The following is a 230,686-nucleotide window of genomic DNA, read 5'->3' on the forward strand; positions in this document are numbered from 1 at the left end:
CATCGGCCGCTACGACGGCGTCCCGACGCGCTGGCCGGTCGTGAAGTGGCTCTCGACGCGTAGTTACGTCATCTATCTCGTGCACACCCTGATCCTGTACCGCGTCGTCGAGAACACTGTTTTGTACGTCGGACCGACGCTGGCGTTTGCGCTCTTCCTTCTGGCCACGGCCGCGGTAGCAGAAATCGGCTACCGGTGGGTGGAGCTGCCCGGCGCCCGCGCGATCACGGCGTGGCGAAACAGTCGCTCGCGCGTAGCATCGAAGCATGAGCTGGTACGACGACATTCTGGGACGAGCGTCCGCAAAATCCACGCTGATCGCGCCTGAGGACGCACTCCCGGGCCGAGAGCAGAAAATGCCGGTTCCGACCGCGCACTACGTCAACGGGCATCCGTTGACGCCGCCGTTTCCGGCCGAACTGCAGACCGTCGTCGTAGGGATGGGTTGTTTCTGGGGCGCCGAGAAGGAGTTCTGGCAGCTTCCCGGCGTGTACACGACCGCTGCGGGTTATGCGGGCGGCTTCACGCCCAACCCGACGTACGAAGAGACGTGCTCCGGACGTACGGGTCACACCGAAGTCGTGCTGGTGGTCTTCGATCCCGCAGTGATCTCCTACGAGCAGATCCTGGCGCACTTCTGGGAGAACCACGATCCGACGCAGGGGATGCGTCAGGGTAACGACCAGGGCTCGCAGTACCGTTCGGCGATCTTCACGACGTCCGCGGAGCAGGAAGAAATCGCTCATGCGTCGGCCGTCGCTTTCGGTGAACGGCTTGCCGAAGCCGGATATGGTGCGATCACCACCGAAATCGGTCCGCTGCGCGACTTCTTCTACGCGGAGGATTACCACCAGCAGTATCTGGCGAAGAATCCCGGCGGTTACTGCCCGGTGCATGCCACGGGCGTCAGTTGCCCGGTCGGATTGCTCCGTCAGGATCAGGTTCCGGCGCAGACGGACATCCTTCCGCCGAGCGAATAACTGGACAGGTGTTGGAGGACACATGTGATTCAGCTCGTTAACACTTGCAACTAGATCGAAACAAAGGGAATCTCGATGTAAGAGTGTGTCGTCGAGAGAACTGAGCTCACAATGTCAGGTAGTACGCGAGGAACTGCGTCGCTGCTCCGACGCACCATTCATGTAGGGCACGATCCGATGGTTCGCCGCAGTGATCGGATCGAAGGGTTCATGTCCTTCGGTCTGATCATTTTCGCGATTCTTCTGCTGCCTCTCGCGGTATGGGCAGGGGCTGCGACTGCTTCGAGCCAGAACGCACTGATCGCCAAACAATCCGCCGAATTACACAGCATTTCGGCGACGACGACTGCAGATTCAACGCAGACCACCGCCTCGACAGCCGATTACATTGCGCCGACCACCGAAATGGCCAGCGCGCAGTGGAACTGGAACGGCCAGGTTCACACGGGTGATGTCACTGTCGACTCGGCGACGCCCGCCGGCACCGAGGTCCCCATCTACGTCAATGATCAGGGCGACAAGACCGTAGCTCCGATCACTCAGAGTGCTGCCGACGTCGCAGCCGTGGTGACCGGGGTTTTCACCTGGTTCAGCGTGATGTCGCTGCTGGTCATCGCTTTCATGCTGGTGCGCGTCTTTCTCGACCGTTCCCGCTCGGCCCAGTGGGACCGAGACCTACGCGCGTTCCTCGACGCGAACGCGCTGTAGATCCCGGCCCATTCCTTACTGCAGTTGGGGCATGACCTCGCTTGCGACGAGTTCGAGATGATCCAGATCGGCGAGATCGAGAGTCTGCAGATACACGCGCTGTGAACCGGCGTCGGCGAAAGTGCCGATCTTGTCGACCAGCTCCGAAGGTGTTCCGGCCAGACCGTTCTCACGTAGCTCGTCGACGTCGCGTCCGATAGCCTCGGCGCGCTTCTTGATCTCCGCCTCGTCGCGGCCGCAGCACAGGACGAGAGCGTTGGAGTACACCAATTCGTTCGGATCGCGCTCGATGTCGACGCAAGCCTGACGAACCCGCGCAAAGATGTCCTTCGTTTCCTCGAGGGACTTGAACGGGATGTTGAACTCGTTTGCGAACCGAGCGGCGAGCGCTGGAGTCTTCTTCTTGCCCGTGCCACCGATCAGGATCGGCGGACCGTCGACCTGGTGCGGTTTGGGAAGCGCGGGAGAGTTCTTGATCTGCACGTGCTTACCGTCGTAGTCGAACGTGTCGCCGACCGTCGTACGCCACAGACCGGTCACGACGTCGAGAGTTTCCTCGAGCAATTCGAAGCGATCCTTGAGCGCCGGAAACGGGATGCCGTACGCCTGGTGCTCTTCCTCGTACCAGCCGGCGCCGATGCCGAGGTCTACGCGGCCACCACTCATCTGATCGACCTGTGCGACCGAAATGGCCAGCGGTCCGGCGTGACGGAACGTAGCCGACGTCACCAGAGTGCCGAGGCGGATGGTGGATGTTTCGCGGGCGATTCCGGCGAGCGTGATCCACGCGTCGGTGGGCCCGGGAAGGCCGTCGGAATTCATGGCGAGATAGTGGTCCGAGCGGAAAAATGCGCCGTAGCCAAGTTTTTCGGCGGTCTGGGCAACAGTCAGTAGTTGTTCGTAGGTAGCGCCCTGCTGGGGTTCGGTGAATATACGCAGCTCCATGAGTTCTACTCTGCCACTATTTCACTTGGTCGGGACGACGGCACCGACTTGTCCGGCGCCGAAACACAGGGTCGGTCCCGGCGTTGTCGGCGTGATCTTCACACTGTTTCCGTGGCCGACCAGGCGCACGAACACCGAGTGCAAACCTTGGGTGACGGGTACGGATACTGCGTCGCCGGACTCCAACGCAACATCGATCGTTCCGTCGGCGCTGGCGAGGTAATTGAGCTGAACCGTCCATTCCCAGCCGGCCAGGGGGCCGTCGAGGGGGAGTTCGGTCGGGCCTTCGGCACGGATGCCGCAGTTCGGCGCCGTTCCTTCGGGAATCCTTCTCGTCCAGGTCACTTCGGCATCGACGATCTGACCGCTGTCGTCGATGGTGCGCAGAATCGGAGTGCTGGAAGAGAATTCGGGGCGATCAGGCAGCGGCGCGAGAACGTTGCTTGCCAAATTGTTCGGAAAGGCGACGGGAAGGAGCACTTGGATCGCGACGGGTTGCTCGAGCAGTGGAGCGTCCTGATTCTGTGACAACGACATTCGCGCGTTCGCGAGGTAGTCGCGGGTCGGGTTCTCGCGCCAGATGTCGACGAATGTGACGGTCGAGACGAGCGAACTGATCACGAAGAGCACTGACAGGCCGGCGGCGACTGCGACGGGCAAACGGGCCGGACGTCGCCGAGGCGCAGCGAGAATCAAAGCGGCGGCGAGGGCGAACACCGTCGCCGAATCCGTGAAGTAACGCAAGGTCTGCGCCAACTCGTACGTGGTGTCGGCGTCGGATCGGGTAGCGGTCATCGCCACGACAGAGGCCAGGAAGTACAGCGCCGCGGCGACCCAGATCCAGGCAGCGCCGCGTCGGGCACGCACGGTCATCACGACCGTCGTCAGCAGCGCGGCCCAGGCTGCGGCCACCAAGAGCGTCGGCGGATCGGCCCAGGCGGGGCTGGGGATCCACCGCTCCCAGCGCCAGGGGCCGCCGAGAAGAGTGGGAAGCATCCCCAAAGACGTTCCGTGATGCAGCAGTTCGGTGGACATCGAACGGCCGTATCCGGTGATCGGAGATTCGACAGTTGTCAGATACACCGGAATCCAGATCGCGAGCACGGCGGCACAGGCCGTCCACAGGAGTCGGCACTTCGTGATCGCACTTCGTATCGGGGTTCCTTCACCTTGTGTGCGCAAGTACAGCACCAGAAAAGCGAGTGCGACGAACGGAACGAGCACTGCTTTCTCGAAGAACAGCAAGGAGATGACAAAAACCGCGGTGCCCGAGAACACATAGCGCACCTGCCCGGTGCGGTACAGCTTGATCGCGTCGCCGCATGCCCAGGCCAGTGCGATCTGGAGCGGCAACGCATTGAGCGCGGCTGCCCACCACGAGAACGCCGGAAGTGTCAGCGGGACGAACAGATACAGGATCAGCGGAATCAACAGTGCCGGTCGCCGGCCGAGGACCAACCGAAGAGCGCGCAGAAGCGCCAACGACGCGGCGGCCTGACCGATGACGAGCAGCGTTGCCGACAGCGCCCAGTTGTACGGCGCGATACGGGCGATCAACCCGGTGAAGAAGAAGGCCGCGGGCATGAAGTGACCGTCGTGGTCGTAGAGCAGGAGTTCGCTCGAGAAGAGTGGGAAGCGTCCTCCACGGCCCATCAGGATGAGGTCGTCCCAGTAGAAGTAATTGCTCGCGGCAACCCAGACGCGAATGACGAGCTGACATCCGATCAACACGAACGCGAGCTGCGTGACCCGTCTCGGGGTGAACGTCAGAGTTGGCTCGGGCTGTGGAGAAGTCATCGACGGTCATGCTTCCAGGTGTGTCAAAAACCGACTTCTCATAAAAAGGGGATACCGGTCTTTTCTGTCTTTTCGGGAGCAATTTCTGAATGGATTGTGAACTTTGCCGGGATAAATGACGTCGACGCCCGAAAGTTCACTGACCTGCGGTGTCAAATTCATCCTCGAGCCTGTGCATCGTTCGCTAACACCTGTCAGCAAATTCTCAGGGTCTTGCCCGTGACCTGTGGATAAAGCCCGATTCATTCATCCAGAACTGTGGATGAACCTGTGGAAACTGTGGATAACTCGAGTTTTTAAGTGGCGGAGGTCACATTATTCGAACAATGCAGGTGAACGCGGTGGAGGTTCGATCACAAATCGGGAGTGAATCCATTTGCTGCCGTTACCGATACGGCGTGACAGAATCGAAGTTGTGAGTGTCGTTCAGGTCTGCGCCCGGTGCGCCGCACGCTGGCCTGTCGTCGGCGGCCCGACGCAGTGGTGCCCGCGCTGCAGCGGCGTCCTGCTGATCCCCACCCGCACCGAGATCTACCAACCGCCCAACCGCCGTGGCTTCCGCTGGATCGCGCGCTCCCCGTCCGACCCCCGCGGCGTGGGGGACGCACCAGTGCGTCGTAGCTTCTCCACTCCGCGCTACGACGCTGTCCCGCAGTGGGGACTACAGGACGTCGTCGACACCTCACCGGTGCCGCCCTCGCGAGCGGACCGGATGGCCGACCGAGTCGGGCCGTTGCTGACGCTCGCAACGATCCTCTACGGACTGGCGGTTTTCGCCGAACTGGGCAGATACGCGATCCTGGTCCGCAACCGCACCAGGCTGATCCCGCAGCCGCTGCTCACGGTCTCCGACGCCGCCGTGTACTTCACTCAGTTGGGTGGACTGCTGATCTCGGTCTTCGCGGCAATCGCCGCTGTGTGCTGGCTGCTTCGTCGGCGTCGTGAACACTTCGCAGGTGTCCGGGAATCCGATCCACGCACAGCGTCGGAAGTTGTCGTCGGCTGCGCTGTGCCGATCCTCAACCTGGTGATGCCGGCCGTTTATCTCTTCGAGTTGGTCCGCCGCGATCCGCGCGGAACCCTGCTGGTCAAGATCTGGTGGGGCTTCTGGGGATTCAGCGCTCTGCTGCTGGTGGTCAACGCGTACTGGCGATCACGCCCGGGGATTCAGGCAATGGCCGACGGGGTTCTGCTGAACGCTTTCATCGCACTGATCGCTGCCGTCACCGCGGCGTTGACACTCGTCGTGATCCGCCGGATCGAGCGCAAGAGCTGGCGCGGTGAACCGGAATCGGAAACCCGGTGGGTGCCAGTGCCGCGCTCGGTGCTGGAAGAAAAGACGGTGCTGGAAGAGAAGACGGTGCTGGACGAGAAGGAGACCGCTGCCCTGTGAGCCCAGATCGTCGAGGTCCACTCGTCGTTGCGCACCGAGGTGCGTCGGCTGCGCGGCCGGAGCACACCCTCGCCGCCTACGAACTGGCCCTCGAGGAGGGTGCCGACGGGCTCGAATGCGACGTCCGGCTCACCCGCGACGGACACCTGGTCTGCGTTCACGACCGCAAGGTCGACCGCACCTCCAGCGGCACGGGGATCGTCAGCGAGATGACGCTCGATTCGCTGAACGCTCTGGACTACGGGTCGACGAGCGAACCGGCCGAACTGCTGACTCTCTCCGACCTCATCACCCTCGCTCTGGATTTTGCGCGCCCGGTGAAGCTGTTCATCGAGACCAAGCACCCCGTGAGGTTCGGCGGATTGGTCGAAGCCAAACTCCTGGCGGAACTGCACCGCTTCGGGATCGCGTCACCGCCGTCGGCCGATCATTCGCGCGCTGTCGTCATGTCTTTCTCGGCGAGTGCGGTGTGGCGAGTGCGTCGTTCGGCACCGCTGCTGCCGACGGTCCTGCTCGGTGACGCGTCGCGGTACCTCGGCGGCGGTGCGTCGACGGCTGTGGGCGCTACGGCGATCGGGCCGTCGATCAAGGCTCTGCGCGAACATCCCGATCTGGTCGATCGGGCCGCTGCTGCGGGCCGCGCGACGTACTGCTGGACCGTCGACGACAAGGCGGATGTGGACCTGTGTCGTGAGCTCGGGGTCAGTTGGGTTGCCACCAACCATCCCGGGCGCACGAAGCAATGGCTGGGCAGCGTGTAGATTTTGCCCTCGTGGCCAAGAAGAGCAAAAGAAACAGTGGACCGAAGCAGGGCAGCGCACGCGCAGAGAAGCTGGCGGCACGCCAAGCAGAGCGTGAAGCTGCTGCCGGCGTAGTCAGCCGCCCGTTCGAGGGCCTTGCCGCCGAGTGCGATCTGGTTGCGCTGCGCGAATTCGTTCCGTCCGCCACGGCTCCGTTGCCGGTCATCGGCTCCGACCGTCCCGTCACGTTGGCAACGGTCCTCCCCGGCGCTGTTGCCGCACTCGTCCGCGACGAGGGCGAGACGGCCACAGGATTTGTCGGTGTCCAGGTTCAGGCGCACTCGGCCGACCTCGGCGCAGACCTCGCCGCTTCGGTGAACTGGATCAAGGACGCGGCCCCCGGCGACGCGCTTTCTGCCGCGAACCCCGATTCCGAGACCCCCGCAGTCACCGCTGTCGTCGATCCCTCGGCACTGCTCGACATCACCGTGCACCAGAACTTCAACTGGTGGATCCCCGAGGGCGTCGAAACCGATCCCGAGGTTGCCGCCACCGTGCAGCACGCCAACTCGGCGATCATGCCCTCTGCACGCCTCGAAGGCGACGGCCTCGTTGCCGCGTGGTGGGTCGACGCCGGCGAGAAGGCGCACCTGCGTTGGGTTCGTCCCGAGAGCGAAGACGACCTGATGCTCGCGCTGGCGCGCGTGCACGCGACCGGTGGACTGCATCTGGGTGAGGGCTCGCGCTACGCAGGCTCGTTCCGCACCCACGGCCTGTTGGTTCCCGTCTTCGACCTCGACCGCGAAAAGCATGCAAACGAGTGGGTAGCGGCAACCGTCGAGCTCGGTGAGCGTCTTGCCGAGGCTCTGGCCGTCGATGCTCCGCTGACCTCGGCCGAGCTTCGCTCGCGCGACGGACTTCGTGGTCGTCAGGTCACGCTGCGCTGATTTTTTCGCCCGAACTATAGGCGTTACGCGAAGTTACGGTTAATGTTGGTGACATGACCTTGTCGCATGACATCTCCGGTAGTGGTCCCACGCTTGTGCTCGTCCATGGCATCGTCCATCGACGGCAGGCGTGGGATTCGCTTTTGGACCAGCTGACGCCGTACCGCCGCGTCGTCACCGTCGACCTGCCGGGTCACGGAGAGTCGCTGCTGCCCGAACTCGGTCCGGACGTCATGGGACAGCTGATCGACGATGTCAGTGAGTTCGTCAAGGAAGTGACGCCGGCGGGGGAGCGTGCCCACGTCGCGGGAAACTCCCTCGGCGGCTGGATTGCCCTCTCGCTGGCAGCGCGCGGAGATGTCGCGTCGGCGACAGCTCTTTCGCCGGCCGGGTTCTTTGTCAATCACCTCGATCAGGTGCGAGCGATCAACACGTTCCGTGCACTGCGCGGCACGGCCAAGCTCATGGGTGACGGATTGCCACGCGCATTGCGGTACAAGCTGATTCGCTATCCGGCGCTCGCCGCGTTCTTCGCTCATCCGAGTCATGTCGGTTATGCAGCGGCGTTGGCCGACTGCCGTTCGCTCGTGTCGAACGAACTCGTCGATCTCGGTCTCGAGATGGACTTCGTGCTGCCGCCCATCGTGGATCCCACTGTGCCGGTGACGGTTGCGTGGGGTCGACGCGATCTCATCCTGCCCGTGTATCAGGCGCAGCGCGTGAAAAAGCCGTTCCCGCAGGCAAAGTTGATGGTTCTGCCCGGCCTGGGGCACGTACCGATGACAGATGCCCCCGAGCTGATCAGTTCGATCCTGCTGGCAGGAAGCGAACCGTTCGGCTCGAGGGCAAAATCCGTGAGTGCTGCAGGCTAGATGGTTCCGCCGGCTGCGCTCGGTGCACCGGTGGTGTCACCGACGGTGCTCATCTCGCGGGACACGAAGTCTTCGAGGTCGAACAGGTTGGCGCCTGCGCGGTCCGCGATGGTGAGAAGTGTTGTCATGCTTGCAACTTCCTCGACCTGCTCCTTGAGGAACCACTGCATGAACTGCTCGCCGAGGTAGTCGCCTTCTTCGCGGGCAGTGCTCGCGAGCTGGACGATTTGCTCGGTGACCGTCTTCTCCTGCGTCAGCGCGAGAGCGATGGGCTCGCGGGCATCCTTGAAGTCGGCCTTCGCGGCGTCGACGCCGGTGAGTTCGACATTGATGTCGCGATCGAGGAAATACTGAACGATCATCATGGCGTGGTTACGCTCTTCCACAGCCTGCTTGTAGAAGTGCTTTGCCAGCTGTGGCAGATCCGCATTGTCGAAGTAAACCGCTGTCGCGATGTACTGATGCGAAGCGTTGAACTCGTTGCGAATCTGGTCTCGGAGTAGTGCGTGGAATTTGGTCATGTGAGTCTCCCCAGAAGTCATGAATTCCAAGATAGTGCAGGTCAGAGGCCCTGTCATCCCAGTATGACCTTATTGTGGTAAGCGTTCCCAAACTAAAGAAGACCTAATTTTTCTTCGAATTCGGTGAGGTTATCGAGCCCGGTGAATTCGAATGTTTCATTTAGGAATGTCCATTTCACCAGGCGAGTTCCGCGCATTTACCGTCGCTTCCCTGTAGTTCCACCTGTACGGTGGCGTGCCCCAGTTCGAATACCTCGGCAAGCAAGGTTCGGGTTGCTGCGAGCACCGTTGTGGGATCGGCGTCACTGACCGCGGTGACGTGAACGGAAGCAACTTCCATCCCCGAGGTGAGTGTCCAGACGTGCAGATCGTGCGCGTCGACGACGCCCGGGAGTGCGTTGATCTTCTCGATGATCGAGGTGATGTCGATGCGATCGGGAGCCTGCTGGAGCAAGATGCGGACGGCGTGGCGGCCCAGGTTGAAGGCACGTGGCAAGACGAAGAGGCCGATCGCGACGCCGATGACGGGGTCGGCGTAGCGCCAACCGAACGCAAGCGTGACCAAGCCGCTGACAAGGACGCCGATGGACCCGACCATGTCTGCCATGACTTCGAGGTAGGCGCCGCGGATGTTGATGCTTTCCTTCGCGCCGCTGCGCAGCATGAGGAAGGCGATGACGTTCATCGCCAGACCGACGACGGCGACTGTCGCGACGGGAAGGCCGGGAACCTCGGGCGGATCCGTGAAGCGGCTGGCGGCCTCGTAGAGCACCCACCCGGCGACTGCGAAGAGCAGGATCGCATTGGCCAGTGCCGCAAACACTTCCGTGCGGTACATGCCGAAAGTACGGTCGGGGCGCCGGGCGGCACGCTGTGCGACGAGGATCGCGGCGAGCGCCATGAAGATGCCGAAGATGTCTGTGAACACGTGCGCCGAGTCCGAGAGCAGGGCCAGTGACGAGGTGAAGAGGCCGACCGTCACCTGCAGCACGAAGGTCACCAACCCGAGGCCGGCGGCGATCCACAGTTTGTTGACATGCTTGCCGCTGTTGCTGGTCGCAGCCTCGGCGGGGGAGATTCCGTGCCCGTGTCCGTGTGACATCGAAGGTCCTTTCGTCGACGCCAGCCTAGACACATATGCATATATGCGCAATAGTGCATGTCTTAAAAACTATGCAACATAGTTGTAAGGTGGCGGCGTAGACCTTCATTTGTCATCGACGCGAGGACCGAGAAGTGGGAAGACATCGAAAATCCGAGCCGATCAGACCCGGCGGGCGCATGGCCGCGGTTTCCGTGGCGACGGGTGCAATCCTCGCGTCCGGCACTTCCATCGGGCACGCGTCGCCGCCGCCGATTGCAGTCGAGGATGCATCTGCGGTGTCGGCGCCGGAGATCCTCGACCTTGTCCGGCCGACGGATCTTGCTGGAATAGCCGAACAACTCGGCAAGACGCGACAACTCGAATCCGAGCGAGCGGCGCTGGCGTTCGAGGCCGAAAAGCCACAGGTGATGGCCCCCGTCAGCGGGACGATGACGTCCAACTTCGGTCCACGGTGGGGAACCACCCACTACGGTCTCGACATCGCGAACGCGATCGGAACGCCCATCGTGTCGGCGACCGACGGTGTTGTGCTCGAATCCGGTCCCGCCGCGGGATTCGGGCTCTGGGTCCGCATCCAGCAGGACGACGGGACCGTCGGCGTCTACGGACACATCAACGAGGCGCTCGTGGTTGCGGGTCAGAAGGTGCGGGCGGGTGAGTTGATCGCGACCGTGGGCAATCGTGGACAATCGACAGGACCACACCTGCACTACGAGGTGTGGCAATCTGACGGACAGAAGACCGATCCGCTCGCGTACCTGAATTCCCGGGGCGTGTCGTTCGGGGAGAAGACCACGGGCGACTGAAGTTCTGTCACGACGCGATGGAGGAGCAATGCAGGGGCTTGGCGGACTCGAAGCCGAGGTCATGGATGTGCTCTGGCAGTCCGACGACGCGCTCTCGGTCAAGGATCTGGTCGAGACCCTGGGTGAGCGTCGACAACTTGCGTACACCACCATCCTGACCGTCGTGACGCATCTCTACGACAAGGGCTGGGTGAGTCGTGAGAAGAAGAGTCGCGCCTACTTCTATCGGCCGAGTCGCAGCCGTGAAGAGGCCACATCCAGAGCACTGCGCGAATTGTTGGACAGCAGTTCCGATTCCGCTGCCGTGCTGTTGCACTTCGCCAAGACCATGACAGATGCCGAGAACGAGGCCCTGCGCCGGGGTCTTTCCGGGGAAGGTGTGCAATGACGTTGGCGTTGCCGATGTTTCTCGGTGCGATGCTCGTGGGATTCCTGGTTCCGAGAGTGTTGCGAGCCGTTTCCTCGGCGTTGTCACCGGCGGTGCTGCTCGCGGCGTGGCTCGGCAGCATGGCGTCGGCTCTGTATCTCGCTCTCTCCGCGGTCTTGGTTCTGGTGTGGCCGAGCCACGCGCCGGTCGAGGGGCTGGTCGACGGTATCGCTCGGTGTTTCAGCGCCTTCGCGCACGGCACGAGTTCATGGGTGGGTGAACTGATCACCGGCACAGCCGTTGCTGTGGTGGGTGTGATCGCCGTTCGGATCGCGCTGGCCGGCCGCAAGCAGGCACGTGAGCATGCGAGGGTCCGAGATTTCCATCGTGATGTTCTCTCGATCGTCGCGCGCCGCGACAACTCGGAGTCCGACGTGTTGTGGTTGGATCATCCGCTGCCTATGGCGTACAGCGTCGCCGGAAAGCCTGGATTTGTTGTTGCGACGCAAGGCTTGTCATCCGCTCTCAGTGGAGGCGAGCGTGATGCTGTCCTCGCGCACGAGCGTGCACACCTGAGCGGCGGTCATCACCGAATTGTCGGTGCGTGCGAAGTCTTGGCCGCTGTTCTTCCGCGAGTGCCGTTGTTCGCGGCGGCACCCGCTGCCGTCGGCGCGATCGTCGAACTGTCGGCGGACAGACATGCCGCTCGCGTCACCAGCCCGGCTGCGGTGCGTTCCGCCCTTGCCGTGGTGTCGAAATCGCCGCTTCCTCAGCCGGACTGGAGCTTGAGCGATCGCGGCGGCGCGACCGCGGTGCGATTGAGTTCCCTGGTCGACGGCGACGTGGCGTCGCCTCGGCGACTGACCTGCGCGGTGGCGGCCTGTGCGCCGGCCGCTGTCACGACGGCCGTTGCCGCAGCCGTGACAGTGGCCGTCTCCGCGGGGATCTGCGCTGTTCTGACCTGATCATTCTCCCAAGGCCGAATCGATCTGGGCTTTCAACTGCTCGTAGCTCGGCATCTGGTCCAGCTTCACGTCGTTGAGGAACAGCGTCGGAGTACCTTGGACGCCGAGGCGTCGGCCTTCTTCGAAGTCGCGCTCGACCCGCTCGCGGACGCCGCGGCTGCCGAGGTCGGATTCGAATCGGGCCATGTCAAGTCCGAGATCTTGTGCGTAGGAACGGAACAGCGCCTCCTGTGATTCGGCGGATTCACCCCATTGCGACTGCGTCTCGTACATTCGCTTGTACATCTCGACGAATTTGCCCTGGCGAGATGCGGATTCGACGACCTGCGCCGCGAGAGTGCTGTTGGTGTGACTCGGAATCGGAAAGTATCTGATGCCGAACGTGATTCGATCCTCGTACTCCGCTCTGATCCGCTCCATCGTCGGGTACAGCGCGAGGCAGGCTTCGCATTCGAAGTCGAGGAACTCGACCAGGTTCACCTTGCCGTCGGCGGCCGAGGTCAATCGGTACGCGTCGTCGGTGAGGACGGCGGTGGATTGTGCTGCCCGATCGGCGTTCTCGTTGTCTGCCCGAATCGGATCGACGGTGATGAACGTGATCAGTGCTACCGCGAACACCGCGATCAGGGCGGCGGATATCTTCATGCTTCTGGACACTGCTGTGCACCTGTACCTTCCGTCGAATTCCTAAATACTATCCAACATAGTAGTTAGGTGTAGAGTCGACGGTACCCGCATGGAGACGAAGGAGGACCCGCCGGTGAAGCGTTCGTGAATGACACGCCGCCGCCGTCGATCGGGCAGATGCTGGAGTGGGATACCTCATCCCTCCCGCTTCTTCCTGCCCTGGGAGTTGTTCTTGCACTCTGGTATTGGACTGGCGCTCAGCGAGTTCGCGCGAGTGGGCGACCAGGGCCGTGGCATCGGACAGCGTGTTTCCTCGGTGGGTGCCTGCTGCTGATCGCGGTGACCGGACTGAAGGTCGAGAGCTACGGCTACGAACTCTTCAGCGTCTGGATGTTCCAACACCTGACGCTCTCGATGGCGATCCCGCCGCTCTGGGTACTGGGCTCGCCGGGACTGCTGCTACTACGTTCGACGCCGCACCGAGGAATAGGAAAAGGCATTCTCGCGCTTGCCCTCTCGGCATTGCGCAGCCGTCCGGCGCGGTGGATGCTGCACCCCGGGTTCACGATCCCGGTATTTCTGTTCAGCTACTACGGGATCTACCTGTCGCCGATCTTCGACACCGTCTCGGCGTTACCGGCTGGACACGTCTTTCTCGAGATCTTCTTTCTCGCCAGCGGTCTGCTATTCATCATGCCGGTGCTCGCCACCGGCCCACTGCCGGTGCGACAGAGCTACCTCGGCCGGTGTTTCGACCTGTTCGTGGAGATGCCGCTGCACGTGTTCATCGGCGTCGTACTCATGATGGCGACAAAGCCGCTGCTGACCACGTTCGTGGATCCGCCTCCGGAGTGGGGCGTGGACGTGATGCAGGATCAGCAGCTGGCGGGCGCCCTCGCGTGGTCGTACGGAGAGCCCGTCGCGCTGGTGGTGGTCGTGATCTTCGCGATGCGCTGGAACCGCGACGACAAACGGATGAATGCCGACCTGGACCGCCGCGCCGAGATCGACGGCGACAGTGATCTTGAGGCGTACAACAATTTCCTCAGATCACTGAACGCCGCCGAGCGGCCTGAGACTCGGTAGGCCGGTGGCCCTCAGACGCCGCCGCCGGCGGGCGTCGGCGCCATTGCGTCGGCAGCGGCCGGGGTGTTCATCTCGCGTGCGACAAACGTTTCGAGGTGGAACAGGTTGTCGCCGGCGCGGTCGACGATGGTGAGAAGTGTTGTCATGCTTGCCACTTCCTCGACCTGTTCCTTGAGGAACCACTGCATGAACTGCTCGCCCAGGTAGTCGCCGGTATCGCGCGCGGTGCGTGCCAGCTGCGTGATCTGCTCCGTGACCGTCTTCTCCTGCTCGAGTGCCAACTCGACCGGAGCCCGGACACTGTCGAACTTCGTCACGACGTCGTCGATGCCCGGAACGTCCACGTCGAGGTCGTTGTCGAGCAGGTACTGGATCATCATCATCGCGTGACCGCGTTCCTCGGTGGCCTGGCTGTAGAAGCGCGCGGCCATCTGCGGAAGATCGTGTGCATCGAAGTACACCGCTACCGCGATGTACTGCTGCGATGCAGTGAACTCGTTACGGATCTGCTGACGCAGCAGAGTGGTGAATTCGCTCGAGTTCTTCGCCTGTGTCATCCCAACAGGTTACTGGGTCGTCGCCGCTGAGAGGGAGCTACTTCTTGTCGAGCTGATCGATGACGAAGCCCACAGTTTCCGGTCGGTACCCGTAGACGAACGAGTCCTTTTCGCCGACGTACCAATCGCCGCACTGAAAAGAACTGCCCTTCTCGACCCCCGTCGGCCACCACTGTGCGGACAACGATGCGGGACGAGTTTCGACGGTGGGTCGTGCGATGCAGCTGTTGTGATCTATCTCCGCGATGTTCGCAGTCATTCGCAGGATGCGTTCGTTGCCGGTGGTGCGGATGACCTCGTCGATACCCGTTGCGCCGGCGGGAACCCAACTCGGCAGTGTGTCGATTCCGTTGGATGCTTGTGCAAAAGAGAAGGTTTCGGTTTTCTTGTACGCCTTGGATTCGTCGAACTTCTCGAAGGTTCCGGAGCAGGACGTCACGAGTGCAGCAGCTCCGACGGCGGCGGCAACGACGGCGAGAGTGCGGAATCGGCGGTGTGTTGTGTTCATACCTTCACGGTATTTTTCGGCCGCCGATTCCGCGTCCTGCCGGAAAGCGATTTGTTCGCCGGGCTTGTCCTCCCGCGGTACTACCGGAACTCAGGGCGATTACCCCGTGGTGATCAGATCCTGTGGAATCTGCTGATCGTTGGCCAGGGCGTCGAAGAACTGCGAAGCGCGCGCCTTGTCCCACAACAACACGTTGCCCGAACCGTCCACGTCCTCGAAACCGGCGACCGGAACCGTCGTGGTGGTCATCCCGCCGCGAAGCGCCCAGGCGAGTGAGGCCAGATTCCAGATGTGATCGCCTTCGTCGACCTGTAGAGATTTGGCGGTATCGGAGACGAGTGGCCACAACCGGAACGGATTGAGGAACGTGGTCGGACTCGTCGCCTTCGACAGCAACGCCGACATGAACTGGCGCTGGTTGTTCATGCGGTCGAGGTCGGCGAGCGCCGTCGCGCGAGTTCGCACGAACCCGAGTGCGTCCGAACCCTTCAAGTCCTGGCATCCGGCGGGGAGGTTGATCCCGGCCAGCGGATCGTCGATCGGCTGTGCCAGGCACACGTTGACGCCACCGACGGCGTCGACGATGCCGGCGAACCCGCTGAATCCGATCTCGGCGTAGTGGTCGATGCGAAGCCCCGTTGCCTCTTCGACGGTCTGCACCAGCAATGGAGCGCCACCGAAGGCGAAGGCGGCGTTGATCTTGTCCGACCCGTAGCCGGGAATCGGAACGTACGAATCGCGAGGGATGCTGACCATGGTCGTCTTCCCACTTTTGGGGACGTGGACCAAGATGACCGTGTCAGTGCGCTTGGGGCCGGTGTCACCGCCCGTCGCAAGGGCTTGCTCCTGCTCGGGGGTGAGCCCCTCACGACTGTCGGAGCCGACGATCAGCCAGTTCGTGCCCGGAGTATCGGCGACGCGTCCCGCGTAGTCGGGCAGCGCGTCGATTCGATTGAGCGAACTGTCGACGTAGTAGATCGCGCCGGCCAGCGCGAGCAGCAAGACCAACAACGTGATGCCGATACGTTTACCCCAGCTACGACGCTTGCGGGGGCGTCGCTGCTTCGGAGGTTCTGGAGGGCGCGGCGGGGCGTTCGGCGGGGTTCGGCGCGGCGGTGCGGGCGCGTACTTCGCCTGGCGCTGCGGATCCTGACGCGGCGGCCCCTGCCTGCGCGGGTCGTCCTGAAACGGTTGCGGGCGCTGGGTCGGCGCCCAGTCCTCACGCCTGGGCTGCTGCGGCGCTTGTGGTGGGACCTGTGACCAGGCCTGATTGGCCGGATTCTGCTGCTGCGGGCGTCCGTCGCGGCGAATGACCGTCGGCCCTTCCGGCGGCATCGGTGGACGCCGCTGCGGGGGTGGGCCCTGACGGGGTGGATTCTGGCGTGGAGGGTTCTGCCTCGGAGGCATCGGTCCACGCGGAGGTGGCCCTGGCGGCTGGCGCCGCGGAGGGCGCTGAGGATATTCGGAGTCGCCGGTCACCAGTTCACGGTACCGGTCACGGCAGCCAGGAGACGTGATCGCGCAGGAGGGCGTAACCGATGAACGCCACCATGTCGATGAGAGCGTGGGCGATGACCAGCGGCCAGAGTTTCCCGGTGCGCTGCCAGTACCGGCCGAACACGAGCCCCATGATCACGTTTCCGACGCCGCCACCGAATCCCTGATAGAGGTGGTAACTGCCGCGCAGGAGTGACGACGCGAGCAGTGATTTGTTCTCGCTCCAACCCAGCGTTCGGAGGCGAGTGATCAGGTAGGCGACGACCAGCACCTCTTCGGCACCGGAGTTCGCGATCGCGGACAGTACGAGGATCGGCACCCGCCACCAGTGATCGTCGAGCGCACTGGCCTGGACGGTGAGGTTGATGCTCAGTGCCTGAGCCACGAGATAGAACAGCAGACCGGGGAGACCGATCACAGCGGCGAGGCCGAATCCCGGTGCTATGTCGCGCCCGAATCGAGGCTTGGGGGTCAGTCCCGCAGCACGTGGACCGATCCCCGAACGCCACAGTAGATAGAGTCCCAGCGCTGCCCACGCGAGAAGCTTTGCGACGCCCAACAATTGGCGCGCCAGGTCGATCCAGTCGATGGCGGCCCGCGACGGGTTGAGTGCAACCGTCTGATCCGAGAGCGCAACCGGCGTCGCCAGGGATTCGGCGAGCGAGAGGATCCCGGACAATCCGCTGAGTCCGAACGTGACCAGCAGAACGATGGTGATCTCGATCCAGACTCCGCGTCTGGCGGTCGGATCGAGTTCCGGGCCGGCCGGGACGGGAGTCGGCGGCCGTAACCACGTGCGGACGGTTTCGCGGGCATTCACCCGCGCAACGCTAGCCGTTTGATGCGCCGCCTGATCGGAGGCCGTTGAGGAAAGGGCACCCGACCAGCATGCGGATGGCGCGGCTCAGCGCGGGAGCGTCGTCGACGGGGTTGGCGAACGGCATCCACACGTCGCGGTCACCGGTGTGATCCTCGACCCGCAGGCGAAGTCCGTAGCGGTCGATGCCGAGTGGGCGAACGCGTCCGGTGCGCATGTACGGGGGAAGCTTGCGCACGAGCAGGTCCACGAGGTCGCGGTGGTCTTCGTCGAGATGCTGCAGCCATGCGGTCTCCATTTCCCAGAAGGGATCGGGGCTGGCGTTCAGCAGTTCGTCCACGGCGACGGGTTCTGCCCCCGTTGAATCAGCGACTACAGCCGAAGCCAGGCTCAAGCGAAGGAGGACCGAGGTGTGGCCGATGTCGAGGAGCCCCGGGTGGGGATGTTCGGATGCGACGTCGTCGGCGAGAACGCGTGCCTCGTAGTCGGGCACGGCGTGCAACGAGCCGCGAAGCCACACGAGGGAGCGTACGGGCTCACGCAGCCGCAGTGGTGCGTGATCGGTGATCTCGAGGACGGCAGGCAGGCCGCCGCCGCCGGAGTTCCAGGCCAGGGCCGCAGCTGCGGAGGCATGTGGGACTGCAACGACGACGTCACCGTTCGAACGCAGGTGATGCACCGACGTGACGGTGGGATCGCTGCCTTCGATGGCGAGAACTGCGTCTTGTGCGCGCACGCAGGCGCTGCGGACGCGTTCGGCGGTGGACGGGCCGGTGCTGGTCTTCGTTGCCATGCTGCCCCCTTGGCGGGTGTTCTCTCGAACTCCATCGGATGATGAGGTAACCCTAACCTAAGGCGCTTCGGTGTGAATCGCAAGACTTTTGCGCAACTCGCGTGGAATCCGCCGCCTGCGCCGGGGTTACGGTTTGTCTGTGGCCATTCCTCTCTCACTCGGGCTGCCCGCCCCGAGAAACTCGCGCGGACTCCTCGAAGCACTCTTTCTCCCGGTTGTTCCGGCGTCGGTTCTGATCGGTGGCGAAGCAGCAGGCCGGGTTGTCGTCCGTCTCGATATCGATCCGGAAGAACTGCGTGCGGACACGGAAGCGTCGTACGAGGCCGTCCGATTCGACGTCGACGTCACCACCGACCAGATCGACGACGCGATCGCGCTGCGCCTGCCCGCTCCGCTCGCTGTGTATGTCGACGGCGGCGAAGAGGATCTGACACCCGCCGAAGCGGCGCTGCGTCTGTGCGAAGGTGGCCGGATCCCCGGACTCGCCGCCGGTCTTACGCCCACCGAAGTGGCTGATTTCCTGGCGGTACTCGCGCACGAGTCCGTCGGTTTCGTAGCCCGCGCGGCCGACGGCGACGAGGTGATCGCCCTGCTGTGTGGCACCGTCGCTGCACTGCGCGGCGACGACGTGCGCGCCGCGATGGTCGATCCGAGGCCGGAAAAACTTGCCGCGCTGATCCCCGAAGCCGCGTCGGCCATGCGTGAGGTGCTGCTCACGATCGAGGTCGCGGATCTGCCTGCAGTGGAAACGGCTTTGCGTGCCGCGGGTTTGCAGTGACCGGCGTGGGTCGGTGCGTAATCTTTTAGGCGTGCCAAGAATCGCGTATTTCGGTCCGTCGGGAACCTTCACGGAGATAGCTCTCGCCCAGTTGGAGGCTGAGGGCGCGTTCGGCGAAACCGTCGAGCGAGTACCGGCCGGCAGTCCACCGGCGACTCTCGACATGGTTCGCGACGGTTCCGTGGACGGAGCCGTGGTTCCCTTCGAGAACTCGGTGGAAGGCGGCGTAGCTCCGACGCTCGATTCACTCGCTCTCGGTTCTCCGCTGCAGATCGTCGCCGAAACCGATCTGGACGTGAGTTTCTCCATCCTGGTTCGGGCCGGGACCACCGCCGATCAGGTCCGAACGATCGGCGCGTACCCGCATGCGGGCGCGCAGGTCCGCGGATGGATCGCCGAGAACCTGCCCCAGGCCGAGGTGGTGTTGGCGTCGTCCAACGCCGGTGCGGCCCTGGATGTGCAGGCCGGAACCGTCGACGCCGGTGTGTCCACGGCTTTGGCAGGTCAGATGCTCGGACTCGACAGCCTGGCGGACAACGTCGCCGATGTAGGCGGCGCCCGCACACGTTTCGTGTTGGTCACCAAGCCGGCCCCGGTTCCGGCGCGGACCGGTGCCGATCGCACCGCGCTGGTGCTTCATCTCGACAACGCTCCCGGCTCCCTGGTGCGTGCACTCTCCGAATTCGCCGCTCGCGGTATCGACCTGACTCGGATCGAATCACGGCCGATGCGAACGGAATTGGGCACGTACCGGTTCTTCGTGGACTGCGTCGGACACGTCGAGGACTCGCTGGTGGCCGAGGCGATGCGTGCGCTGCATCGTAAATCCGGAGTCCGCTTCCTGGGGTCGTGGGCGACAGCGAATTCGACCGGGCCACAACCTCCTTCGGACGAAGAAGCGATTCGGTGGATCGACGAACTCAAGCATGGAGGGGGAGAACGATGACCGGAAGGCTCATCCTCGTTCGGCACGGTCAGACGGAGGCGAATGTCGCCAAACGTCTCGACACCGCACTACCCGGAGCAAAGCTCACGCCGGAAGGGTTGGCGCAGGCCGAGACGTTGGGCATCGGCCTGGCTTCGGCGCCTCCGCTGGCACTCGTATCGTCGTTGGCTTTGCGTGCCCGGCAGACCGCAGGTTTCGTGGAGCAGGCCGCCGGTGTCACTCTGGATGTGCGGGACGGATTGCACGAGGTGCAGGCCGGTGACCTCGAAGATCGTACCGACGAGGCCGCGCACCGACTGTTCATGGAGACGTTCCATCACTGGCACACCGGCAACCTCGGCGCTCGCATCCCCGGTGGTGAAACGGGATACGACGTCCTGGAGCGGTACGTCCCCGTCGTCAATTCGTTGCGCGAAGAATTTCTCGAAGGCTCACGAGACGGCGGCGACATCGTCGTGGTCAGTCATGGTGCGGCGATCCGTCTTGTCGCAGCCCAGCTTGCCGGTGTCCCCGGTCTGTTCGCAGCCAACAACCACTTGGCCAACACCGAGACCGTCGAACTGTTGCCTTCGGTCGACGGCGGTTGGGAGTGCCTGCGCTGGGGAACCGTCAACCCGCCGTTCGAGCATCGACTCATCCCCGGTGCCGACGACGTGATGGGCTGACGGTCGGCTTCACCACCAACCGGTCTGGACGCTCAGTTGGCGCCCGAGTTCAGCGGACAGCGTGCTCACGTAGCTGGCTGTCAGGTGGTGGGAATCGTGATACACCAACACATTTCCCTCCACGACGCGGCACAACTCCGGTCCGCAGACGCCGTCGCTGAGGTCGAGTAGACGGACGTTGGTCAGATCGCCGATCGCCGACGGCGCCGGATTGACGTCGCTGAGCATTTCGGACCGTGGCATCGCGCAGTGATCGGGTGACGTGGTTGTCGCCAGACAGTCGATCGCGCGGTAGGCGACGCCGTCGTGGTGCAGCCACGGGGTATCGCGGATGGCGAGTACGTCGATACCGTCGCGCCCCAGTTCCTCCCACACGTGTACGTAAGACTCGGGCGTCACGTCGCCAGGGCCGTCGGAACTCGGCCTGGTTGCCGTCGTGAACACGAAATCGGGTGAGGCGTCGGCCAACTCGGTCAGCACTCCACGCGACCAGTCGACGCAATCCGGATAGTCGTTGTCCGACAACGTCTGCATGGAGTCGATGGTGAGCGGGCAGCCCATCTTCAGATACGTGTCGACGCGGAACCCGTGACTCTTGCCGAGTTCGTCGAGCGCAGTGAGCCAGTGCTCGGAGTGCGAACCACCTGCGAGGGCGATGGTTCTGTCGGCGTCGGCGTCGCCGTAGGTGCAGTGGACGACGTCCCGCTCGAGAAAATCGGCGATACAGCCGTCGAGCGTACTGGCCGGAAGGTCCAGTGGCGCATCGAAGATCGAGGGAACCATCGACGCCTTGGGTACTTCGGCACCGTCGGTGAGCGCGAGTGCGCCGGGATGGGTCAAGAGGTCGAGGGTGTCGACTGCCCGCTGGCCCGTCGTCTGGCTGCTCGCGTACGACTGCCAGGCGACCGAAGCGGCGAGGACCACGGCAGCGGTGACGACGCATGCCAGGACGGTGTACCGGCGCGAGCGGCCTCCACGTTCCACCGGAACCTCGATCAGGCGCCGGAGTGCAAGCGCCCCCGCGACGGAGAGGGCGATGATCAGTGCCCCACCGAGCAGGCCGGCTTCGGGGCGTCCGGTGATCACGAGTGCAAACACCAGAATCGGCCAGTGAATCAGGTACAGCGCGAATGCGAACGAGCCGAGCCACGTCAGTGCCGGATGGGCGAGCGTCTTCGACGTCCAAGGCGTGTCGTCGCCGACTCCGGACAGGATCAGCGCAAGAGTGGCCAGCACCGGCACCAGCGCCCACGGGCCGGGGAACTGCTGGGCGCCGTCGAGCACTATGCCGCACAACAGGATCGACGAAAGCCCCGCCCAGCCGATCGTTGCTCTGACCGAGAACGGCAGGGATGCGATCTGCCGACTGCGTGTGCTGGTCATCAGAACGGCCAGCAGACCACCGAGGGCCAATTCCCACAACCTGGCGCCGGAGTCGTAGTACGCCCAGGCTTGGTGACGCGAAGATTTGGCGAGTGCGTAGAGGAAAGATCCTGCGGTCAGAACCAGAAGGGTGACCGCGAGTGACGGGCGGAAATAGTTGGGATTCACGCGTGAAGCGACATAAGCGATCACGGAGACCAGTGCGATGGCCAGGAGATAGAACTGACCTTGTACGGCCATCGACCACAGGTGCTGCAGGGGAGTGACCGAGCCGTCGGCGGCCAGGTAGTCGCTTGCGGTGCTGGCGAGCTGCCAGTTCTGGAAGAACCCGAGCACCGCGATCAGTTGATCGCCCAGATCGGCCCAGCGTGTGCGTGGCAGCAGCAACGCGGTCCCCAGTGCGGTCAAAATGCTGACCACCGCGATCAGGGGGAACAGCCGCAGAAACACCCGCCGCAGTGCCGGGACCGGGTTGAGTGAACCCCCGGCTTCGGCGCGTCGAACCAGTGAGCCGACGAAGAAGTATCCGGACAGAACCAGGAAGACGTCCACCCCGCCCGATACCCGTCCGAACCACACGTGGAACACGACCACCAAACCGATGGCGAGGCCACGCAGTCCGTTCAGGTCTTGTCGGTGCGGTGTTGTTGCCCGTTCTTCGTTCGGCCGGTCGATCGTGGCGACCGAGCCTTGTTCGCCCGGTGACGACGGTTGACGCGAGAACTGCATGCTGAAGTAAGGCTCCGGGCGTTGAAGGGACGCCCCGAGGTTACCCGGAAGTCTCCGGCGCCGATTCCTCGAGTTCGGTTACCAGCGCGTTCACGGCTTGTCGGAGGCGATGGGATGTTCCGGAACTGATGGACGTCCATTCGGTGCCGTCGGCGGCCCGAGTGGTCGAACCGACCAGCCGACCCGACAAGGTGTCGTACACAGTCACTGCGCCGGTCATGAGCGTCGTCGCTCCCAAACTGTGTGGTATTCCGACCAATTCGGCGAAGGCGGTGCATGTGACGATTGCGCTACCCAGTTGGCGCGCGTCGTCTTCGGGTATCCCGGCGTTGATCAAGGCCGAGGTTACGCTGCCTGCATCCGGGCCGGCGCCGAATGCCAGGCTGAGCATCTCGGTCGGTGCGTTGATCACGGCAATCGGCATTGCTTCGGCGCTGCCGAGCGCGGTGACAACGGGTGCAGTCGCTTCGGCGGTGACGCTGCGCAATGCGAACGAAGAATCAGTTGAAGTCGCTTCGACACAAAGGAATTCGCCCTGCGCGACGCAGAGGCGTGAAATGCTTCCGCCGACATGCCGACGCAGCGCCAACTCCCACTTGGGGTGGGTCAGGACGCGCAGGCGGGCACTGAGTTCGTGATGGATCTCCCCGCCGGGGAGGAGATCGCGCTCGGAGAGTGAATCTGCCGCGGACTGCATCGCCGTACGGTGAGCGCTCGCACTGCCGTGAACCGTCGCGCCACCGAGAACCACGGGAAGCGCATCGAGTCCGAGTCGCTCACGTACATAGTCGATTTCGTCCTGTGACAGGGCGACGACAGGTAAATTCCACCCCTCAGGTGAGGTGCCGAGGTCCACCATCAATGCTCTGCAGTTTCGAGTGCGCCACCGATCACGGACGGGATGACTGTTCGGCCGTCGGCGAAGTGCTCGAAGTGCTTCAGGTAATCGGGTGTGTCGTGCTCGGTCTCGTCTTCAGATTGGGCCGCATGACGGCCGCCGGCGATCGGCGCAGATCCGCCTGCGGTTCGGGCCGGATCCACCTTGACGGTATCCGCGGTGCCCTGAACCGGCGAGGTCACGGGGTTCTGGCGCGTGGCGCTCTGGCCGGTGGAGGGATCAGGAAGAGCGTGCCGACCGGTGCTGCTGCTCGACGACGAGCCCGCGATTGCTCCGGCTCCGGTAGTCGCGGATGCTGCGCTGACCTGTGCCGGTGCCCGGCTTGCCGACGGGGTGCCGAACAGTGATGGTGTGGAAGCGCCGAGTCTTGCGCCGCCGAGTCCCGCGCCGCCCAGTCCGGTGAGTCCTGCTCCTGCCGTCGCGAGAGCTGATGCGGCAGTGGTGGCGCCTGTGACTGCGGTGGTGGTGGCGCTGGCTGCGGTGGCAACTCCACCGGAGATGGCACCGGCCTGTGAGGCAGCGGCGGCAAATACCGGGTTGGAAACTACGGATGCGACAGCAGCGGTGGCGGCGCGCACGGGATCCGCGATTGCGTCAGCGAGCGTGGATGCCGCTTGCACGACGGACTGTCGTGCGGCGCTGCCTGGGCTTTCGGCCGAAGCGGATGCCCCAGCTGTGGGTTCCGCGATGGACGGTGGTGAGTCGAAGTTCTGCTGCACGGCCAGATGGGCCGTTGCGGCGTCGTACGTTTCCATTGTCACCGCCGCTCGAATTTTGAGAGCTTCTTCGGCAGCCTCGGCTGCAGCGGCTCCGCCTACCAGCGCCCCGCCGATGGAATACGCGGCGACCTTGGCCGCTTGAACTGCTGCAATCTCGGCCAGGGACGGCATGGCGAGGGTGGCAACCGTGTACGAACCGGACTGCACCTGGGCCTTACCTGCAGTTTCTCCCGCGAGCAACGCGGCAGCAGCAGCCCATTCCTGAAACGGCGCGAACTTGCTCAATGCGGCATCCGCTGCTTCTCCGGACCACCCGGTGCGAAGGTCCGCCATCACGCGAGAGATTGATGCAGCGGTGTCGGTCAGTCCGGACGACACGGTGGACCAGGCCCCGGCCGCCACGCCGAGAGGGACCGGCCCGGCTCCGGCGACCAGTGCTGCGGAGTTGGGTGCTGCGCCCCGTGGATACCAGATGACGCCGGTGATGCCGACCATTGTTCTTCCCCCCAGGAAGTGTGACTGTGTTGCCGAGTTACCGAGCTCGATTTCTGTCGATCAGATCGGTGCGGCTGCCAGGCTGGACTTGGTGAGCTGGTCTTCGAGCTCGTAGGCAGCTGCATTCTTGCGCAGAGCTGCCGCAGCCGCGGTGAGCTCCTCGATTGCCCGATCGGTGGACGAGGCAAGGCTGCCCGAGATGGTGTTGAAGTAATTTGCCGCGCTACCGGACACTTCTTCGGATCCCGCTGGGAGAACGCGTAGCGTCGGCTGCGCAGTAGAGACGATTCCGCGCAATCGCGTCGCCGCAGACTCGAGTTCCATTGCGGCGGCAACTAGGGCTTGAGGGTCGACGTGCATAGTGCCGAACTCCTTCCTGACCAGGGCGGATAAGTGGTCGGGAGGCCGTGCGCACAGCCGTCGATATCCCCCCGCACATACTTTGATGCCTACCGCCCGCTTTTGGTTCCCCCCGAAATCGGACGACTTTGCCCTCAGCCCCAGCCGAGTTCGTGCAATCTGTCTTCTTCGATGCCGAAGTAGTGCGCGATCTCGTGGATGACGGTCACGGCAACCTCGTGAACAACCTCGTCCTCGGATGCGCAGATGTCGAGTATCGAATCGCGGAAAATAGTGACCGTGTCCGGCAGGTACCCACCGTAATGAGAATCCCGCTCGGTCAGAGCGACGCCCTGATACAAACCGAGCAGCCCCGGCTCTTCCTCGTCACGTGCTTCGACAAGCACCACGACATTGTCGATTGCCTTGGCAAGTTCGGGCGGAATCAGATCGAGCGCCTCGCCGACCAGTTCCTCGAACCGGTCGGGCGTCATAGTTACCGTCATGGCTTACGACGGCGGAGCTGCGCCGGGCAACGGCGTCGGCAACGACCGACCTTCCGGTGCAGCGGGTGGCGGGACCGGAGCGGCGCCGTTGATCAGGATGTCGCCCTTGGCGCTTCCGGTGATCGCGGCAAACCCGCCGGTTTCGACCTCTTTGCCGATCGAACAATTGACTCGGCGGCTGCCGGCCAACCAGCTTTCCAGTGAAATGTTGTCCCAGAACAGTGTCAGCGTCTTGTCGCGAAGCGCGTCTGCGGAACCAAGGTACTCGTTGGACGCCTGAGTGCAGACGCCCTCGAGATAGCGGTCCTGATCTTCGACCGACGGCATTGCGCCCGGGAATTGAGTGCCGAGGTCTATCACCGAAATAACCTCGTATGCATGCGGTTTCGCGCAATCGACCGGATCGGTGGGGAGGTTCTGGTTGATGCCGATGCACGTGCCGACGTCCCACACGTTCGACTGGTCCTGGTCCGCCACGCGGCCAACGAACGGTTGTAGCTCGCCGGTCGTGGTCGAGAACTGCAACCCGCAACGCAGTGCGCGCTCGCCCGAAGCCCAACCCGATTCACTCGGGAACATCAAGCCGACGCTGAACTTGCCCTTGGGATCGAATTTCGAATCGAGGTAGGACATGACGATGGGTGTGCAGTGCTCGTCGCGTAGTTCGGCGAATCGAAGGGCGCCCGGGTACCGGGAACCGGGGCCGAACTCGGCGCCCGGGAACACCGAGAGGTCGAGTGGTCCGGCTACCTCGAAGCGGTGTTCAGTTCCGCACTGAACCTTCGACATGTCCGTGCGGTCTCCGCCCGACTCGGTCGCAGGCGTCCAGTTGAGACAGTCGCCGGCCGCAGCCGCGGTGAAGGCGTCGTCGCGAGTCGATCCCGTCGCTGCGGGACCACCGCCACTGACACTGACCGAGGACGAGTCGTCCTTGTTCAATCCACCGGAAATCGCGATCGTTGCGATCGCGGCGACCACCGCACCTACCGCCACAGCAGCCAGGACCCGACGGGTGCGACTCGCGGAGACAGTTTTCTTCGCCGGCGTCCCCTGGGGATCGGCCGGATCTGGCGACTTCTCGATCTTGTCTTCGGACATCGATTCCATCATGCCTGTTGCCGTGGCGATATCGAACCTTCACTACAAAACTCACAATCGCGTCTGTGAGTATTTTGTAGTCATGAGCGAAAACACCCCACTCGATCCCGAGGCTGTCGAGCTGGCGGGCCGGCTCTTCGACATGGCACGAACCGGTGATGCAGCCGGGCTGGCGTCGTACGTCGATGCCGGAGTTCCCGTCAATCTGACCAACGAGAGTGGCGACACGCTCGTCATGTTGGCGGCGTACCACGGTCACGCTGACGCCGTCGTTGCCCTGATCGAGCGCGGCGCCGACGTCAACCGGCCCAACGACAAGAACCAGACGCCCCTTGCCGGAGCGGTCTTCAAGGGTGAGGATGCGGTGGTGAAAGCGCTGGTGAGCGGGGGAGCCGACCCGAAAGGTGGACACCCGACTGCCGTCGACGCGGCTCGGATGTTCGGACGCGAGGACTACCTGAGTCTGCTCGAATCGTGATCTCTCCCTCTCCGACGTGGACGTGACCGTCGGAGAGCTGCAGTGAGTGGGTAAAGTTCGAAGTCGTGATTGACCTCAAGTTTCTCCGTGAGAACCCCGAAATCGTCCGCGAGTCGCAGCGCACCCGTGGAGAAGATCCAGGACTGGTCGACGCTCTGCTCGAAGCCGACGCGTCCCGACGCGCTGCCGTTCTGACCGGAGACAACCTCCGTGCAGAGCAGAAGGCCTTCGGCAAGAAGGTCGGACAGGCATCTCCGGAGGAGCGTCCCGCACTGCTCGAAGGTTCCAAGGAACTGGCGGCAAAGGTCAAGGAAGCCGAGGCCGCGCAGCACGAGGCGCAGGCCGCGCTCGACGCCGCACACCGCGCGATTTCCAACGTCGTACAAGAAGGTGCGCCGGCCGGCGGCGAGGACGATTACATCGTTCTCGAACACGTCGGTGAGATTCCGAAGTTCGACTTCGAGCCGAAGGATCACCTCGAGCTGGGCGAGTCGCTCGGCCTGATCGACATGGAACGCGGCGCCAAGGTTTCGGGTTCGCGCTTCTACTTCATGACCGGCTACGGGGCCATGCTCCAGCTCGGACTGCTGCAGTTGGCTGCGCAGAAGGCGATCGCCAACGGATTCACGATGATGATTCCGCCGGTGCTCGTACGCCCGGAAATCATGGCCGGTACCGGCTTCCTCGGTGCTCACTCGGACGAGATCTACCACTTGCAGGATGACGACCTGTACCTCGTCGGAACTTCCGAGGTACCCATGGCCGGCTACCACTCGGGCGAGATCCTCGAACTGAACGAAGGCCCTAAGCGCTACGCCGGTTGGTCGTCGTGCTTCCGCCGCGAGGCCGGAAGCTACGGCAAGGACACCCGCGGCATCATCCGTGTTCATCAGTTCGACAAGGTCGAGATGTTCACGTACTGCCGTCCCGAGGACGCCGACGCCGAACACCAGCGTCTCCTAGGGTGGGAGCGAGACATGTTGGCGGCCATCGACGTTCCGTACCGCGTGATCGACGTCGCCGGCGGAGACCTCGGTTCTTCGGCTGCGCGTAAGTTCGACTGCGAGGCATGGGTCCCGACGCAGGGCACCTACCGCGAGCTGACATCGACGTCCAACTGCACGACGTTCCAGGCCCGCCGCCTCGGAGTTCGGTACCGCGACGAGAACGGCAAGCCGCAGACGGCCGCCACTCTCAACGGCACCTTGGCTACGACGCGCTGGATCGTGTCGATTCTCGAGAACCATCAGCAGGCCGACGGCTCGGTGCGAGTGCCCGAGGCATTGGTGCCGTTTGTCGGCACGGATGTGCTTCGCTGACACGCTGAACCAACACAATCAGGGCCGCGACGGACTCCGTCGCGGCCCTTTTCGTACTTTCGTACTGGTAGGTTTGGAACTTTTTCTGAACTGACGAAATATCAACTTTTTCCCGCCGATTGGCGCGGTGACCACCAAAAGCGTTGTCGATGGGCCGCTTTGGCGATAGTTTTGCGTTCAATCGAGTTTCCATACCCTGCTTTTCCATCCCGCGTCTGGTGATACGAGGGTGAGTCCGGGGTGAATTGGACAAGTGTCTTGCCAAAAGTAGTACACGTACTAGTTTTTTCGTTATGTTGTGACGGCGCGCACACGTTTTGTCCGAATCCACTGCTCATGTTTGCCCTTCCGAAGGAAGTGCCCATGCCCCAAATCTCTCAGTTGCGGCGATTCGCCGTGCCCATAACCGGAACCGCCATGGTCGCCGGAATGCTGCTGGTCGGCACGCCCGCGTCAGCTGCTATCTCGACCACCGGTTTCAAAACAGCGTGCGTTGCCGGATCGATTATCGGAGACGTCCACAAGGTCACCGACAACCTCATCACGGTCGACGCCCCGGCTTCTGTCCAGCCCGGCGAGACTTTCACCTACCGAATTCAGCCGAGCGGAACGTCATATCCGGACAAGGACTCCGGAGCGACTACTACGAACTTGTCACGTCTGAAAATCGACTATGCCATCCCGAGCAATGCGACGTACGTTTCCGCTACCGTCGTCGCAGGTACCTCCATCGGACTCGACAATGTCGCACCGAATGTTCTCAGAGTCAACGATTCTGGCAATGTCGACGGCAGCGGCGGGATCCTGCGGTTGTCAGGAAACAACCAGGTGATCGGCAACAGTCCGACGACGAGCACGAACTCGGAGGGTGGAATTCGAGTACCGAAGTCCAAGAAGAACCTCGATGGCTCGACAAACGGCAACGGAGACACGTGGTTCCGACTTCCCGCAGTCGACGTAACAATGGTCGCTGGTGCGACGGGAGTGATCCAGCCGAAGGTGAGGACCGCGGGTGCGGCCGGCAACCTCGGTGCCAGCGAAAACTTCAGCACTCAGCTCGCAAAGGCGAGTTTCCTTGGTACACAGTGGGCTCCGACCCGGTGCTCGCCTCGCGAGAACAAGGACACCACGCCTCTCAACGCTGGTGCAGGTCCACTCGCGACGATCAGCATTGCTTCGGCTCCGGTGGATGTCGAGACCACGACGTCACTCTCGGTTCCGGCTACTGCCATCACAGGTACGGCGGTTGATCTGACGGCCACCGTGGCTCCGAACAACGCTGTCGGCACGGTGCAGTTCAAGTCGAACGGCACGGCGATCGGCACTCCGGTCACGGTGACTGGCGGTGTTGCGACATTGAGCCATGCGTTCGATGCTGCTGGTGCGCAGAGTGTTACGGCTGATTTCACTGCTGGTGCAGGATTTGTGAGTTCGTCGGCGTCGGCTCAGACGGTGACCGTTTCTGATCCGGCTCCGGTGGATGTGGAGACGACGACGTCGCTCTCGGTTCCGGCGACTGCCGTCACGGGTACGGCGGTTAATCTGACGGCGACGGTTGCTCCGAATACTGCTGTCGGTACGGTGCAGTTCAAGTCGAACGGCACTGCAATCGGTTCCCCGGTCACGGTGAGTGGCGGTGTTGCGACTCTGTCGCACGCGTTCGATGCTGCTGGTGCGCAGAGTGTTACGGCTGACTTCACCGCTGGTGCTGGCTTTGTGAGTTCGTCGGCGTCGGCTCAGACGGTGACCGTTTCTGATCCGGCTCCGGTGGATGTGGAGACCACGACGTCACTCTCGGTTCCGGCGACTGCCGTCACGGGTACGGCGGTTGATCTGACGGCGACGGTTGCTCCGAATACTGCTGTCGGTACGGTGCAGTTCAAGTCGAACGGCACGGCAATCGGCTCCCCGGTCACGGTGACTGGCGGTGTTGCGACTCTGTCGCACGCGTTCGATGCTGCTGGTGCGCAGAGTGTTACGGCTGATTTCACCGCTGGTGCTGGCTTTGTGAGTTCGTCGGCGCCTGCTCAGACGGTGACCGTTTCTGATCCGGCTCCGGTGGATGTGGAGACCACGACGTCACTCTCGGTTCCGGCGACGGCGATCACGGGTACGGCTGTTGATCTGACCGCTACCGTGGCTCCGAATACTGCTGTCGGTACGGTGCAGTTCAAGTCGAACGGCACGGCAATCGGCTCCCCGGTCACGGTGACTGGCGGTGTTGCGACGCTTTCGCACGCGTTCGATGCTGCTGGCGCTCAAAGCGTTACGGCTGACTTCACCGCTGGTGCAGGGTTCGTCAGCTCGTCGGCGCCTGCTCAGACGGTGACCGTGTCGGATCCGGCTCCAGTGGATGTCGAGACCACGACGTCACTCTCGGTTCCGGCGACGGCGATCACGGGTACGGCTGTTGATCTGACGGCGACGGTTGCTCCGAACAATGCTGTCGGTACGGTGCAGTTCAAGTCGAACGGCACGGCAATCGGCTCCCCGGTCACGGTGACTGGTGGTGTTGCGACTCTGTCGCACGCGTTCGATGTTGCTGGTGCGCAGAGTGTTACGGCCGACTTCACCGCTGGAGCTGGCTTTGTCAGCTCGTCGGCGTCGGCTCAGACGGTGACGGTGTCGGATCCGGCTCCGGTGGATGTGGAGACGACGACGTCGTTGTCGGTTCCGGCGACGGCGATCACGGGTACGGCTGTTGATCTGACGGCGACGGTTGCTCCGAACAATGCTGTCGGTACGGTGCAGTTCAAGTCGAACGGCACGGCCATTGGTTCACCGGTGACAGTCACGTCGGGTGTTGCGACGCTCTCGCATTCGTTCGATGTTGCTGGTGCACAAAGTGTTACCGCTGACTTCACCGCTGGTGCTGGGTTTGTGAGTTCGTCGGCGCCTGCTCAGACGGTGACGGTGTCGGATCCGGCTCCGGTCGACAAGGCGACAAAGACGGTGCTGAGTGTTCAGGGTGAAGCCAAGGTCGGACTGCCTGTTGATCTCTTCGCGACAGTGTCCGAAGATCCCTCGGACGCCCTGGTGCCGTCCGGCGGAACGGTCCAGTTCAAGATCGGTGGAGTCGATCTGGGCGCCCCGGTCGCGGTTGTTGACGGAGTTGCCAAGCTGCCGCACGTGTTCGGAGCAGAAGGCACCTTTGCAGTCTCGGCTGCATTCAGTGGATCCGGTGTGTTCACGTCGTCCGCTGCGGAGTCTGTCGACGTCAATGTCACGGTTCCGACCCCGTCGGATGTCGAAAGCTCTACGTCGTTGACGGCTCCGTCCTCGGCAAAGGTCGGCACGGCGGTGCAGCTGAAGGCTGTGGTCAGTTCTTCCGGCGCGACGTCGGGAACCGTCCAGTTCTTCGACGGAACGACTCCGATCGGAACTGCCGTTGATGTTGTCGGTGGGCAGGCCGTGCTGAGCCACACCTTCACCACGACCGGCAACCATTCGATCACCGCGGTCTACAGCGGAGCCCAGGGCGTCACGGGTTCCACGTCGACTGCATCGGTTGTGAACGTCGGTAACGGGGGTGGTGGCTCCGGTTCGCTCGGTTCGCTGTCGCTGCCGTTCGGTTCATGATTCTCCGATGATGTGATGCCCCCTTGCGCCCATAGGTGCAAGGGGGCATTGCTCTTCGGGAATCGCGGATTGGTCGTTAGCTGAACTATTGGCAATTCGTGAATATTTGTCTGAAATAACTGATACAAGTACTACTTTTGACGGGTACTGTACGAGCGTCCAGCTCCATTCCGATTTCCGCTCTGTTCGAGTGACCTCCTTCCGTGCGGTTCCCGATCCACGTCTGTTGCTAGCTGAGGAGAGTTCGTGTTGGTGAGAAGAAGTTCCGCGGTCGTGGTGGCGGCGTTGGTCGGTGGCGTGCTGGTGGCAGGTGGCGTTGCTTCGGCAGCTCCGACGTCATCTCCCGCGGTGGAGAACTCGATCGGGTTCAAGCTGGGTTGCGATGGTTATGAACATCTGGCTGTTGATATCGCGGATGTGTTTCATTCGACGGGTGTGACGGTGTCTGCACCGGAGAAGGTGGTGGCGGGGTCGACGTTCACCTATCGGGTTCAGCCGAACGTGATGTCGGTGCCGACGGGTGGGCATGCAGGCCGCAGTGTCGGTAAATGGACGCGGCTCAAGTACGACTTCGATATACCTGCAGGGGTGTCGTTGGTGGATGCTCAGGTCGTGGCAGGTACTTCGTCGAATTTGTCCGGTGTAACTCCGTCGGTGATTCGGATCAACGACGGCGGTTCGCCGGATGGCGCGGGTACGCATCTGCGTATTTCGGGGAACAATCAGACTGCTGACTCGAACAACAAGGGCGGTAACGGCCCGAGCACGAGCAAGAACAGTGACGGTGGAATCGAGGTAGGGGCAGGGAAGACCTTCCGGTTGCCCGCGATCGACGTGACGGTGGTTGCCGGTGCCGCGGGTAGTACGGTGCAGCCGAAGTTGCGTGCCACAGATGGTGATTCGGGTGCGTTCAATTCGCCGAAGAATGCGTTCACGTTCTTGCAGTACGAGACCCTTTGGCCGGGGTACTGGGAGCGCTACAACTGCTCTCCGCGCGATTCGAGTGGTGGTGGGTTGAATGCGGGTGGTCAGGCATTGGCCACCGTCAACGTCGTCTCGCAGGCGGCGACCTCGACCACAGTGACATCCGGCGCGGCTGCAACGGTCGGTCAGTCGACCGATTTGGTTGCGCAGGTCTCCCCGGCACCGACAGGCGGCACCGTTCAGTTCAAGGATGGCGGAACTGACATCGGCGCCCCGGTGGCCGTCGTCAATGGCGTTGCCACACTGCCACATACATTCACCGCGGCAGGCGATCACTCCATCACCGCTGTATACGACGGTGTTCTCGAGTTTCTGACATCCACGTCACCAGCACGCACAGTGAGCGTGGCCGCTGCCGATGTACAGACGACTGCGTCGTTGACAGTCCCGAGTAGTGCCGTCGAGCAGACCTCGGTCGCGCTGACCGCAAACATCTCACCGGCAGCTAACGGCGGAACGGTCCAGTTCAAGGACGGTGGCATCGACATCGGCGGACCCATCGCGGTGACTGGCGGAGCGGCGACCCTGGATCACACGTTCACCACGACGGGATCACACTCGATCACTGCGGTCTATTCAGGTACTGCAGGTTTTGGTGGTTCGACCGCGCAAGCTCAGACCATCGAGATCTCGAGCTCATCGCTGAGTACGACTACAACGCTTCAAGTTCCGGCTACGGCGGTTACGGGTACTGCTGTTGATCTGACGGCGACGGTTGCTCCGAACAATGCTGTCGGCACGGTGCAGTTCAAGTCGAACGGCACGGCGATCGGTTCACCGGTGACGGTGACTGGTGGTGTTGCGACGCTCTCGCATTCGTTCGATGTTGCTGGTGCTCAGAGTGTTACCGCTGACTTCACTGCTGGTGCTGGGTTTGTGAGTTCGTCGGCGTCGGCTCAGGCGGTGACGGTGTCTGATCCGGCTCCGGTGGATGTGGTGACGACGACGTCGCTGTCGATTCCGGCGACTGCCATCACGGGTACGGCGGTTGATCTGACCGCGACGGTGGCTCCGAACAACGCTGTCGGTACGGTGCAGTTCAAGTCGAACGGCACTGCGATCGGCTCGCCGGTGACAGTCTCCGCGGGTGTTGCGACACTGAGCCATTCCTTCGATGCTGCTGGCGCTCAAAGTGTTACGGCTGACTTCACCGCCGGTGCAGGCTTCGTCAGCTCCTCGGCGCCTGCTCAGACGGTGACGGTCTCTGATCCGGCTCCGGTGGATGTGGTGACCACGACGTCGCTCTCGGTTCCCGCGACGGCGGTTACGGGTACTGCGGTTGATCTGACCGCTACCGTGGCTCCGAACAATGCGGTGGGTTCGGTGCAGTTCAAGTCGAACGGCACGGCAATCGGTGCACCGGTGACGGTGTCCGGTGGCACCGCGACGCTCTCGCATTCCTTCGATACTGCTGGTGCTCAGAGTGTTACGGCTGACTTCACTGCTGGTGCAGGGTTTGTGAGTTCGTCGGCGTCAGCTCACACGGTGACGGTCTCGGATCCGGCTCCGGTGGATGTCGAGACGACGACGTCGCTCTCGGTTCCGGCTACGGCGGTTACGGGTACGGCTGTTGATCTGACGGCGACGGTTGCTCCGAACAATGCTGTGGGTTCGGTGCAGTTCAAGTCAAATGGCACTGCGATCGGTTCCCCGGTCACAGTGTCCGGTGGTACCGCGACCCTCTCACATTCCTTCGATGCCGCTGGCGCGCAGAGCATTACCGCGGATTTCACCGCTGGTTCCGGATTCAAGAACTCGGTTGCGAGTGCGAAGTCAGTTCAGGTCAGTGTTGCCGACCAGGAATCCGTCGTCGAACTGAATATCCCGACCGACGCCAAAACTGGTGTGGCGACCGACTTGTGGGCAACCGTCCGAACGTCGTCGGATGATGCTGTCGGCGTCGGAACCGTGCAGTTCTACGACGGTGGCGTCGCGATCGGCGGTCCTGAAGCGGTTACGGCCGGCGCTGCCGGCCTGACGCATTCGTTTACCTCTGCGGGTGCGCACAGCATCACTGCGGTCTATTCGGGAGGAGCCGGTGTAGTCGGATCCTCGGCCCAGGCGCGGACGGTGAATGTAACGGACCCTGCGCCTTCGGATGTCACCACGGAGACTGTGGTGACGGTGCCTGGTGATGCCGTGGTGAACAAGTCGGTGACCCTGTCGGCGACTGTCAGTTCGGTGCAGAACGGTGGAACGGTGCAGTTCATGGATGGGGATACTCCGATCGGTGACGCTGTTGCAGTGGTCAACGGGATCGCGGCGCTGAACCATACCTTCACCACAACCGGCACGCATTCGATTTCGGCAATCTACAGCGGGGCAACCGGATTCACAGGATCCACCTCGACGGCCCACGCAATTCAGATCAAGGCTGCAACCGGCGGTGGCACGGGCAGCCTCGGTTCAGGAAGCGCTGGCTCGAGCGATTTCCTTCCGTTCGGTTCCTGACCGAAGCAGTTCAGGTCGCGGCCCCGAGGCAATATCCCTCGGGGCCGATCGACAGGGTGAACTGCATCGAGCGCGAGTTACCGGTTCCGTCGCTGACGGGCAGGGTGACACGGACGTAGTCGCCGCGAACCGGAGTGACTGTTGCAGCGTCGGCGTCGAAAGACTTGATACCGGCCAGCTGATTCGGATCGAGCTTGAGAGGCGGCTGGCCGGTTGCGCCGGTGCCGTCCGGATCCCACGGGCTGTTGCCGGGGCAGATCAGTGGATAGAACGTCTCGACGTCGCGGGTATTGACCGGCCGTCCCGTGGCGCGTGAGAGAAACCTGACGACGGCGTGGGAAGCGTCGGCCGCGGTGTAGAAGTTTGATTGCCCCGCAGGGAAGACGAACGGGCACGCATAGCCGGAAGCGATCTCCGAGCGCTTGGCGGCGACGGAGAGTCCGCCGCCGCTCCAGGTGACCGCGTACTGGCCGTCGACGCCTGGTGCGGCGATGGCCGTCAAGATGGCGGGAACATCCGAGTATCGGTCGGCGATCGTTGTGGGCGGCATCGTCCAGCATGCGTTCGTGAGCGCGTCCACGTCCAAGGACACCAGGTCCGTTGCCCAAGCTGCCAAGGCCGGCGCAGCAGCCGGATTGCCGGGCACGTCACCAACCGGAGGTGGCGCGACCGGCGCAGCGGGCGCAATTGTGGTCGTGGGTGCGAGAGTGGTTGTCGTCGTGGTTTCAGTCGTCGGCGGAGACGGTTCGTCCGTCAGGATTCCCGTCCGTCCGTCGTCCTCACATGCGGTTATCGCCAACGTCATGGCGAGTGCGACTGCCCCCACTGCCGCTCGTCCTGCCGACTTCATTCGTTCGTACGCCCCTTTTGCGACATTCTGACCAACATCCACCCCAGAACTGCTGCGGGTCAGATCACGGATTCCCGTCTACGCTAGCGAACTGTGGATCCCGTTTACAGAACAGTCATCGGCATCGCCCGTACCGTCTTCGCTTTCGAGGGCCTGAAGTTCTCCGTCAAGGGAGAGCAGAACATCCCGGCGTCCGGTGGCGCCGTGATCGCGATCAACCACACCGGGTACATGGACTTCACGTATGCGGGACTGCCGGCACGGACCCCGAAGCGCTACATCCGGTTCATGGCCAAGAAAGAGGTCTTCGACAACAAGATCTCCGGACCGATCATGCGGGCCCTCAAGCACATCCCGGTCGACCGCGGCGCGGGCGCCGACTCCTACAAGGCGGCCGTAGATTTCCTGAAGCGCGGCGAATTGGTGGGCGTGTACCCCGAAGCCACGATCAGTCGGAGCTTCGAGATCAAGGAATTCAAGTCCGGCGCCGCCCGCATGGCGATCGAGGCGGGCGTCCCGATCGTTCCCGTCGTCATCTGGGGCGCTCAGCGCGTGTGGACGAAGGGTTATCCGAAGCGTTTGGGCCGCACCAACACTCCCATCTCCATTGCCGTCGGCGAGCCGATTGCACCTTTCGAGCCGGCGAGTGAGCTGACGGCGAAGCTGCGGTCGACGATGCAGGAGTTGCTGCTCGATCTGCAGAAGAGCTACGACCATCCCGCCGGCGAGTACTGGGTGCCGGCCCGCCTCGGTGGCAGCGCGCCGACGCTCGAGCAGGCCGACAAGATGGATGCCGACGAGGCTGAGGCGAAAGCCAAGGCTCGCGAGGCGCGGAAGTCCGAAGGCTGACCGATGTCCTTCGAACCCGTTTACACCGCTGTCGAGGTAGTCGCGCGTGGTCTGAGCGGTTTCCAGGGCGTGAAAGTCACCCGCACCGGGACGGAGCACGTCCCGGTGTCCGGCGGTGCCGTCATCGCGATCAACCACACGAGTTACCTCGATTTCATACCGGCGGCCCTGGCGGTCGGCACCGCGAAACGCAAGCTCAGAGTGATGGCCAAGGCTGAGCTGGCGGACAACAAGGTCCTCGGCTTCCTCATGCGTGGATGCGGCGTCATCGAAGTGGACCGCTCCGCCGGAGCGCAGGCGTATCGAGCCGGAGTCGACGCCCTGAAACGGGGCGAACTGGTGGGCGTCTACCCGGAGGCGACGATCAGCCGGAGCTTCGAGATCAAGGAAATGAAATCCGGAGCAGCTCGGATGGCCATCGACGCCGGCGTTCCGATAATTCCGCTGATCGTCTGGGGCGCCCAGCGGATCGTCACCAAGGGCGGACCGAAAAATCTGGGCCGCAATCATTTCCCGATCTCGGTGGAGGTGGGTGCACCGATCGATCCGGTCGAGCCCGCCGAAGCGTTGAGCGAGATTCTGCGCATCGAGATGGATGCAATCCTGCGCCACGTGCAGGACGGGTTCGTGCACGAGCCCGGGGCGTACTGGGTGCCGCGCCGACTCGGCGGTGGCGCACCGACGCCGGAGGAAGCTGCGGCCATGGACGCACAGGAACGCGCGAAGCGGGCGCGCTGAGCGAGACCGTCGTACCGGGCAGGCACAATGGCGGTGTGAGCCCAGACCGTCGTATCAGCCCTGACCGCCCAACCTTGGTTGCGACCGATGTCGACGGCACCCTCATCGATCACGACGAGTTGGTCAGTGCCCGCACCCGCGCCGCCGTGCATGCCGTCGTCGAATCCGGCACGCCGTTCCTGCTGGCAACCGGGCGTCCTCCGCGATGGATTTCGCCCGTCGTCGAGGGCTTGGGATACGCGCCACTCGCCGTCTGCGCAAACGGTGCCGTTGTCTACGACAGCTACGCCGACCGCGTCCTCAGCGCCGCGACCTTGTCGGTCGACGCACTCACCGAACTCTCCGAGCTGGCACTGGTTGCACTCCCGGGCGCAGGTTTGGCCGCGGAACGAGTGGGGGAGAGCGCACATGACGCCGCCACCCCACAGTTCGTCAGCTCACCAGATTACGAACACGCCTGGCTCAACCCGGACAACACCGAGATGTCCGAGGACGAAGTGCTTGCGGCGCCGGCCGTCAAACTCCTGATTCGCCGTCCAGGCATGACCAGCACGGCGATGTACGACACGCTCGCTCCGCACGTCGGTGCGCTCGCCGACATGACGTACTCCACCGAGAACGGACTGATCGAACTCTCGGCGCCGGGAATCACGAAGGCGTCGGGCCTGGTTGCTGCCGCGGAGAGGTTCGGCTTCGACCTGTCGGGTCTGGTTGCCTTCGGGGACATGCCCAACGACATCCCGATGCTGGGGATGGCACGCCTCGGCGTTGCCATGGGCAACGCTCACCCCGAAGCCAAAGCCGCAGCCGACGAGGTCACCGACACCAATTCGGCGCACGGGGTCGCAAAAGTCCTCGAGCGCTGGTGGTCGTAGAACCCACCAGCGCCCGAGGACGTGTACTGCTCGAGTGTCAGCCGACAGGCGCGCTGTTGGCCATTTCCTGGGCAAAGGTCTCGTTGTAGGTCTTGAGGACCTTCGTGACCATGCCGGTGATCTGGTTGAAGATCAGCGAACCGTTCTCGAAGTCACTGCGCAGGCCGTCCGGGATCGAGTACTCGTCCGAGATCGGCAATCCCAGTTCACCCGCGTCGGAACCGAAACTCTGCCACGACTTGAAGATCTCGCCGAGCACGGTGAACACTCCGCCGTTCGGCGAGGTGTAGACAGCGCCGTTCTGGAACAGCGCACCCTGGTTGCCGAGCTTCGCCTGCAGAATTCCGGACAGTGCCTGGCCGAGGCGTCCGATCTCGCCACCTTCGGCGATCCACTTCTGCGCGAGCGGTGAATTGTCGGTGATCTGCAGAATCTGGGTGACCAGATCCGGGATCGACGAACCGGTGCCACCGGTGACCGTGTCGACCGGAGTGGTCGGCTTGGGCGCAGGCGTCGACGGATTGGAAGGGTTCGAGGGGTTCAACGTTCCCCCGATGTTCGCGGCCGCGATGTTCCGGATGTCGTTCATGTGCGCGTATGCGGCATCACCCGGGCACGCGGTGTTTCCGACGTCGCGGTGGGCGAAGATGATCGGCAGATCGACTGCTGCGCCCTGCGGGTACGGCGTGAACTCGGTGCCCTCGGAGTACATCGTCGTTCGGCCCTTGGGATCGAGTCCGGCCATGCCGAGCTTCCAACCGAGGAACTTGCCGACGGCGTTGAGCGTCGCCTGCGAAGGCTCGACGGTGGAGTAGTCGCCCATCATCGCGATACCGGTGGTGTTCTCGTTGAATCCACCCGCGTGTGCACCCTGAACTGCCTTGTCGAGTCCGCCTGCGCGGCCTTCGAAGGTCTGACCGTACTTGTCGACGAGGACGTTGTATCCGACGTCGCACCAGCCGAGCGTCTGTGCGTGGTAGGCGTAGATCGAGCGGACGATGCCGGCCGATTCGGCCTTCGTGTAGTTGTTGCTACCTGCGGTGTGGTGAACGGTCGCGCCACCGATGAAGTCGTCGTAGGTGGGGGAGTCGCAGCGAAGTGACTCGTCTGCTCCCCACTGAGCACGGGTGATGACGGACGGTCCGCTGCCGCCGAGCGGCGCTGCGACGGCCTGCAGATTGCTGTCTGCCTCGCTGGCGCCCGGGTCGATCAACACGGCGGTGACGGCATCTGCTGCCGTCGTCACCTGGCGAAGCGGCTTGGACACCGAAGCGGGTGTGTACCCGAGTTCGCCGGTGGCTGCGGGTGCTTCAGCGGGGGCAGCTTCCGGAGCGGGCGCGGGGGCAGCTTCCGGAGTCGGGGCCGGCGCAACCTCGGCTGCGGGAGCAGGGGCACCCTGCGGCGTGAGGATCTGGATGGACTTGGTGGCGCCGACGAAGACCGGTTCGGTGGCGGTACCGGAGTTGGTGGCCTGATCCGAGCTGGCGGAGTCGATGGCGTCAGGGGTGAACCACGGGCCCCAGGTGCCGTCTTCGGCCAGGGCGCGGACCTTGGACTGCGCCGAGGCGATGGTGTCCGAGGTCAACGCGACCATGCTGAACGGAGTGTCGCGGGTGACTTCCTTGACCACGGCACCTGGCTCTTCCTCGGAAGGAACCGGAGCGGTTTCGGTCGGGGCGCCGGGAGCAGCGGGTGCCGGGAACAGCTCGGTCGGCAGCGTGATCCCTGGAGGTAGCGGGATTTCGGTCGGGAGCTTGAGGTTTCTCAGATCACCGAGGTTGATGTCGGGGAGATCGAGACCGGTCAGCTCCTTGACCGGAATGATGATGTCGGGCACCGACGCGAGGAGCACCTCTGCGATCTGGGTCGGCACTGCTACTGACGTCGTCTCGTTCGCGGAACGTACATCGGACGTAGTGCTCGTGAAGCCGTAGACCGCAAAAGGACTTGCGACAGCCACTGCGGCTACAGCCCCGAGTACGAGCGAGGGCTTCGGTCGACGGTGTGGCAAGGGATTACTCCTCGGTTGTAGTTACTTGCGAGCGAACTTCAGGGCCGATGACGGCCGTGAACGGAATCCTTCAAAACCGGATCCGAGCAGGTCGGATGCCATGTTCTGGGGTTGAACTCCAGTTTTCGGACGCGTACGTCTGCAACTCGTGATGCTGATGTGACTCGTGTGACTGGTGTTGCTAACTCCAAACACTCTTGCCACACTAGTCACAAAAGTCCATAACGCTCAACCTTAGGGTGAGACTTTAGTTAAATCGTTGTGGACTGGCCTGCGCGCGAAGTACCGACTTCGCGGACTCGTGAGGCCGGTAGCGATGAGGAGAGCATTGATGGCGAGAAGCGGAAGAAGCGGAACTGCAGGTAAGAAGCCTGTGTCCGGTCGCGCAGGTCGCTTTCTGGTGGGCGGACCCGGGAGGCGAACCTCGCTGATGCGGATCTCGGTCCTCGGTCTCGTTCCGGCTCTTGCGCTCGGCGTCGCGATCGGAGGTTTCACGCAAATCCGCGCTGACGAGCCGTCGATCCTGCACGCCGTCGCTGCCGACACGCAATTCACGCTCTCCGGGCACGGCAACGGACATGGCCGTGGAATGGGCCAGTGGGGCGCTTACGGCTACGCCAAGAACGACGGCTGGTCCGGCGAGCGAATCCTCAGTCACTACTACGGGGGAACCGTCCTGGACTCGATGCCGCCTGCCCAGATGAGTGTGCGGCTCACGGCCCAGGACAACTCGACGCTCGACGTCTACTCCGACGCCGGCCTCGTGGTCAACGGTCAGCGCACCGCGCCCGGCGAGGCTGCCCATCTCACTGCACTGCCCGGTGGCGGTGCGCAGGTAGTGGTCACCAGCGGGTGTGGTGGCGGGGTTGTCTGGGAAGCGGTCACCGACCATCCGTGGGTGGACCCGGTGGACCTCGGTCCTGATCGACCCGCCGACCAGTTCCTGAAGCTGTGCAACAACGACGCGCCCTATCGAGGCGCCCTCGGCGTAGTGCTCGACAACGGCTCGGCTCGGACAGTCAATCTCCTCGACATGGAGGACTACCTGCTCGGCGTGGTGCCGGTCGAAGCGAAGGCCGAATGGGCCGATTCCGGTGGGGCCGAAGCGCTACGGGCGCAAGCCGTGGCAGCACGCTCGTACGCTGCGACCGAGCATCGCAGCTCGTACGCCGACACCTGCGACACTCAGGACTGCCAGGTCTACGGCGGAGCGGGCAAGGAAGATCCCCGCACCACCGAAGCCGTCCGGTCCACCGCCGGCGCCGTTCTGTCGCGTGACGGCAAGATCGTTGCCACCGAATTCTCCTCGTCCACAGGAGGTTACAGCTCCGGCGGTGAATTCCCGGCCGTCGAGGATCTCGGTGACGCCCTTTCTCCGAATCATGACTGGACAGTGAATCTGACCGCAGGGCAGATTGCGGACGCCTTCGATGTGGGTGAGCTGCAATCGCTCAAGATTCTCTCGCGCAACGGATTCGGTACCGACGGCGGGCGAGTGACGGCAGTCGAGGTAGTCGGAACAAATGCAACTGTTGGTGCCACCGGAATTCAGTTCCGCCAGAAACTCGGCCTGAAATCCGACTGGTTCACCATCGGTGACGGTGCGGGTGTGGTAGTGGCACCGGATTCGGAATCGACAGTGCCGGAATCCAATTCGCCATCCGACGATCCATCGGGTACGGTTACGGAGACGCAGATCGAGAAGAAGTATCGGGAGCTCGGCGGTGAAAGCGGCTCTCTCGGTGCTCCTGCCGGCCCGGAGATGCAGTTGCCCTCCGAAGCAGGCACTTTCCGTGTCTACGAAAACGGAACCATCATCTGGACAAAGGTTTTGGGCGCGCAGGTAGTTGATGCCAACGTGCTCCGCGAGTGGATACCGACGGGCGGAAGCTAGGGGAAGGTCGGTCGGTACCGACTCGCACGTATCGACTCTGAAGGGTCTCTGCCGTAACCCGGCGGAGGCCCTTCAGGTCGTTCAGGGTTCGTTGGTTGTCGGTCAGATGGTCGGGGCGTCGCCGAGCAGGCGGTACTCGAGCCACAACTCCGCACGTTCCGTGGGGGAGCCGAGGTCGAGCTGGAGAAGGCTCTCGATCCGAGCGAGTCTGCTGCGCAACGTATGCCGATGAATATTCAGCGCTGTGGCTGCGGCGTCGCCCACCCCGTTGTGTGCCAACCACATGGCCAAGGTCCGGTAGAGATCGCTACCGCCCTTCGCTTCCAGAAGCGGGCGCAAGTGTGCCGCCGCGAATGCCGTCGAGCGATCCTGGTCGAGAAATGCGGACAATCCGCTCTCCGAGAGTTCGGCGAACCGCATCGAAGGCAGGTTGCGGGCACCCGCCTCGGCTGCTGCTTGCGCGGCTTGGCGTCTGGCGCGCGAGAGATCGTCCCACCACAGCATGTCCGACACGCCGACGGTGACGTCGATTTCGTTGACACGGGCGAGGATTCGCCCGCTGTCGGTAGCCGAGACGACGGCAATCAGTGCACCGTCGGTGATGCCGAACGCCAGATCGCGGCTGAGACCATCGAGCAGTGAGACGGACACGCTCTCGAGCAGGCCACTCGGGCCCGCTACGTGGAAGACCTGGAAAGGCTCGACCGGAAATCCTCCCCACAGTTCCCCGGAGATGTTGCGGGCGAGCGCATTCTGTCCCTCGAACAGCTGATGCATCGCAACGGTACGAAGGTGGTTCATCGTCAGCTGTGCGTCTCGGGTTCGAGCCGTCATCAACGTGAGCAGAGACGCGGCTGCGATGACGATGCCCTGATTCAGTGAACCGACGGCGCCGGGGCAGCCGGCGACGAGGTACCCCATCAGCTTTCCCCTCGACGTCAGCAGCGGATGGGAGATGACGTCCTCGTTCTCACTCGTGAGGAAACTGACTTCCATCGGGCGGGCGTCGCGCTCGGGGGCAGTTCGCTCGATTCCGGCGGCCGCGGCGGTGTGTGAGATCTCGACGGTATGTCCGGCCGAGTCCAGCAGAGCCGCCCATCCGCCGATCAATTCCGCCACCCGTCGTACGACTGCCCGGGTGCCGTTGACCGTCACCGCAGCTTGAAGCAGTCGCCGCAGGCTCTGGTAATTGCTGCGCAGCGCTTTCATGTCGTCGTCGGATTGCGCCTTCGACACCGCTTTGGTCAGGGCGATGAAAGGTGTTCGCAATGGGACGTCGAGAAGGGGCACACTGAAACGGGTGGCCGCATCCACCAGAGTCTGTGGCGCCTGCTCGTATCCGAGGCCGGTTCCGAAACCGATTCCGGCAATTCCGGCCGCCACCAGGGTCCGTACGAATCGGGTCGTTTCCGCGGCCGTCGTCGGTAGTGACACCCCGGTGATGAGTAGTAGTTCACCGCCGTCGAGGAAGGGCGTCGGGTCGGGAAGTTCGGAGACATGTGCCCAGGTCAGGGTGCGATCGAGCTGGTCGTGCCCAGCCAGGACGCGAAGGCCGAACTGTTCGGTCGCACAAAGCTGGCGGAGCGTGATGGGCATGAGTCCAGTCTGACACCTCGAACTCGCCACTTTGTAGTGCCTGCGGTCACGTTTGTACAAAGTGGAGCCTGACGCGAGCTTGCCGAAGGTCCGACACTGGCGCTATCGAAAATGCGCTCCGGATAGAGCGCCACCGAGATCCACGTCCCGAACAGCCCACAAGGAGTACTGATGTCCAGTACAGACCAGCCGGCACTTCAGCACACGCTGAAGAAGCGGCATCTGTCGATGATTGCGATCGCAGGCGTCATCGGCGCCGGACTGTTCGTCGGCTCCGGTGTGGCGATCCAGGAGACGGGACCCGGTGTCCTGATTTCCTACGCGCTTGCCGGCGTAGTCGTCATCCTCGTGATGCGCATGCTCGGTGAGATGTCGGCAGCGTCGCCGGAAACCGGCTCGTTCTCCTCGTACGCCGACAAGGCCATCGGGCGCTGGGCGGGCTTCTCGATCGGCTGGCTGTACGCGTGGTTCTGGATCATCGTGCTCGGTATCGAGGCCACCGCCGGTGCCCTCATCATGAATCGCTGGGTCCCCGGCGTTCCCCAGTGGACCTGGGCATTGATTCTGATGATCGTGCTGACGCTGACCAACATCATCTCGGTCAAGTCGTTCGGCGAGTTCGAGTTCTGGTTCGCCTCCATCAAGGTCGTCGCCATCATCGCGTTCCTCGGCATGGGCATCGTGGCGATCTGCGGATGGATGCCCGGCGTCGAAGCACCCGGAATGACAAACCTGACCGGTCACGGCGGCTTCCTGCCGAACGGAACAGGAGCGATGCTCGCCGCAGTCCTTGTGGTCGTGTTCTCGTTCTTCGGGGCCGAAATCGCCACCATCGCCGCCGGTGAATCGGCCAACCCGCTCGAAGCTGTTCGCGCAGCCGTCAAATCCGTCGTCTGGCGAATTCTCATCTTCTACATCGGCTCGATCGCGGTGGTCGTCACCCTGCTTCCCTGGGACAGCGCGTCGGTTGCACTCAGCCCGTACGTCGCCGTCATGGACTCCTACGGCATTCCGGCCGCGGGCAACATCATGGACGTCGTCGTCCTCACGTCGGTTCTGTCCTGCCTCAACTCCGGTCTCTACACCGCGAGCCGCATGATCTTCTCCCTCGCCGGCCGCGGCGACGCCCCCAAGTCGCTCTCACGTATCGAGAAGACCGGCGTCCCGATGCGCGCTGTCCTGGTCTCGACGATCGTCGGCTTCCTGACCGTCGGCATGAACTACCTCTCCCCGGACAAGGTCTTCCTGTTCCTGGTCAACTCCTCCGGTGCGATCGCGCTGTTCGTCTGGCTGGTCATCTCGGTGTCCCAGCTGCGCACCCGCCGCAAGCTCGAAGCTTCGGGCCAGGAGCTGGAACTCAAGATGTGGTTCTTCCCGTACCTGACCTACGCCACGATCGCCGCCATCATCGCGCTCTGCATCGGAATGCTCACCCTGGACTCGACGCGCAGCCAGATGATCGTGTCCCTGGGACTTGCAGCGATCCTCGTGGGTATCGGGCTCTACCGCTACCGGAACCACAAAGACACCGACGCCGACGCCGAGGTCGTGCCCGTCGCCGAGAGCGCTCCCACACCCTGACACCAACGTCCCCATCTGCGAGATACTTCGATGTCCTAGTATCGGCCACGGACAGAGAAATCGACGTGAGCACAGCAGATGGGGACAATCATGACCACACCCGAACCGATCGTCATCGTCGACGGGGCCAGGACCCCCGTCGGTAGCTTCGGCGGCGTCTTCAAGGACGTACCCGCACACGAGCTGGGCGCCGCAGCAGCCAAGGCCGCGCTGAGCCGCGCCGGCGTTGCGCCCGAAGACATCGACGAGGTCGTCATGGGCTGCATCGGCCAGGTCGGCCCGGACGCCTACAACGCACGCCGCGTCGGCATCGCCGCCGGACTGCCCGAGAACGTCCCCGCCTACACCGTCAACCGCCTCTGTGGCAGCGGTCTGCAGGCTGTGTGGTCTGCGGCGATGCAGATGCGATGGGGCGCAGCTGCCATCACGCTCGCCGGCGGTGACGAGAGCATGTCTCGCATGCCCTTCTACGACTTCGCCGCCCGCTCGGGCTACAAGCTCGGCGATCGCAGCCTCGTCGACGGCACCGTCGCGATGCTCACCGACCCGTTCAGCAAGGCTCACATGGGCCGCACTGCCGAAGCCGTCGCCCGTAAGTACGGCGTCAGTCGCGAGCAGCAGGACGAGTTCGCCGTCGAATCTCAGCGCCGTGCCGCTACCGACGCAGCGAAGGCGGCATTCGCCGAGGAAATCACTCCCGTCGAGACCGGTGGTCGGCGCTCCGTCACCGTCACCGAGGACGAGCATCCCAAGCCCGGAACCACCGTCGAAACCCTCGCCAAGCTGCGCCCCGCATTCGAAGAGGGCGGATCCGTCACCGCCGGTAACGCGTCGGGCATCAACGACGGCGCCGGCGCACTCGTCCTCGCGACGGGCACCGAGGCAGCCAAGCGCGGTCTCACCGGACTGGTCACGCTCGAAACCGTCACGACGGCAGCCATGGAGCCCGGCCTGATGGGCTACGCTCCCGTGCTCGCTCTCGAAAAGCTCTTTGCACAAACAGGATTGAAGCCGTCCGACATCGGCACCGCCGAGGTCAACGAGGCGTTCGCTTCGCAGGCCATCGCCGTCATCCGTGACAGTGGCCTGGATCCGGAGAAGACCAACCCGTACGGCGGAGCGATCGCCCTCGGACACCCGGTCGGCGCCACCGGAGCCATCCTGACCCTGCGTGCCGCGCGCGACATGGTTCGCCGCGACCTCGAATTCGGCATCGTCACCATGTGCATCGGCGGCGGTCAGGCACTCGCTGCCCTGCTGAAGCGGGTCTGATCATGGCGGCCAAGCGCAAGCCGTCGTGGCACGACGACGAGATCACCGCAGTAGCCGAACTGGCCCGTGGTTTCTTCGATCGTGAACTGATCGCCAAGCGTGAGCAGTGGGACGCTCAGCATCGCGTCGACCGGTCCGTGTGGCTCGAAGCCGGCAAGCTCGGCCTGCTGTGCTGCTCGATTCCCGAGGAATACGGCGGGGGCGGTGGAACTTTCGCGCACGATCTCGCTGTCTTCGAGGCGCAGGGCTACTGCGGTGACTATGCGCTCGGTAACTCCGTGCACAGTGGCATCGTCGCCCACTACGTGCTCGAGTACGGAAGCGAAGAGCAGAAGAAGGCCTGGCTGCCAGGTATGGCAACGGGCGAAATCCTCGGCGCCATCGGAATGACCGAGCCAGGAACAGGTTCCGACCTCAAGGCAATCACCACGTCCGCGATCCGTGACGGTGACCACTACGTCGTGAACGGGTCGAAGACCTTCATCACCAATGGTGGCAGCGCAGACATGATCGTGCTTGCCGTCAAGACCGACCCCAAGGCGGGCGCCAAGGGTGTCTCGCTCCTGATCGTGGATCTTCGTGACTGCGAAGGCTTTGCGGTCGGCCGCGTGCTCGACAAGGTCGGTCAGCACGGCGCAGATACGTCGGAGCTGTCCTTCACCGACGTTCGCGTTCCCGTCTCGAACCTCCTCGGTGAGTCCGAGGGGCTCGGCTTCGGTCAGTTGATGGCGCAACTGGTGCAGGAACGCCTCATCATCGGCGCGCAGGCCATCGGCACCATCGAGCGTGCAGTCGAGGAGACCGTCGCATACACCAAGGCGCGTCAAGCGTTCGGGCACAGCCTCTTCGAGTTCCAGAACACCGCCTTCGAGCTGGCCGAGTGCCAGACGATCGCACGCACCTGCCGTGTCTTCCTCGACAACTGCATCGAGGATCACCTCAACGGCGAGCTGGACGGCGCAGACGCCGCGATGGTCAAGTACTGGCTCACCGAGCAGCAATGCGCCGTCGTCGACCGGTGCGTGCAGCTCTACGGCGGATACGGCTACATGCGTGAATACCCGATCGCGCGCATGTACGAGGACTCCCGCGTCCAGAAGATCTACGCCGGCGCCAACGAAGTGATGAAGGGCATCATCGCGAAGAGTCTTTGATCACCGGCGTCGAAAACCATTGACACCGACCAGGCACCCACCGAGCATTTCGGTGGGTGCCTTTGTGTGTGCCCACAAGCGGTATCGAGCTGTTCGGAAGGCAAACACTGATGAGCTTCACCATCGACGTCGGGTCGGCGCGCGTCACCCAACTGACAGAGCTGGCGCACTGGCCGTTTCCGCCGCGAGAGCTCTTTCCCCAGGCGAGTGAGGCCGAGATCAGTGAAGCGTCGGCGCGGCTGACACCGGAGTTCTTCGACGAGGGTAGTGGTGACCTCGTGCTTGCCATCCACACCTACCTGGTGGAGATCGGCGGCAAGGCCGTCGTCGTCGACACCGGCAACGGCAACAGCAAGCACCGGCCGAACCTCTTGCCGCATCACATGTTCGGCACCGACTACCTCTCACGCTTCGCAGCCACCGGTGTGTCCGCCGACGACGTCGATCTGGTGGTCAGCACACATCTGCACCCTGACCACTGTGGCTGGAACACCGCCCTCGACGCCGAAACCTGGCGGCCTACCTTCCCCCGCGCGACCTACATTTTCGATCGCACCGAACTGGCCGCGCTCGAACAACTCGCCGCCGACGGTCCACACGAAGGAGTGGTCTCGGATCTGGCGCAGACCTTCGAGGACAGCGTCCGTCCCGTTCTGGACGGGGCGAAGTGGGAGGCGGTCGACGACGGCCACGTCCTGGTCGAGTCCGAAGGCACACGCGTCGTCGTTCGCAGCGCGCCCGGCCACACGCCGGGCCACATCGTGATCGAGATTCGCACTGCCGACGGCGGCGCCGTCATCTCCGGCGATGTGGTCCACCATCCGATCCAGTTTCTGTACCCGGACCTCAGTCAGGGCGGCGACGCGGATCCGGAGATCGCGAGGGTCACCCGCCGCGAACTTCTCGAACGCTGCGCGTCGAAGGGACTGCTTCTACTTCCCGCACACTTTCCGGTCGACGAACCGATCACGGTTCGGTTGAACGAGGACGATCGCCCGATGGCACCTTCGATATATGTTGCGAGGCCTGCATAGAATGGGCCAATGCCTGCGACCGAATCGACGCCATCGCTCTCCGGCAGGCCGCTTTCGAGTCGGATCGGATACGGCTTGGTCAAAGCCGCACTCCGCGTGAGGCAGTCGTACGCGGAGGCTTTGTCTCGCGTCGGACTGCTGCCCAATCATCACGCCATTCTCAGCACACTCGATGAACTCGGCCCATGCCATCAAAAGGAGCTTGCTTCCCGAGTGGTGGTCGACCCCGGTGACATCGTTGCCTATCTCGACAGTCTGCAGGAGTCGGGATACGTTGTGCGCGAACGTGATCAATCTGATCGGCGTAGGCAGGTCGTTTCGATCACGGACTCCGGAGTAGCGAAGTTGATCGAGGGTGATGCGGCCCTCGACGGCGTCGAGCAAGAGGTCTTCGAGTCGTTGACCGATCGGGAACGTGAGACATTGACGGTCGTATCCGCCAAGCTCACGGGGCAGACGGCGCGGCCGTCAGAGGCCTGATGATTCCGGGTACTCTTTTGCTCGTCTCGGCTGGACGCTTGTGGCCCCAGTAACTCGGTTGGTTGTAAGTTCTTGCCACCCAACTCAGATCGTCAACGGTGAGTCCACCGAACCCGTACTCGATCTGCAGACCGGACGGGCTGCCGATGTAGATCGACGTCATCAGGTCATTGGTGTGGCGCCCCAGCGTTTGCATGACCTCGGTGTCGTGGCTGTCGAGAAGATCGATCAGGCGTCCGAGATCGTCCATGCATTCGACTTCGAGCATGAGGTGGTTGAATCCGACGTGGCCGGGATATTCGGCCAGTGCAAGTGAATGATGACGTCCGTTGACGTGATAGAAGCGCACGGTGAATTGGTCGTTGGTGATCCGGTCCGATAGTCGGAAACCCAGCACATCCACGTAAAACTTGTTGGCTTCCTCGATATTCGGTACCTGTAAAACGATGTGGCCCAGGCCTTGATCTCCGGTCACGAATCCGCCGCGCATGACACGACCCGGTGTGAACGACAGTGGCGTCGATGCCTTTCCCCACGAAATCTCGTGTCGAGTTCCCCATGGGTCGGTGAACCACACGAGTTCGGCGACTTGCCGCTCGGCGAGCAGGTCGGGATTGCCGTCGTGCAGCGTGATGCCGCTCCGGTCGAGGTGCGCGGCGAACGAGTGAAGATCGGATTCATTGGCCATTGCCCAACCGGCGTACAGGAATTCGTCTACCTTGCCGGGGTGGACGGCAATTCGATAGTTGACGTCGTCTACTGCGAGCCGGATTGCGCCATCCGGCCCGTCTGGTGACAGTTTCGCGCCCAGAAGTCCGGTTCCGTACTTTCTCCAGTCCTGAGCCCTGGGTGACGCGACTCCGATATACGACAGTTCCTGGATCACGATGATCTCCCTCGAATGCACTTGATGGTTGCTGTTCCCAAAATATAAGCAGTGTGACCAATGATTGGCAAGTCAATCGTTGGTTTTGCCAAGCAATTTGGGAGTGGCAGCCGCCAGTGATGCTGAAATCAGGAAACGGGGGCCATAGTCCCTGGTGACGCATCCAACCCTCGGCTTCCGAACAGGTCCGATACCCTGGTTCATCGTGACCGCTGCAAATTCAGAGACCGCCCGTGCCCAGTACGACCTGATCGTCGTCGGTTCGGGATTCTTCGGGCTGACCATCGCCGAGCGTGCCGCTACCCAGCTGGGTAAGCGCGTGCTGGTGTTGGATCGCCGTCACCACCTGGGGGGGAACGCATACTCGGAGGCAGAGCCGGAGACCGGCATCGAGGTCCACAAGTACGGTGCCCACCTGTTCCACACCTCCAACAAGAAGGTCTGGGACTACGTCACCCAGTTCACTGAGTTCACGAACTACCAGCACCGCGTCTTCGCGCTGCACAAGGGGCAGGCGTACCAGTTCCCGCTGGGACTCGGTCTCGTGTCGCAGTTCTTCGGTCGGTACTTCACTCCCGAAGAAGCACGCGCCCTCATCGCCGAGCAGTCCAGCGAGATCGATTCGAAGGACGCCTCCAATCTCGAAGAGAAGGCGATCTCCCTGATCGGGCGCCCGCTCTACGAAGCGTTCGTGCGTGACTACACGGCTAAGCAGTGGCAGACCGACCCCACCGAGCTGCCCGCGGCGAATATCGCCCGCCTGCCGGTCCGCTACAACTTCGACAATCGCTACTTCAACGACACGTACGAGGGCCTGCCCGTCGACGGATATACGGCGTGGCTCGAGAACATGGCGAAGGATCCGAAGATCGAGGTCCGCCTCGACACCGATTACTTCGACGTCCGCGACGAACTGCGCACCGCCAGCCCCGACGCCCCTGTCATCTACACGGGCCCGCTCGACCGCTACTTCGACTACTCCGAAGGTGCACTGGGATGGCGCACCCTCGATTTCGAGACCGAGGTTCTGCCCACCGGAGACTTCCAGGGCACCCCGGTCATGAACTACAACGACGCCGACGTGCCGTTCACCCGTATCCACGAGTTCCGTCACTTCCATCCGGAGCGCGAGTACCCGACCGACAAGACCGTCATCATGCGTGAGTTCTCACGTGCCGCGGAGGCGAAGGACGAGCCGTACTACCCGATCAACACTCCAGAGGATCGCGAGAAGCTCTCCGCGTACCGCTCACGCGCCAAGAAGGAGACCGCGGAGAACAAGGTCCTCTTCGGTGGGCGTCTCGGCACCTACCAGTACCTGGACATGCACATGGCGATCGCCAGCGCGCTGACGATGTTCGAGAACACCCTGCGCCCGCATCTCGAAACGGGTGCGGAATTGGCAGGGGAGAGCGAATGAACGCACGTCATCTACTCGAAGGCGAAGATGCCGTCAGCGGCGACGAGGTGACCTACCTCGGCAAGTCCCTGCTTCAGCGGATCATCCTGCCCCGCGCCGGTGAGCCGCTCGACGTCCGCACGTTGTACTTGGAAGAGTCCTGGTCCAACAGTCGGCGGGCGCACTCGACCTCGCGCACGTCGGTAGCGCTCGGCGCCGAGACCGAGGTCTCGTTCGCCACGTACTTCAACGCGTTCCCCGCCAGCTACTGGCGTCGATGGTCCATCCTGAAATCGGTGGTCCTTCGTCTCGAGCTGTCCGGCCACGGCCGCGTCGACATCTACCGTTCCAAGGCGGATTCCTCGCGAATTCACGTGGAAGGCAAGGAATTTGCCGACGGCGATGCCGCGGTCGAGTTCGAGGTGGAACTGGCGCCGTTCGAGGACGGTGGCTGGATCTGGTTCGACATCACCACCGATACGGCAGTGGTCGTCGAGAGCGGCGGCTGGTACGCACCCGTCGAGGCTCCCGGCGAAGCGACTGTCGCCGTTGGTATTCCGACGTTCAACCGTCCGACCGACGCGGTCAAGGCGCTTGCTGCACTGGCTTCGGATCCGCTGGTGTCGGACGTGATCAAGGCCGTCATCATGCCGGATCAGGGCACCCGCAAGGTGCGTGACGAACCCGGATTCGCCGAAGCTGCTGCAGCGCTCGGTGATCGGCTCGCCATTCACGATCAGGGCAACCTCGGCGGCTCGGGCGGATACAGCCGAATCATGTACGAGGCACTCAAGACGACGCAGTGCCAGCACATCCTGTTCATGGACGACGACATCGAGATCGAACCGGACTCGATTCTGCGTGCGCTTTCGTTCTCGCGTTTCGCGAAGTCGCCGATGCTGGTGGGTGGGCAGATGCTCAACCTGCAGGAACGAAGCCACCTCCACGTGATGGGTGAAGTGGTCGACCGCGGCATCTTCATGTGGACCGCGGCACCGAACGTCGAATACGACCACGATTTCTCGAAGAAGCCGCTGCGCGAATCGAAACTCCTGCACCGCCGCATCGACGTCGACTTCAACGGCTGGTGGATGTGCATGATCCCGCGCCAGGTCGCCGAAGAAATCAAGCAGCCGCTACCGCTTTTCATCAAGTGGGACGACTGCGAATACGGTTTGCGCGCAAAGAAAGCCGGATACCCGACCGTCACACTTCCGGGTGCCGCGATCTGGCACATGGCGTGGAGCGACAAGGACGACGCCATCGACTGGCAGGCGTACTTCCACCTCCGTAACCGTCTGGTGGTGGCCGCGCTCCACATGCCGGGCAACGGCCGTGGCCTCGTGGTCAACACGGTGAAGGCAACGCTCAAGCACCTGCTGTGCCTCGAGTACTCCACCGTCGCGATCCAGAACAAGGCCATCGCGGACTTCCTCGCCGGACCCGAGCACGTCGCGAACATGCTGCCGACGGCACTCGGTGAGGTCCACGCCCAGCGCAAGGAATTCTCCGACGCGGTCGTACTGCCGTCGTCGACTGCGTTGCCGCTGCCCTCCGGTGCGGATGTCGGAGACGTGAGCCTGCCGCTGTCGACCGTCGCGAAGATCACCCGGGTCCTCAGGGCCGGAGTGCACAACGTGAAGCCGGCCAAGCCGGAACACCTCGAGCGCCCTCAGCTCAACGTTCCGACCATCGACGCCCGTTGGTTCCTGCTCTCGCAGGTCGACGGCGTCACCGTCACCACGGCCGACGGTCGCGGCGTCGTCTACCGCAAGCGAAACCCGAAACTCGCGCTCGAACTGCTCAAGGAAGCAACACGGTTGCGCCGCGAACTCGCCGCCCGTTTCCCCGAGCTCAAGAAGCAGTACCAGGACGCCGTTCCTTCACTGACCAGCACGGAAAGGTGGGAACGTGTCTTCGGCATCTCCTGAAGTACAGATTCTGGCCGGGATTCAGTCGACCGTCGGGCAGCTGCCGGGAGCCGTCAAGGTCGCCCGCGGTATGTCTCACTTCGGTGAGCACTCCCTCGGGTGGATCGCGATCGCTGCCGTCGGAGCTGCTGTGGACAAGCCGCGTCGACGGGAATGGGCCGGAGCGGCCGTCGGAGCATTCGGTGCACACGCCGCCTCCGTGGTGATCAAACGAGTGGTCAGGCGCAAGCGACCTTCCGATCCTTCGGTGCAGGTCAACGTCTCGACACCGAGCAAGCTCAGCTTCCCGTCATCACACGCGACGTCGACGACGGCGGCGGCTGTGCTGATCGGTCGGCTCACCGGGCTACCCTTACCGGCGTTGCTGGTGCCCCCGATGATGCTTTCGCGTCTGGTCCTGGGAGTTCACTACCCGACCGACGTACTCGCCGGAGCGGCACTGGGAGCCGCATCCGCGGCGGTAGTTCGCCGGGTCGAAGAAGCCAGAGCCGAACAGAAATGTGGAGATAAATGAGCGAGGAACCGGCTACGGTCAGCGGACCCCCGAAGTCCCTGCCCGCCGGCATCGTCAAGGCGCTTCGCCCACGTCAGTGGGTCAAGAACGTCCTTGTGCTGGCAGCGCCCATCGCGGCCGGAACCGCCACCGAAGCCGACGTGCTGTTGCCCGTCGCGCTGGCGTTCGTCGTGTTCTGTATGGCGGCATCAGGCATCTATCTCGTCAACGACGCGATGGATGTCGAAGCCGACCGTGCTCACCCCACGAAGCGATTCCGTCCCATCGCGGCCGGCGTTCTACCCGTCAACATCGCCTACGGCATGGCAGTCGTGCTGCTTGCCGGTGCGATCGGGCTGTCCTTCCTGGCCAACTGGCAACTCGCCGTGGTCATGGGCGTGTACATCGTCATCCAGCTCGCCTACTGCTTCGGTCTCAAGCATCAGGCCGTCATCGACATCTGCATCGTCTCGTCCGGCTTCCTGCTTCGAGCGATCGCCGGTGGCGTTGCCGCCGAGATCGATCTCTCGCAGTGGTTCCTGCTGATGATGGCGTTCGGCTCACTCTTCATGGCGGCAGGCAAGCGCTACGCCGAATTGCAGTTGGCCGAGAAGACCGGCGCCAAGATCCGTAAGTCCCTCGAGAGCTACACGATGACGTACCTGCGTTTCGTGTGGACGATGGCAGCGACGACGCTGGTCCTCTGCTACGGACTGTGGGCGTTCCAACAGGACGCCATCAAGGGCACCAACTGGTACGCCATCTCGATGGTGCCGTTCACCATCGCGGTGCTGCGATACGCGGTGGACGTCGACGGCGGCGAAGCCGGAGAGCCTGAGGAGATCGCGCTCGGTGACCGGGTGCTGCAACTCCTCGCGATTGCGTGGATCGGAGTAGTGGGTGTCGCTGTCTACCTCGTCTGAGCCACGCACCGAGGCCGACCCGCACGTCGACACTGCGGCGAATCGCACCACCCTCAGTCGAGGAGTTTTTCTCGGCGGGGTGGTGCTTGCTGCTGCCCTCATGTTCTGGGGTGCGTGGGAGCGTCGCTGGATCGCCGACGACGGACTCATCGTCTTGCGAACCGTCCGCAACCTGCTTGCGGGGAACGGCCCGGTCTTCAACGCGGGTGAGCGTGTCGAGGCGAACACGAGTACCGCGTGGACGTACATCGTCTACGCGTTCAGTTGGCTCACGCAGATCCGTCTCGAATACGTTGTTCTGACGATCGCGCTCGTACTCTCGACTGCTGCCGTCGTGTTGGCGATGCTCGGCACCGGTCGTCTGTACCGCGGCGTTCGGCCGTCGGCGGGCGGAACGATCCTGCTGGTACCGGCAGGTGTTCTCGTCTACATCGCGGTTCCGCCTGCGCGAGATTTCGCCACTTCCGGGCTCGAGACATGCTTGGTGATCTTCTGGATCGCGCTCCTGTGGGTACTGCTCGTTCGGTGGGCGCAGGCGTCGACGCCGTCCACGGCGTCGATCCTGACTCTCTCGTTCGTGGCCGGACTCGGACCACTGGTTCGACCCGAGATGGCGATTCCCGGTGCTGCCGCGTTGATGATGATCGTTCTCTCCGCAGGCCTGACCTGGAAGATTCGCACACTGATCGTCGTCGTCGCCGGACTTGTCCCGGTGGGCTATCAGATCTGGCGAATGGGCTATTACGCCTTGCCGTACCCGAACACCGCGGTGTCGAAGGACGCCGGTGGCGCGAAGTGGGCGCAGGGTTTTGCGTACCTGTGGAACCTGGTCGGGCCGTACCTGCTCTGGTTGCCGTTGCTGTTCCTGCTCATCGGTGCGCTGCTGCTCGTGTGGCGAAGCCGAGCGGACACACCTACCGCTACCGCAGATCAACCCGCACGCCCGCTGTGGCAGCGCTTTCAGCAGTTTCTGCGCACGCCGCGGGCGATTGTCACCTTCATTCTCGGCAGTGGGCTGATCCTCGGGATCTACTCTCTGCGCGTCGGCGGCGACTTCATGCACGGCCGCGTCCTGTTGCCGGTGCTGTTCTGCCTGCTCATCCCGGTGGCGGTCATTCCGTTGCGGGTGCCGGCGCGGGCAGCGTTCGGAAGTAATCGCGACACCGCGATCTTCGGAGTCTCGGCGGTGCTGTGGATCGGCACGATCATCTGGGCCTTCTTCGCCGCGAACACGACGGGTATGCCCGAAGGATCCGTGGTGGGTCGCTCGGGAATCGTCGACGAGCGAGCGTTCTACGCACTCAACACCGGTCACAAGCATCCGATCCTGGCCGAGGACTACCTCGACTATCCGCGAATGCGTGCCATGGTCGAGACCATCGCGCGGACTCCGGAGGGTGGGCTGCTGCTGCCGTCCGCGAGCTACGACTCCTGGTTCGTCGTCCCACCACCCGGACCGATCGAAGAGCCGGCCGAGCACGTCGTCTTCTTCCTCAACCTCGGAATGACGAGCATGAACGTCGGCCTCGACGTTCGGGTGCTCGATCAGATGGGGCTGGCGTATCCCCTGGCAGCTCACACCGAGCGACTCGAGGACGGCCGGATCGGGCACGACAAGAATCTCTATCCGGATTGGGTGGTCGCGGACACGGGAATGATCGACGTTCGACCGTGGCTGCCGTTCTTCCTCGACGAAGACTGGGTTGCGGACGCAAAGCTGGCCATCACCTGCCCGGAAACTCAGGAGCTGCTCACGTCGTACCGCTCCGAGCTGACCTGGGCCAGATTCAAACAGAACTTCCAGCAGGCATTCGACTTCGCGAAGTACCGATTCGACCGGGTTCCGGCCTACGAATTGGAACGCTGCGGTCTCGTTCCACCGGAGTCACCCAGGTGATGTGATCAGCATCACCGACTGTTGAGGGTTTGAATATTTCGATTCAGTAACACCGAATTGATTGGCCACGATGTACTCGAAGACGATTCACCTAACCTGAATCACCCCCGAGGGGTGATGACGGTGTTGCTCGCGGATTGGGACGTAACGGTCCACCTATTTGTCACAGCTGAACCTGTGACATAAAGTCCAGCGAGCGCAGTGTGACTTGGAAGAGGTCCGCTGCCGACCCGAACTCGTTCGGGCTGGCAGAAAAGCCTGTTCCCCGACGGAATCCGCCGGAACCACTCCACCGAGTGGGTTCCGCAGACGAAGAGAGAGAGCAGTATCCATGCGTTTTGCCAGAAAGAGGCTGACCCAGCGCCTCAAGCACCGAGCGTTGGCCATCGGTGCCGCAGCACTTGTGCTCCCCCTTGCTGCAGGAGTTGCCGGTAGTGCTGTCGCCTCTGCTGCGCCTGCGCACACTGCCCCCAGCCACACCGCCCCCTCCGGCGGATACGACGAGCTGTGGGTGCCCTCCTCGATGGGCAACATCAAGGTCCAGGTCCAGTGGGCCGCTCGCGGCGGAAACGCTGCCCTTTACCTCCTCGACGGCCTGCGTGCGCGTAACGACGCCAACGCGTGGAGCTTCGAGACCAATGCGATGGACCAGTACCGCAACGACAACATCACCCTCGTGATGCCCGTCGGCGGCGAGTCCAGCTTCTACAGCGACTGGTATGCACCGTCGAACTTCAACGGCCAGCAGATCACGTACAAGTGGGAAACCTTCCTCACCGAAGAACTGCCCAACTTCCTCGCGAACTACGGCGTCTCGCCCACCAACAACGCGGTCCTCGGCCTCTCGATGGGTGGCAGCGCTGCTCTGACGCTGGCTGCTTACCACCGTGACCAGTTCAAGTTCGCCGGCTCGCTGTCGGGCTACCTGAACATCTCGGCTCCGGGCATGCGCGAGGCAATCCGCGTCGCAATGCTCGATGCCGGTCGCTTCAACGTCGACTCCATGTGGGGACCGCCGTGGAGCCCGTCCTGGCTGCGCAACGACCCGTTCGTCTTCGCACCGCGTCTGCAGGGCCTGTCGATGTACATCTCGTCGGCAAGCGGCCTGCCCGGTGAATACGACCACCCGCGCGCACCGATCGATTACTACAACACGGCTAACGGCATGGGCCTCGAGGCTCTCGCCCTGGTCAACACTCGTGCATTCCAGATCCGCATGAACTCGCTGGGTATCCCGGCCACCTACAGCTTCCCGTCCAACGGCACGCACTCGTGGCCGTACTGGTCGGCAGAGCTGTGGAAGGCTCGCGGCCAGATCCTCGACACCATGAACGCTTGGTGATCGTGCGCGATCCCGTGACCTAGTCACTTCACCAGTGCCGTTCCGGACTCCTCGAAGGAGAACCGGGACGGCACTTGTGTATTCAGGTGCTGCACAAGCGCCCGATGTCAGTAACAATTGCACCACCAGTAACAGCGCGGCTACCCCAAGCGGGGATCGTTTGCGTGTAGAAATAGTTTCAACGGGGGTCTGGCTGCTCAGGCGGCCACACGATCGACGCGCGGACCGAACGTAAGGAAAGAGAGTGAGCTCATGCGAGTAGGCCTTGCCACGGAGGACCGTCGCCGGTCCCGGGCAACCTTCCGGACAAAGGTCGTCGGCGCACTGGCAGCGATGCTGGTTCTGCCGATCGCCGCGGGCTTGACGACGGCCGGAACCGCGGCAGCCGCGCCGGCACCTGCTCAGGCCGCACCGGCCGCCACCCAGAACCCCACCGGAGCAGCGGTCACGAAGGTCGACTGGCTCAGCGAGCGTCGCGTCGCGCTGTGGGTGAACTCTCCCGCGATGGGCACCCCGATTCAGGTGCAGATCCTCTTGGCCCGCGATTGGAACGTCAATCCGTCGGCCAGCTTCCCCTCGGTCTGGATGCTCGACGGTCTTCGCGCGACCGACAACGAGAACGCCTGGACCTACGAGACCGACGCCGAGTCCTTCTACGCGGACAAGAACGTCAACGTCATCCTCCCGGTCGGCGGTCAGTCCAGCTTCTACTCCGACTGGCTCCAGCCCGACAACGGCAAGAACTACCAGTGGGAGACGTTCCTGACCAAGGAACTGCCCCCCATCCTCGAAAAGGACTGGCGGACCACGCAGACACGCGGTGTCGTCGGTCTGTCGATGGGCGGCACGTCCGCCATGTTCCTCACGGCGCGCAACCCCGGCTTCTTCAAGTTCGCCGCTTCGCTCTCCGGCATCCTCACCACCACCTCGCTCGGCATGCCTCAGGCAATCCAGTTCGCGATGACCGACGCCGGTGGATACAACTCCGCCGCGATGTGGGGACCGCCGTCCAACCCGCAGTGGGCTGCACACGATCCGTACGCGCTCGCCGAGAAGCTCAAGGGCGTCAGCCTGTACGTCTCGAGTGGTAGCGGTACGACCGGCCCGTACGACCAGCCGTCGGGAATTCCCGGCGTGAGCACCAACTACGCAGGCATGGGCCTCGAGATCCTCGCTCGCCTGACCTCGCAGACCTTCGCGACCAAGCTCAACCAGCTCGGAATCCCCGCGCAGGTCAACTACCGCCCGTCCGGAACCCACTCGTGGCCGTACTGGCAGTTCGAGCTTCATCAGCTGTGGCCGCAGTTGGCCAACACCATCGGCGTCGAGGTCGAGAAGCCGGCTTGCGGCACTTCGGGTGAGATCGGTGCGACGGCCGCAGCTAACGGCTGGATCGGTGACTGCATCACCCCCGAGTACAGCGTCGCGGGTGGCCTGGCACAGGACTTCCGCAACGGTCGCATCTACTTCACCAGTGGAACGGGCGCCCAGCCCGTCGCCGGTCGTATCGCCGGCGCGTACATGAACACCGGAGCAGCGGCCGGCCCGCTCGGCTTCCCGCGTACCCCCGAACTCGGTACCCCCGACGGACGCGGACGCTTCAACCACTTCCAGAACGGCTCCATCTACTGGACCCCGCAGACCGGCGCTCACCCCGTCAGCGGTGACATCCTCGCCGAGTGGTCCGCACAGGGTTGGGAAGGTGGCCCGCTCGGCTACCCGACTGCCGACGAGATCGCGACCCCCGGCAAGCCGGGCAAGGTCCAGGGATTCGAGATCGGCGCAATGTACAGCAGCGCCAATGGAACTCACGCGGTTCTCGGAATGATCATGGGCAAGTACGGCGAACTCGGCTGGGAAAACGGCTGGCTCGGATTCCCGAAGTCGAACGAGGTTCCGATCAAGGACAACGGACGCTTCACCGAGTTCGAGGGCGGCAACATCTACTGGAGCCCCGGCACCGGTGCATGGTCCGTCGAGAACGGTCCGCTGTTCGACGGTTGGAAGAGCGTCGGATACGAAGGTGGACGACTCGGATTCCCGATCAGTGACAAGTTCGACATTCCCGGTGGTGTCCAGCAGAACTTCCAGTTCGGCTACATCACGGTGATCGGTGACAAGACAGAAGTTCACTAACTCACAGTGGTGCACGACGGGCGGGCCCGATCACGGATCGGTGCCCGCCCGCGTGCGTTGCGTAACCTGTTGATGGACTTTCGACTGAAGGCAAGGACGGACATTGATGTCGCTTTTCTCGGGTAACCGAAACACTTGTGCACGCGCGATCGCGGTCGGCGCCCTGGCGCTCGCCACCGGTGGCGCGCTTGTCGCGTGCGGTAGTGACGACTCCACTGCAACCTCCAATCCGGTCACCACGACGTCCGCGGCGGCTTCGTCCTCGAGCGGTTCGGCATCTGCGTCCGCCTCTGCGACCACGACGGCGTCGGCTGCGCCCACCAGTCCGGGAGCCGCGGCCACCGCGCCGCCGGAGCAGCCGCAGAGCATCGAGGGCTTCCCGGGTCCCACAGTCGTCGAGGTCAGTCCCGAGGCACAGAAGTTCCTCGACGGACTGAAGGCGAAGGGCATCACCCCAGCCGGTGACGGAAGCATCGCCGTCAACACGGCCAATTACATCTGCGCTGCCGGTCCTCAGACCGACGACGAGGTCCTGACCTTCGTGACCGCCTTCGTCGGCCAGGAAGCGTCGGCGGAAGGCAAGCAGATCACTCCCGAGCAGGCAGGTGCGAACGCTCAGATCTACATCGACGTCGCCAACGCCACCTACTGCAAGTAGGCGCGGGTCATGGCGAGGTCTGGAAAGCGTCGTGGGTGCCTGATCCCGCTGCTGATCATTCTTGTGGTCGCAGCGGTCGTGATCGGCGGTTGGTACATCCTGGCCGGGCGGGTGCCTTCGCCGACTCCGATCCCGCCGAGCCCGGAGCCTCCGGTGTCTCAGCCGGCCAGTTGCCCCGATGTCCAGGTAGTAGCCATACCGGGTACGTGGGAGTCGAGCGCTACCGACGACCCGTACAACCCGACGGCCAATCCGGCGTCGTTGATGCTGAACGTGACCCGTCCTCTGCAGGAGAAGTTCGATACTTCACGGGCCGACGTCTACACCGTTCCGTATGTCGCACAGTTTTCGAATCCGGTTGCGATCCCGCCGGACGGACAGCAGTCCTACAACAACAGTCGGGCCGCGGGAACTGCTGCCACTAACGACTTTCTGATGAAGCGGCACGCCGAGTGCCCGCTCACGAGTTACGTCCTGACCGGATTTTCCCAGGGCGCGGTGATCGCGGGTGACGTCGCCGCGAGTATCGGCGACGGTACCGGCGCGGTGCCTGCCGATCTGGTTCTGGGCGTCGGCTTGATCGCCGACGGTCGGCGCGATCCGGCGTTCGGGAACACCGTTGGCCCGAGCGTTGCCGGTGTCGGCGCCGAGCTGTCGCTGAACGGGCTGAAGCTGCCCGGTCTCACGATGACCGGCCCGAGGCCCGGCGGGTTCGGTGACCTCAACGATCGGACCTATCAGATCTGCGCGCCGAGCGACGGTATCTGCGACGCGCCGGCAGCCGCTCTCAACCCGACCAACTGGCTGAGTTCGGCGCCGCGACTGCTCGAGTACTACAACAACCCTGTGCACGCGATGTACAACTCCTTCCAAGTCGATCCGAACGGCACGACGGCCACCCAATGGATGGCACAGTGGGCTGCGGAGAAGATCGACGCTGCACCGACGCCGCCCCACAGTTGAGTCACCGCCGCACTGTTGATTCGTCACAATCGGGCGTCTCGGGAGTTCGCTCGCGGGTAATCTGCTCGTTTGGTCCCGGTAGAGTGCTGCACGGTCCGGGGGCTTCCTCTACAGTGCTGTCACGTAAGTGACTGGCGAGTAGGTTCGATTTGTCCGAGTTTGTAGTTCGAGTACGACGTACGTGTCCATCACAGGAGATCGATATATGAGTTCCACCCACGGCAGCGATGCCCTACGCAAATTTCGGTTTGCGGCCGGTGGCGAGGGCAACGCCGAAGAGGGTGGTGCGCGACGCTTCGTCAAGCTCGCGCAGAAGGCCGAGGAACTCGGCTACGACTCGTTCATGATTCCGGATCACCTGGGTAATCAGGTCGGCCCGATCGCCGCTCTCGGAGCGCTCGCGGTGGCCACCGACAAGATTCGTCTCGGCACCGCCGTGTTGGCCAACGGCTTCCGTCATCCTGCTGTGCTCGCGAAGGACGCGGCGACTATCGACGTGCTGTCCGGTGGTCGACTCGAACTCGGTATCGGTGCGGGCTGGATGAAGGAAGAGTTCGACAAGGGCGGCATCGCCTACGAAAGTCCGGGCGTTCGCATCGAGAAGCTCGAGGAGTCTCTGCAGATTCTCGACGTTCTTCTGCGCGGGCAGGAATGCACTTTCGAAGGCAAGCACTATCAGGTGCGCGGCCTCAAGGGCAGCCCGCGACCGCGGCAGGGCCCGCGGCCACCGATCATCGTGGGCGGCGGAGGCCCGAAGATGCTTGCTCTCGCGGCGAAGTACGCGGACATCATCTCGGTCGCCACACCGACCAACCGTGACGGGCGGCTTCTGCTCTCCGGAATCACGATGGAAAAGACCATCGAACGTGTCGAGCGGATCCGCGAAGCTGCCGGCGAGCGTTTCGATGAGATCGAACTCAACTGGACCATCACCATGATCATGATCACCGACGATCGAGAGCAGGCTGCCGAAATGGCAATCGCCGCTCTGGACCAAGGTTTTCCGCCGAACATCGAAGTGGATCGTAAGCTGAGCGTGGAGGAGCTGTTGAACTCTCCATACCTGGCTGTGGGCACTTTCGAGGAAATCGCAGACCAGATTCGACTGGTCCGCGAGAAGACGTCGATGTCGTACGTCGGGGTCTTCCCGACGCAGATGGAAGCGTTCGCCCCGATCATCCCGTTACTGGCGGGCGAGTAGGCCGGAGAATACGGACGATGCGAATCTGTAACATATCGATGGTTTGGGATCGATGAAGTGATTCAGGTGAGTTGCGCACAAAGTGCGATTCGATTGATCGAAGATGGACCCGAGAGAGCGAAGGAAGTCTGGGGCGCAGGCATGAAAGACAGTGCTTGTGTGATCGCTTCGGAGGAGATGGAATGAACGCGCTGTTCGATGGCTTTCTCGACGAGAAGGGCCAGATCCGCCTGCAACCAGGCTTCACGCTGGTCGACTACGTCGAGCAACACTCGCGTGTCAACGCGGACGAGCTCGCGTATCGGTACATCGACTACTCACGCGAGCGTGACGGTGAAGCCCTGGAGCTGACCTGGGAGCAGTTCGGTGTGCGTCTGCGCGCTGTTGCAGCCCGTCTGCAGCAGGTCACCAAGCGTGGCGACCGTGTCGCGATTCTTGCTCCGCAGGGACTCGACTACGTCATTTCGTTCTTCGCGGCCATTCAGGCCGGTTCCATCGCGGTGCCGCTCTTCGATCCGGACGAGCCCGGTCACACCGACCGTCTTCACGCTGTTCTCGGTGACTGCAAGCCGACTGCGATTCTGACTGCCGCATCGTCGGCAGCCGGTGTTCGACAGTTGTTCCGCTCGCTTCCCGCTGCCGAGCGTCCGCGCATCATCGCCGTCGACGCGATTCCCGACACCGTCGGTGAAACGTGGGTTCGTCCCGACATCGAACTCGACGACATCGCGTACCTGCAGTACACCTCGGGTTCGACCCGAGTTCCCGCCGGCGTGGAGATCACCCATCGTGCTGTCGGAACGAACGCGCTCCAGATGGTCGACTCCATCGAACTCAACGAGGACTCACGCGGCGTCACATGGCTGCCGCTGTTCCACGACATGGGCCTGCTGACGGTCATCCTGCCTGCTCTGGGCGGCAAGTACATCACCATCATGAGCCCGCGCGCTTTCGTGCAGCGGCCGTACCGGTGGATCAAGGAACTTGCTGCGGTTTCCGACGGCGCCGGCACCTTTGCTGCCGCTCCCAACTTCGCTTTCGAGCACGCTGCCGCGCGTGGCCTGCCGAAGGACGGCGAGACCCTGGACCTGAGCAACGTCATCGGACTGATCAACGGCAGTGAGCCGGTCACGACGTCGTCGATGCGCAAGTTCAACGACGCTTTTGCTCAGTACGGTCTGCCCAAGACTGCGATCAAGCCGTCGTACGGCATGGCTGAGGCGACGCTCTTCGTCTCCTCGACCAAGCATTCCGACGAGGCCAAGGTCATCTACGTCGACCGCACGGAACTCAACAAGGGACGCATGGTCATCGTCGACCAGTACTCCGAGAACGCAATCGCGCAGGTCTCCTGTGGGTACGTCTCGCGCAGTCAGTGGGCGGCGATCGTCGATCCCGAGACGCTGACCGAGGTCCCCGACAATCACGTCGGCGAGATCTGGTTGCACGGCGAGAACATCGGTATCGGCTACTGGGGTCGCCCCGACGAGACGGCGGAGACCTTCCACAACAAGCTGGACAATCGGTTGAGCGAAGACAGCCACACCGAGGGCACGCCGGCGGATGCCAACTGGATGCGTACCGGCGACTTCGGCGTCTACGTCGACGGCGAGCTGTACATCACCGGGCGCGTCAAGGACCTCGTGATCGTCGACGGTCGCAATCATTACCCGCAGGACCTCGAGGCTTCGGCTCAGGAAGCCAGCCCGGCTCTGCGCCCCGGCTTCATCGCTGCGTTTGCCGTACCGGCCAACCAGCTGCCGTCCGTCGTGTTCTCCAACACGCACTCGGGTCTGAAGTTCGACGACGACGATTCCTCGGAGCAGTTGGTCATCGTGGCCGAGCGTGCTCCCGGCGCAGGCAAGGCCGATCCGCAGCCGATCGCGGACACCGTGCGTGCGGCGATTTCTTCCCGTCACGGTGTTACGGCCCGAGACATCCTGCTCGTCCCCGCGGGTTCGATTCCGCGTACGTCCAGCGGCAAGATCGCTCGCCGCGCGTGTAAGGCGAGCTATATCGAGGGAACGTTGCGAGGCGGCTATCAGCAGACCGCATTCCCCGATAGCGTTTGAGGAGCAGTCCCTTCATGATCGGTGGCTTGGTGAGTTGATGGTTGAACAAGATGGTGCGCAGAGCAAAGACGTTGTGAGCGAGATGAGTGTCGCGCAGCTGCGTGAGTGGCTTCGCAATTGGATCGCCAACGCGACCGGTCAGCCGGCGGGTTCGATCACGGACGATCGCCCGATGGAAGAGTTCGGGCTCGCCTCGCGGGACGCAGTCGCTCTGAGCGGAGACATCGAGGATCTGCTCGGCGTCACGCTGACCGCCACGGTTGCCTATCAACACCCCACCATCGCTTCGCTGGCTACTCGGATCATCGAAGGTGAGCCCGAGGCGCCGCAGGAGACCGTCGACGCCTCGTACTACGTCTCAGGCGGCACGACGGACGCTCACGACATCGCCATCGTCGGACTGTCCACACGATTCCCCGGTGCCGGGCACACGCCTTCGGACATGTGGGAAATGCTGGCGGACGGACGCGACGGCATCAGCGACCTCCCCGAGGACCGCTGGGCCGAGTTCATGTCGGATCCCGCCATCAAGGCCGCGGTCGAGAACGCGAACACCAAGGGCGGGTACCTCGACGACGTCAAGGGCTTCGACGCCGAGTTCTTCGCGATGTCTCCGCTCGAGGTCGTCAACGTCGATCCGCAGCAGCGCCTCGCACTCGAACTCGCGTGGGAAGCACTCGAGCACGCTCGCATTCCGGCCAGTGGGCTCAAGGGCAAGCAGGTCGGTGTTTTCATCGGCAGTTCCGCCAACGACTACCAGTTGCTCGCGGTCAGTGATCCGACGACGGCGCATCCGTACGCGTTGACCGGAACGTCGACGGCGATCGTCGCGAACCGGGTCTCGTACTTCTTCGACTTCCGTGGACCGTCCATCGCTCTGGACACCGCGTGTTCGTCTTCGCTGGTTGCCGTTCACGAGGCTGTGCGCTCGCTGCGCAGCGGTGACTCCAACATCGCGCTGGCCGGTGGCGTCAACATGCTGCTGGCCCCTCCCGGAACCCTCGGTTTCGATCAGACCGGGATGCTTGCTCCCGACGGAAAACTGCGTGCCTTCTCCGCTCAGGCTCAGGGCATCGTTCGCAGTGAGGGCGGCGGACTCGTCGTGCTCAAGCGTCTCGAAGACGCCGAGCGTGACGGAGATTCCATCCTCGCGGTGATCGCCGGATCCGCGGTCAACCAGGACGGCCGTTCCAACGGTCTGCTCGCACCCAATCCCGATGCCCAGGCCGACGTGTTGCGTTTCGCGTACCGCGACGCCGGAATCTTGCCGACCACCGTCGACTACATCGAGGCGCACGGAACGGGTACCGATCTCGGTGATCCCATCGAGGCCGACGCGCTCAGTCGTGTCGTCGGTCGTGGTCGTGACGAAGACAAGCCGGCTCTGCTCGGTAGTGCGAAGACCAACTTCGGGCACCTGGAAGCAGCTGCGGGCGCCGCCGGCCTGATCAAGGTCGTTCTGGCGATGCAGGAAAACAAGATTCCCGCGACGATCAACTACCTGGGCCCGAACCCGCACATCGACTTCGAGAAGTCGCACCTGCAGGTGACGCCCGAGGCCACCGACTGGCCGCGCTACACCGGCAAGGCTGTCGCCGGTGTCTCCGGTTTCGGTTTCGGTGGAACCAACGCGCACGTCGTGGTCAAGGAGTACGTACCTGCCGACGCGGTAGTCGATGAACCGGTTGTGGATGCCCCGGTGGTCGACGAACCGGCAGCAGAGAACGAGAGCACCGTTGTGCTGGCCGTGTCCGGCGCGCTGCCGTCGCGTCGTCGCCGCGCAGCCGCTGATCTGGCCGACTGGCTCGAAACCGAAGAGGGAAGCAAGACGCCCCTCGCCGACGTCGCCCGCACACTCGCGCGTCGCAACCACGGACGCTCGCGCGCCGCTGTTCTGGCGAAGACGCGCTCCGAGGCCATCAGCTCGCTGCGCGCCGTCGCCGCAGGCAAGCCTGCTCAAGGAGTCTTCTCCGCCGACTCGCCGTCGCCCAAGGGCGCGGTGTGGGTGTTCTCGGGCTTCGGCTCGCAGCACCGCAAGATGGCCAAGCAGCTCTACACGGAGAACTCGGCCTTCAAGGCGGCCGTCGACGAGGTCGACGCGCTGATCCAGGACGAGGCCGGTTACTCGATGGTCGAGATGTTCCTCGACGATTCGATCGAGTACAACGTCGAGACCGCGCAGGTGGGAATCTTCACCATCCAGGTCGGTCTGGCCGCGTTGCTGCGTCACCACGGCGCCGAGGCCGAAGCCGTGGTTCCGCACTCGATGGGTGAGGCCGCTGCCGCGTACGTTTCCGGCGGCCTGAACCTGGAAGACGCTGTCCGCGTGATCTGTTCACGTTCACGGCTGATGGGTGAGGCCGAGGGCGCACTTGTCGGTGACGACATCCGTCTGATGGCTCTGCTCGAGTACAGCGCATCCGAGATCGAGGCGCTACTGCCCACGTACCCCAAGCTCGAGGTCTGTGTTTACGCAGCTCCGACGCACACGGTGATCGGTGGACCACAGCCGGACATCGAGGCGATCGTCGCGGCCGCCGAGGCCGACGGCAAGATGGCGCGTGTCCTGCAGACCAAGGGTGCCAGCCACACCTCACAGGTCGATCCGTTGCTCGGCGAGCTTGCCGCGGAGTTGGCCGGTATCGAGCCGACCACGTTGAAGCTCGGCGTCTACTCGTCCGTCGACAAGGACACTTTCTACCGTCCCGGTCACGAGCCGATCCATCAAGAGGCGTACTGGGTCAAGGGTCTTCGCCACAGCGTGTACTTCACCAATGCGGTACGCGGTGCAGTTGCCCACGGCCACACCACTTTTGTCGAGCTTGCACCCAACCCGGTGACGCTGATGTCGGTGGCGGCTACCGCTTTCGATTCGGGCCTGCACGACATGGAGCTCATCCAGACGCTCAAGCGTAAGGAAGACGAGTCCGCGGGTGTTCTTGCCGCTCTCGCGCAGCTGTACGTGCACGGCCATGCCGTGAACCTCGAGTCTCTGCTTCCCGCAGGCGATTTCGCTTCGGTTCCGCGTACCGCATTCCTGCGTAAGCCGTATTGGCTCGACATTCGCGTCAGTGCCGGCGGTTCGGCTCGCGTACCCGGTTCGCACGTCGCTCTGCCCGACGGCCGCCACGTATGGGAGGTCGACGCATCCGCCGTCACCGATCTGGCTGTGCTCGTGAGCGCTGCTGCCGGACAGGTGCTCTCGGATGTCGCTCTCACCGCTGCCGTTCCCCATGGTGAGCTGGCCGGCGCTGCGACCCTGACCACGACACTCAACCCGCATCCGGGTGGAGCGTCGGTGCAGGTGCACGCCCGTGAGGGTGCTACGTTCCGTTTGCTGTTCGACGCCGTCGTCACGTCCGGTGAGCCGCTGCCCGAGCTGGTCGTCAGCGCGCCGGTCAAGACCAGTGCGCCGATGGAATCCCTGGCCGAGGTCGTCGAAGACGCCGGAGACAAGTGGGATCCGAACGGTTCGCAGAGCCTCGACGACCGCCTCAAGATCGTGGTAGCCGAGTCGATGGGGTACTCGCCGGAGGATCTGCCGGCCGAGGTTCCGCTCATCGAACTGGGTCTCGACTCGCTCATGGCGATGCGTATCAAGAACCGCGTCGAGTACGAGTTCGACATTCCGCAGCTCCAGCTCCAGGCAGTCAAGGATGCGAGCCTCAACGAGGTCAACAAGTACCTGCGCTACGCGATCGACAATCGCGAAGAGGTTCAGGCGATGGCCGACAAGCAGGCCGCGGAGAAGTTGGCGGCCGACGCTGCTGACGAGGACGTTGCTCCCGCCGAGGTGGCAGTGGAACTACCTACCACTGCTCCGGTTGCTGCTGCGCCTTCCGATCCTTCTCGAGCCGGAACTGCCGACGACGCAGGCTCGGACGTTCCGCCGCGAGATGCGGCCGAGCGCTTGACGTTTGCGACGTGGGCGGTTGTCACCGGGAAGTCGGCCAAGGGCATCTTCAACGATCTGCCGATCGTCGGTGACGAGGTCGCCGAGAAGCTTGCTGCTCGGCTTTCCGAGCGTGCCGGTGGCGAGATCACTCTCGACGACGTTCTCGACTCCACCACCATCGAAGAGCTTGCGGACGTCGTTCGCCAGTACCTCGAGGACGACGGCAAGATCGACGGACTCGTGCGTACTCTGCGTGCCCGCCCCGAAGGTTCTACTGCCGTACCGGTATTCGTCTTCCATGCTGCCGGTGGTTCGACGGTGACGTACGAGCCTCTGCTCAAGCGCCTGCCCGCCGGCACGCCGATGTACGGATTCGAGCGGGTCGAGGGCTCGATCGAAACCCGCGCTGCTGCTTACGTTCCGCTGCTGCGTGAGATCCAGGGCGACGGGCCGTACGTGCTGTGTGGCTGGTCGTTCGGTGGCGTGATGTCGTATGCGGTCGCGAAGTTGCTGCGCGAGCAGGGCGCCGACGTGCGTGTGGTCGGGCTGCTCGACACCGTCATGGCCGGCGAGGTCGTGCCGGACACCGAGGCGGAACGACGCAAGCGTTGGGAGCGCTACGGCAAGTTCGCCAAGCGCACCTACAACCTGGATGTGCCGCTGCCGCTTGACGTTCTGGCTTCCACCGAAGCCGACGAGGATCAGATCCAGATCTTGATGGACATGATCAAGATGAGCGGCGCCAAGATTCCCGGCGGCATCATCGAGCATCAGCGGACGTCGTGGTTGGACAATCGCGCCATCCAGACGGCCGAGTTCAGCAGTTACGACGGCGACGTCGTGCTCTACATGGCTGACAAGTACCACGACGAGCTGATGACGCTCGAGCCTGCATTCAAGACCCGCAAGGCGGATGGTGGCTGGGGTGACTACGTGAAGAACCTCGAGGTCGTCTACATCGGCGGGGACCACCTGCAGATCGTCGACGAGCCGTACATCGCGAAGGTTGCGGCAGACCTCACCACCAAGCTGGCCCAGATCGAGACAGCTCAGACCAAAGCAGCGGAAACCGGAGTTCAGAAGTGACGACAACCACCGCGGAGAAGCTCGCTGAACTCCGCGAAAAGTTGGAGAAGGCAAAGGAACCCGGCTCGGCTCGGGCCATTGCCAAGCGCGATGCAGCAGGGCACAGCACGCCGCGCCAGCGCATCGACATGTTGCTCGACCCCGGTAGCTTCATCGAGATCGGTGCCCTGGTGAAGATGGCGGGCGAGGGCAACCCGTACAGCGACGGCGTCATGACCGGTCACGGAACCGTCGACGGGCGTCCGGTAGCCGTGTTCGCGCACGATCAGACGGTGTTCGGCGGTGCCGCCGGAGAGATGTTCGGCCGTAAGGTCGCAGCTGTCAACGATTTTGCGCTGAAGGTGGGCTGCCCGGTCGTCGGTATCAACGATTCCGGTGGAGCTCGCATCCAGGACGCCGTTTCCTCGTTGGCCTGGTACGCCAACATGGGTTCACGTCAGGAGCCGTTGTCCGGCCTGTGCCCGCAGATCTCGGTCATCCTCGGTAAATGCGCCGGCGGTGCCGTGTACGCCCCGATCAACACGGACGTCGTGGTCGCGACCGAAGAGTCGTACATGTTCGTCACCGGACCCGACGTCATCAAGTCGGTCACCGGCGAAGAGGTCAGCCTCGAGGACTTGGGTGGAGCCCGCAAGCAGGCGGAGTACGGAAACATCCATCACGTCGCTCCCGACGAGAAGGCTGCCTTCGACTGGGTGCGTGAGTACCTGAGCTTCATGCCGTCGTCGTGCCAGGAGAAGGCGCCGCTGATCAACCCGGGCCTCGAACCCGAGATCACCGAGTCGGATCTCGAACTCAATGCGTTCATGCCGGATGCCGACAACGCCGGCTACGACATGCACGACATCATTCTGCGGATCTTCGACGACGGCACTTTCCACGAAATCGGAGCCCAGGTCGCGCACAACGTGATCACCGGATTCTCCCGCGTCGACGGCCTGCCCGTCGGTGTCGTGGCCAACCAGCCCACGTACCTCAGTGGCGCCCTCGACGCGGACAGCTCCGACAAGGCCGCCCACTTCGTGCGTCTGTGCGACGCTTTCAACATCCCGCTCGTCTTCGTCGTCGACACACCGGGCTTCCTTCCCGGCGTCGATCAGGAAAAGGTCGGCGTCATCAAGCGCGGCGGGCGTTTCCTGTTCTCGTACATCGAAGCCACTGTGCCGAAGGTGACTGTGGTGGTTCGTAAGGCGTACGGCGGCGGTTATGCCGTCATGGGCTGCAAGCAGCTCGGTGCCGACATCAACCTCGCGTGGCCGACCGCTCGTATCGCCGTGATGGGCGCCGAGGGTGCCGTCAACATCATGGGGCGGCGTCAGCTCGCCGAGGCCGGTGAGAATGCACCCGCGGTGCGTGCTCAGCTGATCAACTTCTACAACGAGTTCGTCGCGACGCCGTACATCGCGGCCGAGCGCGGATACATCGACGCGGTGATCGAGCCTTCGCAGACGCGTCTCGAGATCCGTAAGGCTCTGAAGTTGCTCGCGGACAAGACGATCTTCAAGAACCCGCGCAAGCACAACTTGATGCCGCTCTAGTTCTTTTTGTCACCGAGGGCGTCGAACTGGCGGCGTAGCGCTTCTATCGCCGCCAGGACGGCCGGCCTTTCGCTGTCTGTCCGCCAGGCGAGGTAGATGTCTCGGCCGAGCGGCGGAACCGTGTCGAGCATTCGAACACCTTCCGGCGGTACAACTCTCGCCAGACGTGGAATCAATGCGACGGCGAGGCCCTGAGCGACGAATTCGACCTGGGTGGGAAACTCGGCGACCTCGTACTCGATTCGTGGGTCGAACCCCTGCGCGCGCAGGGTCCGGACGGTGAAGGTGTGAAAGTCCGTTCCCCGTGTCCACGTCGCCCAGGCATGCTCGGACAGCTCGCTGAGCGCGACGACCTTGTTCTCCGCCAGCGGATGTGACGTCGGGAGAGCGAGCAGCGCCACGTCGTCGTACACGGGCGTGAAGGAGAGTCCGTCGGGAAGTTCGACGGGCAGAGTGCTCCAACTGTCGACCACCACGACGTCGAGGTCGCGGCGAATCAGTGCGGGGAGCAGTTCTTCGGATTCGCCTTCGTTGAAGGTGATTTCGAGCTGCGGGTGCGCATGCCTGATTTCGGCGATGGCTCGCGGCAGCACCGTCCTGCTGGGGGAGACCAGGGCGCCGATACGTACGCGGCCCGTCACCTCGCTCTGCAGCGACGCGATTTCCGCCTCGGCCTGGGCGAGCGTCGAGAGAACCTCTGCGGTTCGGCGCGCGAGGATTCGGCCCGCTTCGGTAAGTCGTACACCGCGGCCCTGCGGTTCGAGGAGCGGAACACCGACCTCTCGCTCGAGTTTGTTCAACTGCTGCGAAATCCCGGATGGTGTGACATGCAAAGTGCGGGCGGCCGCCGCTACTGATCCGTTCTCGGCGACAGCGTGCAGGGCGCGGAGTCTTTCGAGATTCAACACAGTAGTAATGCTACCGAATATACGGTCTGAACATTTGCTTGTGCTGAATAGTTAGCGGCAGGAACATTGTCGAGTGACCACACTGACCTCCGCGACCGCGCAGACACCGACACCCACCCGAACTCCTCGGGGGCGCATCGACCCTCGATTGCTCGTCGTCGGAGGCGCAGCCGCGATCTCGATCAGTTCGCTCCTCATCAAGTTGGCTGATGTCGGGCCCTCGACGGCCGTCTTCTTCCGTTGCTTCCTGGCCCTGCCGCCGCTGTTGTGGTTGGCGTGGCGGGAGTACCGCCGGGTGGGCAAGCCGAGCCGGCGGGCAGTCGTTCTGCAGGTGCTCGGCGGTCTGCTGCTCGGACTGGATTTCGCGTTGTGGTCGCAGTCGATTCTGATGATCGGCGCGGGGATGGCGAGCGTCGTCGTGAACGTGCAGGTGGTCGTGGTGCCCGCACTGTCCTGGTTGGTATTCGGCAATCGGGTGCCGATGCGGTTCGTCTTCGCCCTGCCGTTCATGTTCACGGGAATCGCCTTGGCGGGCGGCGTGTTCGGGGGCGGGGGAACCGGCGACGACTTGCTGTGGGGAACGGCGCTCTCGCTCGTCTCCGGAATCGCCTACGGCGGCTACATCTTCGTGGTCGGCCGGACGGGCGAGGCGGATCGGGCCGCGAGCCAGGTGCTGATCTCGACGACGTCCGCGGGCATCGCCGGGTCCGTCATCGGATCACTGTGGGGCCGGATCGATTTCGTCCCGGGCTGGGAAGCGTTCGGCTGGCTCGCGGCACTGGCACTGGTCGGCCAGGTGTTCGGCTGGATGCTGATGGGGCACTCGCTCCCTCGGCTTCCCGCCGAGGTGGGCGCGACGCTCCTGCTCATGCAACCGGTACTCGCCGTACTGCTGGCAGTTGTGCTGCTCGGCGAACGGCCAGGCGTTGGGCAACTACTCGGGTGCGTCGTCGTTGTCGGAGCGGTCTCGGCCGTCTCCGTACGTCGCACCCGAGCAGTCACCCGAGTAGGTAGCGCAGGCTAATGCACCCGCATCTCGCCGGGCATCCACATGCCCGAGCGGGTTGCGGTGCCCGTCTCCACCTCTGCCGGAACCGCATTGGGGAAGTACCGGTCGTAGCGCTCGAGTGATCCCCAGTCCCGCGCCCAGTCGTCCTTCAGGTACGTCGGAACCGTCGTCGCACCGGCAAGAACCTCGGTGAATCCGAGCGGGCCACCGTTGTCCGCGGACTGCCAGGTGTCGGTGGAACTGACCGCAAGAGGACGGTCCGGGAGGATGCGGAAGTTCGGCATCTCGGCCACGCCGTTCTGATGTGTGAACGGACGTTGGCACGGGAACTGAAGGCCGACAGCCCAGTCCAGAAGCACCGGCTGCTCGTTGCCGATGTACGAGTTCAGGGACTCGAGCTTGGGCACGCGCGGCGGCGTGAACGCCATCCACTGATCGCCCGTGAGATTGGGATCGAACGCGACCACCCGAACGGCGTCGGCGTCCGGCGCGAGTTCGTCGATCGGGATACGGACGTTGCGCCACGACGGCGCGGGTCCGATGTCTCGCGGCATGTACGAACCCTGAACCTGCACGGTTCCGTCGGGCTGAGTCTTGCCGTACTCGACCAGCAGTGACTGGCCGTACGTGATCGCACCCGTGTTGTCGACGGACCACACACGCCCGGCGACGGACATGACCACCAGCGGTGATTCTTCACTGCGAGTGGGCAATCCGTACCAACTCGAGATGAGGGAAGCAGGTTCCTGCACGCCGGGCTGGTAGCTGCCCATGACCGGTGTCTTCGACGGATCGAGGCCGAAGGGGAGCTTGGCCGTGCTGCCGTTGACGCCGACGTTGCCGGTGCCGCCGCTGGTTCCGGCACCGGAACCGGTGGCGAAGGTGGGACCGACACTCTGGCTGTCGGTATTGCCCATGCCCTGCTTGACTTCGATGTAATCCGCAGTCAGATCGCTGGGAACCCCATTGGGGGAGAAGCCCTTCGAATCAACTCCCGACAACGGATCCTCGGCGTTGAATCCGGGAGCGGTCAGAGGCCGCAGATTCCCGGAATTGACGTCGGTCTCGACCAGAACGTCCTCGGCCATGCCGCAGGTCTTGCCCGCGAGTGCCTCGATGTTGCTTCGGCCCAGCGAGTACGCCGGGTACTGCGACACTGCACCCTTGAGTAGCGAGAGCACCTCGAACAGGACCATCAGACCGGCAATCACGGTGAGGGGAGCGGCCGCGAACTTGCGAATTCGTCTGCCCTTGGCCGTGTTCGGCTTCTCGGGCGGGGCGGCAAATCCCTCACGCAGGTACTGCCAGGCGGCAAAGGCCAAGGCGAGAGCAAAGAGTGCGAGGAACAGGGTGTTGGATTCACGGCCGTCGTAGGAGATGGTCTTGTCGAACCACGGCACGCCGTAACTCGAGACGTACCAGTAGCCGTTGATGCCGGCGAACGTCAACGCGAGCATCAGGAGCAGTCCGGCCACGAACACCGATCGGTTACGACGCGAGCGCAGGGCGGACGCGGACACGGCCACGGCGGTCAGCGCGGCGAGAGAACCGGCGATGCCCGCGTACGCACCGAAGTGGTGAGTCCACTTGGTGGGGTTGAACATCATCAGGAACATCGTGCCGAAGACGACGCCGACCAGGCGCCACGACGGACCGGTTGCCGCGCCGGGGACGCGGCCGCGGCGCAACAACACGAAGAGCGTCGTGAAGAGGCACAGGATCATCGTCAAGAACGCGAAGCGTCGGGCAACCGAGCCGTCGACCGTCTGGACGAAGAGGTAGTAGTAGCGCAGGAAGTCCTGGTACCACTCGAGATTGGGGCCGATGATCGTTCGGACGCGCGTGGCCTCCATGACACCGGCAAAGGTCTGGTCGGCGAAGATGACCACCAGCACGATGGTTCCGGCAGCGGCGATCGGAGCGAGAAGCGGCAGGGTGCCGACCAGTCGGTGACGCTTGACGACGATGCGCACCAACGGGCGCACACCGGCGAGAAGGGCTGCGATACACATCAATCCGGTGGGTGCGGCGGCAAGAGTGAAGGCGCCGATCAAGATTGCCGTGGCCGCGGGCAGCAGACGTCCGGTGGCGATGGCGCGCTCGATGGAGCACCAGGTGAGCAGTGCGCCGAGAGCCACGATGGGCTCGGGGCGAAGACCGTTGTTGTACGCCAGCCAGAAGGACAGGAACACCAGACCGCCGGTCCAGAGGGCGACGTTGCTCCGGCGAACCGCCCGCCCGAGACGCGGGACGACCTCGCGGCTGATGACCATCCAGCAGAGGATTCCGGCGAGCAGAGCGGGCAGACGCATGAACGGGCTCGCGGTCGAGATCTTCGCCATCACGGCCAGCACTTCGTAATACCAACCGAACGGGGCCTCGGGAACGCCGAACCAACGGAAGTAGTTGGCCATGTATCCCGCGTCCGGTGAGACTCGGGCCATGGTGAGGAGGTAGCCGTCGTCGGCGGTGTTCGCGCCGATGAAGTGCCACACGACGAGCGTGCCGACCACCACTCCGTCGATACCGGAGAACTTCCACCAGCGTGCGGGCAGGAAGCGTCGGTGCTTGCGGCCGTCGGTGCCGTCGAGGCGAGCCAGGGCGACCAGCGCGACGATGGTCGAGAGGACGGCCACGATCATCGCGACCAGCTTCAAGACGCTGGGGCTCGAGGAGAAACGTGAGTCGATCGTCATCGAGAAGCCGAGGCCCTCGGGGGCAGCGCCGTCGGGCAGGTCGCTGAAGACGCCGACCACCTGCGGGCGGAAGTCACCGTCGAGCTGGCCACGAATCGGGTTGCCGTCGGGATACGTCAGTCCGACGAACTCTGCCGTGGTTCGGTTGACGTCGGAGCTGAACGCGATGGCGCCACAGCGACTGGACTCGACGTCCTCGCGTGCCGCCGAAGCGACGACGACGTTGCGATCGAGCACGTCGACGCTCGTCGCGGACACCCGGACGAACATCGACGACAGTGCCGCGCCGTCGCCCTGTGCAGGTGCCGTCGACAGCAGGATGCCGCCGCCCTCCGGCAACGAGCTGACCGCGGTACAGGGGATCGATGCGTTGACGTCGATGGGAACCTGCGCCATCAGCGGTGCCTCGACGTCGCCGATCACACCGTTCTGCGGCCAGTTGACCGAAGCCGTCGTCTGCACGACGGGAAGCAGCGGAGTTGCCAGTGCGAGCACGAAGCCGAGCAAGCCGGCGATGATCGCGACCCATCGCGTGCGATGGAAACGCTCGCGGGCATCCTGACCAGCAGGAGGCGGCGAACTCGAAGTCTGAGGTGAAGCTGTCACGGCGTCGGGCACGGCTACCGATGGTATGTCAGGGCTGAGCGTGGACCTACCGTGCCTGGGTGGTTGGTAGGTCCACGCGTAACAGTTACGACTGGTAACGAATCGGGCCCGGTGTCCAGGTGCCCGATCGGGTCTCGGTGGTGACGTTCATTTGCGCGGGAACCGCGTCCGAATCGAGCGGTGTGTACTGCTCGAGCGATCCCCAGTCACGATCCCAGTCGTTGTCCAGATAGGTCGGCAATGCCCTGGCCGAGAGCAGTTCGGTAGTCCAGCCGAGCGGTCCGCCGCCGTAGTGGTCCTGCCAGGCGTTGGTGGACTCCGCGCCGATGCGGTCGGGCAGGATGCGCCAGTCGGGGATCTCGGCGACGCCGTACAGGTGATCCACCGGACGTTGGCACGGGAAGGCCAGACCGACAGCCCAGTCCATCAGCACGGGATCGGTGGATCCGACGACGTCCTGCAGCGTGCGCATGGTCGGCACTCGTGGCGGTGTGACCGCCAGCCACTGGTCGGCGCTGATGTCGGTGTCACTGGCCACCAGACGCACGGTGTCGGCGTCTGCGGGCAGCTGATCCATCGGAACGCGCAGGTTGCGCCACGACGGCGACGGGCCGATGTCGATCGGATCGACACGTCCCAGTGCGTCGACGCTCCCGTCGGCCTGCTTCTTGCCGTACTCGACCTGCAGCACTGCGCCGGGGGTGACGATGCCGTCGGAGTTGACGTAGCGGATGCGTCCGGCGGCCGCGACGGTCAGGAGCGGTGCGGCGTCGTTGCGCTCGGGGAGTGAATACCAACCGGTGGTCAGTGACGCGTTCTGAGGTGCTCCGTAACTACCGAGCACCGGGGTTTTTGCGGGGTCGAGCCCGAACGGGAGCGCGACGTTGCTGCCGTTGACGCCGGCCGTCGACTGCGAGCCACCGGCGGTGCCGGATCCGGTTCCCGGCGTGGTGGTGCCGGACTGCGAGGTCGAGGTGTCGAGGCTGTTTGCACTGCCTGCCGTCGAGTCTTCTGCGTCGGCCGTGAGGTCGCCTGCAACCCCGTCCGGCGAGAACCCGGTTGATTCGCTCGCACCGAATGCACCTGCGCCGGCGAGATCGGTGGGCCGATCCGTCAATTGCAGAACGCCGGCGTTCGGATCGGACTCGACGAGTACCTCACCCGCGAGACCGCAGCTTCCGCCGAAGACGGATTCGATGTTGGACTTGCCGATCGAATACGCGGGGTACTGCGCGACCGCGCCCTTGAGCAGGGACAGCACCTCGAACAGCACGACCGCTCCGGCCGCGATGGTCAACGGTGACGGGGCGAGAAGGCGGAGTCGCCTGGTCTTCTTGACGCTGTCCTCCGTGCCGTTTCGCCGGCGCGGCTCCATGACGTGGTACCACGCGGCCAGCAGCAGCGCGAGAATCGTGAGGCCGAGGAAGGCCGTCGAGAATCCCTTGCCGGCGATTGACGGCGGCTTGTCCCACCACGGGACGCCGTAACTCGAGACGTACCACCAGCCGTTGGAGCTCGTGAACGCCACAGCGAGGATGAACAGGATGCCCGCGGCGAACAGCGCGCGGTTTCGTTTGGAACGCATGCTCGACGCACTCACACCGACGGCAGCGAGGACGGCCACCGTGGCGGCCAGACCGGCGTACACACCGAAGTGGTGAGTCCACTTGGTGGGGGTGAACTGCATCAGGAGCAGCGACGCGAACACGATGCCGAGGATTCGGCGCGAGGGCCCGATAGCGGTGCCGGGGATCCGGCCCTTGCGCAGGATCATCATGACGCAGAAGACGAGTCCGACGATCATGACGAACATGCCGAAGCGGCGGGCCAGTGAGCCGTCGGGGGAGATGGTCATCAGTGCGTCCCAACGCAACCGTTCCTCGAACCACGGAACGTTCGGCCCGACGGCCGTTCGCACTCTGGTCGATTCGAGAACTGTCGCGAGGGTTTGATCTGCGAAGACCGCGACGAGCACCACGGTTCCGGCGGCGAGAATCGGCATGATCTGGGACAGGAAGCCGACGCGTTTGCCGCGGGCGATCAGGATCTGCAGGATCGGCCGGGCGCCGGCGATCAACGCGCCGATCGCGATCAACCCGGAAGGTCCGGCGGCCAGCGAGAATGCGGCGATCAGCACGGCCATCGCGGCGGGCAACAGACGTCCGGTAGCGATGGCGCGTTCGATGGAGCACCACGTGAGCAGAGCGCCGAGGGCGATGATGGGCTCGGGGCGCAGGCCGTTGTTGTACGGCAACCAGAAGGCGAGGAACACGAGCCCGCCGGTCCAGATGGCAACCTTGTTGCGGCGCACCGCAACACCGAGTCGCGGGATCACCTCGCGGCTGATCACCATCCAACACAGAATGCCGGCGATCAGCGCGGGCAGGCGCATCCACATGCTCGCGGTGCTGACCTTCGCGAACAATGCCAGCACGTCGTAGTACCAACCGAACGGCGCTTCGGGGACTCCGAACCAGCGGAAGTAATTGGCCATGTACCCGGAGTGCTCCGAGACCCGGGCCATGCCGAGCAGGTAACCGTCGTCGGAAGTGTTGGCGCCGAACACATGCCACAGCGCCAGCGTGCCGATAACCAGGGCGTCGATGCCGGTGAACTTCCACCATCGCGCCGGCAGGAACCGCCGTGCACGACGGCCGTCGACGCCGTCGATCCGGTGCAGTGCGTACAGCGAGACGATGGTCGAGAGTGCCGCGACGATCATCGCGAACAGTTTGAGAAGTGTGGGGCTGGACGAGAACCGGGAGTCGACGTCCATGTGGGCGGACAGTCCGGCGGGCGCTGCGCCCTGCAAGTCGGTGAAGATGCCGACAACCTGTGGGCGGTAGTCACCGGTCAGGGTGGTGCCGACGCCGTCGATACCGGTGACCGCCGCGACGGTCTGCTCGGAGTTGGTCGTGATGGTGATCGCCGTGCACCCGCTCAGTTGATCGAGCGGGGTCGAGATCAATACCGAATCGCGGATGAGTGCTTCGAGGCGGTCGGCAGTGGTGCGGACGGTGAGGCCGCGGGCGTTTCGGTCCGGCGCCCCGTTCGGCATGGTCGAGAGCAGTGTGCCGCCGCTGCCGCCCAACTGGCCGAGGGTGGAACACGGGATGGTGATGTCGAGCGATGTGGGCGAGTAGGAGATCAGCGGCGACGAAACGCTGTTGACGGTCCCACCCTGCGGCCAGTCGATGCTCGCGGCTTCCTGCTTGACGGGCAGGAAGGGCGTAGCGAGTGCAAGAAGCAGGCCAAGAAGGCCGGTGACTATCGCGATGAGTCGTGCCGTCCGGACTCTCTGGGAATCCGATTCTCGGGGAGCTTCGGGGCCAGTGGGCACGGGTTTCGGGGGCACTACTACTTCAGACGGCACAAGGAACGATGTTAGGCGAGTGCGGGCCCGCACATCCTGAGAGAACTACTCAGGATGCAACTTCCTGTTCGGATTGTGGTGTTTCAAGTGTTCGGGCGATGGTGTCGAGTGAAATACCCAACACTTCCGCGACCGCGCTGATGGTGAAGAAGGCGGGTGTCGCGATGCGGCCGGTTTCGATCTTGCGCAGAGTTTCGACCGAGATGCCGGCGTCGAGCGCTACCTGAACCATGCTTCGGTCGCCCCGCGCCGATCGCAGGAGTTCACCCAGTCGTAGTCCTCGTTCGAGTTCTTCCGCCGTCAGCGGCACGCGCACCATGTGCTTATAGTAATACCGGTATAGTTATTCGACAAGGAAGGTGTTCGAAATGGTCGAAATCAAGACCGCAGGGGAAATCGACGCGATGGCGGCGGCTGGGAGAATCACGGCGCAGGCTCTGGCTGCGGCGCGTGAGGCGGCAAGCGTCGGGGTGACGTTGCTCGAATTGGACGCCGTTGCCGCGGAGGTTATTTCGGCGGCCGGCGCCTCGGCGCTGTTCTTGAACTACCGGCCGGCAACGGCATCGACGCCGTTCCCAGGCGCCATCTGTGCGAGTGTGAACGATGCTGTGGTGCACGGTATCCCGAATGAGTACCGGCTTCGCGACGGTGACCTGGTCAGCATCGACTGCGGCGCGAGACTCGACGGCTGGTGCGGCGACTCCGCCATCAGCTTCACTGTCGGGCGGGGGAGTAGTGAGGATCAGGCACTGATCGACGCGACCGATGAGGCACTTGCCCGTGGCATTGCCGCTGCCCAGCCCGGAAACCGATTGGGCGACATCGGTGCCGCGATCGGACAGTACGCGCGTGGCCGCGGGTACGGCATGCTGGCCGATCACGGTGGGCACGGCATCGGCCGCGAGATGCACGAAGGCCCGGACGTGCCCAACGAAGGTCGAGCAGGCAAAGGCTTCCGGCTGCGTCCCGGCCTGGTCATCGCCATCGAACCGATGCTCATCGCCGACGGAACCGACGACTACCGGCACGACGCCGACGGGTGGACCCTTCGCACCGTTTCGGGCGCCCGGGCTGCGCACAGTGAGCACACGGTCGCGATCACCGAAGACGGTCCGGTGATCATGACCCGCTGATCAACCCGCTCAGCTCTGGTTGGAGGTCTTGCCGCTCACGAGGTCTCGTACGTCCCACACCCACACGTCGTCGACGCGCTTGGCGTCGAAGCCGACCAGCTCGTCGACCGTGTGGCGCAGGGCGTCGTCGCCGGAGAATCGGGGAAGCACCAGTACGTCGGCGTGCCAGTACCGCAGGTCGGTCAGTGCGTTCGCTCTGGTGCCCACGTCGATCAACGGGACCTTGCCGGTTTGTTTGGCATTGACCAGCAGGGTCGAGGTGGGCCGGGACTCGGCGCCGTAGATTCCGGCGCGGGTCTTCGAATCCGGGCCGACGAAGTACCCGCCGGCGATGGGGAAGCCGAAGTCGGCGTCGACCTGCCAGCTCAGTGCGCGGGCGTCTTCGGCGCTCGCGACGGGAACCGTCACCAGGGTGCCGTCGCTGACGTAGTTCTCCCACGAGCCGCTGGTGATGAATTCGGGCGTCGCAGATCGCTGATCGGCGTCAATGGGGGTCGGGATCAGGGGAATCATCGCGACGGCGAGAGCCACCAGCCAGACACCGGCTGCCGTGCGGCGCGGTCCACGAAGTTCGACAAAAGCGCGGTAGGTGCCGAGGGTGAGCAGCAGCCCGATCGCCGGAATCGCGCCCATCGCGAATCGGGATTCGAGCACCGATTCGAACAACGGCAGGTCGGCGAGGAGTTTCCACGGCAGAGTGATGCCGGTCTTGTCACCGTCGATGGTCAGTTCGGAACCGAGTGAGAGCACACCCATGACCACGATCACGGCGGCAGCCGCGCGGGTCAGGCGGATGCGCCACAGCCACACCGTTGCACCGAGAAGCAGGAGCACCAGCGGCCATCCGAAGTACGCGTTCTCCTCGGTCGGGTTCATTCGGAACTCCGCGCCCTCGGGGTCGCCCGCAACCGATTCGGTCGGGAACGTGGTGAGTGCAGCGGTGTCGTTGCCTGCCTGACCGTGTGAGACGCCGTCGTAGCTCGCTGGGCCGAAGAACTGCGACCACAGCGGCACCGCGGTGATCAGGAGTGTGACCGCGCCGCCGATCACGAGGCCGGGCATCGCGCGCTTGATCGCCTGGCGCGACTTGGCCAGGCCGGGCAGTGCATAGGCGGCGCCGAACACCATGGCTGACATCGTGAAGATGAGGAGCGGTTCTTCGCCGAGGAAGATCTGCCAGGCGACGAGTAGGCCGAGGACGACACCGTCGCGAACCGGACGCTTGCCGTTCGAAATGCGCACTACCTGCAAGAATATGAACGGAAGTACGAAGAACGCGACGAAGTTCGGGTGGCCGTTGGCATGCGAGATCATGGCGGGCGCAAATCCGCAGAACCCCGCTCCGACGGCGGCGGCGACCTTGGAGCGGACGGAGACGCCGGTCAGCACGTGCCGCGAGAATGCCCAGTACCAGGCGATAGCGGTGCCGCCGAGGCCGGCAGTCAGTCCGATCGCATACGTGGCTGTCGGTCCGAAGATCAATGTGATCGGGGCCAGCGGGATGCTGATCCCGAACATGGCGGTATTGGCCATCAGGTTCACGCCGAGCGGGTAATTCTGCAGGTCACTGAACAGTGGGCTGCGGAACTGGGCGAGGGCGTGAGCGGTATCGGCGAAGAACCATTCCCACATGGCCTGGTCGCGGCCCGCGTTGAACAGATAGCCGGACTGCAGATCGCTCCACAGGTTGGACATCACGTAGATCGCCGCGACGGTGAACGTCGCCATGATCGCGAGGTCGACCAGACGACCGCGCTGGACGACCGAGCGCCGCACTGCTGAACGGACTCGCCCTGGACGTGCTTCTTCGAGCAGTTGGACGTCGGGCAAGGTCTCGGTCATGCAGTCGGTGCCTTTCGGTTCTGGCGCCCATCCCTGAAGTGGCAGTTCTCAGAAGTTCGGGGTGGCCTACTTAGGTCTCGATTCGATAACTTCCTCTGTCAGAGTAACGAACAAAACGGTTCGCGTCCGCGAGCGGGCGCACTCAGCGGGACAAACCGGTCCGCCCGACTTGTCCGAAAAGTAATGTTTTCGTGCACCGTTTGACGGGTTCGTGACCGGGGTATCGCAACAAGGATCTTGCTCGCGTTTGTTCAGGCAGCCCCGACGAATCCCATCCTCGACGAAGAGTTGGAACCTACGTCCGGGGCCTATACCGGATGGGATGGTGCTTGTGCATGTCGAAGACAGCAGTTCGTAGTAGCGCAGTAGGAGCAGTGGCCTTGTTGGCCGTTGTCCTGGGGGGTGGGACGGCGTCGGCAGGCGTCGACAACACCAGTTCGATCACCGACGTCAAAGGAAATCGGATAGAAGTCTTCCAGGCTGATACCGCTATCCACGTCTTTCCATCTCTCGACAGCTCACCGCTGAGTGTCGAGTTCTTCCACGACGGGGTTGCCGGCGTGAAGATCGACGGCCCGGATGCAGCAAGTTTCACCGGAACGAAGCTGACGATCGGCTATCAGATCGGTTACCCGATCGCGCTGACCGGCGCGACGGTCGTTCTCAACAGTCCTGGTCTCGACTGGGCAGTCGAGAGCGGAACGAACCTCGGGATCGGTCTGGTTCCGGATTTCGAACTGGGCCTGGATATTTCCAATGGGTTCGTCATCGGCGGCGACATCATTCCGTCGCAGGAACTGGACGTCGACCTGGCGCCGGGCGGTATCACCGACGTCGCGCTGCTCGAAGATCAGGAGTTCGACGGTCCCGAAGCCGCTGTCCGTCTGTCCGGAGTTCACGGTTACGTACAGGGAGCAATCGGGCCGGTGACCATCAGGCCGTACGCGAAGGCTGTCACGTCGAATGGCGATACCGTCGTCACTTACGGTGTACCGCAGAGGCTTTAGCGAAAGCGGATGCTCCCGCCGTCACGCTGCAACAGCGTGATGGTGGGAGTTTTCCGCGTTCCTTGTGGTCGAATCGGCGCCACGAATCGGCGAAGCGTCCGCCCAGTGGGCACTACGGGAAACACTGACGAGTTTCGCGACCAACCGTGCCGCGATCCACACGAGGTACACGGCGGTGATCAGAAGCAGAAGTGCCCAGTCGTGCGCGAAGAATCCGACTATCCCGCCGATCGTGAACGCGAGGGCGACGAAGACGACCCGTCCGCCCACGTCGGTCTCGACCAGATACTCGGGTTCGATCGGGTCGTCGGGTTCACTCGATTCATCGACGTCCTCGGATGACTCGGCCCTGGACTTCTCGTGGTGTTCGGTGGGGATCTCGAGTAGCTCGCCCCATTCGAGCACCGCAACGGTGTGCGCGGTGTCGGTCGGGATCGCGCGGTAGTCGCGGGACTCGGACACGTCGATGAGAGCCCTTGCCAGAGTGAGTACTTCGATGCGATTGCGAATCGCGACGCTCAACACTTCATGGAAAGCCTGCTCGCGCCCGAACGGTTTGCCGCGCGCAATGACCAGAACATGCTCTGCGGAATCGAGAACTGCACGATGCGGTACAAGCTCGCGGCTTTGCGCAACGAGTTCGCTCACTGTCATCACCTACCCCGCCGGTGGTTGATGCGGCCGTTTGCTCGACTGCGCTTGGAGGGGCTGAGTACCCCGGCAGTTTCGGAAACAAACTCGCCGGACAGCGTGTCAGATTTGCGCAGCCGGGGCCGAGAGTGCTCCGAGGCAACTTTCGATCAGGTCGGCAACGATCACGTGAGCACGTTCGCGGCTGTCGACGCGGCCTTCCCACGTGGCAAAAGTGACGACGGTGAGCACGGTCAGAGTTCCCGCCCGAAGTTCGGCGATCTCTGCCGGTAACGAGGACACAGCGACTATCCGCCGCTGAACTTCGCGGAAACTCTCGGCCTGCATGTGGTCACGGATAGTCGACGACATCGCCGGGTCGAAGATCGACTGCACCAGGAACCGCGCGTACAACGTGCCCTCGCGGTAGATGGTCTGTTCCGCCAACGGCAGGACGAGAGCCTCGACGAGGGCACGCATCGTCGGTGGATTCGCGTCGAGATCGATCGTGTCGAGCAACTCACGACGACGCTCACCGGCAGGTCGCATTCTGGACTCGACGACGGCCGCCAGCAAACCTTCACGTGACCCGAAGTGATACTGCGCAGCCGATTTGTTGGCCTGCCCGGCTTCGGTCTGAACATCACGAAGAGTCAGAGCGGCCAGACCTCGCTCGGCAACCAGACGCTCGGCTGCATCGATCATCGCCGCTCGGGCATCGGTTCGGGGCACGGTATGAAGTTAGGGGTGCGTCGGGGTCGCGTCAACGACCCCGACGGTAAGCCTTTTGTGACGTATCTCCTGGTTAGATTGCGTCAGAGCGGGTAACGACCACAAACGGCCCCTGCTCGGTCACGGTGAAACGAGGATCGTCGAACAGTTCCTTGGGGAACGTGACCGTGTAGCGGCGGACGTTCGGGTCGTTGGGGTAGACGTCCTCTGCCAACCGCAGCGTGTACCCGTCGGCGCCCTGGCGGAAGACGAAGGCGTCGGGGCTGCGCCACGGCGCCGAGTCCAGCGCAGCTACCAGTTCGTCAGGCGTCTTCAGTTCCGACCACTGCTCGATCAGCGCGGCGCGCGCACGGAAATCGGCGAGCGGGTTCGCGTAGTGCGACGTCAGTCCTTGAAAGCCGAAGTACGGGTAGAAGCTGAGGAAGCCGATGTCGGCAGTGAGGACCACCGTGTCATGGGGTTCGCGTCCCAACTGCTCGCGAATGATCCGGTCGATGTCGGCGTAATTGGCTTCGGCACCCGGGGGTCGCTTGTCCCCGCGCTCGCCGTTGCCGTCGGTATCGCTGTATGCCACAGCGATATCCGGCGCCAGCACCTGCGGGATGTTCTGCGCGAAGGCGATGGCTCCGATGACACCGAGTGCAACCAGTACCGCTTTGACGCGAGGATTTTCGCTGGTGGCCAGCACGATCCAACCGGCGAACTCGAAGAAACCGAACACACCGGCGGCGGCAAGGAGTCCGATCAGGACCGGCTCCAGTCGGAAACCGAGGAGCGTACTGCCGGCGACGGTGAACGTCATGGACAGCAATGCCCACAGATACACGGCAATGACACCGATGCCGAGTGCCCGGGCGCGGCGGGAGAAGAGGAAACGCGAAATCAGCCAGATCGTGCCGAGTAGGCACAGCCCACCGACGAGGGTGAAGCTCAGCATCGGGAAGGGCAGTACCGCACCGGAATCGGGAAGATAGTGGAATGCCGTGCCGGATTCGGAAGTTGCCCCTGAAAGTGCTTTCAACAGGTACGGAGTCCAGACCGTGAGGGCCACTACCCCTGCGATCGCGGCGATCACTACCAGTCGGATCAGCGGATTCAGCGCTGCCTTCCACGTGTTTTTGGCCTTCGCTGCCATTACTGCTGCGACGACGGCCATCAAAGTGACTGAGAAGGCGGCAAAGGCGAGGTACAACGTGTAGACCGTTGCGGCGAAACCGAGGAACAGGCCCGTCCCGAGTATTGCGCCGGCTCCGGCAAATCGAGATGCCCCCGGCCGGTCCAATGCACCCCACGCGAGGATCAGCACCGGCGGGATCAGGAGGTTGATGACGGCGCCGTACGCCTCGGGGGAGTTGTACGCCAACACGACGGCAGTGACGGCCAATGCCGCGACGACGGCCCAATCGCGTCGAATCAGCTTGGTCCACAACACGAGTGCAACGACGGCGACGACAGCCAACGAGCCGATCGCGTAGGGCTTGAAGGCTTCCCAGCCGTCCATGCCCAGCAGGTTCGCGACGCGTCCACCGATCCAGAACCAGCCGGCCGGGTAGAACGGCGGCAGATCCACGTACGTCATGTCCTGCAGCGCAGCCGAATCCGTCAGCCGGGTCAGGTACTCGGTGCGGAACTGCTGATCGACCGAGACGCCGTGCAGATACAGACTCGTCGCGGCCAGGGGAAGTCCGAGCGTCGTGGTGACGAAGCCGGAGAGCCCGGCCCACGAGAGGAGTTTTGCGACCCGCTCGGCCTTGCGGGCGCGGAACATCAGAACCGCAACACCGACCACTGCGATGCAGAGCACCTGCAGCACCGTCGTGACTGCCTGCGTGACATTGGAAGAGGTGAACGCCGGCCACTGCACTCGGCCGAAAGCAAAGAGCCCGACAGCGGCTACAACAGCGGCGACCAGCGCTCCGAGGGCCATTTCCACCACCGTCGCCGCGGCATTACGCCACGGCGACGGGGTCGAAAGGTCTGTACTCGGAGCAGTTGTTGTTTCTGGCACGGGAGGAGCTTAAACCGGCAACTTCCGGAAGATCGGGCGCGGCACGTGGCGAAGACCCATCATGACGAAGCGCCACGGGCCGGGAGTCCAGACGATTTCCTTGCCCTTGTCCGAGGCGGCAACAGCGAGCTTCGCGACGATGTCCTTGTTGACCGTCAGCGGAGCTTCCTTGACGTGGGCACTGAACTGCGTGCGCACCATGCCGGGGCGAACGACGGTGACCTGCGGTCCGAATTCCGCGAGAGCCTCGCCGAGTCCGAGGTAGAAACCGTCGAGGCCCGCCTTGGTGGATCCGTAGACGAAGTTGGCACGCTTGACGCGCTCGCCGGCAACCGACGACATCGCGATGATCTTGCCGAAGCCCTGAGCCTTCATCTTCTCGCCGAGAAGAACACCGACCGAGACGGAAGCGGTGTAGTTGACGTTTGCCACCAGAACGGCCTTGCGCTGGTTCTGCCACAGCTCTTCGGAGTCACCGTCCAGTGCGAAGGCGACGATGGCGACGTCGACGTCACCGTTCGAGAACGCCTGGTCGATCACCTTCGGGTGCGATTCGAAATCAACGGCGTCGAAATCGATGAGCTCCACCGAGGTGGCACCCTTCGCTTCGAGCTGCTTGACCGCAGCTTCGCGTCCCGGATCGCCAGGGAGTGCCGCCAGAACGACGCGGAGCGGCGCCTTCTTCAGGTATTCCTCACAGATGGCGAGGCCGATCTCGGAGGTTCCACCGAGAAGCAAAACGGTTTGCGGGTTACCTACAGCGTTGATCACAGTTCCAGCCTTCTGGACATATCGGAGGCGAAAACGCCTGTGGGGTCGTACTTGCGGCGCGTCGCGATCCACTCGTCGATGCGCGGGTACATGGCGTGGAAGGTTTCCGCGGACGTCCGCGAGTCCTTGGCCGTGTACAGGCGTCCGCCGAATTCGAGGACACGCTTGTCGAGTTCGGTGACGAACTCGTTCAGGCCCGGCTTGATGCGGAAGTCGACGCAGATGTTCCAGCCCGGGATCGGGAAGCTCAGCGGCGCCTGATTGCCTTCGCCGAAGAGCTTGAACACGTTGAGGAACGAGTAGTGCCCGCTGCGCTGGATGTCGACGATGATCTTCTTGAACTCGTCGACGGCCTCCGGCGGAACCACGAACTGGTACTGCAGGAATCCGTTGGATCCGTACGCGCGGTTCCACTCACCGAACATGTCGAGCGGGTGGTAGAACTGCGTCAGATTCTGGACCTTGCCGCGATACTTGCCGGACTTGCGGAACCAGACCTCACCGATCGCGGTGAAGTTGAACTTGTTGGCCAGCCCGTTCGGGAAGACGTCGGGGAACGTCAGCAACTGCGGTGCGTCGAAGGCGAGCGGGTTCTTCTGCAGCTTGGCCGGAAGCTGGTCGAGCTTCGCCAGAGATCCGCGCGAGACTGCCGCACGACCGAGCTTCGGGGGCGCGGAAATCGCGTCGAACCAGGCGCTCGAATACTCGTAGTTGGCCTCGCTGCCGTCGCTGTGCAGCGCGATGGTCTCGTCGAGGCTGTTGGTGACGTCGCCGTCGGCGATGAAGTACGCCGTCTCGGTCGGTGTCATCTTGATGGTTGCCCGCAAGATGATGCCCGTCAGGCCCATGCCGCCGATCGTGGCCCAGAACAGTGCGGCCTTCGGGTCGTTGCGCCCGCCCTTGGGGGTGAGCGTGCGAACCTTGCCGTCGGCCGTCAGCAGATCCAACGACACGACGTGGTTGCCGAAGCTGCCCGCGCTGTGGTGGTTCTTGCCGTGGATATCCGAGCCGATGGCGCCGCCGATCGTGACCTGACGAGTACCCGGCAGGACCGGAACCCACAGGCCGAACGGCAGAGCAGCCTTCATCAGCTGATCCAGATTCACGCCGGCGTCGACGTCCACCAGAGCGGTGTCGCGATCGATGCGGTGAATGCGGCTGAGGGCATTCATGTCGATGACCAGGCCGCCGGCGTTCTGCGCTGGGTCACCGTACGAGCGGCCGAGGCCGCGCGCGATGACGCCGCGTCGCAGATGCGAGGGCTTGGAATCGTTCTGTTCCGCAACCTGGGCGACCGCGTTGGCGATCACTTCCACGTCGGGGGTGGACAGCACCTGTGCAGTGGTGGCGGCGGTGCGTCCCCAACCGGTGAGGGTGCGGGCTTGGGTGTGGAGAGCCGGCTGCGGCGTCTCTTCTGCTGTCGTGGACATCAAGGTAGAGGTTACCTGGGAGTAGTGCCGACGGCTCCGACTCGAGTGGTTACTCTCGTCGTCGTGCCCGAAACACCTGCAAGTCACCAGCACGAACCCCACGTCCCGCTGCCCGTCGAGATTCCTGTCACGACGGACATCGCCGACGACGCGTTGGACCTGAAAACGCAGATCGTCCGGTTCGTCGCGACGGGTGGGCTGTCGGCGGTCGTGGACTACGGGCTGTATGTGCTGCTCCTCGCGTTGGGGTTGCCGCGCGTCGCCGCAAAATCGCTGAGCTTCGTTGCGGGCACCACGACGGCGTACCTCATCAATCGTCGGTGGACGTTCAAGGCCGAGCCTTCTCGCGCCCGCTTCATCGCTGTAGTCGCGCTGTACGCGGTCACTTTTGCGGTTCAGGTCGGACTCAACGAACTGATGGTCCATGTCTTCGACGAGCATTGGTGGCGGACACCGCTGGCCTTCGTCATCGCGCAGGGCACCGCGACGGTCATCAACTTCATCGTTCAGCGGGCAGTGATCTTCAAGATCAAGTAACGGTTCGGGGTGGATTAGCGCATTCGTCCGGTTTCTCGAGAGAGAATCGAGCCCATGATCATCGTTCTCGATTCTTCGGCCCTGACCAGGGGCGCACGGTTCGACACTGCCATCGCCGACGCTCGCGCACTCGGACACCGCGTCGTCGTGCCGCGATTGGTCGTCCTCGAGGTTGCGAGTCGCTACCGCGAGGAATCGGCGGAGATGATCGCGGCCCTGAGCGTCCAGGCGCGCATGTACGACCGACTGGGGTTGCGGCGCGACCTTACGAGGTTCGTCGACGCGGCTCACGACAAGGCCGACGGCTACGTCGACGACGTGATCGAAGACCTCGTGGCGATCGGCGTCGAAGTGGTCGATCCAGTCGACGTTTCGCATCTCGAGGTGGCCGAGAGGGCGATCTCGCTGCGTCGGCCCTATACCGACAAGAAGAAGCGAGACGGATATCCGGCGACGCTGAACTGGCTGACCGTGCTCGATCTCGCCGACCGCAACCCGGGCGTCGACGTCATCTGGGTGAGCTCCGACGCACGGGCATACGGCGACGGCGAAGACGGGGTCTGGCACGGCGATCTCGCGCGTGAGCTGGCGTCGCGCGGTCTGGAGTATCGGGTCCGCTGGGCGTCGGACATCCCGGTGATCGACGGACCGGTGCAGGTGGAGCAAGTGGCGGAGGTCGAGGAAGCCGCTGAGGTCGCGCCCGAGGCCCCGGTTGCTCAGGGCTTCGTGGAGCCGGAAGCGGTGGTTCCAGCCGAGGTTCCCGAACCCGCGGCACCTGCAGCAGCCCCCGCCCCCAAGCCTGTTCAGCGCGCAGCGCGGACGAGAGTTGCGCCGCAGCGCATCGAACCCGCCCCGAAAGCTCAGTCCGGTGGACTGCGCGGTCTGGGCAAGGTCATCGGCGGGCGGAAACGAAAGGTCACGATCGTCGACGATCTCGACGAAGTCGACCTCTTCGGTGCCTGATCGCTTCTAATCTGGACAGATGTCTCTGTTGCCGACAGTCAGTCGAAGGACCGGAACTCGATACGGCAGGCCGAGTATCGAATCGCAGGTCCTCTACAACGCGTGCCGATGGATGCTTCGGCCCGTGGTCGGGATCGCGCCGCTGACGCCTGGCGCCATGCGCCGCGCCGCAGTGCTGGACTCGGCCGCGGGTGTACGCATTCCGTCCGGGATCGATCGGGAAGCGATTCGCTTTCCAGGTTTCGACGGTGAACTCGTGCGGACGGCAGGCTCGACGGCTGATCTGCGCGACGGTGTTGTTCTCTACCTGCACGGCGGCGGGTTCATGTGCTGCGGGCTCAACACGCATCGGCCGGTCGTTGCAAGCATCGCCAAGCGAACCGGCCTTCCGGTCCTGCACATCGCATATCGACAGTTGCCGAGCACGAGCATCAGCGGGTCCGTCGACGACTGTCTCGATGCATACCGGTGGCTCCTCGAACAGGGAGCCTTGCCGGAAAAGGTTGTCTTCGTTGGCGATTCGGCCGGAGGCTTCCTGGTTTTCGCGACGGCACTTGCAGCTGTTTCCGCGGGGCTCGAGGTTCCGGCCGGTCTTGTCGGGCTCTCACCTCTCCTCGATCTCGATTGCACCACCAAATCAGTCCACGCCAACGCTCGACGCGACGTGATCGCCCCGGTGTCGGCATTGATGGCGATCGGAAAGCTTGGCGGACAGACGAACTCACCCGTCGACGGCGATCTGGCCGCTCTGCCGCCGTCGTTGCTGATCGCCGCCGAATCCGAGGTGCTCAGAGTCGATTCGGAGGTGATGGCGCAACGGCTCGCCGCCGCGGGGGTGCCGTGCTCGCTGCAGATCTGGAACGGCCAGGTTCACGCGTTTCCCGCCGTCTGGCCTGGCTTGCCGGAGAGCCGGGCTGCGCTACGTGACGTTGCCAGGTTCATTCGCGCCAGGCTGGATGCGGTCCCGCCCCAGGCGTCACGTGCGCAGTGACGCGACAACTGCCCGTGCGAGGGCGTCGGCAGATCCAGGGGCGAATGGCAGAAAGAGTTCGGGCTCGATCAGTTCCACTTCCATGAGCAGTGGCTGATCCACCGGACCCACGACGTCCACACGCGCATAAAGCAATTCGCCGGGGCCGCATGGGGTCGCGGCCAGTGCTGCGTCGGCCACCGTGAGTTCGGCGGCGGACGGTTCGTGGAGGTGGTTGGTTCCGCCGTGAAATTCCTGCACGCGGAAGTCGTTGGCGGCCGGGATCTTCCGGACAGCGTGTGAGTAGCGTCCGCTGATGTGGATGATCGAGCGCTCACCGTCGACGACGTCCGAGACGAATGGCTGGACCAACGCGTCGTTACCGCCGTCGAGGATTGAGCTGAGGTGAGCGTGGGCCTGCGCGGACCCGGCGGCAAACTTTCCCACTCCGACAGCGCCGGCGGACACTGCAGGCTTGACGATGACGTCGGCACCCTCGAACGAAGGGAGGGTGAGTGTTTCGCTCTTTCCGGCAGCGATCACAGCGGTTGGGACGATAGGTACGCCGGCCGCGGCAAGTTCGGTGAGGTATCCCTTGTGTGCGTTCCACTTCACGATCGAGAGTGGATTGGCGATCGGAGCGGTCAGCTGATCGAGAACGGCAAGAAATTCGTCGAGGCGCTGGGTGTAGTCCCAGGTCGACCGGATCAGAACCAGGTCGGCGTCGATATCGAGGAGGGACGGGCTCGACCACGGCGCCATCGTCGACGCGATGCCGTAGGAGGTGAGAGCATCCATGACGAGTTTGCTTTCGACATCCGCCTCGCGGGCGGCGCCGTCACAGGTGAGCAGGAGAACCGTGGTCATGCCACGATGCTTTCACGGCTGGCGCCTTCTAAGACTAGCGAGGTGGCCCCTCGTCGAGGACCAGCGAACCGGTCCCGGGTTGCCCGGTTGCGTCCACCCACGTCACCGCGACGGTGTCGCCGGGGCGGCGCGAGCTCATCGCCGCGTTGAGATCAGCGGACGACGCGATCCGGCTGCCACCGAACTCGGTGATGACCGCACCTTTGGTCAGCCCCACCCGCTCGGCCGGCGAATCGAAGCTCACGGCAACAACTTCGGCGCCGGCCGGCATGTCCGCGTGATCCTTCACCGCGACACCGAGTACGGGTGTCGGTCCCACACGCACGGTCTCGGAGGAGCGGCCACCGAGTACCTGCTCGACGATCGGTAGTGCGGTGTCGATCGGTATCGCGTAGGACTGAGGCGCCGGTGAGGTTTCGGTGCGGTCGGTGACGGCGTTGCCCGCGCTGCTGACGCCGATCAGCTCGCCAACGGCGTTGACCAGGGGGCCACCGGAATCGCCAGGCCGGATGTCCGCGTCGACCTCGATGAGGCCCTTCAACTGGTTTCGCGATCCGTCGGACACGTTGCGGGTGTTGACGGTGACACCGAGGTTGGTGATGACGCCGGGAGCAGGGACGGGTACTCCGCCGCCTTCCGCATTTCCGATTGCGGTGACGGAGTCCCCGCGAGCGGCTTCTGCTGATTTGCCGACCACAGCCACCGGCAGATCGTCAGCGCCCGCGAGTCGAAGGACGGCAAGATCGCTGACGCTGTCGTACCCGAGGATCTCGGCGTCGTAGATCAGCCCGTTGGACATGCTGACGGCAGTGACGTCCGAGGCTCCGCTGATGACGTGGTGATTCGTGAGCACCACTCCGTCAGGGGAGAGCACGATCCCGGTCCCAGCAGTGGTGGTGAATCCGGCCGGCGCCGTGATGGTGACGATGGTGGGGACCACCCGGGCCGAGAGCTCCTCCGGGGTGAGCGGAACAACCGGCGCGGGTGGGGTGGTCGTGATGACGGTGACCGGTGCGGACTCGATCGTTCCCGGGGTCAGGGGCGGTGCGACCAGCGCGAGACCACCGAGGCCGGCTGCGAGAACGACGGCCGTCCACAGGCCGCGTCTGCTCGCACGTTTGGTCATCCAGCCGTCCGTCCCGCCGGTGTCATGCCATCGAGTCGTGAAAGGTGAAGATTACCGATTCGGCGAATCTTCGGCCACAAAACCGGGCAACATGCCGTCCGCGCGGAGCGTCGCCAGGGACGGCGCGGCAGCGTCCTTTGTGGAGAGCTCGTAGGTCAGAGGGTTGCCCTTACGGTCTGTTCTCGGCCATTCGATCTCGAGTTCCGGATCGAAGGGATCGAGGTCGCGGTCCAGGTGGGGCGAGTATTCGACGCTGCACAGGTACATCACTGTCGATCCGTCTTCGAGTGAAAGGATCGCGTGGCCGAGGCCTTCCGCCAGGAACACCGCTCGTCGATCGACGTCGTCGATCACCACCGCATCCCACTCGCCGAAGGTCGGTGATCCGACGCGCAGGTCTACGACAACGTCGAGGAAGGCACCTTTCACGCAGGTGATGTACTTCGCCTGTCCGGGCGGATTGTCGGTGAAGTGGATCCCGCGGAGGCTACCGGCTTCGGAAACCGAGCAGTTGGCCTGCGCGAGATCGAGAGTGCGGCCGGTCGCGGCGGTGAAGGCGGAGCTTTTGAACCATTCGAGAAAGACACCGCGGTTGTCGCCGAACTGCTTCGGTGTAATTTCCCACGCTCCGGCGATCTTCAGTGGACGGATTTCCACGTCACCATTCCTTGCCGTGCTCGAGCAGCTCGAGTAGGTAGTTGCCGTACCCGGATTTGCCCAATGCTTCTGCCTGAGTGCGTAATTGGTCGGAGCTGATGAATCCTTGACGCCACGCAACCTCTTCAGGGGAACCGATCTTGAGGCCTTGGCGGTGTTCGATGGTCCGCACGTAGTTCGCTGCCTCGAGCAGGGAATCGGGTGTGCCGGTGTCGAGCCACGCGGTTCCGCGGGGGAGGACATCGACAGAAAGTTTGCCAGCTTCGAGATAGTGCTGATTGATGTCGCTGATTTCGTATTCGCCACGCGCAGAGGGCTTCAGAGTGCGTGCGATGTCCACGACGTCGCTGTCGTAGAAATAGAGGCCGGGGACTGCGTAATTGGATTTCGGTGACGTCGGCTTTTCCTCGATGGACACGGCGCGACCCGAGTCGTCGAATTCGACGACGCCGTAGGCGGTCGGATTCGAGACCCAGTAAGCGAATACGGCTCCGCCGTCGATGTCGGAGAAACGCCTGAGTTGGGTTCCGAGGCCGGGGCCGTAGAAGATGTTGTCGCCGAGGACGAGCGCCACGGAGTCGGATCCGATGTGCTCTGCGCCGAGGGTGAATGCCGTTGCGAGGCCGTTCGGTTCGTGTTGCACTGCATAGGTGAGGTTGACGCCGAATTGTGAGCCGTCGCCGAGAACCCGGCGGAATTGTTCGGCGTCGTGTGGGGTCGTGATGATCAAGATGTCGCGAATGTCGGCGAGCATGAGAGTGGAGAGCGGGTAGTAGATCATCGGCTTGTCGTAGACAGGCAAGAGTTGCTTGCTCACTCCGAGGGTGATCGGGTGCAACCGCGACCCGGTGCCACCGGCCAGAATGATTCCGCGCATGCGTGCAGTGTCCTGCACTCCTGCCTGCCGACGCAAACGGACATGACACGCCCGGCCGCTAAAGTGGGGTTCGTCCGATGAGCCTGAGGAGATGACGTGCGACTACTGGTCACCGGGGGTGCCGGCTTCATCGGTGCCAATTTCGTTCATCAGACGGTGGCGACGCGTCCCGACGTGGAAGTCACGGTTCTCGACGCTCTGACCTACGCCGGAAATCGCCAGTCCCTGGCGTCCGTCGAGGACCGGATCACGTTTGTCCACGGCGACGTGGCCGACGAGTCGCTGGTCGACGATCTTGTCTCGCGCTCCGACGCAGTCGTGCACTTCGCGGCCGAAAGCCACAACGACAATTCCCTCGCCGACCCCGAACCGTTTTTGCGCACCAACGTCATGGGAACCTTCTCGCTCCTGCAGGCAGTGCGTTCGCACGGGGTCCGTTATCACCACATTTCGACCGACGAGGTGTACGGCGACCTCGAACTGGATGATCCGGCGAAGTTCACGGAGACGACACCGTACAACCCGTCGAGCCCGTACTCCGCGTCCAAGGCGTCGAGTGATCTGTTCGTGCGCGCCTGGGTGCGCTCGTTCGGGATCGCGGCGACCATCTCGAACTGCTCCAACAATTACGGCCCGTACCAGCATGTGGAGAAGTTCATCCCACGCCAGATCACCAATCTGCTCGACGGAGTGCGTCCACGGTTGTACGGGGAAGGCCGCAACGTCCGCGACTGGATTCACGTCGAGGACCACAACCGCGCCGTCTGGGACATCCTGGACCGCGGAAAGTCCGGCGAGACGTATCTGATCGGCGCCGACGGTGAAACCGACAACCGGACGGTGATTGCGACCCTGCTCGAAATTTTCGGACGCAAGCCGGACGATTTCGACTTCGTCACCGACCGCCCTGGTCACGATCTGCGGTATGCGATCGATTCGACGCGACTGCAGCAGGAGCTCGGGTGGAAGCCGCAGTACCGCGATTTTCGAAGCGGACTGGAAGCCACCGTCGAGTGGTATCGCGACAACGAGCAGTGGTGGCGTCCGCAGAAGGCCGGCGTCGAGACGCAGTATTCCGCGGCCGAGAAAGTGATCTGACCGAACGTCAGGCTTTGGTGGGGTCCGGCACCCGCGAGCGCTCGTGCACGAGTGCATTGCGCAGGCCTCGTGATCCCGACAGTGCAGCCACGACGCCGGCAAAGACCTCACAGAGGGTGAACAGCAGCCTCGACGCCAGTGCGAGGCCGAGCGCGACGCCGGCATCCATGAACGGTGAAAGCGCTGCGACGATGACGGCTTCGCGGACACCGATTCCGGACGGGACGACGAACACGAGGACGCCCGCGCACATACCGAGGGCGAGAGCGCCGATGCACTGGACGAGCCCACGGATTTCGAAGCCGGCCGAACTGGACGCGAGCAGCCACAACTGGATGCCGTAGAGCACCCAGCTTGCTGCGCACCAGCCCAATGCGAGCGCAATCTTGTGCATCGTGAGCGGCTTGTGCAGCGGCGTGCGGCGGAGCAGTTTCAGTGCGAGGTTCACCAGGCGTGTGAGCACCGGCGGGTAGGCGCAGACCAATGCGATCGGTACGAGGATGATCACGCCGACCGCTGCCGCCGTGCTGACCTCGAACAGGGCAGGTAGACCGAAGAGGCCGACGACCAGCGCCGAAGTTGTGCTCAACCCCACCGTGACCAGCACTGCGACAAAGCCTGCGGCACGGGACACACCGGCGCGCCTGACGAGTTCCGTTTGCAGAACGAAGGCCCAGACACTGCCGGGAAGGTACTTGCCGAGTTGGCCGACCAGATAAGCGCGAGCGGCGTCGAAGGCCGGGATCGGTTGTTCGAGGGCGCCGAGTGCGTGCTGCCAGGCCCGCACTGCGGCACCCATACCGAGGAAGATGAACACCGACGAGGCGGCAAGCGTCCACCAGTTCAGCTCGGTGATCGTGTTCTTGACCTCGGACCATTGGGACTTCACCGCGAAGATGATCGCGACGACGATCGCGAGGGTGACGAGGACCTTGAATCCGTTGACGAGAAGGCCGCGTAGAGCGTTCGGCTGTGCGGCCGGTTCGACGTCTTCGACCGGTTGTTCAGATTCGGGAGAGGTACTCACGCGCCTGCATCCCGCCCGTTCGTCATTTCGCAGACGATACCAACCAGGATTTGTCTCGCTAAACCACGAGCGGTTTGTCGGCGCGTTCCCGCCACCAGGTGAAGGCGTTCGACAGCGAGTCCGGAATGGCCGGTGACGTGCCGAAGCTGCCCGCGGCGTACACGGCTTCGATCGCGGCGATGTCCTCCTCCGCGATTCCCGACCGACTCATTCCGACCCGGTTGGTCCCGTGAAGTTTCGCTGGATTGCCGAACACCGTTGCGTACGGAGGAACGTCCTTCGGAACTATTGAACCCATCCCCACCATCGCGCGGGTTCCGATGACACGCCGCTGATGGATGACAGTGTTGATTCCCAAGTTGACGTCATCTCCCATCGTGACGTGGCCTCCGAAAGTGGTCGACGGAGCGACGGTGCATCCATCACCCATCTGGACGTCATGCCCTACAGAAGTGCGGTTCATGATGAAGCAGTTGCGCCCGATGATCGTCGGTCGCTCGCCGCCTTGATGAACCGTGGTCAGTTCGCGGATCGTGGTACCTGAGCCAATGACGATGCCCTGGTGAGGGCTGCGTTCGGTCCATGTCAGAGGGTGCTCTTTGCCTATCCATTCGGGAGGGGCGCCGAGGCTGACGCTCGAACCGATCCAGCAGTTGTCGCCGATCTCGAGCGATCCCGTCAGGACCGCGTAGGGCCCGATGCTGACCCCGTCGCCGATGGTGACTTCGTCTCCGATCACAACGGTGGGATGAATCTGGCAATTCTTACCGATTGGCATGATGTACGGGAATCCTTTCGTAGAGCATTCGACTGCTTCGTTACCCTCAGTTGGTCGGCACCGACACCGTCGGTGCTGAATGAATGCAACCTATCGGAGGTAACTCAGTGATCGCGATATCCAGTATCTCGTTCGGGGAAGAAGTCGAGCGCGAGGTGCTGGACACTCTGCGATCGGGGATCGTCGCGCAGGGACCCAAGGTGAAGCGGCTCGAGGACGAGTTCGCGGCGCTGGTCGGAACGCGACACGCGGTGGCGGTGAACAACGGCACGACCGCATTGATCGCGGCTCTTCAGGTCCAGGATCTTCAGCCAGGTGACGAGGTTCTGACCACGCCGTTCACGTTCGTGGCCACCCTCAATGCAATTCTCGAGGCAGGCGCGACCGCGAGGTTTGCCGATATCTCCGAGTCCGATTTCAACATCGACCCGGCAGTCGCTGCCGATCGAATCGGTGACCGCACGAAGGTTCTGATGCCGGTTCATCTGTACGGACAGTCGGCTGACATGGGTGCCTTGATGCCGCTGGCATCGAAAAACGGTCTGACTGTGGTCGAGGACGCCGCTCAGGCCCACGGAGCGACGTTCGACGGGCGAGGCGCCGGCAGTTTCGGTGTGGGTTGCTTCTCGTTCTATGCAACGAAGAACCTCACGACCGCCGAGGGCGGAATGATCACGACCGACGACGACGCGATCGCCGATCGTCTTCGGGTCCTGCGCAACCAGGGCATGCGGGCGCGCTACCAGTACGAGATGGTCGGCCAGAACTACCGGATGACTGACCTCCAGGCGAGCTTGGCTCTGCCCCAGATGGCGACGTACATGCAGCAGGTCGAGGCGCGCCGCCGGAATGCGGAGGCCTTGCGTGTCGGCCTGAAGGACGTCGAAGGACTGATCCTGCCGAGCGAACTGTCCGGTCGTGGACATGTCTGGCATCAGTTCACCTTGCTGCTGGCGGAAGACGCACCGATCACTCGCGACCAGTTGAGTGAGCGTCTGGCCGCGAAGGACATCGGTAGCGGCATCTATTACCCGAAGGCCGTCTACGACTACGAGTGCTACCGCGAACATCCGCGCGTCGTCATCGACGAGACGCCGGTGGCCACTTCGGTTGCGTCGCGGTGCCTGAGCATCCCCGTCCACGCTGCGTTGTCCGCCGGCGACGTCGATCAGATCGTTGCCGCGGTTCGCGGCGCCATGGAGGCCTGAAAAATGACTGCTAGCAAGCCACGTATCGCTCTTGTCGGATCCGGTCAGATGGGCTCGCTGCATGCGCGGGTCATCGCGCAGTCGCCGCTGTGCGAGTTGGATCTGCTGATCGAGCCGCGCGAGGAGCAGGGCAAAGCTGTTGCTGCGCGGTTCGATACGCGTTGGGCCGCCGATTTCGACTCGCTCGACGGTATCGACGCCGTCGTGATCGCCGCTGCTACGCCGGCGCACTACGAGTTGGCCGGGCGGGTTCTCGATCTGGGGAAGCCTGTCCTGGTGGAGAAGCCGTTGGCTGCGACGTACGAGCAGAGCGTCGACCTGGTCGATCGTTCGCGCGCGTCCGGTGTTCCCCTGATGTGTGGACTGCTCGAACGGTTCAATCCCGCTGTCCGCACCGCCCGTGAGTTCTCCGGCGATGTGTGGCAGGTGAACGGTATCCGCCACTCGCCGTTCGTTTCCCGCATTCCGACGGGTGTCGCGACGGACCTGCTGATTCACGATATCGACCTTGCCATCGGATTTGCCGGCTCGGAACCCAGTTTGGCAAAAGGGGAGTTCGGCTACTTCCACCCGACGTCCGTGCAGAACCGGTCGGAAGATTGCGCCGACGCCGTATTGCGCTTCGGATCAGGTGCTGTTGCAACGATTTCCGCGAGCCGGATCAGTCAGCGCAAGATTCGCCAGCTGTCGTTGCTCGAGGCCGATCGACTCATCGAGATCGATCTCCTGCGTCGCGACATCACGATCTACCGGCACATCGACGACAACATGCCCACCGATCGGGACGGCTACCAGCAGCAGACGGTCATCGAAATTCCGACGATCCGCTACAGCGAGGAACCGCTTGCCGCGCAGCTGACGCATTTCCTCGGATTGGTGCAGGGCACCGGTGACGCAGACGGTGAGCGAGCGTCGATTCTGCCCGCTCACCGCGCGGTTCACGAGGTGACGGAATCTGCGTTGGCTGCAGCGTTGTCGTCCTGACCGCTGCGTCGGCGTCGGAAGGCCCACGCTCCTTGAGACAGTGCCAGGAGCAATCCGACGCCGGCGACAGTCCAGCCGAAAGTGCTTCCGGGTGGACTGAATTCGATGGTGAGGGCAGATCCGGACGTGGCACTCGGCGGTAGATCGACCTGCAACAACCCGCCGGGGCTGGCCTTCGTCTCGACCGTCTGACCATCGACAGTCGCCGTCCAGCCCGGCCAGGCCAGTAGGGCGAATGTGACCGTGCCTGATCCGGTGTATTCGACGGTTTCCCTGGTGTCCGTAGCGGCGGCATCGCCACGTACGTCGAGACCAGGCGTCGCTGCGGATACGCGACCGTCGGGCCACTGATGCTCGGTGGTGCGATGGCCAACCGTGACCACCCGATCCGGCGATACGGTCCACTCGCCCTCGGGTAGGGCGTCGAGGGCGCGTTTTCCGCCGTACGGTCCGGAATTCTGAACGACGACCGTGTCGACTCGCATCGCGTCGAGCCAGGACACACCCGTTCCCGGCGATTCAGCGAGCAGTCGGTCGACGCCGTCCGGACACTGGACGCCGCCGTAGTAGTTCAAGCACAGTGCTTGAACGAAATCGTTGTAGCTGATTCCGGCGTAGCTGTTGACGGCATTGACTCCGGCAGGCTGCCAGGCGTTGCCGAACAGGAGGTCACCCCACTGCCCGGTTTCGTTGTCCGGCGGGATGTTGACGGGGTCGGCAATCGCGAAAGTGGTTCCCTGGTAACGGTCCTCGAACTTGGACTCCAGGAATGCCACCTGCCTGGGGAACTTCCACGGTGTCACGTTGTAGTTTCCGGTGAACCAGAAATTGGCTTGAGCACTGAGCACGACGACGATGCCGACAGCGAGTGCACCGGCGAGGTAGCGGGGCTTTCGGTAGGCCACGACCAACGCGAAGACGGTGAGAACCACGGTGATTATCAGTGATGCCGAGTGAATACCGATGTCTTCCGGGACATTCGACCAGGCAAGATAGAACTGAAGTGCCAACAATCCCGCGGTGATGATTGATCTTGTCCGGATTCGATCACGATGCAGTCCGGCAGAGAGGGCGACCGCCGTGACCACGATGGCGGGCAGTTGACCGTACTCGAGCAGTCGCGCGGGCCAACGGAAAAGCCACAGATTCGACGGTCCGAGAAGTAGTACGACGTAAATTCCGCCGAAGACGAACAGCGAGACGCTGTGGCGGCCCAACTTCTTCAGTGACTTCCATTGAATCCACGGTGCGAGCGGTATGAGGAACCAGGCCAGGTACACCAGTGGAATCGTCATGGCAGGCGAAGCGAAAGCGGTGACGTACGGCTGGTTCGACGGGCCGGAGAGATTGAGCAGGTCACCGAGATCGGGTCGAAGCGAACCGTCGTTCGCGATTCCGGACTGAGTACGCACCGACACGCCGGTGGTGAAGAGCAACGGTAGATACACGATCAGCGACATCATGATGATCGCTGCCGCGCTGATCATCAGTGATTTGATGCTGCCTGCGCGTTTGATTGCGATGCATTCCGCTATGACAGCGAGGTAGACGACCGCGACACCGACAGCGCCGTACGGGTTTCCGGTGGTCATCGCAAGATAGCCGAAAACGATCGGTACCAGGGGGTTCACTCGGCCGAGGGCGCTGGCGCGGGTAGACCACCAGACGTGGGGGATCCAGGCGAAGGCGATCAGCCCGGACGCCCAACTGGAGGCGTCGAAATAGAGCGTGTATCCGGCGAACGGCATGGCAAATCCGGCGATGAAAGCCATCGACCGATTGGCGCCGTACTGGCGGGCCACCAGATAAACGCCTACCGCGAGAATCGCCATGAATTGCATCTTGACCAGGGTGATTCCGATTCCCAGGTTCGGAATGAGTGCAATGGCAACCGAATCCAGAAGGATCACGGGATTGTATGTCCCGTAAAGGGCTTCGGCTGTGACATTGCCGCCGGCCCACAATTCGGGGATGAGCGTCGGCCATGACCCGGACAGGATTCGCTCGCCGATCGTGTGCCAACCAGGCGTGAAAGCTGCTGCGCTGTCGTCCCAGTAGTAGAACCACCGATTGGAGATCAGTGGGATGGCGGCGACGATCGACACCAGAGCGGCGAGAAGAATTGGCGGCACCACGCGTTGTGCGAGCGGTAAGTCAGATTTCACGATGTGCTTTCGTCTTCGAGTCGATGGCTGTTGTTCGGAGCCTGGGTCGTGCTCTTTTTCTCGGAGCCTGGGCTGCGCCTTGTTTCTCGGAGCGTAGTATTCCGACGAGTTCGAACTGCAGTCGGGGAAGTAAGGAGATCGGGACGTGGCGACATCGCGAACGGAACCCGTTCGTGGGGAACCAGCTACGCCGGAACTCTCGGTGATCATCCCCGCATACAACTCAGGCGAGGTGCTGGAGTCGACGGTGCGTCAATTCGCCGAGTACTTCACCAGCCGCCCGGCCGAGAGCGCCGGTCAGGTCGAGATCATCGTCGTGGAGAACGGTTCGACGGACAACACTGCCGACGTGTGTGCTGCTCTGGCAGCTTCCTGGTCTTGGCCTGGAGTGACCTTCCTGCCGATGAGCAGCGACAAAGGGATGGGCGCAGCGCTTCGCGCCGGGACGCTTGTTTCTCGTGGACGACGCGTGTTGCTCACCGCGGACGACCTTCCGTTCGGTTTCGGTGACATCGAAGGCGCCGACCGCGTGATGGCGGATCTAGGGTCCGTCCCGCCGGTGGTCATCGGTTCAAAGGCTCATTCGGACTCAGAGGTGGAACGTGGCTTGCTGCGTTCGGTGATGACGGGTGGATTCGCGACGCTGCGACGGGTGGTGCTGGGTACCCGCACGGGCGACCCCCAGGGGACATTCATCGTCGACGGCGTTTTGCTGCGTCGAATCGCACCCTCGCTGACCGAGCGTGGATTCCTTTTCACCACCGAATTGGACTACGCGCTCGAATTGGCTGGGGTGCGCCCGGTCGAGGTCCCGATCCGACTCAGCGACGATCATCTGGCGCACGCGAGCCGTATCTCGCCCAAGGACGTGGTCCAGATGGCGAAGGGTCTGTTGTCGCTTCGTCGGCGAAAGACCGAGCTGCGCTCCGCCGCTGCAGTGAGTAATCACGGGTAGACCTGGTGTGACTCGGTGCCCGGGGCGCCGAGGTGCGGATTCGCGATACCCTGCGGGGCGTGGATACCGTGAACACGACCGATGACCAGTCCGATTCCGGAGTCGAGTTGATCGAACGCAGCGCGACGTCGGATCGACTGCTGGCGCAGCGGACGTTGTTCACCGGAACTTCGCCCGTCGCCAGTGACGAACTGTATGCGGTGACCAAGGTCGGTATGTCGACGCGATCGCGGTTCGAGTTGCGGCTTCAGCCGGGCGCGGTCGCGCACACCAATACCTTCTTCGGTCGTTTTCCGGCCAGCTACTGGCAGCGCTGGACCAATGTCACCGAGGTCACCGTCACTGCACATGTCGTGGCCGATACCGCTTGCCGCATCCAGATCCAGGCCTCGGACATCGGTGGCCACCGTCGTATCGTGACGAACGTCGTCGTGACCGGCGACGAGCGAGTGTCCATGACCGCCCCGCTCGATACTTTCGTCGACGGCGGGGCACTGTGGCTGCAGTTCGAAGCGCAGGGTGGCGGCGCAGTGGTCGACGATGTGGAATGGACCGTCGTCTCGCCGGAGTCGATTCGCCCGGTAGCCGTGGCGATCTGCACGTTCAATCGTGCGGACGACTGTGCGCGCACGGTCGAGGCCCTCGCGTCCGACGAGCGTGTACTCGCGTTGCTCGACGCTCTGTACGTCGTCGATCAGGGAACGGATCCGGTAGAGAGCCGTGAGCTGTTCCAGGAAGTGTCGAAGAAGTTCGGTTCGCGGTTGCAATATCTGCGGCAGGCGAATCTGGGTGGTGCCGGCGGATTCACCCGGGGCCTGTACGAGGCTTCGGCGGCCGGGCCGCACGCCGACGTGATCTTGATGGACGACGACATTCTGTGCGAACCCGAATCGGTTCTTCGACTGAGTGCGTTCGCGAACATGACGACGGAGCCGGCGTTGATCGGTGCCCAGATGCTCTTCCTGTTCAACCCCGACTACCTGCTGGCTTCGGGTGAACGCGTGGATCTGGGCACGCTTCAGCGTGGTGTACCGACCGATGAGCACGGTGTTCGCAACCGGAGTGTGCTCGAGAAGCTGCCGGAACGCCGCGTGGATGCCGAATACAACGGCTGGTGGTCTTGCCTGATCCCTGCTGAAGCCATCGAGCGGATCGGCTTGCCACTGCCGGTCTTCTTCCAGTGGGACGACGTCGAGTACAGCTTGCGGGCTGGGCGGGCCGGGATTCCCACCATCACGTTGCCGTCGGCTGCTGTCTGGCATGCGGACTTCTATTGGAAGGACGTCGACGGTTTTGCGCACTACTTCAGTACGCGCAACGGACTGATCACCGCTGCGCTTGACCCAGGGTTTGCACCCAAAACCCTCGCGAAGCAGCTCTCCCGCGACATTTCGCATTCGATCGTGGGTTTGCAGTACGGCCTTGCACACACGCAACTCCGGGCGATCGAGGGATTCCTCGAGGGGCCGGAAGGTTTGGCGGACGGTGGGCAGGAGGCGCTTGCCGCGATCAACCAGGAACGTAAGCGCTTCCCCGAGACGGTAACTCGCCCGGCGTCGGAGTTGCCGGGAAGGCTGCCGATCCGTCGTGTTGCGCCCAGCCCGAAACCCGGTTTGTGGACAGACCTGGTTCTCGCGAAACGTGCTGTGATGCAGGCGCGCAATCATCTGGAGCGGGGCCCGGTGGCGATCTCGTACGAAGATGCGCAGTGGTGGCACGTCGGACGTTTCGATCACGTCTTCGTCACCGATGCTTCGCAGGGAGGCGTGCGCGAACGCCGCTTCGACAGCGAGAAGGCCGCCGAGATGAGCGGTCGCCTCGCCGGCGTCATGAAGCGGTTCCTCGCCGAAGCGCCAAGTGTGGCTGAAGCATTCGCTCGCGAGTTCCCGCAGCTCACCAGCCGCGAGAACTGGGCTCGACTGTACGAGAAGTGAGCCTCAACGCACTATCTTGGCGATGACCTGCTCGTTGTCGACGGTGTACCCGAGGTATTCGAACGAGATGCCGGTGCGTGTGACGAACTCCGTCCACGCCCGGTACTCGTGCTGCTGCCACCCGGGATAGTTGAAGAATTCGTCGAAGACGACGATCGACCCGGGTACCAGGCGGTCGCCGAGGAGATCGAGCACCGTCTTGGTGGACGAGTAGAGATCGGCGTCGAGGTGCAGGAACGCAACGGGGCCGGGTTCGTCGTTCAGGAACGAGGGCAGGGTGTCCTCGAAGAGGCCCGGAACAAGTTGCGCTCCAGGTACTTCGGGGACTGATTCCTGAGCGAACTCACCAACCGGGAACCCGGTCCGCCAGGTTTCCGGAAGGCCGGAGAACACGTCGAAACCCGCGACGGTTCCCTCGCGTTCGGTGAATGCCTCCGCGATGATCCTGAGTGTGGTTCCGCTGGCAACGCCGAATTCGAGTGCCATGCCGGGTATTTCGATCAATCCCAGTGCATGGCGAAGCGTGTCGTGTGGGTGGCCGAACGTCTCGGCGACGCGAAGGTGTTCGAGGATGAACTCTGCGGTCGATGCCGTCGCTTGCAGGTCCACGGCGTAGGCCAGATCCCGTCGCTGACGAAATTCCAGTTCGTCGATCCTGGACCGGAGGCCCGCGATGTCACCGCGGGCCCCGGCCAGTTCGTCACGTGAGAGCGTCAGCGCATCGAGGATCTGTTGCGTGCGATCTGCGTTGCGCCGGTCGGCGGCCTCGACCACCTCGGATACCGCACGCTGAAGCTTGGTTCTGGCGCTGGAACGGAACTGCTCGAACATGGCAACCTCTCGTCGGGATCACTCCCATGCTGCCAGGCTTTGTTCGCTACCGGTCCCGACCGCGGTAGTGACTCTTGAGTTGTCGGGAGATCACCTTGATCTCCCGCGTCCTCTCTGCCTGCAGACGAGCATCGCTTCGCGCGGCGTTCCATGCATTCTCTCGCTGTAGTTTCCGGTAGCTCGCGAGCCTCCGCTCATCGATATCGCCACGCCCGAGTGCGCTCAGGACTGCGCATCCCGGCTCGGAGTTGTGTGCGCAATCGGAGAACCGGCACTCTGCAATCAGCTCCTCGATCTCGGGGAACGTCTTGTCGATCCCCTCCGCCGCGTTCCACATGCCGACCCCTCGCAGGCCGGGTGTGTCGATCAGTGTCCGGCCGCCGGAGAATGAGATCAACTCTCTGGTGACGGTGGTGTGGCGTCCCTTTCCGTCACCGGTCCGAACGCGACCGGTCTCGAGTCGATCGGCGTCTGTGGTGTCCGCGAGGAGGGCGTTCGCGAGCGTCGACTTACCGGCGCCTGATGGACCGAGTATCGCCACGGTGCCGTCCAGAACTGCATCGAGTACATCCATTCCTTCGTTGGTCTCGGCACTCACAGCAAGCACGGTTGCGCCGGGCGCGATGGCGCAGACTTGGGTGAGAGTGTCGGAGATATAGTGAGCTGCATCGGATTTGGTGAGTGCGATGACAGGTGTTGCGCCGCTCTCCCAGGTGAGTGCGAGTAGCCGCTCGATGCGCCCGAGATCGACGTCGCCGTCCGAAGCCGTGGCGATGACGACTGTGTCTACGTTCGCAGCCAGAATCTGGCCTTCTGATTTTCCGGATGCCGAGGATCGAACGATGCTGCTTGATCGAGGGAGTATCGAAGTGACCGTGTGCATCTCGGGTTCGCGTGAGTCCCGTAACTCGGCCACGGCGACCCAGTCACCCGTACAGAGTGGATCGCTGCCGCTGAGTGCGCGAACTGTGCCTTCGGCGACGGCCACGTCACACCGCCCTCGGTCGACGCGAAGAACGCGCCCGGGTGCGGAGTCCGGTGGGGCCAGGGCAGTGAATGTGTTCGAGAGTGTTGCGTTCCAACCGTATTCGGTCAGGGGCGCGCTGTTTTCCGGCATGGTGAGTGTGTCCTCGAGTACGAAGAAGTGTGAATGTTGACGGTGCTGAAACTGCGGAACACGACAGTCATCAATACTCACTCCTCGAAAATCTCAGGACGCACCATGCGTCGGATCAGAATCGTCTCAGCCGCAGACGCGACTGTGCAACTGAATTAACTCGGGGCGGCCGACTTAACTCGGACGTTCGAACTTCTCTTCCCGGCCGAGCTTGCGCAATCGCATCCACTCGCGCAGTCCGGCCGGATCGCGGCGTGTGATCAGGAAGTACCAGCCGAACCGAACCCATTCCTGCGGAAGCAGTTTCCGCATTCCCGGTTGGGAGAGGATGTATCCACGGTTGCGGTACGTGAAGTAGCGCTTCGTGTCGTTGTCGGGGTACTGCGTGTGCATGCGTCCGCCGAGGATCGGCTTGAACTCGTCCGCGCCGTTGGGGTGGACATAAGCAGTTTGCAGGCAGGTACCGAACTTCAGGCCGGAGCGCACGAGGCGACGGTGTACCTCGACCTCGTCGCCGCGGACGAACAGGCGTAGATCCGGAACTCCGACGGCATCGATCGCGTCGGCGGTGAACAGTGCGCCGTTGAAGAGGGACGCGATGCCGGGCAGGAGATCCTCGTCGCCGAGCTCGGAACGCAACCGGCGCCACGACGTGCCGCGGCGAAGTGGGAAGGCAAGGCGGTCGGGGTCGTCGATGTCGCAGACGACGGGGGAGACCTCGGCCAGGTCGTTCCGAATTGCACAGTCGAGCAGTGTTTCCAGGACCTCAGGCCCCTCCGGGCGGCCGTCGTCGTCGGCGAGCCAGACGCGGTCGGCGCCGAGTGAAAGCGCGTAGAGAATGCCAAGAGCAAATCCTCCGGCACCGCCGAGGTTGTGCTGAGAACCGATGTAACTGGTCGGCAGTGGAGCGTTGTCGACGAGCTCTTTCACATCGGCTTCGTCGGCATTGTCGACGACAACCAGATGATCGAGCGGACGCGACTGGGTGCTGAGAACCTTCAAGGATTCGGCCAGCAGTTCACGACGCTTGTGAGTGACGACGACCCCGATGATTTTCTCGGGTGCGCTCACGGGGTGTTCTCCCGTTCCATTTCCTTGATCACGTGGCGCACATGTTCGGCGGCGTCGTCACCTTCGTAGGCGCGTACGACGTCTTCGATGTCGCCTTGCATGCGGATCTGGCCGTGGTCGATCCACATCGCACTGTTGCACAGCTGAGCGAGGAATTCGTTGGAGTGGCTGGCGAATACCAGGATGCCGGAGCGTTCCACCAGCTTCTGCAGCCGGATGCGGGCCTTCTTCATGAATTCCGCGTCGACGGCACCGATGCCCTCGTCGAGAAGCAAGATCTCGGGATCGATACTGGTCACGACGCCCATGGCAACGCGAACGCGCATACCGGTGGAGTAGGTACGCAGTGGCATGGAGAGGTATTCACCGAGTTCGGTGAATTCGGCGATCTCGTCCATCTTCGCGAGCATCTGCTTGCGGGTCTGACCAAGGAACAGGCCGCGGATGATGATGTTCTCGTACCCGGAGATTTCCGGGTCCATGCCGACACCGAGGTCGAAGACGGGTGCGACGCGTCCGCGAATGCTGGCGGATCCCCGGGTCGGTTCGTAGATTCCGGAGAGCAGGCGCAGCAGGGTGGATTTGCCGGCGCCGTTGTGGCCGACGAGCCCGATGCGGTCGCCTTCCTTGAGCGTCATCGTGATGTCGCGGAGCGCTTCGACGACAACGACATCGGAGTCGTTGCGGCCGATGGATCCTCCGGCCTTGCCGAGGAAGGCCTTCTTGAGCGAACGGGATTTCGCGTCGAAGATCGGGAAGTCGACGCACGCGTTCTGCGTGTGGATGCTGACTGGCTGACTCATGTGTTTCCTCTAGACCCAGTAGGGCACGCGTGCCCGGTACTTGCGGAGTGCCAGAATCGCGACGGCCCAGCCGACGACGGTGAAGGCGATGACGATGTACCAGTGGTATGCCTGCTGGTCGGCCCCGATGAGTGGTGCTCGGATGATCTCGAGGTAGTGGTACAGGGGGTTGAGCTCGGCAAGCCGGACTCGCTCGCTGGCTTGCCCGCCCTGGTCCTTGAGGGCCTGAGTTGTCCACATGATCGGCGTCAGCACGAACAGCAGGAGCGTCATGCTGCCCAGGATGGGGGCGATGTCGCGGTATCGGGTGGAGAAGATGCCGAAGACGATCGAGACCCACAGCGTGTTCGCCACGATCAGCAGGAATGCCGGTATCGCCGCCAGCGCAGTCCAGCTCATGTTCTGCCAGATGCTGAACGCGAACAGCAGAACTATGTAGATCGCAAAGTTGTGCGCGAAGAACAGCACCTGACGCCAAACCAGGCGATATACGTGCACGCTCAACGCCGACGGCAACTGCTTGATCAGGCCCTCGTTGGCGATGAAGACCTCGGAGCCTTCGAGGATGCCTGCACTGATCAGGTTCCACACGATCAGGCCGACCGTGACGTACGGCAGGAACTCCTTGAGCGGAATGTTCAGCAACGCGGAGTACAGAAGACCCATCGCGCCGGCCTGGACGCCGGTGGCGATCGTGATCCAGAACGGACCGATCACCGACCGGCGGTAGCGCTGTTTGATGTCCTGCCAGCCGAGGCTGAGCCACAACTCACGCTGATTCAGACCGTCGCGAAGGTCTTTGAACGCACGACGGAACGTCTGGGAGTCGGACACGGGCGCAGGTGCGCCCGGCGTCTCGGATTCGATTGCGGATGCTGACACGGAGGTCGAGCCTACCGGCCTGGCGTCGGAGCCGGTTTTCCCGCGGACTTCGTGGTGGTCCGGGTTACAGATACTGGCCGGTTCCTGGGCTCTGTTGGTCCGGATGGGCAGGCGAATGCGGAGCCCCGATGCTCATGCCGGGAGGCAGTGCGCCCTGACGCATCTGTTCGAGCTGAGCGCGCGCTGCCATCTGCTGCGCGAACAGTGCGGTCTGAATTCCGTGAAACAGTCCTTCGAGCCAGCCGACGAGTTGGGCCTGCGCGATTCGCAGTTCGGCGTCGGAGGGAATGGAGTCGTCGGTGAACGGGAGGCTCAGTCGCTCGAGTTCTTCACGGAGTTCGGGTGCCAGGCCTTGTTCCAGTTCTCGGATGGACGAGGTGTGGATGTCCTTGAGGCGCTTGCGGCTGGCGTCGTCGAGCGGCGCGGCGCGCACTTCTTCCAAGAGTTGTTTGATCATCGTGCCGATTCGCATGACCTTCGCCGGCTGCTCGACCATCTCGGCGACGGACTCGGCTTCGGATTCCGCGCCTTCGGTGGTGCCAGATGTGGAGGCCTCTGCCTCGGCCGCCGGCATCGCGACGGGTCGACCGTCGGGTCCGATAACGAGTACCTGCTCTTTGTCGGGGTTCGTCATGCTTCCATCTTGTCGTGTGTGGGCGACAAACGCCGCGTAACCCCCAAAAAGTTAGCTACCGAATAACTGTACTGACGGGTAATTGGGTGACTGCCTTCGACTAAGCGGGCGTCTGCACCTAGAGTGTCGAGCATGGCTTACGACGTTGCCCGCGTACGGGGGTTGATTCCCTCACTCGGTGACGGCTGGATCCACCTCGATCCGCAGGCCGGAATGCAGATCCCGGACGCCGTCTCGCGGACGGTCTCCACCGCGTTCCGTGCCTCTGCATCTTCTTCCTCCGGTCGCCACGTCTCGAACCGTCGTAGTGCTGCCATTCTCGAGAGTGCGCGCACCGCGGTCGCCGATCTGGTCGGCGGAGATCCTGCGGGAGTCGTTCTCGGATCAGACCGAGCGGTGTTGTTGGCTTGGCTCGCCGAGTCGCTCAGTTCGCGGTTGGGCCTCGGAACCGGTCTCGTACTCTCGCGCCTCGACGAAGAGGCGAACGTCGCGCCCTGGCTTCGTGTGGCCAGTCGCTACGGCGCTCAGGTGCGATGGGCAGAGGTCGAAATCGAAACGTGTGAGCTCCCGAGTTGGCAGTTCAACGATCTCATCACCTCGACCACTCGATTGGTGGCCTTGACGGCCGCATCACCGGTCGTCGGTTCGGCTCCGAACGTCCGCGCCGCAGCTGATCGTCTGCACGAATTCGGCGGACTGATGGTGGTCGACGCCGTCGGTGCAGCGCCATATGCGCATGTGGACATGGCTGATCTCGGGGCGGACATCGTTGCCGTCAGCGCGCCGTCGTGGGGCGGTCCGCAGGTGGGCGCACTCGTCTTCCGCGATCCCGGACTGCTCGACCGAATTCCGGCCGTGTCGCTCAACCCGTACGCGCGTGGCGCCGAGCGACTCGAGGTGGGCGGTCATCAGTTCGCGCTGCTGTCCGGTCTCACGTCGTCGATCGATTTCCTGGCGGGCTTGGACGAATCGGCAACGGGAACCAGGCGTGAGCGCCTCGAAACCTCGATCAGCTCGCTGCAGGACTACCAGGACGGTCTGTTCGATCACCTCATGCGTTCTCTCGCAGCCCTGCCCAACGTGATGGTGATCGGCGGCGCACCCACGCGGGTGCCGACGCTCAGTTTCACACTCGAGGGGATGGCGGCAGACAAGGTCGCGGCGCACCTGGCCGACAAGCGCATCGCGACGGTCAGCGGTACGCATGGTGGTTCCAGGCTGCTCGACGCCCTCGGTGTCAACGACGAAGGCGGCGCGGTCACCGTCGGCCTTGCGCCGTACACGACGCGGTACGAGATCAATCAGCTGGTCGCCGAACTCGGCGCCCTGGGCTGATCGATCCCGCTCGGCTCACTTCACGGTGAGGATGACCTTGCCTACGGTTTCCGGCGAATCCAGCAACTGATGGGCTAATGGCGCCTCGGTGATCGGAAGTTCGGTCGACACGATCGGTTGAACCGATCCATCGGCGATCAACGGCCACAACTTCGCACGGACGTCGGCGACGATGTCCGCTTTACCGCCTGGGCCGGTGAGCGGACGCCCGCGCAGGCCCGTCGACGTGATGTTTCCGCGCTTTCCCATCAGCTTGGCGATGTCGACTTCGCCCTTGCGGCCACCCTGCATTCCGATGATCACGACGTGGCCGTCCATGGCGAGTGCGTCGACGTTGCGCCCGAGGTACGACGCTCCCATGTTGTCCAGAACCACATCGGCGCCGTGGTTGTCGGTGGCTTCGGCGAGTGATGCTACGAAGTCGCTGTCGCGATAGTTGATGAGAATATCCGCGCCCAATTCGCGGCAGCGGTTCAATTTGTCCTCCGAACCCGCGGTAACTGCGACGCGGGCGCCGAGGGCTTTGCCGACCTGGATGGCGTGGGTGCCGATTCCGCCGCCACCGCCATGGACGAGTAGTACCTGTCCGCGTCGTAGGCCGCCGCGCATCACGACGTTCGACCACACCGTGCACGCAACTTCCGGCAGAGACGCTGCGACACGGAGATCGACGCCCGCGGGAACCGGGAGAAGTTGTGTTGCCGGGACCGCGACCTTCTCGGCGTAACCGCCGCCGGCCAGCAGTGCGCAGACTTCGTCGCCGACGGACCAACCCGTGACGTCTTCGCCGAGTTCGGTGATCACACCCGAGCATTCGAGGCCGAGAATGTCACTCGCGCCGGGCGGCGGCGGGTAGAAGCCTTGACGTTGGAGCAGGTCGGCGCGGTTGACTGCGGTCGCGGCGACCTCGACGAGTACGTGCCCGCGAGGTAGTTCAGGATCGGGCTGTTGCGCCCATTTCATGACCTCGGGACCGCCGGGCTGATCGATCGTTATGGCGTACATGGATACGACGCTAGCGAATCTCCCCGCTGACGGGTGTTTTGCCGCTACCGTCGCGGACGTGACTTACTTCGGGAACATGCAGAACGAGATCTATCTGACGGGACTGAGCGGCGCGAAGCCGGCTTTGCCGATGACTGCGGCAGGCTTGGAAGATGCCGCGCGCGAGCAACTCTCACCGGAGGCCTTCGGGTACATCGCCGGTAGCGCGTCGACCGAACGGACCGCGGTGTCGAATCTGCGGGCGTTCGACAAGCATGCGATCGTGCCGCGGATGTTGCGGGGGACTGCGGCGCCCGACGCACGCGACCTGAGCGTCGAGGTGTTGGGGACGAGGTTGGCTGCACCGATCCTGACGGCTCCGGTGGGCGTGCTCGGCTTGGTCCACGACGACGCCGAGGTTGCGGTCGGTTCGGTCACCGCCGAGTTGGGGATCGGATCGATTCTCTCGACGGCGGCATCCTCGACCATCGAAGACGTAGCGGCGGCCTCCGGCGAGAACTGGTGGTACCAGCTGTACTGGCCGGCCGACGACGAACTTGCCGAGTCGTTTGTCCGCCGAGCGGAGACGGCGGGCGCGAAGGCTATCGTCCTGACTGCCGACACTCCCGGTATGGGTTGGCGTCCAAGGGATCTCGAACTCGGTCACCTTCCGTTCCTGCAGGCGAAGGGTATTGCCAACTACCTGTCGGATCCGGTGTTCCGCGCCAAACTGGCGACGCCGCCCGAGGAGAGCGCAGAAGCGCTGCAGATCGCGGTTCTCACGTGGGTGTCGTTGTTCGGCAATCATGCGGTGCGGATTGCCGATATCGCGAAACTTCGCCAGTGGACGACACTTCCGATCGCGGTGAAGGGAATTGTCCATCCCGACGACGCACGTGAGGCCGTCGCAGCCGGCGCCAACGGCATTGTCGTGAGCAACCATGGTGGGCGTCAAGTTGACGGGTCGATTTCGGCACTCGATGCTCTCGGTCCCGTCGCTGATGCGGTGGGGCATGAGGTGGACATCCTGATGGACTCCGGAATTCGTTGTGGCGCAGACGTAATCAAGGCTCTGGCCTTGGGTGCCGACGCAGTGCTGTACGGGCGGCCGTGGGTGTACGGGTTGGGATTGGCCGGAGCGGACGGAGTGCGTCATGCATTGCGCAGTCTCCTGGCCGACCTGGATCTCACCATGGGGCTGGCGGGGCTGGCATCGGTCGCCGAAATCGATTCCTCGATCCTCATGTCCAATTCGTGACTTTAGGGTGAGTCTTACTGTGACGGGCGGACACAGGTCTAAACTTGGAACCTGTGACAGCTGAAGCGACAACCGAGGAGACATCGCAGGCGGCGCACGGTGAGACACCGTGGCTGACGCCATGCGAGATGCGTGCATGGCGCGGCTACATGGACGGTAATCAGCGCCTCATGGAGGTTCTCAACCGCGAACTACAGGATTCGCACGACCTGTCGTTGGCCGATTACCGCATTTTGGTCATGCTCTCGGAGTCAGCTGACGGTTCGTTGCGGATGAGTGACCTGGCAGACGGCGTGCTGTCTTCGCGGAGCCGCCTCACGCACCAGATCAGGCGGATGGAATCTCAGGGCATCGTCGTGCGCGACACCTGCGTCGAAGACGGGCGCGGCGTGCTCGCGCGGATCACGGAAGAGGGTAGGCGTCGCCTCGCCGAGGCGGCACCTACTCACGTGGCCGGCGTGCGGAACAATCTGGTCGATCTGCTGACTCCCCAGGAACTGGACGTGCTGGCAGACGTCTTCGAGAAGGTCGACAAAGCCATCGGCGAGCGCTGACTCCGGAGCCGTTTTCGCGGTCCGTGGGAACACCCGATAGGATCGCCCACGGAAGCGTGGCAGAGCGGCCGAATGCACTCGCCTTGAAAGCGAGCGTGGCGTTAAACCCACCGGGGGTTCAAATCCCTCCGCTTCCGCCAAATGTTCGTTGTTCAAACCCAGCCCGCGCGAAAGCGTGGGCTGGGTTTTTTCGTGCCCTACGAAGCGCAGGAGCGTCGAGGAGTCGGATGAGCTGCGCGCCACCAATTAACTGTTGACCGTTCAATAAGTTTGCGTGGCCATATCGCCAGAGACCACGTTGCATTCAATCTGCTGAAATGCTCCGGATCGTGCTTTGTTTGCACGTTTGCTCGACTGTCACCAATGGGCGGATGGTCCAAGTTTGGTGACCAGTCCGGGCCCCAAACCCACTGTCAGTCCACGTCAACAAGCTGCGAACCAGCTTGCCGAAGCGCACGGGGACGTGCCTGCCGGTTTCACCGGCAATGTGCCGATCCCGCCAGATCCGAACGAGCCCGACGACCGATCGTTCCCGCAAAAAGTATGGGACACCGCGTGGGGTGTCGGGGAAAGTGCCGTCGACACAACAGTCGATAGCGTCGGAACGCTCGGAGACGCGTGGCGAAACTTCCTCGTAGTCCCCCGTGCACGATGCCGCCGTCGATCCGTTCGGCTTCAATCGCGGCCAACGAGCACAGCCTTCACCCGAGCATTCTCCGGCTGAGATCGCTGCCGCAGCAGCAAATATCGTCTCCCTCATTCCGATCGTAGGCACAGGAGGCAGAGTCGGCGGAGCTGCCGTGCAAGAAGCGGTGGAGGCTGTTCTGCGGCGCGGCGGAACCGCCGCAGACGCCGAAGCCGCAGGTCGCAGGGCAGCCGCCACCGCCGGTGAGGCCGGGAATAGAGCCCCTAGCGATCCGACTATTCCCGTCGGAGACAGACCGGCCTCGACGCCTGTGGGTGGGCGCGGAGATCGCGAAATAAATGTAAAGCCCGGAACCAATCGTCCTGGAATAGTCAACGGTCGTGAATATACGGGGCATGCGTTCGACCGAATGCAAGAGCGCGGCATACTTCCATCCCTGGTTGAACAGGCCATTCGTGAAGGGGTGGCGACCCCGAGCAGAGGAAACACGACCGTGATCTATGATTCGATAAACAACCTATCAGTTATCATCAATGAAACGGGCAGAGTTGTGACCACCTCATTTGGCAATTTATCGGGAAAGTGAAAAACATGACGGATCAATCAATTTACCGCCTGGAAGCTGAGCAGGTTAATCGCGATTATTGTGACGGAAAAATATCCTTGCATGCGCTAGTTGAAATATTCGAGAGGTACGTCAGAGAACGCGAATCGGAGCGTGCATCAGATTCCGAAACCCTGAGGGGGGCCTGGGGTCAAATTGAAATAATGAATGCAATTAACCAGGATGATCCTTCGAATTCGAGCAAAAATGAGTCGGAGGTGCGAGAAGTTATTCAAGAATTCTTGGACTTGCTTCCGTAGTCTCTTTTCTCGGTCCAGGGGCGACTAATCAAGGCAGGCTTTGACTCACTTGCGCGACCAGTGTCATGTCAAGTGACACTGGCCAGCAGTTGCTTATTGTGATGTGGGAGCAGATTAGGATTCGCAGGCTGACGGTTCAGACGTCTTCGCCTTCGAGGGTGGCCATTCATTTGCCCTGATCACCGATCACGACTACCTCGCCTACCGCATCCCAGTGGAACACGACCACATCCTGATGATTCCAGGTAAAACCGACTACCTGTACAGCAGCGCAGGCGTCCGTATGCCTGCCTGGCGTGTCACCTTGTCTTTGGAACAGAAGAAGTTACTTTCAGTATTCGAAAGCGCTCGTGACGTCGTCTCAGACGAACTGGACGTAATGGAGCAGAGCGACCGGCACGGCAACGCCGCCTAAGTCTGCAGCTCATCCCACTTTTCGAGCATCCGTCTCGTCTGGACAGTTAAGTTTGAATGCCATCCACTTGCCTCCGTCAAAATGATTTTCATTTTCAATAACAGAGGTGCGCCGAGTCCACCTCATTCGTTCGCCTCGGGGGTCGGTTGTGGATGCGTTATTACGCAGTGGCACAGGGAATTCCCGCACGCATCGGTGCCCGTTTGCAGTCCTCGCAAAAGTCGTCCGGGATAACGTCGCCTGTTCAACACTCGGCGACGAACGTGGCCACGGGAAACGAAAAATGCTCCGCCCCGCCACAGGAAGAGCGAAGCATCAATTCGACGGCGGAGGGTATTACCAGTTCTGAATGAAGAAGAACTGCTGTGAACCCCTCGCCGGGTTGAGTACGCCGAGAGAAATTTCTCCACCACGGGAGGCTGCTTCGTTGGCGAACTGGTCGAGACGTCCCCAGACGACGTTGGGGCCGCTCTCGAAGCGCGATCCTGGTGCGAGGCGCACGCCGATCTGGGTGGAGTTAGTGATGCTTTCGATCGCAGCGCCGGCATTGAGCTGGCCGAACAATGCCGTCTCACCCTGGTTCAGCTGCACGCCGATGCGCCCGTTGTCGGCGATCGGAGTAACAGCTGATGCTGCGCCCGCGCCACTGAGTGCGATGGCTGCGATACCGGCAGGTATCAATGCGGCCGCGGTAATCATCCTGCGTAGGTGCGTCATTCGGCTTCTCCCTCGTCGGTGGCCCACTCGAGTTGGCGCCTCCACGGGCCACTTTGTCTGATTCTTCCGGTAACAGTCAACGACATGTTGCAAACAATGAGCAATCCATTGGGTTGGTTTGAGATGCAGCTCACTACTGGAAATCCGTTGAAGAATAAACTGTTTCAGTGAAATTGCTGGTCAAGATCGTGAATGCCAGAGAAGCGCCCGGGCCGTCGTTACGTTTCCGTTACTGGTCAGTCTGGCTGCGAGAAGGACACGCACTCGGTCACCCAGAAACGCTGCGGCACAGGAATTGTCAGAGCAAGAACCCGCGCAGAGGGTCCTCCGCAGTTGAGCGCCACTGTCAAGCGGTCTTTCATTCTTCGAGGGCGCGCTGCTTCGGCAGTGGGCTCTCGACTGTCAGAACCGCACGGTGAATACCACGTGGCGACGCTCTCGGGCCGCGCGCTGGAAAAAGTCCGCCACTTCCTGAAGCCAGCCCCAGGCGTACCCGCGCTCGTCGGAGCCGTACTCCGGGTTGCGGTCGTCGAGTGGCATTGCGTCGTAGCGCACGCCGAACTCGGATTCGGTGATTTCCGCCAGGTACGAGGAGACTTCGGCGACCCGATCGGGTGCCAGGTAGGTGACGAGTTGGTCGTCGGTGTCGGTGTTGAGGTCTTCGTCCCCCAGGATCACGCCGTAGGCCGGCCAGTTCTCGGACACGCGCTCGTACCCCGTGCTGGAGAGGGCGCACAGGATCGGATCCCACGCCTTGTCCGTGTCGCACGAGAACTCGGATCGGCCCGTCTCCTCGATGTCCTCGACCAGAGCGCCGAGTTTGTCGTCGTCGCCGCGCGCGTCCAGAAGTTCCGCTGCCACGCTGTCTGACAGCGCGAAATGTACCCCAAGTTCCATGGCGTGATGCTAACGGCCGACCTGCCGCCGTCCCGCCGTTACTACAAGACGAATCGCCTTAGGTAACGATCCTGCTCTGCCTCCGACCGAAGTTGCCCATGGTGGGCCTGCTGTCATACATACTTCATCGGTGATTCCGACAAAACGGACCGGCCTTTCTGTTGTATCGCTGGTGATCCTCGTCGTCGCGGGGTTGCTGGTCGCAGCCCCTGCCAGCAGCGCCGCGCCGCCGCCTGACTGGAAATACACAATGGTGGCGTTCAGCAATGCCAGCGACCGCGACATGGATGTCTACGAGTCGGCTGACGGCACCGGCTTTCAGCTCGTCCAGCAGTCGGCGTACAGGCCGCCGTCTGGGCTCGTGCGTGATCCGAGCATCTTCCGGAACACGGACGGGGTGTACTACCTCACCTACACGACGGGTGGTGGGGCGAACATCGGGTTCGCACGCAGCAGCGACCGCATCAACTGGACGCCGCTGGGGAACTATCCGGTTCCGTTTTGCTGCGCCTTGATGCCTGGCACGGGAGATGGCACCGGTTCTGCGAGCCCCCCGGGCTTCTCGGGTTCGGCCGGATTCAGCGACGGACCGTCGCTGTCACCATTCGTCACCAAGGCCTGGGCGCCTGAATGGTTTGTGGACGGCGATCGCGTCAACGTCATCCTGTCGATGTCGACCGGTGGAGGATTTGTGCCGTATCTGATGACGGCGTTGGAACCGTCGCTCCGGTTGTGGAGCCCGCCTGTTCCGCTCGCCGGGATCGGTGCGGACCACATCGACACCACCGTGGTCAAAGTCGGATCGACCTATCATGCGTTCACCAAGAACGAGACGAGGAAGGTCGTCGAGCATGCGGTCGCTCCTTCGGTGACGGGACCTTATTCGTTTGTCCCGCCCGGGAATTGGGGTTCGCTTGTCGAAGGTCCGGCCGTGGTTCAGTTGCCGAGCGGCGACTGGCGGATCTATCTCGACGCCTATACCGAAGGAAAGTATCTCTACTCCGACAGCACGGACGGGCTGAACACCTGGTCTCCTGTGCAAGAGGTTCCTGGGGTGTCCGGGACTGCACGGCATCTCGGCATCATGAGAGAACCGGCATAACATTCGACCCTGAGTTGGTAGGGCTCTGATCAAGGACTCCGGTCTTGGTCAGAGCCTTTTCTCGTACTTGCGTACTACTTGTGTGCGTCGCCTGCGCTAATCAGTGATTGACAAGCTAACGATGCGATGCCAGTGGGTCCGACGAGTTCGCGCCGACCACGAAGTGAGTATCTCCGCGTGAGCTGTGCAGAGTTGCGCTCCCAGGCCCCGCTCGGGCGCCGTACTTCACGATTGATTGCCAAGTAATGCCTGTTGGTTTCATATTCAAGTACGCGCACTGGCTTGATGCCCGCACTTTCGGTCTCCAACTGCTCTGAGGCCCGCGAAATGCGGATTCAATTCGATTTGCCGCACTGTTTCTGAGGGATCTTCTCGTCCGTAAACGGTGACCTTGCTCATAGTAGGACCTAGGTCCTTTTCGCTGCTGATAAGCCTGTCGATATATATCTGTTACCGAAAGTTCACCCTAAATCCAAGATGGGGGAGATGGCGCGCTGGCGGGCAAACAGGACGATTGGTACCGTCCGGTAACTAATTCAGTTAGTTGTCGGCTACCGCTCTGGTTGCTGTGTCACGTGGAGGAGCAGTTCATGTCGATCGAATCGCAAAACGGCATATCCCATCGTCGATCGAGGGCCGCAGTGGGGCTCGCGGCGTGTGCGGTTGCCACACTGTCGTCTGGGGTGGTCTTCGCAGGGAGCGCATCGGCAACGCCGACGGCGTTGGCGGACAAATTCGCGAGCACGGTCACCGATGACGGCTGGACGTTGGATCTTGCCGCCACCAAACTGTCGGCGAATCCGGTGCCGAATTTGGCGACGACGGCGTTCACTCGTGAGGGGTTCGTGTCGGCGAAGGTGACCGGCACGATCGGTGGTCAGGGCGATTCGGCAGTGAAGACCGGTTATGTCGAGCAGGGATTGCAGATCGGCTGCCAGATCGATGTCTCCTCCGGACTTGGCTTGGGGCTTGGCTTTTCGCTCGGCCCGTCTGTCGGTGTGAGTATTTCGGGTGTCCCGTCGGCGAACGTGGGTGTGAATGCGTCGGTGAATCCGAGTATTCAGTCGACGATTGCGCCGGGCACGATCACGACGATTCCGTTGGGGAAGAAGGATCTCGAGTCGTCGAAGGCGTCGATCACGGCAGAGAACGTGCACGTGAAGGTTGATGCGTGCATGGGGCCGGTGACGATCCGCTCGTACGCACAACTCTCGGTGTCGACGGCGACGTCCGACAACACATTGTTCGTGTACTCCGATCCCACCTGGCTCTAACCCACGCAGCCGTCGTCAGCGCTGCTGGCGACTATTCCCGATCCGTCCCGTCCAGGGGTGGTTACTCATCACGCCCACAAAGGAGAAATCATGAAGATTCGTACCTTGGCCACTGCCGGAACTCTCACCGCAGGTATCGCCCTGTTCGGTGTTCTCGGCGCCGGCATGGCATCTGCTGCAACTCCGATCGTGCAACCGGAACATGGCCGGATCGGACTTTCGCTTTCGAACGCCGAAACGGCGGCGCTGGCGGCGAGCCCGATTCCTGATGCGATTGCGAACATCGTTCCAGGTTCGCTGAGGGGGGTCTGGTTGGCGCCTGGTTCCGCGATAACTGTTACCGATGGCAAGGTCGACGCCCTCGAAGGAACTGTGCTCGGTGAAGCAGCCGCGCGTGGTGGGCATGCCAATGTCTTTGTCTCCGACCCGAATCACCCCGCCAGTGAGGGGCACATAGTGCTGACGGAGCAGTACTGGAACTGATACCAGGCCGAACGTCGGCGACCCGTTGTCCCCGCTCTCCCTTCCTGTTTGGAGTTCCAGCCATGACCGTCAACAACGCCGAACGTCGCAGTGTCCAAACGGAACCCGCTGCCCTCGTCAGCAAAGGCGTTGCAGACGTTGATGACTGGGATCCGGACAGTGAACTCAGTCCACTCTCCAAGGCTGTGATCGCTACGGCAGTTGGACTGGGGTTGCTGATCGCGGCATTCGCGGTGATCGGGAAGCTCGCCGGCTGGGCGAACGACTACGGGACGATCCTGGTTTACCTGGCGTTCTTCTTGTGGATGTCGATCTCCGGACGGTTGTTCTGGTGGGGCGCAGACAAACTCATCGCGCTACTCCGAACGAAGAAGAGTGACAATCGTGGTGCGCACCGGTGAAGTCCGGTAGACGACTTCGCCGGACTCTCGCGGGAGTGCTTGCCGCTGGGGCGCTGTTGACCGGAGCGGCCGGAGCGATCGGTGCGGGAATTGCACTCTCCGCCGCTCCGGCGAACGCGACGCCGGAAGAAGACTGCGCGGCGGTGCGGGCACGTGATCATCAGATCTACCTGAATCTCATTGCGTCGCTGCCACCTGGTGCACCCATCCCGCCAGAGATCATCAACCCGTGCCTGAGTGCGCCGTCCACGACGGCGACAGTTGCGCCGACGACCACGGTCGGGCTCCCCGGTGCGCAGGCTCCAGGCGGTGGCCCGAATGTCGGCGCGAATGCTCCGACGAACTTTCCCACCTACAACGGCACCCCCATCGTCCCTGTGCCGACGATCGAGGTTCCGCCCATTACTTCCGAGTCCCCGGCCTCGGAAACTGGTGTCGGTGCATTCCCCAATGCATCGGCATCAGCGGTTCCCTCACCCACACCCACCCCGGGTGAGGGAACCACCACCGATCGTGGTCCCGGACCGATCCCCGCGGATTCGGATTCGAATATCGCACCGGCCCAAACGGTTCCGGACCCGGCAGCAGATGTTTCCACCGCCGGGGAGGACTCGGGCCGTGACCGGTATCTCGAACTGGTCCTCGTCGGGGCCGCGGCGTTCACCGCTGCGGGTATGAGAGTGAGGGGGCGGCCGGGACCGTTCAGTGCGCGTGTGAGCGCGCGTCCGTGGGAGTCGGTTCTCTCCCAGGTAGTCGGTACGGTCGCGAAACCGTTCATGCCGTATTTCGTCGGCGGTCAGGACGTCGTGGTCATCCCCGACCCAGGTGGCGGACAACGCACCATCTTCCTCATTCACGACGAAACCTCCTCGCATGAAGCTGAAATGGTGGTCGACCTACCACCCGGCGGACACATGAGCATCAACGACGACGGGTCCGTCGGTGTCTACGACGCGAACGGAGACTTGCAGGGCACCGTTGCCGCTGCGTGGGCGTACGACGTCAACGGCGATCCGGTTCCCACCTACTACGAGATCCGTGACGGCAAGCTCTACCAAGTCGTTATCCCGACCCCGGGCGTCATCTACCCGGTCACTGCTGACGGCCCCTACGGCGGCAGCGACCCGGTCACCGGACGAGACGTCACCGCTACACCCCTTCAAGGCGGCGGTGAGGTCGTCAACCAGTCCGGCGGACCGGTCATGGTCAACGTCCCGACAGACTCCCCCTACAACGACGTCGGCGGGATCGACCCACTGGGCAATCTCGACATGGATCCGCCGACGCAGCCGGCACCGACAACGCCTCTGCCGTTCGATATCGGATCGCCGACCGACTCGGGCACCGATACGAGCGAGCCTCCGTGGAACCCACTCGACAACCTCGACATGGACGCCCCGACGCAGCCGGCACCGACAACACCACTGCCGTTCGATATCGGATCGCCGACCGACTCGGGCACCGATACACCCGGGGGTACAGCGAGCGAGCCTCCGTGGAACCCACTCGACAACCTCGACATGGAAACGCAGACGCAGCCAGATCCTCCAATGGAATTACCATTCGGGATCTTTGACTCTGATCCCAACAACGGTTTGATCGGCCCCGCGCAGAGGGCCGCGAACCAACGGGCGCTCGCCCATGGCGACGTACCTGCTGACTTCACTGGCAACGTCCCTCTGACCGCACAGCAACAACTTGACGACCTGCAATGGCAGGTGGATCAGATGCGAGACCGCGGCTATACAGATTCCGAGATCGCAACTGTCTTGAGTAAAGGCAGCACCGCGCTCGGTGGCCCCGCCTCGGGCTTGCAATCTGCGGGCGCCCTTGCGAACACCGGTGTGCATCATGCTGGTTCGCTCCCGAGCGCTGCGCAGGCCGCTCGGTCGGCGGCAGTGGGTACTGTTTTAAGCAGATTATCGGTGGCAGTTGAGGTTGCCTCGGGTGTCATCAAGTGGCGCGAAGGCGCGCCACGTGGCGAAACTGTGGGAAATTCCGGTGGCGCAATCGCATTGGGATGGGCAGGCGGCAAAGGTGGCGCCGCACTCGGCGGGTTTCTCGGCGGCCCGATAGGTGCCGCAGTCGGGGGCGGAATCGGTGCAATCGGAGGATCGCTACTCGGGGCATACTTGGGTACCCGGGCAGGCCGATCATTTGATTGAAGCCTTAGACAATGATCGATCGCTCCAAGAGAAGGGACTGAGACCGTGCATTACCTGCTGATCGCTGCCATTGCATTCTGCCTAGCCTCGGGGGTGCTGTCGGCGCTTGATGCCGCAGCAGGCAATCCGATGCGGGGCGCGATAACCTTGGCCGTTTCGTTGACGGCTGCGAGTGGGATGGTGTTCCTCGTGACTGACAATTCGACCACCCGGATCGGCGCTGTCGCGGGCACTGCGGCGGTCCTCGTTTTGCGTTTTCTCCCGAAGAGTTCCATATACCGACGACACACCGTTCCTCAAGCGGAACCGGCACCATGACCACCTTTTATGCGATTTGTGCGATTGCTGCAGGGGCTGTGGCGTTGATCGTATCTACGCCCTACGTGATGTACCGCAGTCATGCGAGAACGATTTACTGGAGTTCGTCGATCCTTACCATCGTTTTCGCTTGGCTCACCGCTCCACAGCGGTCGATTCTCGGACCTGTCCTCTTGTGCGGTTTCGCTGCTGTGTTCGTGGCGTGGTGGTGGACCCCCTTCCTCACGCGAAGGCATCCCACCGGATTCAACGATGTTTTCGGTGCTTGGCTGACACGGGCGCTCTACCGCGAGCAGAAGGATGCACCTCCGGTAAACAGGTACGACAAATTGCACTACAAAGACACTGACCGCCAAGCACGAGATACCGATTCTGACGGAAATCAGGTCAACACCTGAGCCGGCGCGTAGAGCGCTTTGTCCTTGATACCACCCTCGCGCGTACCCGAACAGCTTGTAGTGAGATGCCGTGGGAAACAGTACTTTCCACATGGCGGCGTACACCTGCCCGGTTTGCGCAAGCTGTACAGTAACCAGGATGATCGATGGCTCGAAGCTGCTCTTCGCGCAGCCCAATTCAGTAGCTGTCAGCGCCATCGCGAGCGGTAGTCCTCTTCCCCTAGTCCCTGCAGCTCATCCCATTTTTCGAGCATCCGCCTCGTCTGGATAGTTAATGATATCTAATATATTGAATGGAGTTCAGTAGTGGATCTGGTCAAGATTTCGCGGTGTGTCGACTCGCCCGTACTTGCGGAGATTGACGACTTGACACCACTTGAACGTATGGCGCTTCCGAATTATTGGTTGGATGCACTAAATGGTGACGTTGCAGCTCGAATTTCTGGGATATTGGACCAATGGGACGTATTTGGGCGACCGATATTGGGCGACACTTACAGAAACATTAAAGATAATCTATCTGATGTGCGGTTGCTCAGGTCTGAAAATAGGTTCTTTCTTCTATATAAAATTAAAATGGCAGACGGGACCGATCTCTACTATTTGGGTACGCCACCGGTAGTGGATGGTGATGAACTTTCAGGGTATTGGAGTAAATTCCCCTCCAGTCTAAAGAATTTCTATTCAAATTTGCACAACGGTTGGTACTATATTGCCGGTAAGACTGTCGGGCCACTGCCTCTTGAAGATATGTTTCGAATTGACAGCTTTGAATGGTCTATTCTGGACGGGCTGTCCCCTGAAGAGTACCCAGATCCGGCTCGTTGCATCGCGACATTCAGATCGGGCGGCGGCGGTTATCTTTGCTTGTACTTTGGTGAGGAATCGACAAGGGGTGTTGTGTGGTCATTGACGGAACCCCCTGAACTGGTCGATTACTCCACTTACCTTGATATCTGGACCAACGTCGGACTCGGTGCCTAGAGCCTGCGCCTTGGATAGCCAGACTGGAGACAGTCTAAGCAATTTGTGTGCGGTCTTGCCCCACGTGGCACGTGCCTCGGATCCAGTCTCCAAAGAGCAGATGATCAATTTGTCTGACCAAAAGGGATCTCGAGGTCATGATCGGTTTCGGGGGTACCTCACGCATCGACTCGTTTTCCTGCACCATTGCCGACGAATCGCTGATTGCGCTGGCGTTAAGGGTCGTACGGGGGCAGGCCGATATCTGGGCCTCTCGTGTCACCGTGCTCTACCACCGGACCGAATCATCGCCTCAGCGCAACGTACCCGGCGACGCGATCGTGGGCAGTTCGGGCTCGGTGGAGCATCGGCGACTACCGGCACCTTCAGAATCGGTCGAAAGGTGAGGTGGAGGTGGGATGGGAAACATACTTCCATTCAGGAGTTACGTTCGATCGCAGCAAACTCCCCCAATCTGCGGTGGTGGAGGAACTGCCCATTGGCACGTTGGTTCGGTTGGGGGACAAGCCGATGGAGGTCGCTGCCGCCGACATCGTGGCGGTGCGGGCGGCGATGGGTTACCCGGTGTAGCGCCAGAGCCTGTTCCAATTGGTCGATCGTCTTCGAACAGGAGTGACGTTGTCTGCCTTATCTTTACGTCGTGATCCGACCTCCGGGTTGACCTTGAAAGTCATGGCGCGAAAGGGACCGCCGGAAGCCGAATCGGTCACCGCGGCGCTGGCAGCGCGGTCACTGCAGTTCCTTCGAGAGCTTGACCCAGTCTTTGACGTCGACATGTACCGCGCCGTGAGGAATGACCTTCCCGACGGCGTTACGGTCGAGCAGGCTCTGGCATCGAATGGTGGACGGATCCTCACGCTTCAGGCAGAGGACTCCCTCGAGGCCGCAATGATCGAGAGCAGAAAGTCTCCTGATGCCGCAGGCGGGATTTACCCACTCTCATTCGGGCATCAACTCAGGTTGTTCACCGACAACGGAAACATCGAAATTCTCATCGGATTCGGGGGTACGGCAGGAGCAGGTTCCTTACTTTGCACCTTCATCTGGCCGTACCCAGGGGGCTTCGCCGATGAATCTCTGATCTCACTGTCATTGAAACTCGTCCAGGGCATGGCCGATATCTGGGACGCTCCCACGGCCGTGCTCTACCGGGATGCGGAGCTCACACCTCAGTACAACGTGCCCGGCGACGCAACGGTGGGCACGTTGCACCTACTTCGGCCCTGAGATGCCGATCAACGAAACGCAGATCCCACCCACTGTCGAAGCTTTTCCGTACAAGAAAGGAACGATCGTCATCCAGCGTGATCCACGCGCCCCGTTGGTTGCCGACGGAAGCCGAAGCATCCGTGCAGCAGTCGGCCTGCTGACCGAACGACCGGAGGTTCGCCTACCGAAAGGCTCGCGCCGGCTGTGACACCAGAAGTTACGGCCAAGCTCACGTCCGCAGGTGATGGTGTTCTTAAGAACAAGCTGCTCAGATAATGGAGGATGCGTTCGACGAGGTCATCGGGATGGAGAACATCAACATCATCGTATTTGGAGGGGAGTGAAAGTGCCTACGTCATCACTGCGCCGCAATCCTACGGCGGGCTTGACAGTGAAGGTCATTCCACGAAAGGGTTCGCCTGAAAGCGAGGCCGTCACGGCCGCGCTCGTTGCACGTTCGCTACGATTGCTTCGCGACATCGATCCTGTCTTCGACGTCGACTTGTACCAAACAGTAGGCGATGCACTCCCCGACGGCGCCGGAGTCGAGCAGGCCTTGGCGTCGAATCTCCGTCAGATCCTTGTACCTCCGACGGAAAAATCGATCGAAGCCGCATTGATCGAGCGCAGACGATCCCCCGATGCCACCGGCGGTATGTATCCCCTCTCATTGGGACGACATATGACCCTGTATTCACCCGCTGGAGACGTCAAAGTCGTTGTCAGTTTCGGGGGCACCTCAGGGTCCGGCGCATTCGCATGTGCCTTTGCCGACGAATCACTGATTTCGCTGGCATTGAAGCTCGTACAGGGACTAGCCGACATCTGGGACTCGCGTGTCACCGTGCTCTACCGCCGAACCGAATCATCGCCTCAGTTCAACGTACCGGGTGACGCGATCGTGGGCAGTTGCACCTACTTCGGTCCTGAGTTGCCGATCAAGGAAACGCAGCTCCCGCCCAGCGTGGAGGCGTTTCCCTACCAGGACGGCACAATCGTCATCCAGAAGAATCTGTCCACGCCGTTAACCGTCGAGGACATCCGAAGCATCCGCGCAGCAGCAGGACTGCCGACCGAACGACCGGAGATTCCTCTACCCAAAGGTTTCAGACGGCTGTGAGCCCTACATTGGGCGCACTCGGGGCTGCCTGCAGGTAGGGATGGCGCGGACCGACCAGCCTGCCCGCAATTACCGCGCCGCGATCCCGATCCGGCTACGCACCAGCTGATCGACGCTCCGGGTGGAGTGCCACCGCGCGGCATACCCGCCATCGACGGCACAGTTCAACCTGCCGAGCATGATCAACCCTCTGTTCCGTCCGTGAATGAAACCTGCACGCCCGGATCCCGCGATTCCGGAACCCTCGCAACCCACTTTCCCGGCGTTCCCGATCGTGGCGAGTGGGAATCATTCTCGCCCGGTGGGATTGGCGATCCGGGGTCGAACCCGAGACCCGAGAACTCCACCCCGGAGGCTCCCTCGCCAGGTCGTGCCGAGGAACCGAGTGTGCCGACTCTGCCTGATGTCGGTCAGGTGCCGGTGAATCCGGATGCCCCCGGCGCTCCGCAGCAACCCGGACCACAACTGTTCAATGACAATGATTTGCCGAGAACGACTATGACGATCGCAGAGTTGCTGGAAAGGAAAGGTCGATGGATTCGGATCGTGGCGCGACAGTGATCGGGTATTGGGGCCCTCGGACGCAACCGGTAGAAGGCATTGCAGCGGAGGTGTTCTCGTTTCTTCATAGTCTGAGGAACATTGATCCAGCACTTGGACAAGCTTGGGTGTTTTCGCCCGAGACTGCCTTCGAGTCGACCGATCTAAGCGTGGAAGGCCTAGCGAAAATCTTCCGGGCAGCGAAGGATGTCGAAGGGCAATCCGTTGCTGCCTTCGACCTTGGCTACATCGTGAGTTTGTTGCACCCGGACAGATATCAGTTCTTGAGAATCCAATTCTCTCTCGGCCGGAATGTTCCGAGGGTTCCGAATCTCGTCAACGTCACCCTCCCCCCCGGAGAAACAAGCAATCGGGGAGGCGTCGCAGTTGCTGACTGCACGCGTCGGGGACGCGATCATGAAAGCGATCATCGAGCATTGGTCGCCGGAGTCTGCGCGGTGGGGGACGCGGGAGTACCGCAATGCGCAGGGAAATGAGGTCAGCGAAATCGAAGTCGGTTGGGAGACATACATCCAGTCCGGGATCGATCTTGATCACAGCAAACTGCCCGTCGTCGCCGTACTGGAGGAACTCCCCAACGGAACGCTGATTCGGTTGGGCGAGAAACCGTTAGACGTCAACTTCGACGACATCCTGGCCGTGCGGGAAGCACTGGGTTACCCGGTCTAAGACGCCGCGTGACCGCCGACCCTTGCTCATGTCGCGACACGTAGTCGGACGGAGACTATTACGCAGTGGTTGGAAAGGACGGGGCGATGAGCATAGTCGGGCGATGGCCGACCGTGATCGGATATTGGGGCACGCGGGTGCAGTCGAGTCAGGAAGTGGCGCAGACGATGCGGGCCTTCCTCGACGATCTGGAAGAGATCGACCCGGAGTTGGCGTTGCCGTGGGTGTACACCAAAAAACTGGACAAAGGCCCCGCGGATCTCAGTGTGGACGGGTTGGTGCGAATCTTCGAGTATTCCCGCTCGAAGGAGATGGGGTATTCGGACACCCCGGGACCGGGCTACGACATCGACTTGTCGCCCGAGGACGGGACCGCGCGCCGGGTCGGTGCCTGGGTCGGCGGGCTGGAAACCAGTGCTCCCAACAGTGTCCTGGTGTCGTTGCCGACGGAGACGCAGCTCACCGACAGTACCCGGCGGTTGCTCGACCCGGATATCGGAGACGCGATCATGAGAGTGATCGTCAAGCATTGGGAACCGGAGCGAGCTCGGTGGAGCATCGGAGACTACCGGCACCTTCAGAATCGGTCGAAAGGTGAGGTCGAGGTGGGATGGGAAACATACTTCCATTCCGGAGTTACGTTCGATCGCAGCGCGCTGCCCCAATCTGCGGTGGTAGAGGAACTGCCCACTGGCACGTTGATTCGGTTGGGGGACAAGCCTATGCAGGTCGCTGCCGCCGACATCGTGGCGGTGCGGGCGGCGTTGGGTTATCCGGTGTAGGCCACGCAACGGGTCCGGAGTTCACCATTGCATCAGACGTCGAGAAATGTGTTAACCGGATGACCTGCTTCGCCTTTCGATAGTATTGCCAGATGGCACCCCGAGCCGACTTGCTCGCGTGGCTCCTCGATTCGGATCCGGCGATTCGGTGGCAGGTGGAGCGCGACCTGCTGAACGAAGCGCCCACTGTGTGGGCGGCGACGCGCGCGTCGATCGCTACCAAAGGATTTGGTGCACGCCTGCCTTCATTGCAGGATCGAGACGGCAAATGGGCGGGTGGGGCGTTCTTCCCGGCAGAATTCGACTTCGTGGGACCCGAAGCAGCAGAAGAAGGTTCGCAACCCTGGACGGCAACTACTTGGACGCTCAACTCCTTGCGTGAGTGGGGCCTCGACGCCAGTGTTCTGCGGGAGCGTCGTACTGCAGAACTGCTCGCGGAGAACTGTCGCTGGGAGTACGAGGGCCAGCCGTACTGGGACGGTGAGGTCGATTGCTGCATCAACGCCTGGACGGTGGCAAACGGTGTGTGGCTCGGCATGCCCGTTGATGAACTGGCTGATTGGTTTGTGCGGCATCAACTTCCGGATGGTGGGTGGAACTGTGAGTGGATCGAAGGTTCGACCCGATCGTCGTTCCATTCGACGCTCAATTCACTCAAAGGGCTTCTCGCGTACGAGATCGCGACCGGGGGAACAATTGAGACGCGCGCGGCTCGACGATCCGGTGAGGAATTCTTGCTGCAGCGCGGTCTGTTCCGGAGACTCTCGACCGGGGAACCGGTGGGGGACTGGATCGGCCGGTTCGCGTACCCGTTCCGGTGGCGTTACAACGTGCTCAACGCAGCCGACTACTTCCGCGAAGCGTCGTTGTCGGATGGAAATGAGCCTGATCCGCGAATGGCGGACGCGATCGAGATGATCCGGGCCGCTCGAGCCTCGGATGGGACGTGGCTCCAGGCCGGTCGCCAACCGGGGCGGGTGTGGTTCGAGGTCGACACAAAGGCGGGGGAGCCGTCGAGGTGGCTGACTTTATCCGGCATCCGAGTGCTCGCCTGGTGGGATCAATCCTCCCCTCTAGGTTCTGCATAACAAAAGAGTCACAGCGAAATTCATTCAACCTTCAAAGGTTATCGAAAGGTGATCTTCGACCTTCCAGTCGAAATATCCAGTACAGATGAAGAACATATTAACGACAGGATTGCCCTCAGTGCGATGAAGGTTAATCATCTGAACAGGTGAGAAGATGTTCGGTGAAATTACCTACCCGATTGGATAGGCGGGTCACCGACGTTGGTAATCAACTAAGGCTCTCGCAGCTGTCTCGGTTAGGGAGCTAAGTCCCGAGCTGGAAACGGCATTTCTGCTCCGAAAGTGGCGCTCACCTGCGGCTACGTTCCCCATTTTGCAGGACTTAAACCACTTTCGGCGAGATTTAGTCTCGCAATTGTAGGTTGTGGAGCGTCCGCAATGTTTAGGCAAAGTCCCATCTTTTCCCAGAACAATGCTCTACTAAACGTGAAAACCGGATGTTCCCCCGATTTTGCTGAGAAGGTGCAACTATGGGGCGTAGCGTAACTGTCGCAGCGAACCGGAACATCGCGAATTGCTGCTCTAACCAATGACTTTGTTCAGGTCCGAATAATGCTCGGAGGTCGTCGATGTCGATGGAAATGGTGTTAGCCGAAGCAGTGATAGATAGTGGGGACACGGCGTGGGTGCTGATCTCCGCGGGTCTGGTTCTCTTCATGGTTCCCGGACTCGCCTTCTTCTACGCCGGTCTGGTGCGTGGTAGCAGTGCGCTCGTCATGTTGCAGCAGAACCTCGTCCCACTCGGACTCGTCTCGATTACCTGGGTCGTGTTCGGATACAGCTTCGCGTTCAGTGGAGACTGGGGTTCCGGCTTCCTCGGTGACCTCAAATTGTTCGGCTTGCAGGACATACACACAGCCGCCGCCCCGGGCTTCCACCTGATCGAAGGTGCAGTCGCGGTACCGACTCTGGCGTTCGTGGTCTATCAGATGATGTTCGCGATCATCACGCCCGCGCTGATCACCGGTGCGACCGCAAACCGGCTCAAGCCCTTGGGCTGGGCCGTTCTGCTCGTGCTGTGGTCGATCATCGTCTACCCCCCGATTGCGCACTGGCTCTTCAATCCCGAAGGCTGGTTGGCGCTCCGCGGAGCTCAGGACTGGGCCGGCGGAATTGTCGTCCACGCATCCGCCGGCGCCGCCGCCCTGGCAATCTTGCTGGTGGTCGGTAAACGTCCGGGATGGCCCAACGCCGAGGCAGTCCCGCACTCGGTGCCTCTGGCGTTGATCGGCGCAGGCATCCTGTGGTTCGGCTGGTTCGGATTCAACGCAGGCGACGGATTGGCCGCCGATGGTGTTGCGGCACAAGCCTTGATGAACACTCACATCGCCGCAGCGGGCGGTATGGTCGTCTGGCTCGTCATCGAAAGGTACACCGAGGGCAAGGCCACGGCGATCGGCGGAATCACCGGCGCGGTAGCCGGTCTCGCGACCGTCACCCCTTGCGCCGGCTTCGTCAGCACCTTCTCCGCGTTGGCGATCGGCGCGCTTGCCGGACTGGTCTGCCACTTCGCGCTCGCGCTCAAGTCGATCTTCAAGTTCGACGACGCGCTCGACGTCATCGCGGTCCACTTCATCGGCGGCATCCTCGGTTCACTCCTTCTCGGTTTGTTCGGCGAAAAAGCCATCAATTCGATCGGCCGCGACGGACTCTTCTTCGGCGGCGGGGCAGGACTACTCGGCGAGCAGGCGCTGGCGTTGATCGTCGTCATCGCTTTCTCGTTCGTGGTGACCTGGCTGATCGCCACGGGCATCGAGAAGACCATCGGTCTCAAGCTGGCCCCGAAAGACCAGGTGGACATCGACCGTCGTCAGCAAGGCATGGACGCATACCGCTACAACGCCGCATTCGTGGACGCGGGTGGTGCGCCGCAGACCAGCGGGTTCGACTCGGGGGTCCTGGTCGAGGGGGCAAAACTTGTTCCGAACCTCGGCGCCCCGAAGCACGAACTCATCACCGCGGTATTGCAGACCATCGAGTCCGAGAAGCTACGGGAGGCGCTGCTGGCTGCCGGAGCGGAGTCGATAGTCGTATCGGAAGCGCATGTCTCCGCGAGTGACTCGGCCTCGCTCAAGTTCCGCGGACAACGCAACGACGTCGTGTTCACCGAGCGGTTGCGTGTCGAGGTGCTGGTCGCCTCGGAACATGCCCAGGCAGTTCTGGACGCGATCAACGAGTACTCGGGCGGCAGGAGGAGCGGTTTCGTCCAGCAAGCGGCCGAACCTCTCACCGAAGCGACGGAACAGGGGAGCTGACATGTATTCGACGACAGGGAGTTACCGCATGATCGACAAGGAGCGTTCAGAATGCATCTGACACCGCGAGAACTCGACAAGCTGACAATCCTCATGTTGGCGGATGTCGCACTGAGGCGAAAGGCAAAGGGGCTCAAACTCAATCACCCGGAGTCCGTCGCAGTTATCACTGCAGCCGCCCTGGAGGGAGCTCGGGAGGGCAAGACTCTCGAGGAGGTCATGGCCGACGCATCGCACGCCTTGACGGTCGACGACGTGATGGACGGTGTGGCGGAGATGATTCCACGTGTGCAGGTCGAGGCGGTGTTCCTCGACGGTAGCCGGCTCGTCACCGTGCACTCTCCGATCCAGTAGCCCGACCGAGATGTCAGGAGCACTCCAAGATGGCAAGCAAATCGACGAAGAAGGATTCCGGCGGCGAGAAGAAAGTACCGGTCGGCGGATACGTGTTGCGGGACGAGCCGATCGAACTCAACGAGGGCCGTCCACGTTTGAAGTTGCGAGTCCGAAACACCGGTGACCGTCCCATCCAGGTGGGTTCGCACTACCACTTCATGGAAGTCAATCGCGCGTTGTCCTTCGATCGTGAACAGTCCTTCGGCTGGCGCCTCGACATTCCCGCGGGCACGGCGGTCAGGTTCGAGCCGGGCGACGAGAAGGAAGTGACGTTGGTGCCGTTCGGCGGCAAGCAACGAGTGCAAGGCTTCAACGGACTTGTCGACGGTTGGGCGCCGACCCACGCCGCCTACCGGCCGAGGCTCCCCGGAGCCGTCCAGCGTGCCGAAGAACTCGGCTTCCTGTCCGAACCTCAAACCGACTGATTCTCGTTCACGGCGGACGAAGGAGAGCAACACCCATGACAAGCATTTCGAGACAAGAGTATTCGGGTCTGTTCGGGGTCACCACGGGTGACCAGATCAGGCTGGGTAATACCGACCTGTACATCGAGGTCGAGGAAGATCTTCGAACGATCGGCGACGAGTCGATCTACGGCGGCGGCAAGACGCTGCGCGACGGCATGGGCCAGGATCCGGAGTCATGCAGCATCGACGGTGCCCTCGACCTCGTGATCACCAACGTGGTCATCGTCGATGCAACCATCGGCGTCGTCAAGGCAGACGTGGGAATCAAGGACGGCAAGATCGTCGGCTGGGGTAAGGCGGGAAATTCCAGCACGATGGAAGGCGTCACCCCGGGGCTGACCACCGGTCCGGCGACCGACGCGATTTCCGGTGAGCAGATGATCCTCACTGCCGCCGGCATCGATCCACACGTTCACCTCGTGTCACCACAGCAGGCGTACCACGCACTCAGTGGGGGAGTGACGACGCTGATCGGTGGTGGCATCGGCCCGACCGACGGAACGAACGGCACCACCATCACTTCCGGTATCTGGAACATGGAGATGATGCTCAAGGCCAACGAGGGTTTGCCGGTCAACGTCTGCATGTTGGGCAAGGGGAACTCGTCCGGGCATCAGTCGCTGGTCGAACAGATCAAGGCCGGTGCGGCCGGTCTGAAGGTCCACGAGGACTGGGGCGCGACACCGGCCACAATTCGTGAGTCTCTGCGGGTGGCAGACGAAATGGACGTTCAGGTCGCCATTCACACGGACACACTCAACGAGGCCGGATACGTCGAGGACACCATCGCGGCCTTCGAAGGCCGTACCATTCACACCTATCACAGCGAGGGCGCGGGTGGCGGTCACGCACCCGACATTCTGCGGGTGACGGGCGAGGACAACGTACTTCCGGCGTCGACCAATCCGACGTTGCCATACGGCATCAACACTCAGGCCGAACTCTTCGACATGATCATGGTCTGTCACAACCTCAATCCCAAAGTGCCCTCGGATGTTTCGTTTGCCGAGTCCCGCGTTCGCGCCGAGACGATCGGTGCCGAGAACGTACTGCAGGACATGGGCGTCATCTCGATGTTCTCGAGTGACTCACAGGCGATGGGCCGGGTTGGAGAAAACTGGCTACGCGCGATCCAAACAGCGGACTGCATGAAGCGGTCCCGCGGAAAGCTGCCCGAGGATTCACCGACGCACGACAACTTTCGCGTGTTGCGCTACGTCGCGAAGGTCACGATCAATCCAGCGTTGACGTTCGGTCTTTCGCATGTGGTCGGGTCGATCGGTGTCGGGAAGATGGCGGATCTTGTTCTCTGGGAGCCCGCATTCTTCGGCGCGAAGCCGAAGACGATCATCAAGAACGGGTTGATCAGCTGGCACGCCATGGGAGATCCGAATGCGTCGCTCCCGACACCACAACCGGTGATCTACCGGCCGATGTTCGGTGGATTCGGCAAGGCGTTGCCGCAGAGTTCGGTCTCGTTCGTCTCGCGAGCGGCGCTCGACGACGGCATCAAGGATCGACTCGGTCTCGAACGTCAGGTTGTCGCCGTCGAGGGCACGAGGACGGTCACCAAGCGTGATCTGGTTCGTAACTCGGCTACTCCGGAAATCAAGGTGGACCCGGAGACCTTCGCGGTGACTGCGGACGGTGTCCATGCGTACGTCGAACCCGCCGAATCCATTCGCTTGAACCAACTTTACTTCTTCAGTTAGGGGTCTCCAGTGTCGGGAACAATCACACACACGCACGGTGCCGATGCGACGCCACACACGCACGGCGAGATGACCGCGCCGAGCGGAAAGCCGACGCGAGTCGACGCGCTGCTCGGGAAGGAGACCGACGAGGAGTGGGCCGGTCGACTCGACAATGCGGTAGTCGACGTCTTGTCGCTCGATCAGTGGGAAGCGCAGAAGAGTCGGTTACGACGCACCACGATCGGTGGCCGTGAATTGGCCGTCTCGCTTGATCGTGGTATTCAGTTGCAGGACGGCGACATTCTGCTGTGGGACGAGCCGGCGAACACCGTGGTCGTGGCCAGGATCAACCTCAAGGACGTGTTGGAGATCGACCTGAGCGCGCTGGTCGACGTCACGCCCGAGAAGATGATTCAGACGTGCCTGGAGTTGGGACATGCCGTGGGTAACCAGCACTGGCCTGCGGTGGTGAAGGGAATGAAGGTCTACGTTCCGTTGACCGTCGACAAGGCGGTCATGGGCTCGGTGATGCGTACGCATGCTTTCGAGGGCATCGAGTACACCTTCATCCCGGGCGCCGAGGTCATTCCCTACATCGCTCCACACGAGGCACGCCGTTTGTTCGGTGCGGCCGCGCGTGAGGGCGAGGGGCATACCCATGACCCTCTCGTCTGAGGGATCCGGGCTCAGCATCAACCGCGCGATGCGGATGATGCAGTTTTCCGATTCCATGTTCCCGGTCGGTTCCTTCTCGTTCTCCAACGGTTTGGAATCGGCCGTGGCGCAAGGAATTGTCACGGGTGGTCCGTCGCTGCGGGAGTTTGTGCTCTCGGCCGCCCATCAGGGCGCGACGTGCGACGGTATCGCCGTACTCGCAGCGCACCGGGGTGCGGCAGCCGGTGATTTCTCGGCGATCCTCGCCGCTGATCATGCAGTGATCGAACGCAAACTCAACGAAGAAGCACGCACGATGAGTACCCGCATGGGTAAGAAGTTGGCCGAACTCGGCGGGCGCTTGGCCGGTGAGACCCTGTTCAACAAGTGGTTGGCCGCGATCGCATCGGGGGAGACGCCGGGTACCTACCCCGTCGGCCTCGGAATTGCTTTCGCGGAGATGGGTTCTCCGGAAGAGGACGCTTTCACGGTCAATCAGTACGGTGTCGCGATGACGTTGCTCGGCGCTGCCCTTCGTATCGTCCGAGTCGATCACCTCACGACGCAAGAGATTCTGTTCGAGGTCAATCAGAGCGCCGGCCGTGAGTACGCCGCAGTGCGTGACTACGGACTCGACGACATGTCCAATTTCGCCCCGATGATCGACATTCTGGCTGCGGTTCACGTCAAGGCGCACGTCCGAATGTTCATGAACTAGAAGGAGAACGATGAAGAAGACAACGCGCATCGGAATCGGCGGACCCGTGGGTTCGGGTAAGACCGCACTCATCGAGGCGATCACGCCGGAGTTCATCAAGCGGGGCACCAGCGTTCTGATCATCACCAATGACGTGGTCACCACCGAAGATGCCAAGCATGTGCGCAAGGCTCTCAAAGGTGTTCTCGTGGAGGAACGTATCGTCGGCGTGGAGACGGGAGCCTGCCCACACACCGCCGTCCGCGAAGACCCGAGTATGAATCTCGCGGCGGTCGAGGACATGGAGAAAACGTTCCCGGACACCGACGTGGTGTTCATCGAAAGTGGTGGCGACAACCTCACACTGACGTTCAGTCCAGCTCTGGTCGACTTCTTCATCTACGTCATCGACGTAGCCGCAGGCGACAAGATTCCGCGCAAGAACGGTCCGGGAATCTCGCAGTCCGACATCCTGGTCATCAACAAGACCGATCTCGCACCGTACGTCAACGCCGATCTCGGAGTCATGGATCGCGACTCCAAGGGGATGCGCGGCGACAAGCCGTTCGTCTTCACCAATTGCATGACCGGGGAAGGCATCAAGGAAGTGGTGGACCTCATCGTGCACGGAGTCCTCTTCGACGAAGAGGAAGTGGGAGCGAGCGCACCGTGAGCGCAACGTCCGTCCCGGGGGCATCGCGGTCGCTCCCGGGGCCGATCCCGACCATCCCGGAACTCGACCAGTACCAGGACCAGCCGAAGCAGGCCCCGGCCGGCAAGGTCGGGAAGACCGGCGTTCTCGAGATGCGATTTGTCGACCGTGGCGACAAGACGATTCTGCGGGACATGTACCGCAAGACACCGCTGCTCGTTCAGCAGGCGCTGTACTGGGACGAAGCGTTGCCGACCATGCCGTGCGTCTACATGATCTCGACGTCCGGCAGTGTGTTGCAAGGCGATCGACTGTTCCTGACCATCGAGATGGAACCGGGTTCCCTCGCGCACGTGACCACTCAGTCGGCCACCAAGGTTCACCGGATGGATGCCAATCACGCGTCGCAACTCCAGAAAGTGGTGCTCGCGGAGAATTCGTATCTCGAACTGATGCCCGGGGTGACGATCCCACACCGCAACGCGAGGTACTACGCGCGCACCGACATCACGGTGGATCCGACTGCAACGCTGTTGTTCTCGGAGATCGTGATGTCGGGTCGCAAGTACCACGACGGCGGAGAGATGTTCGTCTACGACCTGTACTCCACAATGATCAAGGCGGAGCGTCCGGACGGGAAGAACCTCTTCACCGAGAAATTGGTGATCGAACCGGCACGCTTCCCCGTGCGATACGGCGGAATCATGGGCGACCACGACGTGTTCGGCAATGTCATCCTGCTGACACCGAAGGAGCACGCCGACGCGATTCTCGAAGAGGTAGTTCCGGGCCGTGACGGCAAGGTCGTTTCCGGAGCGAGTCGGCTACCGAACGACGCCGGTCTCATCTTCAAAGTCCTCGGTCCGGAGAGCGAACCCGTCAAGGCGAAGGTTCGTGATTTCTGGGCTCTGGTGCGAAAGGCAGTTCTGGACACCACCATTCCGCCCGTCCCGCTGTGGGGATGACGCGGATCGTCGGAGAAGGATCGAGGGACGTGCGATGACCACCATCACCAAACCCTGGGACGACGTCGCGGACAAGAACGTCGTGCTCAGATTCATCGACACCAATCTCAAAGGCTCCGGGCAGGTGATGTTCCAGGGCAATGCGCTGACGGGCCTGCTGTTTCTGGTCGGTATCTTCTGGGGAGCGATAGCCGCGGACACGATCACCGTCGCAATTGGTGCCGTGGTGGGTCTGGTGGTATCCACCGTCACCGGCATGATGCTGCACTCCGACGACGATTCGATGCGTATCGGCCTGTACGGATACAACGGAGTTCTTGTGGGAGCTGCCTTTCCGACGTTCCTTGCCGGCGGTGTGATGCTGTGGATCTACCTCGTGGTGGGAGCTGCCGCGTCGACGATCGCGTTCCTGGCCGTTGCCAATGTCTTCAAGACGTGGGGCGTACCGGCGCTGACCTTTCCGTTCAACCTCGTCAACTGGTTCTTCCTCCTCGCGGCGTTCCAGTTCCTGCGGATCGAAACGTCAGACCTCAGCGCGGGCCAGTTTCCCCAGCACATCGGGGACGCGTCAGTTCATGCCGAAATTACTTTCAGCTTCCTGTGGGACACGCTGTTCCGCAACGTCTCCCAGATCTTTCTGATCAACAACACCGTCACCGGCATTATCTTCGTGATCGCGCTGCTGGTCGCGTCGCGTTGGGCGGCGTTGTTCGCGCTCATCGGTTCCGCGATAGCGATGGGTTCGGTACTGGCGCTGGGCGCAAACACCGTCGACATCGGCAATGGTCTCTACGGGCTCAGTTCGGTGCTGACGGCAATTGCTCTCGGATCGGTGTTCTACAACCCGTCGTGGCGTGTGTTCGTCTACACCGTCTTCGGAGTACTGGTGACTGTTGTCATCCACGGCACGCTGGTGTCTGCCTTTGCTCCGATCAGCCTGCCGGCCGGAACGGGCCCGTTCGTCTTCGCGACGTGGCTGTTCCTGCTGCCGAAGAAGAAGTTCGTTCCCATCCAGCACGACACCATCGAGGGTGGAGCGGCCGAGGGCAAGGATTCGATCGCGAAGGCGAACGGATAGGGCTCGAACGGGCAGAAGTTCCTAGATCGTTCCGCTATGGCACCCTCGCGAACCGGTATCACTCGAGTATTGTCTGGCCTTCGGTAGTCGGGCATGGTCGAAGCATGACCGTGCAGGTAGTTGTGATGGGTGTGGCCGGTGCTGGAAAAAGCACCGTGGCAGTGGGTCTCGCCACGTCTCTCGGGGCAGACTTCGTCGACGGTGACGATCTGCACCCCGAGTCCAATGTCGCCAAAATGCGTTCGGGGACACCGTTGACCGACGAAGACCGTGTGCCGTGGCTCGACGCGATCGCGGCCTGGCTTTCCGAGCGTGCCGATGCGGGACGAACAGGCGTCGTTGCCTGTTCGGCTCTGCGAAAGGACTATCGGGGCCGGTTGCGCCCGGACGGTCTCGACGTGCAGTTCGTCCACCTGGCCGGTGATTTCGAGACTATCTCCGCACGTATGCGTTTCCGCGCCGGGCACTTCATGCCGGAGAGTCTGCTCATCTCCCAGTTCGAGGCTCTCGAACCGCTTACAGACGACGAGCGCGGCATCACGCTGAATGTCGTCTCCGAACCGAGCACACTGGTGGGCGAGGCAGTCGACTACATCCATACATCTCAGAGGAGCGTCACAGCGTGAGTAGCACCGCAAGCCCCGGCCCGTTCGACATTTCCGGGAAGGTCGCGCTGGTGACGGGTTCGAGCCGAGGCATCGGCTCGGCCCTCGCGACTGGTCTCGCCGAGGCGGGTGCGGTGGTGGTGCTCAACAGCCGAAATTCCGACGTGCTCGAAGCCGAGCGTCGACGCATCGCCGACGCGACCGGCGCAACGGTGCACGCATACGCGTTCGACGTCACCGATTCGGCCGCCGTCCGGGATGCGGCGACACGCATCGAGGCGGAGGTCGGCCCGGTCGAGATCGTTGTCAACAACACCGGCGTGCAGCACCGCGCCCCGCTTCTCGAGTTCGGCGACGACGACTTCCGGCGTGTCATGGACACCAACCTGACCAGTGCGTTCTACGTCGGACGTGAATTCGCCCGCGGCATGGTCGAGCGCGGACACGGGAAGATCGTCAACATCTGCTCGGTGCAGAGCGAACTCGGCCGAGCGGGAATCGCACCGTACGCAGCCAGCAAGGGCGGGCTCAAGATGCTCACCCGCGGGATGTGCGCCGACTGGGCACCCTTCGGTTTGCAGATCAACGCGATCGCACCGGGATACTTCGACACCGAACTGACCTCTGCGCTGGTCAACGATCCGGAGTTCACCGCGTGGCTCGCCAAGCGGACACCCGCCGGACGTTGGGGCCGTACGGAGGAGCTGATCGGGTCGCTACTGTTCTTGGCCTCCCCGGCTTCGGATTTCGTCAACGGTCAGATCCTCTACGTCGACGGCGGAATGACGGCCGTCGTCTGATTGTCCGCTGTTAGATCGTCCGCTACTCGAACAGAAAGCACCCACATGACAGACGCCAGCGCCCCTCGCATCCACCTCGGTCCCGTCGAGGATCCTCACGTCGCCGACGGAATACGCCGAGCCGGTGGAGTTCTCGTTCCACTGGCAGACGCCGAGGGCGTCGTGTGGGTACACGGGCCGGAGACGTTCCCGTCGTCGCTACCCGATTCGGTTCGCTGGGTGCAGTTGCCGTTCGCCGGCATCGAGCCCTGGTTCGACGCCAAGGTGATCGACGACAAGCGGGTCTGGACGTCTGCTGCCGGAGCGTACGCGGGCAATGTTGCCGAACATACGATGATGCTTCTCCTCGCCGGAGTTCGTTCTCTCCCCGAACAATTGGCGGCGCAGTCGTGGCGCAAGGAAGAGTTCGACCCGCGGGTGGGCACTTTGCAGGGCTCGACAGTGGCGATCATCGGTTGCGGCGGAATCGGCCGTGCGTTGATCCCGTACCTCGCCGCGTCCAAAGTCAAGGTCATCGCGATCACCCGCTCCGGGACCCCTGTCGAGGGTGCTTCCGAAACGCTCTCGGCCGACCGCACCGGCGAAATCTGGTCCAAGGCAGATCACTTCGTGATCGCAGCACCGTCGACATCCGCGACGCGGCATCTGGTCGGCAAGGCCGAACTGGACCAGATGTCGGAGTCGAGCTGGATCGTGAACATCGCGCGTGGCACCCTCGTCGACACGGACGCATTGGTCGACGCACTGGAAGCCGGTTCGATCGGCGGGGCGGCACTGGACGTCACCGATCCCGAGCCGTTGCCGGACGGGCATCGGTTGTGGAAGCTGCCCAACGCGATCATCACTCCACACGTCGCCAACCCGGCTACGACGCTCACCCGCGTCCTGACAGATCACGTTGCAGCCAACGTCGCCCGATTCGCCGCAGGTGAGGACCTCGCCGCCGTGATCGATCCGTCGGCGGGCTACTGACCGCTCGCGTTGGTTCCCTTCACGTAATCGGCAACGACGGTGCGCAGAACATCGCGCACCGCCTCGGCCGGTTTGGAGAGGGGCTGATTGGCCGGGGTGCCAAGGGAGACATGCACTTCGATGCCCGGCTCGATGCGTCGTAGCTCGAGCGCTTCGACGTCCATGACCCTGCGGGCCACCGACCACGGCAGAACCGTCGCGCCCAATCCGGTGCGTACGGCCTCGGACAGCGTCATCACCGATTCCACTTCGGCCACGACGTTCGGTTGCTGCTCTGCACGGTCGAAAGCCTGCTCCACCACCTTGCGGATGGTGTGCATCCGACCCGGAAGCAATAGTGGCAGTTCGGCGATCTCGGGCAGGGAGATGTCGGATCCCGATTCGCCTGCCAGTCCGGTACCGAACGGCGCAACCACCACCAGCTCCTCGGTGAGCAAGCGTTCGAACGTCACACCCTTGATCGGGCCGGCGTCGTACAACAACGCCAGATCCATGCGACCGGTCATCATCGCTTCGCTGAGCACGCCACCGAAGTTCTCGTTGATGTGCAACAAGATATTCGGGTGCTGCTCGCGCACACGGGCCAAGAGCGGCAAGGCGATTGCCGTCGCGGTGCTGTACGGGGCGAGGCCGACCGAGACGCCACCCGCCAGCGCCCGTCCGACCACGGACACCTCGGCCTGGGCACTCTCCACCTGACGCAGAATCACCTGAGCATGCCGATAGAGTGCGTGCCCCGCATCGGTCGGCTCGACACCCTGTTTGCTGCGGATCAGAAGTTGCTGACCGAACTGCGTTTCCAGCGACGTCATCTGTTGGCTCAGGGCGGGTTGTGCGATGTGCAGGATGTCGGCGGCTCGGGTGATGCTGCCGGCATCGACAATTCGTACGAACGAGTAGAGCCTTCTCGTGTCCATGCTGTGCAAACTACCAGCTCAACGGACATATCGAATTCCGATCACCCCAACGCGAAACGGTATTAACAACCCTTTGGCGTTCCTGAGTAGCGTCCCAGAAACACCGAAGTCGACACACAGAACTTCGACAGTCGGACCAACCACGGGCAACGGCGCCCGTACGAACAAGTAAACGAACCGGAAGGACCGAAATGGCAACCAGCATCGATCTTGTCGCCGATCTCGGCGAAGGTTTCGGCACGTGGACCATGGGCGCCGACGATGCTCTGCTCGACACGCTGACTTCGGCCAACATCGCTTGCGGATTCCATGCAGGCGATCCACGAACCATGGATGCGACCGTGCGGGGGTGCGTATCGCGCGGTATCGGCATCGGCGCGCATCCGAGTTTTCCGGACCTCGCCGGATTCGGACGTCGCGCGATGGATCTCAGTGAGAACGAGGTCCGAACCGACGTGCTGTTCCAACTCGGCGCCCTTCACGCCTTTGCGGTCGCGAGCGGAACGTCGTTGTCGCACATCGCTCCCCACGGCAAGCTCGGGAATCTTGTTGCCGTACGCCAGGATTACGCGCGCGCCGTCGTCGATGCGGTCGCGGCCTTCGATCCGTCGTTGATCGTGCTCGCCCAGGACGGGGCGTTGGCCGACGAGGCGACTGCCCGCGGATTGAGCGTCGGCATCGTCGGAATCGCGGATCGCGCATACAACTCCGACGGAACTCTCGTGCCCCGCAGCGAGCCGGGAGCGGTGATTCACGACGTCGACGTTCTGGTCGAGCGGACCGTTCGGATGGTGGTCGAGGAAGTCGTCGAAGCTGTGGACGGCACGTTGATCCCGGTTGTCGCCGATACGGTCCTCGTGCACGGTGACAACCCCGGTGCCGTCGCGAACGCGAAGGCGATTCGCGCCGCGCTCGAGGCCGCCGGTGTCACCATTGCGCCGCTGACCCGGGTCGTGGCGTCACGGCGGGCCCGTGATGTCGGGTGTTCCGCGTGAAGACCTACGTCGCCGACTGCGGTGACGCCGCCGTTCGCGTCAGTGTCAGCGGCGGGACCGCCGAGCAGAACTGGAACACCGTTCGATCGATCGCTGCACGTTTCGATCTCGGTGCCGACGGCATCGTCAGCGTCATCCCGACATACGACGCCCTGCTGGTCGAGTTCGACAACCTCCTCACCGACCACGACGCCGTCCGCGGCCTGGTTCGCGAAGCAACGACTATCCCCCGACCGCTGGAAGGTGAACCTAGGACGTTCGAGATCCCCGTCGTCTACGGGGGCGAACACGGCCCGGACCTGGGTGATACAGCGCGGTTTCTCGGCGTCACCGAAGCCGAAGTGGTGCGCCTTCACTCCGCAGCCCCGTTGGTCATGCGTTGCTACGGCTCACCCGGCGGCGCCCCGATGCTCGACGGCCCGGCGTTCGGCCTTCCCATCCCGCGCCGATCGAGCCCGCGACCGCACGTCGCGGCCGGTTCCGTTGCGGTGGCCGGACGTCAGGCAGTCGTTTCGGCCAGGCCTGCGCCCGGCGGTTGGGCAGTGATCGGCCGGACCCCGCTCATCTTGGTCGATCCGGCGTCGGAGCAGATTTCTGCCTACCGCCCGGGCGATCTGTTCGTCTTCCGTGCGATCGACGCCGATCGCTGGGACGACTTCGACGGACGCTCGCTCCTGCCCGTAGGGGGTGATCCCCATGGCTGAGACCGTCACCGTCCTGACTCCCGGAATCAGCTCCGTCCAGGATTTGGGGCGTGGATCGGCGTCACAGTTCGGTCAGGCGACGGGCGGCGCAGCCGACCAGATCAGCGCGGAGATCGCCAACGCGTTGGTGGGTAGTAGGCGCGAGGCCCCGCTACTGGAGTTGACGGCCCTCGACTTTTCAGCGTCGGCGTCCACGGATCTGCTGATCGCCGTCACGGGTGCACCCGCAACGGTGACGGTGGACGGACATCGGCAACCGCAGTGGGAACCGATCGTCTGGCGAGCCGGTCAGCGGCTTGCCGTCACCGGAATCCACGACGGATTGCGCGTCTACGTCGCCGTCCACGGAGAGCTGACGGCCGACTACCTCCTGGGCAGCTGCGCTCCCGACCAGGTCCTCGGATTCGGCCGTCACTTGACCGCGGGGGAGACGCTGGTCGTCGACACCGACTGCCCGCCGATCGACCACCCGGTCTTCCGGCTACCGCTGTTCCGGTTGTTGCCCGACCGACCGTCCTTCGGCAACGTGTGGACGCTCGACGTGACCGACGGCCCCGACATCGACGACTTCGGGGAGAGTGCAGCCGCGCTGTTCGGCACCGAATTCGTGGTGGGCGATCAGAGCAATCACATCGGGCTTCGGCTGGCATCTACCGATGAGCAGCCGCTCCCACAGCGCACCGGCACCGGCGAGGTCCTCTCGCGCGGCGTCCCCATCGGCGCCGTCGAAGTACCCGCTGGCAACGAACTTCTGGTCCTGCATCGAGGTAGAGGCGTCACCGCCGGTTATCCGGTGCTGGCAGTCGTCACCACCGTTTCACTCTCACAGCTGGGACAGGCCCGACCCGGGCACCGCGTCCGATTCCGGAACTGCAGCGTCGCAACGGCGGTTGCAGAGCACCGCGAACAGCAGCACCGCATCGCCTTGCTGAGGCGGCGTGTGGAGAACGTATTCACCACCCTCCGGATACCTCTTCACACCTCGGAAGCCCGAGTACCGAGCCACGTCGGCACCACACGCCCCGCGAGCGCTCCGCGCCGCGCGTCTATTTTGGAGACAGCATGACCAACACCATCGAAGCGGTAGACGGCCAGGTAGCCGACCCGCGCAAGGTCCGGAAAGTCGTCGCAGCGGGCTGCGTCGGCATCTTCGTCGAGCTCTACGACAACGGTGTCTTCGCGTTCATGGCGACGGCACTGGCCATCGTGTTCTTCGACGTATCGAAGTCGAGCGACGCGCTGATGCTGGTGTTCGCCGGCTACGCGGTCTCGTTCTTCGTTCGGCCCCTCGGCGCGGTGGTCTGCGGCATCCTCGGCGACCGGATCGGTCGACAGAAGATGTTGGTGTTCGTCATCATGCTGATCAGCGTGGCGACCGCCGGTATCGGCTTGCTGCCCACCTACGCGGCCATCGGTATCGCGGCACCGGCACTGCTGATCTTTCTGCGGATCGTGCAGGGATTCTCCGTCGGTGGTGAAGCTGCCGGCGCCATGACGTTCCTCGCCGAACACGCCCCGGAAGGCAAGCGCGGCTTGATCACGAGCTACGCGCAGATCGCGTCGTTCCTCGCACTGCTGACCGGAACGATGATCGCGTTTGCCATGTCGCCGTGGCTCAACGCCGACGCGATCAACGGCGGCGGACTCGCATCGTGGGCGTGGCGCATCCCGTTCCTCATGGCCATTCCGATGGGAATCATCGGCTGGTACATCCGCCGCGCGATCTCCGATACCCCGAACTTCGAGCGGCTCAAGGAATCCGGCGGTTTGTCGCGCAATCCGCTCAAGGAAGCATTCTCCACTCCCGAACACCGTCGCGCCATGATCCTCGCCCTGTTCATCCCCTTGATGAATGGTTCCGGCTACTACGTTCTGTTCTCGTACATGCCCACGTTCCTCAAAGGCGATCAGATCGGATTCTCGACCGGGACAGCGCTTCTCGTTACCGCATCCAGCCTGGTCGCGATCTGCTTCGCGATTCCGTTCATGGGTGCTCTCTCCGACCGGATCGGTCGCAAGAAGGTCATCGCCGGTGCAGCTGCGGCAATGGCGATCGGAGCGATCCCCTGCTATGCCATGATCGTGACCGGCAACGTCGGCCTCGCCGTTCTCGGTGCTTGCCTCATGGCAGTGATCTTCGCCGGGCACACAGCCGTCATCCACATCCTGATCGTCGAACTGTTCCCCACGCGGGTTCGCTACTCCGCCTACGGTTTGGGTTACAACATCTCGTCCGCACTCTTCGGTGGTACCGCACCGTTGTTGATGACCTGGTTGATCCCCGAATTCGGTATCTACGTTCCCGCCTTCTACGCGGTCATCACCGCAGTCGGCACGCTGATCGCGGTCAGCACCATCACCGATCGCGCCCACGTTCCGCTACGCGACACTCTGTGACTTCTCGCGTGAGTCACTCCTGATCCGGCCCGGTGGCCGCCTGCAGTCCGCGGCGGCCGCCGGGTCATACCAATTTCTTCCTGTAGGAGCACACAATGCCTTTCTCCGATTACCGCACAGCTCTCGTCACCGGCGCCAACACCGGAATGGGTGCCGCCGTCACCGAGATGTTCACCAAGCGCGGACTGACGGTCTACGGCGTCGCCCGCAATGCCGACAAGCTCGGTGAGGTTGCCGATCGCACCGGAATGATCCCTCTGCCCGTGGACATCACCGACACCGCCGCGCTCGCCGAAGCTGTCGGCGGACTGGAGATCGACATCCTCGTCAACAACGCGGGGGTGTCCGCAACCGGAAACATTCTCGACGCCGAAGAAGCATCGGTCGACGCGATGGTGGACGTGAATCTTCGTGCGGTGCTGCACCTGTGCCGCATTCTGCTGCCGGGAATGGTGGAGCGCGATCTAGGTCATGTCGTCAACATCAGCTCCATCGCCGGCCTGTACAACTTCTACGGCCACACTGCCTACCACGCGACCAAGGCTGCGGTGCACCAGATTTCGCGCCAGCTGCGAAACGACTGCATCGGCAAGCGGATTCGAGTGACCGAGATCTGCCCTGGCCGGGTCGAGACCGAGATCTTCGGTCGCAACCTCGGCGGCACGCCCGAAGCCATGAAGGAAGCGTGGGAGACCTTCTACGAAGGCTACGAATCCATCACTACCAAGGACATCGCGGATACCATCGAGTTCGCGATCGACGCCCCTGGCCACGTCAATCTTGGTCTCATCGAGGTGCTCCCCACCTTCCAGGTGCCCGGTGGCCTCGACTTCATCCGTCGCAACGACTGAGAGAGCGCATCATGAGTTTTGTACTACCGGAAACGACGCTCGGAGTGGTGGCCCATGCGGCAGGTGACCTGCGGGTCGAGCATGTTGCGTTGACTGCGCCGACCGCCGAGCAGGCAGTGATCGAGATCGCTTACGGCGGTGTGTGTGGATCAGATCTGCACTACTGGACGCACGGCGCGGCGGGGGAGTCGATTCTGAAGGCACCGATGCTGCTCGGTCACGAGGTGGTCGGCACGGTCGTGACGGCCGCGGCGGACGGAACGGGGCCGGCAGTTGGAACTTCCGTGGCCGTACACCCCGCAACGCCCGGTGGGACCGCGCCTCGGTTCCCGAGCGATCGGCCCAACCTCTCGCCCTGCTGCACATACCTGGGAAGTGCAGCGCAGTACCCACACACCGAGGGCGCCTTCGTGAAATACGCAGTGCTCCCGACACGCATGCTCCGGGAACTGCCCGAGGGGTTGGACCTGCGGACTGCGTCGGTAGCCGAACCGGCAAGCGTTGCCTGGCACGCTGTTTCGCGAGCGGGAGACGTACGCGGGAAGAAGGCGCTGGTCGTCGGCTGCGGACCCATCGGCGCACTGGTCGTGGCTGTGCTCAAACGAGCAGGCGCGCAGTCGATCACCGCGGTCGACGTGCACGACGTTCCGCTGCAGATCGCGTCGACGCTCGGTGCGGATCGGGTTCTCGAGGCCACCGACGCCGAGGCAGTCGCCGCATCCGATGCCGACGTGGTCGTCGAGTGCACCGGCAATCATCGCGGGCTCGAATCCGCTATTCGCGGGGCGACGCGCGGTGGACGGGTGGTCATGCTCGGGCTTCTTCCGTCCGGACCTCAACCGGTACACATTTCGCTGGCGATCACGCGAGAGTTGGAGTTGGTGGGCTCATTCCGCTTCAACGACGAAATCGACGAGGTGCTGCTCGCCCTCGCCGACGGTTCGCTTGCTGTCGATGCTGTTCTCACACACGAATATCCGGTCGAGGAAGCTCTGGAAGCCTTCGCAGTCGCCAAGGATGCTTCGGTGTCGGGGAAGGTGCTGTTGCGGTTCTGAGTCCTTCGACCCTGTGCGCCTTTATTAACCGCGGGCGGTTAATAAAGGCGCACAGCAGGTTATTCGACCACCAGGCCCTTGGCTTCCAGCAGGGCAGTCAGATTGCTCACCTCGAGTGGGGTCTCGCCCCGCTTGTAACGCTCGATGTACCCGGCTTCGGCTTCGTCACGGGCACGCGAGAGTTCGATTGCCTCGGCAACCTCCTCGCGGCGGACCACGACAACGCCGTCGCAGTCACCCTTGACGACGTCACCGGGATAAATGACCTGTTCTCCGAAGACCAGGGGATGGTTGATCGGGCCGAGAGATTCCTTGACGGTTCCCTCGATGTACACGTGCTTGGAGAAGACGGGGAATCCGAGTTCGCGGATCTCCCGGGTATCGCGCACTCCGCCGTCGGTGACCAGTGCGGTAATGCCGCGCGCAACACAGGCATTGGCCAGAACATCGCCGAACTGGCCGGCGGCTTGATCACCTGAAGAGACGATCAGGACGTCACCCGGCTGTGCGTAGCTGATCGCCACCTGCAGCATGAGGTTGTCACGGGGATGGCACTTGACTGTGAAGGCGGAGCCGCAGAACTTCATGTCGCGGTCGATCGGTTTGATCGCCGGATGCAGCGACCCCTTACGTCCCTGTGCCTCGTGAATCGTGGCCGCGGAGAACGTCCCCAGTTCGGCAATCAGGTCCTTGTCCGCGCGATCAATTTTCGTCTTGACGTGAATCATCTTGTACTCCAGAAAGTATGAAAGATCAGGAAAGGCGTTCGACTGCCGCGGCGATCTGTGCCGCGGCCTTTTCGAGGACGGCCTCGGAGGTGGCGAAGGAGACACGGAAGTACGGCGATGCGCCGTAAGCCGAACCCTGAATGGTGGCAACCGACGCCTCGTCGAGGAGATAGAGGACGAGATCCTGGTCGGACTCGATCACGGTGCCATCCGGGGTCTGCTTGCCGATCAAGCCGGCACAGTTGACGAACAGGTAGAACGCACCCTGCGGCACGACGGGCTCGAGCCCGGGGACAACACTGAGGAGGTGAGCCGAGAGGTCGCGTCGTCGTCGGTAACTTCGTACGGATTCGGTGAGGAAACTCTGGTCGCCGGTGAGGGCTTCCACGGCTGCGGCCTGGCTGATCGAGGACGGGCAGGAAGAACTCTGACCCTGCAGTTTGTTGACGGCGCCGATCAATCCGGAATTTCCGAGTCCGTATCCGAGTCGCCACCCGGTCATGGCATGAGACTTGGAGACTCCGTTGGTGACCAGTACCTGATCACGGAGGTGCGGAGCGACCTGCAGCAGACTCGGGATCGGAGCGTCGCCGAAGTTGATCTCGTCGTAGATCTCGTCGACCAACACACTGACATGGGGATTGGCCTCGATCACTTCGGCGAGGGCCTGCAGCTGCTCGCGGGTGTACACAGATCCGGTGGGGTTGCCCGGGGCATTGAGGATGACCCACTTGGTGTTCGAAGTGATTGCAGCGGATAGTGCTTCGGCTGTGAGAAGAAAGTTGTCGGACTCCTCGCACTGAACGATCACCGGAGTTCCGTCGTGAGCGAGGACCATATCCGGGTACGAAACCCAGTAAGGGGCGGGAACGATAACCTCGACGCCGGCTTCGACCGTCGCCATGAGAGCGAGGAAGATGACCTGTTTCGCGCCGCCGCCGACGGTGATCTGGTTGTCCGCGTACTGGATTCCGGTTCGCGAAGCCGCGCGTGCTGCGATTGCCTCGCGTAGAGCCGGGATGCCGTTGACTGCGGTGTACTTGGTCTGACCCGTGTTGATCGCAGTGATCGCCGCAGACTTGATGTTGTCGGGTGTGTCGAAATCGGGCTCCCCGACGGTCAGGTCGAGTATTTCACGGCCCTGGGCCTTCAGCTCGCGCACTCGTTGTGCGGCAGCCACACTCGGCGACTCCCTGATTCTGTCGACGCGCGCAGCCGGAACGAAAGTCGCCATGATGGTCTGCTCCTGGGTCCGGGGTGAGCGTGGATTCCCGTCGTCGACGAGCCACAGTTCTCACTCGGTGATCCGTTCGACCATAGGGTCCTACCAGGGCATCTGACCAAGACCGAACCGTTGTGGCCCGATAAGCAAACGTGATGGAGCGGCGACGGAATCAGACCGACAGAACGCGCAGATCCTCGAGACCGTCCACGACGGGAACGCGCCACGACGCAAGCTCTTCCGGTCCCTGCTCGTCCCACAGCTCGAACAGTTCCGAATCGGTCGATGCGATGGTGCGCTCCACCATTTCGATCAGCCAGGTGAGCCGTTCACTGGTCAGAGCCGAGGTGAAGGAGTCGAGATCGAGGTCTTGGGTGGCAGGGTCACGCTTGCGGTCGGCACGCACGATCAGTACCAATTCGAGCAAGGCGACGGCGATTTGACCGCCGTCGACCTCGAGGTAGTCGTCTTCGAATGCCCACTTCACCGATTCGAAGGTGAAATCACCGTGCCCGATGGACGCGATCAAATCCCCTGCACCGTCGTTCTCGAACGGTCCCGATCCCCACGCGCCCACTGTCTACTCTTTTCCGATTGCCGTGTCAGCGCGCTTCGAGCGCGATCTTCGCTCCGAATCCTAGAAGAACTGTTCCGGTTATGCGCTCGAGTGCCTGTCGCACTCGGGGCTTTTCGAAGGTGCTACGCGCTCGCGAGAGAAGGACCACGTAGCCACTGAGCCACACGATGGTGATGGCTGCGTGGATGAGCACCAGCAATGCAAGCGACGGTCCCGTCGGCCACCCGGCCGGAACCAACTGCGGCAACAGTCCGGTGTAGAAGACGGCGATCTTGGGGTTGAGCAGGTTGGTGGTGAAGCCCGTCTTCCATGTCCCGGCCTTCTGCGATCGTGGAGCGTCGGCATTGTGTTGCATCCGCGACGTCCGGCTCTCCCACAGTGCTCGCACACCGAGATAGATCAGGTAAGCCGCGCCGGCGAGCTTGACGACGGTGTACGCCTCCGCCGACGCGGCCAGGATCGCCGACAGCCCGAGGACGGTCAACAGACCCCACACCAGAAGGCCCGAGACGATGCCGGCCGCTACCCGGAAACCGGCGGATCTGCCCGCGCCGAGAGCAGCCTGCGTCACGACGGCCATGTCGGGCCCGGGGACCAGAGTCAGTAGGGCGAGGACAGCTGTGGCGGCGAGCAGAGCGGTCAGCATGCAACAAGTATGAAGTCGGGGTGGGGAGCATTGTCGGCCGGTGGTGTCGTGCCTGTGAACAAAGAGTGGCGCGGCGGTGTGAACTGCATGGACACGCCCGGAAACCGGCGTCTCGCGAGCCCTGTGCGACAAAGTTATGCACATTGTGGGGAAACGAATCGTTGCAGGTAGGAGGAATAACTCTGTTGTAATTCATCCTTTTGTCCACAGGTTATGCACAACTGGGAAGTGGATGTGAATGAAGTTATCCACACCTGTGTGTGCATCGGTGGAGAACTGTCCAACTCCATTGGATACCCGCGAGTAATAAATCCCAACCAGTGGGTTGACCCCGGGACGTTCGTCCTGTCCAATCGAGGGTCAGCGGTAGTCGTGCGATGCTCAGGGGGCGCTTGACGGATGCGGAGATTTGGGTTTGTCGGGATTGTGTTGGTCGTGCTCGCGCTTGTCGTGGGCGGAGTGGCGTATGCCGAACCGGCACCTGAAAACCCACCAGGAGATTCGGCCGGTCAGACCGGGGCTCACATCAATCGCATAGAGCAGTTGTCGCCCACACGCAGTGCCGTGTTCGTCGAGTCGCCGGCCATGCGGCGCGAGGTGCAAGTGCAGGTTCTGCATCCAGCGTCGAGTGCCGGTTCGCGTCCGTCCTTCTACCTACTCGACGGCGTCAGTGCCGGTTCGGAATCCGGATACTCCGAAAGTACCTGGACTCAAAAGACCGACATCGAAGCGTTTTTCGCCGACAAGAACGTCAACGTCGTTCTCCCTGTTGGCGGTACCGGCAGTTTCTACACCAACTGGAAGAACGACGATCCGAACCTCGGTGTGAACAAGTGGGAATCGTTTCTCGCTGAAGAGCTTCCGGCGTTGATCGATTCTGCGTTTTCCGGAAATGGGACGAACGTGGTCGGCGGGGTGTCCATGGGTGCGCTCGGCGCGGCCAACCTCATCACACATCACCCGAAGCTCTACACCGGATTGGCCTCGTACAGTGGCTGTCTCGACAACTCCGAATCGTCCTCGCAGGATTCCGTGCGGCTCACCGTGGCCAGCAAGGCGGGCGACGCCACCAACATGTGGGGTCCGGCGTCGGACCCCGACTGGCAAAAGCACGACCCGTCCACCAACGCGGAAACGCTGCGTGGGAAGACGATCTACGTGTCCTCCGGTACAGGTGCGCCCGGAGAATACGACAACGTCTTCACCCCGAGTGGACTGCAGACTGCCATCGAAGGCGGACCGCTCGAGGCGCTCGCTAATACGTGCACACAACTGTTCGAAGCGAGGTTGGGGGAGTTGTCGATTCCCGCAGTGTTCGCGTATCGGAACGACGGCACCCATTCGTGGCCGTACTGGCAAGACGCGCTTCACGATTCCTGGCCGACGGTGAAGACGGCGCTGGGAATGTGAGCTGAGAACTACTCGGCCAGTGCCAGTTCGAGCAATTGGAGGGCGCCGTCACGGGTCTGCGCAGCCGCGATGAACCCGGCCTTGTGGCAGAAGACCGAACTGTCGACGCCCGTCTGGGCGGCAAGATCCGAGCCGTTCAGGCCGCGCCACGGCTCCGGCAACAGCTTTCGTGAACCGAACTTGGAGTCAGCAGGCTTGACCGTCTGAATCGACCAGCCGCCGTTGGTGTTCGGGAAGATGGTGAACAGCAGCTCCGGCTGGGCCGACGCGGCGCGGCCGTGGGGAACGAAGCGTTCCAGCACGACGAAGCGCGGGTCCGTTGCTTTCTCGTAGGTCTCGGTGAACTCGCGCTCGGCCGCAGCGTCGCCGGCGTACTTGGCGCGCAGGCGAATCAAGACCTGAGTTGCGAGAACCACGGCCAGCTCGAACTGGGTGTCGAACTCCTCGTCGGTGGACGAGATCGGATTGAACAGGTCCAGCACCGACGACAGATCAAAAGGCTTGGTGCCGTAGTCGTTGAGGGTGTAGATCTCTTGGCCGTTGTCGACGGCGTCGATGCCCTCGACCAGTCGGCTGTCGATACGGCGGAACACGGAGGCGTCGCCTTCACAGAACTGCAGGCCGTATTCCTGCCAGAGCAGACCGAAGGCGGAGTACAGGATGCCGTTGCTGCGCTCGCCGGCATCACGCTGGTGATGGTCGAAGCGCCCCTCGGCCGGGTTGTAGCGACCGCCGACGTCGAGCACGATGTCCGCGCTGTCGAGGACGGACTCGTCACGGCTGCGAACGACGGTGGCGTCGGGGTACAGCTGCTTGAGCAGCGATACGCCGAAGACGTCGTCTGCATGGAACTTGCCGTTATGGGTCGCGATGATCACCCGTCGAGACTAGGCAATCGAGCGCGGGGATGCCTAGTCAGCCGATGGTGCGGATGCGGTCGGTGGCAGGTGGCGAGACCGGCGACCCGGCTGCGAACAGGGCGGTCAAGGCGTCGAGGTCGTTGCCGGCACCGGTCATCTGGGTGGAGTTCTTCAGTGCGGTGAAACCGTCCCCGCCCTCGGCGAGGAACTTGTTCACCACGACGCTGTAGACGCCGTCGGGGGCGATGTCCTGCCCGTTCAAGCGCATTTCCGAGATTCGCGAGCCCGGCGCTGCTCGCCGGTCCATGGCGTAGGTGAAGCCCGCGGACGGGGAGAGGATGCGCTCGGTAGCGGTGCCGTCGAGGTCGATCTGGAATTGCTGTTCGAGAGCGTCCTTCAACACCGCTCCTGTGACGGAGAGCACCTCGAGGCTGTTACCGAAGGGTTGAACACCGTAGGCCTGGCGGTAGGTGACCTGGCCGGAAGTGCCGAAGTCCAAGTCCTCGCGCATGCCGCCGGGGTTCGTCAACGCTAGTTGGGCGCCTCGTGTCGATCCGGCGGCGAGTTGAGCGTCGGCGACCAGGTTGCCGAGTGTCGATTCGCCGCTGGGGACGCGGTCGCGTGTCAGATCGGCGGTAATGGTCCCCACCGGCCGCTGAGCGCTGTCCGACGCCTCCGACCAGGCCCGGTCGGCGAGAGCCTGAATATCGGGATCCGGCGAAATATCGTGTGTCACTATCTGATTGAACGCGGACGTCTGATCGCGAACGACCTCGCGTGTGTTGCGATCGATGGTGACGTCTGCGACGGACACGATCCGGCCGTGCGAAGCGCCCTGCATCACGACTCTGGGATTGCCTGCGGGATCAGGGAATTCGCAGTTGTACTGCTGGTGGCTGTCGGCGGTGAAGATGACGTCCACCTTCGGTGACGCACGAAGGGCGATGTCGCGGGCCGGCCCGGACTCGACGTTGCAGTCGTTGGGCCCACCTTCGACGGCCGGTTCGTCCCCACGGTGCAGGAGGACGGTGATGGCTTTGACGCCGAAGAAGTCGAGGACGTCGGCGGTGCGGTTGATCGCTTCGACCTCGTCGCCGAACTGCAGATCGGCGATCCCGCCCGGTGTCACGATCTGCGACGTGTTGGCGGGGGATATCGCGATGACTCCGAGCGGAATGCCGTCGACCATGTTCACGGTGAAGGGCAGCGTGGCCGGGGTGCCGTTGGTGTACGTCATGTTCGCGGCCATCAGTGGGAAGTTGGCGCCGTCGAAGGACGGACTGAACGTGCACGCATCGACGGCGGAGCAACCGCCGGACTGCATGCGTCGGAACTCGGCGAGTCCCTTGTCCAGTTCGTGGTTGCCGATCGCGGAGGCGTCGATCTTCATCCGGTTCAGGAGTTCGACCGTCGGTTCGTCGTTGAACATCGCCGACTCGAGCGCCGACGATCCCCAGTTGTCACCGACCGAATACAGCAGCGAGTTGGTGGCTTGGCTGCGAAGTTGCGTCACGTAAGCAGCGAGATACGCCGCGCCACCTGCGGGGGTGAGAGAGCCGTCGGCCTGCCTGATCTCGCTGCGAACACCTTCCGGCGGGCGGAGACTGCCGTGCAGATCGTTGAACGCCAACAGACGTACCGACACCGTGTCCTGGGACTCTGCGTTGGCGACGCCACTCAGGGAGGTCGCGGTGGTGGCGAGAAGGGTCGTTGCGAGCACGGCACACGTTCGTGTCATGCGTCGCGTCATGCGTCGTGCTCCCTCACTCGGACCGGCCTCGAACCTCCCTGAGTGTGCCCGTCTGCCGAAACGAATTCCAGTCCTCGGCGTAACAGTTATGTATCGAGTGTCACGCGGTGACGCCGATGCCCGCGGCCTGCTTCGCGACGTCGGTGTTCGCGAAAGCGAGGAATGCGTCGTTCTCGTGTGGATCGCCGATGGTCATCCGGACGCCCTCGACGCCGTACTGGCGGATCAGAATGCCCGCTTCGGTACTCGCCTCGGCAAAAGCGGGAGAGAGTTCTCCGAGGGGGAGATAGACGAAGTTCGCCGACGACTCGGGGACGGTGTACCCGGCTTCGATCAGAGCGGTTCGAACTCGCGTCCGCTCGGCGATGACACCTTCGGTGCGGGCAAGCAGTTCGTCTGCTGCAGCCAGGGAAGCGATTGCGGCGGCCTGCGCGACAGCGCTCACGGTGAACGGGGTGTGCACCTTGCCGAGGGCCACGATGATCTCCGGATCCGCGACCGCGTAACCCACGCGGATTCCCGCGAGGCCGTACGCCTTCGAGAAGGTGCGCAGAACAACCACGTTGGGGCGGCTGCGGAACAGCTCGATGCCGTCGGCGTCCGAGCGTGAGTATTCGAAGTACGCCTCGTCGAGTGCGACGACGACGTGAGCCGGCACAGCGTCGAGGAAGCTCTCGAGCTCTGCCTTCGACAGTGCATTGCCGGTCGGGTTGTTGGGGTTGCACACGAAGATCAACCGCGTGCGGTCGGTGATCGCGGCCAGCATCGCATCGAGGTCGTGGCCGAAGTCCTCGGTGAGCGGAACCTTGACCGAGACGGCGTGGCCGACCTGAGTGACCACGGGGTAGGCCTCGAACGAACGCCACGCGTAGATGACCTCGTCACCCTGATCGCACGTGATCTGCACGAGTTCCTGGCACAGCGTCACGGAACCGCAACCAACGGCGACGTTGGCCGGCTCGACTTTCAAGAAGCTGGCCAGCGCCTCGATGAGTGCAACCGCGGCATTGTCCGGGTAGCGGTTGGCATTGGCGACCGCGTCGGCGACGGCGTCACGCACACCGGGCAACGGCCCTACTGTCGTTTCGTTGCTCGCCAGCTTGATCGCACCCGGAAAATTGCGTCCGGGAACGTAGGCGGGGATGGAGGCGAGGTCAGGGCGAATGTGTGCGGTCACGAGTCGATTATGCGCGCACTGATTTGGTGCGTAGCGGCCGTCTGCGTGTCAGAGTTAGAAGATGTCGGAAATCTTCCGAGCCACCGCGTATCTGCGCGGAGCCGAAGGGGAGGTCGCCACGGCTGTTCCGCTGACCGTGGTGGAGCCGGACGGCCCGACGCGGGGCGGGATCGTCGTCCTGCATGAAGCCCGGAAGTTCAGCCCGGCTCTGCTGAATCTGATGTGCGCGCTTGCCGGCGAAGGGTGGGTGAGCGTCGCACCTCACCTGTTTCACCGCGAACCCGAACACATGCAGGGTGAGGTGTTCGGTGACAACCTCTTCGCCGACTTCGACGCGACCCTCGATTGGCTCGTCGGACGCGAAGTTCTCGCAGACACCATCGGGGTGCTCGGATTCGACGACGCCGGTACCGCCGCGATGCTCGTGGCCACCAGCCGTCCCGTCGGCGCCGCGGTGAGCGTCGCCGCCCGGGGAATCGTCGAAGCCTTGTCGGTGGATGCTCAGGCGCTTGTCGACGCGGCCACTTCCCTGCAGGCGCCGTGGCTGGCGCTGTACGGCGAGGACGATCCCAGCACGCCTCGCGAACACGTGACTCTGCTCCGGGAAGCGACCGCGAAGGCCGACGTCGCGACACTGGTGGTCAGCTACGCCGGACTGGCTCACCGGGCGGACGAGCCGCCACAGCTGTCCGAGGACGCTGACCTCGACGACCCTGATTCGGCCTCGATCATCGAAGCTCAGACCCGGATCTTCGACTGGTTCGACAGCCACCTGCGGTAAGTCCACAAAACAGCCCGCTGACCACACGTTTTGCCTTTGGTGGCGAAGGGTGTGTAATCTTTCGATCCGGCGGTCCGAAAGGATCGGAACCCCCAGGGAGGCGTGCCAGAGCGGCCGAATGGGACTCACTGCTAATGAGTTGTCCCTTTTACGAGGGACCGGAGGTTCAAATCCTCTCGCCTCCGCCAAGCCGGTGATTTTGACCGGCGGGTTAGAAATGATAGAAATTACGACGGTAAGACACGCAAGACCAGCAAGACAACAGAACATGCGCCCGTAGCTCAACGGATAGAGCACTTGACTACGGATCAAGAGGTTAGGGGTTCGAATCCCTTCGGGCGCACAAGAAAGAAGGTCACAGACTTCAGGTCTGTGACCTTCTTTTTGTTGTGGTGCATACGCAATTCTTGAATGTGTGTGAGGTCACCTCGGCGATTTCGGGCGGTGATCCTCTCGATCGTGGGAACCGACAACCGATCCACGCGACCTATGCTTTCTGCGGAGCAGCCACGCGAACAGAGGAGAACCCGTTGGAGACCGTCGACAGTCGGACGCTCCCGGTCTACTCGGCCGGGGCGGTCGAGGTGCCCTTTGTCATTGCGGGCATGGACGAACTTGTCTCCCGCGAGACCCGGTGGGATGCGCACTCGCACCCGACTCACGAATTGTTGTGGAACGAGCGGGGAGCGTCGAGCGCCACGGTGGGATCGCGCACGTGGACCATTACGCCGACCGTAGGTCTGTGGATGCCCGCCGGCGTCCTGCACTCGGCGATCGCGCCGGCCGGCACCTGGTATCGCGCCGCTCAGCTCGACATCGCATCGGTTCCTTCTCTGTCCGACGTGCCGGTGGCGATCGAGGTCACTCCGCTGCTGCGGAACCTCCTCGAGCGACTGGCAGACGAGTCACTCGGAGCTCCTTCGCGCTCGCTCACGGAGCAGATGGTGATCGACGTGCTGGCACCGTCGCCGAACGAGTTGCTGGTGCTGGTGCCGGACTCGCCACTTCTGCAACCCATCGTCGATGCGATCGGTGACGATCCGAGTGACATGCGAACGCTGTCCGACTGGGCAAGGCTCCTCGGTGTCAGCCCGCGAACCATCACCCGGGTATTTCGGTCGGAGACCGGGATGAGTTTCGGGCAGTGGGTCTCGGCTGTGCGCGCCCAACGAGCGGTGACCCTTCTTGCCCACGGCTTGGATCTACAAGAGGTTGCCGAGCGTGTGGGCTACCACTCGACCAGCGCATTCGGGGCGGCATTCCGGCGCACGACAGGCGCTACACCAGGGATGTTCCGGGCTAGCTGATCGGCCATCACACCTTGTCTCGATCGCTACACGGGGTGTCCCAAACACGCGATTGCGCCACATTGCCCTCCCGTATACGGTTTAGGCAAACCTCACCTAAGTGCCTGATTGAGCCGGGTTGAGGGCCGTACCCCTTCTCGAGAGAGTTCTGTTTTCATGCGTTCAAAACGCTTCTTGGCGGTGGCCGCAGCAGCGGTCGCAGTCGCCCTCGGCATGACAGCTTGCAGTTCCGACTCCTCGGAGACCGCCGACGGCGGCAGCGCCGGAAGCGGATCCAGCTCCTTCCCTGTCACGATCGAGCACGCTTTCGGAACTACGACGATCGACGCCAAGCCGGAGCGAGTTGCCACCGTTGCCTGGGCCAATCACGAAGTGCCCCTTGCTCTCGGCGTGGTTCCCGTCGGAATGGCAGCGGCGACTTTCGGTGACGACAACGGCAACGGAATGCTGCCGTGGGTCGAGGAAAAGCTCGACGACCTTGGCGCGAAGCCGCCGGTGCTCTTCGACGAGACCGACGGCATCGACTTCGAAGCCGTCTCCGATACGAACCCTGACGTCATTCTTGCCGCATACTCCGGATTGACGCAGGAGGACTACGACACTCTCAGTGAGATCGCTCCGGTTGTGGCGTATCCCGAGGGGCCGTGGGCGACGTCGTGGCGTGACGTCATCAAGTTCAACAGCATGGGCCTCGGCATGGAATCCGAAGGGCAGGAACTGATCTCCACCATCGAGAAGGAGATCGCCGACGAGGTTGCCGCGCATCCGCAGCTTGCCGGCAAGGCAACCATGTTCCTGACGCACGTCGACACCGCTGATCTGAGCCAGGTCAGCTTCTACACGGCGAACGACACGCGCGCCGCGTTCTTCGAGGACCTCGGACTTTCGACGCCGAAGAGCGTTGCCGACGCCTCGACGGGTGGTGAGTTCTCGAAGAAGGTCAGTGCGGAGCGTGTGGACGTCTTCGACGACGTCGAACTGATCGTCACCTACGGTGACCAGGCACTTGTCGACGCACTCAAGGCTGACCCGCTGCTCTCGCAGATGCCTGCCGTCGCCAACAACGCGATCGTGTTCCTCAATGGAACCGGGCCGATGGGAACGGCGGCCAACCCGACTCCACTCGCAATTTCGTGGGTACTCGGCGACTACGTCGATCTGCTCGCCGGGGCCGCTGGAAAGTCGGAGTGACTGTAACCTCGCAGGATTCGACGTCGGGCGCTCGCGATACGCGGCGCCCGACGTTCGGCAATTCGCTGTGGTTGATCGCCCTTCTCGTTGTCCTCGCGGTGCTCATGTGCGCTTCGATCGTCATCGGCTCTCGTGAGGTCGACTGGTCCGATATTGTTGCCGCACTGAGCGGTTCAACGGACAACATCGGTCAGGGTGCGATTGCCAAGCGCATTCCGCGGACGGTGCTCGCGATAATCGTGGGAGCTGCGCTCGGTCTTGCCGGCGCTGTGATGCAGGGGATTACCCGAAACCCTTTGGCGGATCCCGGAATCCTGGGCGTCAACATGGGCGCTTCGCTCGCCGTGGTGATCGGAATGGCGTGGTTCGGATTGTGGACCCAGACCAGCATGATCTGGGTGGCCGTACTCGGTGCAGCCGGGGCGGCATTGTTCGTCTACGTAGTCGGGTCACTCGGGCGAGGTGGAGCCACGCCACTCAAGTTGGCTCTTGCCGGGGCCGCAACATCGGCTGCGTTTGCTTCGTTCATCACTGCGATCATGCTGCCGCGAAACGATATTGCGGGCAACATTCGTTCGTGGCAGATCGGCGGCGTCGGTGGCGCGAGTTTCGAGGTGATCCGGCAGGGTCTGCCTTTCCTCATTGTCGGCTTCGTGATCTGTCTGCTGTCAGCGCGCAGTCTCAACTCTTTTGCGCTCGGCGACGAGGTTGCGTCAGGTCTCGGCGAACGCGTCGCGGTGGTTCGTGCAGTGGCAGCGCTCGGTGCAGTGTTGCTCTGCGGTGCAGCCACTGCCATTGCAGGACCGATCGGCTTCGTCGGTTTGGTTGTCCCGCATCTGTGCCGGTTGCTGATCGGGATTGACAACCGTTGGCTACTACCGTTTTCTGCGCTGACAGGTGCCGGCCTTCTCGTCGCCGCCGACATTCTCGGACGAATTGTCGCCCGGCCGAGCGAAATCGACGTCGGCATCATCACCGCGCTCATCGGAGCGCCCTTCTTCATTTACATAGTCCGCCGTCAGAAAATACGTGAGCTGTGACCACTACATTCGTTACTCCCGAAGTCGAGGTCGACGCAGTCGGAGCAAGCCGTATCCGACGAGGTAGACGCCGCCGCATCGTGATTGCCGTGCTGACGGTCCTCGCCGTCGCCTCTTTCGCGGTCACTCTGATGGTGGGAAAAACCTTCTACCCGCCGTCAGATGTGCTTCGCGTCGTGCTGGGGGAGAACGTGCCTGGTGCCTCGTTCACAGTCGGCCGCCTCCGGCTGCCTCGCGCTGTCCTCGCTGTGGTCGCCGGAATCTGTTTCGGCTTGGGTGGCATCACGTTCCAGACGATGCTGCGCAACCCGCTCGCGAGCCCCGACATCATCGGAATCAGCTCCGGTGCAAGCGCTGCAGCAGCTTTCGCGATCATCTCGCTTTCGCTCGGCGGCTCGCAGGTCTCGATCTTCGCCATCGCTGTCGGTCTGGGCGTCGCAGTCTTGATCTACGTTCTGTCCTTCCGAGACGGTGTAGCGGGCACTCGGCTGATCCTGATCGGTATCGGCATCGCCGCGATGCTCGACAGCGTCACCGCCTACCTGCTCAGTACCGCCGCCGCGTGGGATCTGCAGGAGACGATGCGTTGGCTCACCGGCAGTCTCAACGGTGCCAACTGGGGTTCGACGGTTCCCGTGGTCCTGGCGCTGGTTGTCCTCGGACCGGTGCTGCTGAGCCAATCGCGCAACCTTTCGACCATCCAGCTCGGTGACGACGCAGCACAAGCGCTCGGCGTCAGAGTGGAACGAATGCGCATTCTGTCGATCATTGCGGCCGTCGGACTCATCGCCTTTGCCACTGCCGCTGCGGGGCCCATCGCCTTCGTCGCATTTCTGTCAGGGCCCATCGCCGCCCGCATCGTCGGTCCGGGAACATCACTTTTGATTCCGTCGGCGCTGGTCGGAGCGCTGCTGGTGCTAGTTGCCGATTTCTGCGGACAGTACGCCTTCGGCACCCGCTACCCCGTTGGCGTGGTGACTGGCGCGCTGGGAGCGCCGTATCTCGTCTACCTCATCATTCGCTCCAACCGAACGGGAGGTTCGCTGTGACCGAATCCCATACTCTGACTGTCGAAAACCTCGAACTCGGTTACGGAGGACGGACCGTCGTCGAATCGCTCGACCTCGCGGTGCCGCCGGGAAAGATCACGACCATCGTGGGCGCCAACGCGTGCGGCAAATCGACACTGCTGCGGTCGATGTCGCGGCTACTCAGTCCCCGAAGCGGTCATGTTCTGTTGGACGGCAAGGATGTTCATCGCCTGCCTGCGAAGAAGCTCGCTCGCACGCTCGGTCTGCTGCCGCAGTCACCGATCGCACCGGAAGGGATAGTTGTCGCCGATCTCGTCGGCCGTGGTCGTCATCCACATCAGCGGGTGCTGTCGAGGTGGAGCCGCGAGGATGACGCAGCTGTCGCCGAGGCGCTTGCGGCCACGGACACAACCGGATTGGCCGAACGATCGGTGGACGAGCTTTCCGGTGGTCAGCGCCAACGTGTGTGGATTGCGATGGCGCTCGCCCAACAAACCGATCTGCTTCTACTCGACGAGCCGACCACCTTCTTGGACGTGAGCCACCAGGTTGAGGTCTTGGACCTGCTCACCGACCTGAACCGGACTCGGGGTACAACGATTGTCATGGTTCTGCACGATCTCAATCTCGCCGCCCGCTACGCCGACTACCTCGTCGCCATGGCCGATCGCCGGGTCTACGCGGCGGGTGATCCTGCCGAGGTGCTCACGAGCGACAACGTCCGCACCGTGTTCGGTCTCGAGAGCCGAATCATCCCCGACCCCATGTCGGGTAAGCCGTTGGTGTTGCCGCTCGGGCGCCACCATGTGCTCGACGACGTGTCGACGTGACGGCGTCGAACGCCCCGGGCGGGCGGATCGAATCCGTGGAACAACTCAATGCGATTCTCGGACAGCCCCATCCGACGATCATGGAGAAGCAGACCGCTTACACGACTCCGTTGATCCGTGAATTCATCGAGAAGGCACGGTTTTTTGTGCTCGCGACGTCCGATGCGGCCGGAAATTGCGATTGCTCGCCGCGCGGAGACTTGGTCAGTCAGGTTCTCTTCCCCGACGAGAAGACACTGGTGCTCCCGGATCGTCCGGGCAACCGGCGCGCCGACTCGTACCGGAACATGATCGAGAATCCTCACGTGGGGATCCTCTTTCTCGCGCCCGGGCACGACGAGATCGTGCGCGTCAACGGCACGGCGACTCTGTCCACCGATCCTGATCTGTTGGATTCGATGGCGATGAACGGCAAGCCTGCACAGCTTGCGGTGATCGTGCAGATCGACGAGGCGTATCTGCATTGCGCGAGAGCAATTCTGCGGGCGAAGCTGTGGGATCCGTCGACGTGGCCCGCATCCGATGAGGTGCCGAGTCTGCGCGACATGATGGCGGAGCAACACAGCCTGCGCGTCGAGGACCTCGAACCCGCCAGACAAGAGGCGTACCGCAAGTACCTGTACTGACCTCAGTCCGTTGGCCTTTCGCAGGAGAACGGTCTCCACCGGCTGATCGTCAACTGGTGGAGACCGTCGTTCTTACTGTTCCGGGTTTACTGAAGCGAAATTGTGGCGCCACCGGAGAACATCGAGTCGTGTACCTCGATCTCCTTGGGGGTGGCACTGGTCGGGATGTCGAAGACAATGGTGGTCTTCCGTGTGATGCCGGGGTTTATGTCGCCGCCGATCGCGGTTTCGGCGTCGATATTGATCGCTGCCATCGTGTTGTTGGTGAACTCGCGACCTTCGGTGTCGATCAAGGTCTGATTGGATCCGAAGTAAGCCTGGGGCTTGTCGGAAGTGTTCGTGATCTCGACGTGAACGAGTACGAACTGACCCTCAGCTTGCTCTTGCAAGTAGGGATTGTCGCCGATCGTCGTGAGGCCGGTCTCGATACCCGTCACGACGAACCCGAACTTTCCGTCTCGCACTTCCTCGCCGATTCCGGGATTCGAAGACTTCGTTTCCTTGGGAGCTTCGGCCGGGGCAACTGCGGCCACGGAGGCACCGTTGGCCGCGGCTTGCGTGGTTGTGGGGGCCGCGGCGGATTCTTCCTTGTCTTTGTCCCCGCCGCCAGTGGCGATCGCGACAATCACGAAGAACGCCACGATGCCTCCGACGACCCATGGCCACTTCTTCTTTTTCGCCGGTGAAGGCGGCGGTTGCTGAAATCCACCGGCCGGCTGAGCGTACTGGCCCGGGAACGGCGCGCCAGACTGATCTGGATAAGGCTGTCCATAAGGTTGCTGAGCCGGTGGTTGCTGTCCGTAGGGCTGCTGGGGTTGCTGCCCGTACGGCTGCTGAGGCGGCTGGCCATATGGCTGGTTAGGGTCCTGCGGGGGTTGTGTCATGGCCGTTCCTTCATGTGGGATTGCTCACGCATTACTAGGTGAGCATTCGATACTTCTACCAGACTGACCGGTCGCAATGTGCGCAGAGTGGTCGGTTTTGTCCGACAATGATCCGTGCCTTCAATTGCCTCCTCGCTGTTCTGGATTGCGCTGATCGCGGCCATCGCGCCGATAGTCGCGGGCTTGATCCCCCGTCGACTGGTTCCCGAAGTGGTGTTGCTACTGGTCGCGGGCGCAGTGGTCGGGCCGTTCGCCCTCAACATCGCAGCTGACAGCGAAGCGATCGGCATCCTGCGCGAACTCGGCCTCGGCATGCTGTTCCTGCTCGCCGGCTACGAGATCGACCGACAGGAACTCAGTGGGCGCGGCGGACGTCGAGCGCTCTACACGTGGCTGTTCTGCCTCGCGCTGGCGTTCACGGTGGTCGCGCTGCTTGGCATGAGGAACGTGATCTCCGCCGAAGCCGCTGTTGCCATCGCGATGACGTCGACCGCTCTGGGCACGCTGCTGCCGATCCTCAAGGACAACAAACTCCTCGACACACGCTTGGGTAAGACCGTCCTCAACCACGGGGCCGTCGGCGAGCTCGGGCCGGTCGTCGCGATGGCGGTGCTGCTGAGTGCCCGTGGTGCCGTACTGTCGCTGATCGTTCTTGCCGTCTTCGCCTTGATCGCTGTCATCGTTGCGGTGCTGCCCGGCAAGCTGATTCACGAAGGCTCGTGGACACATCGCCTGGTGCGGGCAGGGGCGGACACGACGGCGCAGACGACGGTCCGCCTCACCGTTCTGTTGTTGGTCAGCCTCGGAGTGCTGTCGGCCGTGTTCTCACTCGACGTCATTCTCGGTGCATTTGCCGCCGGCTTCATCCTGCGGCGATTGATGCCAGAGGGCGACGAGCGCCTCGAGATCAAGCTCGACGGGATCGCCTTCGGGTTCCTCATCCCGATTTTCTTCATCACTTCAGGCATGGCGATCGACGTCTCGGCGGTCGCCGCCAGTCCCGGCATACTGATTGCGTTTTTGATCCTGATCGTTGTAGTCCGGGGCGTGCCGGTGTTCTTCGTGACCAAGTTCGAGAAGGTGGAGCCGCCCTTCACCACGCGCGAAAGTGCGCAAGTCGCGTTGTACGGGGCTACCGGCCTGCCCATGATCGTGGCGGTCACGGGCGCGGCCGTCGACGCGCATCAGATGTCCTCGGACAACGCGTCGATTCTTGTCGCGGCCGGGGCGATCACGGTTCTGCTGTTGCCGATGATTGCCACTCTGTTGACGAAGAAAGAGAAAGTGTCCTGATTCAGAGATCCAACTGCTCGTCGAGCCAGTCGAACATCCGCTGATCCGTCAGACGCCTCGCTTGCTTCGATTATCAGGGGCCGGAGAAAAAGCCGTCGTCGACGTCGATACCGGTTTCCAGCGCCGATATCTCATGGCTGCCCGTTCGGTCCGCCCACCGCAAAGGGATCCCGGTTTCCGCGTCGAACGCCACCGTGGCATCACGGCCGGCCCAATCCGGTGGCATCGCGAATTCCCACGCTCTCCGCCCGTCGACCTCTACTTCCCGCCCTGTCGTGTCGGGTGGGCGTAGGTCGGCGAAAGGTGTGTACGGCCAGGTTCTGTGTATCTGGAGAAGTTGTTCGATATGGATGTCGAGACTGTATCCGCCGTTTCGTCGTTCGAGGACCCCGTCGGTGCGGAACCACGTCTGCTTCTGTCGGTTCTGCAGAAACAGCACTCCCTGCTCGTCTTCGAGACGGATGCAGGTGCGCGGCTTGAACCAGAATTCGAGTCGCACGGAGGGACGACCGCCGGGGGGTCGCCCGCGGAACATCACCCCATGTAGCGGAATCCGTTCCGCCGCTTTGTAACGTCGCGCTACCTCGCTCCACGCAGCGGGCGACTTTCGCGGAGAAGCCTCAGATGGCACATCTGCCGAGGGGGACTGTCCTGACTTGGGGACAACGGCCACCATAAATTGGCCTTCCACGAATAGCGAGGCGGGGACTGCGACGCCGGTGATCTGCTCGGCGAGAGCAAAGGCGCCCTCCAACGCATGCTCACCTGCATAGCCTTGGGCGTCATCATCGATTCCGATTCCGCCGACATCGAGAATCAAATCCACCATCCGATCGTCCCCGACCACCGGGCTGGATCCGAAGAGTTCGAATTCAGCCACGCGTGTGCCGTTCGACCACCAGATGAACTGGCTGTCGGCATTGACGCTGAGATAGTGCGAAGCCACCTCGCGATCGGATAGAAGGGGCCGCATCAATTCTTCGGAGATAGCGAAGGAACCGCCGTTGATCTGCATCAACAGTGTGCTGTCGTCGCCCACCGCCGCGACTGCGACTACCTGCCCAGCCCCGGCTGTCTCGGGCTGTTCAGTGAGATCGGACATCACCTCGCCGAGTTCGGCGATCCCGATTGCCTCCGATTGTGTGTTCTCGTCGGCGCCGAGGGCACTCAACACCTGTGCGGGAGTGGACCGAGGGATGAGTGCAGCGCAGTACCCGAGAGACAGGCTCGTGTTGAGGTACTGCTGAATCCACACATAGTCGTGATAGGTAGGCACACTCGCACGCTTCCACAGATCGATACCCGACGAATGCCGAACTCCATCGAGCGCACAGCAAATACGCCATCATTCGATCGTTGATTCGAGGGCCTGATTCAGAGATCCAACTGCTCGTCGAGCCAGTCGAACATCCGCTGATCCGTCAGACGCCTCGCCATGGGCTGGCAGTGGAAGTTCGCGCCCTCGGCAGCGGTGAAGGGAACCACCGTCGTCGGTCCGCCGGCGAGGGCGGCAAGCCGCTTGGATTGACCGGGCCAGAATTGCTCGCCTTCCGGATCGGTGATGAGCAGGGGAGTGGAGATCGAGCCGGCGACGTGTTCGAGGTGGTACTTCCGAACCTCGGCGAGAGTGTTGTAGTAGCCGGCGGCGAGGTACGGACGCGCTCGGAAACGCCAGATTCGGGCGCTGTCCTTGGAGAATTTCATTCCCAGCCCTATCGCCATGTCGCGGTCGAAGGCCTCCGACTTCCCCTCGTCGAGCAGCTTCTGCATGTTCTTGGGGATGTGGGCGAGCCACGACGCGGCCACGTCCACGACCCCCGGATCGGCGATCGCTGCCGCGATCCGATGCTCGAACGCCAACGACTGGGGCACCCAGTACCCGCCCTGACTGATCCCGTACATCGCCAGCTTCGACGCATCGACGTCCGGCCGGTCCACGAGATAGTCGACGACGGGCGTGATGACGGCTTCCCAGTCGTGACGGAACGGGATGTTGCGCTCGAAGAGCATCGACTGCTGACCGGGGCCGTCGAACATCAACACGTTGTAGCCCCGCTCGAGCGCCCCGGCACCGCCGCTGCCCCACAGCCCGCTGATTGGGCCGTCGCTACCGTTCACCATGATCAACGTCGGCCGTCGCACGTCGCCGGGCGGCCGGAAGAAGTACCCGGGAAGGTAGGTGTCCTCGTAAGGGATCCGGACGCGTTCGACGGGCTGGGAGGTGGTGTCGACGAAGCGGTCCCACGCCTGTCGGTGACGTTTGAAAGTGGGGACCAGAACCGAATCGTCGCTGAGACCGTCGACGGCGTTGATCGCCACACCGAAGTACGACGCCGCCCGCAGGTACGCGTTGGACGCGCTTCGCGAATGCCCGGCCTCGGCTGCCTCATCGGCCTGCCCGAATACCCGTGTACCGAGGTCGAACCAGGCCTCGTACCAGCCTTCGAGGTCCTTCTCGCCGACGTGAGCGATGGCCGAGAGCACTTCGCCGGTGTCTGCCGCGCCGAAGGTGGCTTGCCCGAGAACGACTCGTAGCTCGAAGTCGAAGGACTCGTTGCGATAGAAACCAGCAGTGAACGCCTGGTGCGGATGGGCGAAGAACGACGACGCGAGAGACATGGGCACACCTTCGCTAGTTCGGGGCAGCCATTTTCAGTTGTAGTTCCAGGATCGCCCGAATCGCTTGCCGGAAAACCTGTCAGCGCGGCGACGCCGGGAGCCCGGTGGATGGCGGCCTCGACATCGCAAATGCCAGGGTGCACAACCACAACGACATTCCCAGCACCTGCGCACGTTGAGCGATACCCAGTCCGAGATTACCGCCGCCGGAGACTTCGATGCTGTTGGTCGTCAACATCCACACCGTCGCAAGGGAAGTCAGGATCAGAATGGTCAGACCCGTCGTCCGCAAAGAAGGGTGCTCGCGATACCTGAACGCTCCCACGGTGAATGCGATCATCGCGGTGAAGATCGCGAAGACCGCCACGCTGCTCGTCAACGCGTGAACATGGTGGAGCTGCGGAAGTAGACCGTCGGGTGCGCTCGACGGGCAACCCTCGCCCGAGCATTCGAGGGGGAACGACGCGTCGGCGATGGTCGCGATGCCGAACACCGCCAGCGCAATCCAGCCCGTGACGTAGAGCCTTCGCCGGGGCGTGATCAGCAGACCCAGCGCTCCGGAGATCAACATCAACATTGCGGACAGGACATCGGCGTTACCGAAGACATCGCGGTATTTCTGGTTCTCGGCATCGAGTTCGCTGAGGAACGATGTCACCGGGTCGAGGCCGGTGTCCAGGAAGAATTCGAGAATCCACGACGAGTAGACGATTCCGCCCAGAGCCAGCGCAGCCACCAAACCCCACCGCGCAACGTTGCGTTCCTTCACGAAATCGAGCTTACGGACCGAGCAGGGCTTTCTGGACGCGTTCGGCCGCTACCAGCGGATCTTCGTGCTCCCAGATGCGGATGACGGTCCAACCCTGCTCTGCCAGACGTGCATCGGTGTCGCGGTCTCGAACCACGTTGGCGGCCAACTTGTCCGTCCACCACTGCGCGTTGTTCTTGGGAAACGTCGCATGCTGCGGGCAGCTGTGCCAGAAGCATCCGTCCACGAACACCGCGACTTTGCGGCGTGGAAATACCAGATCGGCCCGTCGGCGAACACCTTTGATCGGCGCCCGATCCACGAAGTACCGGAGTCTGCGTCGATGCAGCTCGCGTCGAAGTGCGATTTCGGGTTTGGTGTCGCGCCGACGCTGAGCGCTCATCCGAGCGCTGGTGGCAGGATCCGTCGCAGGCACCGTGGTTCCCTCAGCCGTCGGAATCTTCGCTGTCTTCGGGATCGGACCAGGTAGGCGCAAACCTGTTGCGACGCTCCACTTCACCGTGCACGACGGTCACGAAGTCGGTGAACGAGAGCGTCTGAGCTTCGGTGGGGCGGCCGTTGCGCGGCGGCGGCTCGTCGACGTCGAAGAACCGAACTGCGCCATCGGGTTCGTAGAGTCCGATGTAGACCTTCTCGAAGAGGTCGTAGCGGGTGTCCTCGGCGCCGAGATCCACCCAGGCCTTTCCCGGAACGCCGACCACCGCGCGCTTGCCTCGGCCCGAGCGCTTCGAGAGCGTCGTGACGTGGTGTGCAAAAGAGGATTTGCCGGTGTCGCTGGTCTTGGTCGGGTCGCCGTCGTCGCACGTGGCGTACGGCTCGAACATGACGGCGACCAACACGCTGTACGGCTGACGCTGATGCAGAACCATTGCCTCGCCACGCAATTCGTGGTCGTTGCGGACGATGTTCTTGGTCCACCGTCCCAGCTTGCCGCTGCGGGGACTGTAGTCCTGGAAGTTGTATGTCTTGATGGAGACGCAGAGGATCAGGCCGAGAGTGGGGTCGAGTGCCTTGACGTCCAAGCGCTTTCGGCCCTTGGCGACATCGACTGTTGCCTCCTGGCCTTCTCCGGACGCCGTCGGGGTGATGTTGGGATACAGCGGACGCAGAGCGTCGGCGACCGTCTGTGCCAGTTGATTGGACAGTCGCTGGGCGTAGTTCTTCTTCTCGCCGCGATCGGCGTCGGCCGGGGGCTTGTCGCCCGCGAGTTGCAGTGCACTCCACAGTGGTTCGTGTTCCGGCTCGGAAAACAGCGTTTCAGGTTCGGGAAACAGCGAGTCCGTCATGCTGCGGCCTCGGGGTATCCGCCCATCCGCTCGAGATGGCTTTCGACGTCCTCGATGAAACCGGGGATGAACCGAAGATTGCCCATGCGCGCGCGCTTGAGGAAGCCGGCGGTGGCCCGAGCCGACAGCAACCGCGTGTCTTCGAGGAAGCCGCTCAGATCCTCGTAGTCGTACTGGACCGGCCAGGTCGAGGTATGGACGCGGAAGGCCTGGCGGTTACGGCCCCAGGCCGCACTCGGCCAGGCGTCGCCCGGTTCGAGTGGCGTCTCGCCCGCGGCGTCGTATTCGATGGGATCGCTCAACCGGCCACCGACCCACGACGCCATCCGCACGCTCACGGCATTGCCGACGAGCTTCCAGCGATGGCTGTGGCGTAGGCCGGGAACCTCGACGGACGGCAGCGTCCAGTCGGGATCGAAACCCTGCAGTCGCTCGGCATCGACTAGACCGGGAGTGACGATCTCACCTGACGGCAACCGGACTGCCGGCTGACTGGGGATGCCGACGGACGAGCCGCCCTTGAGCGTCGGCACGGCATTGACGGCCCATCCGAGACCGCGAGTGCCTTCGGTCCAGTAGAAGCCGCAGGGGTAGTCCGCGGGATCGCCACCCAGGCGCTCGCCGGCGTCCTGGCCGAACAGGATTTCGCGGGGATCATCTGTGCGCGAGGCAAGCATGATGACTCGCTGGCGACGCTGGGGGAGTCCGAAGGCGCGGGCGTCGACCACCCGGTACGCCCAGGTGTATCCGAGGTCTTCGAGGGCGTCGGTGATGTGCCGCATGGCGGCGCCCTTGCCGAGCTGGAGCATGAACGGAACGTTCTCGATCAACAGCCAGCGCGGGCCCCTCTTACGCTTGACCAGACGGAACACCTCGTCCACCAGGCCTGAGCGTGCGCCGGTGATGCCTGCCGTTTTGCCGGCCTGAGAGAGGTCCTGGCAGGGGAAACCGGCGGCCACCAATTCGATGTCACTGGGCAGCGCGCGAAGTTTGGTGACGTCACCGTGCAACGGCACGTCGGCGAAACGCGAACGGAGAACTGCCTGCGCGCCCGGATCGATTTCACACAGCAGTTCGGTGTTCCACCCATGTTCCGAGAGCCCCAACTCGAGACCACCGATACCGGCAAACAAACCCACCATGCTCCGCGACGACGTCACAGCACCCTTCCTCACGAACCGACCTAGAAGCACGGTACTCGAGAACTCCGACACCGTTTGCCAACTATTCGGTCCGCGGCGTGCTCCTTACGGAAGAACCGTTGTGAAACGCCTTACATCGAGATCTTCGGGGCCGATCGAAGTCCCTAAAAGGTCCCTGATCGAAGCAATAACCCGAACCAGCGGTGCTCCGTGCCCGTTCGTCCATTACCGTGGTCGGGTGAGCATCCAACCTTCCGGTGACGCGTCCTGGCCCGCGGTATTGACCTGGCAGGCCCACAACGCTCCTCGTATGGAGTCTGTTCGTGTGCAGCTGAACGGAAATCGCATCAAGGCTTCCGGCCGGATCATCGGTGGAGCCTGCAGTGAGCACCCGGCATTCAGCGCGTCGTACGACCTGGTCACCGACGAGGCCGGCATCACCCGCCGGTTGTCCGTGCGGACCGCCCTGGCCGCCGGTGAGCGTCAGATGTCGATCAGCCGGGACGAAGAAGGCACCTGGATGGTCGAGAACGGCGCCAGTCACCAGCGCTCTGCGTTCGATGGCGCACTCGATGTCGACGTGATCCTCAGCCCGTTCTTCAACACGCTGCCCATCCGCCGCGTCGGCTTGCAGAACGACATCGAAGACGCCGAGGTCCCGGTCGTCTACGTCAATCTCCTCGACCTGCGCGTCGAGGGTGCGACCATCACCTACAGCTCCGGCGCCGACGGAATCAGTGTGCTGTCCCCGGTGTCCAGCTCGACGCTGTCCGTCGACACCGAAGGTTTTGTCCTCGACTACCCGGGTCTGGCAACTCGTATCTAGGTTTCGTATCTCCAGGTTGCGTAGTTCTAGGTTGCGGATCGCCGGATGACGCCGCCGCGTCGACCGGCGTCTCGCATCCGGTTGATCCAGTCGGGTTCTCCGGCCTGAACGTCTTCGATGTCCCACCGCTCGTGCGACTCGTAGGCGCCGCGCGCCGCGAACCCTGCGTCCACCAATCGTGCCGTCGAGCCGTTGTCGAGCAGATCGGTACGTGCACCCTGCAAAAGGTCGAGCGCCTCGTCCAGCGCGACCAGCAGGGCGTCGCGGTTGCCCTCGCACATCGCCCGCACCAGGCCAGGAGCGCTCCCGGCTACGCGGGTGCCGTCGCGAAATGATCCGGCAGCCAGCCCGAGAGCCAGTTCGCCGCCGGCAGCTCCGGTGATCGCAAGCGTTTCCGCGAGCAGGTGAGACAGATGCGAGATTCGCGCGACTGCTCGATCGTGTTCCAGAGATTCGGCCGGCACGACCACCGAGCCGCAGTCGAGCGCGAGGTCGGCGACCTGCGACCACACATCTGCGTCGACGCCGCTGTCGGTGGCAACGACCCATACCGCGTCGACGAACAGATCGGCATCCCCGACCGCCCAACCCGAAGCTGACGTCCCCGCCATCGGATGACCGCCCACGAACTTGGCGCTCAAGCCCGCTCGTTCGACCGCGGCCTTCACTTCACCCTTGACGCTGACGACGTCCGTGATCGGATTGTCGGGCGCATGCGCGGCGATTGCCTCCAAGGTGGCGTCGACGGCAGGCATCGGCACGGCGATCACAATGATCGCGCCGCTTTCGTTTGCTCTCTGCAGCACTGAAACCAGATCGGTGTCGGCGTCGAAACCGTCGGCTCGGGCCGCGTCGGCGGACTCGCTGGAACGGTTGTAACCCCACGCCCGGCGGCCGGATCGGACGGCGGCGCGAAGTAGCGAACCGCCGATCAATCCGAGGCCGAGAACGCAGACTGGTGGGGCGGAATCGATCGCAGACACGAGTTCAGGTTGGCACATCGATGCTCGGACTTCACTCACTGGCACCAGGCGGGCTACCGTTGCGCCATGGGTGCACAGCGCGCGGGTAACAAGAGCGCCTCTTCGAACCAGTCGGAGGAGCTTGAAGGCTTCGGTGTCGCGGTGGTCCGTGAAGAGGGGCGTTGGACGGTCAAGGCACTGACGCCCGACGCGTTGACCTCGCTCTCGGCCGCCGAAACGCAGCTGCGTGAGCTGCGAAGTTCGGGTGCCGTCTTCGGTCTTCTCGACGTCGACGACGAGTTCTTCATCGTGTTGCGTCCGGCGCCGTCGGGCACGCAGTTGCTGATTTCCGACGCGACCGCCGCCATCGACTACGACATCGCAGCCGACGTCCTCGACGCCTTGCACATCGAGATCCCCGACATCGACCCGGACGACCTCGACGATGTCGAACCCTGGGAAGAGGGCGATCTGTCCGTGCTGGCCGATCTGGGCCTGCCGGAACCCGTGCTCGCCGTCATCGCGGCCGAGACCGATCTCTATCCGGACGAGCAGTTGGGGATGATCGCGCAGCGACTCGGGTTCGCATCCGAGTTCGGCGCAGCGCTCGACAAGCTCCCGCGCTAGATGACTCTCGCTGACGATCAGCGCATGATCCGTGCGGCCATCGTGGCCGCACGTTCCGCCTCCGACGCAGACGTCCCGGTCGGGGCAGTGGTGTTCGACGCAGACGGCGTCGAAGTTGCTCGGGCCTCCAATGCCAGGGAAGCGTCGTCCGATCCGACCGCGCACGCCGAAATCCTCGCGTTGCGTGCTGCCGCAAAAACCTACGGTGACGGCTGGCGCCTGGAAGGTGCGACGCTTGCCGTGACCCTCGAGCCATGCACGATGTGTGCGGGCGCTCTGGTCCTCGCCCGGGTTTCTCGGGTCGTTTTCGGGGCGTGGGAGCCGAAAACCGGAGCCGTCGGATCATTATGGGACGTAGTTCGAGATAAAAGATTGACCTATCGGCCGCAGGTGCGCGGCGGGGTCCTCGAGGACGAATGCGCTGGGCTTTTGGAAGATTTCTTCCGCGAGCAGCGGGCCTGAATTCGGTATTCCCCATCGAGAGTGATCGCACACTCGGGTAGCCGGATCCATCAATCGAGGGCATGGTGGAGGCAGATGCCGTCAGGGCATCGGCGGATCGTCGGAAGGCGATTCGTTCGCGTTCACAGAGGAGTACTCATGGGAATCGCAGACAAGGCTCAGAACAAGGCCGAAGACCTCGGGGGCAAGGCCAAGGAAGCTGCTGGCAGCGCTACCGGTGACCGGGACCTCGAAAACGAAGGCAAGGGCGACCAGGTGAAATCGGCCGTCAAGGATGCAGGCGAGAAGGTCAAGGACGCCGCGTCCAGCATCAAGGACAAGCTCACGTAATACCGCTCCACCTGGCGATTTCAGCCACGGGCACTCCATCCGGTAAAGTCACCAACGGTGGCGTGTCCGAGCGGCCTAAGGAGCACGCCTCGAAAGCGTGTGACGGGTAACCCCCGTCCGAGGGTTCAAATCCCTCCGCCACCGCCAAAGCTCCCCACCTGTTCACGCAGGTGGGGAGCTTTTTTGTGCTTGGTGGCGCCTATAGTCCCGTTGCTCGGACGACGTCAGGGAATCGGTAGGTTTCATCGAGGACTGATTTGTCGGGGACATAGCTGCGAATGATCAGTCGAAATTCGTCGTGCGGAGCGGGTAGCCAGTTGGCACGAGCATCCGGATCGGTCGGCTCGTCGTGAGACAGGTGCAAGGTGAGCTTCCCGTCACGAAAGACGAGATCGCCCGCGTCGAGATTGACGGTGCCGAGGTTGACGCGGTTACCCGGTGCGTCGGCGAGCATAAATGCGTCCTTGTCGTACATGGTCAGAGACCAGAAGCCGCCGCGACTGCGGTCGACGGGTGGGAGTGCGTCTTCTGTGAAGGTCATGGTGTACCGCTCGCGGCCGTGGAGTAACGCTCCGTCGTGGTCGGTACCCCGGATGAGGTAGACAGCCTCGTGAAAGTCGTTGACGTAAATGTAGATGACGGCCGCGAGCGCCCGTCCGAACCAGTCGGTGCCCCACAGGCCACTGTTGCGTTGCCGTTGCCATCCGTTGCCTGCGTCGACCCCGGTTTGGACGTAGCTCGCCGATTGATGGAGGGCGACGTCGGCGCGGAGCGCGGCGCGGTCGAGCAGCGCTCGGTACGACTTGTCCGAACGATACAGTGCGACAAGCGTCTTGGCTTGATCAGCCATCGGGGTGTCTGCTGCGCCCATGGTCGGGTTGAAATCGAGCATTGCTGCAAGATCGGTCCAGAAAGATTCCGGCTTCACCCATTGAGGTCGACTGGCGTCGGGATCGACCGCCAACATTTCGGCGGTGACGCCCTGAGGGTAGATCGAGTTCGCGGCGTGGGCCTCGTAGCCGAAGGACCGCGGGCCGGGTCGATCCTCGCTGAAGGGGTACATGCCGATCTGGTCGAGCACCGACCGCGCCTGCTGCTTGGACGCCTCGGAACGTGCTGCGAAACTGCGAGGGAAGACACCAGCCACGTTCGTCGGTGATCGAAGCACATCGAGGAAGTCTTCCGGCAACTCGCCATCCCAATCAGGTCCGACCAGAAGGAACTTTCCGCCGGGAGTGCCTGTCGCCGAACCAAGTTGGTGAGTCACATTGGTCAGCACGTCGACGATCTGGATAGTCCAGTAATGGCCGTCGGGTACCTCGGTCGGGGTCTGTATCACTGCGGTTTCGTCGGTGAGATCGGCGAATCCTGCGCCGTAGATCGTGTCGTTGTTGGGTGAGACGACCCACCGCTGCGCCGGGCTCATGTAGTCGGTGAGGGCACCTGTGGAATTCTTGGCGGCGCCTGGCAGAAGACCGAGTTGGAGTCCGGTCTTGCCATCCATGATCTCCCACATGTTTGTTCGGCCGAAGGTGTCCACAGCTGGATAGCCCCAGTAATAGACGATCCGGGCGAGGGCTTCCACGTAACTCTCAGCGGCGAGCGTTGCTGGAACTCCGGCCGATCTCGCCAGTTGAGCGTGTGCCGGCGTGAAACCTTGTGCGATTGAGTCGGTCGGGGAGTCCATGAAGTCATGGTGCCGGTGACCGTCCGCTGCATCATCACCCTTGCGGGGTGAACCGGTGAGGAAATCGAAAACCGGTTCTGTGTGCGCAATTCGAACGTTCAGGAGCGGCGGGCGATCCACTCTGCAGCGGCGGCATCGATGTCCTGCTTCAGCTTCTCGAAGAACGAGGGTGGCGGGGTGGGGATCAAATCTGCTGCGGTAGTGAGGGATCGACTGAGGGCGATCCGACGCTCGCGTAACTCGTCGTCGGTCAGGAGCGTCAGGTCCGCCATCGCGAGCTCCCTCGATCGGTGTGATTCGTGTTTCGGGCAGACCGTGCGCATCGGGATCGATGCATGATTCGATGCGCACGGCCCAGGCATTCCAGGCTGGGGGCCGGAATGCACAGTCGACTTTACCAAATGATTACTAATGGCTGTAGATGTGGCTCGCCTTCGGTGGTCGTGGAGCACTTTCACAGGGTTCTCCCAGGTCGTAAGTCCTGACAACTGTTGAAGCTGCAACTATCGTCGAGCCCATGAAAAAGATCTGGTGGATCGGCGGAGCAGTAGTTGTGGTCGTACTCGCCCTGCTTGTGGGGCCGTGGGCGTACGGGAAATTCATCGCTGAAGACGATGCGCCGGCGGCCGTGGTATCCACTCAGGGCGCAGAAGCGGCGTCCGGATCGATCGACGGGCAGTGGACCGTCGTCGCCGGGCAGGGGGACAACCAGACGGCAGCGGGATACACCGTGCACGAGATTCTGAACGGATCGAGTGTGACCGTCGTCGGAACCACCGGCGAGGTGAGCGGAAACGCGGTTGTCGAGGGTGAAAAGCTCACTTCCGGCGAAGTAACGGTGCAGGTGGCAAGCATCAAGACCGACTCGGATCGGCGGGACGGCCAGTTCACGGGCAATGTGATGGATACCAGCACGTATCCGACGGCGACGTTCACGATCGACTCGCCGGTGGACTTGTCTGCTGTACCGACGGACGGAACAACGGCGACGGTCACGGTGTCAGGAACGCTGACGCTCAAGGGTCAGTCCAAGCCGGTGTCGGTCGACATGACCGTGCTGCATTCGGGTGATTCGCTGATCGCATCGGGCTCGATTCCGGTCACCTGGACCGATTTCGGAGTCGAGCCTCCGTCCCTCGGTTTCGTCACCGTCGACGGCAGCGGCTCGGTGGACTTCCTGGTCTCACTCGCCGCGAGCTGAATTACGTCCACCCGATTCGCACTGCTTCGGGGCGGGCAGGGAAGATTAAGGACATGACCTTCCTTTCTTCTTGTCCGTTCCGAAGGCAGTGTGCGATCTCTGCCCGGACGGAATGAACAGGTGATGCCCCGGTGGAGACCGTTCCGAACGGGCGAAGACCCCGATCCACGGTTCACTCTCGCCAATGAGCGGACATATCTGGCTTGGATCCGCACTGCAACGGCTTTCGTCGCGTCGGGCGTCGGACTCGAAGCGTTCGGCGGCGACATTCTCAATCCGACGGTTCGATCCGGCTTGGCCGCGTTGTTGCTCGTCGGCGGTGCTCTGATCGCCATCACTTCCTTTGTCCACTGGATCAGCGCCGAGCGTGCACTGCGAACTGAGCGCTCATTGCCGGTGCCGCTCATGGCGCCGGTCGTCGGCATCGTGCTGGTGATCTGCGCGACCGTCCTGGTGGTCGAGGTCGTGAACTGATTGACCGCGCTGGAACCGTCGGAAGGTGTCAAGCCTCCGGACAAGGGCTTGCAGTCCGAGCGCACATCGCTCTCGTTCGTGCGTACGAGTCTGTCGATCCTCGGCTTGTCTGCCGCCTGTCTGAGATGGTTGCCGCCGTTCGGGTCGGTGGCCCTGATCGGCCCGTCCGTCGCTGCCGTGCTCGTCGTCGCGGTGACGGTCTACGAACGTCGGTCGCGGCCCAGGCGGTTGGCCCAGTTTTCGGCCGAAAAGGCAACGCCCGCTTTGGGTATGGGAGCAACTCTCGCGGTCGCTCTGCTCCTGCTCAGTGCGACGGGGCTGTGGATTCTGCTGAAGTGACCTCGGCTTTCGGCGCCCAGCCGGGCGGGCCGAACACGTAGCCGGCTCGCTGCCGCCACGATGTCGACGCCTTCCAATCACGAGCAATGGCAGCATATTCGCGCGTTTGGAGCTTCCAGATGTTGTACGTTCCGACCGGCGTCGTGAGTCCGTAGGTGGGCCGGTGGGTTTCGGCTGCGAAGGTTCCGAACATCCGGTCCCAGATGATGAGGATTCCGGCGTAGTTGCGGTCGAGGTACTCGGCGTCGGAGCCGTGGTGGACGCGATGGTGTGACGGCGTGTTGAAGATGAATTCGATGGGCCGCCAGAGTTTTCCGACACGTTCGGTGTGGACGAAGAACTGGTAGACGAGGCTGACGGAGAAGCCGACGAACACCATCCACGGCGGGATCCCGAGGAACGGCAACGGCAACCACATGATGATCTCACCGCTGTTGTTCCACTTCTGCCGCAGTGCGGTGCTGAAATTGAAGTACTCGCTCGAATGGTGAGCCTGGTGTGTGGCCCAGATGACTCGAACTCGGTGTGCGATGCGGTGATACGCGTAATAGAGGACGTCGATTCCGAGCAGCAGGATCACCCAGGTGTACCAGGCAGTCGGCGAGAGGTGCCACGGAGCGAGATACACCCAGATTGCGGAATAGCCGATCAGCGCCAGCACTTTCCAGAAGGTGCTCGTTGCGATCGACACGAGTCCGAGTAGAACGCTGGTTCTGGCGTCGGCGCTTCGGTAGCCGCCCTGTGCCGGCCGTGCGCGTCCGTCGGCGTCGTCGGGATGATCTTCGAGCGCACGGGCCGCGAACCATTCGATTGCGAGGAAGATGACAAACGCGGGGATTGCGAGCGTAACGGGATCATGGAGCGGTTCGAGCAGTGACTTCCATGATTCGAGAAGGGTTTCCCACACGTGATTTGTCCTGTTCTTTAGCTCCGATCGTTACATCATGCATCAAAATGTAACGTCATGGAACCCTTTGCAGCGAAGAACTCGCAGGTTTGTTGCGACTATTCATAGAACGATGGTAGGAATTGCCGGTGCATATCACCGCGAAGGTGGACTACGCCGTGCGGACTCTGGTCGAGCTCGCGGCAGTCGGTCCTGACCCGGCCAAGGCCGAGTTTCTCGCCAAATCCCAGGTAATACCCCACAAGTTCCTGGAAGCGGTGCTCTCGGACCTGCGGCGGGGCGGCTTGGTCAACAGCCGTCGAGGCCCGGACGGGGGATACTGGCTCGCTCGGTCCGCGGACGAGATCACGATTGCCGACGTCATACGAGCTGTCGAAGGACCGCTGGCTTCGATTCGGGGTCAGCGACCGGAAGACGTCGACTACGGGGGACCGGCAACGCCCCTCAAGGAGGTGTGGATTGCAGTGCGAGTCAACCTCCGTGCTGTGCTCGAAAATGTCACACTCACCGATGTTGCAGGTGGAGAGTTGCCCGAGTTCATTCACGAACTGACGGCAGATCCCGAGGCGTGGAATCGGCGCTGATACAGCCCGGTTTCAGTGTGCTCGTCGACGCGGAACTGCCATAGGAGCAGTGTTCGCGGTGTTGCCTCCCGCGGATTTTGCGTCGTACATCAGATGATCGGCTGCAACGATTGCTCGGGAGAACTCGTTGTAGTCGAACTCTTCCTGATGTGGGATGAAAGGTAGCGTCGCTGCGCCGACGCTGACCGTGGCCAGGTGGTCGTCGGAGGCGTTCACCACGGCTTTGGGGAGCGTGGCGATTCGTTTGCGAAGTCCGTACGGAGTACCGATCATCACAACGGTGAACTCCTCGCCGCCGGTGCGCGCGGCGTAACCGAAACCGTTCACATGCGCCTGCAGGCGCGTTCCGGTCCGGATGATGACGGCGTCACCGACTTCGTGGCCGAACGTGTCGTTCACCGCCTTGAACTTGTCGATGTCGACGACGGCAACAGCAATGTCGGCACGATTTGCCGACGCGACCGACCAGATGCGCTCCGACATGTCCCACAGTCCTCGTCGGTTCAACAGGCCGGTAAGCGCATCCACTTTGGATCCCGTTGCGCGCGCGAGTAATTGCCGCCAGGTGAACTGAATCGTGGCCGGAATGAAGATCACGGCACACAGGACGACGTCCGTGCGTGCGATCACGCTGGTTGTCGAGTAGTCGCCGTTCGTCAGGCCGAGCACCGTCAGGGCGATGACAAATGTCGTGGCAAAGGCGAGATGGAAGGCCAACCAGCGGTAATCGAGAAAATAGGTGAAGTAGGCGCCGGTGGCGACAAAGAGTGCCGCGCCGAAGAGGGCGGCGTTATGGCTGGTGAAGGTGATGAGAACCGAGGCAGTTCCGAGATCCGCCCACAGTCCGTAGAGCTTGAGCATGCGTGAACCTCTGATTCGGCCGACAAACCAGAGAATCGTAGGGATCAGGTTGACGGCCGCAATGCCGACGAGCCAACTGCGCGCAAACGGTCCGTCCGGGCCCTCTCCGCTGAGGAGAAACAGGAACGCCACGATCGAGAAATTGAGTGAGCAGAACCCGATGGTGAGACGGACGAGACGTAGTACGGAGCCTCGTCCGGACTTCGATCCCCACAGCATCACCGTGGACGAAACCGGCCAGGTGTGCAGGAGCGGGTCCATCAGAATCCTTCGCCGAGCAAATTACGGTTAATTCACCGCAAAGTATGTCAGGCCATGTTGATTCACGCGTCAACTTGGCAGGCGGCGTCAGGCTGCGGAGTTGCTCGCAACTCTCTCCGTCGCGCTGTTCAGGCATTTGCCGTGCGTGAGTGTGAGGTACGCCTCGAGTTTCCGTGCCGTGTGTTCGATCGCACAATATTGCAGACCTCTGCAAAGTTGCAGAGCTCTGCAAGTTCGGTACCGTGTTGGGGTGATCATCGAACAAGGCCTTCGTGACCGCAAGAAGGCAGCAACCCGTGCCGCACTCAGCGGCGCGGCAGCACGGCTCGCTCGTGCGCTGGGGATCGAATGCGTCACCGCTGACGCAATCGCCTCCGAGGCCGGAGTGTCGACGAGGACGTTCCACAACTACTTCTCCAGCAAGGAGGAGGCAGTGCTCGCCAGTTTCGAGGAATCGGTGAACCTGTGGATCGAGGCGCTTGCGTCACGGCCCGCGGACGAACCAATTCTCGACGTCCTCGAAGAACTTGTGGTCGAAATCGTGAACGACTCAGGTCCGAGTGGGAGTGAGAAGGCAAGTATCTGGCTGCTGTCGGATTCGAGTCCCGCGCTCTACCGGGATGCCGCAGACATGCATCAGCGGATCAACCGTGCAGTCGTTCAGGCATTGGCGGAGCGCACCGGTACCGACGCCGAGAAGGACCTGTACCCGACGCTCCTCCTGGGAGCGGTGGGCGGAGCCGCTAAATCGGTGATCGACGTCTGGACTGGCGGAAAGTCGGAGGCTTCCAGTCCGGAAGAGTTGGTTCACGACGCTTTTCGGCAGATTCGTGCCGGGTTGCCCGCGCCGCCGCCTGTCCCTGAGATGTCGCGTCCCTGAGATGTCTCGTCTCTGAGCCCCACACGTAATACCTGTCCACGTACACGCACCGAAACAGCAAGGAGCCCGTCGTGGCCACCTATCTTTATCGGATCGGCAAGTTCGCCTACCGGCGAAAAGGCGCGGTCCTCAGCGTTTGGCTGATAATCCTGGTCCTGATGGGCGTCGGGGCAGCGACTCTGTCCGGCCCCACCAAGGATTCGTTCTCCATTCCGGGAACCCCGGCGCAGCAGGCGCAAGACCTGATGGCGGAGCGTTTTCCCGACGCGCCCAATCCTATGGATTCGCTGAGCGCGCGATACGTAGTGCAAGCTCCGGCAGGCACGACGCTGGCCGATCCGGCGAACGTCAAGGCCATGGACGACATGCTCGCGAGTATTCGTGGCATCGACAAGGTCGCCGACTCTGCCAAGGTGGACCCGGCGACTGCCACTCCGGAACAGGCCGCGAAGGCGTTGGTCAATCCGGTTACCGGCAACGACTCCATGGTTGCGATGTTCAAGGAAAAGGCTGCTGCGGCTGGAACTTCCGAGACACAGGCCGTGGACGACGCGCGTGCGTTGTCGCCGCTCAGTGCCGACGGCACAGTCGGGTACGTCGAGGTTCCGTTCAGCGGTGACTTCGCCGATCTCGATCAGGCGTTGCGTGATTCGATCAACTCCGCAGCCGATGTCGGTCGGGCCGAGGGACTCAACGTCCAGGTCAGTGGTTCTGCTGCTCAGGAAGCGGAGATGCCCGGTGGTGTCACCGAGCTGATCGGTATCGCCGTTGCCGCAGTCGTTCTGGCCATCACGTTCGGTTCGCTTGTGGCCGCGGGGCTTCCGCTCCTCACCGCGATCATCGGTATCGCTATCGGCAGCCTCGGAATCACGGTTGCCACCGGATTCATGGATCTCAGTTCGATGACTCCGACGCTGGCGATCATGATCGGTCTGGCTGTGGCGATCGACTACTCGCTGTTCATCATGTCCAGGTTCAGGCATGAGCTCACCCTTACCGACAACCGTGCCGAAGCAGCAGGTCGCGCCGTCGGAACCGCCGGTTCCGCAGTGGTATTCGCTGGTTTGACGGTCATCATCGCTCTGGTTGCATTGCGCGTCGTCGGCATCCCGTTCCTCTCCGATATGGGTGCGGCAGCGGCCTTTACCGTGCTGATCGCGGTTCTGATCGCCTTGACCTTGCTGCCTGCGATCCTGGGTATGTTCGGACGCAAGGCTTTTGCCGGCAAGATTCCCTTCCTCAGCAAGCGCGCTGAGGAGTCCGAAGACGAAGATTCGGGCAAGCCGAAGTTGGCTCTGCGCTTCATCAGTGCCGTCGTCCGTCGTCCGCTCGTGCCGCTGATCGGTGGAGTAGTGCTTCTGGGCGCATTGGCTCTGCCCGCAACGGGATTGAGCCTGGCACTGCCGTCGGAGGCCACCGGTGACCCGGCGACCAGTGCGCGTCAGGCATACGACCTGATCGACGAGGGCTTCGGTGACGGTCGCAACGGACCGCTCATCGCCGTTGTCGACGCCAAGGATGCCAGCGTTCCCGCCGGGGAGGCCTTTGCGGAGGTCGTCTCGACCATCTCGGGCTTCGATGACGTCCAGAACGCACAGGTCGTCGGGGTCAACGAGGCCGGTGACACCGCGCAGGTACTGATCACTCCGAAGAGTGGTCCGACCGACCCCGCCACGATGGATCTGGTGTCCAGCCTTCGTGGAGCCGAAGGCGGACTCAACGATTCGATCGGCGTCAGCTACGGCATCACCGGTCAGACCGCACTCGAAGGCGACGTCTCGGACACGCTGAAGGATGCATTGGTGCCCTACCTGGCCGTCGTCGTCGGCCTTGCATTCATCTTGTTGCTCTTGGTGTTCCGTTCGATCCTGGTTCCGCTGACGGCGACGCTCGGCTTCCTGCTCAGCGTGCTCGCGACATTCGGTGCGACGGTGGCGATCTTCCAGCACGGTTGGTTGGGCATCATCTCGAACCCGCAACCACTCGTGAGTTTCATGCCGATCTTCCTGATCGGTGTGGTGTTCGGACTCGCGATGGACTACCAGGTGTTCCTCGTGACGCGTATGCGTGAGGAGTACGTCCACGGCGCGAGCGCGAAGGAGGCCGTGACCATCGGCTTCAACCATGGCGCCCGGGTCGTCAGTGCGGCCGCGGTCATCATGATCTCCGTGTTCGGTGCCTTCATCGCGGAACCGAACTCGTTCATCAAGTCGATCGGCTTCGCGCTTGCCGCGGCGGTGTTCTTCGACGCCTTCATCGTGCGCATGGTGATCATCCCGTCCGTCATGGCACTGCTCGGCGACAAGGCGTGGTGGTTGCCGAAGTGGCTGGACAAGATTCTGCCGAACGTCGACATCGAGGGTGAGAAGCTCAGCAAGGCCCTCCGTGAAGAAAAGGAAGCGGAGCTTCAGTCCGCATCTGCTTGATCTCTGCTGTGCGCCTTTATTAACCCCCCGCGGTTAATAAAGGCGCACAGCAGTTTTTGTGTATCGAAATATCCAGCGGCACATGTCGGCCAGGATTGGTAACCTTCGCTCACTATGCTGATCAGGCTGCTGCGCACTTATCTGACGCCGTACCGGGGTGAACTCACGGGCGTTGTCGTCCTGCAGTTTATTTCGACTATGGCGGCCCTTTACCTTCCGAGTCTCAACGCCGACATCATCGACAACGGCGTGACGAAAGGCGACACCGGCTACATCCTCTCCACCGGCGGGATGATGCTGATGGTCACGCTCACGCAGATCCTGTGCTCGGTGGGGGCCGTCTTCTTCGGTGCGCGAGTCGCCATGGGCGTCGGACGCGATCTCCGAGCGTCGGTGCTGCATCAGGTCGGGACGTTTTCGGCCCGAGAGGTCGGGCACTTCGGTGCGCCTTCGCTGATCACCCGCAACACCAACGACGTCCAGCAAGTGCAGATGATGGTCGTGATGAGTTGCACCATCCTCGTCATGGCGCCGATCATGTGCGTCGGCGGCATCATCATGGCTCTGCGTCAGGACCTGAATCTGTCCTGGATCCTGGGGATCAGCGTCCCGCTTCTCGTAGTCTCGATGGGTTTCCTGATTGCCCGGATGGTCCCCGGATTCAGGGTCATGCAGGGCCGCCTCGACGCCGTCAACCGTGTTCTTCGCGAACAGATCACGGGCATCCGTGTCGTCCGAGCGTTTGTACGGGAACCGTACGAGGTAGAGCGTTTCGGCGATGCCAACCGTGAGCTGACGGAGACTGCACTCGGCGTCGGCCGCCTCATGGCACTGATGTTCCCGCTCGTGATGCTGATCAGCAATGTCACCAGCGTCGCGGTCATCTGGTTCGGTGGCCATCAGATCAACGAGGGCTCGATGCAGATCGGCTCGCTCACCGCGATGCTCAGCTACATCATGCAGATCCTGATGGCCGTCATGATGGCCACTTTCATGGCGGTGATGCTGCCGCGTGCGTCGGTGTGCGCCGAACGTATCTCCGAGGTGCTCGACACGGATTCGTCGGTGATTCCGCCCGAGAATCCGGTCCGAGAACTGAAGGACCCGGGAGTCGTCGAACTTCGTGGCGCTCAGTTCCAGTTCCCCGGAGCCGAGGAACCTGTATTGCGCGACATCACGTTCCGTGCCGAACCCGGCAAGACGACGGCGATCATCGGCGGCACCGGATCGGGAAAGACCACTCTGCTTAACCTGATTCCACGATTGATCGACTCCACCTCCGGATCGGTATCGGTGGGAGAAGTCGACGTCCGCGACATCGACACGGAACTGCTCTGCTCGGTGATCGGTCTGGTCCCGCAGAAGCCGTATCTGTTCTCGGGCACTGTCGCCACCAATCTCCGCTACGGAAACCCCGAAGCTACCGACGAATGGCTGTGGGAGTGCCTCGAGATCGCCCAAGCCGCCGACTTCGTCCGCGCCATGCCCGAAGGTCTGGACACACCGGTGGCACAAGGCGGTACGACGGTATCGGGCGGTCAGCGTCAGAGACTCGCCATCGCCAGAGCGTTGGTGCGTAAGCCACAGATCTATCTGTTCGACGATTCCTTCTCGGCACTCGACCTCACTACTGATGCGAGGCTGCGTGCGGCGCTCCGGCCGGTCACGCAAGACGCCTGCATCGTCGTTGTCGCGCAGCGCATTTCCACCATCGTGGAAGCCGATCAGATCATCGTGCTCGACGACGGCGCCATCGTGGGGATCGGCACGCACGACGAACTCGTGGTCAGTTGTCCCACCTACGGCGAAATCGTCGCCTCTCAGCTAGCCGTACAGGACGCATCATGAGTAATCGACCGACTTCCTCGCCTCCCATCGGCCCGCCCGGCGGCGGCGATCCCACCAAGAAGGCCATGAACTTCGGCCCTTCTCTCAAGCGTCTCCTCGGTCGCTTGAGCCCGGACAAGCCGATCGTCGTCCTGATCTTCGCTTTGGTGACGGCAAGCGTCGTACTTTCCTCGATCGCGCCGAAGATCCTGGGAAACGCCACCAACCTGATCTTCGACGGCATCGTCAGCAAGCAACTCCAGCCGGGGACTACCAAGGAACAGGCTGTCGAAGGATTGCGCGCTTCGGGGCAGGGTCAGCTCGCGGACATGGTTTCCGGCATGGCAGTTGTGCCTGGAACCGGAATCGATTTCGACGCAGTCGGCAAGGTCTTGATGATCGTGCTGCTGCTGTTCGTCTGTGCGTCGCTGTTCAGTTGGTTGCAGGCGTATCTGCTCAACATCGTGGTCCAGCGAACCGTTCGCCGGTTGCGTGAGGATGTCGAGCAGAAGATTCACCGACTTCCCTTGCGGTACTTCGATACCCATGCCCGCGGTGATGTTCTCTCACGCGTGACCAATGACATCGACAACGTCGCGCAGAGCTTGCAGCAGACGCTCAGCCAGTTGGTCATGTCGGTGATGACCGTCCTGGGCATTCTGGTGATGATGCTGTGGATCTCACCGTTGCTCGCCTTGATCGCGGTGGCAACTGTTCCGCTGTCGATCATGGTCACAGCGTTCATCGCGAAGCGTTCACAGAAGCACTTCGTGGCGCAGTGGAAGAGCACCGGCGGAATCAACGCACAGGTCGAGGAAGCGTTCAGCGGCCACGAGTTGGTCAAGGTGTTCGGCCGCCAGCAGGAGGTCGAGGAGCGCTTCCGCAAGCAGAACGAGGATCTGTACGAGTCCAGCTTCAAGGCGCAGTTCATCTCCGGTCTGGTCATGCCGGCCGTGATGTTCCTGGGCAACCTCAACTACGTCGCCATCGCAGTGGTGGGTGGCATGCGCGTCGCATCCGGAACGATGACGCTCGGCGATGTGCAAGCGTTCATCCAGTACTCGCGGCAGTTCACCCAGCCGCTCACGCAGATCGCGTCGATGACCAATCTGCTGCAGTCCGGTGTCGCTTCGGCCGAGCGGGTCTTCGCGCTGCTCGACCAAGAGGAGCAGTCGGAGGACCCGAAGAGTGCGAAGTCGCCCACGGTCGACAAGGGGCGCGTCAAGTTCGAGAACGTCACCTTCAGTTACAAGCCGGAACAGCCGCTGATCGAGGACCTGTCCCTGACTGCCGAGCCGGGTCAGATGGTTGCGATCGTCGGACCCACCGGCGCCGGCAAGACCACCCTGGTCAACCTCATCCTGCGGTTCTACGAACTCAATTCGGGCCGTATCACTTTGGACGGCATCGACATCGCCGACATGACGCGAGACGATCTGCGCTCGCGCATCGGCATGGTTCTGCAGGACGCGTGGCTCTTCGGTGGAACCATCCGCGAGAACATCGCGTACGGCAAGCCTGGTGCCACCGACGAGGAGATTCGTCGTGCGGCCGAGATGAGCTACGTCGACAAGTTCGTGCACTCTCTGCCTGAGGGTTACGACACGGTCATCGACGAGGAAGGCAGCAACGTCAGTGCGGGCGAGAAGCAGCTCATCACTATCGCCCGCGCCTTCATCTCGCAGCCGTCCATCCTGATCCTCGACGAGGCGACCAGTTCGGTGGACACACGCACCGAACTGCTGGTCCAGAGCGCCACCGCGGTTCTGCGCAACGACCGCACCAGCTTTGTCATCGCGCACCGTCTTTCGACAATTCGTGATGCGAACCTGATCGTGGTGATGGAGGAAGGCCGGATCGTGGAGCAGGGGAGCCATGAGGCTCTGCTCGAATCCCGCGGCGCGTATTTCCGTCTGTACAACAGCCAATTCGTGGGCGCGGAGATCTGATGCCTCAGTAGACTGGAGCAGACTTGGTCCGCTGGGTGGACCACATTCTGTGTACTGGAGGCGCTCGGCGATGCATTCGTTGCTGGGGAAAGCGCGCCTGATACTCGATTCCTTCGATGCGGATTCGGGTGCGCTGTCGCTGACCGAACTTGCGAATCGGAGTGGTGTTGCGAAGGCGACGGTGCATCGAATAGCCGGTGAACTGGTGTCTCTTGGTCTACTGGAACGGGTCGGAACCAAGTACAGGTTGGGGTTACGGCTCTTCGAACTGGGGCAGTTGGTTCCTCGTCAACGTATTCTGCGCGAGGTGTCCTTGACGTATGTGCAGGATCTTCACGCGGCGACCCGGGAGACGGTTCACCTCGCGATTCGCGACGGCCTCGATGTTCTGTACATCGACAAGATCTCCGGTCATCACGGGGTGGACCTGCCGTCGCGGGTGGCTGGCCGGCTGCCGATGTATGCCACGGCAACCGGCAAAGCGATACTCGCGTACTCACCGGATTCCGTTTTTCGAGCGGTGACAGGCAACGGATTTGTCGAGTTCACCGATCGGACGGTGAACTCGGAAGACGGGTTACGTAGGCAACTCGACGCTGTTCGTTCGCAGCAGTTGGCGGTCGAGACCGAAGAGGTTCGCCTGGGAACATCGAGTATCGCTGCCCCGATCTTCGGTGGACTTGGTGAAGCAGTTGCCGCGATCGGTGTGTCGAGTCCGCGGTATCGAATGGACACCGAGCGTTTTGCCGAACCGTTGCGCGCGGCGGCCGAAGGGATCAGCCGGAAGGTATCGGTTCTCGAACGCTCGGCATAACCGTTTTATCGACGCACGCAGAGCAGCGCGATCACGCCGAGAACCGAAGCCCCGGTCATGGAGATGGCCACGGCAAGACTGGTGTTGCCGAGAAGGCCGACGATGGGCGCAACCACAGCGGCAGCGCCGAACTGCGCAAATCCGATCAGCGCGGCTGCTGAGCCTGCGGCTTCTCCGTGACGGGACAGTGCAACCGCCGGTGCGTTGGGCATGACAAAACCCGTTGCGCAGAGCATCAGCAGGATGGGGACGGCAAACCCGACGAATCCCCACGAGTCGGTGGCGGCAACAACAACAAATGCAGCGCCGACGGCACTACTGCCCCACATTGCCCAGATCGTGATGGAATTCGGCGACCACCGGCCGAGAAGCACGACGTTGAGCTGGGACGAACCGATCAGAACGACGGCGCCGCCGGCAAAGGCAAATCCGTATGCGGTGGCGCTCAGTCCGAACTGTTCCTGCATCACGTAGGACGACGCGGCGATGTACGACCACAAAACGCCGCGGCCGAGACCGCACACGAGCACCAACACCATGAAGTGGGCATCCTTGCCGAGCGCAATGTAGTTTCGCGCGATGGCGCCGATGCCCTTGCCCGACCGATTCTCGGGTGGAAGTGTTTCCGGCAGCGATACTGCCGCGAGTGCGATCATCGCGATGCCCAGGATGAAGAGAGCGAGAAAGACTCCGCGCCACTGTGTTACGGACATCAGTGCCCCGCCGATGGAGGGGGCCAGGATGGGCGCTACGCCCATGACCAACATCAGCCGCGAAAGTACAACTGCCGCATCGTGTCCGGTGAATAGATCACGAACGATTGCCATCGCGATCACGCCTGTCGCGGCGGCGCCGAAACCTTGAAGGGTTCGCAGCGCAGTGAGGACTTCGATGGACGGAGCAAAGAAGCAGGCCAACGACGCGCCGACGTGAATTACTGTGCCCACGAGCAGGGGACGTCGACGTCCGTAGATGTCGGACAGTGGGCCGATGAGCAACTGGCCGAAAGCCAGACCCAGCAGTGTGCCCGTCAGGGTCAGCTGAACCATCGTGTCCGACGTACCGAATTCCTGCGTGATCTGTGGCAGCGCAGGAAGATACATGTCGACGGTGAACGGCCCGAGGGCGGTGAGAATTCCGAGAAGCAGTACCAATCGGATCCGTGCACCGCCCCTCGGGGCGATCACCGTTAGTTCAGTTGTGCTGTTGGTCAAGGAAACCCGAAACTACACTGTAGTAGTCGTATGGTCGTTCTTCCTGAAGATGATGCGACGCCTTGTCCATGATGTAGAGATGGCCATGGGGAATCATCCGCGCAAGCATGAGCGGGTAGTCCGGGGTGAGGAATGCGTCGTGCATGCCCCAGGCGAAGAGCGTCGGCGCCTGGATCTGGCCGAGTTCAGCTGTGAGATCCTGCCAATCGCCACGAGGTGAGTCCGCCGAGGCAGCCAGGGCCATTTCTTCGGGGTCGAGACTTTGCTCGTATCGCATCTGGAGGGTTTCGGCGGGCAACTTCGATCCGTCGAACCATTCGAGACTGGTGATCAAGGTGCGGAGTTTTTCGAGGGTGGGGCCGGTGCCGCCGTAGTAGACGTCGCGGGCGTTGCGGCCACGACGGCCATCCTCGGGGAGCGGCGCGAGTGGACCGTAGAAGACGGGCATGCTGCCCGTGATCACCAGGGAGCGAACGCGTTCCGGGTACTTTGCCGCAAGATTGAGAGCTATGGTGCCGCCCCACGAGTTGCAGACGAAGTCTGCGCGTTCGATTCCGAGTTCGTCGAGCAGGGCAACCACCTTGGCGGCGTGGAAGTCCCACATTGGGCCGGCGATGGTGCACTTGTCGGACCGACCGTATTGCAGCAGATCAACGAGAATCGCTCGTCGATCCGAGGCGAAGAGCGGTGCCACTGGCCCGAAGTCGGACCACGCAGTGCAGCCGGGGCCGCCTCCGTGCAGGAAAATCGTGGGGTCGCCCTCGCCGAGGTCGTAGTAATGGAATGTGACGCCATCTGCTTTGGCGTACAAGCTCTTCGGTTGATCAGCCATGGCTATACCTGACCTCGAGGTGAGCGGTATTGGAAGTATCGCGGTCCGGCAGGCGAACCCGGTTCGTGGCTGTGAGACTTCCGAATGCCTAGCGTGCTGGCATGAGAACAGAACTCGAGCACGCGCGTGATCGCGCGGAGGCGATGATCGGTACGCGGGAAACGCGAGAGTTGGGAACGGTGCGTCCGGCGGAGTCGGTTGCGTTTGCGGTTGCCACCGCCGAGACGGACCCCCGGTTTCTCGACCCGGAGCACCCGGCATTTGCCGTCCATCCGATGTATCTGCCTTCGCTTTTGCGAGGACCGCAAGGTGGCTCCGATCGAGAGTACCGAGCAGACGGCATGTTCCGTGACGAAGTGCCGGGCACAGACGGTATCGACGTGCGCTTGATGGCCGGCGGGCAGAGTGTGACTTTCTTGCGACCGGCCCCGCTGGGTGAGGCTGTCGTCGTAGGGCGAGTACTCGATACCGTGACGACCAAGGGCCGGGCTCCGGACGAGTTTCTGCTGCTCTCGGTCACCAAGACTTACCGGGGTGCGCAGTCCGGCGCATTTGCCGAGGTCGTCGAGAAGTTCATCGTCCGATGACCGAAACAGTAGTCGTGGGCACGCCGATCGAATCGGTGACCTTGATCTGCGATCCGGTTCGGATCCTTCGATTCGGGGCGTCGACGCACAATTCGCACCGTATTCACTACGACGCCTCATATGCGCAGACGGAGGGGTTGTCCGCACCGGTGGTCATGGCCCAGTTGCAGGGCACGCTGTTCTTTCGTGCCGCGTCACACTTTGCCGGTGGATACGAAGGAGTTGTGTCCGTCTCCTGGCAGAATCGTGCGCCCGCGCCCGTCGGAACCACGCTCGAGGTGTCGGGTGAAGTGTCCCAAATCGACAGTGACCAACTAACTTTGGCATTGCGGGAGCATTCGGACAATGGCGTGCTGTGTGCCGTCGGAACCGCTGTGGTGGTCCGGGTCTGCTGAGCGAACCGAATCCATTGGCGTAGACCGCAATCTCACCCAAGATCTGTTTCATTCAAACGTTCAGTGTCGAGAGGACTTCACATGACTGGTGTCGAGGCGTCGGAAGCCACGTTCGCGCTGCCCGAGCGGCCACGAGCGGCCGGTCGGCAGGATTGGACGGCATGGCCGGGTTACAACGCAGCCGGCAGCGGATACCGCGGTTACTGGTACCCGGTCACGTGGTCGAACCACATCACCAAAGACCCCAAGAGCTTCACCATCTGTGGTGAAAAGCTGGCGATCATCCGCGACGCAGGCAAGGCATATGCCCTGCACGATCGGTGCCCGCACCGCGGCGTTCCGTTGTCCGAGGGCGATCAGCAGTTCCCGGGAACTGTCAGCTGCCCGTACCACGGCTGGACGTACCGGCTCACTGACGGCAAGCTGGCCGCGGTCATCACCGACGGTCCGGATTCCAAGATCTGCGGCAAGCTGAACGTCCAGACCTATGCGATCGAGGAGCGACTCGGTCTGGTGTGGGTGTACATCCCGATCGCCAACGAGCCGGCGCCGTCCATCGACGACCAGTTGCCGCGTGAGCTGGTGGAGAACAAGGGTATCGTCGGTGGTCGGATTCAGCCCCGAGAAGGCAACTGGCGCTTCGCATGTGAGAACGGTTTCGACGAGGGACATGCGAAGTACCTGCACCGCACCGCATTGTGGCGTCTGTTCAAGCCGATGCCGACGTGGAACATCACGAGCATCGTTCCGGAGGGACGCTGGATCTACCGCGTGCAGGAAGAGGTGTACTGGGAGGCGGAATTCCCGGGCGTGGGAACCTGGACGAACAAGCGGTGGTGGAAGAAGAAGCCGGACGAGACCCAGATTTCGCAGATCGGAAACGTCGGCGCCGGTCTGGACGTCAATCCTGTGATCGCAGCTCAGAACTTCCCCGGTTTTGCTTCACTGTCCATGCCGGGTGTCCTGCGCATCGCGTACCCCAAGTTCATTCACTACGAGTTCTACGTCCCGGTGGACGAAGACAACCACAAGTACGTCGGCCTCATGGTCAACTTCGTCTCCGGCGCAGCAAAATTGGGCTTCTACGCCAAGTACCTCGGCGCGATCCGCTGGCTGTTCCACGGTCAGTTCTCGGGTCAGGATGCGTGGATGGTCGAGGTCACCGACGCACCGCCGGAGAAGCTGTACCGACCGGACGTGTCGCTGACGACGTGGCGAAATCTGGCAGAGGAAGAGTACGCCGAGAAGATCGCCGACGCGGCCAAGCACACCCCCAAGGCGCCGGTCAGGCCCACCCGAGAGCGCCGGACGCCAACGCCCCGCTCGGCCCCTGTCGCCGACGCTCAGATTCCCACCGGCACCAGCGAATAGGAGAGATACATGTTCAAGATTCTGACGGCTGTCGCTATCGGTGCCGCTGTTGCAGTGGCAGTTCCCAAGCTGTGGCAGCTGGCCGGCGAGCGCAGCAATACTCAGGTACATCAGGTCAATCCATGACCACTGCGAGGGCCGATGCTCTCGCAGGCCTAGGCGACGAGCGCCGGGAATGGGTCGAGCGAGCCTACGCCCATGTCGATCGTGCGCGATTGCGGGATCTCGCCACTTCGGTGGTCAACATTCCCAGTCCGACGGGTGACGAAGCACCGCTGGCCCGCCACATCACGGCGGTCCTGGCAGCGTCGGGCATCGAGGCCCACACAATGGATCTCGATGATCGGCAAGCGAACTCGTGGGGAAGGCTCCGCGGTGACGGGTCCGGACCGGACCTGTTGCTGTATGCGCCGATCGACACCGTCACGACCGGCGATCCGGCGGAAGACCTGCCGTGGGTGGGAAATGAGCTGCGAGCGGATCTGACGCCGCACGCCCAGTTCGACGAGAACTACGTGATCGGATTGGGTGCGTCGAACCCCAAAGGCCACGCCGTCTGCATTGTCGCGGCGGCCGAAGCAATTGCCGCAGCCGGTATTCCGCTCCGCGGTGACCTGGTGCTCGGATTCGGCGCCGGTGGTATGCCGACCAATGCCCGCCCCGGTGTCGGAAACCCCCGACGCAACACCGGCCAGGGCGTCGGCTGCTCGTTCCTCCTGGAACAGGGAGTGTGGGCGGACTGCGCGTTGATCGCCAAGCCCGGCTGGACGGTCTCCTGGGAAGAAGTGGGACTGGCCTGGTTCGAGATCACGGTGCACGGTCTGCACACCTACGTCGGCTCGCGCCACCGGTTGCCGTACCGCAACGCGATTACCGCAGCCGGCGAGGTGGTCGCCAAGTTGGAGGAATGGTTCCCGAAGTACTCGGCGGCGCATCAGGACGGTTTGGTTGCGCCTCAGGGGATCGTTGCCAACATCCGCGGCGGGTGGGAGCGAACAGCGTCGTTCACCCCCGAGCAGGTGCGCCTTACCGTTGATCTACGGCTCAGCCCGCGGACGACGCCCACCGCGGCCAAGCGCGAACTCAAAGCCGTCGTTGCGGAGATCGCACAATCGCTGGATCTGCAGATCGACGTCGAACAGGTTCTTGCCATCCCCGGTGAGGGTTCGGACCCTCGAATGTGGTTGCGCCGCGCCGCAGTCCACGCGTGGGAAGCTGCCGAAGGAGAGCCGCATCAGGACTTCTTCGACGCGAGTGGAGCCACCGACGCAAACATCCTGCGCAGCCGCGGCATCCCGACGATTCGGGTGGGTATGCCCAAGGTGGTCGACGCACCGTTCGAGGTGGACTTCGCGATGGGGATGAACACTGTGGATCTGGCTGCGGCGGAGAGATTTACGAAGTATCTGATCCGAGTGGCCCTCGACACCGTCACCCGCTCGCTCGAGGAAGTAGGAATCGACTGATGGCGAAGATAGTTCTGGGTATCGGTGCCTCCCACAGCACCTTGATGAACACCCATTGGGAAGAGACGACGCACAAGGCGGAGGCCGAACGCTTCCGGGACGCGCTGTATCTGAGCCGGGAGAAGATCGCGGCGTCGAAACCCGATGTTGTCTTGATTTTCGGCTCCAACCACTTTCGCGGTTTCTGGCTGGATCTGATTCCGGCGTTCACTCTCGGCGTCGGAGAGTGCATTTCCAGTGGCGAGTCAGGAACACCCAAGGGGCCGCAACGGGTCGACGTGGAGTTCGCCAGGCACCTTGCAAACGAGCTGATCGAAGGTGGCCGGTTCGATCTTGCCTACTCGGCGCGATTGCAGATCGATCATGGTCAGTCTCACGCGATTCAGTACCTTCTCGACGGAATCGATGTTCCGATAGTTCCGTTGGTGGTCAACGTATTCGCGCCGCCCCTCCCGACGTTCAAGCGATGTGAGGAAGTGGCGAAGGCCCTGCGGGATGCCGTTGCGTCGTATCCGGCGGATACCCGGGTCGTGGTGATCGCGTCCGGTGGATTGTCTCATCGTCTGCCTTGGCCGGACTGGCGGGATCCGCACGGTGAGGACGAGGATTTCATGGTTCAAGCCTGGCTGGACGGCCGGGAGAACTGGTCCGACTACGACGTCCGGCGACGCCAGATCATCCGCGCAGCCGATGCCGCGATCACTCCGGAGTTCGATGACCGAATTCTTGATCTGTTTGCCAGCGGCAAGGCAAGTGAGCTTGCCGAGTTCACGACGCAGCAGATCGAAGACGAGGCGGGCAACGGTGCGCAGGAGTTGCGGACCTGGCTCATGATGGCCGCGATGCTCGACTACGTTCCGGGTGAACGCCTTGCCTACGAAGCGATTCCCGAGTGGCTCACCGGTATGGGTGTCACGATTCTCGATCCAGCTGGAACAGACAGCGCAACAACATAATCTGCACCTTCAGTAAAGGAAGTTTCTCTGATGACAATCTGGAACGAACTTGCCGGGCTCGATTTCGAGTTGACGACCGTCGACGCCGGCGGTGTGCCCACGCGCTCTCTGCAGGCAGGATCCGGTGACGAGGCCGTGATCTTCCTGCACGGCACCAGCGGACACCTCGAGGCATTTGCACGCAATATTGCACCGCACGCCGAGTCTTACCGGGTTCACGCGATCGACATGCTCGGCCATGGTTACACCGGCAAGCCTGACTACCCGTACGAGATTCCGCGCTACGTCGAGCATTTGGTGAACTACCTCGACGCGGTCGGACTGGACCGTGTGCACTTGGTGGGTGAAAGCCTCGGTGGTTGGGTCGCTGCCTACCTGGCCAGCGAGCAGCCCGAACGTGTTCTGTCGCTGCAGTTGCTGGCAGCAGGCGGAACAGTCGCGAACCCGGAAGTCATGGAGCGCATCAAGACGTCGACCGCGAAGGCCGTCCAGAGCGACGACATCGAATTGACCCGCGCACGTATGCAGTTGCTCATGCATGATCCCGCCGATGCAACCGAGGAATTGGTTCAGGCTCGTCACCGGATCTACCATCAGCCTGATTTTGTCGCCAACATCCACAACCTCCTTTCCTTGCAGGAGATGGAGGTTCGCCAGCGGAACCTGCTGCGCCCGGATCGAATGGCACTCATCAAGGCGCCGACTCTTGTGGTCTGGGGTCAGGAAAATCCGTTCGGTGATGTTCCGGAAGCGAAGAAGATGGCCGAGGATATTCCGGGCGCTCAGCTCGAACTCTACTCGGAGTGCGGTCACTGGCCGCAGCACGAGCAGGCAGCGAAGTACAACCCGCTGAGCCTCGAGTTCTTGGCAAAGGCATCAGCCAGCGCGAAGGCAGCTATCTGAGAAGTTCCTGCCAAATATGCTGCTGCGTAATGGAGCCGGTCTCTCGATTGGGAGGCCGGCTTCCGCGTTTTCGAAGGTACAGTCATCGTCTTACAGCGAAGGAGTTCTCGTGAAGAAAGTACTTCTGCTGACGGCCGACGCCGACAACGGACTCGGTACCGCAATCCGTGACGCCGTCAGGGGTGAGGCGGAGGTAGTTCGATTACCTGAGCGCACCACGGGGGCGCTCCGTGCGGAGTTGCCGACATGCGACGTCGTGGTGGGGGACTGGAGTGGTGATCTGCCACTGGGCAAGGAGGAAGCAGAGCTCGGCCGGAATGTGCTCCTCGTCCAACAGCCTGGTGCCGGAACCAATTTCATCGATGCCGAAGCCTGGCGCGCCGCCGGAGTTCCGGTGGCGAATACTCCCGGTGCAAACGCGAATTCGGTTGCGGAGTGGGCAGTGCTCGCGGCAGGTGTGTTGTGCCGCTCCATGTTCTGGGCGCACAACGAGGTTACCGATGGTCGATGGCCACAGGAATCCATCCTGACGCGCGATTGCCGCGATCTGGCGCAGCGCCGGGTCGGCGTCGTAGGTGTCGGTTCGATCGGCCGCCGGTGTGCAGAATTGTTTGCCGCCTTCGGTTGCGACGTCTACGTCACCGCGCGTTCGAGACCGCGTGACACTGTGGCTGCGACGTTTGTGTCACTCGACGAGTTACTGCCTCTCGCGGATGTCCTGGTGCTGGCCGTCCCGCTTACGGAATCAACTCGGGGACTGATCAATTCCCATCGAGTTGCGCAGTTGCCCACCGGAGCGATCGTGGTCAATGTGGCGCGCGGCGCTGTCGTCGACGACGCGGCATTGGCGCGTGCCTTGCGTTCCAGGCATGTCGGCGGCGCTGCCCTCGATGTGTTCGACGTTGAACCACTACCGATTTCGAGCCCGCTCCGTGGATTCGATTCGACCCTCCTGAGCCCGCACGTCGCCGGCGGCAGCGCCGGAGCGCGTGCGTCGATCTATTCGATGACGGCGCAGAATGTCGCCAGTGCGCTGCGCTCGCAGACAATTCGGTGGACATTGTGATTCGGTGGACATTGTGATCGAGGGCCGTGTTACCGAAGTATTTCGGTCCGCACGTTCCTCCAGGTGCAGTGTTTCGCCGAGGTAAGTTCCTGTCCCCGGTCCGCACGGTGGACCCGGTTGGTTCTCGGGTGTAGGTACACACAGCTAGGTTTGCTCTCCACGACCCGCAACTGCGGCACAGATCACAAACAAAGGTGTGAGTAGATGGCCTCGCTGTCAAAGTTTGGAAGGACTGCTCTTGTTTCGGCTGCGCTGCTGCTGACCGTTGCAACCGGCGCATGCAGCCGCCCGGCGACGCAAAGCACAGCTGATTCTGCCGGAAGTGGACCACTGCGTATCGCAGTCGGAATCGATGCTTCCTACGCTCCGTTCTTCGTAGCGGATCAGGAAGGCATGTTCGACGCTGCCGGTTTGGACGTCGAACTCGTCCAGTTCGGTCGTGGTGGCGAGGCCGTCGACGCACTCTCGACCGGGCAGGTCCAGATCGCCGGTAGCTCCGATACGACAACGATCGCCCAGTTGCGTCAGAATCCGTCGTTGCGCGCGATGTACTCGTACGAGGCGTCGGGTGACTACATCAAGGTCGTGCTGCGTAACGGTGTCGACTCACCGGCTGCGATCAAGAAGATGGGCATCGTCCCGGGTCTCAGCCAGATTTCGACGGACAAGTACCTCGCTGCCAACTCCATTGCCCCCGGTTCGGTCGAGATGATCTCGGCGACCCCGACGGACATGCCCGCACTGCTCAGTCGCGGCGACATCGACGGGTTTGTCCTGTGGGAGCCGTGGCCGGCCACCGCCCTGGATCAGGGAACCGGCCACGTGGTGGCAGTAACCGGAGACTACGGCTGGTTCTATCATCATTGGGCGATCACGACGGCTCCGTGGTTGTCGGCCAACGAAGAGACAGCGCGAACCGTCGCGAAGGTGCTCGACGAGGCAACGCGCAAGGTCGAGTCGGATCCGGGCGTGGCAGCGTCCGCGACCAAGGCGGCTGTGAACGTCAGCGAGGATCAGACTATTGCCGCGGTGGACGAGATCGACTTCGCCGTGGTGAATCTCGAAGCTGCGGATGTCGAGTCGGCTCAGTCGATCGTAGATTTCTACAAGTCGATCGGTGTTCTCAGCGACCAGCCGGATCTCGAATCGGCAATGCTTCTGGATTGGTACAAGGATGGTGCACAGTGAGTATCGCAACAAGTGGTTCAACGACCAGCTCGACGAATAGCGCGGGGACAGCCGGCCCCGGCAAGAAGAACACCGGTGTTGCCATCGACGTGGTCGACCTCGGAATCAGCTTCGGCGCGGCGGAGATCGTCGCCGGAATCGACATGCACGTGCAGCCAGGTGAATTCGTCTGTCTGCTCGGTCCGAGTGGCTGCGGCAAGTCGACGCTGCTGTCGTCCATGGCCGGCTTCGTGGAACCCAGCGCCGGCGAGATCGTGTGCGACGGAGATGTCGTCGCCGGCAGTAACCGCCACGCCGGCATGGTGTTTCAGAGCTCCGAAGCGTTGTTCGAATGGATGACCGTGAGCCAGAACGTGGCCTACGGCCCCAGGATGCGTGGAGCGAACCGCAGCGAGCAGGCGAGTATCGCGGCCGAGTACCTCGCGATGGTCGGCTTGCCCCACGCGGGTGCGAAGTTCCCCTCGCAGCTGTCCGGCGGTATGCGGCAACGTGTTCAGATCGCACGAGTTCTTGCCAACCAGCCGTCGTTGGTTCTCATGGACGAGCCGTTCGGTGCGTTGGACGCTCAGACTCGTCAGGTTCTGCAGACCGAACTCGACCGTATCTGGCGGCACACCCGCTGCACCGTGGTATTCGTGACTCACGATATCGACGAGGCACTGACGTTGGCTGACCGTGTGATCGTGATGTCGGCCGGCCCGCGGGCCCGGATCAAGAGCGTCTACGAGGTCAATGCGGCTCGTCCGCGAGACCGCAACGATCCCGAGGTGATCGAGCTCTACGAGAAGCTGCGGGACGACATTCGGGCAGAAGTGGTTGCGTCGCTGCGGAACCAAGGCATTGAGGAGGACGAGCTGTGACGGCTGTAGTGACCGGTGGTTCAGCCGGTGTGAGAACAGCGAAGGTGGCGGAGACAAAAAAGCGTTCGTCGGCGCGGCGATCCAAGATTGTCAAAGCGACGCTGATGTATGCAGCCTCAGCGGCAATCGGTTTGGGCATCTGGTCGTTCCTGGCGTGGTGGTACGGGCCGACCACCATTGCATCACCGGCCGAAGTATGGTCGGCGGCACAGGAACTGTGGGAGAGCGGCGTTCTGTGGTCGTCGATCACCGCATCGGGTCAGCGAATTCTCATCGGCTGGTTCCTGGGTGTCGTGATCGGTGCTCCCGTCGGAATTCTGATGGGCCGCATTTCCATCGTGCGACAGCTCCTCGATCCGTACATCGAGTTCTTCCGGTTCATTCCGCCTATTGCGTTTGTCACTCTCGCCGTCGTCTGGTTCGGCATCGGTGAGACGTCGAAGGTTGTTCTGATCTTCTACACCTCGGTATTCATCGTCACGGTCAGCACGATTGCCGCGACTGTAGCGATCAGCGAGAACAAACTGCAGGCAGCGGCAAATCTTGGTGCCAACAAACTTCAGATCATGAAGACGGTGGTCTTGCCGTCGTCGATCCCCGGCATCGTCACGGGCGCTCGCCTGGCGATGGGCAACAGCTTCCTCACCATCGTGTCGGCGGAGATCGTCGCCGCCGACCAGGGTATCGGTTCGATGATCTGGCAGGCTCGAAACTACGGCCGGATCGACTGGACGTTCGTCGGCATCATCGTCCTGGGCATCATGGGCTTCATCTTCGACCGGATTCTCCGCATTCTGTCCTCGCGGTACCTCGCCCGTTACGGCGTCAAATAGTCAGGAGCGCAGCATGAATCACCCGCTGAGCATTGCCGAGCAGGCCGGAATTCCGGGACCGCCCGAGTTCACCGATATCGAGAGTGAGCGGCGTCGTCGCAAGACCGCTGTCATCGGCGGGTATCGGATTTTGTCGAAATTCGGTTTGGACGAGGGAATCTCGGGACATATCACCGCCCGAGACCCAGAAGATCCGGAGACTTTCTGGACTGCGCCGTTCGGGCGGCACTTCTCCCAGGTTCAGCCGGAGGAATTGCTGCATGTGGCATCGGACGGCGCGGTCATTTCCGGAGACGGACCGCTCAACCGAGCAGCGTTTGTCATCCACAGCAAGGTTCACGAGGCTCGTCCCGACGTCATCGGAGCTGTTCACGCTCACGGTTTGAACGGTAAGGCGTTCTCCTCGCTGCACACCCGCCTCACGCCGATCACTCAAGACGCGTGCGCCTTTCACGAGGATCACTCGATCTACGAGGAGTATCACGGGGTGGCGCTGGACGAAGAGGAGGGGATTCGCATCGCGGATGCCCTCGGATCGAACAAGGCCGTGATCCTCACCAACCACGGTCATCTGACCGTCGGAACTTCCGTGGAGAGCGCAGTGTGGTGGTATGTGTCGATGGAGCGGTCGATGCAGGCGGAGTTGACGGCGCGAGCCGCCGGTGATCCGGTTGTCCTGCACGAGAAGATCGCGGCGCAGACCTACGAAGCAGTCGGCACCGAGAAGGTGGGGTGGTTTGCGTACTCGACCATCATCCAGAAGATCGCAGCAGACGAACCCGAGGTATTCGCGCACTGAATTCTTCGCGCACTGAATTCCTGCGAGCATTGGGCCCGTCGACCGAGAGGTCGGCGGGCCCTTTTCGTGGTGTCCCGCAACTGTTACCGAGGTCTGTTGAGCGGACCGGTTTCATTTGCGTGAGTCCGTCGGCGCAATACCGTATCGAGTGTGAACAAAACGTCTTCCACGGCGACCGACAACGAGATCGGCGTCGATATTCTGATCATTGGTGCCGGCCCCGCCGGGCTGTACGGCGCGTACTACGCAGGCTTCCGCGGCCTCTCGGTTGCCGTGATCGATGCCCTTGCGGAACCGGGGGGACAGGTCAGTGCGATGTACCCGGAGAAGGCGATCCTCGACATCGCGGGATTCCCTTCGGTCAAGGGACGCAACCTCATCGAGGGTTTGATGGCGCAGGCTGCCCCGTTCGATCCGGTGTACCTTCTGGGCATGCAGGCTCGTGAGCTGTCGCATGACGACGACGGCCGGGTGCGGATCACCACCAGCACGGGCCAGGTCGTGGTGGCCGGCGCGGTTGTCATCACCGGCGGCATCGGAACCTTCACCCCGCGTCCGTTGGCGAAGGGTTCGGAGTTCATGGATCGGGGGCTGAGTTACTTCGTCCCGGATTTGTCGGCGCACACCGGGAAAGACGTTGTCATCGTCGGTGGCGGCGACAGCGCGTTCGACTGGGCCGTTCACCTGGAACCGATTGCCAAGTCCGTCACCCTGGTTCACCGGCGAGATCGTTTCCGCGCACACAAATCCACAGTCGCCAAGGTGCAGGAAAGCAGTGTCCAGGTTCTCGTCAACGCCGATGTCTCGGCGGTACGTGGAAACGGGTGGATCGGCGAGGTCGACATCACCCACAAACAAGACAAGAGCACGTCCACGCTGCCCGCTCAATCCGTCATCGCTGCATTGGGATTCACGGCCGACCTCGGTCCGATGATGGAGTGGGGAATCGAGATCGACAATCGCCACATCGCGGTGAACACACGGATGGAGACGAATGTTCCGCGTGTGTATGCCGCCGGGGACATCACGGACTATCCCGGCAAGGTCCGCTTGATCGCCGTCGGTTTCGGCGAGGCCGCGACTGCGGTGAACAACGCTGCGGCAGTGCTGGATCCGGAAGCAGAAATCTTCCCTGGACACTCCACCGAACAGGAGAGCTAGGCAATGGCATTTGTCATCGGTGAAGCATGCATCGACTACACGGACCGATCGTGCATGGAAGAATGCCCCGTGGATTGCATCTACGAGGGTGATCGCAAGCTCTACATCAACCCGAACGAATGCATCGATTGCGGCGCTTGCGAATTGGCCTGCCCGGTGGAGGCGATCACCGTCGACCGGAAAGCAGACCCGGATTTCAAGGAAGACAACAAGCGCTTCTTCCTCGAGGTCTTGCCTACCCGTAGCGAGCCCGTCGGAAATCCGGGTGGTTCGGCAAAGATCGACATCGTCGGCGTCGATACCCCGATGGTTGCGGCGTTCTGATGGCTGGCGGCCTGCAACTCGGATACGTTGATTCGTCTTTCGGGCAATTGCATTACGCGCAGCAAGGTTCGGGTGAGGCGATTCTCCTGCTTCATCAGGCGCCCCGGTCGTGGGACGAGTTCCGCGAGTTCATTCCACTCCTTGCCGAAGACTTCCGCGTTGTCGCGATGGACATGCCGGGGTACGGCAACAGTGCTCCGGTGCCCGGCCCGCAGACCATCGAGACCTATGCGCGAGGCGCGTGGGAATTGCTCGACACCCTGGGCGTCGATCGAGTCACGGTCATCGGTCACCACACCGGTGCGGCAGTGGCGCTCGAGATGGCGGCATCACGCCCCGAGAGGGTGCACGCTGCCGTGCTCTCGTCGTGCCCGTGGACCGACCGCAACTACCGCGAGGGGCACTCGGGACCCGGTGGGATCGACTGCGTCGACCGGGCCGCAGACGGTAGCCATCTCACCAGGCTGTGGGAGATGCGTCGCCCCTACTACCCCGAACCAGGCACCGCACTGCTCGACAGGTTCATCCGAGACGCGCTTGCCTACCGGGTAGATCCGGCGGAGGGGCACAACGCCTGCGCCCGCTACGTCATGGAGGCGAGAGTCGGTTCGGTGACTGCGCCGGTTTTGCTGATCGGCGCGCAGAAGGATCCCTTCTCGATGCCTAACATTGCGCCGTTACGTGCACACCTGACGGGTGCGGCAGTGGTGGAAACGGAGATCGTCGAATCGGGGACCGTCGCACTCGTCGAGGAGCACGCTCCGCAGATTGCATCCGCCGTCCGCATGTTTCTGGAGAATTACGCAGGTAGGCGCCCCGTGTAAACTCTGCGGGACGGGTTCACTGAGCGGACCGTGTGGCGTGCGTCTCATCGTGTCGTCACCATAGTGTCAGTCTCGAAGCACCTGCACCTAACGAGGACCCCGACCGATCTCGGTCGTTGTGGCACTCGGTCTCGGCAGGCTGTCACAGATCGTTCAGGAGGACACTCATGGCCGCTCCACAACAATCCGTCGGGTTCGGATCCGTACTACCCATCGCGTCGGAAACGACCGCTGCATCGCAGCCTGCAGGTGAACTGTCCTCGGTCCTGGGCAAGGCTCGAATGATCTTGGACGCTTTCGACACCGACCACAGTGACCTGTCTCTGACGGAGCTCACCCGGCGCAGTGGGGTCGCGAAAGCGACGGTTCACCGGTTGGCCGGCGAGCTGGTCGAGTGGGGATTGCTCGAGCGCGCGGGTACCAAGTACCGGCTCGGCCTGCGATTGTTCGAGCTGGGCCAATTGGTGCCGCGTCAGCGGATTCTGCGCGACGCGGCGCTGCCGTACATGGAGGACCTACTACTGGCGACGCAGGAGACGGTTCACTTTGCGGTTCGTGACGGCATCGACGTCCTCTACATCGAGAAGATCATCGGACACCGCGGGCTCAATCAGCAGTCGCGGGTGGCCGGTCGGCTCCCGCTGTACTGCACCGCCACCGGCAAGATCATCCTTGCCTTCTCCCCGCAATCGGTCTTCGACGAGGTAGTCGAGCAGGGTTTCACCGCCTTGACCAGTCGAACGACGATGTCCGTCAGCGTGCTGCGCCAGCAAACCGAGCGGATGCGTAAGGAACAACTCGCGGTGGAGGTCGAGGAGACACGGCTCGGGTACATGAGCGTCGCAGTGCCGGTGTTCAGCGGCCCGCGCACTCTGGCCGGCGCGTTGTCTGTGACAGCGCCGACGGCTCGCCTCAACGTCAGCCGCATCACCGGGGCCCTGCGCACTGCCGGCGCCGGAATCACCCGAAAACTTCATGCCATGAAGTGCACACATTCGCCGAGCGACCCGCTGGCTCTGCGCACGATCTGCAGTCCGGTGATGTGTTCGTTCAACGGTTGCGGCAAGTAGCGAGGCGCGGTCTATCGCCGGGCGCGGAACACGCTCTTCTCGCAGTCCCAGGTGTGTGGGCCGACGCCCCTCTCACGTAGCACTGCTTTCTGTACCTTGCCGGTTTCGGTGAGTGGCAACGTGTCCACGACGTCGATGTACCGGGGAAGTGCAAAGTACGGCAGCTGTTGCTGGGAGAACTCCAGAATCGAAATGGGGTCGAAAGATACTCCGGGGCGCAGTATTACAGTTGCCATGACGTCGTCCTCGGCCAGATCCGACGGTACCGGGAAGACGGCAACCTGACCGACCGACGGATGCAACGCCAGAACGGTTTCCACTTCGGCCCCGGAAATATTTTCACCGCGGCGCCGAATCACGTCTTTGATGCGATCGACAAATCGGAACCAGCCGTCTGCTTCCCGAATCACCCTGTCACCGGTCTGTATCCAACTCTCCGTCGCCGGAATCTCCTCGCCCAGATAGCCCAGTGAACAGGCGCCGGGGATCGTGCTGCGGACCACCAGTTCGCCGGGCTCCCCGTCTGCGGCAGCAGTACCGTCGTTGACGACTGCGGCGTCGTAGCCACTCATCACCCGCCCCATGTACCCGGCCCGCCGATCTCCCGGAAGTGTGCCGATCACGAGATTGGTTTCGGTACTTCCGAATCCGTCCACGAGTTCTACACCGAATCTCTGGGCAAACGGTTCGATCAGATGAGCCGGCGTTGCGGGGGCAAGTGCCACGTGGACGCTGTGCTGTCGGTCTTGCGGCGATGGGTCCGCGTTCATCAACATGGCCACCATCGCACCCAGCAGGTAGTCGACAGTTGCGCCGATCTCGCGAACTTCGCGCCAATGATTGCGGACCGAAAAGCGTTGTCCCAGGAAAAAAGTAGACCCGGCCCAAAGGGACTGAACAAAGGAATTGAGAGCATTGGTGTGAAACAGCGGCAGGCAGTTGTACAGCACATCGTCCCCGGTGAGCCCGAGTGAGGCGCCGACGCCTTTGCCCCACTGCAGGAACTGCGCGTGCGGGCATCGGACGCCTCGGGGCAGACCGGTGGTGCCGGAGGTGAAGAGTATCGCGGCCAGGTCGAGCGGATCGAGGGTCTCGGGCTCACAGCCCGGATGCGAACCGGCAGTGGGGACGCACTGTTCACCCATGACCCACACGGTGCCGTCGAATCCGGCTACAGCGCCTGAGTATTCGGGTGAAACCAGGATCCGTTGTACACCAGCCTGTTCGAGTGCGCCGGCAACACTGTCGGCTCGGAGGGCCGTATTGAGTGGGACGACAACCGCACCGATCCACGCGCATCCGAGAACAAGGTCTGCCAGTTCGATCCTGTTGCCGGACAGTGCCGCCACGCGCTCCCCACGGCCGACACCGTGATTACGGAGATCCGCCCCCATCGACGCTGCACGATCCCGCAATTCGCGGTAGGTGACCGTGATCCCGTCGACGACGAGCGCCGGGTGCTCCGGACGCTCCAAAGCTCGCCTCCGGATCAAATCCGGAAGCGAGCGCGGAATGGCATGTGCGTCGTGGTGCATGGGTAATTGTATCCCTCAGGGTACGACGACGGCCCGGCCGGCAACCTTGCCCTCACCCATCAACTGCAGTGCCGTTGCGATGTCATCCAGCGGAAACTCCTGCACTGCAACGGAAATCTTGCCTTCGATGAGCAGCCGGATCATTTCAGGTGCCAGTTCGGCTTGCCGGGCAGTCTTGCGAATCATGTTGACGGGCAGGATCCGGACATCGCTGAGCAACCAGTTCGGTAAGTCCAGGGTGAGGCTCTTACCCAAGGTATATCCGATCAGGGCAGCCCGGCCACCGGGGACAACACTCGCCAGAAGGTGCGGCAAGCCGTCGCCGCCAAGCGTGTCGATCACGGCGTCGACGGAAGGCTCGGATCCCACCACTCCGGCAAGTTCGTCGCCTTGCCCGACGACGGGACGCACACCCTCCGGAAGCAAGGCAGCCTGATCTTCGCGCGGTACAACACCGATTACCTCGGACGCTCCGGCAAGCAGAGCGAACTGTGCTGCCATCGATCCGACAGCGCCGGATGCTCCGGCGACAACAACTCGTTCGCCGGGAGCGACGGCTGCAATGTCGTTGACGGCAACATAGCCGGTTGTGCTGGGCAGGAAGAAGGTTGCGGCGACGGCCGGCGACAGTGCGGGATCAAAGGGTGTGAACGCCTTGTCTGCCGCTACCAGATACTCAGCCCAGCAACCGTTCTTGAACAGGCCGACTCCGCCGCCTCGGACCAGAAGGCGGGTGCCAGGCTCATAGGTGTCGGATTCGATTACCGTCGCCGCTCCGTCTGTTCCACCGATATGTGGCAGGTTCGGCTTGACTCCGAAGTTTCCGCTCGCGACGGTGATGTCGAGATGGCCGAGCGCGGCAGCGTCGATGCGCACGAGCGTCTGACCGGATTCACGTGTGGGAATGTCGATGTCGTCGATGACCGGTGAAGTGCCGAACTGATGGAGTCGGGCCGCGCGCATTGTGTCTCCTAGTAGCGATCTGTGAATGGATGTACTGAATATGAGTGCGGTCAGGACAGGATCGACTGGTCGCGAAGTCCGGCGATCAGTTCGTCGCTGTATCCGAGCACCGACTCGAGGACGTCGTCGGTGTCCGCGCCCAGCACCGGCGCAGCGCGTCGGATCGAGCCGGGTTCGGAGTTCCGGCGAACGGGGATGCCTTCGTGGAGGAATGTTCCGGCGAGGGGATGTTCCTGTGCCGAATAGAAACTGCGTGCCCGAAGATGTGGATCGCTCTCGACCAGGTCGCGTCCGTCCTGGACGGTGCCGGCCGCGATACCCGCCGATTGCAAGCGTTCCATGACGGTTTCGGGTGACAGAGTCCTGGTCCAGTCGGCGATGGCGTCGTCGATACGTTCGTGATCGGCTTGGCGGCTTTCTGCACTCGCGAAGTCAGGATTGCCGATCCATTTCTCTGCTTCGATGATGCGGCACAATGCATTCCATTCCGTGGTATCGCGAACGGCAATCGAGCACCACCGGTCGCTGCCGAGGCACGGGTACACGCCGTGTGGTGCCAGTTCGTGATGGCTGTTGCCGATCGGATCGGGGGACTGTGACCGGGCGGCTCGGAGAACGCTGGTACCCATGTGCGCTGCCATGGCTTCGAGTTGTGACAGGTCTACGTGCTGTCCCCGGCCGGTCCGGTCGCGGTAGTCGAGGGCTGCCAGCATCGCGACGCCGGCTTGCAGTCCGGCGACGATGTCGCCATGGCCGTAGATGACTCCGACAACATCATCGGCGTTCCAGCCGGTCAGTGCGGTCAAACCGGTACTTGCCGAAACGATGTCGGCATACGACACCCAGTCCTTGCGAGGACCGGTGTGACCCATCCCGGACATCGACACGTAGATGATGTCCGGTTTGAGCTCCCGGAGTTGTTCGTAGCCGAGCCCCATCTTGTCCATTACCGACGAGCTGAAATTCTCGACCACGACGTCGGAGTTCCTGATCAGGTCGCGCAGTACCGAAAGGCCCTCTGCGGATCGGGTATCGAGTGTGATGCTGCGCTTGTTGCGGTTGACGTCGTTGAAGTACCCGCTGGTGTTCGGATTGTCGTGCGGTCCTCGCGAGAGATGCATGAACGGTGCAAAGCGAGTCGGGTCCGGGCGTCCGATCGATTCGACCTTGATGACATCGGCACCGTGGTCGGCAAGGATTCTGGTGCCGTACGGGCCCGCCAACACCCACGTGAGATCCAGGACGCGGACACCTTCGAGGCTGGGCGTGCTGCCACCGCTGAACTCGTGGGTTTCGTTCACTGCCACAGGCGAGGTGGCCTTCAAGAGTTCCTGATGCTGGCCCAACCGGGCAGCCTCGAGCGTTCCGATGCGCCGGCCTTCGGGGAAAGCGAAGCCGAACCCGAGATCGCGGTAGGTACCGTGATCTCCGGTCACGTCGGTGAAGAAGTCCCGGTCGTTGAGTTGCGGGTTACGCAGCAGTTCTTCGGGCCGGTCGACCGCTGCCCACGGCAACTTGCGTGACTGCGCGCTGACCGCGAATTCTTCCTTCGGCCACTTCGCGATGAAGGCGGACAGAACGTCGAAAATGTGTTCCTGATGCGTCTTTCGGTAGACCGCGTCGGACCACTCCGGTTGATCGAGATCGTCCTGAGCATCGTTGTCGATCAGCCAGGCCAACATGCCGTCCCACATGCGGGGGCTACCGCCGAGGCCGCCACCGACATAACCGTCGGCGGCCTGGAACAGTCCGTGCGGAACGAGCGGATGTACCCGGCCCGGACGCGGTGGTACGCGGTCCTCGTGAATGTAGGCAAGAGTGCCCGCTTCCAGCGCGGCGGCAACACATTCCTGAGCGCTGATCTCCAGCAACGGGTTGTGGCCCTTGGATCGCGAACGCAGTCCGAGAAGCACGCCGATTGCGGCATTGATTCCGGCGAGCTGCTCAGCCTGGAGTTCGGGGAGCAGCAGTGGAGGGTGCTCGGGATCGCCGACCTGGGCCATCATCCCGCCGAGTGCCGCGACGGTCAGATTTGTTGCCTTCCAGTCACTTCGCGGTCCGGTTGTGCCGAAGGGTGTCACTCGTACGTGAACGAGAGATCCTCGGTTGTCGCGTAGAGCGCCGGTCGCGCTGCCGTCGAGCAGGACGTCGGCACTGCGCAGCAGTGCCTCGAAAGCGAGGCGATCGTTGCTGTCGTCGATATCGAGGACAACGGACTTCTTGCCCGCATGCCAATGCAAGTACGAATCACCCTGGGACTCGGTGCGACTGGGGTCACCGGTGGGTGGTTCTACCAGAATGACCTCGAAACCCAGCCCGACCAGGATGCGCCCGGCGAATCGCGCAAACGGACTGGAAATCTCTACGACCCGTACCGGGGGATGCACCACAACTACTCCGTTTCAATCGAAAGATATCGCCGAACCGACTGGAGTCGAACGTAGTTCTGCGGGCCGGTGGGCGACATGATTTCGGTCTGCCCACCGGACCCGTTCTCACTCTCCGCTCAGGCGGCGTTCTGCTCGAACCATCCCGAGAGGAGGACAGCGGACGGATCGATGTCCGCGGAGATCTTGCCCTGCTCGCGGAAGAATGCAACAAGTTCGTTTGCGCGCTCCACGTCGTCCTCGGTGAATCCGCGTCCACCGAAATCGATTTGGGTCACCCGGTCTGCGGCCTCGGCCGGGTCCATCTGGATAGACGCGGCAATTGCGGTTGCAGCCCGATCCGGATCCGAGTTCACGATTGCCGACGCTTCCGAGATCACCTTGAACACCTTGCCTGCGGTTTCTTCGTTCGCGGACAACCAGTTGTCCGAAGCGATGATCCATTGGGCGTACTTGGCGCCGAAGTCGCCGGTCGTGGCAACAACGCGCCCGCCGGTATTGACACTCTGCGTCACCCAGGGGTCGAAGGACAGGAAGCCGTCGATGTCACCGCGCGCCAGCAATGCAGGCTGTTCGGGCGGGCTTGTGCTCACGAGTGTGACCGTCGTGGGGTCGATGCCGAGACTGGCCAGGTACTGGTTCGTGAAGTAGAGGCCGATGCCGGGGAAGACGCCCATGGTCTTGATCGACTTCGGCTCGACGCCATTCCTCAGTACAACCTGGAAGTATCGGTCGGATTCCTGAAATACGCCCAGCGCCCGCAGGCTCGGATTGGCGGCCATGACGGACAGTGCCGTCGAGTCGGCATTGCCGGAGAGTTCCGAAGTTCCGGCTACGACGTTCTGGGCGCCTGCTGCCCCGCCTTCGGTCTGGATGACCTGGACGTCGAGGCCGGCGGCCTCGAACATGCCCTCGTGGTCGGCGAGGAAAATCGGGGCGTACGACGGGTCTACACCTACCGCGATCCGTACCAGGCCACCACTTTCGGCGGAGTTGTCGGTAGCGGGGCGGGTGCATCCGCTGACGGCGATCGTCAGGGCGGCGAGAGAAGCGACTGCGCCCACCCATTTCTTCTGAAATTTGTTGAGCATGATGGCCTCTCGGTAAATGGGAGCTGTCAGCGTCCCGTGAAGGTGGGGGACCGCTTGTCGAGGAATGACTGAAGTCCCTCAGCAGCGTCGTCCGTCTTGATCAGGTCGAGCACTGCCTCGAATTCGAGATCCAGCGCTTGATCGAGCGGCAACGACATGCCCTCGTCGACAATGCGTTTGATCATTCCGATGGTGGCAGTGGGTTTCGTCGCGAGTTCGCGTGCGAGGTCAGCGCAATGCGCATCGAGGTCGGCGTCCGCAACGACGGTGTCGACCAGGCCGATATCGAGTGCATGCTCGGCGCTGAGGCGCTTGCCTTCGATCATGAGCACTTTGGCTCGGTGAGCCCCGATGAGGCGTGGAAGTCGCTGGCTGCCACCGGCACCCGGAAAAAGCCCAAGTCCGATCTCGGGGAAGCCGATGGTCGCCGACTGCGCCATGATGCGGAAGTCGCAGGCCAACGTCAGTTCTGCTCCGCCGCCGAGTGCGTGCCCGTTGATCTTCGCGACGACAGGTTTGGGAGCCGACTCGAGGATCCGCTGTACGTCGACCCACGGGCGCATCGCGCGCTGAGTTTCTTCCGTCAGCTCGCGCATCACGGTGATGTCCGCACCGGCGACGAAGAACCGTCCAGTGCCCGTCACGACAATGACGCGGACGGTCTGGTCCGACGCGAGTACCGGCAGTATCTCCAGAAGCTCGGCGATCATGCTGGGGTTGAATGCGTTGGCTGGAGGTTTGTCGATAGTCACGGTGGCAATCGAGTCTGTGACGTCGACGGTGACGAAGTTGTAGGTCTGGCCGGTCTGTCTCGTCAAGTGAGCTCCTGTCAGCGGGTTGGCGGGGTAAACCGGTCGAGCCGGGGGATGTGTAGTGGGAAGTATGGTGGGGACCCTCACGCGGCGGTACCGCTCGGGTTCGGTCAGTAGACCAATGTCGGATGCTGATCGCGTAGGAACTTTCTTCGCTGTGATCACGGCGATATTTGCTCCTGTGACAGGATTGAGCCCGTGACTTCTGCAGTACCGACACCGCCCGCGCCCTCCGTCGACAAGCGTCCCGAGTCGATTTTCACCATTGGGACCAGGCTCGAGGACCGGCTCGGACGAACCGGAACCATCCACACACCGCACGGCGATATCGCGACGCCGTCGTTCGTGGCTGTCGGAACCAAGGCCACGGTCAAGGCCGTGCTGCCCGAGTCCATGAAGGAACTCGGTGCGCAGTCGTTGCTCGCCAATGCGTACCACCTCTACCTGCAGCCGGGCCCCGACATCGTCGACGAGGCCGGCGGGCTGGGCAAGTTCATGAACTGGGACGGGCCCACCTTCACCGACAGCGGTGGCTTCCAGGTGATGTCTCTTGGCGTCGGGTTCAAGAAGGTGCTCGCGATGGAGGCCGTCGGTGTGCAGTCCGACGACGTCATCGCGAAGGGCAAGGAGCGTCTCGCGACAGTCGACGACGAGGGCGTGACGTTCAAATCGCACCTCGACGGCAGTAAGCATCGCTTCACCCCCGAGGTGTCGATGCAGATCCAGCATCAGCTCGGCGCCGACATCATGTTCGCGTTCGACGAGCTCACCACGTTGCTCAACACCCGCGGCTATCAGGAGCGATCGGTCGAGCGCACGCAGGCGTGGGCGATCCGCTGTATCAATGAACACGAGAAGCTCACCGCCGAACGCGCTGACAAGCCCTATCAGGCTCTCTTCGGCGTGATCCAAGGCGCGCAGTACGAAGATCTGCGACGTCAAGCCTGCCGCGGACTCGAGTCGATCGAAGGCGAGAACGGATACGGCTTCGACGGCTACGGCATCGGCGGCGCCCTCGAGAAGCAGAACCTCGGAACGATCGTGCGTTGGTGTAACGAGGAACTACCCGAGAACAAGCCGCGTCATATGCTCGGCATCAGTGAACCGGACGACTTCTTCGTCGCAATCGAGAACGGCGCGGACACTTTCGACTGCGTCAACCCGTCGCGTGTTGCTCGCAATGCTGCGATTTACGTCCGCTCCGGCAGGTTCAACATCAACACCAGCCGATTCCGTCGTGACTTCACGCCTATCGACGACGAGTGCGACTGCTACACGTGCGCCAATTACACCCGCGCGTACATCCATCACCTCTTCAAGGCGAAGGAAATGCTCGCGTCGACGCTTTGCACCATCCACAACGAGCGATTCACCGTGAAGTTGGTCGACGACATCCGAGCCAGCATCGAAGGTGGGTACTTCCACGACTTCAAGGCAGACATGCTCGGAAAGTTCTACGCGGCGAAGACGCCTGCACCTCAGGCGTAGGTCGGTTCGCGCTTCTTCACGTATGCGATGACGCGGTAGGTGATCGGCATGACCAGAACCTCGACAAGCGTCTTCCACAGGAAGCCGACCAGCACGTAGTTGATGAAGTCTTCCCATGTGCTGATGCCGATGACACCGGCCGCGATGGAACAGAAGATGAGGGTATCGGCGAATTCGCCGACGACGGTCGAGCCGATCAGTCGCGCCCACAGATGCTTCTCCTGCATGCGCTTTTTCATCATGACCAGAACCAGTGAGTTCAGTAGCTGTCCGACGAGGTAGGCGGCCAAGCCCGCGACCAGTAGCCGGGGAATGACACCGACCACGGTTTCGAGGGCGGCCTGGTTCTCGTAGAACTCTGCCGACGGGAGTTGCACTGCAATCCAGAAGCACGCAGCGGCGAGAATCAGTGCGCCGAAGCCCAGGTAGATCGCGCGTCGGGTCGCTTTGAAGCCGTAGACCTCGCTGAGCACGTCACCGAGGACGTAGGCGAGCGGGAACAAGAAGAATCCACCATCGGTGATGATGGGCAGAATCTGCAAGGGACCGAGCGAGAAGTCGGAATCCGCAAAGAAGGCGACCCCCTTGGTCGCCGCCACGTTCGAGATCAGCAGCGTTGCGGTGAAGAGCGCGACGATCGTCGGGTAATAACCCCGGCTGACGTGCGCAAATTTGGTTTCGTGGGTCGATTCGTCTTGCTGATCCTGAGCTGTCACGTCCGTCATCCAAGCACCACAAGGCGCTCGGATGCGAGTTGGCGACCGTCCAGTTGCGCAGAACACACCGAAGGCCCTGCGGTTTCACGTGGAACCGCAGGGCCTTCGGTGATGCAAACGAACGGATCAGGCAGCTACATGGCCGCCGGTCAGCACGCGGTATGCGTAGGTGCTGGCGATCAACGCGACGGGCGCCGTCACCAGAAGACCGATTCCACACAGCAGCGCACCGACGATGTTGATACCGATCAGAGCGAGCGCCAGCAGGACCAACGTTCCGACGTTCGACGAGGTCAACGCGTAACTCGATTTGATGCCCGAAATCGCATCCTGATTCTTGTCCACGATGAAGGTCAGCGTGTAGTAGAGCAGGAACGCCGCGATGATGCCGGGAATGATGCAGAGAGCCAAACCGACGTAAGTTGCCACTGCTACCAGGAAACCGCCGAGAACAACTGCGCCGATGTTGGTGAATTGGAAGAAGGTGCCGAAAGCCGGCTTGATTCCATCCAATTCGCTCAACGCTCCACGAAGGAATGCGGCTTGGATGATGTAGCCGACGATAGCGGTGACCAATCCACCCACGATCGACAGCGCGCTGAATTCGGTATTGGTGTAGTCGAAACCGTTGAAAGCGCCCTGGATCAGTCCGGCGATCAAGAACGCGATGATCGAGATTCCGATCCAAACCAATGCGTTGTCTTTGAACTTGTTCCAGCCGTAGGTAATTGCCGCAACCACAGAAAGCTGCGGTCCACCGAATCCTGCGCCGTAGTCGTTGGCGGGCGGCGGTGGGAAGTTACCGCCTCCGGGAGGTGGCGGGTATCCACCGGGCGGTGGGTAGTTGCCTCCGGGAGGGGGATAGCTTCCACCCTGCGGAGGCGGCGGATATCCACCTGGCGGCGGGTAATTGCCACCTTGAGGAGGTGGGGGGTATCCACCAGGCGGCGGGTAGCTTCCGCCCTGCGGAGGCCCCGCCGGCGGGGGATAGCTCCCAGGAGGAGGCGTTCCCTGCTGGCCGTAGGGATCCTGGGGCGGGAATTGCTTTCCGTCCTCGGGATTCTGGTTGGGGTCGTGCCCACCGGTTGTCATATGTGCACCTAACCCTTGACTACCTGAGTTCCACCAGCGAGCTCGTCATGCTTGCCCTGCTTGGTGGGGCTGTTGTTGATGGTGACCGCGATGACGATGTACGCAACGAGCGAGAGAAGTCCTCCGATGATCGGAATGATCGACAAGAGGTTGAATGCGTTGCGAATTGCGGACTGCTGCGGAGTGGGAAGGCCCGCGCCTCCCGGGGCCTTCACCGACAGCCCAAGGAGCTTCTTGCCTGGGGTCCAACCTTGTGTGACCTCGAACCCAACGAAATATGCGAATGTCAGAAGGGCAGTCAGCAGGCCTGTTATCCAGTATCCCGAGTCGACGAAGATGATCAGGAGCCCGACCACTAGGCCGAGAATGATGTAGTCGATAAGGCGAGCGCCGAATCGAATACCCAGTCCACCGGCTTCGGCGCCAGAGGGCAGTCGGTTTCCTCCGCCGTACGCACCTTGGTCGTTGAACTGCGGAGGCGGCGGGAAGTTTCCGCCCTGGGGCGGCGGCGGGTATCCACCGGGAGGCGGGTAGTTGCCACCCTGAGGGGGCGGGTAGCTTCCGCCTTGCGGGGGGCCGGCGGGAGGGGGGTAACTTCCGGGAGGAGGTGTTCCCTGCTGGCCATATGGATCCTGGGGTGGGAATTGCTTCCCGCCTTCTGGATTCTGGTTGGGGTCGTACCCACCGGTTGTCATGTGTTCCCCTCAGTCGTAAATATCGCGCTCGAGTGTGACAGTGGATATGACCCTACTGGGATCAAAGAGCGATGTGGATGACATCTGCTCACTTGGATTCGGAGGTCACCTGTGGTTTAGGCTGCGTTGTATGACGAGTTCCGGGGGCAACAACGACGATTCTTCGAGCGATTACCAGGCAAAACCTGGGTACGGAGAATTTCCGAGCCTGCCTCCTGAGGGGTACGGCGTGTCCCCGTCCGAAACGCAGTCTTCACCTGAAGTTCCCGGATATACCACTCCCAACGAGCAGTACCCGGGTTATCCACCGCCGTCGTACAACCCGCCCGGTAATAACCCCCAGCCGGGCGGAATCGGTGAACCCAACCCGTACCTGCCGCCGCAGAATTTCGGACCGCAGAATCAATATCAGCAGAATCAATATCAGCAACCCGGACAATACGGACAGGCTCAATACGGACAGCCTCAGTACGGCCAACCTCCGAACCCGTACGGTCAACCGAATCAATTCGCGGGTGGGTACGCACCGCCGATGCAGCCGGTCGGCACCAATGGTCTCGCAATTGCATCGCTGGTTGTATCGCTTGCGGGTGGTTGCTTCTACAGTCTCGGCGGAATCGTCGGAATCATTCTGGGAATTGTCGCGCTCAATCAGATCAAGCAGACAGGTCAACAGGGGCGCGGGCTTGCGATAGCCGGAATTGCGGTCGGCGCGGCCTTCTTGGCAATTTTTGCCGTGATTCTCGTGGTCGCACTCATAGCGAGTGCATCGTCGTCGTACTGAAGTGTCGTCGTGCTGAAGTGGCGAGCGCTCACACGGGAGTGACGACGGACGACGCAGGAAGTGGCTTGCCGAAGTAATAGCCCTGGCCCATGTCGCAGCCGGCCCGCAAGACGTTGGCTGCGTGTTCCGCGGTTTCGACGCCCTCTGCGATCGAATCAAGCCCTAGCTTCCGAGCGATGTCGGCGATGGACTCCATGACCATGAAGGCGCGGTCTCCAGCACGACCCGCTGCGCTGACAGCCCAGGTCAAGGATTGGTCGATCTTGAGAATGTCGAGCGGCAATTCCGACAATGCGGAGAAGGACGCGAAGCCCGCCCCGAAATCATCCAGCGCGATTCGAATTCCCTCGTTGTGCAAGACGTGAAGAGTCTCGGCGGCATGCCGGCCTACGACGCCGAGTTCGGTGACTTCCACGATTATTCTGCTCAGTGGCGTTTGTGAACTGTCGAGCGCTCCGAGGATCTCGTGAGCGGCGTGCGGGGTAGCGAGTTGGCGAGGCGAAAAGTTGACCGCGACCATCATGTGCTCAGGCCACGACGCTGTTTGGGCACAAATCATTTCCAGAGCTTGTAGCCCGATGGGAATGATGAGCCCAGAGGATTCGGCGGAGCGCATGAAATCTTGAGGTTCGATCAACCCTCGCAGCGGATGGCGCCAACGCAAAAGAGCTTCATAGCTGATAATTGCTGACGAGTTCAGATTGACCTGGGGTTGATACAACACCTCGAATTGATGGTCGTCGAGTGCCTCGCGAAGCTCGCGGACCATGCGTATTCCTTTTCGTCCTGAGTCGCCCGTGCCGCACGTGCGTGTCAGCGTGGATGCTGCAAGTGGGTACTGTGGTCGGATTCCAGGTTCAGATCCCGGGCGTGGTTTTGCAGGAACAACTCGCCCTGAATTTCCTTCGCCAGTCTCGACCGTACTTCACTATTCGAGAATTGCCAACGAATAGCTATTGCGGACGGCTTTGTCATATCGGACAATCGTAGTTTTGTTCCGACGAGGCACCGATTGATACGTCACTTACTTCGCCGGGAAAATCCACGGGGTCCGGGGGATCTTGCGAGAGTCGAATCGATCCGCCAATTGGGGTGGTGTGACAACCTCGCCGGGTTCGGCGAGACCGATGCTCGACGCGATCATCGTCAGAACCTGCTCGGTACTGCGTCCGGCCTCGAGTTGATCTGCCAGAGTCACTGCGCCGTCGCGCTTCGCGAGTCGCTTGCCTTCACTGTTCAAGGCAAGAGGAACGTGGGCGTACGACGGTGGTTCGATGTCGAGCAGCTGGGCAAGGTATGCCTGACGCGGAGCCGAGGTCAGGAGGTCGTCGCCGCGAACCACCTGGTCGATGTTCTGTGCACCGTCGTCGACGACAACGGCAAGGTTGTAAGCGGGCACCCCGTCTCCGCGGAGCAGGACGACGTCGTCGACTGGTCCCGTCACCTCGCCGAACAGTTCGTCATGGACGGTGAACGAGTCGATGCCGGCCCGTAGCCTCAGCGCGGGAGATCGGCCACTTGCCGATTTCTCGGCGCGTTCGGCCTCCGAAAGGTTCCGACACGTGCCGGGGTAGGCGCCGTCTGGAGCATGGGGCGCTGACGGTGCCTGCAGGATCTCCTTGCGTGTGCAGAAGCAGGGATAGGTCAGGTCACGCTCGCGCAATTGGTCGATAGCCTTGTGGTACAAGGGAAGACGGTGTGACTGCAATACGACTGGGCCGTCCCACGTGAGGCCGAACCTGCGCAGATCGTCGAGTTGTCGTTCCATCGCGCCGGGGCGGACACGGTCGAGATCCTCTACCCGAATGAGGAAGTCGCGCCCGCTGGTGCGGGCGAAAAGCCAAGCCAAGAGGGCGGTTCGGAGGTTTCCCAGATGGAGATCGCCGGACGGACTCGGCGCGAAGCGTCCTGCTCCTTCCACGTCAGCTGGCGAGCCCGACGGAGGCGAGCGGGTTCTCGGCGTCGTGCAGGGTGAGGCGGATCTGGGTTTCCAAAGCGTGATCGAGGTACTGCGGCGGATACATGGCGGGGCTTCCGAGTGCGTCGAGTGCCAATCCATTGACGGTTGAAAGCAGAAGTGCCGCTCTGGTTTCCGCTTCCGGAGTTCCGATGCCGATCAGAACTGTCGAGATGCCGGTGCGGATTGTGAACAGGGTTGTCCGGCGGATTTCGGAGAGTGACTCACTGGTTGCGGCGCGCACGGCAAACGCGGCGAGCACATGCGCCTCACGCGTGCGTTGCTCGTCGAGGGGCAGGAGTTGCGAGAGCGCCTGGAACAGGGCGGTATGCGGGTCTGCGTCGGCGGACGATTCGGCCAGTCGCGTCAACAATCGATCGACGAGTGTTCGCAGTGCGAATGCGAACATCTCGTCCTTGGTCGAGAAATGATGTTGCACTGCGCCGATCGAGACACCCGCCCGTTTTGCGACCTCGCGAACGCTGGCATTTTCCAGTCCGGATTCCGCGGCGACATCGAACAATGCCGCCGCAAGCAGGTCTGGACTCGTGGAGGATTTTCGGCGTTCCGGCATACCGCGACATTACATGCGTATGGAAGTAATGCCCACGTCAGGGGTGCTTTTTCACGCCTTCCGGCCGAGGAAGGCAAGGAGTTTCGTCGCTTTGTCAGCGTTGTCCGGAACCTGTATTTCCGGGCCGCACACACCGCTCATGCGGATCGACTCGCCCAGGCCCGCGGCGATCTCCGACACCCACTCCACGTCCGCGTCTCGCATCGTCGTATCGGTGCCGGTTGCGGCCGCGAGGTCCCAACCGTGGATGACCAGATCGAAACACAAGAACCCCTCGACCGTGGCCCCGAGGTTGGTCCTGCCGAAGTGTCCGTCGTATTCCAGGGTGGACTTTGCCGGATCGTCCAGAATTTCCTGCATCGAATTGCGGACGGCCGCCCAGGCTGCCGACGGGTCATCGTCGACCGACGGACCGGGTGCCAATTCCAGGCCGACTACCTTGACCATGTCTCGTTCGCTGTCGAGCACGTGTCTCACCACGTCGCGGGCGGTCCAGCCCTCGCAGGGGGAATCGTCGTCCCAGCGGTCGGCGGGTACGGCGTCGATCCGGGCCGTGAATCCGGCAGCCAGATCCCGATAACGCTGGGCGGGGGAGATCTCTGTTGAAGTCATGACAACAATCCTTCACCGCCACAGCGCATCGTGATTGATTATTTCGGACATTCACTCGATCTCCGGGGCTTCCGCCCAGATGTCCATCGGTACGACCCCGGCACTCTTGCCCTCGTCGTCGAGAAGTCGGCCCACCCTCTTCATCGATCGCAGCACCACTGACCTGTTCAGCACCACCAGGCCCGGTGCCTCTTGTGCGAGTTGTACTTCGGTAATGGGAGTTTCGCGAAGGGAGTGTGCGGCGATCGCGAGCAGTGTGTTGGCGCGTCCACCGGATATCCGCATGCACACCCGCGTTCCCGGCACTCGCTCCACCAGGGCACGAATCGTCGACCGGTCCGTGGGATCGACATATCCCCACACCCAGGTCACGAGGGGCCAGCCGGACAGTGGCAGAGACACGTCGCAGCGGAACACGATCTGGTTGCGCGACGTCAATTCGGCAAGTCGCCGCCTGACCGTACTTTCGCTGAGGCCGGTACCGACCGTGAGCTCGGCAATCGACGATCGACCGTCCTCACCCAGTTTCAATATCAATTGGCGGTCGACAGCGTCGAACGTCTTCCCGTGATGGCGCTGATCCGTCGGCGCGTATTTGTATCGCACAGGCCGGTCTGTCATCGTCGCTCGCTGCGCGGCATCGAGTACCTGCAATTTCCAGTCGTCTCCGATCGCGAAGACCTCGGTGACGAGGTGTGCACGCGAACTGACGATCCCGGGTACCGACGCGAGCGACCGAAGCAGGAAGCGCGACAGGAAAGCCATGTCTCTGACCTCGACGAGAAGTGTCAAGTCGCCTGGGCCGCTCGTGTGTTCGACGCTCAGTACGTGCGGCCAGCGGGCAAGTCGTTCTGCAATCGTCAACGCGTTCGAAGTCGTGCAGTCGACTTCGACAAAAGCCAGACACGACTCCGGACGGCCATGGCCGGTTGCCCTGGCAGAGACCCAGGCGGTGCCGGAATCCTGTAACCGCTGCCAGCGGCGAGCCACGGTAACCGGATCCACTTTGAGCGCGTCGCCAACCGTGCGCCACGACGCTCGCGGGTCGAGTTGCAGGCAATTGATCAGGGCGAGGTCGACGTCGTCCAGTACGGCGGAATCCTGCGTTTCTTCGATCATGGTGCAAGTATCGTGCATCTTCATTGTGTCTGGGATCACTTCATTCATGCTCGAAGGGCAGAACGCGGTGGCGAGTGCCCACCGCGTTCATGCTGTGAAAGGAGAAACCAGATGTCATCGACCACGTTGCCCGCTGTTCCGACCGAGAGAAGCCTCGAGTGGGTGCAACGCCTCATCGGAATCGATACGACGAGTGCCGTGAGCAATCGACCGTTGATCGATCTCATTGCGGCGGAACTACGTCGCCATGGGGTCGAGCCGATACTTGTTGCTGATGACGAGGGAACGAAGCTCAACTTGTTGGCAACGTTCACGCCTCCTGACGGAAGTACTGCCGGCGGTGTGATGTTCTCCGGCCATACAGACGTAGTGCCAGTCGACGATCAAGACTGGAGTAGCGACCCTTTCACGCCCGACGTTCGCGACGGAAGCCTGTACGGACGTGGCACGTGCGACATGAAGTCGTTCATCGGGATCGTCGTCGCTGCGATCCCCGACATCGTTGCTCGGCCGCTGGCGAAGCCGATTCACTTTGCATTCTCCTACGACGAGGAAGTCGGCTGCATCGGTGCGGCCGGGTTGGTCGAGGAGGTTGTTTCCCGGAACCTGCGCCCTGATGTGTGCGTCGTCGGAGAGCCGTCGGAGATGCGGGTCATTCGCGCACACAAGTCGATGAACGTCATACGTGTTGATCTGCATGGTGTTTCGGCGCACTCGTCGCTCACTCCGCAAGGAGTCAACGCGATCGAATACGGCGCGGAGTTGATTCGATTCGTCAGAAGCGCGGCCGACGAGCTCCGTGCGTCCGGCCCGTACGACGACGCATTCGACGTGGCCTGGACGACGTGTTCGGTCAATCTCGTATCCGGCGGGATCGCAGTGAACACTGTCCCCGAGGATTGCTCCATCACTTTCGAATTCAGGAGCATCAGCTCAGCTGGCGCCGCAGATTTGCTCGAACGCTTTGCCGCCGAGGCGAATCGGATCGAAAACCTGATGCAGGAAGAAAACCCGTCAGCCTCCGTGACGATGCACGTGTCGGCCTCGGTTCCTCCCCTGGAGACGGATGCGAATGCTTCGGCGGCCGCACTGGTCGAACAATGGGGTGGTCGGGCCTCGGACGAAAAGGTCGCGTACGCCACCGAGGCCGGGATGTTCGCGACTATCGGTATCCCCACTGTCGTGTGTGGGCCGGGAAGCATCACTCAGGCGCATGCACCTGACGAGTACGTGACACTTGACCAATTGGCACAGTGCGAGCAGTTCGTTCGGAACGTCATCGCTCACGCCCGCGCCTGACCCACCCTGACCCCCTAAGGAAAACCATGTCCACGGCAACTACGCCAACCTCCGGAACAGTCACCCCGGAACGCCTGGCCGCTGCTCGCAAGGCGGTGATCAGCAGTTCGCTCGGCGCTGCGCTCGAATGGTTCGACGTCATCGTCTACGCATCATTCGCAGTGGTGATCGCCCATAATTTCTTTCCCGGCGGCGACAACACGCTCGGTTTGATACTGACGTTCGCGACGTTTGCGATCTCGTACGTCATCCGGCCGCTTGGCGGGATGGTTCTCGGTAGCTACGCCGATCGTCGCGGGCGCAAGAACGCCTTGACGTTGACGATGATGCTGATGATGATCGGCACGCTCATCATGGCCGTGGCGCCGACGACCTCGATGATCGGACCGTGGGCCGGCGTCGTCATCCTTGTTTCGCGTCTCATTCAAGGATTCTCCGCCGGCGGTGAATTCGGTACTGCTACAACCTTCCTCGTGGAGACTGCGCCACACAAGAAGGCGTTCTACTCTTCCTGGCAAGTTGCCAGCCAGGGTGCCTCGGTTTTCCTGGCATCGCTGTTCGGATACGTGCTCAACACCCACCTTTCGCATGAAGCGCTCTACTCGTGGGGCTGGCGCGTTCCGTTCTTCTTCGGCATCATCGTCGGGCCGGTCGGACTCTACATCCGTGCCAAGCTTGACGAAACGGACGATTTCAAGACGAGCGTTCCGGAAAGGGCTCCGCTGAAGACGACGCTGACCAGGCATCTCGGCCGGGTGCTGACCGGTGCCGCAGTAGTGGGCGTCGCGACTATCTCGATCTACCTCATCTTGTACATGCCGACGTTTGCCGTGAAGAACCTCGGAGTTTCCGCCTCGGCCGGCTATCTCGGCGGCATCGTCGCCGGACTGGTCACCTTGATCACCGTGCCGTTGATCGGGCATCTTGCAGACCGGGTCGGACCGGCGAGAGTTATGACCTGGGCCGCCGTTGCGGCAATCGTCTTGGCCTGGCCGCTCTTCAAATTGATGGTCGATCACCCGTCGACTCTGACCCTCGTCCTGGTTGTTTCGGTCCTGGGTGTCATCATGGCGTTTGCCTTCGGTCCCTTGCCCGCCCTGATGAGTTCGCTGTTCCCGGCAGAGATCCGGGCTACCGGAATGTCATTGTCGTACAACCTCGGAGTGACTTTGCTCGGCGGAATCGCGCCGTTGGTCTTGACCTGGTTGATCAGTACAACAGGCTCGCTCGACGCCCCCAGTTACTACTACATGACGGTCGCAGTTCTTTCCCTCGGTGGGCTGTGGTCGGCAAGGACGCTTTTCAGCCAGAAGTGACGGCGGGGGAGCGCGGTCGGGATTACGCGACCGCGTCTCCCTCCGCCAGCGCGACAACGGTATCCGACCCGTGCCAGTCGGGGGCTTGGGTGCGGAGTAGAGCCGCCGGGGTCAGCGACGAGATTCGGCGGCATTCACGGGTCAAGTGGGCCTGATCGCTGAATCCGCAGTGGGCGGCGGATTCAGCGAGTCCCAGCGCGGGTCGACTGCGAGCGAGCGCCATGAAGCGCTGGAGGCGCAGGATCGAGCGCAGCGTTGCCGGGCCGTATCCGAAGGCGTCGTTGCATCGACGTTGGAGTTGGCGCGAAGTCAGTGCCGCCGCGTCGGCGAGAGAGCTGACATTCCACGAATGTTCGGACAGTGCGGTGCGAACGTGGTTGATCACCGGATCGTGACGGAAACTCGAACTTACCCAACTCCGAACAGCGCTTTCGAGGATGGAGACCTGTTCGTGGTCTTCGGAATTTTCCAAGCGGTTCAACAGTATTCGTTCCGTGCGTGCGTCGGTTACATCGCTGAGATCGGCGCGAGAATCCCGAAGCTCGGACGCCGAGGTTCGCAACATCGGCGATGCCGATCCAGGGCGGAATCGAACACCCACGGAGCGTGTTCCGGGCGGAAGAGTGAATGACCATGCAGCGGTTTCGGGGCCACAGACGCGTATGCCGACGCCGCGTATCCACAGCACGTCCATGCAAGCATCGGGCACGAGGAGGTGTTCTCCTTCTGCGCACGCCGTCCAGCCACACACCAGGATGTCGGAGAGATCCGGGGCGACCGATTGTGGTGTGTACCAACCCATGACAAGAGCTTATCGAGCGGCACCGACACGAAGGCGACTTCAGTCGACCGGGCCGAAGCGGTATCCGAATCCCCTGATGGTTTTGATGTACTTCGGTTTCGCGGGATCGGATTCGAGTTTGGACCTCAGGCTGAGAATGGTTGCGTCGACCACACGCGTCCTTTCGTGGTCGGAACCCCACACGTTTCGGATCAGGTGATCACGTGAGTACACGCGCCCAGGCTCGGTCGACAGCTCCAGGAGCACCCGCCATTCGGTCCGGCTGAGGACCAGCAGCTTTCCGCCCATCGTCGCCGTCATCGCACGTCGATCGAGGAGCAGCTCACCGTGACGTTGGTGTTTGCCGGGGGCGGGATGTGCGGTTTCACGAAGGATTGCGGTGACCCGAAGATCGAGCGCGTGAGAATCGATCGGGTTCAGCACAAAGTCCGAGACAGTGCGATGTGGTGCTTCGTCGATGTCCTCGTAGGTATCCACCAGCATCATGATCGGCATCGAACTGCGCAAGCGGATCTGCCGTGCGATCTCGTAGCCGTCGATGTCCGGCAGAAGGAGATCGATCACGGCGATATCGAAACTGTCGGTGTCCAGGTCGTCGAGTAGGCGGCGCCCGGTGCGGACGAGCTGTATCTGGTGCCCGAAATGTATTAATTCGGTACCGAGTGTCTGGGCAAGCTCCGAACGGTCGGTAGCTGCAAGTATCAAGCTCATGTGAAATCCTCCCCCCGAAGGTGTTACTAGTCGTAACAGCTTGCATTCTGGCAGATCATCGACCGCGGGACCAGACATAGGGCGGCCGATCGGAAGTCGAGGGAACCGGGGGCGTTCGTCGCTAGACTTCTTTCATGGGCACTCTGTTCGCGTTGACGCTGCCAGGCTTGCTCGTGCTGCTGGTCCTGTTCGCTTTCGCCGAGACTCTCTGGAACCGGCTCACCGGCGGCCGGGCACTGCCGTGGACTCGGGGACGTACGACTCGTCCGGTCTCGGCCGCGGGCTTCGAAGAGGTTGCTGCCCTGTTTCAGGGGTCCAAGCATCATGAATTCGAACAGCGTCAGAGCGCATTGATGCATCGTGAGGACGGAACGGACGGTGACCCGCCGTGGGTGTCTGTCGATCCGGAAGCTAACAAGGTCGTTCTCCGTCGACGGAGTTGACAGTCGCGAACAGTCGTCTGGCTCAGGCCCAGTGGCCGGGGCGGGTCAGTGAATCGGGCAGCGTGGTAGCCGAATCGCCGATCGCCGCGTTGATCTGGAACTGAGTGAGAAAGATACTGCCGCGGAGTTTTGCGCCGCGAATGTCGGTGCCGCGTAAGTCTGCACCGATCAGATCGGCTCGATCGAGTTCGCAGTCGCGGAGGTCTGCACCGATCAGGTAACTCCCGCGAAAGTTGGCCCCACGTAGATCGGAACCACGAAGTTTGGCGCCGATGAGGTCTGCGCCGCGATGGTCGAGTTTTCGGCCCTTCTTGCCTGAGATCGGTGAGCGCACAAGGTTACTCGTCTGCAAGAGCAGTGTGTTGACTGCCGCTCGGTGTGCTGAGACGTCGACGGCTTGAATCTGCGAAGGCGTGCCGTTGGTCAGGCTTTCCGTCTCCGCGAGTGCAGCGTCGAGTTCCTTTCGTATCGAGTGGGTTTGCTTCAGCGAGCGGGCTTCGGCGAGATACCAGAGCAGTTCGTGCAACTGGCGTACGACAGGGAAGGTTTCGAACATGTCCGACGCGGTCTCCGGGGCATCACGCCAGCTGACGCCGTCGTAGGTCTGCTGTGAAACCTTCTGTCCCGCACCGAAACAGTCGTAGACGGTGCAACCGGTGAAGCCCTTCTTTCGCAATCCGGTGTGAATGCCGCAACGGAAATCCTGCTGCAGGTTCTTGCAGGGGTCGCCGGCATTCTTGTTGGTCGCGAAGTCGGAGGACTTGGAAAAGGGGAGTGCGACGCAGCACAGACCGAAGCAACTGCTGCAATCTGCGAGCAGATTGGTCTGGCCGGCAATCACGCGTACTCCCGATGGTTGGGTTGGACGGAAAGTCTGTCCTCGGGTTTGTGAGTCTGTCAAACGAAATTGCGTGGTTCGGCAGCAAGAAGTCCAGCGGCTCCGAGGTCGTATCCCGCGCAATTGCGGGGTACCAATCCGGCAGACGTGATTCTGGACCACGCTCGTGAAGTAGGTCGAAAATCGGGTGGACGGCCCAGCTCGCTGCAACCAATCGTCGTGCGGTACCCGGCGGCAGAACCAGTGCGCCGACGAAGACCACAAATGTTGCGGCCACTGCACTCCATTCGCGAGTGGGAATGGAAACGTCGATCGTGCGCCCAATCGCCACCTAGCCCATCTGCGACCTGGCGAAAATCACTCCCCATCCAGATCGAGGAGCGATACCCCCCGTGCCGTGAGCCGGAAGCGCAGCGGTCTCTTCGTAACCGTCTCAATGATCCCGGCATCGTCCAGGCGCTGAAGTCGCGGGCGGGCGAACTGGCTGGATCGACCCACCACCTCGACCAGGGTGTTCAACTTGATGGCGCGGTTCGCCTCGAAGCAGTGGGCCTGACCCAGGGTGAACAGGACTGCGCCGATGTGGTTGCTATCAACCGGCGGCGTCGACTCGCGATCGAGTCCCAAGTTCAGCGGAAATTCCTCATCCTCCACCAGAACGCGGATACGCGCCTCGAGTGTGTCGATCTTATGCCGCCTCTCGGAGAGGTCGAGCAGCAGTCGATGTTGCGCCTCGGCGATGATCTCCAGCATATCGATCAGGTAGGGCGTCAGATCTCCGCGGTTCAATGGATTCTCCGCGTCAGAGAATGCTTTGTAGTAACGATCCTTGTTGTCGGCGACGGTCGCCGACAATGCCAGGCTCGCATACGGAGCCAACACCTGTCGAAGGTCCAGCGCGAGAAGGTAGCGTCCGGTTCGGCCGTTGCCGTCGTAGAACGGGTGCGTGTACTCGAAGATGAAGTGCGCGACCACTGCCCTGATCAGTCGTGGAATCGAGTCGTCGCCCCCCTGGCTCAGCATGAGGGTCAGCGCGTCGTCGATCGCTGACTCGGGTACCACACCGGTGTGCACGACCTTGATTCCTGACGTGATCGATACTGGCCCTTGCCGGAACCGCTTCCCATCGGGGGCGTCCTCGTCGCGAATCTCGCCCCGAGTTACCGCGTCGTAGACGTCTCGGATGTCGTCGAGCGTCTGCGGACTCTCGGCCTGGTCGTTGCCGATATTGAGATAGAGCCGCACCATCTCGGCGAACCGCTTGTTCGCGAGGGGTTGCTCCGCCCACACCATCTCGATTGCCTCGCTGATCTCCTTCCGGGTTGAGCGGACCTGTTCGATCTCGTTCGTTGCCTGGATCTCGTCGATCACCATGCGATGCAGGTAGTGGGTGCGCGCGAGGGCCGGCAGCCCGTTCCACTCAGCCCGGATCTTCGGCTCGAAGCTCATGATCCGTTCGATCAGCGCTGCGACTTCGGGTGTCATCAGTGCGAACGTCGAGTGTTCGCCGATCAGTAGGTCCCAGTGGACGGCGGCGGGAGAATCGCGTCGCGCTCGCTCCTCAGCATCGGCACCAGCACGATCTCGTTGGTGAAAGATCGATTTCAACGTCCTGTACGCCATCTGGTCTCTCCCTGTATCCACGCTATATTGCCGCCTTGCTTTCCATGCCTATCTTATCCAGAATGGGATCTGGATAAATAAGACTTGCGGCGCGGGTGTCATTTCATGACCAACGCGGGCTGCAGGAGCAGATGTGGCCATAGCTTCCCGAATCGGGTTCGGGCCATCGGCGGCCACTCGAAATCACGCAGCAGCATTCCGATTCGGCGCGCTGCGGGATCGAAACCACCACGAGTCGGCAGACCGTCTGAGCTCGCAGAACATCGAGCTGAACCGAGACCCTGTTGCATTACTCGTTGCATGAGGACAGAAAAGAACCCCTGTGAACCGCTTCTCAGCAGTTCACAGGGGTTCCTTTGGCGGAGGATAGGGGATTTGAACCCCTGAGGGCGTTAACCCAACCCGCGTTCCAGGCGAGCGCCATAGGCCACTAGGCGAATCCTCCGTGGAGCAGCATACCCAATTGCGGGCGCGAAGCGTTAAACGGGTACCTGACCTGCGAAGAACCGGTGGAACTCGAGGTTTGCATCTCGGCCCCGGTAGGTGGTGTGCAGCGGCCGGAGAAAGCCGTCTACACTGTTCATTGGATCCCGCGCGGCGCGCATCCTGTGAACTCCCCCAGGGCCGGAAGGCAGCAAGGGTCAACGGGCTCTGCCGGGTGCGCGGGGTCCTCTATTTTTTCACATACCCGACCCCGCCTCGTCGGTGAAAGGCCGCTCCGGATGCCTATCCAAACCCAGATCGGGTTGATGAGCCATGAAGAACTCACCTCCGAGCATGAGAGCCAGAGCGCGAAGTACACGCAGCTCCAGGCGCAGAAGCTCGCACTCGATCTGACCCGCGGTAAGCCTTCCCCGGAACAACTCGACCTTTCCGCAGAGCTGCTGACGCTGCCCGGCGACGGTGATTTCCGTGACGGAAGCGGCACCGACTGCCGTAACTACGGCGGACTCACCGGTCTGCCGGAACTGCGCGCCATCTTCGGTGAGCTGCTGGGTATCCCCGTTGCGAACCTTCTCGCCGGCAACAACGCGAGCCTCGAGATCATGCACGACAACGTCGTGTTCTCACTGCTTCATGGCACACCGGATTCGGCCCGGCCGTGGGCACGCGAAGAGATCAAGTTTCTCTGCCCCGCGCCGGGCTACGACCGCCACTTCGCGATCACCGAGTCCCTCGGCATCGAGATGATCGCGGTGCCGATGAACCACGACGGCCCGGATGTCGTCAAGATC

General features: G+C 62.5%; 214 protein-coding genes, 5 tRNA genes and 1 other RNA gene (2 of these 220 only partly in view). 134 read left to right on the top strand and 86 right to left on the bottom strand.

The features are described from left to right. The 3 genes from KTR60_RS00780 to KTR60_RS00790 all read left to right on the top strand — a co-directional run. Positions 1 to 328, top strand: partial view of an acyltransferase family protein gene (locus tag KTR60_RS00780; protein ID WP_228401662.1) — the 3' end only. The gene continues 851 nt to the left of window position 1, outside the view; 328 of the gene's 1,179 nt are visible here — the last part of the coding sequence; the start codon falls outside the window, past its left edge; its stop codon occupies positions 326 to 328. Continuing rightward, positions 267 to 980, top strand: coding sequence for a peptide-methionine (S)-S-oxide reductase MsrA (gene msrA, locus KTR60_RS00785; RefSeq protein ID WP_020905733.1), 714 nt, complete (start codon positions 267 to 269; stop codon positions 978 to 980). The genes KTR60_RS00780 and msrA overlap by 62 nt, the downstream gene beginning before the upstream one ends. A 111-nt stretch (positions 981 to 1,091) precedes the next feature. Beyond that, complete coding sequence (locus KTR60_RS00790; RefSeq protein ID WP_223304488.1) at positions 1,092 to 1,688, top strand: hypothetical protein; 597 nt, start codon at positions 1,092 to 1,094, stop codon at positions 1,686 to 1,688. Positions 1,689 to 1,703: 15 nt separating this feature from the next. Here the strand turns inward: KTR60_RS00790 and KTR60_RS00795 are convergent, their stop codons facing one another. Both KTR60_RS00795 and KTR60_RS00800 read right to left on the bottom strand, forming a co-directional pair. Next, complete coding sequence (locus KTR60_RS00795) at positions 1,704 to 2,633, bottom strand: LLM class F420-dependent oxidoreductase (protein WP_042453209.1); 930 nt, start codon at positions 2,631 to 2,633, stop codon at positions 1,704 to 1,706. Between the two features lie 21 nt (positions 2,634 to 2,654). Then, entirely contained in the window at positions 2,655 to 4,430 is a 1,776-nt protein-coding gene (locus tag KTR60_RS00800; RefSeq protein ID WP_042453206.1) for a hypothetical protein, read from the bottom strand. 415 nt (positions 4,431 to 4,845) lie between these two features. Between KTR60_RS00800 and KTR60_RS00805 the strand changes: the two genes are divergently transcribed. Genes KTR60_RS00805 through KTR60_RS00820 form a run of 4 tightly spaced genes read left to right on the top strand, consistent with a single transcriptional unit; the run spans position 4,846 to position 8,382 of the window. Continuing rightward, positions 4,846 to 5,823: a DUF4328 domain-containing protein gene (locus KTR60_RS00805; RefSeq protein WP_228401664.1), complete on the top strand. Its 978-nt coding sequence runs from the start codon at positions 4,846 to 4,848 to the stop codon at positions 5,821 to 5,823. Beyond that, positions 5,820 to 6,584 carry a glycerophosphodiester phosphodiesterase gene (locus tag KTR60_RS00810; protein ID WP_003944175.1) on the top strand — a complete coding sequence of 255 codons (765 nt, stop codon included), beginning with the start codon at positions 5,820 to 5,822 and terminating at the stop codon, positions 6,582 to 6,584. Before KTR60_RS00805 ends, KTR60_RS00810 begins: the two co-directional genes overlap by 4 nt. An 11-nt stretch (positions 6,585 to 6,595) precedes the next feature. Continuing rightward, positions 6,596 to 7,510 (top strand): DUF5926 family protein, encoded by a 915-nt coding sequence (locus KTR60_RS00815; RefSeq protein WP_003944127.1) that lies wholly within the window; start codon positions 6,596 to 6,598, stop codon positions 7,508 to 7,510. Between the two features lie 53 nt (positions 7,511 to 7,563). Then, complete coding sequence (locus KTR60_RS00820) at positions 7,564 to 8,382, top strand: alpha/beta fold hydrolase (RefSeq protein ID WP_003944129.1); 819 nt, start codon at positions 7,564 to 7,566, stop codon at positions 8,380 to 8,382. On the opposite strand, the gene KTR60_RS00825 is transcribed toward KTR60_RS00820, so the two are convergent. Both KTR60_RS00825 and KTR60_RS00830 read right to left on the bottom strand, forming a co-directional pair. Continuing rightward, positions 8,379 to 8,924, bottom strand: coding sequence for a ferritin (locus tag KTR60_RS00825; RefSeq protein ID WP_030535839.1), 546 nt, complete (start codon positions 8,922 to 8,924; stop codon positions 8,379 to 8,381). The genes KTR60_RS00820 and KTR60_RS00825 overlap by 4 nt on opposite strands. A 154-nt stretch (positions 8,925 to 9,078) precedes the next feature. Then, positions 9,079 to 10,005, bottom strand: a complete 927-nt coding sequence (locus tag KTR60_RS00830; protein ID WP_003944149.1) for a cation diffusion facilitator family transporter — start codon at positions 10,003 to 10,005, stop codon at positions 9,079 to 9,081. Between the two features lie 179 nt (positions 10,006 to 10,184). On the opposite strand from KTR60_RS00830, the gene KTR60_RS00835 reads away from it, so the two are divergent. Genes KTR60_RS00835 through KTR60_RS00845 form a run of 3 tightly spaced genes read left to right on the top strand, consistent with a single transcriptional unit; the run spans position 10,185 to position 12,146 of the window. Continuing rightward, complete coding sequence (locus KTR60_RS00835; RefSeq protein WP_042453198.1) at positions 10,185 to 10,814, top strand: M23 family metallopeptidase; 630 nt, start codon at positions 10,185 to 10,187, stop codon at positions 10,812 to 10,814. Positions 10,815 to 10,842: 28 nt separating this feature from the next. Beyond that, entirely contained in the window at positions 10,843 to 11,202 is a 360-nt protein-coding gene (locus KTR60_RS00840; RefSeq protein ID WP_003944179.1) for a BlaI/MecI/CopY family transcriptional regulator, read from the top strand. Next, a complete protein-coding gene (locus tag KTR60_RS00845; RefSeq protein ID WP_125050175.1) occupies positions 11,199 to 12,146 on the top strand; it encodes a M56 family metallopeptidase in 948 nt (315 codons plus the stop codon). Before KTR60_RS00840 ends, KTR60_RS00845 begins: the two co-directional genes overlap by 4 nt. Here the strand turns inward: KTR60_RS00845 and KTR60_RS00850 are convergent, their stop codons facing one another. Then, the gene (locus KTR60_RS00850; RefSeq protein WP_030535837.1) at positions 12,147 to 12,791 is read right to left on the bottom strand and encodes a DsbA family protein; all 645 of its coding nucleotides are present in this window, start codon (positions 12,789 to 12,791) and stop codon (positions 12,147 to 12,149) included. Between the two features lie 126 nt (positions 12,792 to 12,917). Here KTR60_RS00850 and KTR60_RS00855 point away from each other — a divergent pair, with 126 nt between their 5' ends. Further along, positions 12,918 to 13,859, top strand: coding sequence for a cytochrome c oxidase assembly protein (locus KTR60_RS00855; RefSeq protein ID WP_125050176.1), 942 nt, complete (start codon positions 12,918 to 12,920; stop codon positions 13,857 to 13,859). 11 nt (positions 13,860 to 13,870) lie between these two features. Here the strand turns inward: KTR60_RS00855 and KTR60_RS00860 are convergent, their stop codons facing one another. The 5 genes from KTR60_RS00860 to KTR60_RS00880 all read right to left on the bottom strand — a co-directional run bounded on the left by KTR60_RS00860 (position 13,871) and on the right by KTR60_RS00880 (position 18,031). After that, complete coding sequence (locus KTR60_RS00860; protein ID WP_003944176.1) at positions 13,871 to 14,416, bottom strand: ferritin; 546 nt, start codon at positions 14,414 to 14,416, stop codon at positions 13,871 to 13,873. A 37-nt stretch (positions 14,417 to 14,453) separates the two neighbouring features. Then, the gene (locus tag KTR60_RS00865) at positions 14,454 to 14,924 is read right to left on the bottom strand and encodes a hypothetical protein (protein WP_125050177.1); all 471 of its coding nucleotides are present in this window, start codon (positions 14,922 to 14,924) and stop codon (positions 14,454 to 14,456) included. Between the two features lie 99 nt (positions 14,925 to 15,023). After that, a complete protein-coding gene (locus tag KTR60_RS00870; protein ID WP_007736010.1) occupies positions 15,024 to 16,259 on the bottom strand; it encodes an LCP family protein in 1,236 nt (411 codons plus the stop codon). 160 nt (positions 16,260 to 16,419) lie between these two features. Next, positions 16,420 to 17,241: a CPBP family intramembrane glutamic endopeptidase gene (locus tag KTR60_RS00875; RefSeq protein ID WP_030535834.1), complete on the bottom strand. Its 822-nt coding sequence runs from the start codon at positions 17,239 to 17,241 to the stop codon at positions 16,420 to 16,422. Positions 17,242 to 17,251: 10 nt separating this feature from the next. Beyond that, positions 17,252 to 18,031: a DUF2470 domain-containing protein gene (locus tag KTR60_RS00880; protein WP_003945406.1), complete on the bottom strand. Its 780-nt coding sequence runs from the start codon at positions 18,029 to 18,031 to the stop codon at positions 17,252 to 17,254. A gap of 139 nt (positions 18,032 to 18,170) precedes the next feature. Here KTR60_RS00880 and KTR60_RS00885 point away from each other — a divergent pair, with 139 nt between their 5' ends. The 3 genes from KTR60_RS00885 to KTR60_RS00895 are packed head-to-tail and all read left to right on the top strand — an operon-like array spanning position 18,171 to position 20,420. Continuing rightward, positions 18,171 to 18,809 (top strand): hypothetical protein, encoded by a 639-nt coding sequence (locus tag KTR60_RS00885; RefSeq protein ID WP_065351766.1) that lies wholly within the window; start codon positions 18,171 to 18,173, stop codon positions 18,807 to 18,809. 31 nt (positions 18,810 to 18,840) lie between these two features. After that, positions 18,841 to 19,755, top strand: a complete 915-nt coding sequence (pheA, locus tag KTR60_RS00890) for a prephenate dehydratase (protein ID WP_003945402.1) — start codon at positions 18,841 to 18,843, stop codon at positions 19,753 to 19,755. Further along, the gene (locus KTR60_RS00895) at positions 19,752 to 20,420 is read left to right on the top strand and encodes a histidine phosphatase family protein (RefSeq protein WP_058038060.1); all 669 of its coding nucleotides are present in this window, start codon (positions 19,752 to 19,754) and stop codon (positions 20,418 to 20,420) included. Before pheA ends, KTR60_RS00895 begins: the two co-directional genes overlap by 4 nt. 9 nt (positions 20,421 to 20,429) lie before the next feature. On the opposite strand, the gene KTR60_RS00900 is transcribed toward KTR60_RS00895, so the two are convergent. From KTR60_RS00900 to KTR60_RS00925, 6 genes are all read right to left on the bottom strand, one after another. Continuing rightward, positions 20,430 to 22,532, bottom strand: coding sequence for an acyltransferase family protein (locus KTR60_RS00900; RefSeq protein WP_065351767.1), 2,103 nt, complete (start codon positions 22,530 to 22,532; stop codon positions 20,430 to 20,432). Positions 22,533 to 22,572: 40 nt separating this feature from the next. After that, entirely contained in the window at positions 22,573 to 23,391 is an 819-nt protein-coding gene (locus KTR60_RS00905) for an ESX secretion-associated protein EspG (protein WP_065351768.1), read from the bottom strand. Next, the gene (locus KTR60_RS00910; RefSeq protein WP_030535831.1) at positions 23,391 to 24,644 is read right to left on the bottom strand and encodes a PPE domain-containing protein; all 1,254 of its coding nucleotides are present in this window, start codon (positions 24,642 to 24,644) and stop codon (positions 23,391 to 23,393) included. The genes KTR60_RS00905 and KTR60_RS00910 overlap by 1 nt, the downstream gene beginning before the upstream one ends. A gap of 60 nt (positions 24,645 to 24,704) precedes the next feature. Further along, on the bottom strand, positions 24,705 to 25,004 hold the full coding sequence (locus KTR60_RS00915) for a PE family protein (protein WP_003945399.1): 300 nt from the start codon (positions 25,002 to 25,004) through the stop codon (positions 24,705 to 24,707). A 134-nt stretch (positions 25,005 to 25,138) separates the two neighbouring features. After that, on the bottom strand, positions 25,139 to 25,489 hold the full coding sequence (locus tag KTR60_RS00920) for a metallopeptidase family protein (protein ID WP_007736028.1): 351 nt from the start codon (positions 25,487 to 25,489) through the stop codon (positions 25,139 to 25,141). A gap of 3 nt (positions 25,490 to 25,492) precedes the next feature. Continuing rightward, positions 25,493 to 26,599: a septum formation family protein gene (locus KTR60_RS00925; RefSeq protein WP_003945397.1), complete on the bottom strand. Its 1,107-nt coding sequence runs from the start codon at positions 26,597 to 26,599 to the stop codon at positions 25,493 to 25,495. 70 nt (positions 26,600 to 26,669) lie between these two features. Between KTR60_RS00925 and KTR60_RS00930 the strand changes: the two genes are divergently transcribed. The 4 genes from KTR60_RS00930 to KTR60_RS00945 all read left to right on the top strand — a co-directional run bounded on the left by KTR60_RS00930 (position 26,670) and on the right by KTR60_RS00945 (position 35,398). Next, positions 26,670 to 27,065, top strand: coding sequence for an ankyrin repeat domain-containing protein (locus tag KTR60_RS00930; RefSeq protein ID WP_003945404.1), 396 nt, complete (start codon positions 26,670 to 26,672; stop codon positions 27,063 to 27,065). 65 nt (positions 27,066 to 27,130) lie between these two features. Continuing rightward, positions 27,131 to 28,384 carry a serine--tRNA ligase gene (gene serS / locus KTR60_RS00935; protein ID WP_007736032.1) on the top strand — a complete coding sequence of 418 codons (1,254 nt, stop codon included), beginning with the start codon at positions 27,131 to 27,133 and terminating at the stop codon, positions 28,382 to 28,384. Between the two features lie 363 nt (positions 28,385 to 28,747). Beyond that, on the top strand, positions 28,748 to 31,963 hold the full coding sequence (locus KTR60_RS00940; RefSeq protein ID WP_228401666.1) for an Ig-like domain-containing protein: 3,216 nt from the start codon (positions 28,748 to 28,750) through the stop codon (positions 31,961 to 31,963). A 252-nt stretch (positions 31,964 to 32,215) separates the two neighbouring features. Continuing rightward, entirely contained in the window at positions 32,216 to 35,398 is a 3,183-nt protein-coding gene (locus tag KTR60_RS00945; RefSeq protein WP_228401668.1) for a beta strand repeat-containing protein, read from the top strand. A 10-nt stretch (positions 35,399 to 35,408) separates the two neighbouring features. Here KTR60_RS00945 and KTR60_RS00950 read toward each other — a convergent pair whose 3' ends face one another. Further along, positions 35,409 to 36,248: a hypothetical protein gene (locus tag KTR60_RS00950; protein ID WP_042921235.1), complete on the bottom strand. Its 840-nt coding sequence runs from the start codon at positions 36,246 to 36,248 to the stop codon at positions 35,409 to 35,411. Between the two features lie 93 nt (positions 36,249 to 36,341). Here KTR60_RS00950 and KTR60_RS00955 point away from each other — a divergent pair, with 93 nt between their 5' ends. From KTR60_RS00955 to KTR60_RS00965, 3 genes are read left to right on the top strand one after another with little or no spacing between them, the layout of a single operon-like run. Continuing rightward, entirely contained in the window at positions 36,342 to 37,097 is a 756-nt protein-coding gene (locus tag KTR60_RS00955) for a lysophospholipid acyltransferase family protein (RefSeq protein WP_042921233.1), read from the top strand. Positions 37,098 to 37,100: 3 nt separating this feature from the next. Then, the gene (locus KTR60_RS00960; RefSeq protein ID WP_058038054.1) at positions 37,101 to 37,835 is read left to right on the top strand and encodes a lysophospholipid acyltransferase family protein; all 735 of its coding nucleotides are present in this window, start codon (positions 37,101 to 37,103) and stop codon (positions 37,833 to 37,835) included. A 53-nt stretch (positions 37,836 to 37,888) separates the two neighbouring features. After that, on the top strand, positions 37,889 to 38,710 hold the full coding sequence (locus KTR60_RS00965; RefSeq protein ID WP_037131235.1) for a Cof-type HAD-IIB family hydrolase: 822 nt from the start codon (positions 37,889 to 37,891) through the stop codon (positions 38,708 to 38,710). Between the two features lie 37 nt (positions 38,711 to 38,747). On the opposite strand, the gene KTR60_RS00970 is transcribed toward KTR60_RS00965, so the two are convergent. Further along, positions 38,748 to 40,721: an N-acetylmuramoyl-L-alanine amidase gene (locus tag KTR60_RS00970; RefSeq protein WP_208689966.1), complete on the bottom strand. Its 1,974-nt coding sequence runs from the start codon at positions 40,719 to 40,721 to the stop codon at positions 38,748 to 38,750. Positions 40,722 to 41,052: 331 nt separating this feature from the next. Here KTR60_RS00970 and KTR60_RS00975 point away from each other — a divergent pair, with 331 nt between their 5' ends. Then, positions 41,053 to 42,615: a SpoIID/LytB domain-containing protein gene (locus tag KTR60_RS00975; protein ID WP_054827106.1), complete on the top strand. Its 1,563-nt coding sequence runs from the start codon at positions 41,053 to 41,055 to the stop codon at positions 42,613 to 42,615. A gap of 102 nt (positions 42,616 to 42,717) precedes the next feature. Here KTR60_RS00975 and KTR60_RS00980 read toward each other — a convergent pair whose 3' ends face one another. Further along, complete coding sequence (locus KTR60_RS00980; RefSeq protein WP_003943944.1) at positions 42,718 to 44,211, bottom strand: PucR family transcriptional regulator; 1,494 nt, start codon at positions 44,209 to 44,211, stop codon at positions 42,718 to 42,720. A 171-nt stretch (positions 44,212 to 44,382) separates the two neighbouring features. On the opposite strand from KTR60_RS00980, the gene KTR60_RS00985 reads away from it, so the two are divergent. The 5 genes from KTR60_RS00985 (at position 44,383) to KTR60_RS01005 (ending at position 49,732) form a co-directional block, all read left to right on the top strand. Beyond that, on the top strand, positions 44,383 to 45,792 hold the full coding sequence (locus tag KTR60_RS00985) for an amino acid permease (RefSeq protein ID WP_064442963.1): 1,410 nt from the start codon (positions 44,383 to 44,385) through the stop codon (positions 45,790 to 45,792). Positions 45,793 to 45,882: 90 nt separating this feature from the next. Beyond that, positions 45,883 to 47,064 (top strand): thiolase family protein, encoded by a 1,182-nt coding sequence (locus KTR60_RS00990; protein ID WP_007731825.1) that lies wholly within the window; start codon positions 45,883 to 45,885, stop codon positions 47,062 to 47,064. Positions 47,065 to 47,066: 2 nt separating this feature from the next. Next, entirely contained in the window at positions 47,067 to 48,218 is a 1,152-nt protein-coding gene (locus KTR60_RS00995) for an acyl-CoA dehydrogenase family protein (RefSeq protein ID WP_081557203.1), read from the top strand. Between the two features lie 110 nt (positions 48,219 to 48,328). Further along, positions 48,329 to 49,252 carry an MBL fold metallo-hydrolase gene (locus KTR60_RS01000; protein WP_228401670.1) on the top strand — a complete coding sequence of 308 codons (924 nt, stop codon included), beginning with the start codon at positions 48,329 to 48,331 and terminating at the stop codon, positions 49,250 to 49,252. A 9-nt stretch (positions 49,253 to 49,261) separates the two neighbouring features. Beyond that, positions 49,262 to 49,732 carry a MarR family winged helix-turn-helix transcriptional regulator gene (locus KTR60_RS01005; RefSeq protein WP_064113800.1) on the top strand — a complete coding sequence of 157 codons (471 nt, stop codon included), beginning with the start codon at positions 49,262 to 49,264 and terminating at the stop codon, positions 49,730 to 49,732. Here the strand turns inward: KTR60_RS01005 and KTR60_RS01010 are convergent. Next, positions 49,698 to 50,618 (bottom strand): VOC family protein, encoded by a 921-nt coding sequence (locus tag KTR60_RS01010; protein WP_180279543.1) that lies wholly within the window; start codon positions 50,616 to 50,618, stop codon positions 49,698 to 49,700. The two genes, KTR60_RS01005 and KTR60_RS01010, sit on opposite strands and share 35 nt — an antisense overlap. 205 nt (positions 50,619 to 50,823) lie before the next feature. Here KTR60_RS01010 and glf point away from each other — a divergent pair, with 205 nt between their 5' ends. The 13 genes from glf (at position 50,824) to KTR60_RS01075 (ending at position 72,152) form a co-directional block, all read left to right on the top strand. Then, entirely contained in the window at positions 50,824 to 52,038 is a 1,215-nt protein-coding gene (glf, locus tag KTR60_RS01015) for a UDP-galactopyranose mutase (RefSeq protein WP_064113799.1), read from the top strand. Then, the gene (locus tag KTR60_RS01020) at positions 52,035 to 53,948 is read left to right on the top strand and encodes a glycosyltransferase (RefSeq protein ID WP_007731821.1); all 1,914 of its coding nucleotides are present in this window, start codon (positions 52,035 to 52,037) and stop codon (positions 53,946 to 53,948) included. The genes glf and KTR60_RS01020 overlap by 4 nt, the downstream gene beginning before the upstream one ends. Beyond that, the gene (locus KTR60_RS01025) at positions 53,929 to 54,462 is read left to right on the top strand and encodes a phosphatase PAP2 family protein (RefSeq protein ID WP_003943893.1); all 534 of its coding nucleotides are present in this window, start codon (positions 53,929 to 53,931) and stop codon (positions 54,460 to 54,462) included. The genes KTR60_RS01020 and KTR60_RS01025 overlap by 20 nt, the downstream gene beginning before the upstream one ends. Further along, positions 54,459 to 55,364, top strand: coding sequence for a decaprenyl-phosphate phosphoribosyltransferase (locus tag KTR60_RS01030; RefSeq protein WP_003943808.1), 906 nt, complete (start codon positions 54,459 to 54,461; stop codon positions 55,362 to 55,364). The genes KTR60_RS01025 and KTR60_RS01030 overlap by 4 nt, the downstream gene beginning before the upstream one ends. Beyond that, positions 55,342 to 57,261, top strand: a complete 1,920-nt coding sequence (zomB, locus tag KTR60_RS01035) for a flagellar motor control protein ZomB (RefSeq protein WP_042921227.1) — start codon at positions 55,342 to 55,344, stop codon at positions 57,259 to 57,261. Before KTR60_RS01030 ends, zomB begins: the two co-directional genes overlap by 23 nt. Positions 57,262 to 57,592: 331 nt before the next feature. Further along, complete coding sequence (locus KTR60_RS01040) at positions 57,593 to 58,603, top strand: alpha/beta hydrolase (protein WP_007731818.1); 1,011 nt, start codon at positions 57,593 to 57,595, stop codon at positions 58,601 to 58,603. A 252-nt stretch (positions 58,604 to 58,855) separates the two neighbouring features. Then, entirely contained in the window at positions 58,856 to 60,739 is a 1,884-nt protein-coding gene (locus tag KTR60_RS01045) for an alpha/beta hydrolase-fold protein (RefSeq protein ID WP_162114001.1), read from the top strand. 106 nt (positions 60,740 to 60,845) lie between these two features. Further along, positions 60,846 to 61,397 (top strand): DUF732 domain-containing protein, encoded by a 552-nt coding sequence (locus KTR60_RS01050; RefSeq protein ID WP_003943980.1) that lies wholly within the window; start codon positions 60,846 to 60,848, stop codon positions 61,395 to 61,397. A gap of 9 nt (positions 61,398 to 61,406) precedes the next feature. Further along, a complete protein-coding gene (locus KTR60_RS01055; RefSeq protein WP_003943848.1) occupies positions 61,407 to 62,360 on the top strand; it encodes a cutinase family protein in 954 nt (317 codons plus the stop codon). 205 nt (positions 62,361 to 62,565) lie between these two features. After that, on the top strand, positions 62,566 to 63,561 hold the full coding sequence (locus tag KTR60_RS01060; RefSeq protein WP_007731815.1) for an LLM class F420-dependent oxidoreductase: 996 nt from the start codon (positions 62,566 to 62,568) through the stop codon (positions 63,559 to 63,561). A 182-nt stretch (positions 63,562 to 63,743) separates the two neighbouring features. Beyond that, complete coding sequence (fadD32, locus tag KTR60_RS01065) at positions 63,744 to 65,633, top strand: long-chain-fatty-acid--AMP ligase FadD32 (protein WP_003943899.1); 1,890 nt, start codon at positions 63,744 to 63,746, stop codon at positions 65,631 to 65,633. 37 nt (positions 65,634 to 65,670) lie between these two features. After that, the gene (gene pks13 / locus KTR60_RS01070) at positions 65,671 to 70,614 is read left to right on the top strand and encodes a polyketide synthase Pks13 (RefSeq protein ID WP_007731814.1); all 4,944 of its coding nucleotides are present in this window, start codon (positions 65,671 to 65,673) and stop codon (positions 70,612 to 70,614) included. Next, positions 70,611 to 72,152 carry an acyl-CoA carboxylase subunit beta gene (locus tag KTR60_RS01075; protein ID WP_003943957.1) on the top strand — a complete coding sequence of 514 codons (1,542 nt, stop codon included), beginning with the start codon at positions 70,611 to 70,613 and terminating at the stop codon, positions 72,150 to 72,152. Before pks13 ends, KTR60_RS01075 begins: the two co-directional genes overlap by 4 nt. On the opposite strand, the gene KTR60_RS01080 is transcribed toward KTR60_RS01075, so the two are convergent. After that, a complete protein-coding gene (locus tag KTR60_RS01080) occupies positions 72,149 to 73,060 on the bottom strand; it encodes a LysR family transcriptional regulator (RefSeq protein ID WP_065351773.1) in 912 nt (303 codons plus the stop codon). The genes KTR60_RS01075 and KTR60_RS01080 overlap by 4 nt on opposite strands. 73 nt (positions 73,061 to 73,133) lie before the next feature. On the opposite strand from KTR60_RS01080, the gene KTR60_RS01085 reads away from it, so the two are divergent. Further along, the gene (locus tag KTR60_RS01085) at positions 73,134 to 74,084 is read left to right on the top strand and encodes a DMT family transporter (protein ID WP_003943901.1); all 951 of its coding nucleotides are present in this window, start codon (positions 73,134 to 73,136) and stop codon (positions 74,082 to 74,084) included. Here KTR60_RS01085 and KTR60_RS01090 read toward each other — a convergent pair. The 3 genes from KTR60_RS01090 to KTR60_RS01100 form a co-directional block, all read right to left on the bottom strand. Continuing rightward, the gene (locus KTR60_RS01090; protein WP_030535817.1) at positions 74,081 to 77,383 is read right to left on the bottom strand and encodes an arabinosyltransferase domain-containing protein; all 3,303 of its coding nucleotides are present in this window, start codon (positions 77,381 to 77,383) and stop codon (positions 74,081 to 74,083) included. The two genes, KTR60_RS01085 and KTR60_RS01090, sit on opposite strands and share 4 nt — an antisense overlap. 73 nt (positions 77,384 to 77,456) lie before the next feature. Further along, positions 77,457 to 80,744: an arabinosyltransferase domain-containing protein gene (locus KTR60_RS01095; protein WP_372509971.1), complete on the bottom strand. Its 3,288-nt coding sequence runs from the start codon at positions 80,742 to 80,744 to the stop codon at positions 77,457 to 77,459. A gap of 49 nt (positions 80,745 to 80,793) precedes the next feature. Further along, a complete protein-coding gene (locus KTR60_RS01100) occupies positions 80,794 to 81,063 on the bottom strand; it encodes a helix-turn-helix domain-containing protein (RefSeq protein ID WP_003943854.1) in 270 nt (89 codons plus the stop codon). 49 nt (positions 81,064 to 81,112) lie between these two features. Between KTR60_RS01100 and map the strand changes: the two genes are divergently transcribed. Further along, positions 81,113 to 81,877 carry a type I methionyl aminopeptidase gene (gene map / locus KTR60_RS01105; RefSeq protein WP_030535815.1) on the top strand — a complete coding sequence of 255 codons (765 nt, stop codon included), beginning with the start codon at positions 81,113 to 81,115 and terminating at the stop codon, positions 81,875 to 81,877. A 9-nt stretch (positions 81,878 to 81,886) separates the two neighbouring features. On the opposite strand, the gene KTR60_RS01110 is transcribed toward map, so the two are convergent. Next, complete coding sequence (locus tag KTR60_RS01110) at positions 81,887 to 83,719, bottom strand: hypothetical protein (RefSeq protein ID WP_042921226.1); 1,833 nt, start codon at positions 83,717 to 83,719, stop codon at positions 81,887 to 81,889. A gap of 335 nt (positions 83,720 to 84,054) precedes the next feature. Here KTR60_RS01110 and KTR60_RS01115 point away from each other — a divergent pair, with 335 nt between their 5' ends. Beyond that, entirely contained in the window at positions 84,055 to 84,726 is a 672-nt protein-coding gene (locus tag KTR60_RS01115) for an MspA family porin (RefSeq protein ID WP_228401671.1), read from the top strand. Positions 84,727 to 84,747: 21 nt separating this feature from the next. Here KTR60_RS01115 and KTR60_RS01120 read toward each other — a convergent pair whose 3' ends face one another. From KTR60_RS01120 to KTR60_RS01140, 5 genes are all read right to left on the bottom strand, one after another. Next, entirely contained in the window at positions 84,748 to 85,380 is a 633-nt protein-coding gene (locus tag KTR60_RS01120; RefSeq protein WP_202022615.1) for a hypothetical protein, read from the bottom strand. Between the two features lie 99 nt (positions 85,381 to 85,479). Next, complete coding sequence (locus KTR60_RS01125) at positions 85,480 to 86,088, bottom strand: TetR/AcrR family transcriptional regulator (RefSeq protein ID WP_228401673.1); 609 nt, start codon at positions 86,086 to 86,088, stop codon at positions 85,480 to 85,482. Positions 86,089 to 86,161: 73 nt separating this feature from the next. Next, the gene (locus tag KTR60_RS01130; protein WP_064688150.1) at positions 86,162 to 88,015 is read right to left on the bottom strand and encodes a galactan 5-O-arabinofuranosyltransferase; all 1,854 of its coding nucleotides are present in this window, start codon (positions 88,013 to 88,015) and stop codon (positions 86,162 to 86,164) included. A gap of 90 nt (positions 88,016 to 88,105) precedes the next feature. After that, positions 88,106 to 88,867 (bottom strand): decaprenylphospho-beta-D-erythro-pentofuranosid-2-ulose 2-reductase, encoded by a 762-nt coding sequence (locus KTR60_RS01135; protein WP_007731800.1) that lies wholly within the window; start codon positions 88,865 to 88,867, stop codon positions 88,106 to 88,108. Beyond that, positions 88,864 to 90,297, bottom strand: a complete 1,434-nt coding sequence (locus KTR60_RS01140; protein WP_003943934.1) for an FAD-binding oxidoreductase — start codon at positions 90,295 to 90,297, stop codon at positions 88,864 to 88,866. The genes KTR60_RS01135 and KTR60_RS01140 overlap by 4 nt, the downstream gene beginning before the upstream one ends. A 63-nt stretch (positions 90,298 to 90,360) precedes the next feature. On the opposite strand from KTR60_RS01140, the gene KTR60_RS01145 reads away from it, so the two are divergent. Genes KTR60_RS01145 through KTR60_RS01155 form a run of 3 tightly spaced genes read left to right on the top strand, consistent with a single transcriptional unit; the run spans position 90,361 to position 92,788 of the window. Continuing rightward, positions 90,361 to 90,834, top strand: a complete 474-nt coding sequence (locus tag KTR60_RS01145; RefSeq protein ID WP_074447111.1) for a GtrA family protein — start codon at positions 90,361 to 90,363, stop codon at positions 90,832 to 90,834. Between the two features lie 54 nt (positions 90,835 to 90,888). Then, on the top strand, positions 90,889 to 91,797 hold the full coding sequence (locus KTR60_RS01150) for a PIN domain-containing protein (RefSeq protein ID WP_042447630.1): 909 nt from the start codon (positions 90,889 to 90,891) through the stop codon (positions 91,795 to 91,797). A 19-nt stretch (positions 91,798 to 91,816) separates the two neighbouring features. After that, complete coding sequence (locus KTR60_RS01155) at positions 91,817 to 92,788, top strand: alpha/beta hydrolase (RefSeq protein WP_003943846.1); 972 nt, start codon at positions 91,817 to 91,819, stop codon at positions 92,786 to 92,788. On the opposite strand, the gene KTR60_RS01160 is transcribed toward KTR60_RS01155, so the two are convergent. From KTR60_RS01160 to rfbA, 4 genes are read right to left on the bottom strand one after another with little or no spacing between them, the layout of a single operon-like run. After that, a complete protein-coding gene (locus KTR60_RS01160; RefSeq protein ID WP_007731796.1) occupies positions 92,774 to 93,634 on the bottom strand; it encodes an ATP-grasp domain-containing protein in 861 nt (286 codons plus the stop codon). The two genes, KTR60_RS01155 and KTR60_RS01160, sit on opposite strands and share 15 nt — an antisense overlap. Before the next feature lie 34 nt (positions 93,635 to 93,668). Further along, positions 93,669 to 94,760, bottom strand: coding sequence for a S1C family serine protease (locus KTR60_RS01165; protein ID WP_003943984.1), 1,092 nt, complete (start codon positions 94,758 to 94,760; stop codon positions 93,669 to 93,671). Positions 94,761 to 94,811: 51 nt separating this feature from the next. After that, positions 94,812 to 95,417, bottom strand: coding sequence for a dTDP-4-dehydrorhamnose 3,5-epimerase family protein (locus KTR60_RS01170; RefSeq protein ID WP_007731794.1), 606 nt, complete (start codon positions 95,415 to 95,417; stop codon positions 94,812 to 94,814). Position 95,418: 1 nt separating this feature from the next. Then, on the bottom strand, positions 95,419 to 96,294 hold the full coding sequence (gene rfbA / locus KTR60_RS01175) for a glucose-1-phosphate thymidylyltransferase RfbA (RefSeq protein WP_003943968.1): 876 nt from the start codon (positions 96,292 to 96,294) through the stop codon (positions 95,419 to 95,421). A gap of 96 nt (positions 96,295 to 96,390) precedes the next feature. Between rfbA and rfbB the strand changes: the two genes are divergently transcribed. Then, a complete protein-coding gene (gene rfbB / locus KTR60_RS01180; protein ID WP_007731793.1) occupies positions 96,391 to 97,392 on the top strand; it encodes a dTDP-glucose 4,6-dehydratase in 1,002 nt (333 codons plus the stop codon). Between the two features lie 7 nt (positions 97,393 to 97,399). Here the strand turns inward: rfbB and KTR60_RS01185 are convergent, their stop codons facing one another. Both KTR60_RS01185 and KTR60_RS01190 read right to left on the bottom strand, forming a co-directional pair. Further along, positions 97,400 to 98,419: a lysylphosphatidylglycerol synthase transmembrane domain-containing protein gene (locus tag KTR60_RS01185; RefSeq protein ID WP_007731792.1), complete on the bottom strand. Its 1,020-nt coding sequence runs from the start codon at positions 98,417 to 98,419 to the stop codon at positions 97,400 to 97,402. A 58-nt stretch (positions 98,420 to 98,477) separates the two neighbouring features. Then, positions 98,478 to 99,197 carry a DapH/DapD/GlmU-related protein gene (locus KTR60_RS01190; RefSeq protein ID WP_007731791.1) on the bottom strand — a complete coding sequence of 240 codons (720 nt, stop codon included), beginning with the start codon at positions 99,195 to 99,197 and terminating at the stop codon, positions 98,478 to 98,480. A gap of 107 nt (positions 99,198 to 99,304) precedes the next feature. Between KTR60_RS01190 and KTR60_RS01195 the strand changes: the two genes are divergently transcribed. Further along, positions 99,305 to 100,405, top strand: coding sequence for a DegT/DnrJ/EryC1/StrS family aminotransferase (locus KTR60_RS01195; RefSeq protein WP_007731790.1), 1,101 nt, complete (start codon positions 99,305 to 99,307; stop codon positions 100,403 to 100,405). A gap of 3 nt (positions 100,406 to 100,408) precedes the next feature. After that, positions 100,409 to 101,389 (top strand): Gfo/Idh/MocA family protein, encoded by a 981-nt coding sequence (locus KTR60_RS01200; RefSeq protein WP_007731789.1) that lies wholly within the window; start codon positions 100,409 to 100,411, stop codon positions 101,387 to 101,389. Here KTR60_RS01200 and KTR60_RS01205 read toward each other — a convergent pair. Then, positions 101,344 to 103,554 carry a hypothetical protein gene (locus KTR60_RS01205; RefSeq protein ID WP_007731788.1) on the bottom strand — a complete coding sequence of 737 codons (2,211 nt, stop codon included), beginning with the start codon at positions 103,552 to 103,554 and terminating at the stop codon, positions 101,344 to 101,346. The two genes, KTR60_RS01200 and KTR60_RS01205, sit on opposite strands and share 46 nt — an antisense overlap. Positions 103,555 to 103,699: 145 nt before the next feature. Here KTR60_RS01205 and KTR60_RS01210 point away from each other — a divergent pair, with 145 nt between their 5' ends. Both KTR60_RS01210 and KTR60_RS01215 read left to right on the top strand, forming a co-directional pair. Beyond that, positions 103,700 to 104,509, top strand: coding sequence for a glycosyltransferase (locus tag KTR60_RS01210; protein ID WP_007731786.1), 810 nt, complete (start codon positions 103,700 to 103,702; stop codon positions 104,507 to 104,509). 68 nt (positions 104,510 to 104,577) lie between these two features. Further along, positions 104,578 to 106,443, top strand: coding sequence for a glycosyltransferase (locus KTR60_RS01215; protein WP_007731783.1), 1,866 nt, complete (start codon positions 104,578 to 104,580; stop codon positions 106,441 to 106,443). A 3-nt stretch (positions 106,444 to 106,446) separates the two neighbouring features. Here KTR60_RS01215 and KTR60_RS01220 read toward each other — a convergent pair whose 3' ends face one another. From KTR60_RS01220 to KTR60_RS01245, 6 genes are all read right to left on the bottom strand, one after another. Continuing rightward, positions 106,447 to 107,274: a TylF/MycF/NovP-related O-methyltransferase gene (locus KTR60_RS01220; protein ID WP_007731781.1), complete on the bottom strand. Its 828-nt coding sequence runs from the start codon at positions 107,272 to 107,274 to the stop codon at positions 106,447 to 106,449. Between the two features lie 46 nt (positions 107,275 to 107,320). Then, positions 107,321 to 108,391 (bottom strand): ribosome small subunit-dependent GTPase A, encoded by a 1,071-nt coding sequence (rsgA, locus tag KTR60_RS01225; protein WP_007731780.1) that lies wholly within the window; start codon positions 108,389 to 108,391, stop codon positions 107,321 to 107,323. A gap of 174 nt (positions 108,392 to 108,565) precedes the next feature. After that, on the bottom strand, positions 108,566 to 109,462 hold the full coding sequence (locus KTR60_RS01230; RefSeq protein WP_007731778.1) for a glycosyltransferase: 897 nt from the start codon (positions 109,460 to 109,462) through the stop codon (positions 108,566 to 108,568). Next, positions 109,459 to 110,265, bottom strand: a complete 807-nt coding sequence (locus KTR60_RS01235) for an ABC transporter ATP-binding protein (protein WP_007731776.1) — start codon at positions 110,263 to 110,265, stop codon at positions 109,459 to 109,461. Before KTR60_RS01235 ends, KTR60_RS01230 begins: the two co-directional genes overlap by 4 nt. Before the next feature lie 9 nt (positions 110,266 to 110,274). Next, complete coding sequence (locus KTR60_RS01240) at positions 110,275 to 111,147, bottom strand: ABC transporter permease (protein WP_007731774.1); 873 nt, start codon at positions 111,145 to 111,147, stop codon at positions 110,275 to 110,277. A gap of 64 nt (positions 111,148 to 111,211) precedes the next feature. Next, on the bottom strand, positions 111,212 to 111,781 hold the full coding sequence (locus KTR60_RS01245) for a bacterial proteasome activator family protein (protein WP_003943894.1): 570 nt from the start codon (positions 111,779 to 111,781) through the stop codon (positions 111,212 to 111,214). Positions 111,782 to 111,913: 132 nt separating this feature from the next. Between KTR60_RS01245 and KTR60_RS01250 the strand changes: the two genes are divergently transcribed. Further along, positions 111,914 to 113,116: a cysteine desulfurase-like protein gene (locus KTR60_RS01250; RefSeq protein ID WP_007731767.1), complete on the top strand. Its 1,203-nt coding sequence runs from the start codon at positions 111,914 to 111,916 to the stop codon at positions 113,114 to 113,116. 15 nt (positions 113,117 to 113,131) lie between these two features. On the opposite strand, the gene KTR60_RS01255 is transcribed toward KTR60_RS01250, so the two are convergent. Beyond that, the gene (locus KTR60_RS01255; protein ID WP_007731765.1) at positions 113,132 to 114,121 is read right to left on the bottom strand and encodes an NAD(P)H-quinone oxidoreductase; all 990 of its coding nucleotides are present in this window, start codon (positions 114,119 to 114,121) and stop codon (positions 113,132 to 113,134) included. On the opposite strand from KTR60_RS01255, the gene KTR60_RS01260 reads away from it, so the two are divergent. From KTR60_RS01260 to KTR60_RS01275, 4 genes are all read left to right on the top strand, one after another. Then, on the top strand, positions 114,120 to 115,358 hold the full coding sequence (locus KTR60_RS01260) for an alpha-hydroxy-acid oxidizing protein (RefSeq protein ID WP_054825478.1): 1,239 nt from the start codon (positions 114,120 to 114,122) through the stop codon (positions 115,356 to 115,358). The genes KTR60_RS01255 and KTR60_RS01260 overlap by 2 nt on opposite strands. 128 nt (positions 115,359 to 115,486) lie before the next feature. Continuing rightward, entirely contained in the window at positions 115,487 to 115,912 is a 426-nt protein-coding gene (locus KTR60_RS01265) for a MarR family winged helix-turn-helix transcriptional regulator (protein ID WP_020968140.1), read from the top strand. Between the two features lie 50 nt (positions 115,913 to 115,962). Continuing rightward, positions 115,963 to 116,052 (top strand) — tRNA-Ser (locus KTR60_RS01270). Positions 116,053 to 117,636: 1,584 nt separating this feature from the next. Beyond that, positions 117,637 to 117,837: a hypothetical protein gene (locus tag KTR60_RS01275; protein WP_228401675.1), complete on the top strand. Its 201-nt coding sequence runs from the start codon at positions 117,637 to 117,639 to the stop codon at positions 117,835 to 117,837. A 336-nt stretch (positions 117,838 to 118,173) separates the two neighbouring features. On the opposite strand, the gene KTR60_RS01280 is transcribed toward KTR60_RS01275, so the two are convergent. Then, entirely contained in the window at positions 118,174 to 118,554 is a 381-nt protein-coding gene (locus KTR60_RS01280) for a hypothetical protein (protein WP_020968146.1), read from the bottom strand. A 402-nt stretch (positions 118,555 to 118,956) separates the two neighbouring features. Next, positions 118,957 to 119,451 (bottom strand): DUF1877 family protein, encoded by a 495-nt coding sequence (locus KTR60_RS01285; protein ID WP_020905815.1) that lies wholly within the window; start codon positions 119,449 to 119,451, stop codon positions 118,957 to 118,959. Between the two features lie 250 nt (positions 119,452 to 119,701). On the opposite strand from KTR60_RS01285, the gene KTR60_RS01290 reads away from it, so the two are divergent. From KTR60_RS01290 to KTR60_RS01410, 25 genes are all read left to right on the top strand, one after another. Further along, a complete protein-coding gene (locus KTR60_RS01290; protein ID WP_228402308.1) occupies positions 119,702 to 120,553 on the top strand; it encodes a glycoside hydrolase family 43 protein in 852 nt (283 codons plus the stop codon). A 590-nt stretch (positions 120,554 to 121,143) separates the two neighbouring features. Then, a complete protein-coding gene (locus KTR60_RS01295) occupies positions 121,144 to 121,827 on the top strand; it encodes an MspA family porin (protein WP_007731745.1) in 684 nt (227 codons plus the stop codon). Between the two features lie 90 nt (positions 121,828 to 121,917). Next, entirely contained in the window at positions 121,918 to 122,310 is a 393-nt protein-coding gene (locus KTR60_RS01300) for a hypothetical protein (RefSeq protein ID WP_007731744.1), read from the top strand. Positions 122,311 to 122,372: 62 nt separating this feature from the next. Continuing rightward, on the top strand, positions 122,373 to 122,711 hold the full coding sequence (locus tag KTR60_RS01305; RefSeq protein ID WP_007731743.1) for a hypothetical protein: 339 nt from the start codon (positions 122,373 to 122,375) through the stop codon (positions 122,709 to 122,711). After that, on the top strand, positions 122,708 to 124,876 hold the full coding sequence (locus tag KTR60_RS01310) for a hypothetical protein (RefSeq protein ID WP_193777145.1): 2,169 nt from the start codon (positions 122,708 to 122,710) through the stop codon (positions 124,874 to 124,876). The genes KTR60_RS01305 and KTR60_RS01310 overlap by 4 nt, the downstream gene beginning before the upstream one ends. Positions 124,877 to 125,898: 1,022 nt before the next feature. After that, positions 125,899 to 126,576: an SMI1/KNR4 family protein gene (locus tag KTR60_RS01315; RefSeq protein WP_007731739.1), complete on the top strand. Its 678-nt coding sequence runs from the start codon at positions 125,899 to 125,901 to the stop codon at positions 126,574 to 126,576. Positions 126,577 to 126,969: 393 nt separating this feature from the next. After that, entirely contained in the window at positions 126,970 to 127,146 is a 177-nt protein-coding gene (locus KTR60_RS01320; protein ID WP_228401677.1) for a hypothetical protein, read from the top strand. A 102-nt stretch (positions 127,147 to 127,248) separates the two neighbouring features. Next, positions 127,249 to 127,803, top strand: coding sequence for a hypothetical protein (locus KTR60_RS01325; protein ID WP_007731734.1), 555 nt, complete (start codon positions 127,249 to 127,251; stop codon positions 127,801 to 127,803). A 1-nt stretch (position 127,804) separates the two neighbouring features. Then, entirely contained in the window at positions 127,805 to 127,993 is a 189-nt protein-coding gene (locus tag KTR60_RS01330; RefSeq protein WP_007731733.1) for a hypothetical protein, read from the top strand. 138 nt (positions 127,994 to 128,131) lie between these two features. Beyond that, complete coding sequence (locus KTR60_RS01335) at positions 128,132 to 128,905, top strand: hypothetical protein (RefSeq protein ID WP_223304698.1); 774 nt, start codon at positions 128,132 to 128,134, stop codon at positions 128,903 to 128,905. 927 nt (positions 128,906 to 129,832) lie between these two features. Beyond that, positions 129,833 to 130,135, top strand: a complete 303-nt coding sequence (locus KTR60_RS01340; RefSeq protein WP_007731726.1) for a hypothetical protein — start codon at positions 129,833 to 129,835, stop codon at positions 130,133 to 130,135. A gap of 86 nt (positions 130,136 to 130,221) precedes the next feature. Further along, entirely contained in the window at positions 130,222 to 130,917 is a 696-nt protein-coding gene (locus KTR60_RS01345) for an Imm52 family immunity protein (RefSeq protein WP_228401679.1), read from the top strand. Between the two features lie 92 nt (positions 130,918 to 131,009). After that, a complete protein-coding gene (locus KTR60_RS01350; protein WP_007731722.1) occupies positions 131,010 to 132,005 on the top strand; it encodes a hypothetical protein in 996 nt (331 codons plus the stop codon). A 575-nt stretch (positions 132,006 to 132,580) separates the two neighbouring features. Next, a complete protein-coding gene (gene amt / locus KTR60_RS01355) occupies positions 132,581 to 134,260 on the top strand; it encodes an ammonium transporter (protein ID WP_228117877.1) in 1,680 nt (559 codons plus the stop codon). Positions 134,261 to 134,311: 51 nt separating this feature from the next. Beyond that, the gene (locus tag KTR60_RS01360) at positions 134,312 to 134,614 is read left to right on the top strand and encodes an urease subunit gamma (RefSeq protein WP_007731718.1); all 303 of its coding nucleotides are present in this window, start codon (positions 134,312 to 134,314) and stop codon (positions 134,612 to 134,614) included. A 29-nt stretch (positions 134,615 to 134,643) separates the two neighbouring features. Next, positions 134,644 to 135,081 (top strand): urease subunit beta, encoded by a 438-nt coding sequence (locus KTR60_RS01365; RefSeq protein WP_003943812.1) that lies wholly within the window; start codon positions 134,644 to 134,646, stop codon positions 135,079 to 135,081. A 35-nt stretch (positions 135,082 to 135,116) separates the two neighbouring features. After that, the gene (locus tag KTR60_RS01370; protein WP_003943847.1) at positions 135,117 to 136,835 is read left to right on the top strand and encodes an urease subunit alpha; all 1,719 of its coding nucleotides are present in this window, start codon (positions 135,117 to 135,119) and stop codon (positions 136,833 to 136,835) included. Between the two features lie 9 nt (positions 136,836 to 136,844). After that, complete coding sequence (gene ureE, locus KTR60_RS01375) at positions 136,845 to 137,492, top strand: urease accessory protein UreE (RefSeq protein WP_007731715.1); 648 nt, start codon at positions 136,845 to 136,847, stop codon at positions 137,490 to 137,492. Further along, the gene (locus tag KTR60_RS01380; protein ID WP_047271507.1) at positions 137,476 to 138,189 is read left to right on the top strand and encodes an urease accessory protein UreF; all 714 of its coding nucleotides are present in this window, start codon (positions 137,476 to 137,478) and stop codon (positions 138,187 to 138,189) included. Before ureE ends, KTR60_RS01380 begins: the two co-directional genes overlap by 17 nt. A 10-nt stretch (positions 138,190 to 138,199) precedes the next feature. After that, the gene (gene ureG, locus KTR60_RS01385) at positions 138,200 to 138,841 is read left to right on the top strand and encodes an urease accessory protein UreG (protein WP_007731713.1); all 642 of its coding nucleotides are present in this window, start codon (positions 138,200 to 138,202) and stop codon (positions 138,839 to 138,841) included. Next, positions 138,838 to 139,785, top strand: coding sequence for an urease accessory protein UreD (locus KTR60_RS01390; protein WP_007731712.1), 948 nt, complete (start codon positions 138,838 to 138,840; stop codon positions 139,783 to 139,785). The genes ureG and KTR60_RS01390 overlap by 4 nt, the downstream gene beginning before the upstream one ends. Positions 139,786 to 139,819: 34 nt before the next feature. Beyond that, a complete protein-coding gene (gene yut / locus KTR60_RS01395; protein ID WP_030535783.1) occupies positions 139,820 to 140,863 on the top strand; it encodes an urea transporter in 1,044 nt (347 codons plus the stop codon). Between the two features lie 104 nt (positions 140,864 to 140,967). Then, on the top strand, positions 140,968 to 141,489 hold the full coding sequence (locus KTR60_RS01400) for a gluconokinase (RefSeq protein WP_030535782.1): 522 nt from the start codon (positions 140,968 to 140,970) through the stop codon (positions 141,487 to 141,489). Continuing rightward, positions 141,486 to 142,268 carry an SDR family oxidoreductase gene (locus KTR60_RS01405; protein ID WP_007731708.1) on the top strand — a complete coding sequence of 261 codons (783 nt, stop codon included), beginning with the start codon at positions 141,486 to 141,488 and terminating at the stop codon, positions 142,266 to 142,268. The genes KTR60_RS01400 and KTR60_RS01405 overlap by 4 nt, the downstream gene beginning before the upstream one ends. Before the next feature lie 45 nt (positions 142,269 to 142,313). Next, positions 142,314 to 143,240 (top strand): D-isomer specific 2-hydroxyacid dehydrogenase family protein, encoded by a 927-nt coding sequence (locus KTR60_RS01410; RefSeq protein ID WP_092765338.1) that lies wholly within the window; start codon positions 142,314 to 142,316, stop codon positions 143,238 to 143,240. On the opposite strand, the gene nac is transcribed toward KTR60_RS01410, so the two are convergent. After that, a complete protein-coding gene (gene nac, locus KTR60_RS01415) occupies positions 143,234 to 144,157 on the bottom strand; it encodes a nitrogen assimilation transcriptional regulator NAC (RefSeq protein ID WP_030535780.1) in 924 nt (307 codons plus the stop codon). The genes KTR60_RS01410 and nac overlap by 7 nt on opposite strands. 191 nt (positions 144,158 to 144,348) lie before the next feature. Here nac and KTR60_RS01420 point away from each other — a divergent pair, with 191 nt between their 5' ends. From KTR60_RS01420 to KTR60_RS01445, 6 genes are all read left to right on the top strand, one after another. Further along, positions 144,349 to 145,152 carry a LamB/YcsF family protein gene (locus KTR60_RS01420; RefSeq protein WP_007731705.1) on the top strand — a complete coding sequence of 268 codons (804 nt, stop codon included), beginning with the start codon at positions 144,349 to 144,351 and terminating at the stop codon, positions 145,150 to 145,152. Beyond that, the gene (locus KTR60_RS01425; RefSeq protein ID WP_172403470.1) at positions 145,149 to 145,856 is read left to right on the top strand and encodes a 5-oxoprolinase subunit B family protein; all 708 of its coding nucleotides are present in this window, start codon (positions 145,149 to 145,151) and stop codon (positions 145,854 to 145,856) included. Before KTR60_RS01420 ends, KTR60_RS01425 begins: the two co-directional genes overlap by 4 nt. Beyond that, the gene (locus KTR60_RS01430) at positions 145,849 to 146,922 is read left to right on the top strand and encodes a biotin-dependent carboxyltransferase family protein (protein ID WP_007731701.1); all 1,074 of its coding nucleotides are present in this window, start codon (positions 145,849 to 145,851) and stop codon (positions 146,920 to 146,922) included. Before KTR60_RS01425 ends, KTR60_RS01430 begins: the two co-directional genes overlap by 8 nt. After that, on the top strand, positions 146,919 to 148,253 hold the full coding sequence (locus KTR60_RS01435; RefSeq protein WP_042447696.1) for an MFS transporter: 1,335 nt from the start codon (positions 146,919 to 146,921) through the stop codon (positions 148,251 to 148,253). Before KTR60_RS01430 ends, KTR60_RS01435 begins: the two co-directional genes overlap by 4 nt. 95 nt (positions 148,254 to 148,348) lie before the next feature. After that, the gene (locus tag KTR60_RS01440; RefSeq protein ID WP_007731698.1) at positions 148,349 to 149,104 is read left to right on the top strand and encodes an SDR family oxidoreductase; all 756 of its coding nucleotides are present in this window, start codon (positions 148,349 to 148,351) and stop codon (positions 149,102 to 149,104) included. Positions 149,105 to 149,115: 11 nt separating this feature from the next. Next, positions 149,116 to 150,159, top strand: coding sequence for an L-idonate 5-dehydrogenase (locus tag KTR60_RS01445; protein ID WP_054827404.1), 1,044 nt, complete (start codon positions 149,116 to 149,118; stop codon positions 150,157 to 150,159). A 59-nt stretch (positions 150,160 to 150,218) separates the two neighbouring features. Here KTR60_RS01445 and KTR60_RS01450 read toward each other — a convergent pair whose 3' ends face one another. The 4 genes from KTR60_RS01450 to KTR60_RS01465 all read right to left on the bottom strand — a co-directional run bounded on the left by KTR60_RS01450 (position 150,219) and on the right by KTR60_RS01465 (position 153,332). Beyond that, the gene (locus tag KTR60_RS01450) at positions 150,219 to 150,887 is read right to left on the bottom strand and encodes a 4-carboxy-4-hydroxy-2-oxoadipate aldolase/oxaloacetate decarboxylase (protein ID WP_007731695.1); all 669 of its coding nucleotides are present in this window, start codon (positions 150,885 to 150,887) and stop codon (positions 150,219 to 150,221) included. Positions 150,888 to 150,912: 25 nt separating this feature from the next. Next, complete coding sequence (locus KTR60_RS01455) at positions 150,913 to 152,121, bottom strand: aspartate transaminase (RefSeq protein ID WP_065351787.1); 1,209 nt, start codon at positions 152,119 to 152,121, stop codon at positions 150,913 to 150,915. 160 nt (positions 152,122 to 152,281) lie between these two features. Then, positions 152,282 to 152,686, bottom strand: coding sequence for a DUF4259 domain-containing protein (locus tag KTR60_RS01460; protein WP_042447698.1), 405 nt, complete (start codon positions 152,684 to 152,686; stop codon positions 152,282 to 152,284). 25 nt (positions 152,687 to 152,711) lie between these two features. Continuing rightward, positions 152,712 to 153,332, bottom strand: coding sequence for a LysE family translocator (locus KTR60_RS01465; protein WP_007731691.1), 621 nt, complete (start codon positions 153,330 to 153,332; stop codon positions 152,712 to 152,714). Between the two features lie 399 nt (positions 153,333 to 153,731). Here KTR60_RS01465 and KTR60_RS01470 point away from each other — a divergent pair, with 399 nt between their 5' ends. Beyond that, positions 153,732 to 154,742, top strand: coding sequence for an alpha/beta hydrolase (locus tag KTR60_RS01470; RefSeq protein ID WP_064687965.1), 1,011 nt, complete (start codon positions 153,732 to 153,734; stop codon positions 154,740 to 154,742). Between the two features lie 8 nt (positions 154,743 to 154,750). Here the strand turns inward: KTR60_RS01470 and KTR60_RS01475 are convergent, their stop codons facing one another. The 3 genes from KTR60_RS01475 to hisC form a co-directional block, all read right to left on the bottom strand. After that, positions 154,751 to 155,620, bottom strand: coding sequence for an MYG1 family protein (locus tag KTR60_RS01475; protein WP_003943978.1), 870 nt, complete (start codon positions 155,618 to 155,620; stop codon positions 154,751 to 154,753). Positions 155,621 to 155,657: 37 nt separating this feature from the next. Next, a complete protein-coding gene (locus tag KTR60_RS01480; protein ID WP_065455085.1) occupies positions 155,658 to 157,352 on the bottom strand; it encodes a bifunctional metallophosphatase/5'-nucleotidase in 1,695 nt (564 codons plus the stop codon). A gap of 100 nt (positions 157,353 to 157,452) precedes the next feature. Further along, on the bottom strand, positions 157,453 to 158,529 hold the full coding sequence (gene hisC / locus KTR60_RS01485; RefSeq protein WP_065351789.1) for a histidinol-phosphate transaminase: 1,077 nt from the start codon (positions 158,527 to 158,529) through the stop codon (positions 157,453 to 157,455). Positions 158,530 to 158,590: 61 nt separating this feature from the next. Here hisC and KTR60_RS01490 point away from each other — a divergent pair, with 61 nt between their 5' ends. The 9 genes from KTR60_RS01490 (at position 158,591) to KTR60_RS01530 (ending at position 165,335) form a co-directional block, all read left to right on the top strand. Beyond that, complete coding sequence (locus tag KTR60_RS01490; protein ID WP_003943860.1) at positions 158,591 to 159,310, top strand: dienelactone hydrolase family protein; 720 nt, start codon at positions 158,591 to 158,593, stop codon at positions 159,308 to 159,310. Positions 159,311 to 159,406: 96 nt separating this feature from the next. After that, a tRNA-Ser gene (locus KTR60_RS01495) sits at positions 159,407 to 159,498 on the top strand. A gap of 82 nt (positions 159,499 to 159,580) precedes the next feature. Further along, positions 159,581 to 159,653: transfer RNA gene (locus KTR60_RS01500), tRNA-Arg, on the top strand. Between the two features lie 46 nt (positions 159,654 to 159,699). Next, complete coding sequence (locus KTR60_RS01505) at positions 159,700 to 160,617, top strand: helix-turn-helix domain-containing protein (protein WP_228401681.1); 918 nt, start codon at positions 159,700 to 159,702, stop codon at positions 160,615 to 160,617. Between the two features lie 156 nt (positions 160,618 to 160,773). Next, positions 160,774 to 161,808 (top strand): iron-siderophore ABC transporter substrate-binding protein, encoded by a 1,035-nt coding sequence (locus KTR60_RS01510; protein ID WP_030535759.1) that lies wholly within the window; start codon positions 160,774 to 160,776, stop codon positions 161,806 to 161,808. Further along, positions 161,805 to 162,848: a FecCD family ABC transporter permease gene (locus KTR60_RS01515; protein WP_083057870.1), complete on the top strand. Its 1,044-nt coding sequence runs from the start codon at positions 161,805 to 161,807 to the stop codon at positions 162,846 to 162,848. The genes KTR60_RS01510 and KTR60_RS01515 overlap by 4 nt, the downstream gene beginning before the upstream one ends. Next, the gene (locus KTR60_RS01520) at positions 162,845 to 163,897 is read left to right on the top strand and encodes a FecCD family ABC transporter permease (protein ID WP_083057867.1); all 1,053 of its coding nucleotides are present in this window, start codon (positions 162,845 to 162,847) and stop codon (positions 163,895 to 163,897) included. The genes KTR60_RS01515 and KTR60_RS01520 overlap by 4 nt, the downstream gene beginning before the upstream one ends. Beyond that, complete coding sequence (locus tag KTR60_RS01525) at positions 163,894 to 164,709, top strand: ABC transporter ATP-binding protein (protein WP_030535756.1); 816 nt, start codon at positions 163,894 to 163,896, stop codon at positions 164,707 to 164,709. The genes KTR60_RS01520 and KTR60_RS01525 overlap by 4 nt, the downstream gene beginning before the upstream one ends. Beyond that, positions 164,706 to 165,335: a pyridoxamine 5'-phosphate oxidase family protein gene (locus KTR60_RS01530; protein ID WP_228401683.1), complete on the top strand. Its 630-nt coding sequence runs from the start codon at positions 164,706 to 164,708 to the stop codon at positions 165,333 to 165,335. Before KTR60_RS01525 ends, KTR60_RS01530 begins: the two co-directional genes overlap by 4 nt. Before the next feature lie 86 nt (positions 165,336 to 165,421). On the opposite strand, the gene KTR60_RS01535 is transcribed toward KTR60_RS01530, so the two are convergent. After that, positions 165,422 to 165,976, bottom strand: coding sequence for a DUF4352 domain-containing protein (locus KTR60_RS01535; protein ID WP_051720817.1), 555 nt, complete (start codon positions 165,974 to 165,976; stop codon positions 165,422 to 165,424). A gap of 357 nt (positions 165,977 to 166,333) precedes the next feature. Here KTR60_RS01535 and KTR60_RS01540 point away from each other — a divergent pair, with 357 nt between their 5' ends. After that, positions 166,334 to 167,512 (top strand): cation:proton antiporter, encoded by a 1,179-nt coding sequence (locus tag KTR60_RS01540; RefSeq protein WP_047271529.1) that lies wholly within the window; start codon positions 166,334 to 166,336, stop codon positions 167,510 to 167,512. A 73-nt stretch (positions 167,513 to 167,585) separates the two neighbouring features. Here the strand turns inward: KTR60_RS01540 and KTR60_RS01545 are convergent, their stop codons facing one another. The 6 genes from KTR60_RS01545 to KTR60_RS01570 all read right to left on the bottom strand — a co-directional run bounded on the left by KTR60_RS01545 (position 167,586) and on the right by KTR60_RS01570 (position 173,328). Then, positions 167,586 to 168,788, bottom strand: coding sequence for a DUF6461 domain-containing protein (locus KTR60_RS01545; RefSeq protein WP_030535753.1), 1,203 nt, complete (start codon positions 168,786 to 168,788; stop codon positions 167,586 to 167,588). Positions 168,789 to 168,886: 98 nt separating this feature from the next. Next, positions 168,887 to 170,131, bottom strand: coding sequence for an alpha/beta hydrolase family protein (locus KTR60_RS01550; RefSeq protein WP_228401684.1), 1,245 nt, complete (start codon positions 170,129 to 170,131; stop codon positions 168,887 to 168,889). A 79-nt stretch (positions 170,132 to 170,210) separates the two neighbouring features. Next, on the bottom strand, positions 170,211 to 170,900 hold the full coding sequence (locus KTR60_RS01555; RefSeq protein WP_228401686.1) for a DUF998 domain-containing protein: 690 nt from the start codon (positions 170,898 to 170,900) through the stop codon (positions 170,211 to 170,213). A 10-nt stretch (positions 170,901 to 170,910) separates the two neighbouring features. Further along, the gene (locus tag KTR60_RS01560) at positions 170,911 to 171,315 is read right to left on the bottom strand and encodes a very short patch repair endonuclease (protein WP_228401687.1); all 405 of its coding nucleotides are present in this window, start codon (positions 171,313 to 171,315) and stop codon (positions 170,911 to 170,913) included. A gap of 10 nt (positions 171,316 to 171,325) precedes the next feature. Then, positions 171,326 to 172,186 carry a hypothetical protein gene (locus KTR60_RS01565; RefSeq protein WP_003943911.1) on the bottom strand — a complete coding sequence of 287 codons (861 nt, stop codon included), beginning with the start codon at positions 172,184 to 172,186 and terminating at the stop codon, positions 171,326 to 171,328. Beyond that, the gene (locus KTR60_RS01570) at positions 172,183 to 173,328 is read right to left on the bottom strand and encodes a DNA cytosine methyltransferase (RefSeq protein ID WP_178377331.1); all 1,146 of its coding nucleotides are present in this window, start codon (positions 173,326 to 173,328) and stop codon (positions 172,183 to 172,185) included. The genes KTR60_RS01565 and KTR60_RS01570 overlap by 4 nt, the downstream gene beginning before the upstream one ends. A 238-nt stretch (positions 173,329 to 173,566) precedes the next feature. On the opposite strand from KTR60_RS01570, the gene KTR60_RS01575 reads away from it, so the two are divergent. After that, positions 173,567 to 174,154 carry a putative glycolipid-binding domain-containing protein gene (locus KTR60_RS01575; protein WP_073512852.1) on the top strand — a complete coding sequence of 196 codons (588 nt, stop codon included), beginning with the start codon at positions 173,567 to 173,569 and terminating at the stop codon, positions 174,152 to 174,154. 26 nt (positions 174,155 to 174,180) lie between these two features. Here the strand turns inward: KTR60_RS01575 and KTR60_RS01580 are convergent, their stop codons facing one another. Then, positions 174,181 to 175,155, bottom strand: a complete 975-nt coding sequence (locus KTR60_RS01580) for a prephenate dehydrogenase (protein ID WP_228402309.1) — start codon at positions 175,153 to 175,155, stop codon at positions 174,181 to 174,183. Positions 175,156 to 175,203: 48 nt separating this feature from the next. On the opposite strand from KTR60_RS01580, the gene KTR60_RS01585 reads away from it, so the two are divergent. The 4 genes from KTR60_RS01585 to KTR60_RS01600 all read left to right on the top strand — a co-directional run bounded on the left by KTR60_RS01585 (position 175,204) and on the right by KTR60_RS01600 (position 176,682). Then, positions 175,204 to 175,743 carry a tRNA adenosine deaminase-associated protein gene (locus KTR60_RS01585; protein WP_003943823.1) on the top strand — a complete coding sequence of 180 codons (540 nt, stop codon included), beginning with the start codon at positions 175,204 to 175,206 and terminating at the stop codon, positions 175,741 to 175,743. Then, positions 175,744 to 176,205 carry a nucleoside deaminase gene (locus KTR60_RS01590; protein WP_003943976.1) on the top strand — a complete coding sequence of 154 codons (462 nt, stop codon included), beginning with the start codon at positions 175,744 to 175,746 and terminating at the stop codon, positions 176,203 to 176,205. A gap of 138 nt (positions 176,206 to 176,343) precedes the next feature. Next, a complete protein-coding gene (locus tag KTR60_RS01595; RefSeq protein WP_003943869.1) occupies positions 176,344 to 176,535 on the top strand; it encodes a CsbD family protein in 192 nt (63 codons plus the stop codon). A gap of 56 nt (positions 176,536 to 176,591) precedes the next feature. Continuing rightward, positions 176,592 to 176,682 (top strand) — tRNA-Ser (locus KTR60_RS01600). Between the two features lie 52 nt (positions 176,683 to 176,734). On the opposite strand, the gene KTR60_RS01605 is transcribed toward KTR60_RS01600, so the two are convergent. Further along, positions 176,735 to 178,222, bottom strand: a complete 1,488-nt coding sequence (locus KTR60_RS01605; protein ID WP_228401689.1) for a DUF1254 domain-containing protein — start codon at positions 178,220 to 178,222, stop codon at positions 176,735 to 176,737. Positions 178,223 to 178,320: 98 nt separating this feature from the next. Next, complete coding sequence (locus KTR60_RS01610) at positions 178,321 to 178,494, bottom strand: hypothetical protein (RefSeq protein ID WP_003943953.1); 174 nt, start codon at positions 178,492 to 178,494, stop codon at positions 178,321 to 178,323. A 245-nt stretch (positions 178,495 to 178,739) separates the two neighbouring features. On the opposite strand from KTR60_RS01610, the gene KTR60_RS01615 reads away from it, so the two are divergent. The 3 genes from KTR60_RS01615 to KTR60_RS01625 all read left to right on the top strand — a co-directional run bounded on the left by KTR60_RS01615 (position 178,740) and on the right by KTR60_RS01625 (position 180,236). Then, positions 178,740 to 179,423, top strand: a complete 684-nt coding sequence (locus KTR60_RS01615; RefSeq protein WP_020968178.1) for a YceI family protein — start codon at positions 178,740 to 178,742, stop codon at positions 179,421 to 179,423. 123 nt (positions 179,424 to 179,546) lie between these two features. Beyond that, positions 179,547 to 179,897, top strand: coding sequence for a YidH family protein (locus tag KTR60_RS01620; protein WP_003943804.1), 351 nt, complete (start codon positions 179,547 to 179,549; stop codon positions 179,895 to 179,897). Next, on the top strand, positions 179,898 to 180,236 hold the full coding sequence (locus KTR60_RS01625; protein ID WP_003943794.1) for a DUF202 domain-containing protein: 339 nt from the start codon (positions 179,898 to 179,900) through the stop codon (positions 180,234 to 180,236). On the opposite strand, the gene KTR60_RS01630 is transcribed toward KTR60_RS01625, so the two are convergent. Then, complete coding sequence (locus KTR60_RS01630) at positions 180,202 to 181,143, bottom strand: sterol desaturase family protein (RefSeq protein WP_047271543.1); 942 nt, start codon at positions 181,141 to 181,143, stop codon at positions 180,202 to 180,204. The two genes, KTR60_RS01625 and KTR60_RS01630, sit on opposite strands and share 35 nt — an antisense overlap. A gap of 128 nt (positions 181,144 to 181,271) precedes the next feature. Here KTR60_RS01630 and KTR60_RS01635 point away from each other — a divergent pair, with 128 nt between their 5' ends. Further along, positions 181,272 to 181,727, top strand: a complete 456-nt coding sequence (locus KTR60_RS01635; RefSeq protein ID WP_003943908.1) for an RrF2 family transcriptional regulator — start codon at positions 181,272 to 181,274, stop codon at positions 181,725 to 181,727. Positions 181,728 to 181,739: 12 nt separating this feature from the next. On the opposite strand, the gene KTR60_RS01640 is transcribed toward KTR60_RS01635, so the two are convergent. Then, complete coding sequence (locus KTR60_RS01640; RefSeq protein WP_228401691.1) at positions 181,740 to 182,849, bottom strand: GGDEF domain-containing protein; 1,110 nt, start codon at positions 182,847 to 182,849, stop codon at positions 181,740 to 181,742. Between the two features lie 250 nt (positions 182,850 to 183,099). Between KTR60_RS01640 and KTR60_RS01645 the strand changes: the two genes are divergently transcribed. The 5 genes from KTR60_RS01645 to KTR60_RS01665 all read left to right on the top strand — a co-directional run bounded on the left by KTR60_RS01645 (position 183,100) and on the right by KTR60_RS01665 (position 190,745). Further along, a complete protein-coding gene (locus KTR60_RS01645) occupies positions 183,100 to 183,729 on the top strand; it encodes a TetR/AcrR family transcriptional regulator (RefSeq protein ID WP_020968183.1) in 630 nt (209 codons plus the stop codon). 71 nt (positions 183,730 to 183,800) lie between these two features. Further along, a complete protein-coding gene (locus KTR60_RS01650) occupies positions 183,801 to 186,155 on the top strand; it encodes an MMPL family transporter (RefSeq protein ID WP_042447716.1) in 2,355 nt (784 codons plus the stop codon). Positions 186,156 to 186,269: 114 nt separating this feature from the next. Then, positions 186,270 to 188,003 (top strand): ABC transporter ATP-binding protein, encoded by a 1,734-nt coding sequence (locus KTR60_RS01655; protein WP_228401693.1) that lies wholly within the window; start codon positions 186,270 to 186,272, stop codon positions 188,001 to 188,003. Continuing rightward, entirely contained in the window at positions 188,000 to 189,931 is a 1,932-nt protein-coding gene (locus tag KTR60_RS01660) for an ABC transporter ATP-binding protein (protein WP_003943946.1), read from the top strand. The genes KTR60_RS01655 and KTR60_RS01660 overlap by 4 nt, the downstream gene beginning before the upstream one ends. Positions 189,932 to 190,001: 70 nt before the next feature. Beyond that, on the top strand, positions 190,002 to 190,745 hold the full coding sequence (locus tag KTR60_RS01665) for an IclR family transcriptional regulator (protein ID WP_007731643.1): 744 nt from the start codon (positions 190,002 to 190,004) through the stop codon (positions 190,743 to 190,745). Between the two features lie 5 nt (positions 190,746 to 190,750). Here KTR60_RS01665 and KTR60_RS01670 read toward each other — a convergent pair whose 3' ends face one another. Together KTR60_RS01670 and KTR60_RS01675 are read right to left on the bottom strand one after the other, a co-directional pair. Further along, the gene (locus KTR60_RS01670; RefSeq protein WP_019746495.1) at positions 190,751 to 191,932 is read right to left on the bottom strand and encodes a multidrug effflux MFS transporter; all 1,182 of its coding nucleotides are present in this window, start codon (positions 191,930 to 191,932) and stop codon (positions 190,751 to 190,753) included. Positions 191,933 to 191,939: 7 nt separating this feature from the next. Then, positions 191,940 to 192,791: an alpha/beta fold hydrolase gene (locus KTR60_RS01675; RefSeq protein WP_007731641.1), complete on the bottom strand. Its 852-nt coding sequence runs from the start codon at positions 192,789 to 192,791 to the stop codon at positions 191,940 to 191,942. 101 nt (positions 192,792 to 192,892) lie between these two features. Between KTR60_RS01675 and KTR60_RS01680 the strand changes: the two genes are divergently transcribed. The 15 genes from KTR60_RS01680 (at position 192,893) to KTR60_RS01750 (ending at position 206,594) form a co-directional block, all read left to right on the top strand. Continuing rightward, complete coding sequence (locus KTR60_RS01680; RefSeq protein WP_007731639.1) at positions 192,893 to 193,378, top strand: FAS1-like dehydratase domain-containing protein; 486 nt, start codon at positions 192,893 to 192,895, stop codon at positions 193,376 to 193,378. Continuing rightward, a complete protein-coding gene (locus KTR60_RS01685; RefSeq protein ID WP_065351800.1) occupies positions 193,375 to 193,773 on the top strand; it encodes an acyl dehydratase in 399 nt (132 codons plus the stop codon). Before KTR60_RS01680 ends, KTR60_RS01685 begins: the two co-directional genes overlap by 4 nt. Before the next feature lie 81 nt (positions 193,774 to 193,854). Further along, complete coding sequence (locus tag KTR60_RS01690; protein ID WP_007731634.1) at positions 193,855 to 195,144, top strand: aromatic ring-hydroxylating oxygenase subunit alpha; 1,290 nt, start codon at positions 193,855 to 193,857, stop codon at positions 195,142 to 195,144. Between the two features lie 122 nt (positions 195,145 to 195,266). Beyond that, positions 195,267 to 196,610 carry a M20 family metallopeptidase gene (locus KTR60_RS01695; protein WP_007731632.1) on the top strand — a complete coding sequence of 448 codons (1,344 nt, stop codon included), beginning with the start codon at positions 195,267 to 195,269 and terminating at the stop codon, positions 196,608 to 196,610. Continuing rightward, a complete protein-coding gene (locus tag KTR60_RS01700) occupies positions 196,610 to 197,566 on the top strand; it encodes a catechol 1,2-dioxygenase (protein ID WP_054188629.1) in 957 nt (318 codons plus the stop codon). The genes KTR60_RS01695 and KTR60_RS01700 overlap by 1 nt, the downstream gene beginning before the upstream one ends. Before the next feature lie 30 nt (positions 197,567 to 197,596). Then, positions 197,597 to 198,469, top strand: a complete 873-nt coding sequence (locus KTR60_RS01705; protein WP_065351801.1) for an alpha/beta fold hydrolase — start codon at positions 197,597 to 197,599, stop codon at positions 198,467 to 198,469. 109 nt (positions 198,470 to 198,578) lie between these two features. Beyond that, positions 198,579 to 199,535 carry an NAD(P)-dependent oxidoreductase gene (locus tag KTR60_RS01710; RefSeq protein WP_019746501.1) on the top strand — a complete coding sequence of 319 codons (957 nt, stop codon included), beginning with the start codon at positions 198,579 to 198,581 and terminating at the stop codon, positions 199,533 to 199,535. Between the two features lie 204 nt (positions 199,536 to 199,739). Continuing rightward, positions 199,740 to 200,723 carry an ABC transporter substrate-binding protein gene (locus KTR60_RS01715; protein WP_007731624.1) on the top strand — a complete coding sequence of 328 codons (984 nt, stop codon included), beginning with the start codon at positions 199,740 to 199,742 and terminating at the stop codon, positions 200,721 to 200,723. Then, complete coding sequence (locus KTR60_RS01720; protein WP_007731623.1) at positions 200,720 to 201,583, top strand: ABC transporter ATP-binding protein; 864 nt, start codon at positions 200,720 to 200,722, stop codon at positions 201,581 to 201,583. The genes KTR60_RS01715 and KTR60_RS01720 overlap by 4 nt, the downstream gene beginning before the upstream one ends. Next, positions 201,580 to 202,416, top strand: a complete 837-nt coding sequence (locus tag KTR60_RS01725; protein WP_019746502.1) for an ABC transporter permease — start codon at positions 201,580 to 201,582, stop codon at positions 202,414 to 202,416. Before KTR60_RS01720 ends, KTR60_RS01725 begins: the two co-directional genes overlap by 4 nt. A 13-nt stretch (positions 202,417 to 202,429) precedes the next feature. Beyond that, a complete protein-coding gene (locus KTR60_RS01730; protein ID WP_054188628.1) occupies positions 202,430 to 203,215 on the top strand; it encodes a class II aldolase/adducin family protein in 786 nt (261 codons plus the stop codon). Between the two features lie 150 nt (positions 203,216 to 203,365). Further along, positions 203,366 to 204,376 carry an NAD(P)/FAD-dependent oxidoreductase gene (locus tag KTR60_RS01735; protein WP_050655582.1) on the top strand — a complete coding sequence of 337 codons (1,011 nt, stop codon included), beginning with the start codon at positions 203,366 to 203,368 and terminating at the stop codon, positions 204,374 to 204,376. A gap of 3 nt (positions 204,377 to 204,379) precedes the next feature. Next, positions 204,380 to 204,700: a DUF362 domain-containing protein gene (locus KTR60_RS01740; protein WP_007731605.1), complete on the top strand. Its 321-nt coding sequence runs from the start codon at positions 204,380 to 204,382 to the stop codon at positions 204,698 to 204,700. Continuing rightward, positions 204,700 to 205,524 (top strand): alpha/beta fold hydrolase, encoded by an 825-nt coding sequence (locus tag KTR60_RS01745; RefSeq protein WP_228401695.1) that lies wholly within the window; start codon positions 204,700 to 204,702, stop codon positions 205,522 to 205,524. The genes KTR60_RS01740 and KTR60_RS01745 overlap by 1 nt, the downstream gene beginning before the upstream one ends. 167 nt (positions 205,525 to 205,691) lie before the next feature. Continuing rightward, on the top strand, positions 205,692 to 206,594 hold the full coding sequence (locus tag KTR60_RS01750) for an IclR family transcriptional regulator (protein WP_007731601.1): 903 nt from the start codon (positions 205,692 to 205,694) through the stop codon (positions 206,592 to 206,594). Positions 206,595 to 206,605: 11 nt separating this feature from the next. Here KTR60_RS01750 and KTR60_RS01755 read toward each other — a convergent pair whose 3' ends face one another. The 5 genes from KTR60_RS01755 to KTR60_RS01775 all read right to left on the bottom strand — a co-directional run bounded on the left by KTR60_RS01755 (position 206,606) and on the right by KTR60_RS01775 (position 213,388). Then, positions 206,606 to 208,129 (bottom strand): AMP-binding protein, encoded by a 1,524-nt coding sequence (locus KTR60_RS01755; RefSeq protein WP_228401697.1) that lies wholly within the window; start codon positions 208,127 to 208,129, stop codon positions 206,606 to 206,608. A 15-nt stretch (positions 208,130 to 208,144) separates the two neighbouring features. Beyond that, on the bottom strand, positions 208,145 to 209,092 hold the full coding sequence (locus tag KTR60_RS01760; protein WP_007731598.1) for a quinone oxidoreductase family protein: 948 nt from the start codon (positions 209,090 to 209,092) through the stop codon (positions 208,145 to 208,147). Positions 209,093 to 209,142: 50 nt separating this feature from the next. Continuing rightward, positions 209,143 to 211,479 carry a CaiB/BaiF CoA-transferase family protein gene (locus KTR60_RS01765; protein WP_228232382.1) on the bottom strand — a complete coding sequence of 779 codons (2,337 nt, stop codon included), beginning with the start codon at positions 211,477 to 211,479 and terminating at the stop codon, positions 209,143 to 209,145. 119 nt (positions 211,480 to 211,598) lie between these two features. Further along, a complete protein-coding gene (locus tag KTR60_RS01770; RefSeq protein WP_007731596.1) occupies positions 211,599 to 212,570 on the bottom strand; it encodes an ABC transporter substrate-binding protein in 972 nt (323 codons plus the stop codon). A gap of 26 nt (positions 212,571 to 212,596) precedes the next feature. Continuing rightward, positions 212,597 to 213,388 carry an enoyl-CoA hydratase/isomerase family protein gene (locus KTR60_RS01775; protein ID WP_020723626.1) on the bottom strand — a complete coding sequence of 264 codons (792 nt, stop codon included), beginning with the start codon at positions 213,386 to 213,388 and terminating at the stop codon, positions 212,597 to 212,599. A gap of 192 nt (positions 213,389 to 213,580) precedes the next feature. Here KTR60_RS01775 and tgt point away from each other — a divergent pair, with 192 nt between their 5' ends. Next, positions 213,581 to 214,870 (top strand): tRNA guanosine(34) transglycosylase Tgt, encoded by a 1,290-nt coding sequence (gene tgt / locus KTR60_RS01780; RefSeq protein ID WP_007731594.1) that lies wholly within the window; start codon positions 213,581 to 213,583, stop codon positions 214,868 to 214,870. Here tgt and KTR60_RS01785 read toward each other — a convergent pair. From KTR60_RS01785 to KTR60_RS01795, 3 genes are all read right to left on the bottom strand, one after another. Then, positions 214,861 to 215,595 (bottom strand): queuosine precursor transporter, encoded by a 735-nt coding sequence (locus KTR60_RS01785; protein ID WP_030535741.1) that lies wholly within the window; start codon positions 215,593 to 215,595, stop codon positions 214,861 to 214,863. The genes tgt and KTR60_RS01785 overlap by 10 nt on opposite strands. Positions 215,596 to 215,712: 117 nt before the next feature. Further along, positions 215,713 to 216,678 (bottom strand): hypothetical protein, encoded by a 966-nt coding sequence (locus tag KTR60_RS01790; protein ID WP_228401698.1) that lies wholly within the window; start codon positions 216,676 to 216,678, stop codon positions 215,713 to 215,715. A gap of 8 nt (positions 216,679 to 216,686) precedes the next feature. Then, the gene (locus KTR60_RS01795; protein WP_228401700.1) at positions 216,687 to 217,373 is read right to left on the bottom strand and encodes an RDD family protein; all 687 of its coding nucleotides are present in this window, start codon (positions 217,371 to 217,373) and stop codon (positions 216,687 to 216,689) included. Positions 217,374 to 217,503: 130 nt separating this feature from the next. Between KTR60_RS01795 and KTR60_RS01800 the strand changes: the two genes are divergently transcribed. Beyond that, positions 217,504 to 218,157 carry a DUF4190 domain-containing protein gene (locus tag KTR60_RS01800; protein ID WP_030535740.1) on the top strand — a complete coding sequence of 218 codons (654 nt, stop codon included), beginning with the start codon at positions 217,504 to 217,506 and terminating at the stop codon, positions 218,155 to 218,157. Positions 218,158 to 218,185: 28 nt separating this feature from the next. Here the strand turns inward: KTR60_RS01800 and KTR60_RS01805 are convergent, their stop codons facing one another. From KTR60_RS01805 to KTR60_RS01825, 5 genes are all read right to left on the bottom strand, one after another. After that, positions 218,186 to 218,926, bottom strand: coding sequence for an EAL domain-containing protein (locus tag KTR60_RS01805; RefSeq protein ID WP_003943863.1), 741 nt, complete (start codon positions 218,924 to 218,926; stop codon positions 218,186 to 218,188). A 255-nt stretch (positions 218,927 to 219,181) separates the two neighbouring features. Further along, on the bottom strand, positions 219,182 to 220,078 hold the full coding sequence (gene gluQRS / locus KTR60_RS01810; protein ID WP_228401702.1) for a tRNA glutamyl-Q(34) synthetase GluQRS: 897 nt from the start codon (positions 220,076 to 220,078) through the stop codon (positions 219,182 to 219,184). Between the two features lies 1 nt (position 220,079). Then, positions 220,080 to 220,688: a TetR/AcrR family transcriptional regulator gene (locus tag KTR60_RS01815; RefSeq protein ID WP_019746515.1), complete on the bottom strand. Its 609-nt coding sequence runs from the start codon at positions 220,686 to 220,688 to the stop codon at positions 220,080 to 220,082. Positions 220,689 to 220,739: 51 nt separating this feature from the next. Continuing rightward, on the bottom strand, positions 220,740 to 221,300 hold the full coding sequence (locus KTR60_RS01820) for a TIGR03086 family metal-binding protein (protein ID WP_050656464.1): 561 nt from the start codon (positions 221,298 to 221,300) through the stop codon (positions 220,740 to 220,742). A gap of 51 nt (positions 221,301 to 221,351) precedes the next feature. After that, positions 221,352 to 222,419 (bottom strand): Lrp/AsnC family transcriptional regulator, encoded by a 1,068-nt coding sequence (locus tag KTR60_RS01825; RefSeq protein ID WP_064073653.1) that lies wholly within the window; start codon positions 222,417 to 222,419, stop codon positions 221,352 to 221,354. A gap of 111 nt (positions 222,420 to 222,530) precedes the next feature. Between KTR60_RS01825 and argE the strand changes: the two genes are divergently transcribed. Together argE and KTR60_RS01835 are read left to right on the top strand one after the other, a co-directional pair. Then, entirely contained in the window at positions 222,531 to 223,718 is a 1,188-nt protein-coding gene (gene argE / locus KTR60_RS01830; RefSeq protein WP_228401704.1) for an acetylornithine deacetylase, read from the top strand. A 26-nt stretch (positions 223,719 to 223,744) separates the two neighbouring features. Further along, positions 223,745 to 225,034 (top strand): MFS transporter, encoded by a 1,290-nt coding sequence (locus KTR60_RS01835; protein ID WP_030535736.1) that lies wholly within the window; start codon positions 223,745 to 223,747, stop codon positions 225,032 to 225,034. Between the two features lie 22 nt (positions 225,035 to 225,056). On the opposite strand, the gene KTR60_RS01840 is transcribed toward KTR60_RS01835, so the two are convergent. Both KTR60_RS01840 and KTR60_RS01845 read right to left on the bottom strand, forming a co-directional pair. Further along, entirely contained in the window at positions 225,057 to 225,836 is a 780-nt protein-coding gene (locus KTR60_RS01840) for a helix-turn-helix domain-containing protein (protein ID WP_003943809.1), read from the bottom strand. Positions 225,837 to 225,875: 39 nt separating this feature from the next. Further along, entirely contained in the window at positions 225,876 to 226,547 is a 672-nt protein-coding gene (locus tag KTR60_RS01845) for a response regulator transcription factor (RefSeq protein ID WP_228401706.1), read from the bottom strand. Positions 226,548 to 226,681: 134 nt separating this feature from the next. Between KTR60_RS01845 and KTR60_RS01850 the strand changes: the two genes are divergently transcribed. After that, positions 226,682 to 226,990, top strand: a complete 309-nt coding sequence (locus tag KTR60_RS01850; RefSeq protein WP_007731580.1) for a DUF6191 domain-containing protein — start codon at positions 226,682 to 226,684, stop codon at positions 226,988 to 226,990. 22 nt (positions 226,991 to 227,012) lie between these two features. Here the strand turns inward: KTR60_RS01850 and KTR60_RS01855 are convergent, their stop codons facing one another. The 3 genes from KTR60_RS01855 to KTR60_RS01865 form a co-directional block, all read right to left on the bottom strand. Next, entirely contained in the window at positions 227,013 to 227,831 is an 819-nt protein-coding gene (locus KTR60_RS01855; protein ID WP_228401708.1) for a pentapeptide repeat-containing protein, read from the bottom strand. 354 nt (positions 227,832 to 228,185) lie between these two features. Next, positions 228,186 to 229,313, bottom strand: a complete 1,128-nt coding sequence (locus KTR60_RS01860; protein ID WP_228401709.1) for a Fic family protein — start codon at positions 229,311 to 229,313, stop codon at positions 228,186 to 228,188. A 495-nt stretch (positions 229,314 to 229,808) separates the two neighbouring features. After that, positions 229,809 to 229,896 (bottom strand) — tRNA-Ser (locus KTR60_RS01865). Positions 229,897 to 230,032: 136 nt separating this feature from the next. Between KTR60_RS01865 and ffs the strand changes: the two genes are divergently transcribed. Both ffs and KTR60_RS01875 read left to right on the top strand, forming a co-directional pair. Continuing rightward, positions 230,033 to 230,132, top strand: an RNA gene (ffs, locus tag KTR60_RS01870) — signal recognition particle sRNA small type. Between the two features lie 41 nt (positions 230,133 to 230,173). Then, positions 230,174 to 230,686, top strand: the 5' portion of a protein-coding gene (locus KTR60_RS01875; RefSeq protein ID WP_228401710.1) for an aminotransferase class I/II-fold pyridoxal phosphate-dependent enzyme. Its footprint extends 777 nt past the window's final position; only the first 513 of its 1,290 coding nucleotides appear in the window; its start codon is at positions 230,174 to 230,176; its stop codon lies beyond the right edge, outside the window.

Origin of the sequence: Rhodococcus sp. C1, from assembly GCF_020809065.1 — a bacterium.
GTDB lineage: Bacteria > Actinomycetota > Actinomycetes > Mycobacteriales > Mycobacteriaceae > Rhodococcus_F > Rhodococcus_F qingshengii.

What these genes read in the sequence shown, in the direction of transcription:
- KTR60_RS01590 (WP_003943976.1), top strand. Translation starts at nt 175,744, where the DNA reads ATGACTCTCGCTGACGATCAGCGCATGATCCGTGCGGCCATCGTGGCC.
- KTR60_RS00925 (WP_003945397.1), bottom strand. Translation starts at nt 26,599, where the DNA reads ATGATGGAATCGATGTCCGAAGACAAGATCGAGAAGTCGCCAGATCCG.
- KTR60_RS01790 (WP_228401698.1), bottom strand. Translation starts at nt 216,678, where the DNA reads ATGACAACCGGTGGGCACGACCCCAACCAGAATCCCGAGGACGGAAAG.
- KTR60_RS00840 (WP_003944179.1), top strand. Translation starts at nt 10,843, where the DNA reads ATGCAGGGGCTTGGCGGACTCGAAGCCGAGGTCATGGATGTGCTCTGG.
- KTR60_RS00795 (WP_042453209.1), bottom strand. Translation starts at nt 2,633, where the DNA reads ATGGAGCTGCGTATATTCACCGAACCCCAGCAGGGCGCTACCTACGAA.
- KTR60_RS01030 (WP_003943808.1), top strand. Translation starts at nt 54,459, where the DNA reads ATGAGCGAGGAACCGGCTACGGTCAGCGGACCCCCGAAGTCCCTGCCC.
- KTR60_RS01675 (WP_007731641.1), bottom strand. Translation starts at nt 192,791, where the DNA reads ATGGCTGATCAACCGAAGAGCTTGTACGCCAAAGCAGATGGCGTCACA.
- KTR60_RS01280 (WP_020968146.1), bottom strand. Translation starts at nt 118,554, where the DNA reads ATGACGCACCTACGCAGGATGATTACCGCGGCCGCATTGATACCTGCC.
- rfbA (WP_003943968.1), bottom strand. Translation starts at nt 96,294, where the DNA reads ATGCGCGGAATCATTCTGGCCGGTGGCACCGGGTCGCGGTTGCACCCG.
- KTR60_RS01140 (WP_003943934.1), bottom strand. Translation starts at nt 90,297, where the DNA reads ATGTCCACGACAGCAGAAGAGACGCCGCAGCCGGCTCTCCACACCCAA.
- KTR60_RS01480 (WP_065455085.1), bottom strand. Translation starts at nt 157,352, where the DNA reads ATGACGCGACGCATGACACGAACGTGTGCCGTGCTCGCAACGACCCTT.
- pks13 (WP_007731814.1), top strand. Translation starts at nt 65,671, where the DNA reads ATGGTTGAACAAGATGGTGCGCAGAGCAAAGACGTTGTGAGCGAGATG.
- KTR60_RS01260 (WP_054825478.1), top strand. Translation starts at nt 114,120, where the DNA reads ATGGATACGACGCTAGCGAATCTCCCCGCTGACGGGTGTTTTGCCGCT.
- KTR60_RS01845 (WP_228401706.1), bottom strand. Translation starts at nt 226,547, where the DNA reads ATGAGCTTGATACTTGCAGCTACCGACCGTTCGGAGCTTGCCCAGACA.
- KTR60_RS01000 (WP_228401670.1), top strand. Translation starts at nt 48,329, where the DNA reads ATGAGCTTCACCATCGACGTCGGGTCGGCGCGCGTCACCCAACTGACA.
- KTR60_RS01755 (WP_228401697.1), bottom strand. Translation starts at nt 208,129, where the DNA reads ATGCACCACGACGCACATGCCATTCCGCGCTCGCTTCCGGATTTGATC.
- KTR60_RS01155 (WP_003943846.1), top strand. Translation starts at nt 91,817, where the DNA reads ATGTCTCTGTTGCCGACAGTCAGTCGAAGGACCGGAACTCGATACGGC.
- KTR60_RS01420 (WP_007731705.1), top strand. Translation starts at nt 144,349, where the DNA reads ATGGCAACCAGCATCGATCTTGTCGCCGATCTCGGCGAAGGTTTCGGC.
- KTR60_RS00865 (WP_125050177.1), bottom strand. Translation starts at nt 14,924, where the DNA reads ATGAACACAACACACCGCCGATTCCGCACTCTCGCCGTCGTTGCCGCC.
- KTR60_RS01700 (WP_054188629.1), top strand. Translation starts at nt 196,610, where the DNA reads ATGGCGAAGATAGTTCTGGGTATCGGTGCCTCCCACAGCACCTTGATG.
- KTR60_RS01660 (WP_003943946.1), top strand. Translation starts at nt 188,000, where the DNA reads ATGAGTAATCGACCGACTTCCTCGCCTCCCATCGGCCCGCCCGGCGGC.
- KTR60_RS01610 (WP_003943953.1), bottom strand. Translation starts at nt 178,494, where the DNA reads ATGGCGGACCTGACGCTCCTGACCGACGACGAGTTACGCGAGCGTCGG.
- KTR60_RS01120 (WP_202022615.1), bottom strand. Translation starts at nt 85,380, where the DNA reads ATGACAGTGAGCGAACTCGTTGCGCAAAGCCGCGAGCTTGTACCGCAT.
- KTR60_RS01360 (WP_007731718.1), top strand. Translation starts at nt 134,312, where the DNA reads ATGCATCTGACACCGCGAGAACTCGACAAGCTGACAATCCTCATGTTG.
- KTR60_RS01115 (WP_228401671.1), top strand. Translation starts at nt 84,055, where the DNA reads ATGTCGAAGACAGCAGTTCGTAGTAGCGCAGTAGGAGCAGTGGCCTTG.
- KTR60_RS01265 (WP_020968140.1), top strand. Translation starts at nt 115,487, where the DNA reads ATGCGTGCATGGCGCGGCTACATGGACGGTAATCAGCGCCTCATGGAG.
- KTR60_RS01730 (WP_054188628.1), top strand. Translation starts at nt 202,430, where the DNA reads ATGAATCACCCGCTGAGCATTGCCGAGCAGGCCGGAATTCCGGGACCG.
- KTR60_RS00975 (WP_054827106.1), top strand. Translation starts at nt 41,053, where the DNA reads ATGGCGAGAAGCGGAAGAAGCGGAACTGCAGGTAAGAAGCCTGTGTCC.
- KTR60_RS01435 (WP_042447696.1), top strand. Translation starts at nt 146,919, where the DNA reads ATGACCAACACCATCGAAGCGGTAGACGGCCAGGTAGCCGACCCGCGC.
- KTR60_RS01325 (WP_007731734.1), top strand. Translation starts at nt 127,249, where the DNA reads ATGGCGCGAAAGGGACCGCCGGAAGCCGAATCGGTCACCGCGGCGCTG.
- KTR60_RS01695 (WP_007731632.1), top strand. Translation starts at nt 195,267, where the DNA reads ATGACCACTGCGAGGGCCGATGCTCTCGCAGGCCTAGGCGACGAGCGC.
- KTR60_RS01770 (WP_007731596.1), bottom strand. Translation starts at nt 212,570, where the DNA reads ATGCTCAACAAATTTCAGAAGAAATGGGTGGGCGCAGTCGCTTCTCTC.
- KTR60_RS01345 (WP_228401679.1), top strand. Translation starts at nt 130,222, where the DNA reads ATGAGCATAGTCGGGCGATGGCCGACCGTGATCGGATATTGGGGCACG.
- KTR60_RS01825 (WP_064073653.1), bottom strand. Translation starts at nt 222,419, where the DNA reads ATGATCGAAGAAACGCAGGATTCCGCCGTACTGGACGACGTCGACCTC.
- KTR60_RS01680 (WP_007731639.1), top strand. Translation starts at nt 192,893, where the DNA reads ATGAGAACAGAACTCGAGCACGCGCGTGATCGCGCGGAGGCGATGATC.
- KTR60_RS01440 (WP_007731698.1), top strand. Translation starts at nt 148,349, where the DNA reads ATGCCTTTCTCCGATTACCGCACAGCTCTCGTCACCGGCGCCAACACC.
- KTR60_RS01580 (WP_228402309.1), bottom strand. Translation starts at nt 175,155, where the DNA reads ATGTGCCAACCTGAACTCGTGTCTGCGATCGATTCCGCCCCACCAGTC.
- KTR60_RS01565 (WP_003943911.1), bottom strand. Translation starts at nt 172,186, where the DNA reads ATGACGGACTCGCTGTTTCCCGAACCTGAAACGCTGTTTTCCGAGCCG.
- KTR60_RS01200 (WP_007731789.1), top strand. Translation starts at nt 100,409, where the DNA reads ATGACTGCTAGCAAGCCACGTATCGCTCTTGTCGGATCCGGTCAGATG.
- KTR60_RS00825 (WP_030535839.1), bottom strand. Translation starts at nt 8,924, where the DNA reads ATGACTTCTGGGGAGACTCACATGACCAAATTCCACGCACTACTCCGA.
- KTR60_RS01795 (WP_228401700.1), bottom strand. Translation starts at nt 217,373, where the DNA reads ATGACAACCGGTGGGTACGACCCCAACCAGAATCCAGAAGGCGGGAAG.
- KTR60_RS01365 (WP_003943812.1), top strand. Translation starts at nt 134,644, where the DNA reads ATGGCAAGCAAATCGACGAAGAAGGATTCCGGCGGCGAGAAGAAAGTA.
- KTR60_RS00985 (WP_064442963.1), top strand. Translation starts at nt 44,383, where the DNA reads ATGTCCAGTACAGACCAGCCGGCACTTCAGCACACGCTGAAGAAGCGG.
- KTR60_RS01060 (WP_007731815.1), top strand. Translation starts at nt 62,566, where the DNA reads ATGAGTTCCACCCACGGCAGCGATGCCCTACGCAAATTTCGGTTTGCG.
- map (WP_030535815.1), top strand. Translation starts at nt 81,113, where the DNA reads ATGGTCGAAATCAAGACCGCAGGGGAAATCGACGCGATGGCGGCGGCT.
- KTR60_RS01305 (WP_007731743.1), top strand. Translation starts at nt 122,373, where the DNA reads ATGACCGTCAACAACGCCGAACGTCGCAGTGTCCAAACGGAACCCGCT.
- KTR60_RS00995 (WP_081557203.1), top strand. Translation starts at nt 47,067, where the DNA reads ATGGCGGCCAAGCGCAAGCCGTCGTGGCACGACGACGAGATCACCGCA.
- KTR60_RS00895 (WP_058038060.1), top strand. Translation starts at nt 19,752, where the DNA reads ATGACCGGAAGGCTCATCCTCGTTCGGCACGGTCAGACGGAGGCGAAT.
- fadD32 (WP_003943899.1), top strand. Translation starts at nt 63,744, where the DNA reads ATGAACGCGCTGTTCGATGGCTTTCTCGACGAGAAGGGCCAGATCCGC.
- KTR60_RS00920 (WP_007736028.1), bottom strand. Translation starts at nt 25,489, where the DNA reads ATGACGGTAACTATGACGCCCGACCGGTTCGAGGAACTGGTCGGCGAG.
- KTR60_RS00990 (WP_007731825.1), top strand. Translation starts at nt 45,883, where the DNA reads ATGACCACACCCGAACCGATCGTCATCGTCGACGGGGCCAGGACCCCC.
- KTR60_RS01615 (WP_020968178.1), top strand. Translation starts at nt 178,740, where the DNA reads ATGAAAAAGATCTGGTGGATCGGCGGAGCAGTAGTTGTGGTCGTACTC.
- KTR60_RS00950 (WP_042921235.1), bottom strand. Translation starts at nt 36,248, where the DNA reads ATGAAGTCGGCAGGACGAGCGGCAGTGGGGGCAGTCGCACTCGCCATG.
- KTR60_RS01255 (WP_007731765.1), bottom strand. Translation starts at nt 114,121, where the DNA reads ATGTACGCCATAACGATCGATCAGCCCGGCGGTCCCGAGGTCATGAAA.
- KTR60_RS01295 (WP_007731745.1), top strand. Translation starts at nt 121,144, where the DNA reads ATGTCGATCGAATCGCAAAACGGCATATCCCATCGTCGATCGAGGGCC.
- KTR60_RS01235 (WP_007731776.1), bottom strand. Translation starts at nt 110,265, where the DNA reads ATGAGTCAGCCAGTCAGCATCCACACGCAGAACGCGTGCGTCGACTTC.
- KTR60_RS01100 (WP_003943854.1), bottom strand. Translation starts at nt 81,063, where the DNA reads ATGGTGCGCGTGCCGCTGACGGCGGAAGAACTCGAACGAGGACTACGA.
- KTR60_RS00835 (WP_042453198.1), top strand. Translation starts at nt 10,185, where the DNA reads ATGGCCGCGGTTTCCGTGGCGACGGGTGCAATCCTCGCGTCCGGCACT.
- KTR60_RS01620 (WP_003943804.1), top strand. Translation starts at nt 179,547, where the DNA reads ATGCCCCGGTGGAGACCGTTCCGAACGGGCGAAGACCCCGATCCACGG.
- KTR60_RS01350 (WP_007731722.1), top strand. Translation starts at nt 131,010, where the DNA reads ATGGCACCCCGAGCCGACTTGCTCGCGTGGCTCCTCGATTCGGATCCG.
- KTR60_RS01040 (WP_007731818.1), top strand. Translation starts at nt 57,593, where the DNA reads ATGCGTTTTGCCAGAAAGAGGCTGACCCAGCGCCTCAAGCACCGAGCG.
- KTR60_RS01570 (WP_178377331.1), bottom strand. Translation starts at nt 173,328, where the DNA reads ATGGTGGGTTTGTTTGCCGGTATCGGTGGTCTCGAGTTGGGGCTCTCG.
- KTR60_RS01045 (WP_162114001.1), top strand. Translation starts at nt 58,856, where the DNA reads ATGCGAGTAGGCCTTGCCACGGAGGACCGTCGCCGGTCCCGGGCAACC.
- KTR60_RS01165 (WP_003943984.1), bottom strand. Translation starts at nt 94,760, where the DNA reads ATGACCAAACGTGCGAGCAGACGCGGCCTGTGGACGGCCGTCGTTCTC.
- KTR60_RS01850 (WP_007731580.1), top strand. Translation starts at nt 226,682, where the DNA reads ATGGGCACTCTGTTCGCGTTGACGCTGCCAGGCTTGCTCGTGCTGCTG.
- KTR60_RS00910 (WP_030535831.1), bottom strand. Translation starts at nt 24,644, where the DNA reads ATGGTCGGCATCACCGGCGTCATCTGGTATCCACGGGGCGCAGCACCC.
- KTR60_RS00850 (WP_030535837.1), bottom strand. Translation starts at nt 12,791, where the DNA reads ATGAAGATATCCGCCGCCCTGATCGCGGTGTTCGCGGTAGCACTGATC.
- KTR60_RS01745 (WP_228401695.1), top strand. Translation starts at nt 204,700, where the DNA reads ATGGCTGGCGGCCTGCAACTCGGATACGTTGATTCGTCTTTCGGGCAA.
- KTR60_RS01410 (WP_092765338.1), top strand. Translation starts at nt 142,314, where the DNA reads ATGACAGACGCCAGCGCCCCTCGCATCCACCTCGGTCCCGTCGAGGAT.
- KTR60_RS01455 (WP_065351787.1), bottom strand. Translation starts at nt 152,121, where the DNA reads ATGGCGACTTTCGTTCCGGCTGCGCGCGTCGACAGAATCAGGGAGTCG.
- KTR60_RS00900 (WP_065351767.1), bottom strand. Translation starts at nt 22,532, where the DNA reads ATGCAGTTCTCGCGTCAACCGTCGTCACCGGGCGAACAAGGCTCGGTC.
- KTR60_RS01640 (WP_228401691.1), bottom strand. Translation starts at nt 182,849, where the DNA reads ATGGACCCGCTCCTGCACACCTGGCCGGTTTCGTCCACGGTGATGCTG.
- KTR60_RS01705 (WP_065351801.1), top strand. Translation starts at nt 197,597, where the DNA reads ATGACAATCTGGAACGAACTTGCCGGGCTCGATTTCGAGTTGACGACC.
- KTR60_RS00940 (WP_228401666.1), top strand. Translation starts at nt 28,748, where the DNA reads ATGCCCCAAATCTCTCAGTTGCGGCGATTCGCCGTGCCCATAACCGGA.
- KTR60_RS00905 (WP_065351768.1), bottom strand. Translation starts at nt 23,391, where the DNA reads ATGGTGGACCTCGGCACCTCACCTGAGGGGTGGAATTTACCTGTCGTC.
- KTR60_RS01050 (WP_003943980.1), top strand. Translation starts at nt 60,846, where the DNA reads ATGTCGCTTTTCTCGGGTAACCGAAACACTTGTGCACGCGCGATCGCG.
- KTR60_RS00930 (WP_003945404.1), top strand. Translation starts at nt 26,670, where the DNA reads ATGAGCGAAAACACCCCACTCGATCCCGAGGCTGTCGAGCTGGCGGGC.
- KTR60_RS01190 (WP_007731791.1), bottom strand. Translation starts at nt 99,197, where the DNA reads ATGCCAATCGGTAAGAATTGCCAGATTCATCCCACCGTTGTGATCGGA.
- KTR60_RS01370 (WP_003943847.1), top strand. Translation starts at nt 135,117, where the DNA reads ATGACAAGCATTTCGAGACAAGAGTATTCGGGTCTGTTCGGGGTCACC.
- KTR60_RS01450 (WP_007731695.1), bottom strand. Translation starts at nt 150,887, where the DNA reads ATGATTCACGTCAAGACGAAAATTGATCGCGCGGACAAGGACCTGATT.
- KTR60_RS01750 (WP_007731601.1), top strand. Translation starts at nt 205,692, where the DNA reads ATGGCCGCTCCACAACAATCCGTCGGGTTCGGATCCGTACTACCCATC.
- KTR60_RS00980 (WP_003943944.1), bottom strand. Translation starts at nt 44,211, where the DNA reads ATGCCCATCACGCTCCGCCAGCTTTGTGCGACCGAACAGTTCGGCCTT.
- argE (WP_228401704.1), top strand. Translation starts at nt 222,531, where the DNA reads ATGTCATCGACCACGTTGCCCGCTGTTCCGACCGAGAGAAGCCTCGAG.
- KTR60_RS01785 (WP_030535741.1), bottom strand. Translation starts at nt 215,595, where the DNA reads ATGACGGACGTGACAGCTCAGGATCAGCAAGACGAATCGACCCACGAA.
- KTR60_RS01595 (WP_003943869.1), top strand. Translation starts at nt 176,344, where the DNA reads ATGGGAATCGCAGACAAGGCTCAGAACAAGGCCGAAGACCTCGGGGGC.
- KTR60_RS00800 (WP_042453206.1), bottom strand. Translation starts at nt 4,430, where the DNA reads ATGACTTCTCCACAGCCCGAGCCAACTCTGACGTTCACCCCGAGACGG.
- rsgA (WP_007731780.1), bottom strand. Translation starts at nt 108,391, where the DNA reads ATGCCGGAAAACAGCGCGCCCCTGACCGAATACGGTTGGAACGCAACA.
- KTR60_RS01130 (WP_064688150.1), bottom strand. Translation starts at nt 88,015, where the DNA reads ATGGCCCTCGGAGCGCTGGTCGCCGCTGTTGTAGCCGCTGTCGGGCTC.
- KTR60_RS01445 (WP_054827404.1), top strand. Translation starts at nt 149,116, where the DNA reads ATGAGTTTTGTACTACCGGAAACGACGCTCGGAGTGGTGGCCCATGCG.
- KTR60_RS01430 (WP_007731701.1), top strand. Translation starts at nt 145,849, where the DNA reads ATGGCTGAGACCGTCACCGTCCTGACTCCCGGAATCAGCTCCGTCCAG.
- KTR60_RS01685 (WP_065351800.1), top strand. Translation starts at nt 193,375, where the DNA reads ATGACCGAAACAGTAGTCGTGGGCACGCCGATCGAATCGGTGACCTTG.
- KTR60_RS01250 (WP_007731767.1), top strand. Translation starts at nt 111,914, where the DNA reads ATGGCTTACGACGTTGCCCGCGTACGGGGGTTGATTCCCTCACTCGGT.
- KTR60_RS00830 (WP_003944149.1), bottom strand. Translation starts at nt 10,005, where the DNA reads ATGTCACACGGACACGGGCACGGAATCTCCCCCGCCGAGGCTGCGACC.
- KTR60_RS01860 (WP_228401709.1), bottom strand. Translation starts at nt 229,313, where the DNA reads ATGACACCCGAAGTCGCAGCGCTGATCGAACGGATCATGAGCTTCGAG.
- KTR60_RS01160 (WP_007731796.1), bottom strand. Translation starts at nt 93,634, where the DNA reads ATGACCACGGTTCTCCTGCTCACCTGTGACGGCGCCGCCCGCGAGGCG.
- KTR60_RS01800 (WP_030535740.1), top strand. Translation starts at nt 217,504, where the DNA reads ATGACGAGTTCCGGGGGCAACAACGACGATTCTTCGAGCGATTACCAG.
- KTR60_RS00790 (WP_223304488.1), top strand. Translation starts at nt 1,092, where the DNA reads ATGTCAGGTAGTACGCGAGGAACTGCGTCGCTGCTCCGACGCACCATT.
- KTR60_RS01220 (WP_007731781.1), bottom strand. Translation starts at nt 107,274, where the DNA reads ATGTTCGAGCAGTTCCGTTCCAGCGCCAGAACCAAGCTTCAGCGTGCG.
- KTR60_RS00915 (WP_003945399.1), bottom strand. Translation starts at nt 25,004, where the DNA reads ATGCACGTCGACCCTCAAGCCCTAGTTGCCGCCGCAATGGAACTCGAG.
- KTR60_RS01490 (WP_003943860.1), top strand. Translation starts at nt 158,591, where the DNA reads ATGTCGGAAATCTTCCGAGCCACCGCGTATCTGCGCGGAGCCGAAGGG.
- KTR60_RS00870 (WP_007736010.1), bottom strand. Translation starts at nt 16,259, where the DNA reads ATGCCGCCGGAAGGGCCGACGGTCATTCGCCGCGACGGACGCCCGCAG.
- KTR60_RS01055 (WP_003943848.1), top strand. Translation starts at nt 61,407, where the DNA reads ATGGCGAGGTCTGGAAAGCGTCGTGGGTGCCTGATCCCGCTGCTGATC.
- KTR60_RS01815 (WP_019746515.1), bottom strand. Translation starts at nt 220,688, where the DNA reads ATGCCGGAACGCCGAAAATCCTCCACGAGTCCAGACCTGCTTGCGGCG.
- KTR60_RS01585 (WP_003943823.1), top strand. Translation starts at nt 175,204, where the DNA reads ATGGGTGCACAGCGCGCGGGTAACAAGAGCGCCTCTTCGAACCAGTCG.
- KTR60_RS01805 (WP_003943863.1), bottom strand. Translation starts at nt 218,926, where the DNA reads ATGGTCCGCGAGCTTCGCGAGGCACTCGACGACCATCAATTCGAGGTG.
- KTR60_RS01330 (WP_007731733.1), top strand. Translation starts at nt 127,805, where the DNA reads ATGCCGATCAACGAAACGCAGATCCCACCCACTGTCGAAGCTTTTCCG.
- KTR60_RS01245 (WP_003943894.1), bottom strand. Translation starts at nt 111,781, where the DNA reads ATGACGAACCCCGACAAAGAGCAGGTACTCGTTATCGGACCCGACGGT.
- msrA (WP_020905733.1), top strand. Translation starts at nt 267, where the DNA reads ATGAGCTGGTACGACGACATTCTGGGACGAGCGTCCGCAAAATCCACG.
- KTR60_RS01150 (WP_042447630.1), top strand. Translation starts at nt 90,889, where the DNA reads ATGATCATCGTTCTCGATTCTTCGGCCCTGACCAGGGGCGCACGGTTC.
- KTR60_RS01740 (WP_007731605.1), top strand. Translation starts at nt 204,380, where the DNA reads ATGGCATTTGTCATCGGTGAAGCATGCATCGACTACACGGACCGATCG.
- KTR60_RS01835 (WP_030535736.1), top strand. Translation starts at nt 223,745, where the DNA reads ATGTCCACGGCAACTACGCCAACCTCCGGAACAGTCACCCCGGAACGC.
- KTR60_RS00845 (WP_125050175.1), top strand. Translation starts at nt 11,199, where the DNA reads ATGACGTTGGCGTTGCCGATGTTTCTCGGTGCGATGCTCGTGGGATTC.
- KTR60_RS01380 (WP_047271507.1), top strand. Translation starts at nt 137,476, where the DNA reads ATGACCCTCTCGTCTGAGGGATCCGGGCTCAGCATCAACCGCGCGATG.
- KTR60_RS01550 (WP_228401684.1), bottom strand. Translation starts at nt 170,131, where the DNA reads ATGTCTCTCGCGTCGTCGTTCTTCGCCCATCCGCACCAGGCGTTCACT.
- ureG (WP_007731713.1), top strand. Translation starts at nt 138,200, where the DNA reads ATGAAGAAGACAACGCGCATCGGAATCGGCGGACCCGTGGGTTCGGGT.
- KTR60_RS01470 (WP_064687965.1), top strand. Translation starts at nt 153,732, where the DNA reads ATGCGGAGATTTGGGTTTGTCGGGATTGTGTTGGTCGTGCTCGCGCTT.
- KTR60_RS01285 (WP_020905815.1), bottom strand. Translation starts at nt 119,451, where the DNA reads ATGGAACTTGGGGTACATTTCGCGCTGTCAGACAGCGTGGCAGCGGAA.
- nac (WP_030535780.1), bottom strand. Translation starts at nt 144,157, where the DNA reads ATGGACACGAGAAGGCTCTACTCGTTCGTACGAATTGTCGATGCCGGC.
- KTR60_RS01400 (WP_030535782.1), top strand. Translation starts at nt 140,968, where the DNA reads ATGACCGTGCAGGTAGTTGTGATGGGTGTGGCCGGTGCTGGAAAAAGC.
- KTR60_RS00960 (WP_058038054.1), top strand. Translation starts at nt 37,101, where the DNA reads ATGTCCTTCGAACCCGTTTACACCGCTGTCGAGGTAGTCGCGCGTGGT.
- KTR60_RS01605 (WP_228401689.1), bottom strand. Translation starts at nt 178,222, where the DNA reads ATGGACTCCCCGACCGACTCAATCGCACAAGGTTTCACGCCGGCACAC.
- KTR60_RS00820 (WP_003944129.1), top strand. Translation starts at nt 7,564, where the DNA reads ATGACCTTGTCGCATGACATCTCCGGTAGTGGTCCCACGCTTGTGCTC.
- amt (WP_228117877.1), top strand. Translation starts at nt 132,581, where the DNA reads ATGGAAATGGTGTTAGCCGAAGCAGTGATAGATAGTGGGGACACGGCG.
- KTR60_RS01290 (WP_228402308.1), top strand. Translation starts at nt 119,702, where the DNA reads ATGGTGGCGTTCAGCAATGCCAGCGACCGCGACATGGATGTCTACGAG.
- KTR60_RS00880 (WP_003945406.1), bottom strand. Translation starts at nt 18,031, where the DNA reads ATGGCAACGAAGACCAGCACCGGCCCGTCCACCGCCGAACGCGTCCGC.
- KTR60_RS01465 (WP_007731691.1), bottom strand. Translation starts at nt 153,332, where the DNA reads ATGCTGACCGCTCTGCTCGCCGCCACAGCTGTCCTCGCCCTACTGACT.
- KTR60_RS00860 (WP_003944176.1), bottom strand. Translation starts at nt 14,416, where the DNA reads ATGACACAGGCGAAGAACTCGAGCGAATTCACCACTCTGCTGCGTCAG.
- KTR60_RS01840 (WP_003943809.1), bottom strand. Translation starts at nt 225,836, where the DNA reads ATGGGTTGGTACACACCACAATCGGTCGCCCCGGATCTCTCCGACATC.
- KTR60_RS01005 (WP_064113800.1), top strand. Translation starts at nt 49,262, where the DNA reads ATGCCTGCGACCGAATCGACGCCATCGCTCTCCGGCAGGCCGCTTTCG.
- KTR60_RS01690 (WP_007731634.1), top strand. Translation starts at nt 193,855, where the DNA reads ATGACTGGTGTCGAGGCGTCGGAAGCCACGTTCGCGCTGCCCGAGCGG.
- KTR60_RS01510 (WP_030535759.1), top strand. Translation starts at nt 160,774, where the DNA reads ATGCGTTCAAAACGCTTCTTGGCGGTGGCCGCAGCAGCGGTCGCAGTC.
- KTR60_RS01110 (WP_042921226.1), bottom strand. Translation starts at nt 83,719, where the DNA reads ATGACCGAGACCTTGCCCGACGTCCAACTGCTCGAAGAAGCACGTCCA.
- KTR60_RS01820 (WP_050656464.1), bottom strand. Translation starts at nt 221,300, where the DNA reads ATGACTTCAACAGAGATCTCCCCCGCCCAGCGTTATCGGGATCTGGCT.
- KTR60_RS01715 (WP_007731624.1), top strand. Translation starts at nt 199,740, where the DNA reads ATGGCCTCGCTGTCAAAGTTTGGAAGGACTGCTCTTGTTTCGGCTGCG.
- KTR60_RS01020 (WP_007731821.1), top strand. Translation starts at nt 52,035, where the DNA reads ATGAACGCACGTCATCTACTCGAAGGCGAAGATGCCGTCAGCGGCGAC.
- KTR60_RS01760 (WP_007731598.1), bottom strand. Translation starts at nt 209,092, where the DNA reads ATGCGCGCGGCCCGACTCCATCAGTTCGGCACTTCACCGGTCATCGAC.
- KTR60_RS01300 (WP_007731744.1), top strand. Translation starts at nt 121,918, where the DNA reads ATGAAGATTCGTACCTTGGCCACTGCCGGAACTCTCACCGCAGGTATC.
- KTR60_RS01665 (WP_007731643.1), top strand. Translation starts at nt 190,002, where the DNA reads ATGCATTCGTTGCTGGGGAAAGCGCGCCTGATACTCGATTCCTTCGAT.
- KTR60_RS01655 (WP_228401693.1), top strand. Translation starts at nt 186,270, where the DNA reads ATGCTGATCAGGCTGCTGCGCACTTATCTGACGCCGTACCGGGGTGAA.
- yut (WP_030535783.1), top strand. Translation starts at nt 139,820, where the DNA reads ATGACCACCATCACCAAACCCTGGGACGACGTCGCGGACAAGAACGTC.